Here is a 221,678-nt window from a genome sequence, read left to right on the forward strand (position 1 = left end):
GAGATCCGACCCGCCGAGCTGGGCAAACTCCCCAGCATCTACGGCGGCACCGGCGCGTTCGGGACCAACCCCGTGTGCATCGACTACAAGACCATCGGCGCCGACTTCGGCGCCGCCGACCAGCACTACACCGACCCCGGGCCACTCCAGATCTTCGCCGTCACCTCGACCTCCCTCAAGGCCCAGTCCGAGCTCTGGTTCTACCCGCGCTACCTCGACGCCGTCATCGACGAGGCCGCCTGACATGGCCCGTAACCGCTTCCGGCCCGAGCTGCGGGTCGGCGGCTACTGCCTGTCCGGCATCGTGCGCTGGGACGGCCTCAAGCACTCTGGCGACCTCAACGGCGACGTCGACCTCTCCGTCCGGATCATCTTCAAGAACGACTGGCGCCACCCCGCTCTGCGCGACAAGGCGCCTGTCGAGCTGATGCGTGGTCCGGCGTGCCTGTGGGCCGGCACTCTGGTCGAGCCGGACTGGGACGCCGGCACCATCGGCGCCGTCGGGGCCTCCCGCGACGCCGAGAACGCGATGGCGCTCGACGCCCTGGGCAACGCCTCCACCAAGCCCAACGAGGTCATCGACGCCGCGATCACCCGCGGCGCCCTGTCCTGGAAGCGCATCGGGGACTTCGGCAACACCGAGGTCGGCGAGCCCGGATCCGGTCTCACCACCGTCCGGTCCGTCCTCGACGCCTGGGCCACCAAGAACGGCCAGGCCTGGCACGTCGACTCACGCCGGCGGCTCATCATCATCCCCGCCGTCGAGTCGGCGATCAGCTGGCTCGTCACCCCCGGCTCCGGGGTCCTCGGTGCCTCCGGCACAGAGCGGGTCGACGTCGTCTTCGTCCGCTACACCAACAAGACGACCGGACGCCGAGACACCGCCTCCTATCCGGCCGTCTCCCCGACCCGGCCCGTCGAGAAGCCCAAGGAGATCTTCGACCGCGGCCCGCTGCTCCCCGCCGAGGCTGTCGCGATCGCGACCGGGCTGTGGGCCGAGGCCAACGCCGGCCGCTCCGGGTGGACCAACGGCCTCAAGCTCTCCGCCGGGCAGGTCACCAACCTCGGCGGGCGCGAAGCCGACCTCGCCTTCGTCCGCGCCGGCCAGGGCATGGCCCTGCGCTCAGTGCCCGACCCCCGCGGCCTCTCACGCAACACCAGCATCGTCCTCGGCGACGTCGAGTTCGACTGGGCAGACGGCGCCCTGCAGGCCAACCCCAAGGGCCTGGCCGCGCAAGACGAGCAGTCCGCCCTCGACTCCGTGGCCGAACTCGCCACGTCTGCGATCACCCGCGCCAACGCCGCCGGACCCGGCAACCCCATCCCCGCGATCAGCGTCTACAAGGTCAGCGGCCAGACCCTCACTGCCGGCGTCTCCACGATCGTCACCATGGACACGATCCGCAACGGCACCGACGTCTCGGGCGGCGCGAAGCTCGAGGCGGGGACGATCACCGTGCCCATCGGCGGCTGGTACCAGGTCAACGCCAACATCACCTGGGCCTCCTCGGTCTCCTCGGCCCGACGCCTCGCGTTCATCGGCATCGGCAACACCCCCGGCACCTTCACCACGGTCGTCACCGACAGCGCCTACGCCTGGGCCCAGGACGCCGCCAACATCACCAGCCAGAGCGTCTCCGCAAACGTCAAGCTCACCGCCGGCCAAGTCATCAGCCTCATCGGCAACCCCGGCGTGAACTACGGCCTCGACGTCTCCCAGACCTACATGAACAACCTGTCCGTCGCCTACCTCGGAGCCGCCTGATGCTCGACCGCACCAACGACATCGTCGGCCTCGTCCTCGGGCTGCTCGCGCTGCTCGGCGCCCTGCTCAGTTACCTGCGCTGGGTCCACCCGCGGCTCAAGAAGGCGCGCGCGACCGGGAGGGCAGCGATCGACGCACTGCTCGGCCGCGATGCGATCCGCGACTCCATCACGGGCGAGGAGATCCACCCCGCGCTGCCCGGCGTCGGCGCCCGGATGGCGCACCAGGAGCAGCAGATGGAGCTCCTGACCGTCACCGTCACCAAGCTCGTCGACCAGCAGGTCCACCAGCAGCGGCTCGAGCAGCGCGTGGACGGGCACGAGTCGCGTCTCAAGCAGCTCGAGGACCAGACCATCGAGCGCGTCGCAAACAAGGCCGAGCAGGTCGCCATGTGGCGCGGCGTCGAGGCCATCGCCAAGCAGGCCGATCCAACCGCCCCGGAGATCCAGGAGCCGCCGTCATGACCACCTCCCAGAACCGTTGGCCCCTCCTCGAGTACGGCGACCAGCGCCTCCACACGTGGGTCATCCCCGCGCGCACTGGCACCTTCACCCTGCGCCTGCGCAACGGGTCCGCCGGGTTCCTGCTCGCCTACCTCGCGCTCTGGTACGCCGAGAAGATCGAGCCCGTCTTCGGTCGGGTCCTTGACGACTGGGGCCACGCCGTCCGGGCCATCCGCAACGCGATCACCCCGTCGAACCACTACAGCGCCACCGCGATGGACCTCAACGCCATGGCCCACCCGCTCGGCAAGGTCCGCACCGGCATCTTCCGCCGCCGGACTGCCGTCGATGCCCTGCACGCGAAGCTACGCAAGATGCGCGGCGTCATCCGCTGGGGCGGCGACTACCACGGCCGCAAGGACGAGATGCACTTCGAGATCGTCCAGAACATCACCGTCTGTGAGCGCGAGGCCCGGCGCCTGATGAAGACGCCCCGCGGCCGGCGCATCCTCGCCGCCAACCCCTCCCAGCGCGCGGTCATCCTCTCGTGAGTCGCGACCGTCGCCGCTGGCTCCGCCGCCGCCGGCTTCGCGGCCTCTCCCGCCCCCGCCCCCTGCGCCGGGGCCAGGTCAACGGCCAGGGCGCCACCGCCTCGGCCGAGAAGACCAAGGGGATCGTCCTCGCCGCCGCCGAGCACGCCGACGTCCTAACCATGTGCGAGGTCGCCAACATCGACGTCGCCGAGGTGCTAGGCCCGGGCTGGGACGTCGCCCAGGACACCTCGACCTGGGCCAAGGCCGGATGCGCTGTCGCGATCCGCCGCTCCCGCGGCTACGTGAAGCGCTGGCACCTCCGACTCGGCGTCACCGCCTGGCTCCACGGCCGCCGCGCCAAGCAGATGAACGACCGCTATGTCGTGGTCGCGGTCCTCAAGGTCGACCCCGGCACCCACTGGCGCTGGCGCCACAAGGTCGCCGCCGGCCACGCGCCCCCGAAGCGGAACTGGTCCCCGTGGTGGTCGGTCTGGATGCGCGTGGTCCGCACCCTCGCGGTCTTCGACATCGGTGCCGACTGGAACCGCCGCCGCCCCGCGATCGCCGACGCCATGCCCGCCCGCCGGATCTTCATGGACGGCATCGACGGCTTCGCGCTTCGAGCGTGGCTTCCAGCCGCCGGGCTCACGCACCGCGACGTGGGCGGCGACCACCCAGCCACCTATCTCACCCTCTGGCCCTAGGAGCTCATGATGAAGATCAACGTCCCGTTCCGCGTCCGCGTCGCCCTCTACCTCGCCAACGTCCTCGGCACGCCCGTCGTGGTCTACCTGCGCGCCAAGGGCATCATCGGTGACCTCGAGCTGACCCTCTGGGGCGCCGAGGTGGCAGCCGCCTTCGCCGTCGCCGGGCTCAACGCGGGGACCTCCCCGGACGGCCAGTGGGAGGCGTTCGTGAAGCGCCTCGACGAGCGAGACCGGAGGGCCTCCCTGCTCGCCGAGCGGGCCAACCGCAAGGCTGGGCCTCGTCGGACCTAGGCCCGACTGGGCGTGAACGCGACCGCGAGCCCGGCCAGCACCGCCACTACGGCCGCGAGGGCGAACGCCCCGAGCCCGTAGGCCGCCAGCAGCACCCAGCCCGCCACGCCGATCCCGACGACCGACACGATCCTCACCGTCATGACGGCGACCGTAGCGACCGCCTGGCCCGGTCGCACGCGATCCGCTCAACACCGGACGCACGTCAGGGCTTGAATGCTCACCCGGGAGACCTCAACTTGGGGGTGGAACCAGTCCCAACCGCCCCCGAGAGAGGAGGAAGCATGCCCCCGTTCGTCGCGCACCTGATCGCGCTCGCCGCCTACCAGCTCGTCTACCGCGCACTCCGCTGACCTCGCTACCGCAGGCCGACCGCCGCCCGTCCCCACCTCGGGGGCGGGCGGCCCTTTGGTTTGGTCATTGCAGGCGAGCTGCATTCCCTGGCGCATGACGTCGCGAGGTGTTACACAGGAGAGTCATTGACCCGTGCGGCCCCTCGCGAGTCTTCGTCAGCACAGCTACGGAGGCCGCCATGGCGGAGAAGCTGCAATCTGAGCCCCTTTCGGGCGCGTGCCCGATGCGAATCACGATCATCGATGAGCACACGCTGTTGGTCGACGCTCTGGCCCTGGTCCTCGAGGGTGCGGGATACATGGTCGCGAAGGTGGAGCCGAGGCGGCCTGAGGCTTCGATGGCGACAGTGTTGGCAGCAGGGCTGCAGTGCGGGGGGCGCCTCGTTCTACTGGGGACGGTGCCCGGGTGCCTCGACACGGACTTCGTTGCGCCGTTGACGGCCGCAGGCGCGGTCGTCGTGATCTTGGCCAACGGGGCCGAGGAGCACCTGTGGGGTGCCGCGATCCAGCAGGGCGCGAAGGACGTGTTGCCCAGGTCTTGTTCGCTCGAGGAACTCGTCACTGTCACGCGGAGAGTCCGCGACGGGCTGCCCCTGATGGGACCTCAGCGCCGCGGAGCGCTGATGGCCGCGGCTCGAGCCGAGCGGCGCGAGGCGCGCGCGATACACGTCCGACTTGGTCGGCTCACGCGGCGCGAGATGCAGGTACTCGGGTCACTGATGTCCGGTCAGGATGTCCGAACTATCGCTCGTGCCCACGTTGTAGTCGAGGCCACGGTCCGCAGCCAGATCAAATCCATCTTGAGCAAGCTCGAGGTCAACTCCCAGATCTCGGCAGTGGGAGCAGCCCACAGGGTGGCATGGCGCCTGCCCGAGCAGTGAGGCGCCTTTTCGGGCGTCCAGCAAACGCGTGGCGCGCTCGACGGTGCCGAAAGGTCCGCCCGAGCCCGGATGCCCCCAGGGTCAGGGGGTAGCGCTGAATCAGTCGACGCGCTTCCTGCGATGTGTCGGCAAGGCCCTGGTCGGGGAGGTGGGCTCCAGTTGTACCGGCCGGGGTCGCCGCGGGCTCAGGACAGGTTCTCGGCTCCGCACTCCTTGCAGGTCCACCAGTCGATCGCTACGGCTCCACCTGCGACCTGTGTCTTCTCGCCGAGGTCGAGGTGCTCCGTGGGCTGCTCGCAGACGTGACAGAACAACACAAGTAGGGCTGTCGTGTCCATGGCGACATGATCGCTCTCCGTGTCGGCCCCGACAAGACCTCCTTCTTGGGCACGGACCGGGGTCGCGTACCGAGTAGGCCGGCCGCCAGGGCACCTCGCGCGGCCGGAGGCTGCGGAGACCACCCTTGCTCGCGGCCTTTCCCTACTGGACCAGTGGACTTAGTTCAGCCGGCGCCGGTCGAGCCCGCCCTGACCGCACAGCCGGATCACCGGGCACCGCAGACCGGGTGTCCAAAGCAACAGGCCGCGCGGCCGATCGATCCCCCCATAGGCGGTGAGCTTTCGGCATTCAGGTGCACGGCGGGTCGTGGGCCGTCCCCAGCCGCGGCACCCCGTCACTGACCGGCTTCAACCGCTCGGCCGGCACCCAGCCGGTCTGGATCTGGCCGTCCGTGGTGCCCTGGTTGTCCCAGGTCACGAACGCCTCCCACTCGCCGTGCTTGTTCCGGCGCCAGGCAAGGATCAAACCGGGCAGGTGCCGCGGGCCGAACTGCGCCCCGTCACTCGGGCGGGTAGGACCGATCGAGCAGAACGCTGACGAGGAGCGCAAGGTTTGTGACATCCACGCGGAGAGCGACGATCTCCTGAGCGATGTCGAAGGCGAGGGTGCCGTTGACGATCGACTCGGTCTCCAGCGCTTCGCCTCGGCTCGCCATCTCCCGCAAGAGGTGGTGTGCTGCATCGGCTGCGCGTCGGATCTCGTCATCGGACATGGCACGGGCCTCTCGTTGTTCGTCTGCGACCGCCAGCGACCTGAGGTCTCCACGGGTCCGCGGGTTTCAGCGTGGCCGGCCGGCGTTGTCGGCCGGAGCGGCCACCTTCGCGAGAAGGTCGGAGGCAGAGCGACGATTCCGGCTATCGGCCGCCTGGCTCATCAAGGTCAACGCGACGCCCCGCTTGGTGTCTCTCGGGATGACCAGCAGGCGCAGCCGCGCCCGCGAGCTGAGCACCAACGTCATCAGGTGCGTGTCATCGCCAGGGAAGGACCCGATCTTCACCCGACCACGTGCGACGCTGATCGAGCGAGGCCAAGGCAGCTGGCCATCCCAGTCAGGACGGGAGAACAACATCCTCGCGACCCGCCCGTGCTGCTCAGGTAGATGGTTAACGAGATCCGCACACTCGGTCTGGAGGTCGCTGGACTGCGGCCACCAGGCACCGTCGAGGGGACTGTCTGATGCGATGCCGTCGATGCGGATTCGCAGAGGAACCCGATCAGGACGTGAAGAAACCTGCTGGGACGACGTCATGAGACGCCTACCTTCCAGTGCCGCCCTGGAGGCCGAGCTCGGCCAGATCCAGCGGCTTGATTGCTTTCAACACTACCCCGGTCACGGTCAGCGACGACGTCCGAGACTGCGGTAGAGCCGGAGCTCGGCTCGCACCTGTTGCGGCATGGGCGCTCCCGACAGCTCGATCGTTGCCGCGTATTGCTCCAGCGCAGCGACGAGATCGTCCCGAAACGGCTCCACGTCTACCTGCCCGCCTCTGTGACGAGCTTCTAGGAGCAGGGCGCGCGCCGATACGAGCTCGGCTTGGCAGGCGCCCAGCAGCGCACGCCCTCGGCGCTGCTCCCACAGTCCTTCGGCCCCAACTTCCTTCAGACCTGGCGCGGTCTTTGGCGCTGTCATGATCTGCTCCGAACCACCTGTCTGCCAACGCGGCGATCCGCGTGGTGCTTCAGGTTCCTTCAACGGTACCCCCGCAATGTGCGGCCGCATCGCCTCGACTGCACCGAACACAGGTCGGTGGTACGGTCAAAGAGTTGTAGGAGCAGCGGGCAGTCACGCACCTCTCGCCACCTCGGGTCCGGTTCGCCGGACCGCATCTCTTCGTTCTTGGTCTTCGGTTTCGCTGGATATCAGGCGCACGTCCAGATGTCACAGCACGGCGGCCGGACTCACTGGGTCCGGTCGCCGTTTTGCGTCACGGCTTCTTACGACGGGGGTAGAGCAGGTTCTCCGCTCCGCACTCGGTGCACGCCGCCTGCTTGGCGCGCGCAACGCCATCTCCGGAGACGCTCTCGTCAACCCGGTCGACGTGGTCGGTGGCTCGCTCGCACCAATGGCGGTAGAGGACGAGGGCCGAGGTAGAACCGACCGCGCCCTGCCACCGATTGGGGATGCACGCGACCGCTCGCAGATGGTGCAGTCGAGTTGGCCGGCGACGTCCCCTCGACGTCCGGCTCGGCCCCTAACCGATTCCCTGGAGCCGCTCCCTCAACTCGGGGCCGTCCAGCGGCGGAACGAAAGGTCACTACCGAGCAGCCCTAACGTCCGGCGGACTACGCAGCCGACGCGACGGCCGGCGTTCGGTTGCTCCATCGCTACCCACACGATCGCGGCACACCTGCGCCCTCTCCCTGCCCGCCGGGCGCACGTACCGGGTCGCGAGCACCTGTCGGCAGCGCCTCGCTCGCACTGCAGTACGAGTGAGGCGCTTATCCCGCCGCGCCTCTGTTTGGGAGGAGGGATTAGCTACACGCTACCCCCTCCGAGCGCTCGCACTCACTGCTCGCGGTCTTTTCCTACTGGATCAATCAGTTGGTTGGAACCGGCACCGGCCTACACGCTGTGGACGCCAACACCGGGGAGGCGAGGCATGTGAACGTAGGCGACTCCGGCCGCTCCCCAGCGCGGCCCTACTTCTGCGGACCTTGTCACGCAGCGCCGACGACACTTGGCGGGAGCTTGAGCTCGGGTGCGAGCTCGAGGAGCAGCTGGCGGACGCGGGTGTCGAGGTCGGCGATGATGCGGCGCACGGTGGTGTCGTCTTGGCCGGCGGGGTCGTCGACGGGCCAGTCCCGGTACGTGACGCCGGGGACGTAAGGGCATTCCTCGCCGCAGCCCAGGGTGATCGCTAGGTCGCTGGTGGCGATCATCTCCGTGGTCAGGTGCTTGGGGTGCTCATGAGAGGTGTCGAGGCCCAGTTGTCCTAGGACGTTGGCGACTTCTGCGTGGATGTGGTCGCCGGGCTGGGTCCCGGCTGACAGGGCCGTGACGCGGCCCTGCGCATAGTGCTCGGCGAGCAGGCGGGCAATGACGGATCGGCCGCCGTTGCGGACGCAGGCGAAGACCACCTGCGGGACGCGCTCTGGGGTGGTGCTCACGGCACGGCTCCTGTCTGGGCTTCGGTGAAGTAGCGGCGCGTCCAGAGGGTGACGTAGACCAGGCCGACAAGTACGGGCACTTCAATGAGAGGGCCGACGACGCCGGCCAGCGCCTGACCGCTCGTGACGCCGAAGACTCCGATGGCCACCGCGATGGCCAGCTCGAAGTTGTTGCCCGCCGCGGTGAACGCCACGGTGGTGGCGCGTGCATAGCCGAGACCCACTCGGTGCGCGAGGAAGAGGGACCCGGCCCACATCAGCGCGAAGTAGATGACCAGCGGTACGGCGATGCGGGCGACGTCGAGTGGTTGGCCGGTGATCGTGTCGCCCTGGAGAGCGAACAGCACAACGATGGTGAACAGCAGTCCGTACAGCGCCCATGGCCCCAGGCGAGGCAGGAGGCGCTGCTCGTACCAGTCGCGGCCGCGGCGGGCCTCGCCGACTCGGCGGGTGAGGTAGCCGGCCGCGAGGGGGATGCCGAGGAACACGAGGACGCTGCCGGCGATCTCCCAGGGCGAGACGTCGAGGCCCGTGCTGGACAGCCCGAGCCAGCCGGGCAGCAGGTCGAGGTAGAACCAGCCGAGCAGGGCGAAGGCCAGAACCTGGAAGACGGAGTTGACCGCTACCAGGACCGCGGCGGCCTCGCGGTCGCCGCAGGCCAGGTCGTTCCAGATGATGACCATCGCGATGCAGCGGGCCAGGCCGACGATGATGAGTCCGGTGCGGTACTCGGGCAGATCGGGGAGGAACGTCCACGCGAGAGCGAACATCAGGGCGGGTCCGACCAGCCAGTTGAGCACCAGCGAGAGCACCAGCATCCGGGTGTCTCGGGCGACGTGGCCGATCTCGTCGTAGCGGACCTTGGCCAGGACCGGGTACATCATCACGAGCAGCCCCAGCGCGATCGGCAGCGAGATCGACCCGACCTTGACGGCGTCGAGCGCCTCTGCGATTCCGGGTACCCACCGGCCGGCCAGCAGGCCGACGAGCATCGCCAGTCCGATCCAGGCCGGCAGGTATCGGTCGAGGGTCGACAGGCGCCGGCCGACCGGCGCGCTGGAGCCCGCCCTCGCCGTCGCGGAGGCAGGTGGGGGTGGCGTCGTGCTCATGCGGAGTCCTGGGACGCCGGCTTGGTCGCGCGGATGATCGCGCCGTGCATGCCCGGGACAGCCTCGTGGGTGAACTCGACCTCGGCGTCGACGAACCCCGCGGAGACCAGGCCGTCGAGGTACTCGGCCTGAGAGAGCGCGCCGGCGATGCAGCCGACATACGAGCCGCGCTCAGCGCGGTCCTCGGCGCTGAGGTGGTCCTCAGCGACGACATCGGAGATCCCGATGCGGCCACCGGGGGTCAGGACGCGATACATCTCGGCGATGACCTGCGGCTTGTCGACCGACAGGTTGATGACGCAGTTGGAGATGACCACGTCAACCGAGCCGTCGGGCAGCGGGACGTCCTCGATCGTGCCCTTGAGGAACTCCACGTTGGTCGCACCTGCCTTGGCTGCGTTGGCACGGGCCAGGTCGAGCATCTCGTCGGTCATGTCGACGCCGTAGGCGAAGCCGGTCTCTCCGACGCGGCGCGCGGAGAGAAGGACGTCGATCCCACCGCCCGATCCGAGATCGAGGACCCGTTCCCCGGCCCGAAGAGCGGCGACCGCGGTCGGGTTGCCACACCCGAGGCTGGCAGCGACTGCCTCGGCCGGCAGCGCGTCCTGGTCCTCGCTGCCGTACAGCACGGCTCCGAAGGACTCATCGACCGTCCCTTCGCCGCTGCAGCAAACCGAGGTTTCGCAGCTGTCGTCGACGACCTGGAGTGCGTCGTTCAGCTCAGCGTTGTTGGTTCCCTGGGTGACGGCGGCCGCGGCTTGCGCGTAGCGGAAGCGGACCTCCTCGCGCATCTGGTCGGGGCTCTGGGCACTGTTGGCCGAGATCATCTCGAGCGCTCCTTCGTGTCGTATCGGCGAACTTCGATGCATCGACCTTCTTCTATGTATCGACCGTTGTCAATACATCTGGCAGGATGGCCGCATGCCCACCAGCGCCGCCCTTCCCGTGCTCGACGCCGCTGCCGCGTGCTGCTCGACCGTCACCGGAGGAGAGCTCGACGCGGGCGAGGCCAGTCGGCTGGCCCGAATGTTCAAGGCACTGGGCGACCCGGCCCGAGTCCGGCTGCTCTCCCTGATAGCGGCGCAGCCTGACCGCGAGGCGTGCATCTGCGACCTCACCGAGCCGGTGGGACTCTCTCAGCCGACCGTCTCGCATCACATGAAACAGCTCGTCGACGCCGGCCTCGTGGTCCGCGAGCAGCGGGGGCGGTGGGCGTTCTACCGGCTAGTCGAGGACACGCTCACCGCACTGAGCGCCGCACTCAAGCCCTAGCCGCAGCGAGCCGCGGACCGTTTGGCACCCGTCCATACTGGCGTCGGGCGGATCCACCGCCAACCGGCGCAAAGACCACGACTACGACCAGGGCATGGAGCAGGTCAAGGCCGCCGTACCCGAGGGGCACGTGCTGCTCGGCGTGCGGGTCGAGCGCTAGGCGGTAGCGGTAGACCGCAACGGCTTCGCCCCACCAGTCGCAATGGCTCAAGATTGGCACTAACTCCAAGTAACTTGTCCTCATGCCTGCAGCGCTCGTGCCACAAGACGTTCACGCCGCACGCCTAGCCCTGCAGCAGATCATCACCTGCCAGGTGGTCCTCAAGGACATGGCGACCCGCGATCAGCTCATTGCCGAGGCGGTTCAGCGCCATGGCAACCTTCTGACCGCGAGCGCCGCCGGTTTCATCACCGCCAACACCACGTTGGACGTCGATGAGGCCATCGCCGAGGACCGCTTCTTCTACATCCTTACCCGGCTCGGGGGCGTCTGCGAACTGCTTGCTGACGTCAAGGAGCTCAGCGTTTCAGACGTCGTACACGCTCTCGCAAGCCTTGAGTTCGAGGTCTCCGACGCCGAGGGCGAGGTGGACGCCACAGTTGTACAGGCGATGCAGGCCGCCCAGACGTGCCTGATCGCGAACACCTTCATACGCCGCGGGAGTCCGCCGTGGGGCATCCAGCGGACCCTGCAGCTGGGCGACATGGCCGCCGTGGTCCAGATGCTCGGGCTACTGCTTAACGAGCTCGTTGCGTGGTTCGACGACGAACACTGCAGCGACCTAGTCAAGGTCCTTCTCGGCGAGGTCGAACTGATCCTGCATGCGCAAGCTCACGCCCAGGGACGAACGGTGCCGGACCAGGTCGCGCACTACTTCGCCCGCGTAATGACCGTAACGGCGCCGGATACGTAACGGCGTTCGCAACGATGCGCGTAACGGGAATCTCATTCCCAACGTTGGGCGTTACATGTAAGTTCTAGGGGAAGATCTTACACGAACCAACACTGAGGGGGCGAGGACAGTGCCACGCACCGCCGAGCGGATCTACATGGCGTCGGACCTAAGCACCAGCGCCCGGCGCGAGTTCATCGAGGAGGGCCGCCAGGGGTTCGCGCGCCTGCGCACCACGGCTGGGGACTCCCTCGTGCTGCTTCGCGAGGCCCGGCTCGAGCACCTCAGCTCGATTCGAGACCACGCGCTTGCCTACCTCCTCCTCGACGCCGCCCTGCGCCGGCCCCGTGAGGAACGACGACCTCAAGACTTCGGCCCCTGGGCCTTCATCGAGGTGTTCGAGGACGACGACATCATCGACTTTCAGTCCGAGGTGAATGACGCAATCACGCGGGCGGCCTCCGGAGGCGACGCAGAGGGCATAGAGAGCGTTCTCGATGCCTGGCGCAGAAGCGCCCGCACGCTGAGCGACCCTGTGGCCCGAGAGATCCTTAGCGGCCAAGTCTCCGCCGAGGACTGGGTCGAGGTCACCGAGGCGCCGCTAGATGCCCCCCACGACTGAAGACGACCCACAGCCAGGCGCCTACCGCCCCTATCTGTCCGCGCGCTACCCGGGAGTCGGCAAAGCTCCGGCCGAACCGATCTGGCGCGTGCTTGTCCACCACAAGCATCTTGAGCAGTGGAAGCGGATCATGGAGCGATGCGGTGAAAGCAACGCCAACGAGCTGTGGGAGCACTTGACCACTCAGCCGAACCAGCCGCCGCGTCTAGGCACAGTCACCCCGATGAAGGGCAAGCAGTACGCCGCGACCTCCGATGGCATGTCGAGGGTCTATCACTACGAAGTCACCGGCGGCGCCCGGGTCGACTACAGGTTCAACGCCGAGTACGTCACGGCGCCCGGCGAAGACAAGCACCGGGTCGTCCAGATCATCTCGATCGATCTGGGAAGCCACTAGGCCACCTCAGTCAACGAATCCCACCCGCCTCGCTGACCTCTGCCGCTGCCGGTCAGACCGCAGTCGCCGGAGCCGCTTCACGAGCAGCGGGTCGAACGCCAGCGCCTCTGTGGCACTGGGGCGCCGAAGCCCGATCGACCGAGAGCTTGGGCCGCACTGGGGGCGTTCCAGTAGCGTTCAGCTCGTGGATTCTCGGGTCAACCCACGCCAGGTCGAGGTACTCAAATGGATTGCGGATGGGTGTCCTGACGGCCGCTGGCCGGCAGGCGACTACTCCCATGTCCTCAGCGGGAACGCGCTCGCCAACAGAGGTCTCGCCGCGATCAAGGGACGTGGCCCGAGGTGGAGCGCTTCGATCACTGACGATGGGCGCTACTACCTGGAACATGGGTCCTACCCGCCGGGCCATCGGTTCGGCCCTAAGCCGAAGCGGGCCGAGCCTGCCGTCAGGCAGGACCCGCAACCACCGCAATCTGCCTCGTCAACGCGACGCTGTCGCGAGCCACAACCAGTCGAGCAGATCTTTCAGATCGACAGCCCTCGACGCAAGGCCGTCTCACGAGGACAGGACGGCCAAGAAGCCGCGCACCCATGGGACGACCGCGTGCTGGTATCAGTCAAAGAGGCCGCCTGGGTCCTGAGCGTAAGCACCGCATTGATCTATGACGCCGTCCGCGACGGCGACATTGACCGCGTGTTCATCGGCGAAGGGACAAAGCACTACCGCATCGTGTACAACTCCCTGCTGGCTTGGGTCAACGACCTTCCGACAGAACCGGTCCGGGGATGGTGAAGGAACACCGCTGGGAGGAGCCGCTTGCGAAACCCCTCTACGTGACCGTCGCCCGTGCGGGCGAGCTGTTGGATGTGCCCTATTCGCGCATGATCTATCTCGCCCACCTCCTCGAGACCCGGTACTTCGGCCCAAAGGGTGGTGCGCGTCGCGTCTCGATGCGGTCGATCGACGAGTTCCTCGAGCTTCGGCAGGCCGGCGCAGATCCGGTCAAGGTGTTGGCCGCACGCAAGGAGCGCGCCCGGCTGCCCGCCACGCCGCACAGATTCGCCGCGTCTCCGACTGCGAGGTCGCCATACCGACGTCGCCGACGATTCCGCTAGCGCCAGGCGCGGCTCCAGCGATTGAAGCCAGAGCCGCGCCAGCCCAAGAACCGCTCTATGCCGTGGTCGCGTTCGCTACTTCCGCCGCCGCGAGCAGGAGCCGTGCGACCTTCACAGCCTCGTCCGGCGTCAGCTCGAACGTCTCCTCCATCTCGGCGACGTTCTCGGCCGACACCCGGCTGAACATCACGAGGACCGCGGTGCCAGGCCGTCGATCTCGCCGCAGGTCGGCCCCACGGCGACGTACTCCCGGCCGTTGGGCCGGTAGGCCGTCGCCTCGACGTCCGGCCAGTCGCCCCAGCCGGGAGACGACCGGTGGTCACCCCCGCACTCCTCGGCACTCTCCTGCACGCACCACGCGGCAGGGCACTCAGCCGGGGCGGTCACCGGCTCTCCGCGATCTCGGCCAGCTCCAGGATCTGGATGGCGACACGTCGGGCGTCCGACAGGTTGAACTTCACGCCGTTGACCGACACCACCGCGAGGCCCTCGTAGTCGGAACTCTGCTCGGCCAGAAGGAAGGCGACCTCCTCGCCCGGCGAGAGACCGTCGAAGACGTACTCGGTCGTGGTGTGGATCAGGTCGCCCTCAACGGCTACGCCCTCGTGGGACCTGTCGCACCACGAGGGGCACGGCGTGACGCGCATCCGTGAACTCATCGCGACGCCTCCTCGATGACAGCAAGCAGCGACCGCGCCAGTTCCCGCCCCTCGGCGACCGTGATCCCCGGTTGCGCCTCCATATAGATGCGAGGCTCGTCGTGCAGGGTGTTGTCCGGGTAGGTGTGGCTCGAGTGGGACACGCCGCCGATCGGATGCGAGTGGTGGATCACGAACCCCTCCAACTCGCCCAGCTCGCCGAGGTGGTGCTCGTAGGTCATCGAGCACCAGCTCGGGCAGACGATCTCGGGGCGGTCGTCCGGGCGAACGGCCAGGACCGGCGGGAGCGTGCTCATCGTCGCTCCTCGCACCACTTGCAGTCCGCAGCCTTGGTGCAGCCGCAGAGGCCGTAGTCCATGGCTCGTTCGAACTTCGTCTTGCGGACGATGTGGTGGACGGCCCGTTCGAGCGCCTTGGCTACGCGCGTTGATGGATAGTCGTCCGCGATCCGGATCTTGTGGACCCTCAACGGACCGTTCACATCCAGTGCGATCGACACCGGGAATGAGGCGTCCTCGCCACAGACCCAGTCCACCTCAGCGCCGTACCTCTCGCGCAGCAACTGCACGAACTGGCCAACATGCCGTTTCGCCTCGTCCTGCTCGCGGTTGTCTCGCTCCATCCAGCAGCCGCCGCGCTTCGCATTGACGTCGGCCAAGGAGTCCTGGATGAGCGCGTGCAGCGTGCTCCGAGAGCAGGTCGAGCAGCGCAGCCACCGCACCGACTTCGCGAGCGGGTCAATCTTCACGCCGGCCGGGATCTCGCGGCGATAGTTGACCGAGACGTCTCGGGCGGCTCCGCACTCGCAGCACAGTGCGCGGTTCCGAGCTCGCGGGCCATGGCGGCCGTCGATCCGCTCCGGGTCAACCAGCGCGTTCTCGATGTCGACCGGCTGGCTTCCGCGCCGCCGACCGTTGGATGATGTGGACAAGGTCTACGTCCTTCCGTGACGTGGTTCCTAGGCCCTGCCCGGTGTGCCAGCACCGCGCGGGGCCGATCTGTTTATCGGAAGGCGGGCCTGCTGGACTTCCCCATCCACAGCGCCCTTGACTCCGACAAGGGGGACAGTAGTCACGCGCTCTTGTCAGAGTCAAGGAGAAAGTGCAGAATCGTCCTCATGCCGGATCACCTCATGGGCCAGACCGAGATCGCCGACCTTCTCGGCGTCAGCCGCCAGCGCGCCCAGCAGCTCTACAAGGACGGCGCCCTGCCGCCGGTGTACGACACGCTCGCCATGGGCCCCGTCTGGCTCAAGGCCGACATCGAGAAGTGGGCTCGCGAGACCGGGCGAATCTGATGGCGATCGCCGACCCGGAGCTGCTCGACGAGGTGTACCGCTTCTGCGTTGCCCGAGCCAAGGAGATTGCGACAGGCGCACTTCCTGGACACGAACGGGACAGCCGGAGCAACGCTCAATCAATGTTGAAGCTGTTCGCGAGCATGCGGCGCGACGTTCTCGCCAACCCGTGGAGCGGGTCAGAGGCAGTTGACTACTTCCGCCGACGCGCCATGCGATGGAAGGACCACTCCGACTTCGATCCCATCTGGACCATCGACACCTAGCACACCACGCGCCGGCCCTAGCAGATTCCGCGTCCGAACCCCTTGCGCGAGCCGGCGGATCGGAGTTGGTCTAGAGCATGGCCAACCACCGCCGACCAGTTGAGTTCCCGACCCTCGCGGACCGGCTGGAGACCGTGCCCTGCATCTCGATGACTCTGGCCGAGGCCGCTCCTGCCTGTGGAGTCTCGACCAGTCTCTTGAAGCAGGCCATCGAGGCCGGGACCTTGAGGTCCAAACGGACCTCGGCAAACGGCACCTACCTCGTCACGCCGGCGGCTCTACGCGCTTGGTTCGAGAGCTTGCCCGACGCATGAGCAGGCCGATCAGCCCCGTTCCCGCGATCGCGCTCACCCTTGACCGGGCAGCGGAGTTCGCCGACGTCGAGAAGCAACTCCTGCTCGGCCAGATCTTCCACGGCTACCTCGCGGCCAAGCGCACAAGTCCGCCTTATAGCCACGGAGAGCCCCCATGGGGGTTGAGCTGGACCGGCGGCAAGTACCTCATCGGCGTGGACGACCTCCTCGACTGGGTGATCGAACGCAAACCGATGTACGACGAGCGAGACGGACCAAACATGTAGATGGGGCCGCAGTCCCCACACAGTCCCCAAGAATTCTGTTCGAGTCCGTGAACAACCAACGCGCCCAACAACGTTTGCCCAGGTCAAGCGGCATATCCGTGAACACCCGTTGACATCAGTTCACGCGGGGCCACTCCCCGGCTTACAGGCCAGCCCGTCCCCCTAGGTCCTCGAGGGTCGGTCCTGAGGGGACGATCCGTCCGTGGGCTGGGCGAACCGTCCCCGGCTCAGAGGGCCTCGCCCTCGTCGCAGACGGTGCACTTCCACCACTGGACCGTGACGGCGCCCTCGACGACCTGGGTGGTCTCACCGCGGACGTGGGGCGTGACCCTGCCACACGGAAGGCACTCGAGCTGCCGGGTCGGCTGCTGATCGGGTGCGCCGGTCGGAGCCGGGCGGCGTACGGGCGGCAGGGAAAGAGGCGAGGGCAGGGACTTCAAAGTGTGATCACCAGGTCTCAAAGAGCGGTTCGAACCAAGAATGGTGACGCCCTGTGTGACGAGACTCGAGAAATCCTCAGCGATCTCGACGCTACGCCGATCGGCGCGGAAGTCAATCTGCCGATCCGCCCATCCTTGGGGATGCACGCCGCTCACCCGGCGTGGTTGGCTCGAGGAGGCCGGCCGTCGTCCCCTCGTTGTCCGGCCAGGCCCCGGCCGGTCCTCTGGAGCGGCTCCCTCGGTTCGGGGCCGCCCAGCAAGCTCTTGCCGTCGTGGGTCAGCGCAGGTTGTCGAAGCCGCACGCGGTGCAGCTCCACCACGAGAGCTCCTCGCCGCTGACGGTGACCTTGTCCTGGCCCTTGTCCACCTGCTCGGTCACCCGCCCGCACCAGTGGCAGAAGAGCCTCCGGGATTCGTCGGCGGTGTCCATGACATCCACGGTGCCACCGTCTGCCCCGACGCGACACCGCCCGAACGGGCAGTTGCTCGTCCCCGATTTGTGGGGCCGCGCCGGTCCGGCAGCGCCGCCTCAGGGGGTGAAGACGACCTTCACCATCCCGTCCTTCTTCGCCCGGAACGTCGCGTACGCCTCGGGGGCCTTCTCCAGCGGCAGCCGGTGGGTCGCGAAGTCCTCGGTGCCGAGAGGGTCGGTGTCGTCGAGCACCAGGGGCAGGAGGTCGTCGGTCCAGCGACGGACGTTGGCCTGGCCCATGCGGACCTGCACCTGCTTGTCGAACATCTGCATGAGGGGCAGCGGGCTCTTCGCCCCGCCGTAGACGCCGACGACGGACACGGTGCCGCCGCGCCGCACGGCGTCGACCGAGCTGGTCAGGGCGGCCAGGCGGTCGATCCCGACCGACATCATGAGCTTCTGGGCGGCGGCGTCGGGGAGGAGCCCGACGGCCTTGATGACCTTCTCCGCCACGGGATTGCCGTGCGCCTCCATCCCGACGGCGTCGATCACGGCGTCGGCGCCCCGGCCGTCGGTCCGGTCCCGAATCTCGGTGCCGAGGTCGTCGACCGCCTCGATGTCGATCGTCTCGGCACCGCGCGCCCGCACCCGGGCCAGGCGCTCGGGCACCCGGTCCGCCACGACGACGCGACGTCCCTCGTGCAGGGCGATCCGCGCGGCCATGTCGCCGATCGGGCCGGCGCCCATCACCAGCAGCACGTCGTCGTCGGCGACGTCGGCGTACCGGACGGCCTGGTAGGCGGTCGGGAGGACGTCGGAGAGGTAGACGAAGCGCTCGTCCGGCGGGCCCTCCGGGACCTTGATCGGCAGGAAGTCCGCGAACTGCACGCGCAGGTACTGCGCCTGGCCGCCCGGCTGCGAGCCGTAGAGCTTGCTGTAGCCGAGCAGGCTCGCACCCGTGCCGTACTCGCGGACCTGGGTCGTCTCGCACTGGCTGTGCAGTCCCTGGCCGCACATCCAGCAGTCGCCGCAGCTGATGTTGAACGGCACGACCACGCGGTCGCCGACGGCGAGCTTCGTCACCGCCGGGCCGACCTCCTCGACGATCCCCATCGGCTCGTGGCCGACGATGTCGCCTGGTGTCATGAAGGGCGCGAGTGGTTCGTACAGGTGCAGGTCCGAGCCGCACAGCCCGGTGGTCGTGACCCGGATGATGGCGTCGGTCGGTTCGACGATCGTCGGGTCCGGCACCTCCTCGACTCGGATGTCCCGGACGCCGTGCCACGTGGCTGCTCTCATAGGGGGCGGGTACCCGTCCGGGCGGCCCGTATCCGACGTCGAGCGAGAAACATGTGGTCCCGGCTCGGATCTCTAGCGGCCGGACGCCGAGCGCAGCCGGGCGAGGAGCTGGGTGCTCGCGGCCCGGACGGTCTGGTCCAGGACGTCCGGCGGGTCGCCGTCGAACCGGTGGCGGGCGACCTCGGTGCGGTCGCCGAGGCGGGTGGCGACGAAGACGGTCCCGGCCGGATGACCCTCCTCCTGGCCGGGACCGCCGACGCCCGTGACCGCGACGGCCGCGTCGGCCCCGAGCAGCGTGCTCACCCCGGTCGCCATCTCCTCGGCGCAGGACGCCGTGACGACAGGTCCCGGGGTGACGCCCAGGACCTGGAACTTGACCTCGCTGCGGTAGGACACCACGCCGCCGGCGAACCAGGACGCCGCGTCCTCGCCGCGCGCCAACGCACTGGCGATGGCGCCCGCCGTCAGGGACTCCGCGCACGCCACGGTGAGCGAGCGCTCCGCCGCGACGGCGGCGATCTCCTCGACGACCTCACTCAGGTGCTCGTCCGCCACGACTCAGCTCCCCGGGCAGTCGGGGTTCGTGCAGACGCGCTCGTCCACCGTCGCATCGGGCTCGTGCTCCCCCGCCCCCGGGACGGCACCGGCGCGCGGCCCGCCGTCCCGAGGGCGCAGCTCGACCCGGGAGCCGCAGACGGTGCACGGCTTGCTGTCGAAGTACACCGCTCGGCTCACTCGTCCTCGGCCGCGTCCTTGAGCGTGGCGGACAGGTCCGCCTTGCTCTGCGAGGACGCCCCGGAGATGCCCGCGTTGGCCGCCTGCTGCTCCAGCTCGGCCTTGGTGACGTCGGCGGGCCGCTCCCCCAGGTGCTGCTGCCGGCTGGCGGCGAACGACCGTCCGAGCTCGCCCAGCCGCTCGACGCTCATCGCCTGGCGCATCCCGGGGAGGACCTTCGACTCCTCCTCCTCGACGTGGTGGGTCACGGCGTCGATGAGCTTCTGGAGCTTCTCGTCGAAGTCCGGCGCATCGACGTCGCTCGCGGCCACGTCGGCGGCCAGCTGGTCGGCCTCGATGTGCTCCTTCTGGCTGTGCTCGACGTCGTCCGCGATGCCGGCCTCGAGCGCTGCCGGGTAGACCTCCGCCTCCTCGGCGCGGCTGTGCGCGGTGAGGAGCGTGATCATCACCGGGACGAGCGTCGGCCGCTGGTCGGGCTGGGTCCGCACCTGCTCGAAGATCCGCTCCAGCTCGCGGTGGTCGTTCATGATCAGGTCGACGACGTTGACGTACATGGTGGTCCTCACTTCGTTCTGTCCCCGCCGCTCCGGCCTCGCGCCGGGCAGCTGCGCCCGAGGTACCCGCCGCTCCGCGAAGCACTCGCACGACGTCAGCGGAGCGTCGGCCCTAGCCGCCCGCGGCGGCGGCGTGATACACAAGCGGGATACCGGACCCGTGCGGCCAGTCGCGAGTTCGACGTCGATCACGACGTTCGGAGGCCGACGGTGGTGCAGCAGAAGACGGTAACGACAGCAACAGCAACGGGCCGCGCGATGCGGGTGACGATCATCGATCACCACATGCTCTTCGCCGACTCGCTCTCCCTCGTTCTCGAGGACGAGGGGTACGTGGTGTCGGAGGTCGAGCCCTGGCAGCCCGACGCGTGCCTGGCGGGGATCCTCGCGAAGAGCCTGCGCAGCGCGGCCCGGCTGGTGCTCCTGGACGAGAGCCTCGGGCGGCTCGGCGACAGCACCCGGCTGATCGCGCCACTGGCGGCGTCGGGCGCGGCGGTCGTCGTCCTCGTCGAGAGCGACGGGCGGGACCGGTGGGGGCGGGTGCTGGAGCAGGGCGCGCGCGGTGTGCTGCACAAGGCGTGCACGCTGGACGAGGTCGTCGCCACCGCCGAGCGGGTCCGCGACGGCGTCCCGCTGATGAGTCCCGCGGAGCGGGCGGCCCTCGTCGCGAGCGCTCGGGCCGAGCGCGAGGAGCGGCGGGCGATCCGGGCCCGGCTGGGCCGGCTGACGCGGCGGGAGTCGGAGATCCTCGGCGCGCTCATGACGGGCGCGACCGTCGGCGAGATCGCGCGCGCCTCGTTCGTGTCGCAGGCCACCGTGCGCACCCAGGTCAAGGCGATCCTCGCCAAGCTCGAGACGAGCTCGCAGCTCGCCGCCGTCGGTGCCGCGCACCGGGTCGGGTGGCAGCCGCCGGCCCCCGTCGCCGGGGATGGACACGCCCGGTTCGGGTAGTGCCCTGACGAGTCGGTGTCGTCCCGTGACGACCTCGGCGAGGCCCGGGCCGGGTCGAGAGGCGGACTCCGACCCGGTCAGGGCCGATGCGTACGACGACGGGGCTTGCTCAGTTGATGATCTCGCCCCGCTCGTCGGCGGCCAGCTCGGCGAGGCGATCGCGCCATCCCTGCAGCGCCTCGGGCGTGAGCCGGGTCCAGTCGGTGACCTCGCCGACGACCTCGAGCGGCTCCCGGCTGCGGTAGGAGCGCGTGGGGTTGCCGGGGAACTTCCTGTCGGTGACGTTGGGGTCGTTCTCGAACTCCCCGGTGGGGACGACGACGTACACCCGCGGCGGGGCGTCGCCGGGGGCGAGCTCGGCAGCGAGGCCGGCGCCGTCGACGAGGGCGGTGAAGTAGACGTGGTTCATCACGACCTCGGGCCGGTAGTTCGACCGGAAGCCCGCGGTGAGCAGGTCCCCGGTCCGCAGGTCGGCCTTGGTGCCGTGGAAGAACGGTCCGTCGTCCAGCGCGTCGCTCACCGCGCCAGCCTAGGCGCGGGTGCCGGTCAGCGCTCGCAGGCGGTGCCGTCGCCGTCGCGGTCGAGGCGGGACTTGTTGCGGGCGTAGGTCTCGCGCGCCTTCTTGCCGTACGCCGGCGCGCCGTACCCCTCGCGCACCTGCTTCATCGCGGCCGCGCGGCTCTTGGAGACGCCGTGCGGGAAGACCCGGGTGAGCTTGGCGCAGCTGCTGTAGTACTTGCCGGTCCCGGCCGACGCGGACGCCGGGGCGGCGGCGAGGGTGGTGGCGACAGGGGCGGTCAGGGCGAGGACGGCGACGGCGGAAGCGATGCGGCGGGGGGTCATGGGCGGAACCGTAGGCCAGGTCGGGGCCGGGCGCTGGCGGTTCGGCAAAGATCAGACGCCCGTCCGGCGCCCGTACGACGCCACCGCGTTCCGCAGGTCGTCGGAGTCGACGATCTCCCGCCCGAGCGGGAGCAGGCTGACCGGGATCAGCTTGAAGCTGGCGAGCCCGAGCGGGATCCCGATCACGGTCAGGCAGCACAGGACGCCGGTGATCGCGTGCCCGATGGCGAGCCAGAGGCCGGAGAAGACGAACCACAGCACGTTGCCGAGCGCGCTGCCGACGCCGGCGCCGGGTTTGAGGACGACCTCGCGGCCGAAGGGCCACAGGGCGTACCGCCCGATCCGGTACGACGCCACGCCGAACGGGATGCCGACGATGGTCAGGCACCACAGGGCCGCGGCGAGCAGGTAGCCGAGGAACATCCAGAAGCCGGCGAGAACCAGCCAGATCAGGTTGAGCAGCAGCCGCATGGGCGAAGGCTACGCGGGAGGGGTGCGCAGGCAGGCGGGGTCGAGGGCGGTGCCGGCGGCGCGGCCCTGCTCGAGGCAGGCGCCGTCGTAGAGGGGGCGGTCGCCGAGCGGCTCGTCGAGGTCGACGGTGACGTCGTAGCGCACGGCGGTGAGGATGCAGACGCCCGGCTCGACCTGGGCGTAGGCGGTGACGACGACGCGGTCGGCGTGCTCGGTGGCGACGGCACCGTTGGACTTCTGGCAGGCGCTGCCGTCGTAGGAGACCTGGACGTGGGCGCCGGTGACGGCGGAGTGCGACCACGGCACGGGGTTGCCGGGTGGGGCGCTGGGGATCTCGACCGGATCGATGCCGGCGTCGCGGTCGCCGTCCGGGCCGGAGTCGCGCAGGAGCAGCCAGGTGGTGACGACGCCGGCGACGACCACGACCACGGCGGCGACGCCGAGGGCCGTCCACCGCCTCACCCCGAGAGCACGCATGCGGTCAGGCTAGTCTGGGAAGCACGGCCGGGGACCGGCCGCCGGACGAGGGAGCCGTACCCGGAGCGCGACAAGACGGCCACGAAGGAGTGGTCATGGCGTGGCTCGTGCTCGTGGTGTCAGGTGTCCTGGAGGCGGTGTGGGCCACGGCGCTCGGCCGGTCGGAGGGCTTCTCCCGGTTCGTGCCGTCGGCCGTGTTCGTGGTGGCGATCATCGCCAGCATGGGCGGACTGGCCTACGCGATGCGCACCCTCCCGGTCGGCACGGCGTACGCCGTGTGGGTCGGGATCGGCGCGGCGCTCACGGTCGCCTATGCGATGGCGTCCGGTGACGAGTCGGTGAGCGTGGTGAAGATCGCGCTCATCGTGGGGCTGATCGGCTGCGTGGTCGGCCTCAAGCTCGCCCACTGAGCCGGCCGGAGCCCCGGGAGACGAAAAAGGACCGAGCCCCCGGTGCCGCAGAGCGGCGCCGGGGGCTCGTGACGATGTCGTCAGTCCTGATCAGCGGGGCTGATCAGAGCGGGCGGACGTTCTCCGCCTGCAGGCCCTTCGGGCCCTGGGTGACGTCGAACTCGACCTGCTGGTTCTCGTCCAGCGACTTGTAGCCGTTGCCCTGGATGGCCGAGAAGTGGACGAAGACGTCCGGGGTGCCGTCGGCCGGGGCGATGAAGCCGAAGCCCTTCTCGCTGTTGAACCACTTGACGGTGCCCTGAGCCATGATTTTCTCCTTGGTGTTCGTGTTGCGTGGTGTCGGCGGGCGCCGACACCGGGTGCTGAAACATCTGTACCGCCCTGATGCCCAGCTGAACCGAAGACCAAGTACCACGAGATGTTCCGGACCCACTTGCGGGCCCGGGGGGATCTTGCGATCCCTTTCAACGCGACCAACGCTAGCACCGCCAGGGCTCATCTGCCGCATGACCAGCCGAGGAGAAATCGACAGTTCATCTCCTCGTACCAATGCAGCTCGATCCGGTCGGCCCGGACCGTGACCGGGAGAACCCTCGCCAGATCGGCTTCGACCGACGCCACGGACACCTCCGGGCCGAGCCGGTCGAGGGTCAGATGGGGCACCGTGTCGGCGAATTCCCCCTCGTAGGGCGGGCACTGCGGGAAGGCGCGCCACAGTCGCGCGGTGAGCTCGGCGAAGGGTCCGGAGGGCTCGGGGACGGCGTGGACGATGCCGTCCGGGAACGCCGCGACCTCGGCGAGCCGGAAGTCGAAGGCCGGCGTGGTGCGGGCGATCTCGGCGACCCGGTCGAGGTCGGCGGCGCTCGGAGCGGCCAGGAAGGGCGCCAGGAGGGTGATGTGGGCGTGGGTGAAGGCCGGATCGCGAGACGTCCAGGCGGGGTCGTAGTGCTCCCAGCGGGCGCGGACGTACGGCTCGAGCGCCGCGACGGGAACCGCCAGCACGGAGTGGGCCACGTCGGGAGGATAGGCGGAACCAGGCTAGGTTGCGGGGCATGACTGCCGCCGCCGCTGCCGTGCCGCCGCCCGCTCCCGAGGTCCGTGCCCGTGCCGCCGAGCGCCTCGCCGGTCTCGCGACCCCGGCCGGCGCACTCGGGCGGCTCGGCGAGCTGGGCGTGTGGGTCAGCGCGACCCAGGGCACCTGCCCGCCCGCGCCGCTGGACGACGTCCGCCTGGTGATCTTCGCGGGCGACCACGGCGTCGCGCAGCACGGCGTGTCGGCCTATCCCCCGGCGATCACGCCGGCGATGGTCCGCACGTTCGTGCTCGGCAAGGCCGGCGTGTCGGCGCTGGCGGCGGCGCACGGCGTCCACGTGCGGGTGCTCGACCTCGGGGTGGACGACGACCTCGACGGCGTCCCCGCCGACGTCACGGCCCACAAGGTGCGGCGCAGCAGCGGCGCGATCCACCTCGAGGACGCGCTGAGCGCCGACGAGGCCGCCCGGGCCTTCGAGGTCGGCCGCACGGTGGCCCGCGAGGAGATCGCCGCGGGCGCTCAGCTCCTGCTCTCCGGCGACATGGGCATCGGCAACACCACGCCTGCCTCCGCGATGGTCGCGGCCGCGCTCGGCCTGCCCGCCGCCGAGGTGACCGGTCGCGGCACCGGGGTCGACGACGCGGCGCTGCGGCACAAGCAGGCGCTGGTCCAGCAGGCGCTCGACCGCGTCGGCGACCGGATCGCCGACCCGATGGACGCGCTCACCGCGCTCAGCAGCGCCGACCTCGTCGCGACCGTCGGCTACCTCGTGCAGGCCGCCGAGAGCGGCGTCCCGGTGCTGCTCGACGGGCTGATGTCGGTCGCCTGCGCGCTCTACGCCGAGCAGCTCGCGCCCGGCGCGACCGCCTGGTTCGCCGCGGGCCACCGCTCGACCGAGCCCGCCCAGGCGCTGGCGCTCGACAAGCTGGGCCTGTCCCCCGTGCTCGACCTCGGCCTGCGCCTGGGCGAGGGCTCCGGCGCGGTCGCCGCCGTCCCGGTGCTCCGCTCGGCGGTCGCCCTGCTCCGCGACGTCGCGCTGCTGGCCGACCTGATGCCGCCCGAGTGAGCGGCGCCGTGAACGTCGCGGTCGTCGGCCGCAGCCTGCGGCTCTCGATCGGGATGCTGACCGCGCTGCGCGTGCCCATCGTCCTCCGTGTGACGCCGGGGGTCGCGACCGGCGCGCTGCTGCTCGCGCCGCTGGCCGTGCTGCCCCTCGGCGTGCTCGTCGGCGTGGTGGTGTGGGCGGGCGGGCGGCTCGACCTGCCCGCGCTCGGCGTGGCGTTCGCCGCGCTCGCCGTCCTCGCGGTCGGCAGCCGGGCGCTCCACCTCGACGGGCTCTCCGACGTCGCCGACGGCCTCACCTCCTCCTACGACCGCGAGCGCTCGCTCGCCGTCATGAAGAGCGGGACGGCGGGCCCGGCCGGCGTCGCCGCGCTCGTGCTCGTCCTGGGCGCGCAGGCCGCGGGGCTGATGTGGTTCGTCGGGCTCGGCGGCGAGGTCCGCTCGGCCGTCGTGGCCGGCGCCGCGGTGTGCGCATCGCGCGCGGCGCTCTGGATCACCGCGTGCTCGCTCGTGCCTCCGGCCCGCGAGGACGGCCTCGGTGTGACCTTCACCCGTCGGGTGCCGGTCACCGTCGCGGCGCTCGGCTGGATCGGCCTGGCCGCGCTCGCCGTCCTCGTCGACCCGGTCCGCGGCCCGGTGAGCGTCGCGGTCGCGGGTCTGGTCGTCGCCGCGCTCACCGCCCACACGGTGCGCCGGTTCGGAGGCGTCACCGGCGACGTCTTCGGCGCCGGGATCGAGCTCGCGCTCGCCGTGCTGCTGCTCGGTCTCGCCGGCGCCTGAGCGGGGCGGCTCCGCCTAGAGCCGCAGCACCCGGCCGGCGACGACCAGGTGCACCTCGCCGCAGACCTCGGCGACGCGCTGGTTGACGGTGCCGAGCAGGTCGCGGAACAGCCGCGCCGAGCGGTGCTCCGGGACGACGCCGAGGCCGACCTCGTTGGTGACCAGGACGACGTGCCCCGAACCGGGTCCGCGCTCGGCGAGCGCGGCGACGACGTCCTCCAGCAGGCCGAGGACGTGGGTCTCGACCTCCTCGACGGGCGCCTCCCACAGGCCGGCGTCGTCGATCACGCCGGTCAGCCAGGTGCCGAGGCAGTCGACGAGGACCGGCGCGTCGCCGGCCGCGCGGAGCACCCCGGCGACGTCGCGGGTCTCGGCGGTGGTCCAGGACGCCGGGCGGCGGGCGCGGTGGGCCGCGATCCGGGCGGCCCAGTCGGCGTCGTCGTAGACGGGACCGGCGGCGACGTAGGTGACCTCCCCGTCGGCGACGAGGGACTCGGCGTGGCGGGACTTCCCGGAGCGGACCCCGCCGGTGACGAGGATCTTCACGACAGCGTGAACGCGACCTTGCGGGCCGCCACGTCGGCGCTGGCCAGGGTGACCCGGACGTCGTCGCCCAGCGGGAGCGCGGCGCCGCCGTCGGAGGTGACCGGCGCCTCGACGCCGATCTCGGCGAGCACGACGACGCCGGAGTCGGGATGGTCGTCGCGGACGCTCGTCACGACGGCGTCGAACGTCTCGCCCACCCGGTCGGCGAGCACGGCGGCCTCGACGAGGTCGAGCACCGCCCGCTCGTAGGAGCCGGCCCGGCGGGCCGAGTCCTGCAGCGTCTTGGGCAGTCCGGGCAGTGCGGCCAGCACCCAGTCGGGCACGGCGGTGCCCGCGCAGATCGCGAGGCAGACCTCGCCGGCGTAGCGGTCGCCGAGCCGGCGCAGCGGCGCGGTGACGTGGGCGTACTCGGCGGCGATCGCGGAGTGCCGGGTCTGCTCGGGCAGCTCGCCGTCGAAGACGGCGTACCCGCTGCCGCGCAGCAGCCGGGTGCACGCCACGACCATCGCCTGGTGCTCGGAGACGGCCGGGTCGAGCGAGCGCACGAAGCCCGGGTAGTCGAGGTCGTGGGGCCAGGAGATCCGCAGGCCTTTGGCCACCCGGCGCAGCCGGGCGACGTCGCGCGGGTCGGGCGGGGGCAGGGTGCGGAGGATGCCGACCTTCGCGCCGATCATGAGCTTCGCCGCCGCCATGCCGGTGAGCAGCGAGATCTGCGCGTTCCACTGCTCGACCGGGAGCTGCTCGCGGAACACCAGCCGCAGGCCGCCGTCGGACTCGTCGACCTCCTGCTCGGGCAGCGGCAGCGAGATGCCGCCGCGCGCGACCTCCTGCTGGTTCCGCAGCTCGCCGACCTCGCGCAGGAGGGTGATCACGTCGGGGGCCGAGCCGTCGTCGAGCGCCTTCTGCGCGTCGACGTACGACCAGCGGGCGGTGGAGCGGACCCGGGCCCGCTCGACCCGGACCTCGGTGAGCGTGCCGGCGGCGTCGACGTCGAGCGTCCAGAGGAGTGCCGGGCGGACCTGGTCGGGCAACAGCGAGGCGGCGGCCTCGGAGAGCTCGGGCGGGTGGAGCGGGATGCGGGTGCCGGCGCCGTACAGCGTCTCGCCGCGGCGGTTGGCCTCGACGTCGACCGGGTCGCCGGGTCGGACGAAGGCGGCGACGTCGGCGATCGCGTAGTGGACGCGGAAGCCCTTGCCGCCGGGGCCGGAGCGCTCGATGTGGAGCGCCTGGTCGAGGTCCATCGAGCCCGCGGGGTCGATGGTGAGGAACGGGAGATCGGTGCGGTCGAGCTCCGGCAGGACGACGTCCGCCGCGGACCGCTCGGCCGCGGCGGTGACCTCGGCCGGGAAGTCTCCGGGCAGGTCCAGCTCCTTGGCGATCGCCTCGAGTCCCTGCTGCAGCTCGGGGGAGCTCGTCCTGACCCGGACCACGACGTTGCTCGGCATGCCGGTGAGCCTATCCTTGCGGCCGTGCTGATCCTGCTGCCGCCGAGCGAGGGCAAGTCCGTGCCGACCCGCGGGGCGCCGCTCGACCTGTCCGGCCTGTCGCTCCCCGAGCTGACCGGCGCGCGCCAGCAGGTCCTCGACGCGCTGGTCTCGCTGTGCCGCGACGACCCGGCCAAGGCGGCCGAGGTGCTCGGCCTCTCGGCGGGACAGGCCGACCTCGTGCTGCGCAATGCCGACCTGCCGGACGCGCCGACCGCGCGCGCGGACCGGATCTACACCGGCGTCCTCTACGACGCCCTCGACGTCGCGAGCATGTCCTCGTCGGCCAAGCGGCGGGCGACCTCGCGGCTCGCGGTCGCCTCCAGCCTGTTCGGGATGGTCCGGCTCGGCGACCGCATCCCGTCGTACCGCCTCTCGGGGGACGCCTCGCTCCCCCACCTCGGGCCCGTCGCCGCGGTCTGGCGTGAGGCGCTGGGCCCGGTGATGACCGCGGCGCTCGGGCGCGGGCTGCTCGTCGACCTGCGCTCGGGCATGTACGCGAGCTTCTGGAGGCCCGGCCCCGAGCTCGCCCCGCGCGTGGCGACCGTGCGCGTCCTGCACGAGCACAACGGGACCCGCAAGGTGGTCAGCCACTTCAACAAGGCGACCAAGGGCCGGATCGTGCGTGCCCTGCTCGAGGACGGCGCCGACCCCCGCACCCCGAAGGCACTTGCCGAGACGCTCGGCCGGCTGGGGTGGGCGGTCGAGATGGGTGCGCCGGGCAAGGGCGGCACCCAGCTGGACGTCGTCGTCAGCGAGCTCTGACCGTGCCACCCGTCGTACCGGACAAAATGGTTGTGATTTGGCGGTTTTCACGACCATTTTGTCCGGTACGACGGGCCTGTGGAGAGGCTGACGCACGGATCCTGTGATCGGCGGATGCTCTCCGCATGGAGCTCCACCTCAGCCGGCCGGGCGTCGTCGTACCGGCGCGTGTCGACCCTGACGGCAAGACCGGCCCGACCCGCGGGCAGATCCGTGGGCCGTCCTGGACCAGGGTGGCGCCCGGGCTGTACCGGCCGGACGGCGTGGCCGACACCGTGGCCCAGCGGATCGTCGAGGCGGTCGCCGCGCTTCCCGACGGCGGCGCGGCCACGGGCTGGGCGGCCCTCCACTGGCTCGGCGCCCGCTGGTTCGACGGTGTGGACGGCGACGGCGCTCCGCTGCCCGTCCCGGTCGCCGTCGGTGACCAGCACGTCCGGCGCCGGCGCCGGGGCGTCGTCGTCTCGGAGGACTGGCTACTGCCCGGCGACGTCACCGTCGTCGACGGTCTGCCCATCACCATCCCGGTCCGGTCGGTGACCTACGCGGCGCGGGTCGCGAACGGCGAGATCGAAGCACTCCGGGCGATCGAGATGGCGGCGTACGACGACCTCGTCAGCCTCGCCGAGCTGCGGGACTACACCGCTCGGCTGATCAGCCGCCCCGGCAAGGTCCGGCTCCAGCGGGCGCTCGACGTCGCGGAGGAGAATGCGTGGTCGCCGATGGAGGTCGTCATGCGGCGCTTCTGGCAGGAGCGCCGGGCGCGGCCGTTGATGTGCAACGCGCCGGTGTTCGACCTGACCGGCCGGCATCTCTTCACGCCCGACCTGCTCGACGTCCGGGCGGGGGTCGCCGGCGAGTACGACGGACGCGTGCACGAAGAGGGTCGGCGACGCAGCCGGGACCTCGAGCGCGAGGAGCTGGCGCGCCGCCTGGGCATCGAGGTCGTCGTCATGATGGCGGGCCGGGGTGAGCAGCAGCGGTTCGAGCGCCGTCTCGACAGCGCGTACGAGCGACAGCGGGCCCGTCACGGTGACGGCCCGCGGCGCTGGACCGTCAGGCAACCACCGGGGTGGGTCGACACCTCGACCGTCGATCAGCGACGAGCGCTCAGCCTGGCCGACCGCGAACGCTGGCTGGCCCACCGTCGTACCGGACAGAATGGTCGTGAAATCGCCTGGTCCACGACCATTTTGTCCGGTACGACGGTCACCAGCGGCCGGTGTCGCGGAGGGTCCGGCGGCCGGGCGCGAGCGCGTTGAAGAACCTCATCGAGCCCTTCTGCTCCCCCGTGCGCGGGTCGGCGTAGAACGCCAGCACCGAGACGGCGGCCGGGGCGAGCTCCATGCGGAAGAGCGTCTCGAGCGGGGCGTCGAGGGCGTGCGCGACGAGGGTCTTGATCGGCGTCACGTGGCTGACCAGGACGACGGTCCGGCCGGCGTGCTCGGTGAGCAGGCGGTCGAGGCCGGCCAGGACGCGCTCGCGGACGGCGACGAACGACTCGCCGCCCGGGGGTGCGGAGGCCATGTCGGCGAACCAGGCGTCGAGGCGGGCGCGGTCGCGCTCGGCGACCTCGGTGAAGGTGAGGCCGTCCCACTCGCCGAACTCCATCTCGGCGAAGCCGGGCTCCTCGGCGACGGGGAGGCCGAGCTCGGCGGCGATGATGTCGGCCGTCTCGCGGGTACGACGAACGGGCGAGGCCACGACCACGTCGATGCTCTCGCGCAGCTCGGTGAGCCAGGCCGCGACCTCGGCGGCCTGGGCGCGGCCCTCGTCGGACAGCGACGGGTTGTCGCCGCCGAGTCCTCCGGAGAACCGGCGGCCGGTGGTGTGGGGGGTGACGCCGTGGCGGACCAGGACGATGGTGGTCGGCTGGCCGGGCCCGGTCGAGGGCGAGGACGCCTCTTCGGCCGCGGACTCCGGCTCGTCGGGGATGCCGTCGCCGGGCACGCTGCTCCCGGGGCTGTCGGCCACCGTGACGCCCTCGCGGACGCCGTCGAGCGCCTCGTTGGCGAGCCGGTCGGCGTGGGAGTTCTCGGCCCGCGGCACCCAGGTGTACGTCGTCCCGGCGGGCGCGATCGCCGCCGCCTCGGCCGCGAGGGTGCGCATGTCGGCGTGCTTGATCTTCCAGCGCCCGGACATCTGCTCGACGACGAGCTTCGAGTCCATGCGCACCTCGACGGACGCGCCCGGCGCGTGGTCGACGGCGAGCTGCAGGCCGGCGACGAGGCCGCAGTACTCGGCGACGTTGTTGGTAGCGATGCCGAGCGTGCGGGCGTCCTCGGCGATGACCGCACCGGTCGCGGCGTCGCGCAGGACGGCGCCGTAGGCGGCCGGACCGGGGTTGCCGCGGGACCCGCCGTCGGCCTCGACGACCACCCGGCGGGGCGCGGCGGCCACTAGATGCCGCTCTCGGGCGTGCGGACCAGGATCCGCTGGCACTCCTCGTGGCGCAGCACGACGTCGGCAGGCGTCGCCCGGATGTCGGAGAGCTCGCCGGCGTCGAGGCTCAGCTGGCAGCCGCCGCACTGGCGGGCGCGCAGCGCGCCGACCGCGACGCCGCCCTTGCTGGCGCGGAGCTTCTCGTAGAGCGCGACGAGGTCGGCGGGGAGCTCGGCCACGATCGCGGCCCGGCCGGCGGAGACGGACGCGATCTCGGCGTCGATCACGGCGGTCTTCTCGTCGCGGGCGGTGGTGAGCACGCCGAGGCGGGCGTCGAGGTCGTCGATGGCGGCGGTGAGCTCGGCGAAGCCGGACTGGGCCTCCTCGAGCTGCTCCATCACCTCGAGCTCCTCGTCCTCGAGCGTGGAGATGCGGCGCTCGAGGGACGCGAGCTCGTGCTGCATCCGCTCGAGGTCCTTGGGGTTGCTGATCGCGCCGGAGTCCATCCGGTCGCGGTCGCGGGTGCGGCGCGCCTTGACCTGCTCGACGTCGGCGTCGGCCTTGGCCTGGGCCGCGGCGAGGTCGTCGACGACGATCCGCTGGTCGCGCAGTCGCCCGTCGACGTCGGCCCGCTTGCCGAGGAGGTCCTTGATCTCCGCGGCCTCCGCGGGGTTGCTGCGCTGGTGGCGCAGCTGGTCGACCTGGGAGTCGAGCGCCTGCAGGTCGAGCAGGCGGAGCTGGGCTGCGGGATCGGCGTTCACAGGTGCATTGTCCAAGGATCGGTGACCGCCGCGCTCACCCGGGTCTCCACGGCGTCGCCGAGGGCGGCGCGCAGGCGCTCGGCGAGCACCGGAAGCCAGGTCCACTCAGCCGCCCAGTGGGCGACGTCGACGAGCGCCGGACCGCCCTTCTCGACGAACTCCGCGGCCGGGTGGTGACGCAGGTCGCTGGTGACGTAGACGTCGACGTCGAGGCCCGCGACCCGGTCGAGCAGGAAGTCGCCCGCTCCCCCGCAGACCGCGACCCGCTTGACGGGACGGTCCGGGTCGCCGGCGACGCGGACGCCGTGGTGGGTCTCGGGCAGCGCCTTCTTGACCACCTCGGCGAAGTCGCCCAGCGTCGTCGGCGCGACGACGCCCACCCGGCCGGTGCCGGTCTCGGCGAGCGCCGGGTCGGCGAGCTCGACGACGTCGTAGGCCGGCTCCTCGTAGGGATGCGCGGCGAGCATCGCCCGGACCACGGCCGGGCGCAGGTCGCGGGCCAGGACCACCTCGATGCGCACCTCGTCGACGGTCGCGAGCTCGCCGACGGTGCCGATCATCGGGTTCGCGCCGTCGAGCGGCCGGAACCGGCCCTCGCCGGGCGCGCTGGTGAAGGAGGCGAAGTCGTAGTCGCCGATGCGTCCCGCGCCGGCCTCGGCGATCGCGGCCCGGACCGGCGCCGCGGCGTCGTCGGGGACGAAGACGGTGAGCTTGTCGAGCGCCTCTTCGGGCGCCGGCAGGATCGGGCGCAGCTCGCCCAGCCCGAGCGCGACGGCGAACGCCTCGGAGACCCCGCCGAGCGCCTGGTCGGCGTTGGTGTGGGCGGTCAGCAGCGCGCAGTCGGCCTTGAGCAGGGTGTGCAGCGTGCGCCCCTTGGGCGTGGTGGCGGCGACGCCGTGCACGCCCTTGAGGAAGAGCGGGTGGTGCACGATCAGCAGGTCGGCCTTCCAGTCCGCGGCCTCGGCGGCCACCGCGGGGGCGGGGTCGACGGCGAGCAGGATCTTCTTGACCGGCTGCTCCGGATCGCCCGCGACCAGCCCCACGGCGTCCCAGCTGTCGGCCGTGGCGGGTGGGTACCAGCCGTGGACCAGGTCGGTGACGTCCTTGAGGGAGGGCATGCCGGCCAGGCTACCGAGGACGGGCGACAGAACCGGATTGCTAGAGTGACCGGCGCCAGCGAAGGGAACCCGGTGCGAGTCCGGGACTGACGCGCAGCGGTGTGGGTGACGGGCGGAGCACGATGTCACTGGATCTCCTCGGAGATCTGGGAAGACGTTCCGAACCGGGAGATCCCGAGTCCGAAGACCTGCTGGCCCTTGCGACCGAACCGTCGCGAGGTCGATGTGGGGCGATCGCGAGGAGCCCCGGCCTCGAAGGACTCCACCCATGGCTCGCAGCCGTCCGGACCGGTGCCCGGGCATCGTGCACCCCTGGCCCGCCGACGACGGCGGGCTGGTCCGGGTGCGCGTCCCCGGCGGCCGGGTCCGGCTGAGCGCGCTGCGAGCGCTCGCCGCCGTCGCCGAGCAGTACGGCGACGGGCGGGTCCGGCTCACCGGCCGGGCCAACCTCCAGGTGCGCTCCATGCCCCTCGACGCCGACGGCTCGCTCGCGCCGCCGGCGCTGGCCGCGCTGGAGGCGACCGGGCTGCTCCCCTCGCGCTCCCACGACCGGGTCCGCAACGTGCTGGTCTCGCCGCAGACCGGGCTCGCCGGAGGCCGGGCGGACCTGCGACCGGTGCTCGCCGCGCTCGACACGCTGCTGCTGGCCGACCCCGCGCTCGCCGCGCTGCCGGGCCGGTTCCTGTTCACGCTCGACGACGGGCGCGGCGACCTCACCGACAAGCACCTCGACCTGGGCCTGGTCGCGCTCGACGCCACCACCGCCCAGCTGCGGGTCGGCGAGCAGTGGGGCGCGGTGGTCGGCCTGGCCGACGCACCCGCCGCCCTGGTCGCGCTCGCCCGGGACTTCCTGGCCGCCCGCGGCGCCCGGCCCGACGCGCCCTGGCACGTCCCCGAGCTCGCCCGCCCGCTCGCTCCACCCGTCCCCGCCGCCGCCGGCGCCACTGTCGCGACCGGACCGCTCCCCCTCGGGCCGGTCGCGGGCGGCCGGCACGTCGCCGTACCCGACGACGGGCTGGACCCGTCGACCATCGCCAGCTGGACCGCACCCACCGTGATCGTCACGCCATGGCACGGCGTGCTCATCCCCGAGGAAGCCGCATGACCGAACTCACCGCTCCCCCGCGTCGCTACGACTACATCGCCGACGGACCGGCGATCTACGTCGACTCGTTCGCGACGATCCGCCGCGAGTCCGCGCTCGACCGGGTGCCCGCCGAGGCCGAGAAGGTCGCGGTGCGGATGATCCACGGCAGCGGGCAGACCGACCTCGTCGACGACCTGGTCATCCACCCCCGCCTGGTCCCGGCCGCCCGGGCCGCGCTGAACTCCGGGGCGCCGATCCTGTGCGACGCGCGGATGGTCGCGATGGGCATCACCGCCGGCCGGCTGCCGGCCGACAACCCGGTGCACTGCTTCCTCACCGACGAGCGCGTCCCCGCGCTGGCCCGGCAGTGGTCGACGACCCGCACCGCGGCGGCGGTCTCGCTCTGGGAGCCCTACCTCGACGGCGCGGTCGTCGCCATCGGCAACGCCCCCACGGCGCTCTTCCACCTGCTCGAGACGATCCTCGACGGCGGCCCGCGCCCCGCCGCGATCGTCGGGTGCCCGGTGGGCTTCATCGGTGCCGCCGAGTCCAAGGACGCGCTCGCCGCCTTCGCCGACGACCACGGGATCGACATCCCGTTCGTCACCGTCCGCGGCCGCCGGGGCGGCTCGGCGATGGCGTCGTCGGCGGTCAACGCACTGGCCCAGGAGGAGGAGTGACCAGCACCCGCGGGCGCTTCCTCGTCGTCGGCATCGGCCCCGGCGACCCCGAGCTCATCACCCGCAAGGCCGAGCGGCTCATCGGCGCGGCCCCGGTCGTCGCCTTCCACGCGGGGGTCCGCAAGGAGTCGCACGCCCGCCGGATCGCCGCGGACCTGATCCCCGCCGAGGCGATCGAGGAGGAGCTGCGCTACCCGGTCACCACCGGCGCGACCGACCACCCCGGCGGGTACGTCGGCGCGCTGGCCGACTTCTACGACGAGTGCGAGGCCAGGCTGGCCGCGCACCTCGACGCCGGCCGCGACGTCGTCCTGCTGGCCGAGGGCGACCCGCTGTTCTACGGCTCGTCGATGTACCTCGTCGACCGCTTCCGCGACCGGTTCGACGTCGAGGTCGTCCCGGGCGTGCCCGCGTTCGCCGCGGCGACCGCGACCGTCCCCGCGCCGCTGGTGCGGCAGAACGACGTCCTGACGGTGCTGCCGGGCACGCTCCCCGAGGCCGAGCTCGCCCGCCGTCTCGCCGACACCGACGCCGCGGTGATCATGAAGCTCGGGCGGACCTTCCCTGCCGTCCGATCCGCGCTCGCCCAGGCCGGCCGCCTCGACGGCGCGCTGTACGTCGAGCGCGCGTCGCAGCCCGAGGAGACCTGGCTTCCGGTCGCCGAGGTCGACCCCGCCGCGGTGCCGTACTTCTCGCTGATCGTGGTGCCCGGCGACTCCGCGCGGCCCGCCACCCCGGCCCGGATGCGGACCGGGGCGCTGGCGCCCGAGACCGTGAGCGAGGAGAACCCCGCCGCCGCGGAGCTGCTGGTGATCGGGCTCGGTCCCGGTCCGGACGGCTGGCTCACGCCCGAGGCGTCGGCAGCGCTGGCGGAGGTCGACCACGTCGTCGGCTACGCCCCCTACGTCAACCGCGTCCCCCAGCGAGCGGGGCTGCAGCGGCACGCGTCGGGCAACACGGTCGAGGTCGACCGGGCCCGGTTCGCGCTCGACCTGGCGCTGCGCGGCGAGCGGGTCGCCGTCGTCTCGGGCGGCGACGCGGGCGTCTTCGGCATGGCGGCCGCGGTCTTCGAGGCGGCGGCCGACCCGGCGCACCCGGAGCACGCCGGCGTCCCGGTGCGGGTGCTGCCCGGCGTGAGCGCGGTCCAGGCCGTCGCGGCCCGCGCGGGCGCGCCCATCGGCGCGGACTTCGCCGTGGTGAGCCTCTCCGACCGGCTCAAGCCGTGGGCGGTCGTCGAGCGCCGGCTGCGCGCGATCGCCGAGGCGGACCTCGTGCTCGGCATCTACAACCCGGCCTCGCGGTCGCGGCGCGAGCAGGTCGTCGCGATGCAGAAGACGCTGCTGGAGCACCGCTCCCCCGACACCGTCGTGGTCGTCGGCCGCGACGTCGGCCGGGCCGAGGAGTCGTTGACCGTCACCACGCTCGGAGCGCTCGAGACCGACAGCATCGACATGAAGTGCCTGCTCATCGTCGGCGCATCGACCACCCGCGTGGAGCCCGACGGCACGGTCTGGACGCCGCGATGGGTGGACTGACCCCCGTGCTCACCGTCGTCGGCATCACCGCCGACGGTCACCTGCCGCCCGCGGGCCGCGCGCTGGTCGGCCGGGCCGAGGTGCTGCTGGGGGGCGAGCGCCACCTCGCGCTGGTGCCCGCCGTCCCCGGGCAGGTGCGCCGGCCGTGGCCGCGCCCGATGGCCGCACTGCCGGACGTGCTGCGCGAGCACGCCGGGCGCACGATCGTCGCCCTCGCGTCCGGCGACCCCCTGGTGTCGGGGATCGGGACGACGCTGATCCGGATGCTCGGCACCGACGCGGTGGCCGTCGTACCGGCGGTGTCGTCGGTCGCGCTCGCCCGCGCCCGGATGGGCTGGTCCGCGGAGGAGTCCGCTGTCGTGACGCTGGTCGGCCGCGACGCCGACGCGCTGCGCCGCGAGCTCGCCCCGGGACGCCGGCTGCTGGTGCTGTCGTCCGACGAGACCACGCCTGCCGCCGTCGCCGCGATCCTCGACGAGGCGGGCTTCGCCGGCACCGCGATCCACGTCCTCGGCGACCTGGGCAGCGACGACGAGACCCACACCCGCTATCCCGGACCGGTGCCCCGGCTGCACGTCCTCGCCCTGGAGGTGGCCGGCACCGGGCTCGCGTCCTGGGCCACGGGCCTGCCCGACGACGCCTTCGAGAACGACGGCCAGCTCACCAAGCGCGACGTCCGCGCCAGTGCGCTGTCCCGGCTCGCGCCGGTCCCCGGCGCGCTCCTGTGGGACGTCGGCGCGGGCGCCGGCTCGGTCGCGATCGAGTGGCTGCGCGCGCACCCGCTCACGAGCGCCGTCGCCGTCGAGGCCGACCCCGAGCGAGCCGCCCGGATCGGCCGGAACGCCGCCCGGCTGGGCGTTCCGCGGCTCGACGTCGTCACCGGGCGAGCACCCGACGCCCTGACCGGACTCCCCCGTCCCGACGCCGTGTTCGTCGGCGGCGGCGCGACCGCGCCCGGCCTTCTCGACCGGTGCCGCGACGCCCTCGCACCCGGCGGCCGGCTCGTCGCGCACGGCGTCACGCTCGAGACCGAGCGGCTGCTCGTCGACGCCTTCCACGCCCACGGCGGCGAGCTCACCCGGCTCGCGGTCGAGCACGTCACCCCCCTCGGCGGACGGTTCACCGGGTGGACGCCCGCGCGCGCCGTCGTGCAGTGGGCCTGGACCAAGGAGCACCTGCAGTGACCGTGCACTTCGTAGGCGCCGGTCCCGGCGCCGCCGACCTCATCACGCTGCGTGCCGCGCGGCTGCTCGGCGCTGCCGACGTGGTGCTCTACCCCGGCACCTACCTCGACGCCGAGGTGCTCACCCACTGCCGGCCCGGCGCCGACCTGGTCGACACGCAGGACCTCGACCTCGACCGGATCACGGCGCGGCTGGTCGCGGCGCACGCGGCCGGCCAGGACGTCGTCCGGCTGACGTCGGGCGATCCCTCGCTCTACTCGGCGCTGCACGAGCAGACCCGGCGGCTCGACGCGGCCGAGGTCCCGTGGGACGTGACGCCCGGCGTCCCGGCGTACGCGGCGGCCGCGGCCGTGGTGGGTCGCGAGCTGACCGTGCCGCTGGTCGCGCAGTCGGTCGTGCTGACCCGGACCCAGGCGCGCTCGACCGCGATGCCGGCGACCGAGTCGCTCACCGCGTTCGCCGCCACCGGCGCGACGCTCGTGCTGCACCTGGCGATCACCCGGACCCGGGCGCTCATGGCCGAGCTCGCGGCCCACTACGGCGAAACGTGCCCGGTCGCTGTCGTCGCGCGCGCGTCGCAACCCGACGAGCTCGTGCTGCGCGCCACCGTCGGCACGATCGCCGACCTGGTCGAGGAGGCCGGGCTGCGCCAGGCGGCCGTCATCCTCGTCGGCCCCGCCCTCGGCTCGGCGTCGGACGCCGAGTCGTACCTCTACTCCACCGAACGTGTTGCTCGAAAGGAGCGCCTGCGATGAGCCAGCAGTTCCCGTTCAGCGCGGTCGTCGGGGCCGACGGCCCGGACGGACCGGACCCGATGGCCCTCGCGCTGATCCTCACGACGATCGCGCCCGACGTCGGCGGCGTCCTCGTGCGCGGCGAGAAGGGGACGGCGAAGTCGACGATCGTCCGCGCCCTCGCCGCCGTCCTGCCGCCGATCGACGTGGTCGCCGGCGACCGCTTCTCGTCCGACCCGCGCGACGCGGGCCTGTCCCCCGACGGTCCCTTCGGGCCCGACGTGGCGGTCGAGACCCGGCCGGTCCGGCTCGTCGAGCTGCCGGTCGGTGCCACCGAGGACCGGGTCCTCGGCTCCCTGCACCTCGAGCGCGCGCTCGCCGAGGGCAAGGCCGAGTACGAGCCCGGGCTGCTGGCCCGTGCACACCGCGGCATCCTGTACGTCGACGAGGTCAACCTCCTCCACGACCACCTGGTCGACCTCCTCCTCGACGCCGCGGCCATGGGCCGCGCGACCGTCGAGCGCGACGGCGTCTCCGTCGAGCACGCCGCGCGCTTCGTCCTCGTCGGCACGATGAACCCCGAGGAGGGCGAGCTCCGCCCGCAGCTCCTCGACCGCTTCGGGCTCACCGTCGAGGTCGCCGCGCCGCGCGAGCCGGCCCTGCGCGCCGAGGTGGTCCGCCGCCGGATGGCGTACGACGCCGACCCCGCCGCTTTCGCCGCCTCCTACGCCGAGGCCGAGGCCGCGCTGCGCGCGCGGATCGCGGACGCCCAGGCGCTCGTCGGCTCGGTCCGGCTCACCGATGCGGGACTGCTCAAGATCGCCGAGGTCTGCGCCGCCTTCGACGTGGACGGCCTGCGTGCCGACATCGTCACCGCCCGGACCGCCGTCGCCCACGCCGCCTGGTCCGGGCGCGCCCAGGTGACCCTGGATGACATCCGGGTCGCGGCGCGGCTCGCGCTGCCGCACCGGCGCCGGCGCAAGCCGTTCGACGCGCCGGGGCTGGACGAGGAGCTGCTCGAGCAGGCGCTCGGCGACGAGGACGACCTGCCGCCCGAGCCCGAGCCCGAGCCGGACGGTCCCGAGCCGGACGGTCCGGCCCCCGAGGACGGCGGGCCCGGCGCCGATGGCGACGCCGGCGATCCCGAGACGGAGGTGCCCCCGCCGCCGGTCCCGCCGAGCAGCACGGACAGCACCGACAGCATCAACAGTGCCGACGGCGCCGGCAGCGCGCCCGCGCCGAGCAGCGTCGCACCGACGGGTGCCACCTACCGGACCCGGCTGCTCACCGTCCACGGCGTCGGCACCGGCACCGCCGGCCGGCGCAGCCGGGCGCGCACCACCAACGGCCGACGGATCGGCGCCACCACGCCGCGGCCTGGCCAGGGCGGCGCGATCCACCTGGTCGAGACGATCCGCGCCTCCGCGGGCCACCAGCGGGTCCGGGGCCGCGCGGGCAGCGGCCCGCTCGTGCTCCGGCCGGCCGACCTGCGGGTGGCCGTCCGGGAGGGGCGGGAGTCCAACCTCGTCCTGTTCTGCGTCGACGCGTCCGGCTCGATGGCCGCGCGGCGGCGGATGGAGCAGGTGAAGACCGCCGTGCTCAGCCTGCTGCTCGACGCCTACCAGCGCCGGGACAAGGTCGGCCTGGTGACGTTCCGGGGCGCCGAGGCGGCGGTCGCACTGCCGCCCACGCACTCGGTCGACGCGGCGGCGCAGCGGCTCGAGGAGCTGCCGTCCGGCGGCCGGACGCCGCTCGCCGAGGGCCTCCTGGAGGCCGCGCACCTGCTCTCCGTCGAGCGCACCCGCGACCCGCAGCGCCGTCCGCTGCTCGTCGTGGTCACCGACGGGCGCGCGACGTCGGGCGCCGACGCGGTGGCCCGATCCCGCATGGCTGCGGGGCTCCTGGCCGAGTCCGGGGTGACGTGCGTGGTGGTCGACTGCGAGTCCGGTCCGATGCGGATGGGGCTCGCCGCAACGCTCGCCGAGCACCTCGGCGCGGAGCACGTCCCGATCGGCGAGGTCAGCGCCGAGGCGCTGGTCGACGCCGCCCGGAGAGCGGCATGACGGCCGCCCTGTACGACGTCATCGCGCGCCGCCGCGACGTCCGGGCCGAGTTCACCGGCGCCGCCGTCGCCGACGACGTGCTGCTGCGCGTCCTCGACGCCGCCCACCGCGCCCCGAGCGTGGGGATGACGCAGCCCTGGGACTTCGTCGTGGTGCGCGATCCCGCGCTGCGTCGCACGTTCCGCGACCACGTGACGTCCGAGCGCGAGGTCTTCGCGGCCTCGCTCCCGGAGGAGCGGCGCGCCACCTTCGACAGGATCAAGGTCGAGGGGATCTGCGAGTCGTCGCTGGGGATCGTCGTCACGCACAGCCAGGCACGCGGCGGCACGCACGTCCTCGGGCGGCACGCGATCGCCGACGCGGGGCTCTACTCGACCATCCTCGCCATCCAGAACCTCTGGCTCGCGGCGACCGCCGAGGGCCTCGGCGTGGGCTGGGTCTCCTTCTACCGCGAGGAGTTTCTCCAGTCCCTGCTGGGGATTCCCGCCGACGTACGACCCGTCGCCTGGCTGTGCCTGGGCACCGTGAGCCACCTCGAGACCGTCCCCGACCTGGAGCGGCACGGCTGGCGCTCCCGCCGGCCGCTGGCGGAGGCGATCCACCACGACACCTGGAGGAACCATGCCTGAGGGCAAGCCGCTCGTCGTACCGGACGACGGGCTGACCACCCGCCAGCGCCGCAACCGGCCGCTCGTGATGGTGCACACCGGCGACGGCAAGGGGAAGTCGACCGCAGCCTTCGGCCTGGCGCTGCGTGGCTGGAACCAGGGCTGGAACATCGGCGTCTTCCAGTTCGTGAAGTCCGCGAAGTGGCGGCTGGGCGAGCAGACGGCGTTCGAGAAGCTCGGCATCGAGTGGCACAAGATGGGCTCCGGCTGGTCCTGGTCGCGAAAGGCCGGCTCCGAGGACGACCACGCCGCGGACGCCGCCGAGGGCTGGGCCGAGATCAAGCGGCGGATGGCGGCGGAGACGCACGACCTCTACCTGCTCGACGAGTTCACCTACCCGATCAACTGGGGCTGGGTGTCGATCGACGACGTCCTCGAGACGCTGGCGAACCGGCCGGGCCACCAGCACGTCGTCATCACCGGGCGGCGGGCCGACCCGCGGCTCATCGAGGCGGCCGACCTCGTCACCGAGATGACGAAGGTCAAGCACCCCATGGATGCCGGGCAGAAGGGCCAGAAGGGCATCGAGTGGTGACTCCGCTCCCCCGGATCGTCGTCGCCGCGCCCGCCACCGGGCAGGGCAAGACGACCGTCGCCACCGGCCTGATGGCCGCGCTGGCGGCCGCCGGGCACGCCGTGAGCGGCCACAAGGTCGGGCCGGACTACATCGATCCCGGCTACCACGCGCTGGCCTGCGGCCGGCCCGGGCGCAACCTCGACCCGCACCTCGTCGGGGAGTCGCTCGTCGCGCCGCTGCTGCTGCACGGTGCGCGGGACGCCGACGTCGCGGTGGTCGAGGGCGTGATGGGCCTGTACGACGGGCGGATCGGCGGTTCCGGCTTCTCCTCGACGGCGCACGTCGCGGCACTGACCCGGACGCCCGTCGTCCTCGTCGTGGACATCTCCCGCTCGACGCGCTCGATCGGTGCCGTCGTGCACGGGATGGCGACCTGGGACCCCACGGTCTCGGTCGCGGGCGTGATCCTCAACCAGGCCGGCTCTCCGCGTCATGCCGAGGAGGTGCGGTCATCGATCTCGCTGCCGGTGCTGGGGGTGATCCCGCGCGACGCCTCGATCGCGACGCCGTCGCGGCACCTGGGCCTCGTCACCGCAGCCGAGCGCGGCGAGTCCGCGGCGGTCGTCGAGCGGCTCGCGGCGGTCGTCACGGAGCACGTGGACCTCGACGCGGTGCTGGCGCTCGCCCGATCCGCACCGGCACTGGATGCGTCACCGTGGTCGCCGCCGGTGACCTCCTCCGGGTCGAGGAAGCGTGTCGCGGTCGCGGCCGGCCGCGCCTTCACCTTCCAGTACGCCGAGACCGCGGAGCTGCTGGCCGCGCACGGGTGCGACGTCGTCCCCTTCGACCCGGCGCTCGACCCCGCGCTTCCGCCCGGGACGGCCGGGCTCTACCTGGGCGGCGGCTTCCCCGAGGTGCACGCCGCGGACCTGGCCGCGAACACCCCCTTGCTGGCGGAGATCCGGGACGCCGTCCGGGACGGCCTGCCCACGGTCGCCGAGTGCGCGGGCCTGCTCTACCTCTGCCGCTCGCTCGACGGCGTGCCGATGGCGGGCGTGCTCGACGCCGACGCGGCGATGACCCCGCGGCTGACACTGCGCTACCCGACAGCCACCGGCGCGGCCGGCACCCTGCTCACCCGGGTGGGCGAGGAGGTCACGGGGCACGAGTTCCACCGCACGACGGTGACGCCCGGGGTCGGCGCGACGCCGGCGTGGACGGTCGAAGGCACGGCAGTGGGCTTCGCGTCGGCGAGCCTGCACGCGTCGTACCTCCACACGCACTGGGCAGGACATCCCCAGCTGGCCGAGCGCTTCGCCGCGGCGGTGCACGGTGGCTGACCCCCTCCGGCACCACGGCGACGTCGAGGCCCGCGGCGCCGAGCTGGACTTCGCCGTCAACGTGTACGACGGCCCGCGCCCCCCTTGGCTCGACGCCGCCCTCCTCGCCTCCCTGTCGGACGTCGGCACCTACCCGTCGGCCGACCGCGCGCAGGCCGCCGTCGCCGCCCACCACGGCCGGCCCCTCACCGAGGCGCTCGTGACCGCCGGTGCGGCGGAGGCGTTCACGCTCGTGGCCCGGCTGCGGGCGTGGCGCCGGCCGGTCGTCGTCCATCCTCAGTTCACGGAGCCCCATGCGGCCCTGGAGCAGGCCGGGCACACGGTGACCCCGGTGATCCTGCCGCCGCCGTTCGAGCTCACCGCGGCCGCCGTACCGGACGACGCGGACCTGGTCGTCGTCGGCAACCCGACGAACCCGACCGGCGTGCTGCACCCGGCGGCCGCCGTCCGTGCGCTGCTGCGGCCGGGCCGCCTGGTCGTCGTCGACGAGGCGTTCATGGACTGCGTCCCCGGCGAACCCGAGTCGCTCGCCCCCGAGCGCCTCCCCGGCCTCCTCGTGATCCGCTCCCTCACCAAGCACTGGGGCATCCCCGGCATCCGCGCCGGCTATGTCATCGGCGACCCCGACGTCATCACCGGCCTCGCCCGCACCCAGACCCCCTGGTCCATCGCCACCACCGCCGCCGCCGCCATCGAGGCCTGCCTCTCCCCCCACGCCCAGCACGAGGCCCACCGCCGCGCCCGCACGATCGAGGACTGGCGCCACCACCTCGAGCAGGGCCTCACCCACCTCGGCATCCCCCACCTCCCCTCCTCCGCCTCCTTCGTCCTCGCCCAGCCGGGGACCGGCGTCCACGAACGCCTGCGGGCGCGCGGCATCGCCGTCCGCCGGGCGGACACCTTCCCGGGGCTGGACGGGACGTGGGTGCGGGTCGCCGTACGACCTCGGGAGATGACGGACCACCTCCTCACCGCCCTCCGCGGCTAGCGCTCAGGACCGCCGGGACCAGTTATCGACGGTCTGCGCACAGCGGTGGTGCCGGCAGCGGGGCGGGGTTAGTTTCCGAGAGCGCCTGGTCCGGGCGCGGTCTCTCGGGAGGACCGTGATGGGTCGAGTTCGTTGGTCGTGGTGGGTGGGTCGTGCGCGCGCACGGTGGCGCGCTTGCGTGGTGGCGCTCGCCGTCGTCCTGGCTGGGGGTGGGGTGTCGGGGTGTGACGGCGGCTCGGCTTCGCCTTCGCCTCCCGTTGGGTCTCCTGAGGTCAGTGTGTCGGGGTCGCCTACGGGGGTGGGTGATCCTTCGCCGGCGTTGATGGTTCCGGTGTTGCCGGGGGCGGCGAAGGAGGCGAGTGAGGAGGGGGCTCGGGCTTTCGTTGGGTACTACTGGGAGTTGGTGAACTACGCGCAGGCGACGGGGGATGTTCGGCGGTTGCGGCGGGTGTCGGGGCCGAGGTGTGCGGCGTGCTCCGACTTCATCTCGCGAGTCCTGGAGCAGTACCAAAGCGGCGGACGGATCGTCGGCGGCACCAACAGCGTCACCATCGACGACCTCAGCGAGGTCACCACCAGCACGGCCTCCGCGTTTGGCTTCAAGGTGACTGCGACGGTCTCCTACGACGCCCAGACGATCGTCGCGCATGACGGCGACCAGGACAAGCGCAGTCCAGGCTCGGATGTCTTCACCGCCTACCTCCTGTGGGTGGAGAGCAAGCGCTGGCGTCTCGATGTGCTGCAGGTTGCACCGCGATGACACCGATGAGTTTCGTGGTCGCGGTCATTCTGACCACCCAACTGCTGTCGAACGACCCATGGCCGTCGCCGACTGCCAACGGAACAGCCTCCAGTGGCAGCCTAATCGTTGAGGTAACCGAACACGCCACGCACACGGGTGGTGGCTCAGCCGGCAGCGCACCGACGCAACAGGAATCCGACGCACCCTCATTCAGTGCGGGCGCTAACGCTTGCGCCGCAGCACAAGCGGTCGTTAACGCAGTCTCCGCCGCGACGGCACCGGTCACCTTCTGCCCAGGCACCACCCCCACCCAACCCACCCTCACCCTCGCCGACATCCGCCGCGCCTTCGCCGAGCTCCCCCTCCCCACCCCGACCCTCGTCATCCAACCCCCCGACAGCGTCACCCTCGTCAACTTCGACACGAACTTCTACACCGCCCACACCGCGCCCCTCACCCGCACGGTCACCCTCCTCGGCCAGCGCGTGACGATCCGGGCGACGCCGGCCGCCTACACCTGGACGTACGGCGACGGCGCGGCCCGGACGACGGCCGATCCCGGCGCGCCGTACCCCGACCTGCGGGTGACGCACCGGTACGAGCGGAAGGGCGTCTACCGGACCCGCCTCGCCATCACGTACGACGGCAGCTACCGCCTCGGGCGGGGCGGTCCGTGGCGGGCGATTCCCGGGAGGGTCACGGTGGCCGGTGCGCCGCAGGGGCTGCGGGCGGTCGAGGCGACGCCCACGCTCGTCGGGTACTGAGGGCGGCGTCGGGGAGGGGCTGGTGTGGGGGGCGGAGTCCACGGAACAACCCGGCACTGCCCAGGGGCCGCGAATTGCCCTAGAGTCCGTACTTGCAGGCTCGAGGAAGCCGGTGAGATTCCGGCACAGTCGCGCTACTGTGACATCGCCTCCGACCTCCGACGTGAGGGCAGAGCGGTGGAGTCAGACCCGAAGGCCTGCCACCTCACCACTACGTCAAGGGACGCAGAATCCCTCAGGAGGATCCATGTCGCAGTCGTCTGCTGCTCCGGTCGCCCCGGCCATCCAGCTCCCCACCGTTCCGCTGCTCCAGCTGGGCACGTGGGTCGTCTTCTTCGGTCTGCTGGCGATGCTGGCGATCTTCTTCGTGAGCGCCGACCAGGGGGCGATCTCGATCCCGGCCGGCAACGCGGTGCACGAGTGGGTGCACGACGCGCGGCACCTCCTCGGCTACCCCTGCCACTGAGCGGCGGGGACGATGTCGAGCACCGTTCCTGGGGAGAAGTCTGCCCTGACGCCGGGGGCGTTCCTGCTGCGCGGCCTCATCGCCGGCCTGGTGGCCGGTCTGTTCACGTTCGCGGTGGCCTTCGCGCTGGGTGAGCCGCACGTGGACGACGCGATCGCGCTCGAGGAGGCCCAGTCGGCCGCCGCGCCGGCGCCTGCGGCCGAGGAGGCCGAGCACGAGGAGCCCGGGATGGTCGAGATCTCCCGGGAGAACCAGAAGAGCTGGGGCCTGCTGACCGGCACCCTCGCGATCGGTACGGCGCTGGGCGGGCTCACCGCGCTCGCGGTGGCCGCCGTCGTGGGCCGGCTGCGAGGCCTGGGCGCCCGCGGGTCGACGGCACTGGTGGCGCTGATCGGGTTCGTCTCGATCGCGCTGGTCCCGTTCCTCAAGTACCCGGCGACGCCGCCGGCCGTCGGCGACCCGGACACCATCAACGGCCGGACCGTGGAGTACTTCGCGATGCTGCTGGTCTCGGTCCTCGCCGCGATCGCAGCGGTCGTGGTCGCGCGCCGCCTGGCGGAGCGCATCGACGGGTTCACGGCGGTCGTCCTGGCGGGTATCGGATACCTGGCCGTCGTCGCCGTGACGGCCGCGCTGCTGCCGACGGTCGACGAGCTGGGCTCCTTCCCGGCCGACACGCTCTGGTACTTCCGCCGCTCCTCGCTGCTCACCCTCGCCACCCTGTGGGGCGTGCTCGGGGTCGTGCTGACGGGCCTCGTCGGGAAGCTGTACGACCGGGCCACCGCGGACGCCGAGCGCCGCGCCCTCGCCGCCAGCCTGTGAGCAGCACCGCCACCGGACTCCTCCTCGGCCTCGCCGCGGACCGCCTCCTCGGCGACCCGCGGCGCGGCCACCCGGTGGCGGGCTTCGGGCGGGTCGCGGCGGCGCTCGAGCGGCGCACCTGGCGCGACCACCGGGCCGCGGGCGTCGTCCACGTGGCGCTGCTCGTCGGCGGGACGGTCGCGCTGGCCCGCGCCCCCGAGCAGGTACGACGTCCCGTCCCGCGCACGCTCCTGACGGCCGCGGCCACCTGGGTGGTCGTGGGCGGCACGTCGCTCGACCGCGAGGCGGCCGCCGTCGGCCGTCACCTCGCCGCCGGCGACCTGCCGGCCGCGCGGGAGCAGCTCACCCACCTGGTCGGGCGCGACACCTCGCAGCTCGACGAGGCAGAGATCGTCCGGGCGACCCTGGAGTCGCTCGCCGAGAACACGTCGGACGCCGTCGTCGCGCCGCTGGTGTGGGGGGCGATCGCCGGGATCCCCGGCCTGCTGGGCTATCGCGCCGCCAACACGCTCGACGCGATGATCGGCCACCGCAGCCCGCGCTACGAGCGGTTCGGGTGGGCAGCGGCCCGGTTCGACGACCTGCTCAACCTGCCGGGCGCCCGGCTGAGCGCCGCGCTCGCCGTCGTCCTCGGCGACGACCCCGCGCGCGCCTGGCGCACGTGGCGCAAGGACGCCGGGGGCCACCCGAGCCCCAATGCGGGCCCGGTGGAGGCGGCGTTCGCGGGTGCGCTCGGCATCCGGCTCGGGGGGACCAACGACTACGGCGGCCGGGTCGAGCACCGCGCCGTGATGGGCGACGGCCCACCGCCCGCGCGGGCGGACCTGGAGCGCGCCCGGGTGCTCGCCCGCCGGATCGGCGTCACGGCGGGACTCATCTGCGCCGCGGGAGCCGCGGCCGGGCTCAGGAGCCGATGATCCCGTCGGCGTTCCGGCCCACCCAGCGCAGCAGCGGCACCAGCACCTCGGCGAGCTCCTCGCCGAGCGGGGTGAGGCTGTAGTCGACCCGCGGCGGCATGACCGGCTGCTGCTCGCGGTGGACCAGACCGTCGGCCTCCAGGGTCTTCAGCGTCTGGGCCAGCATCTTCTCGCTGATCCCCTGGGCCCGGCGGCGCAGGTCGCTCCAGCGCTGGGCGCCGTCGGTGAGCGAGACGAGGACGAGCACGCCCCACTTGCTCATCACGTGGTCGAGCAGGACCCGGCTCGAGCAGGCGGCCGGGAAGACCCCGCCGGGGAACTGCTCGAAGATCGGCAGCTCCGTCGTCGCACTCTCTGTCACGGAAGTACCTTACTTCAAAGTGCGTACTAACCAATGGGAAGTAACTCCCCGACGGGCCGGTTGACGAGGACGTAACCCACCACCGCACGTCCTCCGGAAGGAACCACCTCATGTCTCTCGTCGTCACCGGTGCCACCGGCCACCTCGGCCGCCTCGCCGTCTCCGCGCTGCTCGCGAAGGGTGTCCCCGCCGACCAGGTGCTCGCGCTCGGCCGCGACGAGGAGCGCCTCGCCGGGCTCGCCGCGCTCGGCGTCCGCACCCAGCGCGCCGACTACGGCGACCGGGCGAGCCTCGACGCCGCCTTCGCCGGCGCGGAGCGCGTCCTGTTCGTCTCCGGCAGCGAGGTCGGCAACCGGCTGCCCCAGCACCACAACGTCATCGCCGCCGCGAAGGACGCCGGTGTGCAGCTGCTCGCCTACACGAGCATCGCGAACGCCGACACCGCCGGGCTCACCCTCGCCGTGGAGCACAAGGCCACCGAGGAGGCCATCGTCGCCTCCGGCGTCCCGCACACCTTCCTGCGCAACAGCTGGTACCTGGAGAACTACACCGACCAGCTCCCGACGTACCTCCAGCACGGTGCGGTCCTGGCCGCGGCCGGCGACGGCAAGGTGAGCGCCGCGACCCGCGCGGACTTCGCCGAGGCCGCCGCGAGCGCCCTCCTGGCCGAGCAGCCGGCCGCGGTCTACGAGCTGGGCGGCGCGGGCTTCACCCTCGCCGAGCTCGCCGCGACCGTCTCCGAGGTCACCGGCCAGCAGGTCGCCTACGCCGACGTGCCCGCCGCCGAGCTCGTCGCCACCCTGACCGGCGCCGGCGTGCCGCAGCCGTTCGCCGAGGTCCTCGCGGACGCCGACCTGGGCCTGGCCCGCGGCGACCTGTACGTCGCCCCCACCGACCTGGAGACGCTGCTCGGCCGCCCGGCGACCTCGCTGGCCGACGCCGTCCGCGCCGCGGTCTGAGAGCAGAGGTGCCCGCTGGGCGGGCGTGTCACGATCGGGTCATGACGAACGATGACGAGCACGTCCGTCCCGACGGCGTCGACGACCTGACGGTCGAGGCGCTCGGCAACATCTCCGAGGCGCTGGAGGCGGTCGAGGTCGCCCGGGGGCACCTCTACGCCTTCCACCGGATGAGCGGCACCGCCGACCTCACCCTCGGCAAGGGCGTCGACCAGCTCCGCGAGGCGGGGCACGGCGACCTGGCCGACCGGATCGAGCGCGAGCTGGTCGGGCGCAACGTCCTCCAGGGGCGGTGGACCTTCCAGGTCGTCGAGGAGTACGACGACGGCTACTACGCCACGTTCAAGGAGCTCGAGCAGGTGGCCCGCGACGCCCTCGTCGCGGGCCGCCGGCACCTCTACGAGGCGGAGATGAAGGAGGACCGGCGCACCCACGGCCGGCCCGGCCACGAGCGCCGTCCCTAGCGCGCGGCCAGCCAGGCGACGACCGCGTCGACGTCGGCCACCGTGGTCACGCCCTCGGGCGCCGGCGGCCGGCGGACCACCACCACGGGGATCCCGCGCTCGGCGGCGGCCTCCATCTTGGGCCAGGTGTGGCTGCCGCCGGAGTCCTTGGTGACGAGGACGTCGCGGTCGGCGAGCAGCGCCCGCTCCCCCTCCAGCGTGTAGGGCCCGCGGGAGGTGAGCAGCTCCCAGGCCGACGGCACGTCGAGGTCCGGCGGGTCGACGACCCGGGCGAGCGCCTCGTGGTCGTGCAGCGCCGGCACGAACCGGGCGAGCTCCTGGCGCCCGACCGTCAGGAACGGCCGGGTGCCGAGCTCGCCGGCGACGACCGCGGCCTCCTCGTGGGTGCGCACCCAGATCCACGAGGGCGTGGCCCGCTCCGCCCAGCCGGGCCGCTCGAGCCGCAGCAGCGGTACGCCCGCTGCGGCGCAGGCCGCCGCGGCATTGCGCGAGATGCCCGCCGCGAACGGGTGCGTCGCGTCGACCACGACATCGAAGTCCGCGAGCGCCGCCTGCAGCCCGGGGACTCCCCCGAAGCCGCCGATGCGCACCTCACCGACCGGCAGCCGGGGCCGGGCGACCCGCCCGGCGAGCGACGAGACGACCGGGACGCCGCCGTCGACCAGGCGGGCGGCCAGGGCCCGGGCCTCGCCGGTGCCGCCGAGCAGCAGCACCCGCTTCCCGGTCATCGGGTGAGCTCCAGCAGCGCGTCGAGGTCGAGGTGCTCCTCGACCAGGTCGCCGAGCAGGTCCAGCCGCGCCGCACGGGCCGCGGGGAACGACGCCCCCGACTCCACGCCGAGGGCGGCCCGCAGGTAGGCGTCCCGGGTCGCGTCGTCCTCCAGGCTGCCGTGCACCATCGTGCCGCTGACGTTGCCGGCCGTGGTGGTGCCGGTGATCCGGCCGTGGTGGATCTCGTAGCCGGCCGGCTCGTGCACGACCAGCCGCTTCTCGGGGCCGAACCGGGTGACCAGGTCGAGCAGGCCGAGCCCGTCGACGGCCGCGCCCGCCGCGCCCTCGACGCCGTCGGGATCCTCGATCCGGCGACCGAGCATCTGGCAGCCGCCGCAGATGCCCAGCACCGGGCGACCCGCGGCCGCGTGCCGCTGGATCGCGACGTCGAGACCGCGCTCGCGCAGCCAGGCCAGGTCGGCGAGCGTCGCGCGCGTGCCCGGCAGCACCACGAGATCGGCGTCGCCCAGGCGGGCCGGGTCGGACACGAACTCGACGTCGAGGCCGGGTTCGAGCCCGAGCGCGTCGACGTCGGTGAAGTTGCTGATCCGCGGCAGCCGGACGACGGCCACCTTGCGCACGCCCGCCCCCACCTCGGCGCGGCGCCCAGCCAGGTCGAGCGCGTCCTCGGAGTCGAGCCACAGGTCCGGGTGCCACGGCAGCACGCCGTACGTCGGGCGGCCGGTGCGCTGCTCCAGGTCGGCCAGGCCGGGGCGCAGCAGTTCGACATCGCCGCGGAAGCGGTTGACGACGTATCCCTTGACCAGCGCCTGGTCGGCGGCGTCGAGCAGCATGAGCGTCCCGTACGCCGACGCGAACCAGCCGCCGCGGTCGATGTCGCCGACCACGATGGTCGGGACGTCGCCGTGCCGGGCCAGCCCCATGTTCACGTAGTCGCTGGCGCGCAGATTGATCTCGGCCGGGCTGCCGGCGCCCTCGGCGACGACGAGCTCGAAGCGCGTGCGGAGGTCGTCGAACGCGGCGAACGCCGTCTCCGCCAGGTGCGCGCGGCCGTCCTGCCAGTTGCGCGAGGACACCTCGCCGGCCGGCTGCCCCATCAGCACGACGTGGCTGCGCCGGTCGCTGCCGGGCTTGAGGAGCACCGGGTTCATGGCGACCTCGGGCGTCACGCCGGCCGCGACCGCCTGCACCCACTGGGCGCGGCCGATCTCTCCGGGCGCGCCGTCGGGGCCGGTGACGACCATCGAGTTGTTCGACATGTTCTGCGCCTTGTACGGCGCTACTGCGATCCCGCGCCGTGCGAACGCCCGGCACAGGCCGGTGGTCACCACGCTCTTGCCGGCGTCCGAGGTCATCCCCGCGACGAGCAGGGCCGCGCCGCGGGTCATCCGCGCTTGCCCCGGAAGACGTGGCGCTGCAGTGCGGCGGGCACCGGTCCGCCCTCGCGCACCCAGTCGACGACGGCCTCGGTGGCCGCGCCGGAGAGCACGCCTCCGAGCCAGAAGTCCTTGGGCCGCCGGCCGCCGGGGAACCACGTGAAGTCCCGCACCAGCACGACGTTCGACCGGTCGCACTCGTCGAGGCAGTCGACGACGCGCACCCGCACCCGCGGCCCGCGCCGGCCGGCCCGGTCGTCGAGCGCCTCGATCTCGTCGCGCTGGGCGGCGTGGTCGGCGTCGGGGTGCTTCTTGGTCGTGCCGCAGCAGCAGTCGCGGCAGAGCAGGACGTCGCGCTCGGGCAGGGCCACCTCAGGCCTCCGGTCCGCGGAGCAGGAAGAGGTCCATCACCCAGCCGGCCTCGGCCTTCGCGGCGACCCGCGCGGCCTCGATGTCGGCGACGACGTCACCGACCCGGCCGGCGACGAGCCGCTCGCCGGTGCCGCCGAGGTTGGCGCCCCACCAGATGTGCCAGTCCTCGAAGCCGTCGAGGTCGACGCCGGCGGTGAGCATCACGACGAGGTTGCGCTGGCCCGCGGCGACGTCGCCGCGCAGCCGGCGGGCCGTGGTCACGTGGACCGGCTGGCCGACCTCGTGCAGCACGACCGCGTGCCGGGCGGCCAGGACCTGCGGGGCGCTCACCCCGGGCAGCACGTCGAACGGGACGCCGAGCTCGCCGACGACGCGGATCGTGCCGTCGTAGAGCGACGGGTCGCCCCACACCAGGAACGCGCAGGTGCCGCCGCGCTCCTCGAGCACCGCGCGGTAGGCGGCCAGCCGGGCGGCGTACCAGTCGGCGACGGCGCCCTCGTAGCCCGCGCGGTCGAGACCCGGCGTGCGGTCCCGCTCCGGGTCCCGGACGACGACCAGCTCGACGCCGTGGGCGTCGCACACCGCCCGTCGCGCGTCGAGCAGCGCGTCCTCGTCGCCCTTCTGCACCGCGAGCGCGTAGTCGCACTCCCCCAGAGCCGAGGCGACCTCGGGCGTGACGTGCTGCGGCCCCATCCCGAAGCCGAGGATCCGGACGCGGCTCATCGGTCCTCCAGGTCTCCCTCGACCTCGAGGTAGGCCGCCTGCAGGGCCGCGAGCACCTCGGGGTCGGGCTCGGCCCACAGGCCGCGGTCCTTGGCCTCGTGCAGCCGTTCGACGATGCTGCGCAGCGCCCAGGGGTTCGACTTGCGCAGGAACTCCTGGTTGGTCTCGTCGAGGACGTACTCCTTGGCGAGCGACTCGTACATCCAGTCGTGCACCACCCCGGCGGTCGCGTCGAACCCGAAGAGGTAGTCGACGGTCGCGGCGAGCTCGAAAGCGCCCTTGTAGCCGTGCCGCTGCATCGCGCCGATCCAGCGCGGGTTGACCACGCGGGCGCGGAACACCCGGTTGGTCTCCTCCTGCAGCGTGCGCGTGCGGACCGCGTCGGGCGCGGTCGAGTCGCCGACGTACGCCTTCGGGTCGGCGCCGGTGAGCGCGCGGACCGTGGCGACCATCCCGCCGTGGTACTGGAAGTAGTCGTCGCTGTCGGCGATGTCGTGCTCGCGGGTGTCGATGTTCTTGGCAGCGACCTTGATCCGCTTGTAGTTGGCGCGCATGTCGTCGGCAGCCGGGACGCCGTCGAGCCCGCGGCCGTAGGCGAACCCGCCCCAGGCGGTGTAGACCTCGGCCAGGTCGGCGTCGTCGCGCCAGGAGCCCGACTCGACGGCCTGCAGGATGCCGGCGCCGTAGGAGCCCGGCTTGGAGCCGAAGATCCGGGTGGTGGCGCGGCGCTCGTCGCCGTGCTCGGCGACATCGGCCTGGGCGTGCGCGCGGACGAAGTTCACGTCGAGCGGCTCGTCGAGGGCGGCCACCAGCTGCACGGCGTCGTCCAGCATGGCGACGACGTGGGGGAAGGCGTCGCGGAAGAAGCCGGAGATCCGCACGGTGACGTCGATCCGGGGACGGCCGAGCTCCTCGAGGGGGATGACCGTCAGCGAGTGGACCCGCTTGGACGCCTCGTCCCACTCGGGCCGGACGCCGAGCAGGGCGAGCACCTCGGCGATGTCGTCGCCCGAGGTGCGCATCGCGGACGTGCCCCAGACGGAGAGCCCGACCGACTCCGGGTAGCGGCCCTCGTCCTCGAGGTAGCGCGCGACCAGCGACTCCGCCATCGCCTGGCCGGTCTGCCAGGCCAGCCGGGACGGCACCGCACGCGGGTCGACGGTGTAGAAGTTGCGGCCGGTCGGCAGCACGTTGACCAGGCCGCGCAGCGGCGAGCCGGACGGTCCGGCCGGGACGTAGCCGCCGGCCAGCGCGTGCAGGGTGTGGTCGAGCTCGTCCGTCGTCCGGGCCAGGCGCGGGACGACCTGGGTGGCCGCGAACGCCAGCACCTGCCGCACCTGCGGGTCGGTGTGGAGCTCGTCGACGCGGGCCGGGTCCCAGCCGGACTTCTCCATCGCCTCGACCAGCTCGCGCGCCTCGGCCTCGACCCGGTCGACCTCGGTGGTCGGCGCCTCCGGCGCGAGACCGAGCGCGGCCCGCAGCCCCGGGACGGCGTGCGACTGGCCGCCCCAGACCTGGGCGGCGCGCAGGATGGCGAGCACCAGGTTGACCCGGGCCTCCCCCTCGGGCGCCTGGCCCAGGACGTGCAGCCCGTCGCGGATCTGGACGTCCTTGATCTCGCACAGCCAGCCGTCGACGTGGAGCAGGAAGTCGTCGAAGTCGTCGTCCTCGGGCTTCTCGTCGAGGCCGAGGTCGCGGTGCAGCTCGGCCGCGTGCATGAGCTGCCAGATCTCGCCGCGGATCGCGGCCAGCTTGGCCGGGTCCATCGCGGAGATCTTGTCGTACTCCTCGAGCAGGCCCTCGAGCCGCGCGATGTCGCCATAGCTCTCGGCGCGCGCCATCGGCGGCACCAGGTGGTCGACGATCGTCGCGTGCGCGCGGCGCTTGGCCTGCGCGCCCTCGCCGGGGTCGTTGACGAGGAACGGGTAGATCAGCGGCAGGTTGCCGATCGCCGCGTCGGTGCCGCAGGACGCCGACAGCGCGGCGTTCTTGCCCGGCAGCCACTCCATCGAGCCGTGCTTGCCGAGGTGGACGACGGCGTGCGCGCCGAAGCCGTGCTGCACCCAGCGGTACGCCGCCAGGTAGTGGTGGGACGGCGCCAGGTCGGGGTCGTGGTAGATCGCGACCGGGTTCTCGCCGAACCCGCGGGGCGGCTGGATCATCAGCACGACATTGCCCGCCTGGAGCGTGGCGAGCACGATCTCGTTGCTGTCGTTGACGAAGAGCGTGCCCGGCGACTCGCCCCACGCCTCGACCATGTCGCCGCGCAGGTCCGCGGGGAGGTCGGCGGTCCAGGCGTCGTAGTCGGCCTTGGTGATGCGCACGTGCGCGTCGGTGAGCTGCCCGGAGGTCAGCCACTCCTCGTCCTGGCCACCGGCCGCGATGAGCGCGTGGATCAGGGTGTCGCCGGCGACGGTGTCGTCGTCGAGGTCGAGGACGCCGAAGCCGTCGCCGACGTCGTAGCCCGCGTCGCGCAGCCGGCGCAGCATCCGGACCGCCGACACCGGGGTGTCGAGGCCGACGGCGTTGCCGATCCGCGAGTGCTTCGTCGGGTAGGCGCTGAGCATGAGCGCGATCCGCTTGTCGGCGTTGGGCACGTGGCGCAGCCGCGCGTAGCTGACTGCCAGGCCCGCGACGCGCGCGGCGCGCTCCGGGTCGGCGACGTACGACGGCAGGCCGGCCGGGTCGTCGGGGTCGATCTCCTTGAACGAGAACGGGGCGGTGCTGATCCGGCCGTCGAACTCGGGGATCGCCACCTGGTTGGCGTAGTCGAGCGGCGAGACGCCGTCGTCGGAGGCCTCCCACTCGGCCCGGCTGCTGGTCAGGCAGAGCCCCTGCAGGACGGGGATGTCGAGGGCGGCCATCCGCTCGACGTCCCAGGTCTCGTCGTCACCGCCGGCGCTCGCACCGGCCGGGACGCTGCCGCCCGCGGCGAGCACCGTGACGACCAGCGCGTCGAGCTCGCCGAGCGCGGTGAACAGCTCGTCCGGCGCGGCGCGCAGCGAGCCCGCGAAGACCGGGACGCCGACCGCCTGGCCGGTCGCGTCGATCGCGTCGCAGAGCGCGTGCACGAAGGCGGTGTTCCCGCTCGCCTGGTGGGCGCGGTAGAAGAGCACGCCGACCTTCGCCCGTCGTACCGGACAATTTGGTCCCGTTTCGGGCGAATTCACGACCATTTCGTCCGGTACGACGGTGGGCCGCTCGACCAGGCCCCAGGCCGGGATCACCTCCGGCGGCTCGAAGCCCTCACCGGTGAGCAGCACCGTGTCGGAGAGGAAGGCGTGCAGCTGGGCCAGGTTCCGCGGGCCGCCCTCGGCCAGGTAGCGGTGCGCCTCCGCGGCGAGGCCGACCGGGACCGTCGAGGTCTCCATCAGCTCCGCGCTCGGCGTCTGCTCGCCGCCGAGCACCACGAGCGGGCGCCCGGTGGCCCGCAGCGCGGCCAGCTCGCCGTCGTACTGCTGGGGGGAGCCGAGCAGCCGGACGACGACCAGGTCGCTCTCCCCGGCCAGCGCGACGAGCCCGTCGAGCGCCGAGCGGTTCGGGTTGGCCCAGCGGTAGTCGGCGCCACTCGCCCGCGCGGAGAGCAGGTCGGTGTCGGACGTGGACAGCAGTGCGATGCGCGCCATGACGCTCAAGGCCTCCTCGGGGTTCTCGCCCCTCATCGGTAGGTGTGTCCGCGGCCAGTGTCTGGCTGCCCGGCAGCGCCCTCGCGGAGGCTGACAGGATCACAGTGGCGGAACCGCCCCGGTCTCACACCGGGTTCCTGGGCCGCGGACCTGTGGGGAGTCAGCCTACGGTGGGGTCGTGACTTCCCCGCAGGCGCCTGGTCTCAATGTGGCCGTGCACGGCCACCCCAACCTGGACACCCTCCTGCTCTGGCACCCCGCGGTCCGCACCGACGCCGACGCCGTCGGCGCGCTGGCGAGCCGGATCGCCACCCGCAGCGGCGTCCGGGTCGTCGTCCCGACCTGGGAGGACGGGCGCGACCTGCTGCGCTCGGTGCGCTACGCCCGCGGCTCGGCGGTGCACCCGCCGGACCAGGTCGCCGTGGTCGGGTACGGCGAGGCCGGCGTCGCCGCGCTGAGCCTGGCCCAGCACCAGCGGCGGCTCGGGATCGGCCTGCGCCGGGTGACGTGCGTCGACGGCGCGGGCGACCTGGTCGACCCGATCAGCGGGCAGCCGCTGGGGGCGCCGTCCGCGCGGCCGGACGCGGTGGCGACCGAGGTCGACGTCGTCGCGTCGGGTGCGGGCGACTGGGCTGCGACGACGGTGACGGCGTGGCAGGCCGCGGGATGGGCCGCCACGCTCGTCCCGGCGGATCAGTTCACCTGGCGGGTGAGCCCCTCCCAGTAGGGCGCGCGCAGCTTGAACTTCTGCAGCTTGCCGGTCGCCGTCCGGGCCAGCTCGTCGCGGAACTCCACCGACGTCGGGGCCTTGTAGCCGGCGAGGCGGTCCTTGCACCAGCGGATCAGCTCGGCCTCCATCTCGGGGCCGGCGGTCGCGTCGGCGGTCAGCACGACGAGCGCCTTGATCGTCTCGCCCCACTTCTCGCTCGGGACGCCGATCACCGCGACCTCGGCGACGGCCGGGTGCGAGAAGAGCGTGTCCTCGACCTCGATCGAGGTGACGTTCTCGCCGCCGGTGATGATGACGTCCTTCTTGCGGTCGGCGATGGTGAGGTAGCCGTCGTCGCCGACGAAGCCGCCGTCGCCGGTGTGGAACCAGCCGTCCTTCAGCGCGGCGGCCGACTCCTCGGGCTGCTCCCAGTAGCCCTCGAGGATGACGTTGGAGCGGGCGAGCACCTCGCCGGCGCCCTCGTCGGACTCGTCGATCGCGAGCCGGACGCCGAGCGCCGGGGCGCCGGCCCGGGTGAGCCGGGTGGCGCGCTCCTCGGCGGAGAGGTCGTCCCACTCGGCCCGGGTGCGGTTGATGGTGAGCAGCGGCGAGGTCTCGGTGAGGCCGTAGATCTGGATGAACTCCCAGCCCAGCTCCTCCTGGACCCGGATCACCGTCTTCGTCGGCGGCGGGGCGCCCGCCATGATGATCCGCACCTTGTCGCGCCCGGGGATCTCGCCCTCCCAGCTCTGCGCCGCCTCGAGGACGGCGGCCGCGACCGCCGGCGCCGCGCACATCACGGTGACCCCGTGGTCGCGGACCCGGCGCAGGATCTCGGCGCCGTCGACCTTGCGCAGGATGATGTGCTGCGCCCCGACGCCGGTCATGGCGAACGGCATCCCCCAGCCGTTGGCGTGGAACTGCGGGAGGGTGTGCAGGTAGACGTCGCGGTCGCTGATCGCGGCGTGCAGGCCGAAGGTCACCGCGTTGACCCAGATGTTGCGGTGCGTGATCTGGACGCCCTTGGGCCGCGCGGTGGTGCCCGAGGTGTAGTTGATCGTGGCGGTCGCGCCCTCGTCGTAGGCCCACGGCGCGGGCTCGGTGCCGGGCGCGGCGTAGAGGGCGTCGTCGTCGCCGAGGACGTACTTCTGCTCGCAGGTGACCCCGGCGAGCGACTCCTCGAGCTCGGGGTCGACGTAGAGGACCCGGGCACCGGAGTGCTCGACGATGTACTGCACCTCGTCGGGGCTCAGCCGGAAGTTGACCGGCACCAGCACCCGGCCCCAGCCGCTGACCCCGAAGAACGACGTGAGCAGCCGGCTGCTGTTGTGGCTGACGACGGCGACCCGCTCACCCACCCCGATGCCGAGCTCGTCGAGCTTGGCGGCCTGGCGCCGGGCCAGCTCGCCGATCTGGGCGTAGGTGAGCTCGCCCTGGCTGGCGGCGGGCTGGGTCGGCTCGTCGACGACGCCCACCCGCTCGCCGTACACCTGGACGGCGCGGTCGAGGAAGTCGTTGACGCTGAAGGGGACGAACACGCGGGGGCCTCCTGTTGCACGGGTGTGACACCGACCACCCTAGGCCCGTCGTCCAGCGGTGCGCCCCCTCCAAAGAGGTGAGCAGCGGCAGATGAGAGTCCTCTCATCCGGCTCTCACCGGAGGCCCACCTTGCGGCAGGATGATCCGGGTCATGGGACGTGTCGGGAAGGTGCTGCTGCCGCTCGCGCTGCTGCTCGCGATCACGGGCTTCGCGGCGGGGGCGGTCGTCGCCGCGGGCGCGGACGACGACCCGCCGGCCCGGCCGCCGGTCGAGCTGCCCGCGGTGCCGACCACCCCGACCTCCCCCACGACACCCACCGCGCCGCCCACGAGGACGCCGGCCGCGCCCCCGACCAGCGACGACGTGATCCGGCCGCAGCCGGACCTCGACGACGATGACGACCGCGACGACGACCGCGACGACCGCCGGGGCCGCGACCGCGGCAGCGACGACGACCGGGACCGGGACGACCGGGACGACCGGGACGACCACGACGAGCCCGATGACGACTGAGCGTCGCCCCGGTCTGTCGGTCCGCACCCGGCTCACCGCCGCCGTCGCCCTCCTCGTCACCGTCGCGCTCGCCGGCGCGGGCCTGATCGTCTACTGGGTCGAGAGCCGCTCGCTGGACGAGGCCACGCAGCGGGGCGTGGAGCAGGAGCTCGACGAGTTCGTCGCGCTGCAGCGCAGCGGCGACTTCGCGTCGGTGCGCGACCTGCTCAGCGGGTTCCTCCAGCGCAACGTGCCCGACGAGGACGAGCTGCTCGTCGGCTGGGTCGGGGACGGCACGATCGTGCGCTTCCCCGACGACCCGCTGGTGCGCGACCGGCGCTTCCTCGACGCGGTCACGCCGCTGGTCACCGACGGCGGGACGGCGTACCTGGACACCGATCGGGGCGAGGTCCGGATCACCAGCCAGCCGGTCAGCCAGGGCAGCCAGCGCGGCGCGCTGCTCGTCGTCACCTACCTGGACGAGGAGCGCGGCGAGCTGCTGCGCACCATGCGCACCTACGCCGTCGTCGGTCTGCTGTCCGCGGTGCTCGTCACCGCCGTCGCCGCCTGGCAGTCGGGCCGGCTGCTTCGCCCGCTGCGCGCCCTGCGCCTGGCGACCGAGCGGACGAGCGCCGCCGACCTGTCCCGGCGCCTGCCCGAGCGCGGCAACGACGACATCACCGCACTCACCCGCACCGTCAACGGCATGCTCGACCGGCTCGAGCACGCGTTCGCCGGCCAGCGGCAGTTCCTCGACGACGCCGGGCACGAGCTGCGCACGCCGCTGACGGTGCTGCGCGGGCACCTCGAGCTGCTCGACGCCGGCGACCCGGCCGAGGTCGCCGAGACCCGCGACCTCCTCCTCGACGAGGTCGACCGGATGGCCCGGCTGGTCGGCGAGCTGATCCTCCTCGCCAAGAGCGACCGGCCCGACTTCCTCTCCCCCGCGACCACCGACGTCGCCGCCCTGCTCGCCGCCGTCGTCACCAAGGCGCGGGGGCTCGGCGACCGCGACTGGGCGCTCGCGCTCGCCGACGGCCTGCCGGACGACCTCGTCCTCGACGCCCAGCGGATCACCCAGGCGCTCCTCGCGCTCGCCGACAACGCGGTCAAGCACACCGGACCGGGGGCGCGGATCGAGATCGGCGCGGCCGTCGTCGGGTCGACGCTGCGCTGCTGGGTCCACGACGCCGGTCCGGGCGTGGCCCCCGACGACCGGGAGCGGATCTTCCAGCGGTTCGGCCGGGCCGCCGTCCCGGACGGAGACGAGGGGTTCGGGCTCGGGCTCTCGATCGTCGCGGCCATCGCCGAGGCGCACGGCGGCCGCGCGTACGTCGACCCGGCCCCCGCGCGCGGCGCCCGCTTCGTCGTCGACCTGCCCGCCGTCCGCGCCGCCACCACCGAGCGGCCGCCGCCCACCGCCACCACCAGCGCCACCACCGAGGAGCACCCGTGGCCCGCATCCTGATCGTGGAGGACGAGGAGCGGATCGCGTCCTTCGTCGCCAAGGGCCTGCGCGCCGAGGGCCACCAGACCACCGTCGCCGGGGACGGCCTGACCGGCCTCGACCACGCGCTGTCCGGTGACTTCGACCTGCTCGTCCTCGACATCGGCCTGCCCCGGCTCGACGGCTTCGCGGTCCTCGACCAGCTGCGCGCCCAGGGCTCGCGGATGCCGGTCATCGTCCTCACCGCCCGCGACTCGGTCACCGACACCGTCACCGCGCTCGAGGGCGGCGCCGACGACTACATGCCCAAGCCGTTCCGGTTCGCCGAGCTCAACGCCCGGGTCAAGCTGCGCCTGCGCCGTCTCGCCCCGGCCGACGGCGGCGCGGAGGCCCTCGACCACCTGACCACCGGCAGCGTCCGCCTCGACCTGCGCACCCGCCGCGCCACCGTGGCCGGGCGCGAGGTCGAGCTGTCCGCGCGGGAGTTCGCGCTCGCGGAGATCTTCCTGCGCCATCCCGGCCAGGTGCTCTCCCGCGAGCAGCTGCTCGACCACGTGTGGGGCCTCGACTTCGACCCGGGCTCCAACGTGGTCGACGTGTACGTCGGCTACCTGCGCCGCAAGCTCGGCGCCGACACGATCGCGACCGTGCGCGGGATGGGCTACCGGCTCGACCGCTAGCCCGCCGCTAGCCCTTCCAGTGCAGCCGCGGCGCCGGCAGCCCGGCGAGCTCGGGCTCCAGCGCCTCGGCGACCTCGCGCGGCAGCGGCCGGTCGGCCGGGTCCAGCTCGAGCATCGCGTGGATGGTCTTCGCCACGACCGCCGGGACGTCGTCGGGCAGCTCGGCCGGCGCGTCGAGCAGCTGCGGGAACCGGGCGGCCGGGTCGGCCGCGTCCGGGTCGCCCGGACGGAAGGCGCGCACGCCGGCGACGGCGTGGAACAGCGTGGTGCCGAGCCCCCAGACGTCGCTGGCGTACCCCGGCACGCCGTACGCCGTCCCGGGGGCGGCCTGCTCGGGCGCCAGGTAGGCGTCGGTGCCGATCGGCGTGGTCAGCGCGGCCGCCTGGTCGTCCGGGCGGGCCACGGAGAGGTCGATCATCCGCGCCGGGGCGCCCATGATCACGTTGCTCGGCTTGAGGTCGAGGTGGCACACGTCGGCGTGCCGGAAGAAGTGGAGGGCGGAGGCGAGGTCGATCGCGAGCGGCAGGTACTGCTGCGGCGAGAGCCGCCGGTGCCGCCGGATCAGCCGGGACAGGCTCGGCCCCTCGACGTGCTCCAGCACCAGGTGCGGGCGCGGCCCCTCCGCGTCGTGCCGCAGCCCGCGGACGACGACCGGGTGGTGCGCCACGTCGAGCGCGGTCGCCTCGCGGACCAGGCTCCGGACGGTGTGCTCGTCGTCGGCCTCGGCGGGCCGGACCACCTTCGCGACGACGGGCCCGTAGGTGATCTCGTCGAACGCGAGGTACGCCTCGTAGGCGGAGCCACCCCCGAGCAGCCGCAGCGCGGTCAGCTCGGGGGTGATCGCGTCACCCTCGGCGAAGTGCCAGGAGGACAGCTCCACGTCGGTCACCCGCGGGTGTTGTGCCGGCTGCGGTCGTTGGTGTGGTTGCGCGACCAGTCCCGCACCTTCGGGCCGGGGCCGTCCTGCGTCCAGTCGCGCACCGCGCGGCCCGAGCGGCTGTCGTCGCGGCCGCTGCGCGCGCCGGTCCGGGTGTTGTCCCGGCTGTTGCCGGTGGCCTTCGTGGCCTGCGTGGCGCGGGTCCGGGTGGCCCGGGTGTTGGTGTTCGTGTCGGCACCCTGGCGGGCGCGGAGGGCGTCGGCCGGGTCGTCGTCATCGTCGTCGACCACGAGGACGACGTCCGGGGTGTCCTCCTCGCGCTTGACCGCGAGGTTGCCGTCACTCCCGCTGGCGCTGCCGGCATCGGCGGGCCAGGCGAGCAGGCTGATCGTCAGTCCGGAGGCCATCAGGCCGACCAGGCCGGTCGCGGCGGCGACGACGGGCTTCTTCTTCATGGGTGCTCCTCGGTCGGGGGGACGTCGACCCTGCGTCGACGTCCCGCACTCTTCCGAGCGGCCGTGAGGTCACCATGAGCCGACCATGAGAGGGCTCTCATGGTCGGCTCGGAGCGAAGGTGGGCTCAGCCGTGCTTGATCTTCGGCGACATCTTCCTGGGGCCGAACCCGCTCCCGCTTCCGTCGCGCAGCCCGTCCTCCTGGTAGCTGTAGTCGTCGTCGGCGAGCAGGTCCGCGGTCGCCAGGTCGACGCTGAACCGCACCCAGCGCGGGTTGCCCAGGCACGAGCGCGGGATCGTGGTGGTCATCACCGTGCGGCTCTTGTCGAACGTGCGCTTCAGGCCCGGGCAGCGAACGCTCGGGTCCCTCCGCTTGGTGTTGATGTCGTACAGGTCGAGGCTGCTGCCGAACATCGGGATCCGCGACGACATGAGCATCAGCCTCTTGCTCGGCGTGCGGATCGTCGACGTCGACATGAGCACGCCCTTCATCGCGCTCCGGGTGCGGACCTTGATGGTCAGGTTCCGGCCCTTGTGGTTGGCGACCACCCGGGTGATGTCGATGCTGGTCCGCTCGGGCGCGGGCGTCAGCTCCGCCCCCGGCTCCCCCATCGTCTCGCGCACGACGTCACCGACCGCGTCGTCGTGCGTCCACCGCTCGGCGTGCGCGGGCGCGGCGAGTGCGGCGGTGCCGGCCACGAGGGCGGTGGACAGGGTGAGCGCGGCGACGGTACGGCGTACCGAGGTCATGAGATGCATGGGCCCACCCTGTCAGAAGCCTCACCAAGAGTGGGCAGAACGGGGCACGACGTGCGCATTTCGGTGCCTTCCGCGGGCCTCCGGTACGCTGACCCGGCTTCTGGGGCGTATAGCTCAGCGGTAGAGCACCTCGCTTACAACGAGGTGGTCACAGGTTCGATCCCTGTTGCGCCCACCCCTCCGACCAGCCGGTCCCTCAGCAGTCCCGCGAAGGCCCGCGCCGCGGCGCCGGGCTCGGCCCGCGTCGCCAGCGAGAGCGCCGTCGTCACCGAGCCCGCGAGCGGGACCGCGCGCAAGGGCGCACCGACCATCGAGGCCGCCAGCACGGCCACGCCGGCTCCCTGCGCGGCCAGGGCCAGCGCGGCCTCGGGCGAGTGCACCTGGACGGCGGGGGTCAGGGTGACGCCGGCGTCGGCGCAGGTGCGGTCGAGGGCGGCCCGGATGCCGGTACCCGGCGGCAGGGTCAGCACGGCGACGTCGGAGGCGGCCAGCTCGGCGGGCGCGAGCGCCGTCCGGACCGACCACGGGTGCCCGGCGGGGACGCCGGCGACCAGCAGCTCGTCGACCACCGTGACGACGTCGAGCCCCGGCGGGAGCGGGCCGGCGTGCGCGACGAGGGCGAGGTCGAGGTCGCCGTCGGTGAGCGCGGTGACGAGGTCCGCCGAGCTCCCCTCGCTCGCGGTGACCGCGACGCCGGGGTGCGCCGCGCGGAAGGCGGCGAAGCCGGCCAGGTAGCCGGGGATCGTGCAGCCGATGACGGTCCCGATCCGGACCTGCCCGCGGACCACGCCGGACAGGTCGTCGGCGACCGCCCGGACCCGGCCGACCGCGTCGAGCGCCGCCGTGGCGTGCGGCAGCAGCGCGACGCCGTCCGGGGTCAGCGTGGCCAGCCGGGAGCCGCGCTCGAACAGCCGGACGCCGAGCTCGCGCTCCAGCTTGGCGACCTGCGCCGAGACGCCGGACTGGCTCACGTGCAGCGCCTCGGCGGCGCCGGTGAACGAGCCCCGGCGGTGGACCTCGAGGACGTAGCGCAGCTGGTGCAGCTCCATAAGCACTGATGCTACTTCCGATCAGAACCATCTGTTGGACTCATGGGTCTCGTCGCCGCAGGATGGAGCCATGACCGATCCGCTGCCCACCGACTCCCTCCCCGCCGACCCGCGCGCGATCGCCGAGCGCTACTTCGCCTGCTGGGCCGCCGGCGACCCCGAGCCGCTGCGCCCGCTGCTCTCCCCCACGGTCACCTTCGACGGCGCGCTCGGCTCGACCCGCGGCGCCGACGAGTTCGTGGCGGGCCTCGCCGGGATGTTCGCCGCGACCACCGCCAACGACGTCCTGCTCCGACTCGCCGACGACCACGACGTCGTCACCTGGTCGGCGCTGCGGATCGCCGGCAAGCCGCCCCTCCAGGTCGCCAATTGGACGCACGTCGAGGACGGCCTGATCACCGCGGTCCGGGTCACCTTCGACCCGCGACCGATGCTCGGCGACGCGCCGGCCGGCTGACCAGCGCCACCGCGACCGCGGCGGCGGTGAGGAGCGCGAGCACCGCGTCCACCCCGATCGCCACCCGCAGCCCCGGCAGCAGGGACGCCGACGCGAACCCGGTCGCCAGCGCCGACATCACCGGGGTGCCGAGCGTGATGCCGACCTGCTGGCTCATCGTGACCAGCCCGGTGGCGAGCCCCTGCTGGTCCTCCGGCACGCCGGCGGTGGCGGTCACCGCGTACCCGACGATGGCGACCAGGTTGGCCACCCCGCCCACGAAGCTCGCGACGAGCAGCAGGACCAGCCAGCCGCGGTCGGGTCCGAGCAGCACGAGCGGCAGCGTCGCCGCGGCCTGGACGACGAGACCGCCGACGATCGCGACCGGACCGCCGGTCCGCGCGATGACGCGCGGCGCGAGCAGCCCGCCGAGGACCGTCCCCACGCCCAGCACGGCGAGCACGAGCCCGGCGGTGACGGCGGAGAAGCCCAGCGTCTCCTGCAGGTACAGGGTCAGCAGGAACACGAGCGAGGTCTCCGTCGCGAAGGCCAGCAGGCCCGCCAGATTGGCCCAGGTGACCGTCCGCCGCCGCAGCAGCGCGGGCGGGACCAGCGGCTCGGCGACGCGCGCCTCGACCGCGCCGAACACCACCAGCAGTGCCACCGCCGCCAGGAGCGGACCCCAGGCAGCGGCGTCCGTCCACCCGGACCGGCCCGCGCCGTCGATGCCGAGCACGAGCGCGACCAGGGCGAGCGTGACGGTGACCGCGCCCGGGGCGTCCAGCCGGGGACGCCGTCCGGCGGGCGTGGCGCGGAGCACTGCCGGACCGACGGCGACCACGACGACCGCGACCGCCACGTTGACGAAGAACGCCCAGCGCCAGCTCACCACCCCGGTCAGCACGCCGCCCAGGACCGCGCCGGTGGTGAACCCCGCCGCCATGAGCGCCCCGTTGAGCCCGAGCGCCCGGGCCCGGGCGGGTCCCTCCGGGAAGATCGTCGTCAGCAGCGCGAGCGCGGCCGGCGTGACCATCGCCGTGGCCAGGCCCTGGCCGATCCGGGCGCCGATGAGCAGCGCCGGCTCCCCCGCCAGCCCGCCCGCGAGCGACGAGACGCCCAGCAGCACCATCCCGGCGAGGAACAGCCGGCGCCGTCCGAAGAGGTCCGCGACCCGCCCGAAGAACAGCGTGAAGCCTGCCGCGCACAGGGCGAACGCCGTCACGATCCACTGCAGGTCCGCCGTGGCGAACCCGAGCTCGCGGCCGATGTGCGGCAGCGCGACGTTGAGGATCGAGAAGTCGACCGCGAGCGTGAAGTTGGCCGTGAGCAGGACCGCCAGCGCGATCCGCTCGGAGCGGGCGGGCCCCGTGGGACGGCGGCGGACGGGGTCCAGTTCGAGTTGGCTCATGGCGTCCACGCTGGGCGAGCGCGGCGGGCCCAGCCAGGTCCCTGGGTTGCCTAGCACTGGCAGGGCCAGGCTGCGCGCCGGCCGGTGGGCGAGAATCGTCGGGTGCCCCCACCCGTGACCGAGCTCGGCGAGTTCCTCCGCTCGCGCCGCGACCGCCTCACCCCCGACGAGGTCGGGGTGCGGACCTACGGACGCCGGCGGGTCCCCGGCCTGCGCCGCGAGGAGCTCGCCCAGCTCGCCGGCGTCTCGGTCACCTACCTGACCCGGCTCGAGCAGGGCCAGTCGACCAACGCCTCCGACGCCGTCGTCGACGCCCTCGCCCGCGCCCTGCGCCTCGACCCGGACGAGCGGGCGCACCTCTTCGCGCTGGCCCGCCCGGCGCCCGTCCGCCGTCCCCGGTCGCCGCGGCCGGAGTCCGCCTCACCGGGCGCCGAGCAGCTCCTCCACGCCATGGGCGACGTCCCGGCGCTGCTCCTGGGCCGGGTCAACGACGTCCTCGCCTGGAACCGGGCCGGCCACCGCCTCCTCGCCGGCCACCTCGACCCCACCGCGCCGTCCCGCCCCGCCGACCGCCCGAACCAGTTCCGGCTCCTCTTCCTCGACCCCCACACCCGCGACCTCTACGCCGACTGGCGCGCCGAGGCCGCCCTCGCCGTCGCCTCGCTGCGCTACGTCGCCGCCCACCACGCCGACGACCGCCGCCTCGCCGAGCTGGTCGGCGAGCTGAGCGTGCGCAGCCCGGACTTCGCCGCCCTCTGGGCCGGGCACGCGGTCGCGCTCTGCACGAGCGGCACGAAGCGCTTCCGGCACCCGGAGGTCGGCGCCCTGGACCTCGACTACGAGGTGCTGCACCTGCCCGACGGGAACGGCCAGCGGATCCTCACGCACACGGCCGCGCCGGGCAGTCCCTCGGACGCGGCGCTGCGGCTGCTGCGGTAGACGGCCGGCAGCGTGGCGGGAGGCCGTCCTCGGGCAGCTTGCTGCCGGTTCGAACGGCCGCAGACACGCTCGGCCCCGACGAACCGGCCGGCAGCGTGGCGGGAGGCCGTGCTCGGGCAGCTTGCTGCCTGTTCGAACGGCCGGAGACACGCTCGGCCCGACAAAAAAGAGTTGAACCGCTGGCGTCTCGGGTCACCAGCGGTTCAACAACGAGAACATTACCGGCCGTCTGCGACCCGGCCAACCGTTCTTGCGGATTTGGGACGAAAATGATCCGAAAGGACTAGGCGCCCGGCCCGACCGGGCTACGCCGAGGCGTAGCGCAGGGCCTCGAGGAGCTCGTCGGCGCTGCGGGCGGCGGGCTTGGGGTGGTGGACGGCCCAGCTGAGGCGTCCCGCCCGGTCGATCACGTACGACGACCGCTCGGCCGACCCGCCCCGCTCGTCGAAGACGCCGTAGGCGCGGGCGACCTCGCCGTGCGGCCAGAAGTCGCTGAGGAGGGGGAAGTTGAGGCCGTCCGCGTCGCTGAAGGCGCGGAGCGCGTAGACGGGGTCGCAGGAGATCGCGAGCACCTCGGTGTCGAAGGTGAGGAACTCGTCGAGGCGGGTCCGGAAGGCGTTCATCTCGCCGGTGCAGACGCCGCTGAAGGCGAAGGGGTAGAAGACCAGGGCGACCGCCTTGACCCCGCGGTACGACGAGAGGGTGGTGTCCTGCCCGAACTGGTCGCGCAGCGTGAAGTCGGGGGCGAGACCGCCGAGCTCGATGCCCAGCGCGGTGGTGGCCGGTCCCGCCACGTCGGGCCTCACTCGCCGGGCTCGATCGCGGCGAGCTCCCGCTTGAGGACCTTGCCGGTGGCGTTGCGGGGCAGCTCGTCGAGGAAGACGATCTCGCGCGGGACCTTGTAGCGGGCCAGGTTCTGCTTGACGAGGTCCTTGAGCTCGTCGGCGGAGACGGGCTCGCCGTCGGGCACGCGGACGACGAAGGCGCGCAGCCGCTTGCCGAAGTCGGGGTCCTCGACGCCGATCGCGGCGACCTCGGCGACCCGCTCGTGGCCGGCGAGGCAGTCCTCGACCTCCTTGGGGAAGACGTTCTCGCCGCCGGAGACGATCATCTCGTCGTCGCGGCCCTCGACGTAGAGGCGGCCCTCGGCGTCGAAGCGGCCGACGTCACCGGAGGACATGAGGCCGTCGACCATCTCCTTGCCGCCACCGCCGGTGTAGCCCTCGATCTGGAGGCTGTTGCCGACGAAGATCCGCCCGGACTCACCCTGGGGGACCTCGCGGCCCGCCTCGTCGAGGATCCGGACGACGGTCTGGTGCGGCAGCCGGCCCGCGGTGCCGGGCGCCTTGCGCAGGTCGTCGGGCGAGGCGATGGAGGCCCAGGCGACCTCGGTGGAGCCGTAGATCGAGTAGAGGTTCTCGCCGTAGCGGTCCATCCAGCGCGTCGGCAGGTCGCCGGGCAGCGCGGAGCCGGAGGAGGCGACCGCCTTGAGGTTCGGCAGGGGGTACTTGTCGAGGGTCTCGTCGGGCAGCGCGAGGATGCGCTGCAGCATCACCGGGATGACGGCGAAGGAGTCGCAGTCCTCGTCGCGCAGGATCCGCAGCGCGTCCTCGGGGTCGAACTTGCGGGTGAGCACGAGCGTGGTGCCGAGCATCATCGCGAGCTGGTAGTGCGCGAAGCCCCAGGTGTGGAACAGGGGGGCGGCGACGTGGCACTTCCAGCCGCTGCGCAGCGGCATCCGGGAGAGCAGCGAGATCGCCGCGGGGAGACCGCCCTGGGGGCGGGGCGCGCCCTTCGGCGTACCGGTGGTGCCGGAGGTCAGGATGATCGTGCGGCCCTTGCTGGCCGGCGGTGCGAGGTCGTCGGTGCGCCCAGCCGCGAGCCCGGCGGCGATGAGGCCCTCGAGGCTGTCGTCGCCCGGCTCGCCGTCGGTCCAGCCGAGCACCCGGTCGCGGAGGTCGGCGCCGGAGAGCAGCCCGGTGAACTCCTCGTCGTGGACGACGACCCGCGGCTTCTCGCGCTCGAGGACGTCGGCCAGCTGGGGGCCCGCGAAGGCGGTGTTGAGGTAGAGGACGTCGGCGCCCAGCTTGCTGATCGCGATGGAGGCCTCGATGAAGCCGCGGTGGTTGCGGCACATCACGGCGACGCCGTCACCGGGCCGGACGCCGCGGTCGCGCAGCCCGTGGGCCAGCGCGTTGGTGCGCTCCTGCAGCTCGCCGAACGTGAGCGCGCCGCGCTCGTCGATGATCGCGGTCTGCTCGGGCATGCGCAGGGCGATGGTCTTGAAGCCGCCCGCGGGGGTGGTGCTCCACTGGCGCAGGGCGTTCGCCATGCCGGCCAGGACCGACGGCGAGTACGGCCGCACGATCCCCGACTCGGTGAGGATCTTCAGGCTGGTCCCGGTGTCCTTGACCTTGCCGGTGACCCGGCTGGCGATCTTCCCCATGGATCTATTGTCAGGCGATCGACTTCGGGGCGACCAGCCGGGTCGCCGCCCAGTCCTTGCTGACCGTGGCCGCGGTGGTCTGGGCCAGTCCGGCGACGGGCGCCGCCTCGGCGATGTCGGCGGCGTCGACGGCGCCGGGTCGCCCGATCTTGGGGGTGAGCAGCCAGATCACGCCGCCACCGACGAGGTCGGTGAGCGCGTCGACGAGGCCGTCGACCAGGTCGCCGTCGTCCTCGCGCCACCAGAGCAGCACGGCGTCGACGACATTGCCGTAGTCACCGTCGACCATGTCGCCGTCGATCGCGTCCTCGAGCGCGACCCGCAGGGCGTCGTCGGTGTCGTTGTCCCAGCCGAGTTCCTGGACCACCATGCCCGGCTTGAGGCCCATCCGCTCGGCGGGTCCGGTCGGGGTGGTGCCGCCAGGGGCGGTCGAAGTCACGGTGAGTCCTCCAGTGGTTCGGGGTACGACGAGGGTCCCGCGAACGTGCGGGTTGGGGAGTAGTCCAGCGGAGTCAGGTGCCCAGGCGCAACCCTCCGGCGCTTCCGGTCGCCTCCGCGACCGTACTCATGGGTAGATTTTCTGCCCTGGAGGGAGGTGCAACGATGGGCAGCGTGACCTCCGACACGAACCCTGGCGGCCCCACCCCGGCCGCCCGCGCGGGCTCGGCGCCCTCCGTCATCCACGAGGGCCTGCCGACCCAGCTTCCCGACATCGACCCTGACGAGACCCAGGACTGGATCGACTCGTTCAACGCCCTCGTCGACGAGCGCGGGCGCGAGCGCGCGCGCTACGTCATGCTGCGCCTGCTCGAGCGGGCGCGCGAGGCCCAGGTGGGCGTGCCGGCGCTGCGCAGCACCGACTACATCAACACGATCCCGCCCGAGCGCGAGCCGTGGTTCCCCGGCGACGAGGACGTCGAGCGGCGCATCCGCGCGTTCATCCGCTGGAACGCGGCCGTGATGGTGTCGAGCGCCAACCGCAAGGGGCTGGAAGTCGGCGGTCACATCGCCACCTACCAGTCCAGCGCCTCCCTCTACGAGGTCGGCTTCAACCACTTCTTCCGGGGCAAGGAGCACCCGGGCGGCGGCGACCAGATCTTCATCCAGGGGCACGCCTCCCCCGGCATCTACGCCCGCGCCTACCTCGAGGGACGGCTCTCCGAGGAGCAGCTCTTCCGGTTCCGCCAAGAGGTCCAGCACGGCCAGGGCGCCGGCCTCTCGTCGTACCCCCACCCGCGGCTGATGCCGGACTTCTGGGAGTTCCCGACGGTCTCGATGGGCCTGACCGGCATCAATTCGATCTACCAGGCCCGGTTCAACCGCTACCTGCACAACCGCGGCGTCAAGGACACCAGCCAGCAGCACGTCTGGGCCTTCCTCGGCGACGGCGAGATGGCCGAGCCCGAGTCGCTCGGCGCGATCCGGATCGCGGCGCGCGAGGAGCTCGACAACCTCACCTGGGTGATCAACTGCAACCTGCAGCAGCTCGACGGACCGGTCACCGGCAACGGCAAGATCATCCAGGAGCTCGAGGCCAACTTCCGCGGCGCCGGCTGGAACGTCATCAAGGTCGTCTGGGGCCGTGAGTGGGACGCCCTGCTCGCCCGCGACGTCGACGGCGTGCTCGTCAACAAGATGAACTCGACGCCCGACGGCGCCTTCCAGACCTTCTCTGTCGAGAGCGGCGCCTACAACCGCGAGCACTTCTTCGGCCCCGACCCGCGGCTGCGCGCGATGGTCGAGCACATGAGCGACCGGCAGATCGAGAAGCTGCCGCGCGGCGGCCACGACTACCGCAAGGTCTACGCCGCGTTCGACTCCGCCACCAAGCACGTCGGCCAGCCGACGGTGATCCTGGCCCACACGGTCAAGGGCTGGACGATCGACGCCCTCGAGGGCAAGAACGCCACCCACCAGATGAAGAAGCTGACCAAGGACGACCTCAAGAAGTTCCGCGACCGGCTCTACCTGCCGATCAGCGACCGGGACCTCGAGACGGCGTACGAGGCGACCGGCGCGGCCCCCTTCTTCCACCCCGGCGCGCAGTCCCCCGAGATCGAGTACATGATGGAGCGGCGCCGCCAGCTCGGCGGCTCGCTGCCCCAGCGCGTCGACCGCTCGACGATGCTCACCCTGCCCGGCGACGCGACCTACGCCGAGCTCAAGAAGGGCGCGGGCACCCATAAGGTGGCGACGACGATGGCCGCCGTCCGGCTCCTCAAGGACTGGATGAAGGACCCCGGCATCGGCCAGCGGATCGTGCCGATCGCGCCCGACGAGTACCGCACGTTCGGCATGGACGCGATGTTCCCGTCGGCCAAGGTCTACGACCCGCACGGCCAGCAGTTCGAGTCGGTCGACCGCAACATGCTGCTGTCGTACAAGATGTCGACGCAGGGCCAGATGCTGCACGAGGGCATCTCCGAGGCCGGCGCCATGGCCTCCGCGATCGCCGCCGGCTCGTCGTACACGACCCACGGCGAGCCGATGATCCCGTTCTACATCTTCTACTCGATGTTCGGCTTCCAGCGCACCGGCGACTCGATCTGGGCGATGGCCGACCAGCTCTCCCGCGGCTTCCTCGTGGGCGCCACCGCCGGCCGGACGACGCTCACCGGCGAGGGCCTGCAGCACGCCGACGGCCACTCCCCGCTGATCGCGGCCACCAACCCGGCCGTCGTCCACTACGACCCGGCCTTCGGCTACGAGGTCGGCCACATCATGCGCTCGGGCCTCGAGCGGATGTACGGCAGCAGCGAGGAGCACCCGCGCGGCGAGGACGTGATCTTCTACCTCACCGTCTACAACGAGCCGGTCGCCCAGCCCGCCGAGCCCGAGGGTCTCGACGTCGCCGCCCTGCTCAAGGGCATGTACCGCGTCGCCGAGGCGCCGGCCGCCGAGGGCCCGCGGGTCCGGCTGCTCGCCTCCGGCGTCGGCTTCCCGTGGATCGACGAGGCGAAGCGCCTGCTGGCCGACGAGTGGGGGGTCCAGGCCGAGACCTGGTCGGTCACCTCGTGGAACGAGCTCGCGCGCGACGGCATCGCGACCGAGAAGTGGAACCTCCTCCACCCCGACGAGGCCCACCGGACGCCGTACGTCACGTCGGCGCTGGGCGAGGGCCCTGCCGCGCAGGCCCCCGTGGTCGCCGTGTCCGACTACATGACCGCCGTCCCGCTGCAGATCGCGCAGTGGGTGCCGGCCGACTACCGGGTGCTCGGCGCCGACGGCTTCGGCTTCGCCGACACCCGCCCGGCCGCCCGGCGCTTCTTCCAGGTCGACGCCCAGTCGGTCGTCGTCCAGGCCCTCGCGGCACTGGCCGACGCCGGCGAGATCGACCCGGCCCGGGTCAAGGAGGCCGTCGACCGCTACCGCATCGACGACCCGACCGCCGCGGCCGGCGTGCTTCAGGAGGGCGGCGACGCCTGAGCCGGACCACCGGCAGCCACCACCCAGTGCGGGGCGTCCTCGTCGGAGGGCACCCCGCACTGCGTCGTCCCGGGCAGTCCGGAGGCGCCGGCCTCGGCCTCGCCTCCCCCGAGCACCACGTGGTCGCCGACCCGGAACCCCGGGTAACCGGGGATCTCGATGACGTCGCCCCGCACCCGCGCACCCTCGGGGGCCACCAGCAGGTGACCGTCCACGACCACGCAGCCGCCGTCGGTCAGCCCGGCCGTGCCGGCCAGGCGGGCCTTGAAACCGCCCACCGACGTGGTGGCCGGTGCCGTCAGCAGGGTGATCTCAGCCGGGCCGGACGGCGCGTCGCAGGCCGCGACGGCCAGCGCGACCACCACGGCGGCAAGCCGACCGCCGCGGGCTCGTCCACCGGGCCGTCGAGCGCGCACCTGAGGACTGTGCGCCGCGCGCCCCACCCCCGCAACGGATCGCCCGAAACCCTGCGCGGATCGTCGATCGACCGCCGGCAGAGCGCCCCTCAGCTGTTGCCGATGGCGTCGAAGTGCCCGTCGACCGCCCGCATGGCCGCGTCGGGGTCGCCGGCCAGGATCGCGTCGTAGATGCGGGTGTGGTGGTCGACCAGCAGCGCCTGGCGCGAGGTGGTGAGCGGCTCGTGGAGCAGTCGCTCGCTGCGGTCGGCGAGGTCCTTGGTGAGGACGTTCGAGAGCGCCTCGGCGAAGAAGGTGAGCGAGGGGTTGCCGGCGGCGCGGAGCAGTGACTGGTGGAAGGCGCGGTCGGCGTCCAGGACGTCGGCGCTGAGCTCGGTCGCGGCCATGGTGTCGATCGCGCGCTTCATGTAGGCGATGAGGACCGGGTCGGCGCGGCGGGCGGCCTCGGCGGCGGCCTGGCGCTCGAGGGCTATCCGGACGGACTCGAGCGAGGCCAGCGGCAGGTGCGAGCTGCTGATGGCGAGGTTGAGCGCGAACGCGAGCGCGTCGGGGCGCAGCGTCTCGACGAACGTCCCGGCACCGGTACGGCGGCGCAGCACCCCGAGTCCCTCGAGCATGCCGAGCCGGTCGCGCAGCGCGGTCCGGCTCACGTCGAGGCGCACGGCGAGGTCGCGCTCGCTGGGCAGCTTGTCGCCCGGGCGCATCTCCTGGATGAGCTCGGCGAGCGCGACGGAGAGCGGGTCGGCGGCGAACAGCTCGCTGAGCGAGGACCCGGCGTCGTTCTCGATCGTCATGGCGTGGGCCTTTCCTGGGTGGGGCGCAGCGACTGTAGCCGGAGGCCCTTGACATCCGGCCGTGGGCCAGATCACTATTCACTCAATTGGTAGTACCACTTTCCAAAGCGGTAACACCACACTAGCAACCCTCTCCCCCGACCGAAAGGACTTCGGTGAGCACTTCCGTCTCGATCACAGAGCTGGGCGACGGCGTCGAGGAGGCCGTCCTCGCGACCTGGCTGTGCGCCGTGGGCGACAGCGTCGCCGCCGGCGAGCCGATCGCCGAGGTGATGACCGACAAGGTGAACCTCGAGATCGGGGCCCCGGTCGCCGGCGTCGTGACCGCGCTCCACGGCGAGCCCGAGGACACCGTGCGGATCGGCCAGGTCATCGCCGAGATCGGCGACCCCGCATGACCACCACGACGACGACCATCACCGAGACCGGCCTGTGGCAGGCGATGGTCGAGGCCCGCGCGTTCGACCAGGCGATGTGCCGGCACAACGGCCACTGGCACGAGGCGCGCGGCGAGGAGGCCGTGTTCGTCGGCGCCTTCGCCGAGCTCGGACCCGACGACGTCGTCGCGCCGCACTTCCGCGGGGCGTGCGCGGTCGCGCTCCAGCGCGGCTCCTCCCCCGCGACGCTGGCGGCCGGCGTCTTCGGCACCGACGCCAGCAGCTCGGGCGGGCACTGGCGCGGCGACATCTGCCCGGCACCGGGCCCGCGCTCGGTCGGCATGTTCTCCGGCTCGCTCGGCACCTCGGTCGCCTACGCCACCGGCGCCGCGCTGCACCTGTCCCGGACCAGCCCCGGCGCGGTCGCGGTCTGCGGCTTCGGCGACGGCACCGCCAACAGCGGCATCGTCGCGGAGTCGCTCAACCTCGCCGCGATGCTCGGGCTGCCGGTGGTCTACGTGTGCCAGGACAACCAGTACGCGACGTCGCTCCCCTCGGCCGTCGCGCTGGCCGGCGAGCGGGTCTCCGACCGGGCCCGGGCGCTCGGCATCCCGGCGACCGACGTCGACGGCAACGACGTGCTCGCCGTCCGGGACGCGATCGGCGAGGCAGTGGCGCGGGCCCGGGCGGGTGCGGGACCGTCGTTCGTGCACGCGCTGACCTACCGGATGGGCGGTCACTACATGAACGACCCCGAGACCTACCGCTCGCCCGAGGAGGTGGCGGCCTGGGCCGAGCGCGACCCGATCGCGCGGCTCCAGGACCAGCTGGTCGCGCGCGGCGAGCTCACCGCGGACGACGCGACCGCGCAGGTGCGCGCCGCCGACGAGCGGATGGAGGCGATCGTCGCGGCCGCGAAGGGCGCGAGCGACGCGGCGCTGGTCCGCGCCACGAGCCCCTACGCCGAGGACCTGAGGAGCGCGTCATGAGCCGGATGACCATGAGCGAGGCCATCGTCGCCGCGATCGCCGACGCGATGACCGCCGACCCGTCGGTCTACCTGATGGGCCAGGACATCGGCGTCTTCGGCGGGCCGATGCAGTCCACGAAGGGCCTGTGGGACAGCTTCGGCGCCCAGGGCCGGGTGATCGATGCGCCCATCTCCGAGGCCGCCATGGTCGGTACGGCGGTCGGCGCGGCGATGGCCGGCAGCCGGCCGATCGTCGACCTGATGTTCGCCGAGTTCCTCGCGCTGACGATGACCCCGCTGGGCCTCGAGGGCTCCGCCGTCGCCTTCCGCACCCGCGGCGAGGTCACCGTCCCGCTGGTCGTGCGCGCCAAGTGCGGCGTCGGCCCGCACCGCGGTCACGCCGAGAGCTGCGTCGGCATGCTGCTGGCGTTCCCCGGCCTCAAGGTCGCGATGCCGACCACGCCCCAGGACGCCTACTCCCTGACCCGCGCCGCGATCCGCGACGACAACCCGGTCGTGCTGCTCGAGCACATGAGCCTGCTCCACGGCGCCCGGGCCGAGGTCGACCGCACGCTCGACGTCCGGCTCGGCGCGGCCGACATCCGCCGGCCGGGGCGCGATCTCACTATCGCCGCGTCCGGGCTCATGGTCCAGCGTGCCGTCCGTGCGGCCAAGGACCTCGCCGCGGACGGCGTCGAGGCCGAGGTCGTCGACCTGCGCTCGCTCGCCCCGCTCGACACCGCCCTGGTCCGGGCCAGCGCCGAGCGGACCGGCGCCCTGCTCGTCGCCGAGGAGTCCTGGCCCGGCTCCGGCCCGGCGGCGGCCCTGTGCGCCGCGCTCCTCGGGGACGGCGACCGGCTCGGCTTCCCCGTCCGGCTCCTCCAGCCGCCGCCCACGCCGGTGCCGTTCGCGGCGTCCCTCGAGTCCGCCTTCGTGCCGTCCGTCGCCGACATCGCCGACGCCGCCCGCGCGCTGCACGCCCCCGTGAAAGGAACCGTGACCGCATGACCACCACCCCGGCCACCCCGGCCAGCCAGGTCTTCCACCGCGACCTGGTCCACTCCGCCCCGGCGGTCAGCCACGCCTCCGGCGTGCACGTCTGGGACGCCGACGGCAACGAGTACCTCGACGCCTCGTCGGGCGGCAACATCGTGATCAGCATCGGGTACGGCGTCCAAGAGGTGCTCGACGCGATGGCCGAGCAGGCCGCCAAGGTGAGCTTCTGCGGGCAGTTCACCAGCGAGCCGCAGGAGCAGCTCGCCCGCGAGCTCGCGGACTTCGCGCCCGAGGGCATGGACTACGTCCGGTTCACCTCCGGTGGCTCCGAGGCCAACGAGACCGCGATCAAGCTCGCCCGGCACTACTTCGTCGAGTCCGGCAAGCCGTCGAAGCACAAGATCGTCGGGCGGTGGCGCAGCTACCACGGCAACACCCTCGGCGCGCTCTCCGCGACCGGGCACGTGATGCGGCGGACCGGCTACGCGCCGATGCTGCTGCCGTTCGCGCACGCGCAGCCGCCGTACCGCTACCGGTGCACGCTGTGCGCGCAGAGCAACGCGTGCACCCTCTCCTGCGCCGACGACGTCGAGCGGGTGATCCTCAACGAGGGCCCCGAGCACGTCGCCGCGTTCATCGCCGAGCCGATCGTCGGCGCCGCGGCGATGGGCATGGTCCCGCCCGACGGCTACTTCGAGCGGGTCCGCGAGATCTGCGACAAGTACGACGTCCTGCTGATCGTCGACGAGGTGCTCACCGGCATGGGCCGGACCGGGCGCAACTTCGCGATCGAGCACTTCGGCGTCGTCCCCGACCTGATCACGTGCGGCAAGGGCATCAGCAGCGGCTACTCCCCCTTGGGCGCGGTCATCGCGCGCAACGAGATCTACGACGCCGTCGCCAACGGCAGCGGCATGTTCGAGCACGGCTTCACCTACGGCGGCAACCCGCTCTCGTGCGCCGTCGGCCTCGCCGTGCTGCGCCACATCGAGAAGCACGACCTGGTCGCCCGGGCCGGCGAGGTCGGCGGCTACCTCCTCTCCGAGGTGCAGCGGGCGATCGGCGACCACCCGCTGGTCGGCGAGGTGAGCGGCCTCGGCCTGCTCGTCGGCGTCGAGATCGTGGCCGACCGCGCCACCAAGGAGCCGTTCCCCTACGAGGCCGGCGTCAGCAAGCGGATCGCCCGCGCGTGCCAGGAGCGCGGCGTCCTCATCAACCCGTCGTTCAGCGGCAACGCCGACGGCTACCGCGGCGACCGGTTCGGCATCTGCCCGCCGTACGTCTTCGAGCGCCACCACGTCGACCAGACGGTCGCCGCCCTCGCCGCCGCGGTCGACCAGGTCGCCGCGGAGCTCGCCTCTCGGGTCCCCACCACCACCAAGGAGTCCCAGTGAAGCGCACCGCCCTCACCCTCGCCGCGTCCGCCCTCGCCTGCACGGCCCTCGCCGCCTGCGGTGAGGACGGCGGCGGGGGTGCCACCGACGTCGCGGACGCCAAGGTCTGCGTCGACCAGTACGCCACCGCGACCGTCATCGACGACCTCCTCTCCGGCATGAAGTCGGGCCTGAAGGAGGCCACCGACGACGGCCTGAAGCTCGACATCCAGAACCCCAACGCCGACGCCGCGACGGAGCAGACGCTCGCGCAGAAGTTCATCTCCGGCGACTGCGACGTGATCGTCCCCGTCGGCACGTCGGCCTCGCAGCTGATGGCGACCGCGACCAAGGACATCCCGATCGTCTTCGCCGCCTCCTCGACGCCGGTCGAGGCCAAGCTGGTGAAGTCGATGGACGCGCCGGGCGGCAACGTCACCGGCGTCGCCGACGTGATCGACCCGGTCCCGGACATCGACGCGATGACCAAGCTGATCCCCGGCCTCGCGAAGGTCGGCCTGATCTGGAAGCTCGGCGACCCGGCCGGCGACGCGCAGGCCGACAAGGTCCGCAAGCACCTCGACGAGCTCGGCATCGGGCACGTCGAGGCGACGATCAGCAACGGCTCCGACATCACCCAGGCCGCGCAGAGCCTGGTCGGCAAGGTCGACGCGATCGAGATCCCCGGAGACACCACGACGATCAGCGCGGTCGAGGGCCTGATGAAGGTCGCCGACGACGCCGAGATCCCCGTCTACGGCGGCACCAGCGAGGCCGTCGAGGCCGGCGCGGTGATCTCGTCCTCCTACGACTACAAGGTCGTCGGCGAGGCCGTCGCGAAGGTCGTCCTCGAGGTGCTCGACGGCGCCGACCCCGCGAAGACCGCGGTCGTCGTCCCCGAGACCGGCGGCTTCGACCTCAACCTCACCAAGCTCAAGGAGCTCGGCATCGACGTCCCCGCCGAGATCCGCGACGCCGCGCTCACCACCCACTGACGAAGGGCACACCATGATCTGGAACCTGTTCGAGATCGCCGTGCAGGTGGGGCTGCTCTACGTCCCGCTCGTGCTCGGCATCTACCTCGCGATGGGGGTGATGAGCCTCCCCGACCTGACCCTGCAGGGCTCCTTCGGCGTCGGCGGCTCCACGGCCGCGGTGCTCGCCGTCCACGGCCACCACCCGCTGGTCTCGCTCGGCCTGGCGATGCTGGCCGGCGCCGCGACCGGCCTGGTCACCGCGATCCTGCACATGACGCTGCGGCTCAACGTGCTGCTGGCGAGCATCCTGGTCGCCACTGCGGCGTACTCCATGTGCCTGGTGATCATGAGCTCCGGCAACGTCTCGCTCTTCGGCTCCGAGACCGCGTTCTCGTGGGCCGCGGACGCCGGGCTGAGCTACCGCGAGGGCACCATCGTCACCGGCGTCGTCGTCGCGGCGCTGCTCGGCGCCGCCATGCTGTGGTTCCTGCGCACCGACTACGGCCTGTCCCTGATCGCGTCCGGCCAGAACATCCAGACCGCGCGCGGGCTCGGCGTCCGCACCGAGTCCCGGCAGGCCGTCGGCCTCGCCGTCGCCAACGCCTTCGCGGCGCTCTCGGGCGGCCTGGTCGTGCACAACCAGGGGTTCATGGACGTCACCATCCAGAACGGCGTCATCGTGATCGGCCTGGCCGGGATGATGCTCGGCCTCAGCTTCACCCGCTCCAGCCGGGTGCTGCCCATCGTGCTCGCGCTCGTCGCCGGCGTCGTCGTCTACCGCTTCGCGGTCGCAGCCTCGCTGCAGATCGGGCTCGACCCCAACCTGCTCCAGCTGCTCACCGCCGCGGTCGTGGTCGTCGTGATCGCCGTCCGCAGCCAGGGCCGCAGCTGGCTCAGCTCTCTCACGACGAGCGGACGCCGCCAGCGGCGCATCGCCCGTACCAGGTTCTACGAGGAGGACCGCGTTGCCAGCTTCATCTGATCTCGTCCCCGACCTGCTCCTGCAGGGCTGCACCAAGCGCTTCGTCGCCCCCGGCCGCGAGCTCGTCACCGCCGTCGACGACCTGAGCCTGGAGGTGGCGGCCGGCACCTTCGTGTCGATCATCGGCTCCAACGGCGCCGGCAAGTCGACCACGCTCGCGATGGTCGCCGGCAACCTGCTGGCCGACGAGGGCCACGTGACCGTCCGCGGTCGCGACGTCACCACGCTGCCCTCGTGGCGCCGGATCGCCCTGGTCTCCCGGGTGCGCCAGAACCCGCAGGACAACATGGTGTCCAACCTGACGATCGAGGAGAACTTCGCGCTCGCCCTCGCCGGACGGCGCGGCCGGTTCCCCCTGCGCCGTACGTCGCCGGGCAAGGTCCGCGCAGCCGCGCAGGAGCTGCTCGAACCGCTCGGGATGGGCCTGGAGAATCGCCTGGGCGCGGTCTCCGGTTCGCTCTCGGGCGGGCAGCGGCAGGCGATCGCCGTCGCCATGGCCTGCCTCGGCTCGCCCGCCGTCATGCTGCTCGACGAGCACGTCGCGGCGCTCGACCCCAACAGCGCCGCCCGGGTCAACGCCGCCACCGAGCGGCTCGTCCGGGAGCGGAAGATCACGACGCTCATGGTCACCCACGACATGAAGCACGCGCTCGACCACGCCGACCGGCTGCTGATGATGCACCAGGGCAGGATCGTCGTCGACGTGAGCGGCGAGCAGCTCACCGGGATCACGCCGCGCGACCTGCAGCAGCGCTTCGCGGCCCTCTCAGGCGGTAGCCTGTCCGACGCGAGCCTGCTCGCCGAGAGCAGTCCGGCATGAGCATCCCCGCGCCCACCGTGACCCGGACCCCGCTCGTCGGGATCCGCAAGGCCATCGCGCAGCGGATGGCCCAGTCCCACGCGCAGATCCCGGGCGTGCACGTGGTCGAGGAGTGCGACGTCAGCCGCGTCGACATGCGCCTGCTGCTGGCGCACGCCTGCCGGGCCGTCGCCCGGCTGGCGGCGGACCACCCGGTGTTCAACGCCCACGTCGTCGACGACGAGATCCTCGCGTACGACGAGGTCGCCGTCGGGTTCGCCGTCGACACCCCGCGCGGGCTCGTCGTCCCGGTGCTGCGCGACCCGCTCGCCCACTCGGCCGAGGAGCTCACCGCCCAGGTGGCCGACCTCGCCGAGCGGGCGCGCGCCGGGCGGCTCGCCGCCCGCGACATCAGCGGCGCCACGGTGACCGTCACCAGCCCCGGCAAGAGCGGCGGCGTGCTCGCCACGCCGCTGATCAACCCGCCGCAGACCGCGATCATCGGCGTGCACCGCGCCACCGACCGGGTGGTCGCGGTCTCCGGCGGGGTCGCCGTGCGGCGGATGCTCAACCTCACCGTCACCTTCGACCACCGGGTCATCGACGGCGCCGAGGCGGGACGCTACGCCCGCGAGCTCCGGGCGCTCCTGGAGCAGGAGCCGGCCGCCTGATGAGAGCCGTCCCCGCCCCTGACGGCCGGCGCCTGCTCCGGGTCGAGGCCCGCAACGCCGCGACCCCCGTGGAGCGCAAGCCCGCCTGGATCCGCACCCGCGCCCGCACCGGACCCGCCTTCCAGGAGCTCACCGCCCTGGTCCGCACGGAGGGCCTGCACACCGTCTGCCAGGAAGCGGCCTGTCCCAACATCTTCGAGTGCTGGGAGGACCGCGAGGCCACCTTCCTCATCGGCGGCGACCAGTGCACCCGACGCTGCGACTTCTGCCAGATCGACACCGGCAAACCCCAACCCCTCGACCGCGACGAACCCCGCCGCGTCGCCGAATCCGTGCAGACCATGGGCCTCAAGTACGCCACCATCACCGGCGTCGCCCGCGACGACCTCCCCGACGGCGGCGCCTGGCTCTACGCCGAGACCGTCCGCGCCATCCACTCACTCAACCCCGACACCGGCGTCGAGAACCTCATCCCCGACTTCAACGGCCACCCCGACCTCCTCACCGAGGTCTTCGACTCCCGCCCCGAGGTCCTGGCCCACAACGTCGAGACCGTGCCGCGGATCTTCAAGCGCATCCGCCCCGCGTTCCGCTACGAACGCTCCCTCGACGTCCTCACCCAAGCCCGTGCCTTCGGGCTCGTGACGAAGTCGAACCTGATCCTCGGCATGGGCGAGACCCGCGACGAGGTCTCCCAAGCCCTGCGCGACCTCCACGAAGCAGGCTGCGAGCTGGTCACCATCACCCAGTACCTGCGCCCGTCGCCGCGTCACCACCCCGTGGAGCGGTGGGTCAAGCCCGAGGAGTTCGTCGAGCTCGCCACCGAGGCCGACGAGATCGGGTTCGCCGGCGTGCTGTCGGGTCCGCTCGTTCGTTCGTCGTACCGGGCCGGCCGGCTCTACGCGACCGCCCGCCGGGCGCGCCAGGGCCTGGAGGCGGCCGGATGACCGAGCTGACCGCCCGGCCCTGGCTGGCCGGGCTCGCCCCCTACCGTCCCGGCGCGGCGGCCCCATCGGCCGCTGGCTCGCTGTCGTCCAACGAGTCCGCGCTCGGCGCGAGTCCCCACGTCGTCGACGCGGTGACGCGCGCGGCCCGCGCGGCACACCGCTACCCCGACGCGCTCGCCACCGACCTGCGCGCCGAGATCGCGGCGCGCCACGGCGTCCCGGCGGAGCAGGTGCTGGTCGGCAACGGCTCGGACGAGCTGATCTTCCTGCTCGCACTGGCCTTCCTCGCCGGCGGCGGCACCGCCGTCTGCGCCGACCCCGCCTACCGGGTCGACGAGATCAGCACCCAGGTCGTCGGCGGCACGGTGACCTCCGTCCCGCTCGTCGCCGACCGGCACGACCTGCCGGCGATGGCCGCCGTGCCTGCCGACATCGCCTACGTCGTCAACCCCCACAACCCGACCGGCACCCTCGTCCCCCGCGACGCCATCCGCCGCTTCCGCGCGGACTCCCCCGCCGGCCTGGTCGTCGTCGACGAGGCCTACGTCGACTTCGCCCCGGACCCGCTCGCCACCACCGCGGTGCCGCTGGTCCGCGAGGGCGGCCTCGCCGTGCTCCGGACGTTCTCCAAGGCGTACGGCCTGGCCGGCCTCCGGGTCGGCTACCTGGTCGCGCCGGCCTCGGTCGTCGCGACCCTCAGCGGGATCCGGGCGCCCTTCTCGGTCAACCGCCTCGCCCAGGCGGCGGCGCTCGCCGCGCTCCGCGACCGCACCCACCACGAGGCCGTCCGGGTCCACACGATCGACATGCGGCGCCGGGTGAGCGACCTGTTCACCCACCACGGGTACGACGTCGTCCCCTCGCACGCGAACTTCGTGCTGGTCCGGGTGCCCGACGAGGCCGCGGCCGTGCGCCGGCTCGCCGACGCCGGGATCGCGGTGCGCCCGGGCTCCGCGCTCGGCGTCCCGGGCGCGATCCGGGTGTCCGTGCCCGGCGACGAGGGATGGCGTCAGCTCCGGCAGGCGCTCAGCCGGCCGTAGCCGGCCTCAGGAGCTGCGGGTACGGCGTCCGCGGCGCGCCGGTCGCGTGCACTCGCGCGCGAACCGGGTGACCACGAGGTCGAGCCGCTCGGGACGCCGGCGCCACTCGAGCGGCGCCGTGGCCCGCTCGAGCACGGCGCCGGCGATCTCGCCGGCGACCAGCTCGGCGTCGGCAGCCGGGTGGAACGGATCGGCCGGGCGGGCCAGCACCAGCGCCGGCACCGTCAGCGCCGCGCGCTCGGCGCTCGAGGGCGCGAACCGCCCGAAGAGGACGCCGTGCACCGCCGCGGCCACCGGGCCGGGCCGGGCGTCGAGCGTGTCGAGGGTGAGGCCGAGCCACTCGGGCAGCACCCGGCGCGGCACCGGCCGGGTCAGCAGCCGGACCCCGCTCACCGCCAGCGGTGCGAGCCGTGCGGTGGCGAGCACCGGACCGAGGACGGCGAGCTGGACGCCGAGCGCGTTGTCGAGGACGGGCCCGTCGAGGACCAGCCCGGCCACCCGCTCGGGCGCCGAGACGGCGACCTCGAGCGCGACGTTGGCTCCGATCGAGCTGCCGCCGACCACGGCGCGGGCCGCACCGACGTGGTCGAGCAGCGCGACGACCTGGGCGGCGAACGCGCTCACCGAGTAGGACAGCGGGTCGGCCGGCCGGTCGGAGCGGCCGTGCCCGAGCGGGTCGAGCACGAGCACGTGCAGCCCGTTGGCCGCGAGCGTGCGCGCCGTGTGGGCGTGCACGCGGCGCGGCACCAGGAGCGGCGGGACGAGGACGACCCAGGCGTCCCCGGCGCCGTACTCGGTGTACTCCAGGCGGTCGCGCCCGCGCCGGCTCTCGACGAAGAGCTGGCCGACCTGCTCCGAGGCCAGCGCGGCGCGACCCATGCCTCAGGCGCCCGTCGTGCTCGACGGGATGGTGATCGCCTGCGCCCGGTTGGCGGCGCAGACCACCGCGCGGAGCGAGGCGGTGACGATGTTGTGGTGCAGGCCGATGCCCCAGACGATCTCGCCGGCGACCTCGCACTCGACGTACGCCGCCGCGACGGCGTCGCCGCCCGACGAGAGCGCGTGCTCGGCGTAGTCGAGCACCCGGATGTCGGCACCCGCCTGGCGCATGCCGTCGACGAAGGCGGCGACCGGGCCGTTGCCCATGCCGGTGAAGGTCCGCTCCTCACCGCGGACGACGAGACGCACCTCCTGGCTGTCCTCGCCGTCCTCGCTGGTGGTGGAGGAGAACGAGACCAGGCTGTACGGCGCCTCGCGGTCGAGGTACTCGTTGCGGAAGATCGTCCAGATCGCCTCCGGCGTGACCTCACCGCCCTGGCTGTCGGTGTGCTGCTGGATGACCCGGCTGAACTCGATCTGCGCGCGGCGCGGCAGGTCGAGGCTGTGCTCGGCCTTGAGGACGTAGGCCACCCCGCCCTTGCCGGACTGGCTGTTGACCCGGATGACCGCCTCGTAGGTGCGGCCGACGTCCTTCGGGTCGATCGGCAGGTACGGCGCCTCCCACGGGATCTCGCCGACGGGCTTGCCCTGCTCGGCCGCGATCCGGTCGAGGTCCTCGAGGCCCTTCTTGATGGCGTCCTGGTGGGAGCCCGAGAACGCGGTGTAGACCAGGTCGCCGGCCCACGGGTGCCGCGGGTGGACGGGCAGCTGGGTGCAGTACTCGACCGTGCGGCGGACCTCGTCGATCGCGGAGAAGTCGATCTGCGGGTCGATGCCCTGGCTGAACAGGTTCATGCCGAGGGTGACCAGGTCGACGTTGCCGGTCCGCTCGCCGTGGCCGAACAGGCAGCCCTCGACCCGGTCGGCACCGGCCATCAGCGCGAGCTCGGTGGCGGCGACCGCCGTACCGCGGTCGTTGTGGGGGTGCAGGCTGATGATCGAGTGGGCGCGGCGGGTCAGGTGGCGCGAGAAGTACTCGATCTGGTCGGCGTAGGTGTTGGGCGTCGACATCTCGACGGTGGCCGGCAGGTTGAGGATGATCTCGCGACCCTCCTCCGGCTGCCACACGTCGGAGACCCGCTCGCAGACCTCGATGGCGAAGTCGGTCGGCGTCTGGGTGAAGATCTCGGGGCTGTACTGGTAGCCGAAGTCGGTGCCGGCGAGCAGCTGGTCGGCGTACTTCATGACCCACTCGGTGCCGCGGGTCGCGATCGCGATGCACTCGGCCTCGGTGACGCCGAAGACCACCCGCTGGAACAGCGGCGCGGTGGCGTTGTAGAGGTGCACGGTGGCCTTGTCGGCGCCCTGGAGCGACTCGACGGTGCGCGCGATCAGGTCCTCACGGGCCTGGGTCAGCACGGAGACCCGGACGTCGTCGGGGATCCGGTCCTCCTCGACGAGCTGGCGCACGAAGTCGAAGTCGGTCTGGCTCGCGGCCGGGAACCCGATCTCGATCTCCTTGTAGCCCATCTGGACCAGGAGCTCGAACATCTTCATCTTGCGCGAGGGGCTCATCGGGTCGATGAGCGCCTGGTTCCCGTCGCGCAGGTCGGTGGAGAGCCACCGGGGGGCGCGGGTGATCTTCTGGTCCGGCCAGGTGCGGTCCGGGACCGTCACGGGCTCGAAGGCGGTGTAGCGGTGGTACGGCATCCCGCTGGGCTGCTGGCTCGGGACGGTGACGCGCTGCTGGTTCATGACTTCCTCGGGGTGGTGAGTGTCGAGACGGGGCGCCGGGCGCGCAACTCACTCCGCAACGAGGGGGTCCGGCTTTCAGACCTCGCTGCGGCCGCTAAGAAGGAGGGCTCGCGTCATGATGCGATCACCTTAGCAGTCCCCCGGTGTCCGGTGGAGGTGCCCGGGTACCGCGCGGAGGTCCGCAACCTGAGGAGCCCCCACATGAACGCGAAGGACCCGAAGCAGCAGGACGCCGTCCCCGGCGCCCCCACCGCCGTTCCCCCCAGCCTCACCGAGCCGACCGAGCCGGTCGACCCGCTCCCCCCGAAGCCCGACCAGGGCGCCCCCGAGACCCGCACCCCCACCGGCGCCGAGAGCGGCGCCGACCCCCGCACCGCCGGCCAGCAGGGTCCGTGGCTGACCACCGCGACCGGCGTCCGGGTGCACGACACCGACCACTCGCTCAAGGCCGGCGAGCGCGGCCCGACGCTCCTGCAGGACCACCACCTGCGCGAGAAGATCACCCACTTCGACCACGAGCGCATCCCCGAGCGCGTCGTCCACGCCCGCGGGGCCGGTGCCCACGGCTACTTCGAGGGCTACGGCACCGCCGACACGGTGACCTGCGCCGGGCTCTTCGCGAAGGGCAAGCGGACGCCGGTCTTCGTGCGGTTCTCGACGGTGCTGGGCTCGCGCGGCTCGGCCGACACGGTCCGCGACACCCGCGGCTTCGCCACGAAGTTCTACACCGACGAGGGCGTGTGGGACCTGGTCGGCAACAACATCCCGGTGTTCTTCATCCAGGACGGCATCAAGTTCCCCGACGTCGTCCACGCGGCCAAGCCGCACCCGGACCGCGAGATCCCCCAGGCGCAGAGCGCGCACGACACCTTCTGGGACTTCGTCTCGCTGCACACCGAGGCCCAGCACCACACGCTGTGGAACATGTCCGACCGGGGCATCCCGCGCTCCTACCGGATGATGGAAGGCTTCGGCGTCCACACCTTCCGGCTCACCCGGGCCGACGGGGCGACGTCCCTGGTCAAGTTCCACTGGAAGCCCCGCCTCGGCGTGCACTCGCTGACCTGGGAGGAGGCGCAGCTGCTCGGCGGCCTCGACCCCGACTTCCACCGCCGCGACCTCGCCGACGCGATCGAGTCCGGCGCGTTCCCGGAGTGGGAGCTCGGCATCCAGGTGTTCGAGGACACCGCCGACCAGACCTTCGACGGGATCGACCTGCTCGACCCGACCAAGATCGTCCCCGAGGAGCTCGCGCCCGTGCAGCCGATCGGCCGCATGGTGCTCGACGCCAACCCGACCAACTACTTCGCGGAGACCGAGCAGGTCGCTTTCCACGTCGGGCACCTGGTGCCCGGCATCGACGTCACCGACGACCCGCTCATGCAGGCCCGGCTCTTCTCGTACGTCGACACGCAGCTCAGCCGGCTCGGCGGACCGAACTTCAACCAGATCCCGATCAACCGGCCGCACGCTCCGGTCAACGACATGCTCCGCGACGGCTTCCACCAGCACGCGGTGCACGCCGGCGTCGCGCCGTACCGGCCCAACTCGCTCGATGGCGGCTGCCCCTTCCACGCCGGCACCGACCTGTCCGACGAGGAGACCCGTGCGTTCGTCGAGGCCGCCCAGGCGGTGACCGGGCACAAGGTGCGCGCCCAGCCCGCGTCGTACGACGACCACTTCAGCCAGGCCCGGCTGTTCTGGGCGAGCATGAGCCCGGTCGAGCAGGAGCACATCATCCGGGCTTACTCGTTCGAGCTCGGCAAGTGCTACGAGCAGGCGATCAAGGAGCGCCAGCTGCTGGCGCTCGCGCAGATCGACCCGACGCTGTGCGCCGAGGTGGCCACCGCGCTCGGGATGACGGTGCCCGAGGCGACGTCCGGGGCCGGCGAGGTGGTGCCGAGCCCGGCGCTCTCCCAGCTCACCGGCGGGCCGTGGCCGGCCGACGGGCGCGTGGCCGGGATCGTGGTCGACCCCGACGGCGGGCTCGACGGCGTGGCCGAGGTCCGCACCGCCGTCCTGGAGGCGGGGATGGTGCCGCTGGTCATCGCCCCGCACGGCGGCACGGTCGGCGACCTCGCCGTGCAGCGCACGTTCGCCACCGCCCGCTCCGTGGAGTACGACGTCGTCCTCGTCGCGGGCTGCCCGGCCCCGGCTCCCGACGCCGTCGCTGCCCGCGGCCCGCTCGACCCCCGGGTGGTGCTCCTGCTCGAGGAGGCGTTCCGCCACGCGAAGGTGATCGGCGCCTGGGGCCCGGGCCTCGACGCGCTCGACGCGGCCGGGGTGCCCACCGACGCCGCGGGCGTGGCCACGGCGAGCGAGGGACCCGCCGTGCTGAGCCAGGTGCAGGACCTGATGGGGACCCATCGGAGCTGGGAGCGCTTCGCGCCGGCGGTCTAGCCTGGTCGGGTGCCGACGCTCCTGATCGTCCACCACTCCCCCAGCCGCTCGATGCGGGCGCTCCTGGACCAGGTCGTCGCGGGTGCCCACGACGACGATGTCCAGGCGGGCGCTGGGGACGGCGGGATCGAGGTCGTCGTCCGCGCGGCCCTCGAGGCCGGCGCGGACGACGTCCTCGCCGCCGACGGCTACGTGCTCGGGACGACGGCCAACTTCGGCTACATGAGCGGGGCGCTCAAGCACTTCTTCGACTCGACCTTCCTCGCCGTCGGCGGCGCGCTCGACCCGAGCGGCGCGCCGGCCGACGGCGCCGGCGAGACGGCCGGCCGTCCCTACGGGCTGTGGCTGCACGGCCGCTACGACCTCACCGGCGCCGAGCGGTCGGTGCAGTCGATCGTCGGTGCGCTCGACTGGCGCCAGGGCTACGACGTCCTCGGGGTGCTGGGCGACGTGGACGACGCCGCGTTGGCGGGGGCCTATGCGCTGGGCGCTACCATCGCCGCACTGCTGGTGGACTGACGGACGGAGGGGCACGATGACGGTGCGGCGCGCCCTCGTCGTCCTCCTGCTGGCCGCGGCAGCCGCCACGAGCGCGTGCAGCGTCGAGAGCCAGGGCGAGAACACCGACCCCGACCTGGTCGACGCCGTCGAGGTCCCCGCGAGCGGGACCTGCCGCCAGCTGACGCCCGACGACGTCGCCAAGCCGGCCAACGCGACCAAGACCGTGCCCTGCACCGAGGAGCACACCGCCGAGACGTTCGCGACCGGTGAGCTGCCCGGCGAGTTCGACGACGCGGACTACGACGACGCGAAGCTCGGCACGTTCGCCTACCAGACCTGCGCGACGTCGTTCGCGAAGTTCGTCGGGGCCGACGAGTCGCTGGTGCTGCGCACCACGCTGAGCTGGGCCTGGTTCCGGCCGTCCGAGAAGGCGTGGAAGAAGGGCGCCCGCTGGTACCGCTGCGACGTGATCGGCGGCAGCAGCGCGAGCACCGAGTACCGCCCGCTGCCCGAGACGGCACGCGAGATGCTCGCCGGGCGGGCGCCCGACCGCTGGCTGAGCTGCGCGCGGGGCGCGTCGGTCGGCGAGGGCGAGAAGGTGACCTGCAACCAGAAGCACGACTGGCGGGCGGTGACCACCGTCAAGCTCGGCCAGCCGGCCGACGAGTACCCCGGCGACCGCGTGATGGAGAGCCGCACCCGCTCCTTCTGCGCGACGTCGGTCAAGGCGTGGCTGAACTACCCGACCGAGTTCGAGTACGGGTTCACCTTCTTCCACAAGGCCGAGTGGGACGCCGGCAACCGGCGCTCGGTGTGCTGGGCGAGAACGAGCGAGTGACGAGATGAGCATCCTTCGACGTACGTCGCCCGTGCTGGCGGCCGGCACCGCCCTGGTGGCCCTGCTGGCCGGCTGCAGCTCCGGCGGCGGGGACGACGACAAGCCCCGCGACGAGCCCACCCGGGCGGCCGCCACCCAGACCCCCGCGCCCGCGCCTGCCCCCGGTCCGGCGGTCGGCGCCTGCTACCAGCTGCCCTTCGACGCCGCGGTCGCCCCGACGTCCGAGGTCGAGCCGGTCGAGTGCGCCCAGCCGCACACGAGCGTCACCTTCTCCGTCGGCAGCACCGACGCCGTCGTCGACGGCCACCTCGTCGCCGTCGACTCCACCCGGGTCCAGGACCAGGTCGCCCAGGCCTGCCCCGGCCGCCTCGAGAAGTACCTCGGCGGCAGCCTCACCGACGTCCGCCTGAGCATGATCCGCTCGATCTGGTTCACCCCCACCGTCGACGAGTCGGACGCCGGCGCCACCTGGTTCCGCTGCGACGCCGTCCTCCTCGACGGCGCCTCGCAGCTCGCCGACCTCGACAGCGACCTGAAGGGTGCGCTGCGCGGCCCCACGACCGCCGACAAGTACGCCATGTGCGGCACCGCCGCCCCCGACGCGAAGAACTTCGAGCGGGTCCGCTGCTCGGCCAAGCACTCGTGGCGCGCGATCGAGGTCATCGCCTTCGACCAGGCCAGCTACCCCGGGCAGAACAAGGTCCGCAGCGCCGGCCGGACCCGCTGCGAGGACGCCGCCGCCGACGTCGCCGACGACCCGCTGTCGTTCAAGTGGGGCTACGAGTGGCCCACCAAGGAGCAGTGGGAGATGGGGCAGAAGTTCGGTCGCTGCTGGACGACCGACTAGGTCGTCTGGCGGGGCCAGCCCTAGAAGCCGAGCTTGCGCAGCTGCCGCGGGTCGCGCTGCCAGTCCTTGGCGATCTTGACGTGCAGGTCGAGGTAGACCGGCGTCCCGAGGAGCGCCTCGATCTGCTGGCGCGCGTTGGTGCCGACCTGGCGCAGCCGGGCGCCCTTCTTGCCGATCACGATGCCCTTCTGGGAGTCGCGCTCGACGTACAGGTTCGCGTGGATGTCGAGGAGCGGCTTGTCGTCGGGGCGGCCCTCGCGCAGGTTCATCTCCTCGACGACGACGGCGATGGAGTGCGGCAGCTCGTCGCGGACGCCGTCGAGGGCGGCCTCGCGGATCAGCTCGGCGGCGAGGATCTCCTCGGGGGCGTCGGTCAGGTCGCCGTCGGGGTAGAGGGGCGGGCCCTCGGGCATGAGGCCGACGAGGAGGTCGCCGAGGAGGCCGATCTGGTCGCCGGCGACGGACGAGACGGGCACGATCTCGGCCCACTCGGTGCCGGTGGTGCGGCCGAGCTCGGCGATGTCGAGGAGGTGCTCACCGATCCGGTCGGGGGTGACGAGGTCGGTCTTGGTGGCCACCGCGATCTTGGTGGTCCGGCGGACCTTGGCCAGCTCGTTGACCAGGAAGGTGTCGCCGGGGCCGATCTTCTCGTCGGCCGGGAAGCAGACGGCGACCACGTCGACCTCGGCCCACGTCGTCTTGACGAGATCGTTGAGACGCTCGCCGAGGAGGGTGCGGGGGCGGTGCAGGCCGGGGGTGTCGACCAGGACGAGCTGGCCGTCGGCACGGTGCACGATGCCGCGGACGACGGTCCGGGTGGTCTGCGGCTTGTCGGAGGTGATGACGATCTTCTGGCCGACCAGGGCGTTGGTCAGCGTCGACTTGCCGACGTTGGGCCGGCCCACGAAGCAGGCGAAGCCGCTGCGGTAGCCGTCGGGGACGTCGCCGGTGCCGAACACCGGGGTGACCGGGGCGGCCGGGGGCGGGAGCGCGCCGAAGTCCTCGTCGAACTCGTCGTCGTCATCGAGCTCGTCGTCGATGGGCTCGTTCTCGTCGGTCATTCCTCGGCTCCTGCCTGTGCAGCGTCGTAGTCGGCCCAGATCTCCTCGTCGGACTTGCCCGCGGCCTTGCCCGCGCGCCAGATCGGCCCGGGATCGACCGCGCGCGGCTGCCGCTGCGCGACCGAGCGCCAGTAGCCCATCACGTCGTAGTGGGTGCTGGGAAGCCGGCGCACCCGCATCAGGTGCTTGCGGATGGCGCGCATCTGGGCGGACTCGCCGGCCATCCAGAAGTAGCCGGGGCCCTCGGGCCAGGCGATCGTCTCGACGACCTCGGCGAGACGGCTGGCGCCGTCGGGGCCGGGGGCGAGCCAGGTGACGGAGACGGTGGGGTCGGCGGGGAAGTAGCCGTCGATCCGGGAGTCGTCGGGCACCTCGGCGACGACCTGCACGGGCCGGCCGGGCCGGGCGACGGCGTTCTCGCGGGCGATCCGGGTCATCGCGGGCAGGGCGGTGAGGTCGCCGACGAGCAGCAGCCAGCCGGCGTCGTCGGGCGGGAGGTAGGAGCCCTTGGCCTCGGTGAGCACGACCTGCTGGCCGACCGGGTCACCGGAGCGACCGGACGCCCACTCGGTGACGAGTCCGGTGCTGTGGACGACGACGTCGAGCACCAGCTGGGTGCCCTCGATCGAGCGCACCGTGTAGTAGCGGCTCTGGAACTGGCCGGGGACGACGAGGCCGACCCACTCGTCGGCGATGCCGGTCGACACGAAGCCCGGCACGTCGAGGGTCAGCCGCACGAGGTGGGGCGTCACCTGCTCGCGCGCCACCACGGTGGCGTCGTACTGCTGGGCGCGGGTGCTCACCGGTTCAGGCTATCGGCACCGGCCGGCCCGACGCTCAGCGGTTGTTGACCGTCGCGCGGTAGACCCGCCGGGTCTCGTCCGTGGGCACGAGGAACAGCGACGTCGCGGCGAACCGGCGCCGCTTGAGGGTGTAGGTCCCCTGCTCGGGCCCCCGGCGCGGCGCGGTGAAGGTGAGCTCGAAGCTGCGGTTCGAGCCGCGGGTCACCCGCGGGATGTCGCGGATGGCGGTCAGCCGCAGCTTGATGGCCACGCCCGGCCCGGTGACCCGGAAGCGTGCCGTCCGCTGCGCGACGAAGCGTTTGCGCCGGTAGAGCTTGGCCTCGCGGGTGAACCCACGGGCCGCGGGCGCGGCCGTGACGAGGGGCGCGGCCTCGGCAGCGCCGGGCAGCACCGCCAGGGTGACGGCGACGCCGGTGGCCCCGGTGGCGAGGACGGTACGACGGGTCAGGTCGGTCATCGGAGGCTCCTGGCTAGGGTGAGGTCGTGAGTACGTGGTTCGAGGCCGACGACTTCTCGGCACTGGTGGGCGACCCCTTCGAGGTCGTGCTCCCCGACGGCGCGGTGTTCGCGCTGACGCTCGACGAGGTGGCGGTGCGCGACGCCGTCGGAGGCGCCGGCCCTGACGGCACGCAGCGCCGTCAGTTCTCGCTGCTCTTCAGCGGTCCCGCCACACCGGTTCTCGAGCAGGCGACCTGGACCGTGCGCCACGCCGGCCTCGGTGAGACGGCGCTGTTCCTGGTGCCGATCGGCCCGCGGGACGACCGGATGCGCTACGAGGCGGCCTTCGCCTGAGCGCAGCCCCGGGGTCACGAGGCCCGCCAGGTGAGGTGCAGCCGGACGTCGTCCTCGGCGACCGGCACGAAGCCCAGCCGCTCGTAGAGCGCCCGGGCCGGGCTGTCCCGCTCGACCTGCAGGGCGACGGGCACGCCGGCGGCCGCGGCCTCGTCGAGCAGCCGCCGCAGCAGCGCGGCGCCGATCCCCTGTCCCTGGTGCACGGGCAGCAGCGCGATGTCGACGACGCGGACCTCGTCGGGTCCCCGGTTCACGCAGAGCCGCCCGGCGGGCCGGCCGTCGACCTCGACCACGAGGAACTCCCCCGCCGGGTACGCCTCGCGGTACAGCCGCTCGCGCAGGTCGTGCTGCATCGCGACGAACGCCTCCCGCTGCCCCGGCGGCCAGGCGACCTGGTCCAGCTCGGCGGCACGCCCGGCGGCGTACAGCGCGCGGAGGAAGGCGTCGTCGGCCGTCGTGGCGGGGCGGACGGTCACGCTCGTCGTGGGCGCTATGGACATCGTGGGCGTCATGGGCGTTGCGGGAAGATGCCCTGGAGCGCGATGCAGTAGTTGAGCGCCAGCGACGGCTGCATGTTGTTGTGCGGCAGGCTGCCGCCGGCGATGCCGACCCCCGAGAGCGCCATCGTGCCGGCGGGGGGCGGGCCGGGCTGGTAGAGCGCTCCGCCCGAGGACGCCGCGAAGGTCGCGTCCGGCCCCGGCACGCTGGTGTCGCCCGGGTCGGCGCCGTTGGCGTGGAGCGTGTGGCGGTGCTGGGGCATCTCGGTCTGGATGAGCGTGACCGTCTGCGCACCGCCCTGCTGACCGATGAAGTACTGCGACCCGCTCTGCGCGTACCCCTGCTGCAGCGGGGCGCTGCCCTGGAGGTCCGGCAGCGCGAAGTTCGACTTGCCGTCGCCACCGTAGAAGGTGCCGAGCAGCGAGAAGAGTGCGGTGTTCTGCGAGATCGGCAGCAGCTGTCCGTTGCACATCGCCCACCCCGTCGGTGCGAAGTTGAACGGGAAGATGCGGATCTCGGCGACGAAGGCGTCCATGGCGTGCTCCTAGGTCTGCGAGGGGTAGACGCCGTAGAGGGCGATGATGAAGTTGAGGCCGAGGTAGGGCTGCATGTTCTCGTGCGGCTGGCTGCCACCCGTCGGAGCGACCGCCGCCGGCGCGAAGACGTTCGACGGCGGCGGCGACGTCAGGTCGACCGGCTCGTTCACGTAGGGCACCACGTTGAGCGAGATCGCGGGCGCGCTGCCGACCGGGCTGACCTGCGTGCCCGGCAGGCCCTGGAACACGCCGAACCCGTGGCGGTGCGACGGGATCTGCTGCGTGGTGAGCGTGACCTGCTCCACTCCCCCGGCCTCGCCGATCTGGTACGTCGTGCCTGTGGTGCCCAGGCCCTGGTGGATCGGCACGCGGCCCTGGAGGTCGGGCAGCTGGAAGGTCTCCTGGCCGTCGCCGCCGTAGGTCGTGCCGATCAGCTGGAAGAGCGTGTCGTTCTCGGAGATCGGCAGCGTCTGGCCCTGGCACAGCATCCAGCCGACCGGAGCGAAGCTTCCGGCGAACAGCCTGATCTCGCCGATGAAGGGTAGGCCCATCGTGGTCTCCTCAGTTGGGGCTCGGGAAGATGCCCACGAGCGCGATGCAGAAGTTCAGGGTCAGGTAGGGCTGCATGTTGGTGTGCGCCTGGCTCCCGCCGGTCAGTCCCACGGTGCTCGGGTGCAGGGCCTGGCTGGGCGTGCCGGAGCGGTAGACGTTGTTCGCACCGCCGAGGAAGGCTCCGCCCGGATTGGCCGTGCCGCCGCTCGTCGTCGGCGAGACCTGGACCGGGTGCAGGTGCTGGGGCATCTCGCCGACGGTCAGCGTGTGGCTCTCCGCACCGGCCTGCGCGCCCAGGTTGAACCCGGGGCCCTGGTGGATCGGCACCCGGCCGCGCAGGTTGGGCAGGGCGAAGTTGGTCTGCCCGTTGCCGCCGTAGGTCGTGCCGAGCAGCGAGAACAGCGCCTGGTTCTGGTTGATCGGGAGGAGCTGCCCGTTGCAGAACGCCCAGCCCTTGGGCGGGAAGTTGAACGACATCAGCCTGATCTCGGACAGGAACGGCTCAGCCACGGGGCCTCCTCGGGTGGTTGCTGGTCAGGGTCATGGTCAGGGCACCGCCGGGCAGGATGCGCCGCCGACATAGCCGCCGCCCCCGGTGGCGACGCTGTGCTCGGCCCGCACGGTCGAAGCACCGGTGTTGCGCGCCGCGAGGTACGTCTGGACGGCCGTCGCGTCGTTGTTCACGCCGACGTAGCCGACGAGCCGGACCGTGGTCAGCTGGCGCTGGCGCAGCCGGACGTCGACGTTGATGCCGGTCGCGGGGGTGCCGTCGGCGCCGCTGCCGGTCAGGGTGTTGTCCCGGATGTCCGCGCAGGCCTGGAAGGTGTCACCGGTCGCCGTGCCGATGTTGTAGTGCAGGCCCTGCTTCGCGAGGCCCTCCGCAGTGGACGACGTCCCGGGCTCGGCGATGGTGTTGCCGGTCACCGTCGTCTGGACGACGCCGGACTGGCCGCCGCCACCTCCGCCGGCGACGACCTCGACGCCGTACGTGTTGTACCCGCGGAGCTGGTTGTCGGTGACGGCCCACACGATCGCGCCGCCGCCGAGGTTCTGCAGCTTGAGGCCCGAGGACGACAGCGATCCCGGCATCCCGCTCCCGGACAGGCCGCCGATCCGGTTGTTGGCGAACGAGCCGCGCTGGACGGACGGGCCGGGTGACTTGGCGAACAGGAAGCCCGCCCCGACCGCGCGGGTCAGCTGGTTGCCCGTGACCGTCGCGTCGAGCGCCGTGCTGCCGCCCTGGGTGACCGTGACGCCGCCACCGCCGCCGGCAGTCGCCGGGTGGGTGTTGGTGAAGACGTTGCCGGTCAGCACGAGCTCGCCGGGCTTGGTGGCGGCAGTGCCGTACTGCAGCTGGTCACCGGCAGCGCCGTCGAACGTGCTGGCGTTGACGGTCACCGGGAAGGCGCCGGCGGTCTCGTTCGCGTCGAGCTGGACGGCGTCGTTCAGCGGACGGTTGCCGGTGACCGCGAAGGTGACCGCGTCGATGGTCAGCCGGCCCAGGTCCCCGGTGGTGTTGGTGACCCGCAGCGTGTCGCTGTACCCGCCGCCCAGCCGGGTCCGGGCGATGGTCGCCGTCCCGGAGAGCTCGGTGAGCAGCACGGCGGCCTCGGTGTCGGCGTCCCCGTTCAGGCCGTTGACGACGCTGTCGGTGAGCGTGAGTCCGCCGGTGCGGTCTCCGCGCAGCGCGTAGTTCGACGCGTCGTGGATCCACATCCGGGCCAGCGAGGGTGCCTTGGTGTTGGTGAGGACGACGCCGGTGCCGTCCGGGGTGCTGCCGCCGGCCGACGTCCCGGTGCTGTTGGCGATCTCGCCGCCGGTGCAGCCCGTGGTGTTCGCCACCGAGCAGGTGCTGGAGGTGCCGGTGACCTGCAGCGAGCCGGCCGTGCCGGTCGAGTCGAGCCGGATGCCGTTGGGAGCGCCGTTGGAGCTCACGCTCTCGAGCACGAGGTTGCCGCTGCCGATCGGTGTGGTGGCCACGCCGAGCGCGCGGCCGGTCGTGGACGCGATCCGGTTGCCGGTGCCGGTGACCGTTAGGCCACCGCTGCCCGCGGCGTCGACGCCCTTGCCGCTGGTCGTGGTCACCTGGAGGTTGCCGCCGCTCAGCGTGAGGGCGTGGTTCGGGCTGGTCGAGAGCACGACGCCGTCGGCCGCGCCGGTGCGCAGCGTCGAGCCGGCCCCGCTGAGGACGGTGCTGCCGCCCGTGTTGGCCGTGACCAGGACGCCGCCGCCGATGTCGGTGCCGTCGGTGATCTTGCCCGAGACGGTGACCGTGCCGGCGCTGCGTCCGCGGACCTCGACCGAGCCGCCCGTGCCGTCGTTGATCGCGCCGCCGTACGTGACGTCGCCGCTGCCGCCGTCGACGTAGAAGGCGGTGGTGCTGGCGCCGGACAGCGTGCCGCCGGTGGCCTTGAAGGTGCCGGTGGTGAGCCCGGTGATCGAGATGCCGCGGCTCCCGCTGGAGGTCGAGGAGACGGTGGCGAGCTCGAGCTGGCTCGCGGGCGCGCCGTTGATCTCGACCGCCGGGCCGCCGCTCGCCACGATCGTGCTCGTGGGGTCGGTGCTGGTGACGGCACCCGTGCCCTGGAGGCGCAGCGCGGCGGTCGGGCCGCCGGTCGTCTGGAGGTCGACCTTGCCGAGGGCGACCGCGCCGCTGCTGTTGAGCAGGTCGATGCCGCCCGTCGTCGATCCGGTCACGGCCACCCGCTCGATCTGGCTGCCGCCCAGCGCGGTGCTGTCGGAGGTGAAGGCGGGAGCACCCGCGACCAGGAGCCGGTTCTGGCCGCTGAGCCGGACCGTTCCGGCCGCCCGCAGCTTGAGGCCGATCGAGCCGCTCGTGGCGCCGCTGGCGGCGGTGTTGTCGACGACGAGGTCGGTGAGGTCGAACGTTCCGGACGTGCCGTCGAGGACGACGCCGGGCCGCACGCCGGCGGTGGCGGTGTCGACGACCCGGACGTCGGTGACCGTGCCGTTCAGGTCTCCCGGACCACCGGCGATGCCGCTGCTGGCCCCGGCCGGGTCGAGGGCGAGGCCGGCCACGGTGTTGCCGCTGGCCAGGCTCACCACGTCGATGCCGGCCGCGGCGAGCAGGGGCCGCGCCCCGGGGACGCCGGTCGCGAGGGTCGCGCCGCCGATCGCGAGGTCCCGGGTCTGGCCGAGCAGGCGCTGGCCGTCCTTGAGGACGATCGGGCCGTAGCCGGTGGCGTCCCCGGTGCCGCTGGCGACGTAGATCGTGTCGTTGGCCTTCGAGGCCGTCGCGGCCTGGGCGAGCGTGTCGAACGGCGCGTCCGACGTGCCGGCGTTGCCCGCGGCGGAGTTCGAGACGTACCAGACGCAGCCGGCCAGGCCGACCGTCACGACTCCGCTGCCCTGACCGGGCGTGGGCGCGTACCCGTCGCTCACCCGGTAGGTGAACGTGTCGGTGGCCGCCGTGCACCCGGCGGGCGGGTGGTAGGCGAAGCCGCCGTCGCTCTCCAGGACGGCGGTGCCGCCGGCCGTGGTCGTCACGGTCTCCGGGATCACGGTGAGCGTTCCGCTGTCGACGTCGCTCGCGCCGGTGAGCAGGTCGCCCACCACCGTCTTGCGCGCGCCGGTCACGGACGGCGTGCCGCCGCCGGACGGGGCGGCGACCAGCGAGGTGTTGCCGACCGCCGCCGAGCCGCCGGTGAACGACTGCGGCACGGCCACGGGCGCGTCGTTGACGCAGGTGACCGTCATCGCGACGGTCGCCGTGACGTTGCCGGCGAGCGCGTAGGTGAACTCGTCGGCGGGACCGCCCGGAGTGTTGCAGTAGTTCGCGTGCGGCAGGTAGCTGACCGCGAGCCCACCGGGGACGATCGCGACCGTGCCGTGGACCGGCTGGGTCACCGACACCACGACCGCCGGGTCGTCGCCAGCGATGTCGTTGGCCGTGACCGGGACGTTGATCGAGGTGTCCTCGTCGACGGTGGCCGTGTCGTCGTGGGCCACGGGCGGGTCGTACACGCAGGTCACGGTGACCCGCACGGTCGCGCTGGGACCGTCGTTGACCGTGTAGCCGAAGGTGTCCGGCGTGCCTCCGGCCTGGCTGTTGCAGTAGTCCGGGTCGGGGCGGTAGGTCACCCGTCGACCGCCGTCGACGATCGCCACCGTGCCGTGCGCCGGCTGGGTCACCGCGGTGACGGCGAGCGGCCCGCGCTCGGGGTCGGTGTCGTTGGTCAGCACCTCGATCACCTGGTCGGGGTCGTCCTCGCGCACCGTGGCGACGTCGTCGACCAGCTGGAGCGGGTCGAGCACGCAGGTCACCTCGACCGACACGGTCGCCGACGAACCGCCCGGAGTGAGGGTGTAGGTGAACGTGTCCCGGGTGCCACCGGGCTGGCTGTTGCAGTAGTCCGCGTCGGGCCGGTAGGTCAGCCCGGTCCCGCCGCCCGTGATCACCACGGTGCCGTGGGCCGGCTGGGTGACCGCGTCGATCGCCAGCGTCTCGTCCCGCGCCTGGTCGTTGGCCAGGACGTCGATCGCCGTGGCCGGGTCGTCCTCGGTCACCGTCGCCGTGTCGGGGACGGCGACCGCCGCGTCGACCACGCAGGTCACGGTGACCCGCACGGTCGCGCTGGGACCGTCGTTGACGGTGTAGCCGAAGGTGTCCGGCGTGCCTCCGGCCTGGCTGTTGCAGTAGTCCGGGTCGGGGCGGTAGGTCACCCGCTGGCCGCCGTCGACGATCGCGACCGTGCCGTGCGCCGGCTGGGTCACGTCGGAGATCTCGAGGGTCCCGCCCTCGGGGTCGCCGTCGTTGGCGAGGACGTCGATCGCGGTCGCCGGAGCGTCCTCGGCGACCGTCGCGACGTCGTCGGTGAGCTCCAGCGGGTCGAGCACGCAGGTCACCTCGACCGACACGGTCGCCGACGCACCGCCCGGAGTGAGGGTGTAGGTGAACGTGTCCCGGGTGCCACCGGGCTGGCTGTTGCAGTAGTCCGCGTCGGGCTGGTAGGTCAGCCCGGTCCCGCCGCCGGTGATCACCACGGTGCCGTGGGCCGGCTGGGTCACCGCGCCGATCAGCAGGAACTGGTCCCGGGCGTCGTCGTTGCCGAGCACGCCGACCGCCGCGGCCGGGTCGTCCTCGGTGACGGTGACCGCGTCGTCAGCGGCGGTCGCCGGGTCGGTGGTGCAGATGATCGTGACGACGACCTGGGCGCGCGCACCGCCGGTGATCGTGTACGTGAACGCGTCGATGCGCTGGTCGGGCGCCAGGCACGCGGCCCCGAGGTCCGGGCGGTAGCGCACGCCGGAACCGTCGGCGGCGACCACGACCTCGCCGAAGGTGGCCGGGGTGACGTCGATGACCGCCCGGTCACCGCCGTCGACGTCGGTGTCGTTGGCCAGCACGTCGAGGTCGGTCCAGGGGTCGTTCTCGCCGGCCGCGAAGGTGTCGTCGACCGCGACCGGGGCGTCGTCCACGCAGGTCACGCGCATCCGCACCGTCGCGGTCGAGCCGCCCGGCGTCAGCTCGTAGGTGAAGCTGTCCGGGTCGTCGCCGGCTCCGGAGTTGCAGTAGTCCGCGTCGGGCGCGTAGGTCAGCCCGGTCCCGCCGCCGGTGATCACGACGGTGCCGTGCGCCGGCTGGGTGACCGCGCCGATCACCAGGTCGTCGCCGTCGGCGTCGGTGTCGTTGTCCAGGACCGGTACGGCGCTCGCGCCGCTGTCCTCGGCGACGGTCGCGGTGTCGTCGACCGCGACCGGGTCGTCGTCCACGCAGGTGATGGCGACGACCACGTGACCGGTGGCGTTGCGGCCGGTGCCGTCGGAGACCGTGTAGCCGAAGCCGCCGGCGGTGGGCCCGCAGCGGTCGGGGGTGGGCGTGAACCGGATGGTGCCGCCCACGAGCGCGACCGTGCCGCCGGTCGCGGAGCCCACGGCGACGACGGTCAGGACGTCGTCGTCGGGATCGGTGTCGTTGGCCGCCGGGCTGCCCGGCCCGGTGACGGGCAGCTCGAGGACGGTGTCCTCGTCGGTGCTGAAGGAGTCGTCGACCGCGGTCGGGCCGCTCGGGCCCGGCTCCGGCTCGGGGTTCGGAGGCGTCGGCTTGCTCGGAGCGCAGTCCTTGCCGACGGCGTCGCCCTTGCCGCCGACGACCTTGTCGCCGCCGGTGCCACAGCTGAGGCCGTCGCGGCCCGGTCCACCGGAGAGCACGTCGTGGCCGGCCTTGCCCCAGAGCCGGTCGATGCCCGGTCCGCCGTAGAGCCGGTCGTCGCCGTTGCCGCCGCGCAGGCCGTCGTTGCCGCGGCCGCCGTAGAGGATGTCGTTGCCGGCACCGCCGCGGATCCGGTCGTCGCCGTCCCCGCCGCGCAGGACGTCGTCACCCGCGCCGCCCCAGATCAGGTCGTCGCCGGCGCCGCCGATGATGATGTCGTCACCGTCGCCGCCGCGGATGACGTCGTTCCCACCGCGACCGTCGATCCGGTCGTTGCCACCGAAGCCGCAGATCACGTCCCGGCGCGGGGTGCCCACCAGGACGTCGTTGCCGGAGGTCCCGACGATCGTGCACCCGCCGCGAGCGGCGAGCGGTTCGGCCGGCGCTGCGTCCGCGGGCACCATCGCGAGGCCGAGCACGGCGACCCCGATCCATGCGACCGACTTCGTGGCATGCGCCATCGCGCGCTTCAGCGCCATCTGATCCGTCCTCGACCTGCTCGTCCCCCGGGCGCCACGACGTGGCACCCGCTCCCGCGCGCAAGCGTGCCAGCCGGAGGGGTCAGCCCGCGGGGAAATGGGACGACCCGGGACGAAGGTCCCGGGTCGTCCCTGCGCGGGGGCGGAGGATCAGAACTCGTGGCGCAGCGGGTAGCCGCTCTCGCCGTCGTCGTTCTTGGTCGCCAGCACGTGGTGCAGCTGGATCTCGTTGCGCTCGAAGGCGATCCGGGAGCCGACCATGTAGAGGCCCCACACCCGGGCGGTGCCCTCGTCGGTCTCGGCGACGCACGCGTCCCAGTTGTCGGCGAGGTTCTTCGACCAGCCGGCGAGGGTCTTGGCGTAGTGGACCCGGAAGTTCTCGTGGTGCTGCACCTCGAGACCGGCGTCCTCGACCGCCCGCACGATCGTGCCGGAGCCGGCCAGCTCGCCGTCGGGGAAGACGTAGCGGTCGATGAACGCGCCCGCCGAGGCCCGGCCCTGGTTGTCGTGCCGGGTGATGCAGTGGTTGAGCATCCGGCCGCCGGGCCTGAGCCGGTTCTCGATGAAGGCGAAGTACGACGGGTAGTTGTCGACGCCGATGTGCTCGGTCAGACCGATCGAGCTGACCGCGTCGAAGTCGGTCTCGGGGACGTCCCGGTAGTCGGAGTGGCGCACCTCGGCGAGGTGGTCGAGGCCCTGGCGCTTGATCTCCTCCTGGGCCCAGGTCGCCTGCTCCCGGGAGAGCGTGACGCCGAGCGCCTTGACGCCGTAGTGCTTCGCGGCGTGGCGGACCATGCCGCCCCAGCCGCAGCCGAGGTCGAGGAGCCGGTCGCCCTCCTTGAGGCCGAGCTTGCGGCAGACCAGGTCGTACTTGTAGTCCTGCGCCTCCTCGAGGGTGGCGTCCTCGGTGGGGAAGACCGCGCAGGTGTAGGTCATCGACGGCCCGAGGACGTGCTCGTAGAAGGTGTTCGAGACGTCGTAGTGGTGGTGGATCGCGTCGGCGTCGCGCTCCTGCGAGTGCCGGCTCCACTTGCTCAGCCCGCGCAGGCCCTCGAGCCGGTGCCGCCAGCCGGGCAGGTGCTCCTGCGGCGGCGGGGGCGGCGGGATGAGGTGGCTGATGCCGAGCTCGCGGATGATGCCGACCAGCTCGGTGGGCTTCGGGATGCCGAAGTCGGTGTTGTCCTTGAGCAGCGAGAACGCCTCGTAGGGGTCACCCGGGTGGACGCCGTGCAGCTTGAGGTCGCCTGCGACGTAGGCCCGGCCGAGGCCGAGGTCGCCCGGCGCCGTCATGATGTAGGAGAGGCCGCGCTCGTTGACGAGCTCGAGCCCGTAGGGCTGGTCGAGAGCGCCGGCCTCGCTGCCGTCGTAGGCCTTGAGCCAGACCTTGAGCCCGCCCGGGAACAGGGATTCGATCGTGGGGGCGATGCCCCGGCCCTTCACGGTCATCTGCTCTTCACCGCCTTGTCGTAGAGATTCGTCAGTCGTTCGTCAGGGTCGTAGCGGCGCTTGACCTCGTCGAGGTGTGCCGTGTTGTAGAGCGCGTCGAAGGTCGGCTTGTCGTAGAACGCCTCGGAGTAGAGCGACTTGTGGCCGCCCAGCTCGTGGACCTTCGCCTCGATCGCGCGGTTGCGGGGAGCGTCGACCCGGTCGGGGCCGACGTGCACAGTGCCCCAGAAGCCGATGTTGACGTAGAGCCTGCCGGGCTCGAGCGGGTAGACCGGCCACTGCTCGCCCGTGCTCGCACCGGTGGAGACCAGCGGGCACAGCCAGACCGGGCGCATCCCGATCTCGTCGTCGAACCAGGTGAGGAACTCGCCCAGCTTGTCGATCGGCACCTCGACGTCCTGGACGACGCGCTCGCGCAGCGGACGGCCGGCCCGGCGGTCGAGCCGGTCGGCGATGTCGAAGCGGCGGTCGAGCTTGAGCAGCTTCATGTAGACGTCGGAGCGGCGCTTGCTGCGCGGCCACACCTTGCGCAGCCGCGGGTTCTGGGCGCCGAAGGCACCCGAGCACCAGAACCAGTCGGTGTCCCAGCGCCACAGGTAGTCGTACGCCGTCAGCCGGTCGCGATCGCGCGTCTGGAGCGAGCGGTAGTAGATGTCCTGCCCGGCGTAGTCGGACGTCGGACCGGGCTCGTCGGTCCAGCGCGCGAGGGTGAGCACGTGCTCGCCCGGCCCGAACGAGACGCCGTCGAGGCCGTGCACCGGCTCGCCGTCGTAGTCCTGGCTCGCGGTGATCTCGGCGATCGTCTTGGCCAGCAGCTCGGCGTCGTCGAAGCGCACGTGGCGCAGCGCGACGTACGACGGCACCCGCTCGAGCTTGATCCGCAGCCGGGTGGCGTAGCCGAGCGAGCCGTAGGAGTTGGGGAAGGCGTCGAAGAGGTCGTCACCCGGGCGCGTGGTGACGACCTCGCCCCCGCCGGTGAAGACGTCCATCTCGAGCACGGACTCGTGCGGCAGCCCGAGCCGGAAGCTGGTCGACTCGATGCCGAGCCCGGTGACGGCGCCGCCGAGCGTGATCGTGCGCAGCTGCGGGACGACGTACGGCACCAGCCCGTGGGGCAGGGTCGCGTCGACCAGGTCCTCGTAGGTGCACATGCCCTGCACCTCGGCGACCGGTCCGTCGGGGCTGTCGGGCAGCACCTCGATGACGCCGGACAGTCCGCTGACGTCGAGGCCGGGCGCGTCGGTCGCGGCCCGGGCCCGGAAGAGGTTGGTGGTGCGCTTCGCGAGCCGCACCGGCTGACCTGGGGGGATCGCCGCGTAGGAGGCGGCGAGCCGCTGAACGGCCCGCTCGTGCTCCGTCCAGGCAGTGGTGGCCATGGATTGCAATTTACTCCTGTCCACAGACAGTCGACGGGGGGATGGTTGACCTGCTGCAACCAGCGACTAGAGCCAACCATTCCCGTCGGCGACGAGAACCGCCTCGGTCCGGTTGCTGGCTCCGGTCTTGCCGATCGCCGAGGAGAGGTGGTTGCGCACCGTCCCCTCGGAGAGGAAGAGCGCCCCGGCGATGGCCGCGACGGACGCACCGTCACGGGCCGCGCGCAGGACGTCGGACTCCCGGCCGGTCAGGGGTGACTCGCCGCTGACGAGGGAGTCGGTGGCCAGCGCCGGGTCGACGACGCGCAGGCCCTGGTGCACGCGGCGCACCGCGTCGGCGAGCTGCGGGGCAGGGGTGTCCTTGACCACGAAGCCCGACGCACCGGCCTGCAGCGCACGACGCAGGTAGCCCGGCCGGCCGAACGTCGTCACGATGAGGACCCTCGTCGCCGGGGCGACCGCGCGCAGCCGCGCGCAGGCGGTGATCCCGTCGATGCCGGGCATCTCGACGTCGAGCAGGGCCACGTCGGGCCGCAGCTCGGCGGCGACCGCGACCGCCTCCTCCCCCGTGCCCACCTCGGCGACGACCTCGAGGTCGCGCTCCAGGCCCAGCAGGGCCGACAGCGCGCCGCGCACGAGCGCCTGGTCGTCGGCGAGCAGCAGCCGGATGGTCTCGGCACTCACTCGACCACCACCGCCAGCGACCAGCCCGGGTCGAGCTTGGTGGTGACCAGGCGCGCGCCCAGCGCGGCCGCCCGTTCCTGCAGCCCGGCGAGGCCGGAGCCGCGTACCGACGGCGTTCCCGGCCCGGCGCCGTCGTCGCGGACCTCGGCCCGGCCGGGGCCGAGGACGACCTCGCAGTGCCGGGCGCCCGAGTGGCGGATCACGTTGGTCACTCCTTCGCGCACGGTCCACGCGAACAGCTCGCGCAGCTCGCTCGGCACGTCCTCGGTGCTGTTGGGCAGGGTCGCCTCGATCTCGGCCGCACTGAGCGCGGTGCGCGCCCGGGCCAGCTCGCCGGGCAGGGTGAGGTCGCGATAGCCCTCCACCGCCCGTCGTACGTCGGCCAGGGCGTCGCGGCTGAGCCGCTCGAGGTCGGCCAGCTCGGCCCGGGTGCGCTCCGGGTCGACGTCGATCAGCCGCCGGGCCAGCTCGGCCTTGATCGTGATCACGGTCAGCGAGTGGCCCAGGATGTCGTGCAGGTCGCGGGCGAAGCGGGAGCGCTCGTTGTCGACGGCGAGCTCGGCGTTGCGCTGGTGCGCGGTGACGAGCTGGGCGTTGCGGTTGATGATCGTGCGGATGCCGAAGACGGCCACCGATGCGGCGACGACGCCGAACGCCACCCCGAACTCGAACTCCCACCCCGGCAGCAGCCCCAGCAGCACCGCGAGCACGGCGATCGCGATCACCGTCGGCGCCGCCCACCGGACGGGCATCACCATCACCGCGGCGACGGCGACGTAGACCAGGCAGGCGACACCGGGCTCCCCCAGCAGCACCATCATCAGCACGCCGAGCCCGGCCAGCGTGAGCAGCAGCGCACTGCCGGCGCCCGGCGTCTCGCCGACCGGGTCGCCGAACGCCTGCGCCCGGGCCCGCATCCGCCACCACAGCAGCAGGTAGACGCCCGCGAAGACCACCGTGGTCGCGACGCCCGACAGGCCGCGGACCCGGTCGTCGGCCTGGAAGCCCGCCCGCACCGGGTCGATCAGGAAGAACAGCCAGATCGCGGCGAACCACGGACCGCGCCTGCCCACCACCCGGGGTGCGGCAGGCGCGGTCTCGCTCATGACCTCAACGGTAGTGCTCACACGCGGGCCGTGTCCTTCGACATTCTCCAGGCCGCGCCGGCCACGAACAGCGTGCACCAGCCAACGGCGTTGACCACCGCGTACCAGGGCAGCTCGTGGGTGAGCGGGGCGCGGACCACCTCGGCGACGCCGTACATCGGCGTCCAGTAGGCGACGAGGCGCACGCCTTCGGCGTACTGGCTGAGCGGGATGAAGAGTCCGCCCAGGAACGACAGCAGGGCCAGGCCGGGGCCGAGGATCTGCATGGCGTTCTCGCCCGGGACGACGTACCCGATGAAGACGCCGAGCGCGGCGAACGTCAGCGTGCACACGAGCGCGAGAGCCCCGCACTGGATCCACGTGCTGGTGGGCATCTCGGCCTTGCCCTGCAGGATGCCGACCAGGTTGACCGCGACGATCGCGAGCGCACCCATGACGAGCGCGACGAATGCCTTCATCAGGATGTACGCGACCGGGTGCAGCGGCGTCAGCCGGAGCTGGCGCGACCAGCCCAGCGAGCGCTCCAGCGCGACCATCGAGCCGCCGGCCGCGGCGGTGAGCGCGGCGCCGTACATGGCCATGGAGGCAAGGATGTAGGCGCCGACGTTGCCGACGCCCACCTTGTCGTCCCAGCCGGACTGGCCGCCGAAGCTGAGCATCAGGGCGGCCGGCAGGACCAGCGTGAAGATCACCGTGCGGCGGTTGCGCAGCATCCGGCGCAGCTCGATGCCGAGCACGGTGCGGTTGAGGCCCCCGAGGGGCGGGACCCGGCGGGTGGCCGGGTCGAGGGTGCCGGTGGTGGTGCTCATGCGGATTCTCCTTGTCCGGTCAGGCTGAGGAACGCCTCTTCGATGCCCTTGGCCGTGATCTCCAGGTCGCGGGCAGGGGTCGCGGTGAGCAGGTAGCGCGCGACCGTGTCGCTGTCCTTGGCGTGGATCGTCACCGACTCGCCGCGCACCTCCACGTGGTCGACGCCCCCGAGCGCGGTGATCGCGGCGACGTCCGCGTCGGGCAGCCAGGCCCGGATCGTCCGGCCCGAGGCGAGCGCGCGGATCTGCGGGCCGGTGCCGTCGGCGACGACCTGGCCCTGGCTGATCAGCACGATGCGGTCGGCGTACTGGTCGGCCTCCTCGAGGTAGTGCGTCGCGAACAGGACCGTGCGACCGCTGCTCGCGTCGTCGCGGATGGCGCTCCAGAACGCGCGCCGGCCCTCGACGTCCATCCCGGTCGTGGGCTCGTCGAGCAGCAGCAGCGCCGGGTCCGACAGCAGCGCCATCGCGAACCGCAGCCGCTGCTGCTCACCGCCCGAGCACTTGCCGACCTTGCGGTCGGCCAGGCCCGCGATGCCCGCACGGTCGAGGACCTCGTCGACCGGCCGGGTGTCGGCGAAGAGGCTCGCCATGTAGGCCGCCGTCTCGCGGACCGTGAGGTCCTTGAGCAGCCCACCGGTCTGCATCACCGCCGAGACCAGGCCGCGCGCGATCGCCTTGCGAGGCTCCATCCCGAGCACCTCGACCGTGCCGCTGGTCGGCTTCGTGAGCCCCAGCAGCATGTCGATGTTCGTGGTCTTGCCGGCCCCGTTGGGACCGAGGAAGGCCACGATCTCGCCGGGCCGCAGCGCGAGGTCGATGCCCCACACGGCCCGGACGTCGCCGAACTCCTTGGTCACCCCCGCCAGCCGGACGGCCGGCGCGGTCGCGTTCGTCGTGTTCGTCGTCATGGCCCCAGCCTCGTCGCCGAGGGGCCGTGACACCTCTGGCAGGCGTCACGACCGGGCCATGACATCTGTCATGGCCGGGTGAGGCTCGCCCCGATCGTGCCGCGCGGGTCGCCCACGTGGACGGCGACGCCGCCGGCGCCCGCGAAGTCGGTGAGCACCGCGGCGTCGTCGTCGGCGAGCTCGGCGCTCTCGCCCAGCACCACGCAGGCATCGACGCCGGAGGCACCCGAGGCCACCGCCATCGCCACGACGGCCTGGACCGCCGTGAGCCGCAGCGACGGCAGGTCGACGGTCGCGGCGGCGTAGGTGCGGCCGTCGGTGTCGCGCACCGCGGCCCCCTCGGCCGCCCGGATGCGGGCCCGGGTGGCGCGGGCGAGGATGACGAGCTTCTGGTCCTCGGTGGACAGGTCGGGCATGGGTCGATTATCGCCGAGGGGGTCTCCGGCAGGATGACCCCATGCCTGCTTACTGGATCAGCAACTACCGCGCGGTGCACGACGCCGACAAGATGGCCGCCTACGCCGCCCTCGCGCTGCCCGCCCTCGTCGACGCCGGCGGCACCTTCCTGGCCCGCGGCCTGCCCGAGCAGGTCTACGAGGCCGGGCTCCAGGAGCGTGTCGTCATCATCGAGTTCCCGAGCGTCGAGGCGGCGATCGCAGCGCACGACACCCCGGCGTACCAGGAGGCGCTGGCCGCCCTGGGCGACGGCGCGGAGCGCGACCTGCGGATCGTGCCGGGAGCCTGACGACGATGCGCCCGCGCCTGGGCCGCCCCGACATCCGCCGGTACGCCGACCGGTTCGGCCTGCCGCAGAGCGACGACGGCCTCGGGGTGACCTTCCTCGGCGTCGCGACCCTGCTGCTCGACGACGGGGCGACGTCGGTGCTGACCGACGGCTTCTTCTCCCGCCCGTCGCTGCCGCGCGTCCTGCTCGGGAGGATCGGCCCGGACGCGGCGCGGATCGACGCGGCCCTCGCGCGGGCGCGCATCGACCGGCTCGACGCCGTCGCGCCGGTGCACACCCACTACGACCACGCGATGGACTCCGCCGTCGTGGCGGCCCGCACCGGCGCCACCCTGTACGGCGGCACGTCGACCGCGCACGTGGGCTCCGGCGGCGGCCTCCCGGCCGACCGGGTCGAGGTCGTCGTCCCCGGTGCTCCGGTGAGCATCGGCGGCTTCCGGCTGACCTGGCTCGAGTCCGAGCACTGCCCGCCCGACCGCTTCCCCGGCACGATCACCGAGCCCGTCGTCCCGCCGGTGAAGGTCGGCGCCTACCGCTGCGGCGAGGCCTGGTCGATCCTGGTCGAGCACGACAGCGGCCGGACCGCGCTCGTCCAGGGCAGCGCCGGGTTCGTGCCCGGCTCGCTGGCCGGGCGCAGCGCCGAGGTGGCCTATCTCGGCGTCGGGCAGCTCGGCGTCCAGAGCCCCGACTACATCCGCCGGTACTGGGCCGAGACCGTCGAGACCGTGGGCGCCCGCGAGGTCGTGCTGATCCACTGGGACGACTTCTTCCGCCCCCTCGACCGGCCGCTGCGCTGCGTGCCCTACCTGGGCGACGACCTCGACGCGACGATGGACGTCATCGCCGGGCTCGCCCGCGACCAGGGCGTCGGCCTGCACTTCCCGTCGGTCGGGCGCCGCGAGGACCCGTGGCGGCTCAGTCGGCGCTGACGCCCGCCTCGTCGGGAACGCGCGAGATCAGCACCGTGCCGATCTTGTTGCGCCGCCCGGCCGTGTGCTCGGCCTCGAAGCGGAGCCCGTAGGCCTCGACCACCGAGCCCGGGATCGGGACCCGGCCGAGGTGCTTGGCGAGCAGGCCGCCGACGGAGTCGACGTCCTCCTCCTCGATGGGGAAGCCGAAGATCTCGTCGAGGTCGTCGACCGGGTAGCGCGAGGGGACCCGGACCCGCTCACCGACCCGCTCGACCTCGACCTCGGCCTCGTCGTGCTCGTCGGTGATCTCGCCGACGATCTCCTCGAGGAGGTCCTCGATGGTGATCAGGCCGGCGGTGCCGCCGTACTCGTCGACGACGATGGCGACGTGCCGGCGCCGGGCCTGCATCTCGCGCAGCAGGTCGTCGACGGGCTTGGACTCGGGCACCCAGTGCACCGGGCGCATGACCTCCTCGACGCGCTGGGTCAGCTCGACGTCGGGGGCCTCGAAGTCGCGGCGCGCGACGTCCTTGAGGTAGGCGATGCCGCGGACCTCGTCGAGGTTCTCGCCGACCACCGGCAGCCGGGAGTAGCCCGAGCGCAGGAAGAGCGACATCGTCTGGCGCAGGTTCTTGTGGGCCTCGATGTAGACCACGTCGCCGCGCGGCACCATCACCTCGCGCACGGTGGTGTCGCCGAGCTCGAAGACCGAGTGGATCATCTTGCGCTCGTCGGCCTCGATCAGCTCGGTCGCCTCGGCCATGTCGACCAGCTCGCGCAGCTCGGTCTCGGTCTGGAACGGGCCCTCGCGGAAGCCGCGGCCCGGCGTGATGGCGTTGCCGACCAGGATGAGCAGGCGCGGGATCGGGCCGAGCACCGTGGTGAGCATCGACAGGGGCCACGCACTCCAGAGCGCGACGGTCTCGGCGTGCTGGCGGCCGACGGTGCGCGGCGCGACGCCGATGACGACGAACGAGACGACCAGCATGACGCCGAGGGCCAGGCCCGCGCGGGCCCACCAGGAGGCGTCGAGCCGCTCGTCGACGTACAGCGTGACGACGACGATGGCCGCGCTCTCGCACAGCAGCTGGAGCAGCAGCGCGGTGTTGAGGTGGCGCGGGGCGTCGTCGAGGACGGCGATCAGCCGTCGGGCGCCACCGCGTCCCTCGCTGAGCATCTCGTGGGCCCGGGCGCGCGAGAAGCCCGCGAGGGCGGCGTCCGCGGCGGCGAAGAGGCCCGCGAGGACGACGAGGACGGCGGCCGCTCCCAGCGGCCAGAGACTGTCGGCGATCATGCGTCCGGCTGGGCCGGCGGCTCGGCCCGCCACTGGGCCAGCAGCTGGTCCTGGAGCCCGAACATCACCTTGTGCTCCTCGGGCTCGGCGTGGTCGTAGCCCAGCAGGTGCAGGATGCCGTGGGTGGTGAGCAGCTCGAGCTCGGCGAGCGTGCCGTGCCCGGCCGTGGCGCCCTGCCGCTCGGCGACCGCGACGCACAGGACGATGTCACCGAGGACGCCTTCCTCGGGCTCCTCGTTGACCAGGCCGGGACGCAGCTCGTCCATGGGGAAGGCGAGGACGTCGGTCGGCCCCTCCTTGTCCATCCACTTCTCGTTGAGCTCGGCGATGGTGTCCTCGTCGACCGACTTGATGCAGAGCTCGGCGAGCGGGTGGACGCGCATCTGGTCCATCACGAAGCGCGCCAGCCGCGCGAAGTGCTTGACGTCGAGCCCGCTGCCGGACTCGTCGAGGATCTCGATGCTCACGCAGGGTCGCCCTTCTTGCTGTCGAGCCGGCGGTCCTGGCGGAGCTCGCGCTTGGCTTCCTTCTGGGCATCGAAGTCGTCGTACGCCGCGACGATGCGGGCCACCAGCTTGTGGCGGACGACGTCGTGGCTGGTCAGCCGGACGAACGCGAGGTCGTCGACACCCTCGAGGATGTTCTCGACGACCCGCAGGCCCGAGCTCGTGCCCGAGGGCAGGTCGACCTGGGTGACGTCACCGGTGACCACGATCTTGGACCCGAAGCCGAGCCGGGTCAGGAACATCTTCATCTGCTCGGGCGTCGTGTTCTGCGCCTCGTCGAGGATGATGAACGAGTCGTTGAGCGAGCGGCCGCGCATGTAGGCCAGCGGCGCGACCTCGATGGTGCCGGCCGCGAGCAGCTTGGGCACCGACTCGGGGTCGAGCATGTCGTGCAGCGCGTCGTACAGCGGGCGCAGGTAGGGGTCGATCTTCTCGCTGAGCGTGCCGGGCAGGTAGCCCAGCCGCTCGCCGGCCTCGACCGCCGGCCGGGTCAGGATGATCCGGTTGACCTGCTTGGCCTGCAGCGCCTGGACCGCCTTGGCCATGGCCAGGTACGTCTTGCCGGTACCGGCCGGGCCGATGCCGAACGTGATCGTGTGCTGGTCGATGGTCTCGACGTACCGCTTCTGGTTGAGCGTCTTGGGCCGGATCGACCGGCCGCGGTTGCTCAGGATGTTGAGCGAGAGGACGTCGGCCGGGCGCTCCGACGTCGCCGTCTCGGCCCGCAGCATCGCCTCGACGCGCTCGACGACCTCGGAGGTGATCCCCTGGCCGGTGCGCAGGATGGCGACGAGCTCCTCGATGAGCCGCTCGGCGAGCTTGACCTCGTCGGCCTCGCCGGCCAGCGTGACCCGGTTGCCCCGCACGTGGACCTCGACGCGGAGCTGCCGCTCGATGATGCCGAGGTGCTCGTCGCCGGGCCCGAAGAGGGTCACCATGTCGATGCTGTTGGGCACCACGATGACGTGGCGGACGGGGGCCGCTGGAGCCGCAGCGGCTGCGGTGACGGGTGAGGTGGAGTCGGTCATGGATGCCCGAGGACGGGCGGCCTTTCAGGAACGGCGACGGTGCCCCTCCATGGTAGTTGGCGAGGCCCCGTCACGCCCACTCGTTTGGTCGGGGGCAGTTTCACCGCCTAAGCGGTGAAACTGGGCGTTGGCCCACGAAACTCCCTCGGCAAACGGCAGTTTCACCGCCTAGGCGGTGAAACTGCCGTATGTGACGAGCCCGCTCAGCCCGGCGGCCAGGTCATCGGCCGGCCTGCCAGCACGTGGCAGTGCGTGTGGAAGACGGTCTGGCCGACGCCGGCGCCGGTGTTGAAGACGAGGCGGTAGTCGTCGTACCCCTCGGCGGTGGCGACGGCGCGCGCGGTGGTCGCGATCTCGGCGAACATCTCCGGGTCGGCGTGGGCCGAGGCGGCGGCGTTCGGCTCGTGGTCGCGCGGGACGACGAGCACGTGCAGCGGCGCCTGCGGGTTGATGTCGCGGAAGGCGAGGGTGCGCTCGCCCGTGTGGACGATGTCGCCGGGGATGTCGCCGGCGACGATCTTGCAGAAGAGGCAGTCCGGATCGGCAGTCACGGCGTCCAGCCTAGGGCGTGCCACCGGCCGCGCTCACCACTCCCAGGGTGCGCCGCTCCCCGGGCTCACCACTCCCAGCGCACGCCCAGGTACCCGGGCCCGAAGGCGGTCTGCCGGTAGTGCACGCTGCGCCCGCCGTCGAGGTCCACGGGCCAGGCGTGGCGCAGGCCGCCCTCCTGGAAGTAGACCCAGCACCGGCTCGGCACCTTGTCCGGGTGGAAGCGGACCCAGACGAGGGCCTCCTCCAGGCGCTGCTCGGCGGCCAGCGCGTAGTCCGTCTCGAGGTCGAGCCCGTGGGCGCGCCGGGCCTCGATCTCGGTGATCGTCGACTCGCCGAGGGCCAGGGGGCGCTCGAAGACGAGGCGGCTGCCGCGGATGCCGTTCTCGAGGTCGCTGATCTCCTCGATCGAGCAGCCGGCGACGGCCTCCATGACGATGTCGTTCTCCTGGGTGCCGACGTCCGGGCCGACGAAGAGCGTGACGCCGTCGACGCCCTCGCGGTCGGCGACGAGGACCTGGCGCACCCGGGCACGCTGGATCTCGCCCTGCGCCCCGACGTCGACGACCAGGTGCGACGAGACCCGGCAGACGTCCTCCTCGCCGATCACGGCGTCGACGGCGGGGTCGCCGAGCAGCTCGTCGAAGGGCTCGACCGCCCCCACCCGCCGGCGCATCCGGCCGGAGAGCCGGCGGCTCAGCGCGCCCTGCTCGAGCCCCAGCAGGGCCTCCAGCTCGGGGATCGCCTCGAGCGACGCCGATCGCTCCGGCTCGCGCTGGCCCGAGCGCCAGTACGACAGCGCGGTCAGCGACACCGGGTGGCCGCGGTCGGCGAGGCGGTCGCGCAGGTGGGTGAGCGTGGCGCCGCGCCGCTCCATCGCGGCGCCGAGCGCGTCGGCGAACGTGGTCTGCAGGTCCCCGGTCCCGACTCCCATGCGGTCATCGTGGCATCACATCGAGTCGGGTGGAATGTGAAATCCCGCTACCTAGCCTCCTCTCCTCAACGACGGAGGGGACAGATCATGGGGATCGATGAACTGACGGACGAGAAGCTCGCCGACCGGGTCCGCCGGGGCGTGGACGCCGAGGAGGCGTTCGAGGAGCTGTTCCGGCGGCACCGGGCGGTGCTGCTGCGGGTGGCCCGCTCGATCGTGCCGGGCGAGGAGGAGGACGCCGTCGCCGAGGCCTACCTGGGCCTCCTGGGCGTGCTGCGCAGCGGCGGCGGCCCGTCGTACGGCGTGCGCTCGTACCTCATCGCGAGCGCGCGCAACCGCGCGCTGCGCCGGGCCTACGTGCGCGCCCGCTCGGTGGTGGCGGACGTGCCGCGGCTGCTCGAGGGCCGCGACGGCGTCGAGCCGGACCTCACCTGGGTGCACGAGGGCGACCTGCTCAGCCGCGCCTTCCGCGCGCTCACGCCGCGCCAGCAGCAGGTGCTGTGGGCCCTCGAGGTCGAGGGACGGCGCCCCCGCGAGCTGGCGCCCGTGCTGGGCTGCGACGCGGCGGCCGTCTCGGCGGTCGCGCACCGGGCCCGGCGGCGGCTGCGGGACCTCTACCTCGCGCAGCTGGCCGAGCCCGAGGTCGCCCGCGCCGGGTGACCTGCGTCGCAGCACCGAGATGCGTGTCAACCGGCACGCGGTGTGGCGCGTGGAACTACCGTGACGATCCATGCGGTGCTCGGCGCTCCCTCCCTCCCTGCCGGGGCGGAGCGACCCGTGGTGACTGATGCCGACCTGGCGATCGAGCAGCTCTACCTGGAGCACTGGCACCACCTGGTCCGGCTCTCGGTGCTGCTCGTGCGGGACCCAGGGCAGGCCGAGGAGATCGCCCAGGACGCCTTCGTCGAGCTGCACCGGCGCTGGGGCCGCCTTGACGACCCGGAGCGGGCGCCGGCGTACCTGCGCCAGACGGTGGTCAACCGGTCCCGGTCCGCACTGCGCCACCGCGGCGTCGTCCAGCGCCACCTCGCCCGCCAGCACGTCGTCGACCTGGCGCCCGCGGCCGACGAGCCGGTGCTCGCCGACAGCCGGCGCCGGCTCGTCCTCGACGCCCTGCAGCGGCTGCCCCGCCGACAGCGCGAGGTCCTCGTGCTGCGCTACTACCTCGACCTGTCCGAGGCCGAGATCGCCGAGACGCTCGGGATCAGCCGCGGCGCGGTCAAGAGCCATGCCTCGCGCGGGTCGGCCACGCTGCGTCCCCTGCTCGAAGCCCGCGACCTGAAGGGAGGCGACCGATGAGCGCCGACGAGGACGCCCAGCTGCGCGCCCTGTTCTCCGACGCCGTCGCCGACGTCGACCCGGCCGACCGGCTCGGTGAGATCCGCCGCCGGACGTCCCAGCGGCCGCGCCGCAGCCGGCGCCGCCCCCTCCTCGTCGTCCTCGGCGCGGGGACGGCGACCGCCGCCGTGGTCGCCATCACCGCCCTGGCCACCGACTTCCGCGACGACCGCGACGCCCCGGTCGCCTCCGGACCCGCCGAGTACCCCGGCGCCGTCTACTTCGTCTCCTCGACGACGCTCGGCCCCCGGCTGTTCCGAGAGTTCCAGCCGCTGCCCGCCTCGGACGACGTCGCCGTCCGCGCGCTCGACGCCCTCCAGCAGATGGAGGTCGACGCCGGCCCGGTCGACGGCGACTACGCCACCGGCTGGCCCGACGGCTCGTTCACCGCGGTCAGCGTGGACGACACCGCCATCACGGTCCAGGTCGGCGCGGTCGCGCTCGACGCGCCCGCCGGCGTCTCCCCCGACCTGGCCACGCTCGCCGTCCAGCAGGCGGTGCACACCGCCGACGCCGCCGTCGGCCGGCCGCTGCCGGTCGCCTTCGAGCGCGCCGGGACGCCGGTCGCCCGGCTGCTCGGCCGGCCGGTCGAGCTCCCCGCCGTCCGCAACACGCGGGTCGAGGCGCCGGTCAACCTCAACGACCCCGTCGAGGGGCTCGAGGTCGGCGCCGCGCTCGCGGTGCGGGGGCAGGTCACCCCGGTCGCCGCCGAGGCCGTCAGCAGGGTGTCCTGGCAGCTGGAGGACGCGAGCGGTGCGACCCAGCTCGCCGGGACGACGGCCGTCGACGCGCAGGCCTGGCAGATGACGCTCGACGTCTCCGCGCTCCCCCGCGGGCGCTACCGCATCGTCGTCTGGCCCGACCACGACGACCCCGACGTCTCCGGCGCGGTCGACACGCGGAGCTTCGTCCTCCGCTGACATCACCGAGGATCACGAAAGGATCGTCGTCATGACCTCCGCCCTTCCCCGCACCCTCGCCACGCTCGGCGGCGCCGTGCTCGCGCTCGGCCTGCTCGCCGGCTGCGGCGACGACGAGCCCGCGGCCGACAAGCCGGCGACGCCGTCCTCCAGCGCGCCCGCCAGCTCGCCCGCGGCGACCGAGGGGACCGAGACCGGCTCCCCCAGCACCGACCCGGGCGCGCCCGACCCGAGCGCGATCCCGGTCTACTACGTCGGCAAGACCCCCCAGGGCGACCGGCTCTACCGCGAGTTCACCCAGATCTCGGGCGCGGACCGGCTCGTCGCGGCCGCCGCCTCGGTGACCAGCGGCAAGCCCGTCGACCCCGACTACCGGACGAGCTGGCCCGGCGGCCGGTTCGCGTCGGTCACCCAGACGGCCGACGCGATCGTCGTCGAGGTGCCGGACGCCTCGTGGCTGCAGCCCGGCTCGCTCAAGCCGGCCCAGGCCCGGCTCGCCGTCCAGCAGCTCGTCTACACGCTGCAGGGCACCGCGGGCGCGCGGCTGCCGGTCCAGGTCCAGCAGGACGGCAAGCCCGCCCCCACGCTGCTCGGCGTCGACGCGTCGAAGGGTCTCACCGCCGCGCCGGAGCTCGACGTGCTCGCGCTGGTCAACGTCACCGAGCCCGCCGAGGGCACCGCCGTCGACGGGAAGTTCACCGCCGAGGGCCGGGCCAGCTCGTTCGAGGCGACCGTGCCGTGGGAGATCCAGGACGCCACCGGCAAGGTCGTCCAGCAGGGCTTCACCACCGCCGAGGGCTGGGCCGACAAGCTCTACCCGTGGTCGACGAAGGTCGACGTCAGCGCGCTCCCCCCGGGCCAGTACACGTTCATCGCCCGCACCGACGACCCGTCGGACGGCGAGGGCGGCGGCCCCACCGAGGACACCAAGCGGATCACCGTGAAGTGACCTGACGTGAGGTTCTCCCGCGCCCGGCTCAACCGGACCCTTCTCCTGCGCCAGCACCTGCTGGAGCGGGTCGCGCTGAGCCCGGCGGAGATGGTCGGGCACCTGGTCGGGCTCCAGGCGCAGGAGTCGCTGCCGCCGTACCTGTCGCTGGCGGCGCGGCTCGACGACCTCGACCCTCACGCGGTGAGCGCGGCGATCGAGGACCGCTCGCTCGTGCGGGTGCTCAGCCTGCGCGACACCGTCCACCTGCACCTGCCGGACGACGCGGTGACCCTGCCGGTCTGGGCCGCGCCGGTCCGCGAGCGCGAGATCAGGGCGAGCCAGACCATCGGGTCGGCCCGTGAGGTCGACCGCGCCGCGTTCTCGGCGGCGGTCCACGAGGTCCTTGCCGACGGTCCGCTCCCCCAGCGCCGGCTCGGCGCCGCCCTGGCCGAGCGCTTCCCGGACTACACCGCCACCCAGCTGGGCCAGGTCGCCCGGGTCGCGGAGGTGCTCGCCCAGCTCCCGCCGCGCGGCTGCTGGAAGCCGTCCGGCTCGACGGCGGTCGCCTACGACCTCGCCGACCGCTGGACCGGCCTCCCGCTGGCCGAGCCCGACGTGCCCGCGCTGGTACGCAGGTTCCTGCGCGCCTACGGTCCCGGCACCGCGGCCGACGTCACGGCCTGGTCGGGAATCACCCGCCTGGGCCCGGTGGTCAAGGCGATGGACGACCTCGTCGTCCACGAGGACGACGACGGCAAGGCGCTCTACGACGTCCCGGACGCGCCGGTCGCCGACGAGGACGCCCCGGCACCGGTCCGCCTGTTCGGCACCTACGACAACCTGTGGCTCTCGCACGCCTCCCGCGACCGGGTGATGGCACCCGAGCACCGGCGGCTGTGGATGGGTGTCAACGGCGCCCAGGCCATGTCGATCCACGTCGACGGCTGGTTCACCGGGCTCTGGCGGGCCGAGGAGGGCCGGGTCGTCGTGGTCGAGATGGTCCGCGAGCTCAGCCGCACCGAGCGGGCCGACCTGGACGACGAGATCGCGCGGGTCGAGGCACTGCTCGCGCGCTGAGCGCTCAGTCGCCCCAGCGCGGCGTCCGGACCAGCAGCGCGGCGACGGCGGCCACTCCGGCGGTCGAGGTGCGGAGCACCTCGGTGCCCAGCCGGACCGACACGGCGCCGACATCGACCAGGCGGGCCACCTCGTCGTCGGTCAGCCCGCCCTCGGGGCCGACGACGACCAGCAGCTCGCCGTCGTCGGGCAGCGCGAGCGCGCCGAGCGGCTCGGCGGCGTCCTCGTGCAGGACGATGGCGACGTCGGCCTCGCCGACGAGCGCGGCGACCTCGTCGGTGGTCGCCAGCGGGACCACCTGGGGGTGCCAGGCGCGGCGGGACTGCTTGGCGGCCTCGCGGGCGGTGGCCTGCCACTTGGCGAGGGACTTCGCGGCGCGCTCGCCCTTCCAGACCGCGACGCTGCGCGCGGCCGCCCAGGGGACGATCCGGGCGACGCCGATCTCGGTGAGCACCTCGACGGCGAGCTCGCCCCGCTCGCCCTTGGGCAGCGCCTGGACGACGGTCACCCGCGGCCGCGGCTCGGCGTGGTCGGTCACGTCGGTGACCCGCGCGGTGAAGGAGCGCTTGGTGGTCGCGCTCACCTCGGCGGTCGCGACCCGGCCCCAGCCGTCGGCGAGCTGGAGCCCCTCACCCACCCGCAGCCGCCGCACGACGACCGCGTGGTGGGCCTCGTCGCCGTCGACGAGCACCTCGTCACCGGCGCGCACGGACTCCAGCGAGGGCACCAGGTGCTGCGGGAGCGTCATCGGGCGCCCGGGCTCAGTGGGCGGTGAACGCGTCGCGCAGGCGGCCGAAGACGGACTTGTGCGGGGGCCGGACGTCGCCGGTCGGCTGCTCCTCGCCACGGATCGCGGCGAGCTCGCGGAGCAGCTCCTCCTGGCGCGGGTCGAGCCGCGAGGGGGTCTCGACGGCCACGGTGACGGCGAGGTCGCCGCGCCCGCCGCGCAGCCCGGGCACGCCGCGGCCGCGCAGCACGACCTGGTGGCCGGACTGGGTGCCGGGCGGGACGCCGAGCTCGAACGAGGTCTCGACGCCGGAGTCGGCGCCGCTCTCGAGGTCGGCCTCGAGCGTGGGCAGGTGCAGCGTCGTCCCGAGGGCGGCGGCGGTCATGGGGACCGAGACCGTGCAGTGCAGGTCGTTGCCGTGGCGCTCGAACATCTCGTGGGGCGCGACGTGGATCTCGACGTAGAGGTCGCCGGCGGGGCCGCCACCGGGGCCGACCTCGCCCTGCTCGCTGAGCTGGACCCGGGTGCCGTTGTCGACGCCGGCCGGGATCTTGACGGTGAGGGTGCGGCGCGAGCGGACCCGGCCGTCGCCCGCGCACTCGCGGCACGGGTCGGGGATGATCGTGCCGAAGCCGCGGCAGGCCGCGCAGGGGCGCAGCGTGCGGATCTCGCCGAGGAACGAGCGCTGCACGTGGGCGACCTCGCCCATGCCGTGGCAGGTCTCGCAGGGCACCGGGTGGGTGCCCGGCGCGGTGCCCTCGCCGCTGCAGGTCGAGCAGCGCACCGCGGTGTCGACCTTGAGCTCGCGCGAGACGCCGAACGCGGCCTCGGCCAGCTCGACCTCGAGCCGGATCAGCGCGTCCTGGCCGCGGCGCACCCGCGGACGGGGACCGCGTCCGGCCTGCTGGCCGCCCCCGGCGCCGCCGAAGAAGGCGTCCATGATGTCGGTGAACGAGAAGCCCGCGCCCTGGCCGCCGAAGCCGGCGCCGCCGAACATGTCGCCGCCGCGGTCGAACGCCGCCCGCTTCTGCGGGTCGGAGAGGACCTCGTAGGCCGCGGTGACCTGCTTGAACCGCTCCTGGCTCTCGGGGTCGGGGTTGACGTCGGGGTGCAGCTGCCGGGCCAGCTTGCGGTAGGCCTTCTTGATGGTGTCGGCGTCGGCCTCGCGGTCGACACCCAGCAGCTCGTACGGGTCGTGGCTCACGTGGGTTGCTCTCTCAGCTCTCGTCGAGGATGCGGGAGACGTAGCGCGCGACCGCGCGCACCGCCGCCATCGTTCCGGGATAGTCCATGCGGGTGGGGCCGACGATGCCGAGCGCCGCCAGCGCGTCGTCGGGGCCGTAGCCGGTGGCGACGACGCTGGTCGAGGCCAGCTCCTCGAAGGGCCCCTCGGCGCCGATGCGCACCGTGACCGCACCGCCGCTCGTCGCCTCGCCCAGCAGCTTGAGCAGCACGACGTGCTCCTCGATCGCCTCGAGCAGCGGGCGCACCGACGTCTCGAAGCTGTCGCCGAAGCGGGCGAGGTTGGCCGTGCCGCCCACGATCACGCGCTCGTCGGAGCGGTGGTCGCTCATCGCCTCGACCAGCGCCTCGACGACGGCGAGCGCCGCGGCGGAGGGGGCCGGGGCGCGCTCGTCGTCGTCGGCCGGGCGCACGAGCGCGTCGAGCGCGGTGGCGGCGTCGGCGATCACCTCGCCGGTGGCGGCGAGGTTGATCCGGGAGCGCAGGGCGGCGAGCTCGTCGTCGGCGAGGGCCGCCTCGAGCTCGACCACGCGCTGCTCGACCCGGCCGGAGCTGAGGATCAGCACCAGCAGCAGCCGGGTGGGGGTGAGCGCGACGATCTCGACGTGGCGCACCGTGGAGCGCGACAGCGAGGGGTACTGGACGACGGCGACCTGGCGGGTCAGCTGGGCCAGCAGCCGGACCGAGCGGTGCACGACGTCGTCGAGGTCGACGGCGCCGTCGAGGAAGCTCGCGATCGCCCGCCGCTCGGCCGAGGTGGTCGGCTTGACCGTGGAGAGCCGGTCGACGAAGAGCCGGTAGCCCTTGTCGGTCGGCACCCGGCCCGCGCTCGTGTGCGGCTGGTGGAGGTAGCCCTCCTCCTCCAGCGCGGCCATGTCGTTGCGGATCGTCGCCGGCGACACGTTGAGGTGGTGGCGCTCGACGAGCGTCTTGGAGCCGACCGGCTCCTCGGTCGCCACGTAGTCCTCGACGATCGCACGCAGCACGGCGAGCCTGCGCTCCTCCTGCATGCCACCTCCCTGGATCCGTCGCTCGGGTGCACCACTTGGCACTCCACCGCAGTGAGTGCCAATGCTACCGCCGCCGTCCACGAAAGGACGGACCCTGGCCTCCAGGCGGTTGCGTAGGTTAGGCTCACCTAAGCAACCACGAACGACGGCGAAGGAGCGGCACGTGACCCTCGACCCCGGGACGCACACCGAGACCACCCGGCTCGACGCCCAGCGGCTCGCCGCGGCGGCGCGCAGCATCCTCGCCTGCCCGCGCGACGTCCAGCTGGTCGTCGATGGCATCGACGACGTCACCGCCGGCCTCGACGACGACCGCCTCGAGATGCAGGACCACGGCGGCCGCCCCGTCTTCAGCTGCCCGGCCGGCTCCGCGCTCGCCATCGCCGCCACCGACCGGCGGGGCGCCCTGCTCACCCTCGGCAGCGGCCTGGGCCCCGACGGCTCCCCCGACCGCGACGCCACCCTGACCCTCTCCGGGCGGCTCGAGGCCTCCGGTCTCGAGCAGTGCGAGTGCTGCGACGAGGTCCGGATGCGGATCGCGCTGCACCTCGACTTCGTGCTCCTCACCCGCACCGGGCTGCCGTCCGCGGCGCCCGGCGCGCCGGACGCCGTCCGGATCCGGGTGCCGCTGGGCGCCTTCACGTCCCCCGACCACGAGCTCAACCGCGGCTTCCTCCAGCGCTCCACCGAGCACGCCAACCTGTGCCACCAGGACGAGCTGCGCCGCGCCGTCGCCGGCCTCACCCAGACCCGCCTCGGCGAGGTGCTCGGCGTCCACCTCACCGGCCTGCGCCCCGACGGCGTCACCCTCCAGTGGGTCGACCCCACCGGCGCCCACCTGACCGAGCTCCGCTTCCCCCACCCCGCCACCTCCACCCACGAGCTCGGCGAGCTCCTGCGCTCCGAGCTCCACTCCGGCCTCTGCTGACCCGCGAAGGAGCACGTTCCGGCGGGCGAAGTGACACGAACCGGCGGCCGAGATCTCCGCGGTCCGGGAGTCGGTGCCGGTTCATGCTCCCTCGTACGCCGGTTCGTGCTCCTTCGCGCGCCGGTTCGTGCTCCTTCGCGGCTACGGTGGGCTCGTGCCCGCATTCACCGAGGTAGCCGACCGGGTCTGGGTCCGCCGCGTCCCCTCGTACGACGTCAACCTGGTCGTCGTCGGGGGCGAGCGCGGGCTCGTGGTGGTCGACACGCTGGCGAGCGCCGCGGAGGCGCGGGCGGCGATCGCCGCGATCGGCGACCTCGGCGCCGGGCGGGTGGTGGCGGTGGTCAACACCCACGACCACTTCGACCACGTGCTGGGCAACGGCACCTTCCGCGACCAGTACGACGGCATCCCGGTCCACGCCACCGAGGAGGCCGCCGCCCGCACCGACCCGGCCGCGCCCCCCGCCGACACGACGTTCGCCAGCGCCGCCGTGATCGACCTCGGCGACCGCCAGCTCGAGCTCGTCCACCTGGGCCGCGGGCACACGGCGGGCGACCTCGTCGTCCGGGTGCCGGACGCCGACGTCCTCCTCGCGGGCGACCTGGTCGAGGAGTCGGCGCCGCCGGCGCTGGGCCGGGACTCCTACCCGCTCGACTGGCCGGCCACGCTCGACCTCGCGCTGGGCATGACGACGTCGCGCACGGTCGTCGTACCGGGGCACGGGAAGGTGGTCGACCGGCGCTTCGTCGAGGACCAGTGCGACGAGCTGCGCACGGTGGCCGAGACGATCCGCGACCTCGCCACCCGCGGGGTGCCCGAGGCCGAGGCGCTCGCCTCCGCCGAATGGCCCTACCCGGCCGACGCGCTGCACCACGCGATCCCGCGCGGCTACGCGCAGGTGCCGCGCACGCCGCGCCGGCTGCCGCTCGTCTGAATCGGCCCGCGCGCGCCCGGACCCGCCTAGGCTGCGCCCATGGCAGCGGTCGTGATCGGTCGCGTGGGCACCGACGTCGTCGTCGTCCCGGGCGAGGTGTGCGTGAAGACGGGCGTCCGGACGCGCGAGTTCGTCGTCCTCCGGGGCAGCACCACCCCGCCCTGGGTCAACGTGCTGATCATCGTCACCATCGTCGGCTGGCTGTGGGCCAGCGCGATGGCGGCGCGGCGCTACCGGGTCGAGGTGCCCTTCCTGCACCGGCACTGGGATCGCTGGCGGAGCATCCGCCGGGCCGCCCTCCTGCTCGGCCTGGTCGGCGTGATCCTGGCCTGCTGGACGTCGGTCGCCGGCGTCCCGCACTCGGCCGCCTTCCTCGGGCTCACCGTCGGCGGCGTGGTGCTCGGGGTCGGCAACAGCCTGGTCAACACGGTCGGGGTCACCCAGCGCGGCGACCTGCTCCTGCTCACCCGCGTCCACCCGGACGCCGTCGCCGCGGTCCGGGCGGGCCTGAGGCCGGCGCACCGCGTGTCCCACCCCGACGTGGAGGCCGGCTCCGCCTAAGGTGGTCCGTCGTGGATCGCTACGGGACCGACGTGCTGTCAGGCGACTGGAAGGTGCCCAAGCGGGGCCGGGCGGTCGAGACGTCCGCCGACCTCGGCCTGGTGGTCGAGGAGGTCACCACCGACTGGTGCGGCGAGATCGTCGCCGTCGACCGCGACCTCGACACGGTGACCCTCGAGGACCGGCGCCGCAAGCGGCGCACGTTCCCGCTCGGCACCGGCTTCCTGCTCGAGGGCAAGCCGGTCATCCTGGTGCCGCCCGTCACGAACGCCGGTCCGGTCAAGCCGACCCGCACCGCCAGCGGCTCGATCGCCGTCCACGACGCGAAGGCGCGGGTGGCCCGGGCGAGCCGGATCTTCGTCGAGGGCCGGCACGACGCCGAGCTGGTCGAGAAGGTCTGGGGCGACGACCTGCGGATCGAGGGCGTGGTCGTGGAGTACCTCGGCGGCGTCGACGACCTCGCCGACCACCTACGGCACTTCAAGCCCGCGCCGAACCGGCGGGTCGGCGTCCTCGTCGACCACCTGGTCCCCGGCTCCAAGGAGAGCCGGATCGCGCAGAACATCATGAAGTCGGACGTCGGCAAGGACGTCCTCATCGTCGGCCACCCGTTCATCGACATCTGGCAGGCGGTCAAGCCGGAGCGGCTCGGCTTCCAGGCCTGGCCGAAGGTGCCCAAGGGCATCGACTGGAAGAAGGGCACCTGCCAGCAGCTCGGCTGGCCGCACCGCGACCAGGCCGACATCGCCCGGGCGTGGAAGCACATCCTCGGCGGCGTCCGCGGCTTCCAGGACCTCGACCCCGCGCTGCTCGGCCGGGTCGAGGAGCTCATCGACTTCGTCACCGTCGGCTGAGGCCCGGCCGAACCCGATCCCGAGGCCGGCGGCGATGACGCCGATGCCCACCCAGGTCCCGTACGACGGCGCCGGGCCGCCGAGCGCCACCGCGAGCAGTGCGGCCGCCGGAGCCGCGGCACCGGCGCACAGCCCGGCCGCGCCCGGCCCGGTCCGGCCGAGTCCGACGAACCACAGGACGAAGGCGACGGCCGTGGCGATCGCGCCCAGGTAGACGGTCGCGGCCAGCGCCACGGGCTCGACGAGGGCGCCCGCCTCCGGCAGCTCGGTCGCCGCCGACAGCACCGCGAAGACCACTGCGGCGACGGCGCAGGTCGCCGCGGAGTAGGTCCACGGCCCCAGCCGGTGGAGCACCCGGGCGCCGCACAGGGTCAGCCCCGCCTCGCAGACGACGAGCAGCGCGGCCATCGCGATGCCCACCGCGTCTCCGCGTCCCGCGCCGGTCACCGCGACCGCCCCGACGGTGACGACCGCCGCGCCCAGCACGACGCGCGGCGCGGGACGGTCCCCGACCGCGAGCGGTCCGGCGACCGCGAGCACGATCGGGATGCACGCCACCGCCGCCCCGAGCAGCGCCGGCTCAGCGTGCCGGGTGCCCACGATCGTGGCCAGGTTGAAGCCGACCAGGCCGCAGGCCGCGCCGCCGGCGATCCAGACGGCGTCCGGGCGGCTCGGGCGCACGAGCCGGACCCGCAGCAGCCGGGCGAGCAGCACGATCGCGACCGTCGCGACGAGGTAGCGGAGGGCCTGCAGCCCGAGCACCGGCAGCTCGCCGGTCGCGTCGATCACCGCGACGCTGCTGCCCAGCAGGACCATCGCGGCGAGCCCGGGCCAGAGCAGGCGGGCGAGGCCGGCGGGACCAGCGGGACCGGTGCGGGCGGCGGCAGGTGCGGGACGCGTCACGCCTCGATCGTGCCGGGCCAATGGCCTACTGGTCAGGCCCATTCGACGCCGATTACATTGGTCCAATGTCCGGCCACGGCTTCCTCCTCCTCGACGCCTCCGGCGTCCCCCGAGGCCGGCGCACCGACTGGCTGGCCGACCGGCTGCGTGACGCCATCGACCGCGGCGCGCTCCCGCCCGGGACGCCGCTGCCCGCGACCCGCACCCTGGCCGCCGAGCTGGGCCTGGCCCGCAACACCGTCACCGAGGTCTACCGGCGCCTGGCCGAGGAGGCGCTCGTCACCGCTCGCGTCGGCGCGGGAACCGTCGTCTCGGCCGCACCGCCGCGGCCCCCGGCGCCGGCCCGCTCCACGGCCCCGGCCCGGGTGCCGTCCACCGAGCCGTCCTCGGAGCCGGTCGACCTCGCCACCGGCGTCCCCGACCTCGGCGCCTTCCCCCGGGCGGCCTGGCTGCGCGCCGAGCGCGTCGTCCTCGACGGCGCCTCGCGCGCCGACCTCGGCTACCCGCCGGTCGCCGGCGCCCCGGCGCTGCGGACCGCCCTCAGCGCATGGCTGGCCCGCTCCCGCGGGGTCCACGCCGCACCCGACGACGTGATCGTCACCGCCGGCGTCACCGGCGCGCTCAGCCTGCTCGCGCCCGTCCTGCTCGAGGAGGGGCACACGACGATCGGCGTGGAGGATCCCGGCGCCCAGGGAAACCGGCGCATCCTCGACTACTGGCTGCCCGAGGTCACCCATGTCGCCGTCGACGACGACGGGCTCGACGTGGCCGACCTGCGCCGCCAGGCGACCGACGCGGTCGTGGTCACCCCGGCGCACCACTACCCGACCGGCGTGGTGCTCTCCCCCGAGCGCCGGCGCGCGCTGGTCGCCTGGGCCCAGGAGGGCGAGCGGCGCCTGGTGGTCGAGGACGACTACGACGCCGAGTACCGCTACGACCGCCGGCCGGTCCGCGCCCTGCAGCCGCTCGCGCCCGACCACGTCGCCTATGTCGCGAGCCTGTCCAAGACGCTCGCCCCCGCGCTGCGCCTGGGCTGGCTGATCCCGCCGCGGCGGCTGCACGACCGCCTCGTCGAGCGCCGCTGGGCCACCGACCTCGGCTCCCCCGCCGTTCCCCAGCTGGTCCTGGCCGAGCTGCTGCGCTCGGGCGCGCTCGAGCGGCACCTGCGCACCATGCGCGGGCGGCACCGGACCCGCCGGGACGCCGCCGTCTCTGCGATCCACGAGCACCTGCCGGGCCTGCGGGTGACCGGCATCGCCGCCGGGCTGCACGTCGTCGTCCTGCTGCCCGAGCACCTGGACGACGAGCAGGTCGCCGCGAGAGCCCGCGACGCCGGCGTGCTGGTCCAGCCGCTCAGCGTGCACCGCGGGCGACCGGGGCCGCCCGGACTGGTGCTCAGCTATGCCGCGCACCCGCCCGCGCGGTTCGCCGCGGCGGTCGCCGTGCTTGCGACCGTGGTCGGTCCGGCTAGAGGCCGGTCCGGAACCGCCCCAGCACCTCGTCGACCCGCTCCTGGTCGCGCGCCTCGAGCGGGATCAGCAGCTCGGTGACGACGTCGGTCAGCTCGGCGATCCGCCGGTTGAGCTGACGGTTCTCCTGCACCTCGGCCTCCAGCACGCGCACCCGCTCGCGCAGCGTTCCGCGCTCGCGGATCTTGGCGCGGACGCGGTGGGCCAGCTCGGTCGTCGTCATCGCTTCTCCTGGGAGTCGGGCGCCGGCCAGGCGGCGCGGATCCGGCACACGGCCGGGTCGGGCAGGTCGAACATGTCGTCGCCGGGTCCCACGGTCAGGTGCTCGACGACGCCGCCGGAGGCCTCGATGCCCGCGCGCACGACGTCGACAGGCACCCGGCGGACCAGTCCGTCGGACGGTCCCGGCTCACCGGCGGCGAGCTCGAGGAAGAGCCGGCCGCCGCTGGGGCGCAGCGCCATCCGGGACAGCAGCCAGAGCTGGTCGAGGGCAGCCGTGTCGAGGCAGCCGACGAGGTGGCGGGCGTAGAGGTCGTGCGGGTCGCGGGCGAGCCGGGTGCCGTGGGCGAGCGTCGAGCGCAGCTCGCCGAGGATCAGCTGGTCGACCTCGACCTCCAGCCCGCGGCGCTTCGCCCGGCGCCGGACCACGCCCAGGCTGCCCCGGGAGAAGTCCACCGCCCCCGTACGACGACCCTGCCGCGCGAACCACAGCGCGTCCCGGCCGGTCCCGGTGCCGACGTCGAGCACCGCGCGCCCGTCGCCGAGCTGCGGCGCCACCCACTCCGCGAAGGACGACGGCCCGGCCGGCACGGCGGAGCGCCGCGGGCCGTTGTAGAGCTCGGTCCAGCGCCCCATCTCGGTGCGGAAGCCGCGCAGCCAGCCGTCGAGGCGGCGGACGCCGGCCGGCGGGTCGGCGTACCGGAACGACGGGTCGGGCGTGCGCCACTGCGGCCCGTAGAGGAACGCGAGCATCGCCTCCGGGTCGCGCGGCACGGGGAACTCGTGGCCGTGCAGCTCGATGGTCGAGAACGGCTCGATCGCCGAGCGCGGCAGGTCGCCGCTGCGGTTGCCGAGCTGGAAGAACGTGCCGTTCACGTGGAAGGCCGCGAAGACGTCGATATGGCAGACCCGGCCGTCCGAGAGCGGCAGCAGCAGCTTGACGTCGCCGCCGGACATCCGCAGCAGCCGCCAGCCCTGCGCCCGCATCGCCCGCGTGATCCGGTAGGACTCGGCGACGATGTCGGCCGGGCTGGTGTGCTCGGACAGGTAGCAGAGGTCGGTGTCGGAGTCGTGCGCCAGCATCCGGCCCTCGCGGACCGCGCCGAGCAGCGCCCCGTAGTTGAGGTACGCCGCCACGCCGGCGTGCTCGCGCAGGTCGTCGATCGCGCGGCGGGTGCCGGCGAGGATCTCCTCGCGCACCTGCTCGTCGGTGTCGGCGAACGAGCGCGCCAGGTGCCCGACCTTGTCGACGCTGAGCCGGTGCCCTGCCCGGTCGACCACGGCCAGCTCGCCGCTGCCGGCACCGAGGCCGACCTCGTCGTCGTACAGGACGGCGGAGCCGGTCGGGTCGGTCACCCGGACCCGCCCCCGCCCGCTGAGGTAGGGCCGGAGCACACCGGGCCACGGCACGAGAACTCCCCCGGCCGCCGGCGCCCCGTCGCGCACGGGCGTGAGCGACCACACGTAGTGGCCGTCGATCTCGACCACGAGGGGGCTCTCGCCCGGGGGAACCAGCAGGCCGTCGTCAGAAACGGCGACGGTCATGACGCCCCGCGGCTCGCGAGCGCCTTGCGCAGCGCGGTCGAGGAGGTCTGCAGCGTGTAGGGGAAGTAGGTCACCTCGACGCCGAGCGCGGCCATCTGCTCCTCGAGCCGGCGTCCCTTCGCCGTGCCCTCCCAGTCGTCGCCCTTGAAGATCCGGTGGAAGCCGACGTCGCGCCACGAGTCGGTCTTGTCGGCGGTGACCTCGGCGTAGACGGCGTCCACGATGCCGATCGCCTCGACGATCTCGAGCCGCTCCTCGAGCGGCACGGTCGGGACGACGCCCTTGGTCTCGCGGCATACCTCGTCGGCCACCACACCCGCCACCAGCACGTCACACCACGGCCGCGCCTGGCGCAGCGCGTTGAGGTGACCGATGTGGAACAGGTCGAAGGCGCCCGGCACGTAGCCGATCAGGGGTCCCGACTTCTTCATAAAGTCGAGTGTAACACTAGATTTAAGTGATATTCAGGTTGACGCCGTTCGTGGTCCACGTCGTACCGGACGAAATGGTCGTGAAACCGGCACGATCACGACCATTTTGTCCGGTACGACGGGGGTCAGGCCAGCAGGCGGTGGACGACGCCGTCGGCCAGGAGCCGGCCCCGCCGGGTCAGCACGAGGCGGTCGGCCCGGTCCTCGACCAGTTCGTCGGCGACCAGCGCCTCCAGCTCGGCCCGGCCCGGCGCGTCGAGCGCCGTGACCGGCAGGCCGTCGCGCAGCCGCACCTCGAGCAGCACCCGCTCGACGCGCCGGGTCTCGGCGTCGAGGACCTCGCGCGCCTGCGCGGGGCTGACCCCCTCGCCCAGCCGGGCCGCGTACGCCTTGGGGTGCTTGACGTTCCACCAGCGCACGCCGCCGACGTGGGAGTGGGCGCCGGGGCCGATCCCCCACCAGTCCGCGCCGGTCCAGTAGCCGATGTTGTGCCGGCAGCGGGCGGCGTCGTCGCGCGCCCAGTTGGAGACCTCGTACCAGCCGAGACCGGCGGCCGCGAAGCGCTCGTCGGCCTGGAGGTACTTGTCGGCCAGGTCGTCGTCGTCGGGCATCGGCAGCTCGCCGCGGCGCACCCGGCGGGCGAGCGCGGTGCCGTCCTCGACGATCAGCGAGTACGCCGACACGTGGTCCGGCGCGCACGCGAGGGCGGCGTCGAGCGTGGTCTCCCAGTCGGCCGCGCTCTCCCCCGGCGTCCCGTAGATGAGGTCGAGGCTGATCTGCTCGAAGCCGGCCGCCCGTGCCGCCTCGACGACGCCGGGCACCCGCTCCGGGTCGTGGGTCCGGTCGAGCACGGCCAGGACGTGCGGCACCGCCGACTGCATGCCGAAGGAGACCCGGGTGAAGCCCGCCTCGCGCAGCCGCTCGAGGTAGCCGAGGTCGACCGAGTCCGGGTTGGCCTCGGTCGTCACCTCCGCCCCGGGGGCCAGGCCGAGCTCGTCGTCGATGGCCCGGACGATCCGGCCGAGGTCGTCGGGCGGGAGCAGCGTCGGCGTGCCGCCGCCGAGGAAGACGGTCTCGACCGGGCGGTCGACGTCGCCGAGCACCCGGCGGGCGAGCCGGACCTCGGCGACCGCCTGCTCGGCGTACGACGCCCGGGTGACGCCGGGGCCGAGCTCCTCGGCCGTGTAGGTGTTGAAGTCGCAGTAGCCGCAGCGCACCCGGCAGAACGGCACGTGCACGTAGACCTCGAACGGACGCCGGCCGAGCTCGGCGAGCGCGGCCGGCGGGAGCGACCCGTCGGCGGGGGCGGGATCGCCTTCGGGCAGTGCGGACGGCATCTGCCCAGTCTCCCAGCCCGGCGGCTACACCGGCACGTTGAGGGTCGCGACGTACCCGTCGGCGACCGAGCCGGTCATCGTCACCATCTGCAGCGAGTGGCCGTCGCGGAAGACGCTGTCGGAGTCGAGCGAGATCGCCTCGAAGTTCGGCACGCTCGCGCCGTAGCCGGGCGAGGCGTAGACGGCCGCGGACACGTCGGCCGGGAACGCGAGCTGGCTGGTGCGCAGCTTCGGGGACGCGCCGCGGGTGGCGTGGCCGAGGCTCTCGTAGACCTCGAAGTGGATGTGCGGCCAGCGCTGCGGGTAGCAGCCCGGGAAGACGGTCAGGAACTCCAGGCTGCCGTCGGCCCCGGCCTCCTGGACACCGCGCAGGTAGTTCTCGTCGCGCGCGCCGTCGTTGTAGAGCGAGTAGCGCCCCTCCCGGTCGCACTGCCAGGCGTAGACCGCCGCGCCCGCCAATGGCGTCACGTCGGTGCCGGCCAGGTCGAAGATCCGCATCCGCAGCGTCACCGGGACGCCCTGGGCCACCCCGGACGCGCGCCCGAAGCTGCCCCGGATGTCGCGACGCACGACGCCCGCCTCGGTGAGCACGTCGGGGCCGTTGCTGCCGTTGGCAGGGAAGGGACCCTGGGTCTCCTCGGGGATCTCGCCGGCCTTCGGGTCGATCGGGTGCCGGGTCGCGGTCGCGGTCGCGGTGGCGCTCGGCGGCGGGCTCGAGCTCGGGCTCGGCGTGGACGACGGCGCGGACGCCGCGGGCCGGTCGTCCGCGGCGCAGCCCGCGACGGCGAGCGCGCCCACGCCGCCGGCAAGGCCGAGCAGCCCGCGGCGTCCGGTGCGGACGATCCGCGGCAGGTCGTGGCGGAGTCCGAGGTCGTGGTCGTGCTCGTGCGTCATGGCGCCATCGAACCCGGCGTTCCTGAGGGCGCCCTGAGCACTCCCGTGCTGCGGGACCTCAGACCGGCACGTTCAGGCTCACCGTGTACCCGTCCTCGACCGAGCCCGTCACCTTGGCGAGCTGGAGGGAGTACCCGTCGCTGAAGATCCCGTCGCTGTCGAGGCTGAGCTGGCCGAGGTTCGTGACGCTCTGCTCGTAGCCGTCGGTCGCGTAGACCTCGTCGCAGACGTCCTGGGGCAGCGCGAGCTGCGAGGTGCGCAGCTTGTTCTCGGCGCTGGTCGCCGCGGCCAGGCTCTCGTAGACCTCGAAGTGCATGTGCGGCCAGCGACCGGCGTAGCAGGCCGGGAAGATCGTGGTGAAGGTCAGGTTGCCGTCGGCATCGGCCTCCTGGACGCCGCGCAGGTAGTTCTCGTCGGCGATCGCGTCGTCGTACATCGAGTAGCGGCCCTCGCGGTCGCAGTGCCACAGGTAGATCGCCGCCCCGGCCAGCGGGGTGACGGCGTCGCCGTTGAGGTCGTAGACCTTGAGCTTGACCGTCGTCGGGACGCCGGCCGCGACGCCGGACGCCGTCCCGAAGCTGGTGGTGAGGTCGCTGCGCACGACGCCGGACTCGGTCAGCACGTTGGGGCCGTTGCTGCCGTCGCCGGGGTAGGGACCGGCGGTCTCCTCGGGGATCTCGCCCTCGGCGACCTGGACGTCGCTGTCGCCGCCGGGTGCCCCTCCGGCCGGCGGTGCGCCGGGGCCGGACGGCCCACCGGTGTCCGCCGACGTGCTGATGGTCTGGGTGTCGTCGGAGCCGCAGGCGCTCAGCGCCACCGCGGCGCCGACGCCGCCCAGGAGCCCGAGCAGCCCACGACGCGCCATGATCTTCGGCAGGTCGTGGGACAGCCCGAGGTCGTGCTCTTCGGTCTCGGTCTCGTGGTCGCTCATGCCGCCAGTGAAGCCACCCTTGCTGTGCGGTGGCTGTGGCGACCTCAGGAACCGGTGTAGAAGCTCGCGATCAGGTCGGAGTTGTTGGCCTCGACCACGTTGCGCTTCACCTTGAGCGACGGCGTCAGCTCACCCGACTCGATGGAGAGGTCGTGGTCGAGCAGCTTCCACTTCTTCACCGTCTCCCAGCGGTTGAGCTGGCCGTTGAGCTCGTCGACGTACTCGCCGACCATCGTCCGGACCGCCTCGTCGTTGACGAGCTCGGTGTAGGACTGGCCGGACTTGCCGTTCTCGGCGGCCCAGCCGGCGATCGCGTCGGGGTCGAGGGTGATCAGTGCCGAGACGAAGTTGCGCTCGGCGCCGAAGACCATGAACTGGCTGACGTAGGGGCAGATCGCCTTGAACTTGGCCTCGATGGCGGGCGGGGCGATGTACTTGCCGCCGGAGGTCTTGAAGAGCTCCTTGATCCGGCCGGTGATGGTGAGGAAGCCGTCGGCGTCGAGCTCGCCCTTGTCGCCGGTGCGCAGCCAGCCGTCGGGGGTCAGCGCGTCGCGGGTCGCGTCGTCCCGGTTGTGGTAGCCGGCCATCACGTGCGGGCCCTTGAGCTGGACCTCGCCGCCGTCGCCGATCCGGACCTCGGTGCCCGGGAAGGCCTGGCCGACGCTGCCGATCTTGTAGGCGTCGGGGTGGTTGACCGTGGCGCCGGCGGCGTTCTCGGTCATGCCGTAGCCCTCGAGGATGAGGACGCCGGCCGCGTGGAACCACGCGGCGATCTCGGCGTTGAGAGCAGCCGAGCCGGAGATGAAGAACTTCACCCGCCCGCCGAAGCGGTCGCGGACCTTGCTGAAGACCAGCTTGTCGAAAAGGCCGTGCTGGAGCTTGAGCAGCAGCGGCACCGACTTGCCCTCGCGCTTCAGGTCGTCGACCTTGACGCCGACCTCGAAGGCCTTCTTGAAGATCTTCTCCTTGGCGCCGCCCTCGGCGGCCTGCATGGTGACGATCCGGGCGTGCGCCTTCTCGAAGATGCGCGGCGCGGCGCCCATGAACGTGGGCTTCACGATGCCGAGGTTGTCGACGATCTTGTCGACGCGGCCGTCGATCGCGGTGGCGAAGCCGCACGCGAGCTGGGTCGAGAGCAGCACCTTGCCGAACGAGTGGGCCATCGGCAGCCAGAGGAACTGCAGGTCGTCCTCGTGGAGGATGTCCTGGACCTTGATCGCCTCGCCCTCGAAGACCCACGCGCGGTGCAGCGTGCGCACGCCCTTGGGCTTGCCGGTGGTGCCGGAGGTGTAGATCAGCGTGGCGAGCTGGTCGGGCGCGATGCTCTTCGCGACGTCCTCGACGGCGGTCGGGTGCTCGGCCAGGTGCGCGTCGCCGAGCTCGGCGAGCTGGTCGAGCGAGATGATCCAGTCGCCGTCGGCCAGGCCCGCGTCGAAGACGACGACCTTGTCGACCGCGGGCAGCTCGGCCCGGTGGTCGCGCAGCTTGGCCAGCTGGGACTCGTCCTCGGCGAAGACGATGCGGCTCTCGGAGTCGCCGAGGATGTACGCCGTGTCGTCGCCGCCGGTCGACGGGTAGACCGTCGTCGTGGCGCCGCCGGCGCACATGATGGCGAGGTCGGCGAGGATCCACTCGTAGCGCGTGGACGACGCGATGCCCACCCGCTGCTCGGGCTCGAGGCCCAGCGCGAGGAGGCCGGCGGCGAGCCGGCGTACGCGGTCCCCGGCCTGGCGCCAGGTCACCGACTCCCAGGCGTCGTCCCCCCGAGGGAAGCGGAACGCCTCGCGGGCACCGCTCTTGTCGACCCTGTCGAGGAACTGCACGGCGCAGTTCGGCGGCATGTGCTCGAGGAAACTCGTGTCGTGGTTGATGGGCATGACGCTCCTGCATGCTCGTCCGAGACCGGCGTGACTGACCAGTAACCTAGATCACTGGTTCAACTGGCGGTAGCGGCGGCGCCGTCCTCTGGACGAATTCCTCTGCTTTCTTGCGCGCCTTGGCGCTCAGACCCTCGATCACGAGCAGCTCGGGCAGCCGGCTGCGATCGGTGTTGAGGGCGACGAACATGTCGCGGACGGTGATCCCGTGCCCCGGCCGGTGGACCACCTCGATGGCGTCGCCGGCCGTGATCGTGCCGGCCTTGAGCACCCGCAGGTACGGCCCGGGCCGCCCGGCTGCGGTGAACCTCTTCACCCAGGCGCGCGGGTCGAAGCCGCTCTCGCCCATCCAGCCCTTGAAGTCGTTGCAGGGCGTGCGGACGTACGCGACCTCGAGGAGCGCGCCCTCGGCCGGATCGCCCACGTGGAGGCGGGTCCCGACCTCGAGGGCGTTGAGGTCGAGGCCGGACGTCGTGAGGTTCTCGCCGAACTGCCCGTCCCGGATGGGGAGGCCGAGCTCGGCCTCCCAGAAGTCGAGGTCCTCGCGGGCGTAGGCGGAGACGGCCTGGTCCGGGCCGCCGTGGTGCTCCGTGTCGCCGACGGCGTCGCCGGCCAGACCCAGGGGCTCGACGGCGACCGGACCGGCCACGGCGCGCTTGTCGATGGCGGTGCGGCCGAGACCGGCCCACTCCTTCGGCTGCGGGCGGCCGACGCTGATGGTGAGGACGTGAGGCACGCGAGGATTCTCCCTCACTTCTCAGTCCTGCACCGCCTTGGCGATCGTGATGCACGCGGTGACGTGCTCGCGCTCCTCGGCGTCGAGCGGCCGGTTCGCCCGGACGGCGTCCTCGTGCGCCCAGTGCGCATTGAGCACCGACCGCACGATCGCCCAGTCCCGGGCCCGGTCCTCGTCGAGCCCCGCGGTGTCGACCAGCGTGTGGAACCGGCGCCGGACGCCGTCACGGACCGAGCCGAGCGCCCCGGGCGCGGCGTACTCCTCGAACCGGTCGCGCAGCATCGGCTCGAGCTCGTAGTGCGGGTCGCCGTTGGCCGGCTTGGGGTCGATCACCAGCCAGGTGTCCTCGCCGTCACGCCGGCCGCGCAGCACGTTGCCGTAGTGCAGGTCGGCGTGGATGACCGCCGTGGCCGGCTCGCGGGTGAGGTCGCCGGCGAGTGCCAGCGCCTGGTCGACCAGGCGGCGCGGGATCGGCACGTCCTTGGCGTCGCGGCGCAGCGCGTCCACCCACTCCTCGACGTACGACGCCTGGGCGCGCAGCTGCGGCATCGGCGGCACGTGCAGCCCGGCGTAGAGGCCCGCGACCACCTCGCACGCCTCGACGTCCCAGGTCTCGGTGAGGTCCTCGCGGTCGAGCCGCTCGAGCAGCATCGCGCGGCGGCCCGGGTCGGCGCGCAGCAGCCGGACGGCGCCGCGTCCGCGCCAGCGCTGCAGGGCGAGGTGCTCGTGCTCGGACTCGTCGTCGGGGAGGCCGACCTTGAGCGCCGCCGGCGTCCCGTCGGCCGTCGTCACCGGCAGCACCAGCGAGCAGAAGCCGTGCCAGCTCTCCCCCTCGGGCGTCAGCTCCCAGTCGTCGAGGACGGACTGCGTGGTGGCGGGCAGCCGGTCGAGCCATGCGCCCCACTCGGGACCGAGGCGGCGCTGCTCGTCGAGCTCGGGCGGGACGGTCACGGGCACGCGCCCATCCCAGCACAGGGGGCAACCGAAGTACGGTGCAGGTCATGCGGATCGACGACGTACGACGCCTCGACCTCGGCACGTTCGTGCGCCCGGCCGACGAGACCGGGACCGGCCAGCCGCGGGTCGAGGCCGTCCACGGCTACGTCGTGCGGACGCCGGCCGGCGTCCTGCTGCTCGACACCGGCCTCGGCGACGCCGGCCCCGAGACCGAGGCGCACTACCGCCCGCGCCGGGTGCCGATCGACGCGGCACTCGCGACCGCCGGCCTCACCCCCGACGACGTCGCCGTCGTCGTCAACTGCCACCTCCACTTCGACCACATCGGCGAGAACCCCCGCTTCGCCGGCCGCCCCATCGTCGCCCAGCGCCGCGAGCTCGCGACCGCCCGCGACGCCACCCAGCCCGACTACACGGTGCCCGCCCTCGTCGACTTCGCGGGCGCCCGCTACGAGCTCCTCGACGGCGAGGCCGAGCTTGCGGCGGGCGTGCACGTCGTCCCGACACCGGGGCACGTGGCCGGTCACCAGTCGGTCGTCGTCGAGTGCGCCGACGGCACCGTCGTCCTGGCCGGGCAGGCCCACGACACGGCGTCGCAGTGGTCGGCCGACGTCCTCGCCGCCCGTGCCACCGCCCTCGGTCACGAGCCGCCGCTCCCGCTCCCGAGCCCGTGGATGGAGCGGATCCTCGCCTTCGACCCGCGCCGGGTGCTGTTCGCGCACGACGCGGCGGTGTGGACGCCCTAGCGTCCGGATGACCTACTTCTTCGGCTTGTCGCCCGCAGGCCCGGTGGTCGACAGCGCCGCGACGAAGGCCTCCTGGGGCACCTCGACCCGGCCGACCATCTTCATCCGCTTCTTGCCTTCCTTCTGCTTCTCGAGCAGCTTGCGCTTGCGGCTGATGTCGCCGCCGTAGCACTTGGCAAGGACGTCCTTGCGGATCGCGCGGATGTTCTCGCGGGCGATCACCCGGGCGCCGATGGCGGCCTGGATCGGCACCTCGAACTGCTGGCGCGGGATGAGCTCCTTGAGCTTGCCGGCCATCATCACGCCGTAGGAGTAGGCGGCGTCCTTGTGGACGATCGCGGAGAAGGCGTCGACCGGCTCGCCCTGGAGCAGGATGTCGACCTTGACCAGGTCGGAGGCCTGGTCGCCGGAGCGCTCGTAGTTGAGCGAGGCGTAGCCCTTGGTCTTGGACTTGAGCTGGTCGAAGAAGTCGAAGGCGATCTCGCCCATCGGCAGCGTGTAGCGCATCTCGACGCGGTCCTCGGAGAGGTAGTCCATGCCGAGGAGGTTGCCGCGCTTCTGCTGGCACAGCTCCATGATCGTGCCGATGTAGTCGGCCGGCGCCAGGATCGTCGCGTTGACGATGGGCTCGCGGACCTCGGCGATCTTGCCGTCGGGGTACTCGCTGGGGTTGGTGACGATGTGGACGGTGCCGTCCTCCATGTGCACCTCGTAGACCACGTTGGGCGCGGTCGAGATGAGGTCGAGGTTGAACTCGCGCTCGAGCCGCTCGCGGGTGATCTCCATGTGGAGCAGGCCGAGGAAGCCGCAGCGGAAGCCGAAGCCGAGGGCGCCGGACGTCTCGGGCTCGAACGTGAGGGCGGCGTCGTTGAGCTGGAGCTTCTCGAGCGCGTCGCGCAGCGTCGGGTAGTCGTCGCCGTCGATCGGGTAGAGACCCGCGAAGACCATCGGGTTGGGGTGCTCGTAGCCGCCGAGGGGCTCGGCCGCCTGGCGTCCGTTGACGGTGACCGTGTCGCCGACCCGGGACTGGCGCACGTCCTTCACGCCGGTGATCAGGTAGCCGGTCTCGCCGACGCCGAGCTTGGCGGCCTTCATCGGCTCGGGGCTGATCACGCCGACCTCGAGCATCTCGTGCAGGGCGCCGGTCGACATCATCTTGATCTTGTCGCGGTGCGAGAGCTCGCCGTCGACCACCCGGACGTACGTGACGACGCCGCGGTAGGTGTCGTAGACCGAGTCGAAGATCAGCGCGCGGGCCGGAGCCGCGGCGTCGCCCACGGGGGCCGGGACCGACTTCACGATCTCGTTGAGCAGCGCCTCGACGCCGACGCCGGTCTTGGCCGAGGTGAGCAGCACGTCCTCGGGCTCGCAGCCGACGAGGTTGGCCAGCTCGAGGGCGTACTTCTCGACGTTGGCGCTGGGCAGGTCGATCTTGTTGAGCACCGGGATGATGTGCAGGTCGGCACCCATGGCGAGGTAGAGGTTCGCCAGCGTCTGGGCCTCGATGCCCTGGGCGGCGTCGACCAGCAGGACGGCGGCCTCGCACGCCTGGAGCGAGCGGGAGACCTCGTAGGTGAAGTCGACGTGACCCGGGGTGTCGATCATGTTGAGGACGTAGGTGCCCGGCTCGGCGCCCGCCTCGTTGCCGGCGGTCACCGTCCACGGCATCCGGACGGCCTGGGACTTGATCGTGATGCCGCGCTCGCGCTCGATGTCCATCCGGTCGAGGTACTGCGCCTTCGCCTCGCGCTCCCCGACGACGCCGGTCAGCTGCAGCATCCGGTCGGCGAGCGTCGACTTGCCGTGGTCGATGTGCGCGATGATGCAGAAGTTGCGGATGATCGCGGGGTCGGTGTGACCCGGCTGCGGGGCGGCGGCTGCGACGGACATGGTCCGGCCATTCTTCCAGGGTCGGCCGGGTTCAAGAATTCGCCGCCCGCGGTTCACCGCCGGATCGCCCGGGCGGCCCCCCTGCGTTCGCCCGGGAGCGGTGGGCTGGACGTCATGACCTCGGACCTCTCGGCCCCCTCGGACCTCCCCTCCCGCCGGCACCTCCTGCTCGCGGCCGGTGCCGTCGGCGCTGCTGCCGTGGCCGGCACCGGCGCCGGCCTGTACGGCGGCCGCGCCGCCGCCGCTCCCCTGCTCGTCCGCCGGGACCGGCCCGCGCTCACCCTCGGCGTCCAGTCGGGCGACGTCCGCCCCGGGCAGGCGATGCTCTGGGCGCGTGCGGACCGCCCCTCGCGCCTGGTCGCGGAGATCAGCCGCGACCCGTCGTTCCGCAAGGTCCGCACGGTCCGCGGCCCGGTGGTCACGCCGGGCACCGACCTCACCGGCGCCTTCCCGCTGCACGGCCTCCCGCCGAGCACCGACCTGCACTACCGGATCCGCGCCGTCGACCTGCACGACCACCGCGCGGCGTCCGCCCCGACGGTGGGGCGGCTCCGCACCGCGCCGCGCCGTGGGGACGACGTCCGGTTCCTGTGGTCCGGCGACATCGCCGGGCAGGGCTGGGGCGTCAACCCCGACCTCGGCGGCTTCCGGATCGCCGACGCGATGCGGGCCCGGCAGGCCGACTTCTTCCTCTGCAGCGGCGACAACGTGTACGCCGACGGCCCGGTCCAGGCGAGCGTCGCCCTCCCCGACGGCTCGACCTGGCGCAACCTGGTCATCCCCGAGAAGACCAAGGTCGCCGAGACCCTCGACGAGTACCGCGGCCAGTACCGCTACAACCTGATGGCCGACAACTGGCGCGCGTTCCTCGGCGAGACCGCCCAGGTGACCCAGTGGGACGACCACGAGGTCACGAACAACTGGTACCCCGGCGAGATCCTGGACGACGCCCGCTACACCGAGAAGCGCGTCGACGTCCTCGCCGCCCGCGCCCGCCGCGCGTTCCACGACTACGTGCCGGTCGCGCCGATCTCCCCCGACCCGGACGGCCGGGTCTACCGGGTGATCCCCTACGGCGAGCACGTCGACCTGTTCGTGCTCGACATGCGCACCCACAAGGACCCCAACACCGGCGACCGCGAGACGACCGGCGACGGCGGCGTCCTCGGCGAGCGCCAGACCCAGTGGCTGCTCCGCGAGCTGCGGCGCTCGAAGGCGACCTGGAAGGTCATCGCCAACGACCTGCCGCTGGGACTCGTCGTCCCCGACGGGCCGACGGCGCAGGAGGGGCTCGCCCAGGGCGACCCCGGCGCGCCCCTGGGTCGCGAGATCGACATCGCGCGGGTGCTCACCGGGCTGAAGCGGATGGGGATCCGCAACCACGTGTGGCTCACCGCCGACGTCCACTACACGGCCGCGCACCACTACTCCCCCGACCGGGCCGCCTACCAGGACTTCGACCCGTTCTGGGAGTTCGTCTCCGGCCCGCTCAACGCCGGCGCGTTCGGCCCCAACGCGCTCGACGGCACGTTCGGCCCGGTCGCCGACTTCGTCGCCGCGCCACCCGCCCCGAACGCCTCGCCGGCCCAGGGCTTCCAGTTCTTCGGCGAGGTCGAGGTGGACGGGCGCACCGGGCAGCTCACGGTGACCCTGCGCGACGTCGCCGGCGCCGCGATCTACACCCGGACGCTGGACCCCGCGCGCCGCTGACCCGCTCCGAGCACCGCTCCGGCCATGATGAGGGCGTGCTTCCCGCGACCATCCCCCACGGCCGGACCGCCCGCCGGCTGTCGTGGGTCCACCTCCCGCCGCTGGTCCGCCGTGCCGTCGAGCACCGGCTCGGCGCGCCGGTGGTCGAGGCGGAGTCGCAGCGGGGCGGGTTCACGCCGGGGTTCGCGTCGGTGCTGACCTGCGCGGACGGCTCCCGGATGTTCGTGAAGGCCGCGTCCGTGAAGGCCCAGCGACCCTTCGCGGAGTCCTACCGCGACGAGTCCGTCGTGCTCGCGGACCTGCCGGCCGCCGTCCCGGCGCCGGCGCTGGCGTGGGCCGAGGAGGTCGAGGAGTGGTTCGTCCTCGCCACCGAGCACGTCGAGTCCCGCGCTCCGCACCGCCCCTGGACCGACGCCGACCTCGCCGCCGCCTCCGCGATGGCGCTCACCACGGCGGACGTCCTCACCCCCGCCCCCGCCGCCTTCGAGAACACCGCCGCCCAGGAGTTCGGCGGCTGGCCCGCTCTCTGGTCCCGCCTCGACCACCCGCGCGCCGCCGAGATCGGCGCCCTCGCCGCCCAGTACGCCGACGTCGTCGCGGGCGACACCCTCGTCCACACCGACATCCGCGACGACAACATCCTGGTCCGCCCCGACGGCACCGCGCTCCTCTGCGACTGGAACTGGCCCGTGCGCGGCGCCGCCTGGCTCGACTCGCTGCTCCTCCTCATCGGCCCCCGCGGCGACGGCCTCGACGTCGACGCGCACATCGCCGCCCACCCCCTCCTCGCCGACGTGCCGCCCGAGCACGTCGACGTCTTCCTCGCGCTCGTGCTCGGCTACTTCACGCTCTCCGCCTCGCAGCCCACCCCGCGCACCTCGCCGTACGTCCGGACCGCGCAGGCCTGGCAGCGCGACGTCCTCGACGACTGGCTCGCCGAGCGCCGCGGCTGGGATCGCTAGCCGCCCCCGGATTTGGGTGGCCGTTCCCGCCGCTGTTAGCCTTGCTCGTCGCGACTCTGCGTTCCCGCCTGCCCGTCTTCCGACGGCCAGGACCTGGGCGACCGAGACGCGCACCGGACCAGAACCAGCATCCACTTTGAACAACAGAGGCGAGTAAACGTGGCGAACATCAAGAGCCAGATCAAGCGCAACAAGCAGAACGAGAAGCGGCACGAGCGCAACAAGGCCGTCAAGACCGGCCTCAAGACCGCCGTCCGCAAGTTCCGCGAGGCCGCCGCTGCCGGCGACAAGGAGAGCGCTGCCCTCCTCGCCCGCGAGGCCACCAAGAAGCTCGACAAGGCCGCCTCGAAGGGCGTCATCCACAAGAACCAGGCGGCGAACCGCAAGTCGTCCATCTCGAAGCAGGCCGCCTCTCTCTGAGACCACCCTGCTGGCTCTGGTCCTGAGCCATCACGTCAAGGGAGTCCCCTCGCGGGGGCTCCCTTCGTGATTTTCGGGGCGGCGGCGCAGCCGGACGTGCCGGCGGGCGGCGGCGGTCGGCGGTCAGGCGCGGCGGAGCGAGGTGATGGTGAGCACCAGGCGCTCGAGGGCGTAGGAGGCATCGCTCGCGGCGCCCTTGATGTCGGCGTCGGCCTGGGCGACCGCGCGGATGGCCCGGGCGAGGCCGGGCTCGGTCCAGCCGCGGGCCTGGTCGCGCAGCGAGCGGAGCTTCCAGGGCGGTACGCCGACCTCGCGGGCCAGGTCGGCATCGCGCATCCCGCGGGGCGCGCTGACTAGCCGGGCCAGGCCGCGGGCGCTGCCGGCGAAGGCCGAGGTGACGAGGACGGCCGCCGTGCCCGAGTCGAGCGCCCAGCGGAGCTCCTCGAGCGCGACCCGGTCGCGCCCCGCGAAGGCCGCGTCGGCCACCGCGAAGGACTTCGCCTCGGCCCGGCCCCCGAAGTAGCGGCGGACCTGGGCCTCGCCGATCCGCTCGCCCGGGAAGTCGTTGGTCAGCTGGTGAGCCGCCCCGGCCAGGGAGCGCAGGTCGCGCCCGATCGCCTCGATCAGGACGTCGGCGGCCTCGCGGTCGATCGAGGAGCCGCCGTGGCGGCGTACCTCGTGGGCGACGAAGCCGGCGAACTCGGAGGGCTTGAGCTCCTCGGACTTGTGCTCGGTCACGGCCGCGAGCTTGCGGAGCTTGGTCAGCACGCCGCTGCCCTTCTGGCCGCCGCCGTGCACGAGGACGAGCGCGACGTCGTCGACCGGCGCCGCGGCGTAGCCGAGCAGCCCCTCGACGGACTCGTCGGGCAGGTTCTCGAGCCCGCGGACCACCACGCAGCGCACCGCCGAGAACAGCGAGGGCGCGGACATCTCGCCCAGCGTGGCCAGGGTCAGGTCGGAGGCGGTGCTCTCGGCGAACTCCGCCTCGGCGTCGTAGCCACGGACCGTCGCCTTGACCTCGTCGACCGTGCGCGCGCCGAGGAACTCCTCCTTGCCGGTGACCAGCGTGACTCGTCCCAGCACGTCCTCGGCCCGCATGCGCTCACCTTCCCACACGGCAACGACATCACCTCCGGGTGGCCACCGCGACCCGGCCGCCGCCGGGGGCGACGACGGCGATGTCGCCGTCGCGGTCGGTCCGGCGGACGTCCGCGCCCGCCCGCTCCAGCGCCTGGACGACGTCGGGCGAGGGGTGCCCGTAGTCGTTGCCGGCGCCGACCGAGACCAGCGCGACCTCCGGGCGCAGGGAGGTGAGCCAGGCGCGGTCCTGGTGGGCGCTGCCGTGGTGCGGGACCTTGAGGACGTCCACGTCGAGCCCGCGGACCAGCCGGGCCACCGCGGCCTGCCCGGGTGGCTCGAGGTCGCCGGTCAGCAGGATCCGCACACCCGCGATCTCGACGAGCAGCACCACGCTGGCGTCGTTGGCGGTGCTGCCGTCGCCGGTGTCTGGGTCAGCGGCGGCGTCGGGCGCAGGCGCAGGCCCAGGCGCAGGCCCAGGCGCGGGCCCGGAGGTGGGCCCAGCCGTGCCCGCCGGCGGGGGCCGGGGTGGCGGCGGCTCCGGGTGGAGCACCTGGACCGTCGCGGCACCGATCCGGCGGGTGCTGCCGAAGGGCGCCGTCGTGACGGGGACGCCCGCGGCACCGGCGGCACGGTCGACGAGGTCGGCGCCGCCGGGTGGGTCGCGGACCGAGGTGGTCTCGACCGCGCCGACCCGGCGGTCGTCGAGGACCCCCGCAAGGCCGTCGACGTGGTCGGCGTGGAAGTGGGTGAGGACCACGAGCGGGACCTGGTCGACGTCCAGGCGGTCGAGGCAGTCGTCGACGGCGTCCGGGTCCGGGCCGGCATCCACCACGACCGCGGCGTGGGGACCGACGTGCAGGACGAGGGCGTCGCCCTGGCCGACGTCGCAGGCGACCAGGATCCAGCCCGGAGGTGGCCAGGGGCCGGCCCGCGACCAGAAGCGTCCGGGGACGCCGAGCACGACCACGAGGAGCAGCACCGCGAGGCCGACGCCGACGAGCGGACGACGGACGAGCACCGGCAGGGCGAGCGCCAGCGCGAGGCAGAGCACCACCAGGAGCCCGATCGCGAGCGGACCGCTCCCCCAGCCGAGCGCCGCACCCGGCAGGTCCGCCCCGCGCTCGGCGATCTCGACCAGGCCGGCGACGCACCACGCGGCTGCCGTACCGGCGAGACGGCCGCCGGCGGGCCAGACCAGTCCGACGAGGCCACCGAGCAGGCCGAGGACGGTGGCGGGCGCGACGAGCGGTGCGGCGAGCAGGTTCGCCACGACGGCCACGAGGCTGACCTGACCCGAGAGCACCGCGATGACCGGCGTGCACGCGAGCTGCGCGGCCGTGGGCACCGCGATCGCCATGGCCAGGACGCCGGGCAGCCACCGTCCGAGCGCCGCGGAGAGCGGCGGGCCGAGCAGGACGATGCCCCCGGTGGCGAGCACCGACAGCGCGAACCCGGGCGACCGGGCGAGGCTCGGCTGGACCAGCACCAGGACGGCCACCGCGACGCCGAGCGCGCGCAGACCCCGGCGCTGTCCGTCGAGACGGAAGGCGAACAGCCCGACCCCGCCCATCACGGCGGCGCGGAGGACGCTCGGCTCGGTCCGGGCCAGCAGCACGAAGCCGGCGATCCCGAGCAGGCCGACCACGACCAGCCCGCGGCGCCGGACCCGGGCACCCCGAGCGACCAGCAGGAGCGCCCCGACGACCAGGGTCAGGTTGGTCCCGCTGACGGCGGTCAGGTGGGTGAGCCCGGTGGTGCGGAAGTCGTCCTCGAGCTGGGCGGGCAGACCCGCGTCGTCGCCGTCGACCAGGGCCGGGACGAGCCCGGCCTGCGCTGGCGGCCGGTGCGCGAGGGCGTCGCGGATCGAGGCGCGCAGCGCACTGGACGCCCGCCACCACGGGCTCGCCGCGGACAGCCGCCGGGGCGCCCGGACGTCGGTCAGCAGGGCGAGGGTGTCCGGGTCGTCGGCCGGCGCGAGCCGGCCCACGGTGCGGATCCGCTCGCCGAGGGCGACGCGGGTCCAGACAGGGTCGCCGATGACGACGACGGTGCCGCCGATCTGCAGCCGGTGCCGGCGGGAGGTCACCTCCCGCACCCGAAGCCGTACGACGGCCTGTCGGCCCGCGCGCGTGGCCACCACCCGCGGGTCGGAGATCACGGTGGCGACGACCTCCGCGGTCGCCCGCTGCTGGGCGAGCGCCTGCACCGGCGAGCCGCGCACGGCGTCGTGGCGCAGCAGGGTCGCGGTCACGGCCGTGGTCGCGAGCAGGACGAGCACCGCGAAGAGGCGGCGCTGCCCCACGGAGACGGACCGACCGCGCTGCACGAGGACCAGGAGCAGGGCCAGCGCCAGCACCACCAGGTAGGCGGCGCCGCCGAGCTCGGTGGCGGCGATCGCGCCGAGCCACACCGCCGCACCGAGCAGCGGCATCCGGAAGTCGTGGCTAGGGTTCCGCGGGTGACCCGCTACCAAGCTCCCGAGCTCGCGCGCGGGGCGCTCGGCGCCCTGCTCGGCATCGCGGTCGCGGGCGCCACCGCCCGGGCCGTCCCGGGCGGCCCCGAGCTGCTGCCGTTCATCGTCGCGCCGATGGGCGCGTGCGCGGTGCTGCTGTTCGCCGTCCCGGCGAGTCCGCTCGCGCAGCCGTGGCCGGTGCTCGGCGGCAACCTGATCTCGACCGCGGTGGGGCTGGGCGCACACGCGGCCTTCGGCGACGTGCTCGTCGCGGCGGCCGTCGGCGTCGGCGCCGCCATCGGGGTGATGATGCTGCTCGGCTGCCTGCACCCGCCCGGTGGCGCGTGCGCGCTGCTGGCGGCGACCGCGACCCCCGCCATCGACGAGCAGGGACCGCTGTTCGTCCTCTCGCCGGTCGCCGTCAACACGGTGGTGCTGCTGCTCGTCGCGGTGGCGGTGAACAACCTGAGCGGGCGCCGCTACCCCCACCGCCCGGCGCCGGCCGCGCCGGCGGGCCCGGCCGCGGCCGCGCTCGGCATCACCACCCCCGACGTGGAGGAGGCGATGAAGCGGCTCGCCGACCGGCTCGACGTCCTGCCGGCGGACATCGTCACGATCGTCCGCGACGCCGAGACCCACGCGCTGGACCGGCGGCTCGGGTCGATCCCGGTGGCGCGGATCATGAACACCGACGTCGCGGTGGTCCACCCGTTCGAGTCGATCTACCGGGCGCGGACCCTGATCGTGCAGCGGCAGGTGAAGACGCTGCCGGTCATCGATGCCGAGCGGCGGGTGATCGGGGTGGTGTCGATCATCGACCTGTTCACGCGCGACATCGTCGAGCTGGAGACGGTCGACTCGATCATGCGGACCGAGGTCACCACGATCCCCCAGGACACCCCCGTGGCGGACCTCGTCCCGATGATGACCACCGAGGGCTACAAGAACGTCCCCGTGGTCGACGCCGAGGGGCGGCTGGCCGGGATGATCACCCGCGGCGAGCTGATCGCGGTGCTGCACCGGGCGCTGCTCGGGGCGTCCTGAGCGGGGTGGCTGCATCGGGGTCGCTCCCTACACCGTCACGTGCGGGAGGAGGCGCTCGAGCGTCTTGGCGCCGATGCCGTCGACCTCGAGGAGCTCGTCGACGCGGGTGAAGCCGCCGTGCTCGGTGCGCCAGGCGAGGATGGCCTGGGCGGTGACCGGTCCGACCTGCGGCAGGGTCTCGAGCTCGGCCTGGCCGGCGGTGTTGAGGTTGACCAGGACGCCGGTACCGGCACCCGGCAGGCCGGGGACAGCCCCCGGCACCCCGGGACCGGGCGCGGCGGCCACGGCCGGGCCGCCGACCACGACCTGCTCGCCGTCGACGAGGACCCGGGCGAGGTTGAGCGAGGAGAGGTCGACCCCGCGGCGGGGACCCCCGGCGGCCTCGAGGGCGTCGGTGACCCGGGCGCCGAGGTCGAGGACGACGATCCCGGGGCGCCGGACCTTGCCGGTGACGTCGACGGTGACGCTGGCCGAGGTCACGGTCGCGCCAGGACCGGACCCGGGGCCGGCGCTGCTGCCGCTCGGCAGCGCGACCAGCGGCTCGACCGGCGCGGCGGCTCCGGTGGGCTGGGCCGCGACGGGGGCGACCTGGTCGATGGGGCGGCTGCGGTCGCGGACGACCCACCAGGTGGTGAGGGCGAGTCCGAGGGCGACGGCGAGGGCGACGACGGCGAGGTGGGCCACCCCGAGGGCCGGCAGCCCGGGCAGCCCGGGCGGGCGCGGGACCCGGGTACGACGGGCGGCGTGGCGCCCGGGCAGCGGGAGCGCCGCGGGTGGGGTCGGGGCGGGAGGAGGGTCGGCGGCGGGGCGGACCGCGATGCGGGTGTGGTCGGCCCACCAGTCGTCCTCGGTCGGCTCGGCGCCGGCGCCGGGACTGGCGCTGCCACCAGCACCGCCCCGCGCCGCCACGGCGAGCTGCGCGAGCCGGAGGGCGGCGGCGTCGGAGGGGGACGGGGTGGCGGGGGTGCGGCGGACGGGCATGGCGGCACGGTAGGCAGGGCGGGACGAGGTCCGGGGGCGGCGGGTGCGCGGCTGTGGAGGAGCGGCGGGGCGGGGACCGGCTGTGGAGGGAGAGGGGCGGTCCGTGGGACGGGTGCGGCGGGAGTGACCCGTCAGGGCGTCGGCAAGGGGGCGACGCAGATCGCGAGCATGCCCGGTCCGACGTGGGCGCCGAGCACGCCGCCGAGCTCGACGCAGCGCACCGCCTCACCGGTGCGGCTGGGGACGAGGCGGTCGCCGACCTGCTCGACCAGGCGCTCGGCCAGGGCGAGGGCGCGCTCCTCGGCGGCGAGGTGCGCGACGCAGACCTCGACCGGGCCGTCGCCGGAGGCCTCGAGGGCGAGGGCCTCGAGCCGGGCGATGGCCTTGGCCGCGGTGCGGACCTTGGCCTGGGGGGCGATGACGCCGTCGACGATGCCGAGGAGGGGCTTGACGGCGAGGGCCCCGCCGAAGACGGCGGCGGCCGCGCCGACCCGGCCGCCGCGGCGCAGGTACTCGAGGGTGTTGACGTAGAAGAGCGAGGTGGCGGCCTCGGCCCGGGCCCGGGCGGCGGCGGCCGCCTCGGCCGCCGTCCCGCCGCCGGCGACGACGGCGAGGGCGGACTCGACGGCGTACCCGGTCGCGACGCCGACCTGGCGGGTGTCGACGCAGGTGACGGGGACCGGCGCGTTGCGGGAGGCGACGAGGGCGGACTCGAAGGTCCCGCTCACCTCGGCGGAGAGGTGGACCGAGACGATCTCGGTCGCGCCGTCGGCCGCGAGCTCGGCGTAGAGGTCGGCGAAGACGGCGGGGGCGGGCCGGGAGGTGCTCACCGCGCGCTTCTCGCGGAGCGCGACGGCGAGCCGCTCCGGGGTGACCTCGTCGGCCCCTTCGTCGTAGACGTCGTCGTCGATGACCACCTGGAGCGGTACGACGCGGACCCCGCGCGCCTCGGCGACCTCGGCCGGCACGGTCGAGGTGGAGTCCGTGACCACGACGATCGACATGCGCCGAGGTTATCGGTAGCCGCCCCAGTCCGCGCGCCGCGCGAGCACGGCGCGGGTCCCGGCGTAGTGGACGGCGCCGGCCACGACGAAGGCCGGGAGGGACGCGGTGAGGTAGAGGAACCACCCGGACGGCTCGTAGGTGACCGGGTTGAGCAGCAGCACGTAGGTCAGGGCGCCCATCGCGACGGCGACGACGGCGACCGGGTTCCAGCCGCGCACGAAGCCGTAGCGGGACTCGGCGTGCGGCAGGTGGAGCGCCCGGACGTCGAGCCGCTGGCGGCGCAGCACGAAGAAGTCCACGAGCTGGACCGCGCACAGCGGCGCGACCGCGATCGCCCCCCAGGAGACGAAGCGGGCGTAGTTGTCGTAGACGGCGTTGGGGAAGAAGACGAGGACCGCGGCCGGCGCGAGGATGATCGCGGCGAGCAGTCCCCACGGCACCCGGCGCACGGTGTCACCACCACCGCCCTTGATGGCGACGAGCGCGGCATAGCTCTGCGCGACGACGCTGGTGATGTTGGCCATCCCGACGAAGGCGAGGGCGATCACGCCGAGGAGGGCGCCGCCGAGGGGGACCATCCAGAGCGTCGGGTCCTCGGAGCCGAGGGCGAGGGCGGCGAAGACGCCGACGATCGCGGCGACGACCGAGGCGAGGAAGAGGCCGAGGGCGTTGGGCCAGAAGGCGCTGCGGGTGGTGCGGGTCAGCCGGGCCAGGTTGCCGACGTTGGGCCACCAGGCGAAGCCGCCCGCGATGTTGAGCTCGACGGCGAGCATGAAGTCGAGGCGGCCGTCCCCCCAGGGGGCGAGGGCGGGCGTCGCGACGAGGCCGGACCAGCTGGTCTTGGTGAAGACCAGCGCCAGCATCACGATCGTGACGACGACCAGCCCGGGCGCCACGAACCGGTTGACCAGCTCGATCGATCGTGGCCCGCGGGCCACGATCACCCAGGACGCGACGAGCGCCATGACGGCCAGCATGCTGACGACACCGGCCCCGCTGGAGATCCGGGTGTCGAAGATCTGGTTGGTGACGTTGGCGAGCGCGTGCCCGCACATGATCCCGAGGACGGCGGACCACGCCGCGGCGAGCAGTGCCGACATGACGACCATGAGCACGCGGGCCCCGCGCTCCCCCAGCACGCTGCGCATCGAGACGAACTGCTCGACGCCGTACCGGCCGCAGGGCAGGCAGGGCGCGAGCGAGACGAGCAGGACGCTGATGCCGTACCCGATCACGATGCTGGCGATCGCCTGCTTGGCGCCGACGTAGTACGCGACCGCTCCCCCTTGGAGGAACGCCCAGGTGGCGATCGCGAGGCCGATGTTGACCGAGGAGTAGTCCCAGAACCCCCAGATCCGCTCGCGGCGCAGGAGCGGCAGCTCGTTGAGCGTCGCGTCCTCGCCGGGCGCGACGGCGGCCTCGGGTGCGGCGCTCACAGGGCCCACCACAGCAGCACGAGGGTCAGCACGACGAGCCCCGCCACGGCCGCCAGCAGGTCCGTGAGGGGCAGCGGTGGGAGGGCCGCCTCGGCTCCCCCGGCGTCCTCGATCAGCACCAGCCGGCGCTCGAGCTCGCCGCGCATCTCGTCGTCCATCGATCCTCCTGAGATCTTGACTGAATGGTCAGTCAGGGTAGGATCAGTGACGCCGCTCACACCTGTCAAGAGCCGTCTTCCACCGAAGGAGCCCGCCATGGAGCACGTCGACGTCGCGATCGTCGGAGCCGGGTACGCCGGCCTCGCGACCGCCCTGGACCTCACCGCAGCCGGACGGCAGGTCGTCGTCCTGGAGGCCGGCGACCGGGTCGGCGGCCGGGTCTGGACCCGGGCCGAGGACGGCGTCCTCGTCGACCACGGCGGCCAGTGGGTGGGCCCGGCCCAGACCGCCTTCCTGCGCTGGGCCGACCGGTTCGGCTGTGCCCGCTTCCCCACCTACGATGCCGGCACGCACCTCGAGCTGTGGCCCGGCGAGGCCCCGCTCCCCCACGTCAGCGGCGAGCACCCGGACGCCCACGACGCCCGCGGGTACGACGACCTGGTGGCCCGCCTCGACGAACTCGCCGCGCAGGTCGACCCCGAGCACCCCGAGGCCTGCGCGTCACTGGCGGAGTGGGACTCCCGCACGTTCGACGACTGGCTGCGCGCGACGACCGGCTCGCCCGACGCGCTCCGCCGGATGCGCCTGGTGGTGCAGGGCCTGTGGGCGTGCGAGCCGCGCGAGGTCTCGCTGTTCCACGTGCTCTTCTACGTCGCGGCCGGCGGCGGCCTCGACCCGCTCCTCGGCACCCTCGGTGGCGCCCAGGACAGCCGGTTCACCGACGGCGCCGACGGACCGGCCCGGGCCGCGGCAGCGCTGCTGGGCGACGCGGTGCGGCTGAGGAGCCCCGTCACCACGGTCGCCTGGGACGACGACGGCGCCACGCTGACCACCGCAACCGGAACGGTCCGGGCCCGCCGCGTCGTCGTCACCGGCACGCCGCCCGCCCAGGCCCGGATCGCGTTCTCCCCCCTGCTCCCGGCCGCGCGCCGCCGCTGGCTCGCCCGCAGCCCGATGGGCGACGTCGCCAAGGTGCACGTCACCTACGCGACGCCGTTCTGGCGGGCCCGCGGGCTCTCCGGCCAGCTCACGACGTACGACGGCAGCGCGGTCGCCTACACCTTCGACAACTCCCCCGCCGACGCCTCGCGCGGCGTCGTCGCCGCTTTCGTGTACGGCGACGACTACCGCTCCTGGTCGGCCCAGCCCGCCGAGGCGCGACGGAAGGCGGTCCTCGACGTGCTGGGAGTGCTGGGCGAGGAGGCGGCGCGGCCGCTGGCGTACCACGAGCGGCTGTGGCCCGAGGAGCTGTGGGCCGAGGGCGCCTACGCCGCCGTTCCGACGCCGGGGACGTGGCTCGCCCACGCCGGCGGGCGCCGCGAGCCCGTCGGGCCGCTGCACTGGGCGGGCACGGAGACCGCCGGGATCGGCAACGGCTACATCGACGGCGCGATCAGGTCCGGCGAGCGCGCCGCTGCGGAGGTGCTGGCGAGCTGGACCGGCTGAGCGTCGCGGGGTCACACGCCAGCTCGAGCGCGGCCGCGTGGAGCCACAGGTCCGGCACCTTCTCGACCGGCACCTCCCGGTCGCCCAGCGTCGCGGCGACCGACAGCCCGTCGAGCAGCGCGGCGAGCCGGACCACGGCCAGCTGTGGCGCGGGCGCGGTGAACGCTCCCTCGCGCACTCCCTGCTCGATCACGTCGAGCAGGACGGCGCGCCACCGCGACTCGAGGGTCCGGCAGAGGACGGCGGTGTCGGGGTCGCGCAGCGCACGGACCCAGAACTCCATCCAGAGCGTCCAGGCCGACACCACGGCGGACGCGTCGCCCGAGCGCTCGACCAGCAGGCGGAGCCGCTCGGGGGCAGGGCGTCCGGCGCCGACCTCGGCGTCGAGGCTGCGGTAGTAGCGGTCCTCGGACTCCTGCATCGCGGCGGCGATCACGCCGTCGAGCGTGCCGAAGTGGTAGAGCAGCAGACCCGAGCTCACGCCCGCTCGGCGGGCGATCTCGTGCGTTCGGGTCCCGGCCAGGCCGTGGTCGCGGATGACGTCGAGGGTCGCGTCGATGATGCGCTGGCGTCGCGAGTCGGCGTCCCCGGCCATCGCTGCCCTCTCTCGATCGGCGCCCGGATCGGCGCTCGGGAGGTCGATGCTAGAGGACGGCAGGCACGGCCAACCCCTAGAGTCGCGCCATGGCGACGATCAACGCGCAGCCGGACGACCACACGCTGCTGGTCTTCGACGGGCAGGTGCTGGAGATGTTCGGCCGCAACGACTCCCACCGCTACCACGTCTGGCAGCGGCCGCGTCTGGAGCTGGTCGACGGCAAGCGCCTGCGGGCGAAGCTGATCTGCGAGATCGGCCCGTACCACGACTTCCCGTACGACGCCCACCGCCGCCCCGAGCTCGAGGCGCTCGCCGCGGCGCTCGCCGACGCGACCTACGCCGGCTGACCCGCGACCAGCCGCTCGGCCGCCTCGACTGCCAGCGCCGGCGCCATCTGGATGCCGTAGCCGGCCTGGCCGACGAACCAGAACACGCCGTCGACGTCGTCGTCGTAGCGCGCGACGGGCTCTCCCCCAGGTGCGAACGTGCGCAGCCCGGCCCACGCCGTGCGGACGCTGCGCAGGCCGAGCACCGTGGCCTCGTTGATCGCCTCGATGGTGCGGGCGATCTCGAGCTCGTCGGGCTTCGGGTCGCCGGGCGGGTGCGGGCTGGCGTCCTCGGGCGAGCAGAGGGCGAGCTCGCCCTCCGCCTGGAAGTACCAGCCGCCGTCGAGGTCGCAGGTGAACGGCATCCCCGCCATCGGTACGGCGGTCGGTGAGCCGAACATCGAGCGCAGCCGCGGCTCCAGGCCGATCGGCGCGGCGCCGAGCAGCCGGCCGACCTCGTCCCCCCAAGCACCGGCGGCGACCACCACGACGGGCGCCGCGACGTCTTCGCCGGCCGACGTCGAGATCCGCCACAGACCGGCCTCGCGCACGGCGGCGGTGACCCGGGCACCGGTCCGCACGATCCCGCCGGCCGCGCGCAACGCCCGCAGGTAGCCCTGGTGCAGGCCGGCGACGTCGATCTCGCAGGCGGTGTCGTCGAGCACCGCGACCTGGGTCCAGCCGGGCCGCAGCGCGGGGTTGAGGCGCTCGGCCTCGGCGCCGTCGATCACGGCGCCGGGGATCGCGGCGGCCGCAGCCGCCGAGGAGTCGGGACCTCCGACGTACAGGCACGGCTGGGGCGTCAGCAGCGGGCCGGCGACGTCGAGGGACGGGTCGTCGAGGAAGGGGCGGCTCGCGAGCGTCAGCCGGCGCACCTCGGGCGGCCCGTAGCCGCCGATCCAGGTCGCGGCCGAGCGGCCGGTGGTGTGCTTGGCCAGCTCGTTCTCGGCCTCCAGCACGCAGACGGCCCGGCCGCGGGCGGCGAGCTCGTGGCCGATCGACGCGCCGGCGATGCCGCCGCCGACGACGAGGACGTCGTACATCAGGTGTCTCCTAGGCGTGGGACGTAGGGGGTTCGGGGACCGGCTCGGCGGCCGGGCGGGCGACGACCATGAGCATCGCGACGAGGATGAGCCCACCGCCGCCGAGCGTGCGCGGGCCGAGCGTCTCGGACCAGAGCAGGGCGCCGAGGACGGCGGCCCAGACCGGCTCGAGCACCATGAGGACCGCGGCCTGGCCGGAGTCGATGTGTCCTTGCGCCCAGGTCTGGACGAGGAGCGTCCCGGCGCCGGCGATCACGGCGAGGTAGACGAACGCCGGCAGGTCCGCGCGTCCGGGCAGGGTCAGGCCGTCGCTCGCGCCCATCCCGGTGAGCAGCACGCCCATCGTGGCGAGCTGCACGAACGTCAGCGCGAACGCCTCGCCCGGGCGCGCCCAGCGGCCGAGCGCCAGGATGTGCACGGCGTAGAGGACGGCGGACAGGAGCGTGAGCGCCTCACCGGTGCCGAACGCCCACCCCCGCAGCGACATCACGGCGACTCCGGTCGTGGCGACCACGACGGCGACGCCCGTGAGCCGGTCGATCCCGCGCCCGGGAAGGACGGCGGCGAGGAGCGGCGTGAACACGACGTACATCGCCACGACGAAGGCAGCGACGGTCGGCGCGGTGTGCGACAGCCCGTGGAACTGCAGCAGCTGTGCGCCCGCGTAGAGCACGCCGAGCCCGATCCCGACCCGCACGGTGTGACCGGAGAGACCGCGCAGCAGGCGCGGTGCGACGACGAGCAGCACCATCGCCGCGACGAGGTAGCGCAGGCCGAGGTAGTCGGCCACCGGCAGCCGGTCGAGCAGGTGCTTGGAGAGGCCGAACGTCGAGCCCCACACGGCGGTGACGCCGACGAGGGCCAGCGCCGCGGTACGACGGGTGCGGACGTCGTACCGGACGGCGGCGACGGTCACCGCTGGACCGACTTGGTCTCGAGGAACTCCTCGATCCCGAACCGGCCGAGCTCGCGCCCGTTGCCCGAGCGTCCGTAGCCCCCGAAGGGCGCTGCCGGGTTGAAGGCCGCGCCGTTGAGGTCGACCTGGCCGGTGCGCATCCGGCGTGCGATCGCCAGTGCCCGGGCGGGATCGGCAGACCACACCGCCCCGTGCAGGCCGTACGGCGTGGCGTTGGCCAGCGCGACCGCGTCGGCGTCGGTGTCGTGGCCCTGGATCGTGAGCACCGGGCCGAAGACCTCGTCGCGGACCACCTCGGCGTCGGGCGCGACATCGGTGAGGACCGTCGCTGCGTGGAAGTGCCCCACGGCGCGCGGACGCCCGGAGCCGCCGGTGACGACACGCGCCCCCGCGGCGACCGCCCGGTCGACGAACCCGGCGACCGTGGCCCGCTGCGCGGCGGAGACGACCGGGCCCAGCCAGGTGTCCTCGTCGAGCGGGTCGCCGAGCACGAGCGCCTCGGCCGCGGCGGCCGCGATCTCGGTCGCCTCCCCCAGCACCGAGGTGGGGACGAGCAGCCGCGACCACGCGCTGCAGGTCTGCCCGGAGTTGAGCATCGCCGCCTGCACGCTGGCCGTCACGGCCGGCACCAGGTCGGCGTCGTCGAGCACGACGCTGGCGGACTTGCCGCCGAGCTCGAGGCATACCCGCTTGACCGCGGGTGCGGCGAGTGCGGTGATCCGGGCTCCCACGGCCGTCGAGCCGGTGAACGAGACGACGTCCACGTCGGGGTGGGTGACCAGCGCCTCCCCCACGACCGCGCCGGCCCCCGGCACGAGGTTGAGCACGCCGGCCGGGAGGCCCGCGCGTTCGGCCGCCTCGACCAGCAGGTACGCCGAGAGCGGGGTGAGCTCAGCCGGCTTGAGGACCACCGTGCAGCCCGCCACCAGAGCGCCGCCGAGCTTGGCCAGCACCTGGTAGAAGGGATAGTTCCAGGGGGTGATGCAGGCCGCGACGCCCGCCGCCTCGCGCAGCACCAGCGACGAGCCGACCTGCTCCTCCCACGCGACGTCCTTGGCCGCGTCGAGGTAGCCGCGCAGCACCGCGAGGCCGAGGTCGACATGGGCCTCCCGGGCGATCGCGACCGGTGCGCCGACCTCGGCGACCGTGGTCGCCACCAGCTCGTCGTGTGCGCCCGCGAGCTCGTCGTACCAGCGCTCCAGGACGTCGACCCGGTCGGCGACCGGCGCCCCCGCCCAGGCCGGGAAGGCCGCGCGGGCGGCGGCGACGGCGTCGTCGACGTCGCGCGGGCCGCCCTCGGCGACCCGCGCGATCACCTGCTCCGTCGCGGGGTTCTCGACCTCGCGGCTGCCGGCGTCGTACGGCGTCCGCCAGCGGCCGCCGAGGTAGAGGCGACCCCGCGTCGTCACCCCGTGACCCCGAAGCGCTCCCGCAGGGCGGCGGAGTTGCGGGCCGTGAGCTCGAGCGCGCACTCGCGCAGGGAGCGGCCCGATGCGTCGGCGGCGTCGCCGACCTCGGTGAGGAGGCGGCGCATGACCGCGTCGATCTTGGCGAACGACGACGCCGAGGTCGGCGCGACGTCACCGAAGACGACCCACCACCACCAGGCGTTGGTCATCACGTTGGCCAGGAAGTCCGGTACGACGGGGATCCCGCGCGCCACGAGCGACGCCTCGGCCTCCGGCAGGGTGGGCATGTTGGCGCCCTCGACGACGATCCGGGCCTGCACGCGGCCGGCGTCCTCGGGCTGGATGACGTAGGACATCGCGGCCGGCACGAGCAGGTCGCACGGCACGTCGAGCCACGCGTCGCGGTCGCCGAGCTCGACGCCCTCGGGCAGGGACGAGCGGGCGATCACGCCGAGCCCGTCGCGCGCGGCGAGCAGCGCCTCGACGTCCAGGCCCCGGTCGTCGCGGATCAGGCCCTCGCGGTCGGCCACCGCGACCACCTTGACGCCGGCGGCGGCCAGGTAGCGCGCAGCGGCGCCACCGATGGAGCCGAAGCCCTGCACGACGGCGGTCGCCTCGCCGGCCACGATGCCCTCGCGCTCGGCCATCACCAGGGCGGCCTGCGCGACGCCGTACCCGCCGACGAGGTCGCCGAGCGAGATGCCGCCGACCATGTCGGCGAAGGCCGTCGCCAGGCGCTCGCGCGCCGCGGGAGCGTCGTCCAGCGTGGCGAAGACGGCCTCGACGGTGGACGGCAGGCCGAGGTCGGCCGCGACCTTGTCGATGGTCTCCTGGCGCAGACCGAAATCCTCACCGGTGTTCCACTGCTCCTTGACGACCGGCAGCACCGCGGCGAGGAAGCGGTGGAGCACCTCGGTGGCCTGCGGGTCGGCGGGGTCGACGTCGATCCCGCCCTTCCCGCCGCCCAGCGGGAGGTAGCGGTCGGCGGGGTCGTAGACCAGCGCCTCCTTGCGGGTCATCCCCTGTGCCAGACCGCGCACCTCGGCGAGCGAGCAGCCCTCGCGCAGGCGCAGGCCGCCGCTGGCCAGACCGCGCACGAGCGTGTCGATGACGACGTACCCCTTGCGGCCGGTGACCGGGTCGGTCCAGGTGATCTCGAGCAGGCTGTCGGTCATCGGGCTTCTCCTTCACCGGGCATCTGCCGGGGCATGCGGACGTGGATCACGGTGGGCCGATCCGCGGCGAGCGCGTCGCGAACGGCGGTGGTGAGGTCGGCCGGCGTGCCGTCCGCACCGAGGTCGACGGTGACGCCGAGGCAGCCGACGGCACGGCCGAGCGCCGCGAAGTCGGGGGCCGGGAAGGTCACCGCGTGGACCGGGTCGCCCCGGTCGGCCATCTCGTTGCGGATCTCGCCGTAGCCGGAGTTGTCGACGACCACGACGGGGAGCGCGATCCGCAGCTCGGCCGCGGTGGCCAGCTCGGCGACGGTGAACATGACACCGCCGTCGCCCAGCATCGCGACGACCGGGCGGTCCGGGTTGCCGACCTTCGCGCCGATGCCCGCGGGCAGGCCGAAGCCGAGCGTGCCGTAGCCCGTCGGGAACAGGTACGACGACGGCCCGTGCGTCGCGAGGTTCGCCAGCGTGCCGAGGTAGCAGGCCATCGCGTTGTCGGTGGCCATCACCACGTCGCGCGGTACGGCGGCCGCGAGCGCCGCGACCACCTCGAGCCACTCGGCGCCCTCGGCCTGGGCGTCCTTGGCCTTGCGCTCGCGCCACGCGGCGGCATCCGGCCGGGCCGGCTCCCCCGCACCCAGCGCCTCGAGCAGCGCGTCGAGAGCGAGCGCCGCGTCACCGAGCACCGCCACCGCGGGCGCGGCGTTGGTGACCATGCCGACGGGGTCGACGTCGACGCGGACGAGCTTGCCGGTCACCGGCAGCGGGCCGTACCAGAGGTCGGCCGGGGCCAGCTCGGTGCCGATCGCCACGACCACGTCGGCCTCGTCGGCGAGCGCCTTGATCGTGGGCAGGTGGATGCCGGCGCCCAGGGCCAGCGGGTGGTCCTCGGCGAGCACCCCCTTGCCGTTGGTGGTCGACACGACCAGCGCGCCGAGCCGCTCGGCGAGCGCCTGCACCTGCGGCGCGGCCCCCCGCGCCCCGCCTCCGACGACGAGCAGCGGAGCGGTCGCGCCGTCGAGAACCCCCGCCGCAGCAGCGATCGAGGCCGCGGGCGCGGCAAGCGGCGCCGCGACGACGGGCGCGACGAGGACGACGTCGGCCGTCTCCTCGAGCACGTCGAGCGGCACCTCCAGGTGCACCGGCCGCGGGCGACCCGACGTCATGATCGAGAACGCCTGGGCCACCGCGGTCGGGATCTCGGCAACGCTCGTCGGGCGCAGGCTCGCCGCCGCGACCGCGGCCAGGGCGGCACCCTGGTCGCGGGTCTCGTGCAGCAGGCCGTTGCCGGTCGCAGGATGCCGCAGCGGCAGCCCCGGCGAGACCACGAGCACCGGGATCGAGTCGGAGTAGGCCTGGCCGACGGCGGTCGCGGCGTTGAGCAGCGCCGGACCGCTCGTGACGATCGCGACGCCGACGCGGCCCGTCGTACGGGCGTATCCGTCGGCGGCGTAGCCCGCACCCTGCTCGTGGCGGGTGCTCACGTGCCGCACCCCGTGGGCCGGGAGGTGCCGGTAGATCTCGAGGTTGTGCGTGCCGGGGATGCCGAACGCGACCTCGACCCCGTGCGCGGCGAGGGCGGCGACGAGCGCCTCTCCCCCAGTCATGAGTGCCATGGATCAGGATCCCTTCGACGAGTCGGCGTAGACGACCTTGCCCAACCACTGTCCTCCGTCGACGCTCAGCACGTCGCCGGTGATGTAGCCGGCCCGGCGCGGGTCGAGAAGGAAGGCCGCCGACTCGGCGACCTCCTCGGGCGTCGTGAAGCGGGCTGCGGGGACCGAGCCGAGCACGCGGGCCCGGTCGGCCTCGGTCGGCCAGAGCGCCGCACCGGCGCCCTCGGTCTCGGTCGGACCGGGCGAGATGCAGTTGACGCGGACGCCGCGCGCCCCCCACTCCGACGCGAGCGTGCGCGTCATCGCGAGGATGCCGCCCTTGGCCGCGGCGCTGTGCACCGTGCCCGGGTGGCCGTGCCACGCGTACGACGCGATCACGTTGAGGATCGCGCCCTCCCCCTGCGCCAGCATGTGCTGGGCCGCGGCGCGGGTGGCGTAGAACGTGCCGTTGAGGACGATGTCGACGACGGCCCGCCAGCCGCCCGGCGAGAGGTCCTCGGCGGGACAGACGAAGTTGCCCGCCGCGTTGTTGACGAGGGCGTCGATCCGGCCGAAGTCGGCCACGACGCCGTCGACGGCAGCGGTCACCGCGTCGGCGTCGCGCACGTCGCAGCTCGCGAATCCCGCGCGCACGCCGTGCTTCTCGGCCATCCGGACGGTCTCCTCCAGCGGCTCGGTCCGGCGGCCGAGGACGACGACGTCGCCCCCGCCCGCGGCGTACCGCAGCGCGACGGCGCGGCCGATCCCGGACCCGCCACCGGTCACCAGCGCGACCTTGCCGGCGAACTCACTCATGCGTCGTCTCCTGACGTCTCGATCGTGTGGTCGGCGGCGAGGACGAGCGCGTCGACCGCGACCGCGCCCTCGGGTCCGACCCGCAGGGGGTTGATCTCGCACTCGACGAGGTCGGGGTCGTCGGCCAGCAGGCGCGACACCGCCGCGACCACGCGGGCCGCCGCGGCGACGTCGACCGCGGGACGCCCGCGCCAGCCGTCGAGCAGGGGGTAGGCACGCAGCGCCTCGATCATCCGGCGCGCTTCGTCGTCGTCCACGGGGGCGAGGGCGACCTGCACGTCGCGGTAGAGCTCGGCCTGCACTCCCCCCAGTCCGACGAGCACGACGGGACCGAACGAGCCGTCTCGGCGGGCGCCGACGATCAGCTCGACGGTGTCGGACTGCCGGTCCATCTCCTCGAGGACGTAGTCGCCCTCACCGAGCCGGCCGCTCATCGCGACGTACGCCGCCTCGGCGGCCGCCGCGTCGGCCAGGCCGACCGCCACGCCGCCGACCTCGGTCTTGTGCTCCAGCCATCCCGCCTTGAGCACGTAGGGGGCGCTGAGGCCCGCCGCAGCAACCCGGAGGTCGTCGACCGACCGCACCGGCGCGGCGCCCGGGTAGGCGACGCCCGCAGCGGCGACCCGCTCGCGACCCGCGAGGTAGTCGAGCGCCTTGCCGGACTCGGCGGTCGGCTCGGCCACCGCGCCGGGGACCGTGCGGGCAGCGTCCTCGGCCATCGTCGTCGCAAGCTCCAGCGAGCGCGCTACCGCGTCGATCGTGTGCAGCGTGGGCACGGCCTGCTCGCGCATCGAGCGGACCGCGACCGAGTCGTGGCTCATGCTGTGCACGAGGACCGGCCGCTGCTGCGCGCCGACCACACCCGCCAGCGCACCGACGACCTCGAGCTCGCGCTCGACCAGCTCGGGGGTGTCGGCGCCGTAGCAGCCGAAGTAGCCCGAGAGGACCACCGCGTCGACCTCTCCGCTCTCCGCCAGGACGTCGACCACCTTGGCGTACGTCGAGAGGTCCTGCTCGCCCGCACCCGCCAGGTCGACGGGGTTGGCCACCGCGGCCGCGGCCGGCAGCAGGCCGGCGAGAGCCGAACGCGTGGCGTCGGAGAGACGCGGCACCTCCAGCGCGTGGCGCGCGAAGGTGTCGGCCGCGATCGCGCCCTGTCCCCCGCTGTCGCTGACGATCGCGACCCGGCGACCGGCTGGCAGCGGACCACCGAGCAGCAGGTGCGCGAGCTCGACCGCCTGAGCGGGCGTGTCGACGAGCGAGGCGCCGGCCGCGCGGCACGCCGCCCGGACGACGTCCGTGGCCGCGGTCAGCGCACCCGTGTGGGACTGCGCCGCGGCCCGGCTGGCCTCGCTCGCGCCGACGGTCAGCACGACGACGGGCTTGCCGGCCTCGCGCAGCCGCGCCATCGTCGCGACGAGGCCGCGGGCGTCGGTGAAGCTCTCGAGGTAGAGCACGACCGCGCGGGTCTGCTCGTGCTCGACGAGGTCGTCGAGCAGCTCGGCGGCGGTCACGTCGACCTGGTTGCCGACCGAGACGAAGCGCGAGACGCCGAGGCCCTCGTGGGCCGCCAGCCCGGCGAGCTCGAGGCCGAGCTGACCGGACTGGGAGATGATCGCGAGCCGGCCCGGGGAGAACGTCCCCCAGGCGAGCTCGAGGTCGGTCGCGGCGTCGTACAGGCCGAGGCAGTTGGGGCCGACGATCCGGGCGCCGGCGGCGCGGATCCGCTCGGCCAGCCGGCGCTCCAGGCCCGGCTCGCCGTGCGCGGCGTCGATCCCGGCGGTGATGCCGAGGAAGCCCCTGGTGCCCATCGCGAGCGCCTGGTCGACGACGTCGGGGACGGTCGCGGCAGGCGCGCAGAGCACCACCAGGTCGGGCGCCTCGGCGAGCTCGTCGAGCGAGCGGACGGATGCCGCGCCCTCGATCGTCGCCCCCTTGGCGTTGACCAGGTGCACCTGCCGGCGCGCGGCGCCCCGGAGGGCGCCGCGGGCCAGCCAGTAGCCCCACTTGGCGGGATCGGCCGACGCCCCGACGACCGCGACCGAGCGCGGGTCCGAGAAGACGGAGAGATCGCTCATCGCGCGGAGACCGCCCGCGAGATGATCAGCCGCTGGATGTCGCTGGTGCCCTCCTCGAGCTCCTCGAGCTTGGCGTCGCGGACCCACTTCTCGAGCAGGAACTCGCGGCTGTAGCCCCAGCCACCGTGGATCGACAGCGCGGCGTTGGTCACCCACGAGGTGTTCTCGGACGCCGTCAGCTTGGCGACCGCCGACTCCATCGCGGTCATCTCTCCCTGGTCGTAGAGACGCGCGGCGCGCATCGTGACGAGGTGCGAGATGTCAGTCTTGGCCGCCATGTCGGCGAGGCGGAAGGCGACCGCCTGGTGCTCGATGATCGGCTTGCCGAACTGGGTGCGCTCCTGCGCGTACTGCGTCGACTGGTCGAGCGCGGCGCGCGAGAGGCCGGTCGCACCGGCGCCGATCAGGATGCGCGAGGCGTCGAAGGTGCGCATCAGGCCGTAGAAGCCCTGGCCCTCCTCGCCGAGGCGGCAGTCGAGCGGGACCCGGACGTTGTCGAGGAAGACCTCGGCGTTGGCGATGCCGCGCTGGCCCATCTTCTTCATCGGCTGGCCGATGGTGAGGCCGGGCGTCTCGCGGTCGACGACGAACGCGGTGATGCCGCGCGAGCGCAGCGAGGCGTCGACGGTGGCGAAGACGATGATCCACTTCGCGTAGGGGGCGTTGGAGATCCACGTCTTCTGGCCGTTGAGGACGTACTCGTCGCCCTCGCGGACCGCCCGCGTCTGCAGCGCGGCCGAGTCGGAGCCGACGCCCGGCTCGGTGACGGCGAGCGCGGTGACCGGAGGGTTGTCGCCGGTGAGCGGCGTCAGCCAGCGCTTCTTCTGCTCCTCGTTGCCCAGCGCCTCGACCGGTCCGGCGAAGAAGGCGCTGGAGGTGAGGAAGTTGCCGATGCCGACGTCGCCGTAGCAGAGCTCCTGCTGCACGAGGCACTGCGTGACCAGGTCGGTGACCCCGCCGCCGCCGTACTCGGCCGGGAGCATGTACGACGCGAGGCCGATCTGGGCGGCCTTCTGCCACAGGTCGAGCGGCGACTCGGTGTCGGCCTCGTCGACCTCGCGGGCCCGGGGCCGGATCTCGCGCTCGGCGAAGTCGCGCGCCAGCGCGACGAACTCCTGCTGCTCGTCGGTCAGTGCGATGCCGTCGCGGATGGTGTGGCTCATCTGGGTCTTCCTCAGTTCTGGGTGGATGGGGGTCAGGCGGCGGTGTCGTCGCGGACGACGAGGGCGTGCTCGGGGTGCCAGTGGGCGGCGACCGGCAGGCCCGGGCTGGGGGTGAGCGCTCCGCGGACCTCGGAGCGGGTGATCAGGTGGCGCCCGTCGGGCAGGGCGACCTCGACCCGGAGGCCGGAGCCGAGGTAGACGACCTCGCGCACCACGCCGTCGACGGCGTTGTGGCCGGTGGGCAGCGCGGAGCCGACCGCGCTGAGCCGCACGTGCTCGGGACGGACGACGAGCGCGGAGCCCTCGTCGACGCCGTGGTTGCGTCCGGTGAAGATGTTCGACTCGCCCAGGAACTCGGCCGTGTAGCGGCTCGCGGGGCGCTCGTAGAGCTCGACCGGCGTCCCGACCTGGACGAGCGCGCCGTCGCGCAGCACGGCGATCCGGTCGGACATGGCGAGCGCCTCCTCCTGGTCGTGGGTGACGAACACGAAGGTGGTGCCGAGCTCGCGGTGCAGGCGCTTGATCTCCAGCTGGAGCTGCTCGCGCAGCCGCTTGTCGAGCGCGCCGAGCGGCTCGTCCATGAGCAGCGCCTGGGGCTGGAAGACGATCGCGCGGGCCAGGGCGACGCGCTGCTGCTGACCGCCGGAGAGCTGCGTGGGGCGGCGCTTCCCGAGGTGGCCGAGCTCGACGACGTCGAGTGCGCGCTGCACGCGCTCGGCGACCTGGGCCTTGGAGATCCGGCGTCGCTTGAGCGGGAACGCGACGTTGTCCCAGACCGACATGTGGGGGAAGAGCGCGTAGTGCTGGAAGACCATGCCGAGGTCGCGGCGGTACGGCGGCACCTTCGTCAGGTCCTTGCCGCCGACCTCGATCGCGCCGCTGTCGGCGCTGATGAAGCCCGCGATGATGTTGAGGAGGGTCGACTTCCCCGAGCCGCTGGAGCCGAGCAGGGTGAGGAACTCCCCCGGCTCGATCGACAGCGAGACGTCGTCGACCGCGGTCATCGACTTGTAGCGCTTGACGACGTTGCGGATGTCGATCGAGACGCCGGTGCCGGCGAGCGCGCTGGTGGAGGTGCTGGTGGAGGTGCTGGTGTTCTGGGACATGAGTGTGCTCCTGGTGGTGGTCAGGCGACCTTGGCGAGCCGGCGGGCGCGGAACAGGCGCACCAGCCCGGCGGAGGCGAAGAGGGCGAGGGTGACGAGCAGCAGCATCGTGCTGACGGCGGCGACCGTCGGGTCGATCTGCACCCGCACGCCGCTCCACATCTGCACCGGCAGGGTGCTGACGTCGGGGCCGGCGAGGAAGACGCTCGTCACGACCTCGTCGAACGAGGTGATGAAGGCGAACAGCGCACCCGCCGCGACGCTCGGCGCGATGCACGGCAGCGTGATCCGCAGGAACGTCGTCACCCGGTTGGCCCCGAGGCTCATCGCGGCCATCTCGAGCCGCTCGTCGAAGCTGACGAGCGCCGCACTCACGTTGATCACGACGAACGGGACGGCCAGCGCCGTGTGCACCAGGACGAATCCGAGGATCGACTGGGTGAGGCCGATCTTGAGGAACACCGCGTAGACGGCGAGACCGATGATCACGTAGGGAACGAGCACCGGGGCGAGCACGAGCCCGCTCACCAGCGCCTTGACCGGGTAGCGTCCGCGAACCATGGCCAGCGCGGCCGCCGTACCGAGGATGACGGAGAGGATCGTGACCCAGACGCCGATCTGCAGCGAGTTGAGGGTGGCGTTGATCCACGCCGGGTCCTGGAAGTAGGCCTCGTACCAGCGCGTCGAGAACGCCTTCGGCGGGAACTCGAGGAAGGAGCTGTCGTTGAACGACGTCGGGATGACGAAGAAGACCGGGGCCACGAGGTAGAGCGCGGTCAGCACGACCAGCACCACGAGGGAACCGCGGCAGAGGAGCTTGGTGTTCACCGCTCGCCTCCCATGAACTTTCCGATGTTGACGATGCGCGAGACCAGCACCAGCAGGACACCGGTGACGACGAGGAGGATGACGGCGAGGGCCGAGGCGAAGCCCCAGCGCAGGACGGCCGAGAGCTGCTGCACGATCAGCTCGCCGATCATCATGTCCTTGGGACCGCCGAGCAGCGCCGGCGTCACGTAGAAGCCGATCGAGGAGATGAAGACCAGCAGGCACGACGCGGCCACGCCGGGCACGGTCAGCGGGGCGTAGACCCGCCAGAACGCCGAGATGGGACGGGCGCCGAGGCCCTCCGCGGCCTGGACGAGCCGGCGGTCGATCTGGCGCATCGTGGCGAACATCGGGAGCACGGCGTAGGGCAGCATCACCTGGACCATGCCGATCAGGACGCCGGTCTGGTTGCGGATCAGCTGGAGCGGCTCGTCGATGAGGCCGAGCGACATCAGGCCCTGGTTGACGACGCCCGTGTCGCCGAGCATGAGCACCCAGGCGAACGTGCGGACCAGGAGGCTCGTCCAGAACGGGATGAGCACCGCCACCAGCATCACGCCGCGCCAGAACGGCGGCGCCAGCGTCATGAGGTAGGCGTAGGGGAAGCCCAGCAGCAGGGTCACCAGCGTGACCAGGCCGGAGATCCGGAAGGTGTTGCCGAGGACGTCGAGGTAGACCGGCGAGCTGAAGAAGTCGCGGTAGTTGTCGAGGCCCGTGGTCGGGTCGGTGAAGCTGCGGCTCAGGATCGTGACCAGCGGCGCGACGAAGACGACCAGCAGGAAGACGACGAGCGGGACGATCAGCAGCCCCCAGCCGTCGAGGATCCGCGGCCGCCGCCGGCCCGGCGCCGGGGTCTGCCCGGCGCCGGGGGTCGTGCTGCTCTGCTGCGGTGCCCGCGCGGAGACGGTCGAGCTCACTTGGCCGCCCACTCGTTCAGCCGCTCGGACACCTCGTCGTAGTGCTCGGCCCAGTAGGCGTAGTCGATGATCGCCGCGCGCTTGGGGGCGTTGTCGGGCGAGGTCGGCAGCTCCTTGAGGACGTCGGGCTTGACGTGCTCCAGCGCGGCCTCGGTGATCGGGCCGTAGGCGGTGGCGTTGGAGTAGCCGGCCTGCGCCTCGGGGTGCTCGACGTACCACTTCATCCACTTCTGGGCGTTCTCGGCGTTCTTCGCGCCCTTGGGGATGACGAGCTGGTCGTACGACAGCAGGTGCTGGTTCCACTCGTTGGCGACCGGCTGGCCCTCCTTGGCGGCGGAGTAGATCCGACCGTTCCAGGCCTGGACCAGCGGCGCCTCACCCGAGGCGACGAGCTGCTGCTGCTGCTCGCCGGTCTCGTAGAAAACGATGTCGTCCTTGATCGTGTCGAGCTTCTTGAACGCGCGGTCGATGTCGAGCGGGTAGAGCTCGTCGGGCTTCACGCCGTCGGCCAGGAGGGCGGCCTCGAAGATCGCGCCGGTGGCGTACTTCCAGAAGCCGCGCTTGCCCGGGAACTTCTTGGTGTCGAAGAACTCCGCCCAGGTGGTGGGGTGGGCCTTCGGGAACTTCTCGGTGTTGTAGCCGATCGTGAAGGCGTACTCGAGGACCGGGATCGCGCAGTCGGTGACCTCCTCGGGGTTGAGGTCGCTCGTGTCGACGAGGCTGGTGTCGATCTTCTCGGCCCAGCCCTTGTCGCAGGCGGTGTGCGCGAAGTTCGGCTCGACCTCGACGACGTCCCAGCTGACCTTGCCGGACTCGACCTGGGCGCGGAACTTCGCGTAGTCGCTCGGGGAGTCCTGCTTGATCGTGACGCCCTCCTCCTTGCCCCAGGGCGCCACCGCCTCCTTGATGTGCGTCTTCTGGTCCTGGCCGCCCCACATCACGACGGTCAGCTGGTCGTCGCTGCCGCCGGCGGCGCCGCACGCCGCCAGACCCAGCACCGCCGTCAGCGCCACTCCCGCCGTCAGAACTCGCTTCATCGTGACCCCGGCTTTCAAAGTTGATTGGTGCGTCAGTTATGTATCACCAGAGTGATCGGCGTCACGGGGGTGTGTCAAGGGTCTCACCGCCCTATTTCGACTGGCGAGTCAGAAATCCCGCCGAAGTGCGCCGCTTGCGGGCGCGAAGTGCGCCGTTTGCGGGCGCGAAGTGCGCTGGTTGCGGGTCCGAGAAATGCCGCGAGGGGCCGGTGGCAGTGCCACCGGCCCCTCGCGGGCGTCGTCCTGAGCGGGTCAGGGGGTCAGGAAGAACCACTCCAGGACCTGCTCGCAGACGGCGCGCATCCGGTCCGCCGTCATGCTGCGCGAGCCGAGCAGCACCTGCAGGCTGAGCCCGTCGATCATCCCGATCAGCCCGTTGGCGAAGATGACGGCGTCGCCGTCGCGGAACTCCCCCGCGTCCTGCCCGTCGCGGATGATCGCGGCGACGGCGCGCCGCCACTCGCCGTACACGCGCTCGTTGAGCTCCTGGAGGTCCGGGTCGTGGAGCGCCTCGACCCACAGCTCGGCCCACACGTGCCAGGCAGCGATGGTCGCGTCGCCCTCGGGGAGGTACGACTCGACGAAGTCGCGCAGCCGCTGGCGCGGCGCGGCGTCGCTCTCGAGGATCTCGCGGCGCCGGCCCATCGACTGCTCGAAGTTCCAGTCGAAGGCCGCGTGCATGAGGTCGCGCTTGGTGTCGAAGTAGTAGTGGACCGTCCCGGTGCTCGTCCCGGCCCGCTTCGCCACGTCGGCGATGCGCAAGGACTTGAAGCCGATCTCCGAGACGACCTCGCAGGCCGCCGCCAGGATCTGCTCCTTGCGCTCGGCCTCCACGCTGGCTCTGGCCATGGCTGCTCCTCCGGTCGATTGACTGACCAGTCAATCATTCGGAGGGTGATCCCGCAAGGATCCACCAACTCTCGCACCCGCAACCGGCGCACTTCGGACCCGCAACCGGCCCACTTCGCGGAGGGGTCAGACCACGATGTTGACGAGCTTGGGGGCGCGGACGACGACCTTCCGGACGGGGCGGCCGTCGATGGCCTTGGTGACGGCGGGGTCGGCGAGGGCGGCGGCCTCGAGGTCGGCCTCGGAGATGTCCGGGGAGACCTCCAGGCGGGCGCGCACCTTGCCCTGGATCTGGACGACGGCGGTGACCGCGTCGTCGACCAGCAGCGCCGGGTCGACGACGGGCCAGGCGGCGCGGGCGACGGTGGGCTCGTGACCCAGGCGCTCCCACATCTCCTCGGCCGTGTACGGCGCCACCAGCGACAGCAGGATCGCGACGGTCTCGGTCGCCTCGCGCACCGCCGGGTCGGCCGGGCCGCAGCCCGAGTCGATCGCCTTGCGGGTGGCGTTGACCAGCTCCATGGTGCGGGCGATGACGACGTTGAAGCGGTAGGACTCCAGCAGGTGGGCCGCCTCGTGCACCGTCTTGTGGGTGACCTTGCGCAGCGCGACGTCGCCGTCGGCAGCCGGCACCCCGGGCGCGGAGGTGACGTCGCCGGCCAGGCGCCAGGCACGCTGCAGGAACTTCGCCGAGCCGGCCGGCGAGACGTCGGCCCAGTCGACGTTGTCCTCGGGCGGGCTCGCGAAGACCAGGGTCAGCCGGATCGCGTCGACGCCGTACTCCGCAAGTTGTCCCCCCAGACTGACGCCGTTGCCCAGCGACTTGCTCATCTTGCGGCCGTTGTTGATGACCTTGCCCTGCGACAGGTACGCCGAGAACGGCTCGTCCCAGTCGATCAGGCCCAGGTCGCGCAGCACCTTGGTGAAGAACCGCGCGTACAGCAGGTGCAGGACGGCGTGCTCGTCGCCGCCGATGTAGAGGTCGATCGGCCCCCACGCCTCGGCCAGCGCGGGGTCGAACGCCTGGGTGCTGTCGTGGGGCGACAGGTAGCGGAAGAAGTACCACGACGAGTCGACGAAGGTGTCCATCGTGTCGGTGTCGCGCGTCGCCGGGCCACCGCACCGGGGGCAGCTGACGTTGACCCACTCGGTGGCCGCGCCCAGCGGGGAGGTGCCCTTGGGCTTCAGGTCGGCGCCGCGCAGCTCGGGCAGCTCGACGGGCAGCTGGTCCTCGGGGACCGGGACCTCGCCGTCGACCGGGCAGTGGATGATCGGGATGGGCGCGCCCCAGTAGCGCTGGCGCGACAGCAGCCAGTCGCGCAGGCGGAAGTTGACCGTGCCGTCGCCACTGCCCTGCGCGGACAGGTAGGCGATGGTCGCGCTCTTGGCCTCGGCGACCGGCAGCCCGTTGATGTCGAGGCCGGACGTCACGCCCGCGGCGGGCGAGTTGATCGCCGGGCCCTCACCCGCGAACGCCTCGCCGTCCCAGTCGGCGGGCGGCTGGGTGGTACGCACGATGGGCAGGCCGAACTTGGTGGCGAACTCCCAGTCGCGCTGGTCGCCGCCGGGCACGCCCATGACCGCGCCGGTGCCGTAGTCGGCCAGCACGTAGTCGGTCGCCCACACCGGCAGCTTCTCACCGGTCAGCGGGTTGGTCGCGTGGACGCCGAGGAAGACGCCGGTCTTGGGCCGGTCCGTGGCCAGCCGGTCGATGTCGCTGGCCTTGCGGATCTCGTCGCGGTAGGCCTCGAAGTCGGCACGGTGCTCGTCGGTGACCAGCTCGTCGGCCAGCTTGGCGTCGACGGCGACGACCATGAACGTCGTCCCGAACAGGGTGTCGGGACGGGTCGTGAACACGGTGACCGGCTCGTGGTTCTCGACCTCGAAGGTGACGTGGGCACCCTCGGAGCGGCCGATCCAGTTGCGCTGGGCGTTGACGACCTTGCCGATCCACGAGCCCTGCAGGTCGTCGAGGCAGTCGTACAGCTCCTGGGCGTACTCGGTGGTCTTGAAGTACCACTGGGTCAGCTCACGCTTGGTGACGACGGCGCCGCAGCGCTCGCAGGTGCCGTCGGCCAGCACCTGCTCGTTGGCCAGCACGGTCTGGTCGTTGGGGCACCAGTTGACCGGCGAGTTCTTGCGGTAGGCCAGGCCCTTCTCGCGGAACTTCAGGAACAGCCACTGGGTCCACTTGTAGTACTCGGGGTCCGAGGTGTGCAGCCGGCGCGACCAGTCGAAGCTCACGCCGTAGCGCTTCATCGAGGCGAACTGGGTCTCGATGTTGGCGTAGGTGTACGTCGCCGGGTGCTCGTCGTTCTTGATGGCGGCGTTCTCGGCGGGCAGCCCGAACGAGTCCCAGCCCATCGGGTTGAGCACCTCGTAGCCGCGCAGCCGCCAGTAGCGCGAGATGACGTCGTGGATGGCCAGCACCTCGGCGTGACCCATGTGCAGGTCGCCGCTCGGGTAGGGGAACATCGTCAGCGCGTAGCGCTTCTCGCGCTCCCCCGAGAGGACGACGGCGTCGTCGGCGCGGAAGGGGTCGAGCGCCTCCCAGACCGGGAGCCACTTCTCCTCGACCGCGTGCACGTCGTAGTGGACCTCGTGGTGGCCGTCGTTCTCGCTCATCTCAGCTCTCTCGTCTCTGCCCTGGACATGCAAAAGCCCCTCGCCAGGGAGGGGCCGCCGCGTCGACCGGTCTGGTCGCCGACGCGGCTAGGTAAGAAGCAGGGTCATCCGCACCCGGCCATCCTACTCCTCCCCTGCCCCCTGCCTCGCGTCCGCACCGCGGGCCCACGCCGCCCAGAGCCGGGCGTAGGGTCCGCCGGCCGCGCGCAGCGCCTCCGGGGTGTCGAGCTCGACGAGCCGGCCGTGCTCCATGACGGCGACCCGGTCGCAGCGTGCGGCCTGGCTGAGCCGGTGCGCGACGATGATCGTCGTGCGCCCTGCGGTGGCGCGCTCGATGGCCTCCTCGAGCTGGCGCGCGCCGGCGCTGCCGGCCTCCGCCGTCGCCTCGTCGAGGACGACGACCGGCGGGTCGGCGAGGACCAGCCGGGCGAGGGCGACCTCCTGGGCCTGGAGCGCGGTGAGCGCGTGGCCGCCGGACCCGATCGTGGTGTCGAGGCCCTCGGGCAGCGCCGTCGCCCAGCCGAGCGCACCGACGAGGTCGAGCGCGGCGGCGAGCTCGTCGTCGCTCGCCCCGGGGGCGGCGAGGCGGAGGTCGTCGCGCAGGGAGCCGCGGAAGAGGTGCACGTCCTGGGTGATGAGCGCCGCGGAGTGGCGCAGCACCTCGGGCGGCAGCTCCGCCGTCGTCGCGCCGCCGAGCCAGACCGCGCCGCTGGTAGGCAGCCGCAGCCCGGTGACGAGCGCCCCGAGCGTGGACTTGCCCGCGCCGCTGGCGCCGACCACGGCGAGCCGCTCCCCCGGCGCGACGTCGAAGGTGAGGTCGTGCAGGACCGGGTGGTCGGGGTGGTAGCCGAAGCCGACGTCGGCGAACCGCACCGAGCGGTCGGCGACGGGTGCGTCGCTGCCGGCGGGCACGACGCGGCGCGGCGCCTCGAGGACGCCGACCAGGCGGCCGAGGCCCGCCGCGGCGGACTGCACCTCCTCGAGCAGGGCGAGCACGATGTTGATCGGGTTGAAGAGGCGGATGAACATCAGCGCGGCCGCGGTCGCGTCGCCCGCGGTCACCGCGTCGCGGGTCACCAGCCACCCGCCGACGACGAGGATCGCGGTGGTGCCGACGTACTCGGCGAGGTTGAGGCGCTGGAAGAAGGTGGTCCGCATGACCACCGCGTCGAGGCGCAGCGCCCTGGTGGCGAGCGCGCGCTCACGGATGATCCCGCGGTGCCGCTCCCCCAGGCCGAACGCGCGAACCGTGCCGCTGGCCTGCACCGACTCGAGGATCTGCTGCACCTCGGCGCCCTCGGCGGTGGCGAGCCGTCGGTAGGTCGGGCCGGCCAGGCGCAGGTAGCCGCGCGTCGCCCCCACCTGGATCGGTACGGCGAGCAGCGCGGCCAGCGCGAACCGGTAGTCGACGAACGCGAGCCCGACCACGCTGAGCACCAGCGTCACGGCGGCCCCGCCGAAGCGGCTCAGCACGGCGCGGACGACCTCGGCGAGCGCACGGACGTCCTGGCTGACCCGGGCGAGCAGGTCGCCGGTGCCGGAGTCCTCGACGACGCCGTAGTCGAGGTGGAGCGCGTGGTCGAGCACGTCCTCGCGCAGCTGCGCGACGGCGGGCTCGCCCACCTGGGCGATGAGCAGCTCGGCGACGAGCCCGGCGACACCCGCGAGCGCCGCCAGCCCGACGAGGGCGAGGACCGGACCGGTCAGCGAGCCGCCGTCGGCGCCGGGCGCGAGCACCCGGTCGACCACGCGGCCGATGACGACCGGGACGGCGATCCCGGCCGCCGCCGCGACGACCATCATCACCACGGCGCCGGCCGCGAGGCCGGCGCGCGGGCGGAGCACCCGGCGCAGCTCGCGCAGCGTGGCCCGGCCGGAGCCGATCCCGATCAGGGCGCTCATCGCAGCACCGCCGCGGCGTAGCCGGCGTGGTCGAGCAGGGTGTGGTGGCGGCCGACGACGACGTCGCCGTCGAGCCACACCACCTCGGTGCAGGCGTCGAGCAGCACCGGGCTGGTGGTGAGCACGACGGTGGTCCGGTCGGCGCGGAGCGCGACCAGGCGCGAGGCGATGAGCGCCTCGGTGACCGAGTCGACGGCGCTGGTCGGCTCGTGGAGCACGAGCACGGGTGGGTCGAGGGCCAGTGCGCGGGCCAGGCCGACCCGCTGCCGCTGGCCGCCGGAGAGCAGGTGACCGCCCTCGCCGACCTGGGCGTCGAGGCCACCGGGGATCACGTCGAGGACGTCGCGCACCGCGGCCGCGTCGATGGCGGCCGCGACGGCGTCGGCAGCCCGGTCGGTGCCGTCGACGTTGGCCGCCAGGGTGCCCGTGAAGAGTCGCGCATCGTGCGGCGCGACGACGACGGTGCGGCGCAGCGCGGTCGGCTCGGCGGCGCTGAGCGCCACGTCGTCGAGGCGGACCAGGTCGCCGTGCGGGCGGGGCTCGCCGGTGAGCGCGGCGGCGAGCCGCTCGAGCTGCTCGGGACGGCCGACGACGCCGGTCACCACGCCGGGGCGCAGCCGGAGCGCGCGGCCGGGCAGGTCGACGACCCGGCCGTCCACGTGGAGGGGCCCGGGCGGGTCGGGCAGCGGTGCGCCGCCGTACGACGGTGGGGCGGTCGCGAGCACGCCCGCGACCCGGATCGCCGCGGCCCGGACCGTGGCCAGCTCGGCGAACGTGTAGGCGACCATCTGCAGCGGTCCGGACAGGAACTGGGCCAGGCCGAGGGCGGCGACGAGGGCGCCCAGGCTGATCCGGCCGTCGAGCGCGAGCCCGCCGGCGACGGCCACGGTGGCGGCGACGAGCAGCGCTGGGGCGAGCGCCGCAAGTGCCTCGAAGCCGGCACCCGCGCGGGCGCTGCGGAGGGCGGCACGCAGGGCGTGCCCGCTGACGAGCCGGAACCGGCGTCCCGCGGCGTCCTCGGCGGACAGGCCCTTGAGCACCCGGAGCCCGGTGAGCAGGTCGGCCGCGGCGTCGGCGGCCTCGGCGCTGGCCTGGCGGTCGGCGACGACCCGGCGCTCGAGGAGCACCGAGGCGCGGTGCAGGAGGAACGTCACGACGACCACGCCCACCACGACGACCAGGCCGACGACCGGGTGGATCCGCAGCAGCGCGACGACGGCGACGAGCATCCCGGCCAGGCCGGCCGCGAACATCTGCAGCACGCTCGAGCTCTCGGCGACCGTGCGCACGTCGGACGACGCGACCTCGGCGAGGCCGCCCGAGCCGTTCTCGTGGGGGCCGATCCCGCGGACGTCGAGCAGGTGCGCCGCGACCCGGCCGCGCAGGGCGACCTCGGCGTCGGCAGCCACCCGGGTCGCCGTCCGGTCGAAGCAGCGGTAGGAGAACGACAGCACCGCGAACGTCACCGCGAGCACGAGCAGCCAGCGCACCAGCGCCTGGTCGTCGCGGGCGCTGACACCGCGGTCGAGCGCGAGGCCGACGACGACCGGCACCATCGCCTCGCCGGCCTGGTGGCCGATCGCGCAGACGGTCGCGAGGGTGACCCGCCACGGCTGGGCCGTGATCGCGTCCCGGAGCAGCCCGCCGGAGGTGGGGGCCGCAGGGGTGGGCTCAGCCATGGAGGCCGCCCAGCGGCAGCACGAGCGGGGCGCCGGACACCGGGTCCTCGATCACCTTGCACGGCAGGTCGAAGACCTGCTCGATCGTCGCGGACGTGACGACGTCGGCCGGGTGCCCCTCCGCCACGATGGCGCCGTCGCGCATCGCGACGATCCGGCTGCCGTAGCGGGCGGCCTGGTTGAGGTCGTGGAGCACGGCGACGACGGTCCGGCCCTCGCGGTTGAGCCGGGTGAGCAGCTCCATCAGCTCGATCTGGTGGGCGATGTCGAGGAAGGTAGTGGGCTCGTCGAGCAGCAGGAGCCCGGTCTGCTGCGCGAGGACCATCGCGATCCAGACCCGCTGCCGCTGGCCGCCGGAGAGCTCCTCGACGAGGCGGTCGGCCAGGTCCGTCGTCCCGGTGGCGTCGAGGGCCTCGTGGACGGCGGCCTCGTCCTCCCGCGACCACTGCCGCAGTGCCGACTGGTACGGGTGCCGGCCACGGGCGACCAGGTCGGCGACCGTGATCCCCTCGGGCGCGAGCGCGGTCTGCGGCAGCAGCCCGAGCCGCCGGGCGACCTGCTTGGAGCTGAGGCTGCTGATCAGCTTGCCGTCGAGCAGGACCTGCCCGCCGGACGGCTTGAGCAGCCGCGAGAGGGCGCGCAGCAGCGTCGACTTGCCGCACGCGTTGGGCCCCACGATGACCGTGAAGGATCCCTCCTCGATGGTGAGGTCGACGTGCTCGCCGATCGGGCGTCCGGCGTAGCCGAACGTCAGGTCCTGTGCTTCGAGGGTCATCGGATCTCCTTGCGTGCCTGGACGAGAAGCACCCAGACGAGGTAGGCGCCGCCGGCCACGATCGTCACGAGACCGACCGGGACCAGCGCGGGGAAGGCGTGCTGCGCGACGAAGTCGGCAACGACGACGAGGCAGGCACCCATGGCCGCGGACGGCACCCTACGGACTCCCGCCGAGCGGGTGAGCCGGCGGGCCAGCTGAGGTGCCGCGAGGGCGACGAACGTGATGGGGCCGGCGACCGCGGTGACGGTCGCGGTGAGCATGGTGCCGCCGACGAGCAGCCCGAGCCGGGTCCGCTCGACGGGGACGCCGAGGGCCGCGGCGGCGTCGTCGCCGAGCTCGAGTGCGGCGAGCCCGCGGCCGAAGCACAGCAGGACGGCGAGACCGGCGGCGATGCCGACGACAGCGAGGCGGACCTCGGGCCAGGCCAGGCCGTTGAGGCTGCCCGCACCCCAGATCGCGGCCATCTGGGCGATCTGGATCGGCGCCTTGAGCAGCAGGTACGTCGTCACGGAGCCGAGCATCGCGGTGACGCCGATGCCGACGATGATGAGCCGGAAGCCGTGCATCCCGCGGCGGTAGGCCAGCAGGTAGACGACGAGCGCGGTGGCGATGCCGCCGATCAGCGCGCCGGGCAGCACCAGCGCGGTCGAGCCGACGATCACGATGGTGAGCACCGCGCCGGCGTACGCGCCCGCGTCGAAGCCGATGATGTCGGGGCTGCCGAGCGGGTTGCGGGTCAGCGACTGGAAGATCGCGCCGGCGACGCCGAGCGCGGCACCGAGCAGCAGGCCGAGGAGCACCCGCGGCAGCCGCCACTCGGTGATGACGGTCTCGAGCGCGGGCGTGGTCTGGCCGAGGATCGTCCGGACCACGTCGACCGCGGAGACCTGGACCTTGCCGTAGGCGAGGCCGGCCACCGCTCCGGCGAGCGCGACGACGACGAGGACCAGGGTGATGACGAGGGTCCGCAGCGGGAACCTCAGCGAGACGGCGCCGCCCAGGCGCACCTGGACGTTCACAGCGCGCTCGCCGTCCGGCGCCGGACCAGGCCGATCAGGACCGGGGCGCCGATCAGGGCGGTGACCACGCCCGCGGGGACCTCGTCGGGGATGACGACGACCCGCCCGACGACGTCGGCAGCGACCATGAGCAGCGCGCCCAGGGCCGCCGACCAGGCGAGGATCCGGCGCTGGTCCGGGCCGGTGATCCAGCGCGCGACGTGCGGGACCATCATGCCGACGAACCAGATCACGCCGGCCGCGGCGGTCGCGGCACCGCAGAGCACGGTGACGCCGACGACGACGAGCGCGCGCACCAGCCACGGGTGCACGCCGAGCGCGGCCGCGACGTCGTCGCCGAGCGCGAGCGCGTTGAGCCCGCGCGCCGCGAAGGCGGCGAGCACGACGCCCACGACGAGGAAGGGCGCGACCTGGCGGACGAGCGTCCAGTCGGTGCCCTCGAGCGAGCCCGCGCCGAACGAGCGGGCCGCGGAGAACGCGCGCTGCTCGAACAGCACGATGAGCTGGGTCAGCCCGGCCAGCACGGCGCCGACGGCCATGCCGGTCAGCACCAGCGTGGCCGGCGAGCGCCCGCGCCCACCGAGGTTGCCGATCACGTAGACGACCAGCGTGGTCAGCCCGGCCCCGGCGAACGCGAACCAGACCGTGGTCCCGCTGCTCGCGCCCGGGACGAGCAGCGCGCCGAGCGCGATCGCGAACGCCGCGCCCGCGCCGACCCCGAGCAGCCCGGGGTCGGCGAGCGGGTTGCGGGTCATCCCCTGCATGAGCGCGCCGGCCAGGCCGAGCGACAGCCCGACCAGCAGCGCGAGGACGGTCCGCGGGATCCGCTGGTCGACCACGATCGTGCGCGGGTCGCCGTTGTCGCGGAAGAACGCCTCGCCGACGTCGATGACGGCCAGCGGCCGCGAGCCGAGGAGCAGGCTGGCGACGACGAGGAGACCCAGCGCGAGCAGGGCCCAGCGGATGCCACGGAGGTCGGTCCTCACAGCCCGAGCTCGGCGAGCCGCGCCTCGTAGCGGTCCTCCAGCTCCTCCTCGCTGCCCTCCTGCTCCCAGATCGCGTCGAGGGTGGCGCGGGTCGCGTCGTCGAGCGCGTCGTAGCGCTCGCGCCAGCGCTCGGCGTCCTCGATCCAGTAGCCGACGGTCTTGTACGAGGTCGCGGGCAGGCGCAGCTCCTGGCGCAGGTACTTGCGCACCCCGCGCAGCACCTTCGACTCCCCCGCGACCCACACGTAGCCGACGCCCTCGGGGCGCGGCAGCGAGCGGACGACCTCCTCGAGCCGGCTCGGCGCGTGACCGTTGCCGCCGTGGATCCAGACCACGTCGAGGTTCGCGCGCTCCGGAACGGGCAGCTCGAACGACGCGTCGGGGACCTCGAGCACGAGCCGGGTCCGCACGTCCGGCGTGGTCTCCACCAGCCGGACGGCGGCGGGCAGGCCGGCGTAGTCGGCGACGAGCACCTGCCAGTCCAGGCCCTCCGGCGGCGCGTAGAGGGAGGTCGGGCTGTTGAGCCCGATCACCTGCCCCGGTGCGGCCTGGCGCGCCCACGTCGCCGCGACGCCGCCCTCGTGCACGACGAAGTCGACAGTGAGGTGGCCCAGGTCGGCGTTCCAGTCGCGGACCGTGTAGGTGCGCAGCTGGTCGGTGTCGATCGAGCCGTAGTCGAGGTTGCCGTCGATCACGCCGGGCAGGTCCGGGCGGCCGGCCGGGTCGACCGGGAACAGCAGCCGGATGTACTCGTCGCCGACGCCGGTCGTCCGGTAGCCGGCCAGACCCTCGCCGCCGAAGACCACGCGGCGCATGCCCGCGCTGAGGTCGCTCGCGGCGACCACCTCGGCGTGGTGGACGGTCATCGTCTCGGTCGCGCTCACTTGTCGGCCTCCTTGCCCAGGGCCCGGCGGACGACCTCGAGGAACGCGAGCTGGCCGCTCGGCGAGCCGTAGGTCATCTCCATCTCGGAGGTGACGATGTGGCCCTCCTTGACGAAGTCGAGCTGACCCCACAGCGCGTTCTTGTCGAGCTCGGCGAGGCTCTTGTCGAAGTCGGCCTGGCCCTCGGGGCCCAGGCCCTTGCCGGAGAAGGCGTAGTCGACGTCCTCGAGCTTGCCGACCTGCTCGCCGCTGAGAGCCTCGCCCTCGCGGTCGTTGGCCAACGACGAGTCGGCGATGGTGAGGCCCAGGTCGTCGAAGACCTGGCACTCCACGCCGGAGTAGCAGCCGGTCTGCACCTTGCCCTCCCAGACGCCGACCGGCGCGACCACGATGCCCGCGGTGTCGCCGATCTCCTTGCGCACCTCGGCCAGGCGCTCGTCGTACAGCTGACGCCAGGCGTCGAAGTACTCGGTGCGGCCGAGGGCCTCGGCGGTCTCCTCGAAGTGGCCGAGCCAGCTCTTGCCGTCGAACGCGTTGACGCTGTAGGTCGGCGCGATCTCGGGCAGCCGCTTGACGACCTTCTTGTCGTAGCCCAGGCCGTTGAGGATCATGTCGGGCTCGGCCAGCAGGATCGACTCGAAGTCGTAGTCGGGGAAGTTGCCGAACGTGCTGACCCCCTCGAGCGGGTCGTAGGGGAAGAAGCACGGGAACGTCTTGTAGCCGTCGCCGCGGATCGGCTGGCTCGACGCGAGCGGGTAGCGCAGCCAGATCAGCATGTCGACGTCGGTGGTGTACATGCCGAGCGCGGCCTTGGGGTGGGTCGGCAGCTCGACGTCGCCGAACTCGCTGGTGACCTTGCTCGTGCCCTCCTGCGCCGGGAGGGGCTTCAGCTCGGGGAGCTCCGGGATCACGGTGTTCTCGCACTGCTCGTCGAACAGCTGCTGTCGCTTCTCGGCCGTCGGCTTGTCGGTCGCGGCCTCCGTCGAGCAGCCGGCCAGGACGAGCGCGGACAGCGACAGTCCGGTCAGCACGGCGCGGAACGGGAGGCGGGGAAACTGGGGGGTCATCGGGAACCTCTCGAAGATTAGGTAAGGCATACCTTAGGTACTCGCTCGCACGGCCGCACGTCCGGTCCGGATCCCGGGCCGGACGGCGCCCGCCGCCCCTGCCCGGCAGCGAGGCCGCTAGCGTGCGGGCATGACCGTCACCGACCTGTTCCGACTCGACGGCAAGGTCGCCGTCGTCACCGGCGCGAGCTCCGGGCTCGGCGTCGAGTTCGCCCGCGCCCTGGCCGAGGCCGGCGCCGACGTCGCCCTCGGCGCCCGGCGCGCCGACCGGCTCGCCGACACGGCCCGCCTGGTCGAGGCCGCCGGACGCCGCGCGCTCTGCGTCGCCACCGACGTCGCCGACCCGGCGTCCTGCCAGGCGCTCGTCGACGCCGCGGTCGCCGAGCTGGGCCAAGTCGACATCCTGGTCAACAACGCGGGCGTCGGCACCGCCGTCCCGGCCACGCGCGAGACGCCCGAGCAGTTCCGCCAGGTCATCGACATCAACCTCAACGGCAGCTACTGGATGGCGCAGGCCTGCGGCCGGACCATGCAGCCGGGCTCGAGCATCATCAACATCTCGTCGGTCCTGGGCATCACCACCGCGGGCCTCCCCCAGGCGGCGTACGCCGCGTCGAAGGCCGGCATCATCGGCCTGACCCGCGACCTGGCCCAGCAGTGGACCGGCCGCAAGGGCATCCGGGTCAACGCGATCGCGCCCGGCTTCTTCGCCTCCGAGATGACCGACGACTACCCGCCGGGCTACCTCGAGCAGCAGCAGGCGCGCATCCCGGCCGGCCGCAAGGGCGACGCCCGCGAGCTCGCCGCCACCGTCGTCTTCCTCGCCTCCGACGCGGCCGGCTACCTGACCGGCCAGACGATCGCCGTCGACGGCGGGCTCACGATCACCTGAGGGGCGCTACCTGACGGGGTGGTGGCTCGTCATCGAGATCCGGTTGAAGGCGTTCATCGTCAGCGCCACCCAGGCCACCGCGGCGAAGGCACCGTCGCCGAGCACCGTGCGGCTGTCGTCCTCGGTACGACGGCGGGTGTCGGCGTCGGGCAGCGTCGTGATCGACTCGGCGAGCGCCAGCGCGGCCCGCTCCTGCACGGTGAACAGACCGGTCTCCGACCACGCCGGCAGCACCGCGAGACGCCGCTCGGACTCCCCCGCCCGGACCGCGCGGCGGTGGTGCAGGTCAATGCAGAACGCGCAGCTGTTGAGCTGCGAGACGCGCAGGTTGACCAGCTCGACGAGCAGCCGGTCGAGCCCCGCCGCCTCCGCCGCGACGCCCGCCTCGCGGGCCAGGTCGGTGGCGGCGGCGTACGCCGCGGGGACGGCCTTGTCGAGGTAGAGCGGGGTGCTCATGCCGCCGGGTCGGTGATGTCGTCGTACTCGGGGTGCTTGGTCAGCCACTTCGCCACGTAGGGGCAGTGCGCGATGATCCGCTTGCCCTGGGCGCGCACGTCTGCCAGGGCCATCTCGACGACCCCGCCGGCCAGCCCGCGGCCGCCGTACGCGTCGTCGACCTCGGTGTGCACGAAGTCGACGTGGACGTCGTCCGGGAGCCGGTACTGGGTGAACCCGGCGAGCGTCTCGCCGTCGCGGATCTCGTAGCGGTGCTTCTCGGGAACGTGGACGTAGGCGATGGCGCTGTTGTCGGGTGCGTCGCTCATGGGCCCATCCTGCCCTGTCGCCCAGCAGCCCCCGCACTCAACCGCTCCGCGGGGCGAAAACAGCCGGAGGCCGCCCCGCGAGTGCGGGACGGCCTCCGGTCCGTCGTGGATCAGTGCGGAGCGATGCTCAGCGCAGGTCCCAGCGGTCGGCGTCCATGACCTTGGTCCAGGCGGCGGCGAAGTCGCGGACGAACTTCTCGTTCGCGTCGTCGCTGGCGTAGACCTCGGCGAGGGCGCGCAGCTCGGAGTTCGAGCCGAACACGAGGTCGTTGCGGCTGCCGGTCCAGGTGCGGCCGTCCTCGGTGGTGCCCGAGAAGACCTCCTCGGACTCGTCCGTCGCGGTCCACGTGGTGCCGAGCTCGAGCAGGTTGACGAAGAAGTCGTTCGTCAGCACGCCCGGGCGGTCGGTGAGCACGCCGAGGTCCGAGCCGTCCCAGTTGGTGCCGAGCACGCGGAGGCCGCCGATGAGGACGGTGAGCTCCGGCGCGCTGACGCCGAGCAGGTTGGCGCGGTCGACGAGGGCGAACTCGCTCGGGTACTTGCTCGACTTCGGCAGGTAGTTGCGGAAGCCGTCGGCCTTGGGCTCGAGGTAGCCGAACGACTCGACGTCGGTCTGCTCCTGGGTGGCGTCGCCGCGACCGGTGGTGGTCGTGACGGTGAGGTCGACGCCGGCCGCGGCGGCGGCCTGCTCGACGCCCACGGAGCCGGCGATGACGATCGTGTCGGCCAGCGAGGCGCCCTGGGCGGTCGCGATCTCCTGGAGCTTGGCGAGGACCGGTGCGAGCTCGGCGGGACGGTTGATCGCCCACGACTTCTGCGGCTCGAGCGCGATCCGGGCACCGTTGGCGCCACCGCGCTTGTCGGAGCTGCGGTACGTCGACGCGGAGGCCCACGCCGTCGAGACGAGCTGCGAGACCGAGAGGCCCGCGGCGGCGATCGCCTTCTTGAGACCGGCGACCTGGTCGTCGCTCAGCTCGCGGCCGGCGGGGACCGGGTCCTGCCAGACGAAGTCCTCGGCCGGGACGTCGGCGCCGAGGTAGCGCGACTTCGGGCCCATGTCGCGGTGGGTCAGCTTGAACCACGCGCGGGCGTAGGCGTCGGTGAAGGCGTCCTGGTCCTCCTTGAACCGCAGCGAGATCTCGCGCATCTCGGGGTCCTCGCGCAGGGCGAGGTCGGAGGTCAGCATGCGCGGCTCGCGCTTGCCCTCGCCGAACGACTCGGGCACCAGGTCGGCACCGCCGTTGTTCTTCGGGCGCCACTGCTTCGCGCCGGCCGGGGACTCGAAGAGCTCCCAGTCGTAGGCGAAGAGGATGTGGAAGAACTCGTTGTCCCAGCGGGTCGGGTGGTAGGTCCAGGTGACCTCGAGGCCCGACGTGATGGCGTCGATGCCCTTGCCCGAGGCGTGCGAGGACTTCCAGCCCAGGCCCTGCTCCTCGATCGGGGCGGCCTCCGGCTCGGGACCGACGGCCTCGGCCGGGCCGTTGCCGTGGGTCTTGCCGAAGGTGTGCCCACCGGCGATGAGCGCCACGGTCTCCTCGACCGTCATGCCCATGCGGCCGAAGGTCTCCTTGATGTCGACGGCCGACGCCAGCGGGTCGGGGTTGCCGTTGGGGCCCTCGGGGTTGACGTAGATCAGGCCCATCTGGACCGCGGCGAGCGGGTCGTCGAGGTCGCGCTCACCGCTGTAGCGCTCGTCCTCGAGCCACACGGTCTCGGGACCCCAGTAGACGTCGTCGTCGGCCTCCCAGACGTCGGGGCGGCCGCCGCCGAAGCCGAAGATCGGGAAGCCCATGTCCTCCTGCGCGACGTTGCCGGCGAGGATGAGCAGGTCGCCCCACGAGAGGGACTTGCCGTACTTCTTCTTGACCGGCCAGAGCAGCCGGCGGGCCTTGTCGAGGTTGCCGTTGTCGGGCCAGGAGTTGGTCGGCGCGAAGCGCTGCTGGCCGTGCCCGGCACCGCCGCGGCCGTCGGTGGCCCGGTAGGTGCCGGCCGCGTGCCACGCCATCCGGACGAACAGCGGGCCGTAGTGGCCGAAGTCGGCCGGCCAGAAGTCCTTCGAGTCGGTCAGCACGGCCTTGACGTCGGCCTTGACGGCCTCGAGGTCGAGCGCGAGGAAGGCGGCCTTGTAGTCGAAGTCGCCACCGAACGGGTCGGCCACGGCCGGGTTCTTGGCGAGGATCTTGAGGTTGAGCTTGTTGGGCCACCACTGCTGGTTCGGCGAGCCGGTGGTGGGGTGGGTCAGGCCACCGTGCATGACCGGGCACTTGCCCGCGGACTGCTGCGCATCCTGCGGCTCCTCGGTCACGAGGGGTTCGGTGTGTTCGGTGCTCTCGGGCATCGGGTTCCTTTCGGGAACTACAGGGGACGGGATGAGCAGTCGGGGCAGAGGCCCCAGTAGATGACCTCGGCTTCGTCGATGACGAACCCGTGGGAGTCGGAGGCGGTCAGGCACGGCACGTGGCCCACGGCGCAGTCGACGTCGGCGATGTCGCCGCACGACCGGCAGACCACGTGGTGGTGGTTGTCGCCGGTCCGGGTCTCGTAGCGCGCCACCGAGCCCGCCGGCTTGATGCTGCGCACCAGGCCGGCCTGGGTCAGGGTGTGGAGCGAGTCGTAGACCGCCTGGTGGGAGACGTCGGGCAGCAGCGCGCGCGCCGCCGCGATGAGGCTCTCGGTGTCGGCGTGCGGGGACGCGTGCACCGCCTCGAGGACGGCAAGCCGCGGCCGGGTGACCCGGAGCGCGACGTCCCGCAGCTGCTGCTGGAAGTCGGGCGCGGTCATGTCCCCCAGCATGCCACTTTTCTTGAACGAGTCAAGACTTGGGGGGCGTGTCGCCGCGACCGGCCGACTGGGTACGACGGCGCCGGGTACTGCGCCTCCATGAGCCAGACACTCGCCATCATCGCCGGAGTGGTCGTCGTCGCCTTCATCGCCCTGGGCCTGGTGTGGGCGTTCACGGCCGACCGCCGGCGCAACGAGGAGGTCGCGCACGACCCCGAGCGCCTCGACACCGAGCCCGGCGCCCAGCCGAGGTCGGACCCGCACCAGCTCCCCTGATGCGCCGAACGGCCGGCCCGCGCGCCGTCGGGGGCTCGCGGACCGGCCGTTCCCGGCCTGACTAGGGGGGTTCAGGCCTGCTTGGTAGCCCAGAAGATCTCGGCGATCTCGTCGATCTTGGCGAGGAGCTCGTCGGCCTTGGCCGCGTCGAGGGTGCCCTTGGTGCCGGTGGCGCCGGCGAGCTTGGTGGCCTCGTTGACCAGCGTGTGGAGCTGGGGGTACTTCTCGAAGTGCGGGGGCTTGAAGTAGTCGGTCCACAGCACCCAGAGGTGGTGCTTGACCAGCTCGGAGCGCTGCTCCTTGATGAGGATCGCGCGGGTGCGGAAGTCGGGGTCGTCGCTGTCGAGGGCCTTGGCGATGACGGCCTTGACCGACTCGGCCTCGATGCGGGCCTGGGCGGGGTCGTAGACGCCGCAGGGCAGGTCGCAGTGGGCGGAGACCTCGACGGTGGGCGCGAAGAAGCGCATGGGTGTTCCTCTCGGGTGGTGGGTACGACGGGCGGGGATCAGCCCTCGACCACGCGCAGCGGGCGCTGGGCGCGGGTCTCCGGCACGGGGGCCGGCGTCCAGTAGGCACGGTCGTGGTGGACCAGCGGCGGCGCGGAGGCGCCGAGCTCGACGTCCTCGACGACGAGCAGCACGAGCCATGACGAGCCCGCGGGGATCACGTGAGCCGGCCGGCCGCGGAAGGTCGCGACGGCGCCGGGCAGCACCAGCCCGTTCGCGCCGCGCCGCCAGCCCTGCTCGGCCGTGAACCGCTCGGCCCGCCGGTCCGCGTACGCCGTGGCGAGGTCGGCCTGTCCGGCGCCGAGCACGAACACCGACAGGTCCGTGCTGCCGACGAGCCGGGCGCCTGCCGTGCCGGTGCGGGCGAGTGAGAACGACAGCAGCGGCGGGTCGGCGCTGACCGACGCGACGCTCGACACGGTCGCGCCGACGGGACCGTCCGGGGTCTCCCCCACCACGATCGTCACACCGGCGGCGTGACGCCGGAAGCCTGCCTTGAAGCGGTCGTCCAGCGATCCCCCGGCGGTCACGACGCCGCCTCCTGGGGCGGCAGCGCGGCGACGAGCGGGTGGTCGGGCGCCGTCCCGAAGCGGGCGGCGCCGCCTGGGGAGCCGATGGTGTCGAAGAAGGTCGTGTTGACCTCCAGGTAGACCTTCTGGTCGCCGGGCAGGTCGTCCTCGTAGTAGATGGCCTCGACCGGGCACACCGGCTCGCAGGCTCCGCAGTCGACGCACTCGTCGGGGTGGACGTAGAGCATCCGCTCCCCCTCGTAGATGCAGTCCACGGGGCACTCGTCGACACAGGCGCGGTCCTTGAGGTCCACGCAGGGCTGCGAGACGACGTAGGTCATGAGGTCTCCCTTCGCTCGGAACGAAGGCTAGAACCTCAACTCGACTTGAGGTCCAGGGGAAGCGAGATAGGTCACAGGATGCTGACCACGAGGTGCCGTCCGGCGGCCAGGGCCGCGCGGTGCGCCGCGTGGAGCAGCGCGAACGCCTCGGCCAGCTCGGCGCGCAGCCCGTCGGCGTCCGCCGTCCAGGTGCGGGGGTAGATCCCGGCGGCGTCGTACGCCGTGAAGTCGGCCGCCGCGAGCAGCGCCGCCACGTCGACCGCCTCGAGCGCCGCGACGACGGCGGGGAGCTCGTCGGCCTCGGTGCAGCCGGCGTACGTGTCGGCGTCGAGGACGTGCACCCCCACCACCGCCTCGCTCAGCGGATCGCCCTCGCGGGGCGAGGACGCGCTGACGCCGGTGAGCAGGAAGTGCAGCCCGTCCCAGGCCTTGTCGAGATAGGTCGGCTCCCCGCGTTCCTCCAGCTCGTCGAGCGCGTCCGGGAGGTCGTCCGGGTCGAGCTCGACGAGCCGGTCGAGGGTCTCCTCGTCCACCTGCACGTACACCGCTTGCATGCCCACGCCGGGAGCGTAGCGCCGCGGGACCTTCGGCCCGCCGGACGGCGACCTGCGGCCCTGCCGTCGTCCCCGGCCCCGGTGGTGCACTCGAAGCACCCACCAACCGGAGGAGCCCGACCATGGCCACCATCGCCACCCCTCTCCCCAGCACCGCCGACCACCACGACGAGACAGCCGGAGCCGGAGCCGGCGCCGGCCCGGCCGCGCGCCGCGCCCTCGCGGCGCTCCGCATCGCCTTCGGCCTCACGTTCCTGTGGGCCTTCTTCGACAAGCTGCTCGCGCTCGGCTACCACACCGGCTACAACCAGTCCGGCGTCCTCGACCGCTTCGGTCCGGCCGCCTGGATCCACGGCGGCAGCCCCACCGAGGGCTTCCTCGCCTTCGGCGCGGACGGTCCCTTCAAGGGCTTCTGGAACAGCCTGGCCGGCACCGCCTTCGCGGACTGGGCGTTCATGCTCGGCCTGCTCGGCGTCGGCATCACGCTGACGTTCGGCATCGGCATGCGGCTCGGCACCCTGGCCGGGTTCGTGATGTACGTGCTGATGTGGTCGGTCGTGCTGCCGCCGGCCAACAACCCCGTCCTCGACGAGCACGTCCTGGGCGCGCTCAGCATGGCGGTCCTCGGCCTCACCGGCGCCGGCGCCACCTGGGGCCTGGGCCGCGCGTGGTCCCGGACGGCGCTCGTCCGCCGGCTCCCGGTGCTCCGCTGAGCACCCCCGGCAGCAGCCGCGCCCGGGCGCGGTCGTCCCTCAGCGGTGGGGCGGCCGCGCCACCGAGATGCCCAGCGCGACGCCGAGACCGGCGATCAGCGAGCCGAGCATCGCCCAGGACTGGCTGGTGTCCGAGCCGGAGCCGATGTAGCCCATCCCGGCCAGCGCGATGAAGGCGCCGCCCGCCACCAGGGCGAGCGCGAGGATGAAGCCGACGATCCGCATGCTGCCGGACCTTACTAGGCCGCCAAGGCGATCCCCCGCCCTCAGCGACGGACCGCGCTCGCGACCTTCTTCAGCGCGCCCGCACCGGCCCCGACACCCCGCGGGATCAGCCGGTGCGGCTTGCCGTTCGCCAGGTCGAGGACGGAGTCGGCGATCCCCCAGGTCAGCTTGCCCTCGGAGAGCTCGACGAGGGTCTCCAGCGGAAGACCGACGGTCATGTCCTCGAGCTCCTGGCGCTCCTTCTCGGTGGCCACCGGCGGGAGCTGACGCACGATCAGCGCCTTGAACGCGCGTCCGGGCAGCGTCGAGGACAGCTCGAGCACGGTGGACTGGCGAGTGAAGGGCCGGGCGGGACGCGACGGGCTCGGGTCGTGGGACATGGGGTCTCCTGTCAGGGCATGGGGCCGGAGCGGCACCGCGCAACGTACCGCGCATCTTGCCGCCGGTCCCGCCTGTTGGGGCGCGAATGCAGAATCCGCAGGTCGCCGGCCCGGGTCCGGAAGGCGTCCGTGCTCGACGCCACGGCCCGCGGTGTCACCAGGCCGAAATGACAATCGGCGGCCCCCTGCGTCTCCGCAGGTGGACCGCCGACTCTCTCCGGTGGAGGTGAGGGGACTCGAACCCCTGACCCCCTGCATGCCATGCAGGTGCGCTACCAGCTGCGCCACACCCCCGGGGTCATCGCCCCGCCCGAGGGCGAAGCAACGACCGGAATACTAGCCAAAGGATCCTCGCGAGGTGAAATCGGGGTGCCTCACAGGTTGTACGACGCGAGCGCCCACTCCCCCGAGGGCCGCTGCTCGAGGACGACGCGACCGCAGTTGCCGAGGCCGCGCAGGTCCTGGGCGACGACCGGGGGCCAGCCGAGGAAGCGGACCAGGCCGACCCGGGTGGCGGCGCCGTGCGAGACGGCGACGCCGGTCTCGCCGGGGGCGAGGGCGGCGGCGAGGTCGGTGAGGGCGGCGGCGTAGCGGGTGGCGACCTGGTCGGCGGTCTCGGCGCCGGGGATGTCGTCCCACTCGCCGAGGCGGAAGCGGGTGAGGGCGGGGCCGTCGCTGGCGCCGAGCTCGGCGTGGGTCCGGCCCTGGTAGGCACCGAGGTGGAACTCCCGCAGCCGCTCGTCGTACGACGGCACGAGGCCGGCCTCCTTGGCGATCTCGTCGGCGGTGGCCCGGGCGCGCGCGAGGTCGCTCGACCACACCAGGGCCGGGCGCAGTGCGGCGACCAGGGGCGCGACGGCGCGGGCCTGCTCGAGACCGACCTCGTCGAGCTCGACGTCGGTCTGGCCCTGGATGCGCAGGGCGGCGTTCCAGGCGGTGCGGCCGTGCCGGACCAGCACCAGGCGGCGGTCGGGCTCGACCCGCACGCTCAGTCCTCCGTGGAGGGGGTGGTCGACGCAGGCGCAGCCGGTGCAGCGGCGCCCGTGGGCCCGTGGATCTCGGCGGGCAGCTCGATGACCGGGCAGTCGCGCCAGAGCCGCTCGAGGGCGTAGAACTCGCGCTCCTCGGCGTGCTGGACGTGGATGACGACGTCGCCGTAGTCGAGCAGCACCCAGCGGCCGTCGCGGTGGCCCTCGCGGCGGATGGGCTTGGCGTCGAGCTCGCGGAGCTTGTCCTCGATCTCCTCGACGATGGCGCGGACCTGGCGGTCGTTGGCGCCCGAGGCGAGCAGGAAGGCGTCGGTGATGGCGAGCTGCTCGCTGACGTCGAAGGCGAGCTGGTCGGTCGCGAGCTTGTCGGCGGCGGCGAGGGCCGCCGTCCGGACGAGGGTCACGGCGTGGTCGGTGGCGGTCATTGTTCTCCGGTCAGTGGGTGGCGGGGTAGAGCCCGTGCTTGGTGATGTACTGGACGACGCCGTCGGGCACGAGGTACCAGACGGGCTGACCCGCCCGCTGCCGCTCCCGGCAGTCGGTCGACGAGATCGCCAGTGCGGGGATCTCCACCATGGTCACCCGGTCGTGCGGAATTCGCGCAAGCGTCGCGGGGTCCATCTCGGCCCCGGGCCGGGTGCAGCCGACGAAGTGGGCGAGCTCGAACAGCTCGTCGGCGTCGCGCCAGCTGAAGATGTCGGTGAGCGCGTCGGCGCCGGTGATGAAGTAGAGGTCGGCGTCGGGGCGCTCGGCACGCAGGTCGCGCAGGGTGTCGCCGGTGTAGGTCGGCCCTGCCCGGTCGATGTCGACCCGGCTGACCGTGAACCGCGGGTTGGCCGCGGTGGCGACGACGGTCATCAGGTACCGGTGCTCGGCCGGGGAGACCTGCCGGTCGGCCTTCTGCCACGGCTGGCCGGTGGGCACGAAGACGACCTCGTCGAGGTCGAACCAGCCCTGGACCTCGGACGCCGCCACGAGGTGCCCGTGGTGGATGGGGTCGAACGTGCCGCCCATCACCCCGATCCGGGTACGCCGGCCGGCGGTCTGCTCGGCGGAGGCCGACCCCGTCACGGGAGGCTCAGGCTCAGCTGTGGTCGCGGCCGCCGCCGAACCACACGAGTCCGAGCAGCAGGAACAGGAGGAACGCCAGCACGACGCCACCGATGAGCCACGGGTTCACGGCGGGCTCGCCGTGCTCCTCAGCGGCGCGGACGGCGAGGACGGCGGCCTGGTTGATCTGGCTGAGCATGGCGGCATCGTATCCAACCCGGACCGGCGACCGTGCACTCCCTAGTGGATCGCGAAGTCGACGCCGAGGAAGAGGAGCGTGAACCTGATCGAGCGCCCCACGAACACGGTCGGGATGAAGGCCCACATCGGCATCTTGAGGATGCCGCCGATGGCCGCCATCGCCAGCAGCGGGGGGATGCCGACGGAGGCGGCGACGAACATGATGGCCGCGGCGTACCAGGGACGTCCCTGCATCCGGCCCATCCACTTGTCGTAGCTGGCCTTGATCTTGGGCCCGGAGAGCTTCTTCTGGGCCCACTTCGACTCCGAGCCGCGCCGGGCGGCCTCGTAGACGATCACCTTGCCGACGGTGGCGCCGGCGCCGGCGGCGATGCCGAGCGAGATCGCGGCCGCCGTACCGCCCTCGGCGGCACCGGCACCGAGGATGTAGACCTCGATCGGGAGGAACGGGAGCAGGGCGGACGCGATGCTGAACGCAAACGTCGTCAGCCACAGGATCATGCCGCTGCTGCCTCGCGCTCGGGCACCGGGACGCCGAGCTGGAGCAGCCAGCGCAGCGAGACGCACTTGAGGACCAGCAGCCCGATCGCGATGATCGTGCCGAGCCAGACCCAGCCGGTGACCAGCAGGATCACGGCGAAGGCGCCCGAGTTGGCGGCCTTGCCGATGCGCGACCAGTTCCAGAGGTAGATCCGGCGGTCGATCACGTGGAAGTAGTTGGGGCTGCGGATCGGCCAGGCGAGGAAGGCCAGCGACAGGTACATGTCGATGACCATGAACTCGAAGAGGTAGATCGCGATCGGGATACCGATCCAGGTCATCGGCTCGTCGCTGATCCAGCCGCCGGGCTGGAGCCAGATCAGGCCGACGTAGAGCGCTCCGCAGCTGAGCCGGTCGCACATCATGTCGACGACCGCGCCCATCCGGGTCTCGCAGTCGCGCCAGCGCGCCCACTCGCCGTCGATGCTGTCGCCGACCCAGTAGGTGACCAGGCCGATGACGATCCAGGTCAGGCTCTCGTCGTACGCCGCCCACACAGCGATCGCGAGCGTGATGACGGTACGGACGAACGTGATGATCGTGGCTCCGGTGAAGAGCCGTTCGACCGTCGGATCGGCGTAGATCCGGTCCGGGGAGCCTGCCATGGGCGCAACCTATCGCGGGACCCTCGCGGATCCGGGTATCGGGAGGTGAACGGAGAGGAACGAGGGTTAGCGGACGTGCCCGTCGCCGATGACGACGTACTTGGTCGACGTCATCTCGGGCAGGCCCATGGGCCCGCGCGCGTGGAGCTTCTGGGTGCTGATGCCGATCTCGGCGCCGAACCCGAACTCGCCGCCGTCGGTGAACCGGGTCGAGGCGTTGACCAGCACGGCAGCCGAGTCGACCTCGGCGACGAACCGGCGCGCGGCACCCTGGTCGTCGGTCACGATCGCGTCGGAGTGGCCGCTGGACCAGGTGCGGATGTGGTCGAGCGCCGTGTCGAGGTCGGGGACGACGCGGGCGGCGATGTCGAGCGAGAGGTACTCGCGGGCCCAGTCGTCGTCGGTGGCCGGCAGGACGCCGTCGAGCGCGCCGAAGGCGGCGTCGCCGTGGATCGTGACGTCGGCCTCCTGCAGCGCCGCGACGACGCGCGGCAGGAAGGCGTCGGCGACGTCGGCGTGGACGAGCAGGGACTCGGCGGCGTTGCAGACCGAGGTGCGGTGGGTCTTGGCGTTGAGGACGATGGCGAGCGCCTTGTCGAGGTCGGCCGCGCGGTCGACGTAGACGTGGCAGTTGCCGACGCCGGTCTCGATGACGGGCACCGTCGACTCGTTGACGACCGACTGGATCAGGCCCGCTCCCCCACGCGGGATGAGGACGTCGACCTGGCCGCGGGCGCGCATGAGCGCCTTGACGCTGTCGTGGGTGTCGCCGGGGACGAGCTGGACGACGTCGGCGTCGAGGCCCGAGGCGGTCACCGCGTCGCGCAGGACAGCGACGATGGCGGCGTTGCTGGAGCGCGCGGACGAGCTGCCGCGCAGGAGCACCGCGTTGCCGGACTTGAGGCAGATCCCGGCGGCATCGGCGGTGACATTGGGCCGGGCCTCGTAGATCATGCCGACGACGCCGAAGGGCACCCGGACCTGGCGCAGCTCGAGCCCGTTGGCGAGCACGCTGCCGCGGACCACCTCGCCGACCGGGTCGGCCAGGCCGGCCACGTCGCGCAGCCCCTGGGCCATGGCCGCGAGCCGCTCGGTGGTCAGCCGCAGCCGGTCGATGATGTTGGCCGGCGTGCCGTCGGCCTCGGCGCGGGCGACGTCGTCGGCGTTGCCGGCCAGGATCTCGTCGCCGCGCGCGACCAGGGCGTCGGCCATCGCGTGGAGGGTGGCGTCCTTCTGGGCCCGGGTGGCCAGCGCCAGCCCCCGGCTGGCGACACGCGCGCGCTGCGCTACCTCACGGACCTCGGCCTCGGCAGTCATGGGGCCAGGATAGAGGCGCTACGCGCAGGGACGTGACGTCGGCTTGCTCCCCGTGCGGTGCGTGGCGCGCGGGCTGCGCCACATCCGCCACCACTGGGCGTCGTACGCGCGGACGGCGGCGGCGTCGTGGATCTCGAAGGTGACCTCGTCGCTGCTCAGCCCCGGCGCGGACCAGTTCTCCGAGCCCGTCCACACGACCCGCGTGCCGCGGCCGCGGAACAGCCCGTCGACGGTGACGTACTTGAGGTGGGAGTAGCAGCGCGAGCCGAACACGATCTCGTCGCCGCTGGTCGCGGGCTTCTCGCCCCAGTCCCAGTCGGCGGCGCGGACCGGGATCCCGGCCCCGCGCAGGATGCTCACGACCGGAGCGCTGACCACGGCGCCGATCACCGAGACCTGGCAGCCCTCGCGGCGCATCGAGGCGAGCTCGCGGGCCAGGCGCTCGCCGCGGGCGCCGTACCAGGCGTACATGTTGACCCGGACGACGCTCCGCCCGCCCACGCCGTAGCCGGCCGGCGGCCGACAGCCCACCTGGCGCAGCCGCCGCAGCTGGGGGTCTCCGGAGCGGGCGACGACGACCCGGCCGCGCGGGCCGGTCCCGAACGGGCGCTGGAAGTCGGCCCGCAGGGTGTCGGACTGGTAGGTGACGTAGCGCGGCGCCGCCGGCCGGTCGCGCTTGAGCTGGTCGAAGACGGCGACCCAGGAGGCGAAGAGAGCGTCGTCGCCGTACACGGTGATCGCGTCGTTCCACTGGCCGTTGGCGGCGGCGCGGCCGAGGTTGCTGGAGCTGTTGATCATGACGGAGCGCGCGGCACCGGACTGGCTGAAGGCGTAGACCTTCATGTGCAGGTTGCCGGTGCGCGAGCCGTTGCGGCAGGCCGCCTTGCAGATCACGAGGAAGCTGCTGCGGGCGGGGTTGCGGCCCAGCCGCCGCTGCAGCCGCTTGATCACCGGGTTGACCAGGTTGTCGTTGACGACGATCTGCACCGCGACGCCGCGCGCCCGCGCCTGCAGCAGGAGGTCGGCGGTGTCGGTGCGGTCGACGTTGTACGTCGCCACGCGGATCGTCGCGCCCGCCGGGGTGTGCCGGATCGCCTGGTGCACCCGCTTGACCACCTGGCGGCGCTGCGCCGGGCGCCCGGTGGGGTCGTTGAAGACCGGTCCGGTCGCCGGCAGCCAGGCTGCCCGGGCCGCGGCCGGCGAGCCCTCGTCACGGGCGGGCGCGGGCGCCGCTCCGGAGGTCACGAGCAGGCCACCGGCCACGATCGCGGTGAGCAGCCTGCGTCCTAGGGTCCCGAGCACCGAAGCAATGTATATGCATCGACTTAAGTCACTCAACATCCGGCGCAACCGAATCACCCTTCGGCGCGTCGATCAACACAGGGGGATCTCCCCCCACACCCCCCACCCTCATCAGGAGGAAACGTGAAGCTGCGTCTCGGAGCCGCCGTCGCGGCGCTGACGGTCGCCGGGCTCACCCTGCCCGGCTCCGCCACGGCCACCCCGCCGGCCGCCGCGAAGCCCGCCGCGAAGGCCGCACCGACGGGCTCCCCCGTCGCGCTGCGCGGTCCCGCGAAGGTCGTCGCCTACAGCGAGGACGGCCGCGTCTACGGCGACCTCGGGATCAACCTCGCCGCCGCCACCGACCAAGCCTTCGAGGTGCGGTCCACCCGGGCCGACTGGAACAGCCCGATCCGCACCGTGTGGCAGTCCCCCTCGGGCCCGGTCGCGCTGCCGGCCCAGACCAGGTGGGACGGCCTGAGCCGGTTCGTCCGGCTCACGATCCGCCGCGCCGACGGGTCGGTCGCCCGTACTCGCTACGTCGACACGTGCCTCAACAGCTACAACACCCAGCGCACCAACCCGGACGCGCCGCTGCGCTCCCCCTATCCCGACGGCTGCCCCGCCAACCCGTTCACCATCGGGTCGGTCCAGGGCATCCAGGCCGGCTGGGTGTCGGGCATCGAGACCTGGAACACCAGCTTCAAGCTCAAGCCGGGCAAGTACACGATCACCGCCGACATCAACGCCGCCTACACCCGGGCGATCGGCATCGCGCCCGCCGACGCGACGCGCACCTACCGGCTCGTCGTCCGCAAGGTGCGGGGCGACAGCGGCGAGGAGTCGGGCCACCGAGCCGGGCACGCCGCCACGGCGCGTCCGTCGGCCACCCCGCCGAGCGGCACCCGCTCCGGCGCCCCCACCGACGCCGTGCCGGACCTGCGCTCGCTGCCGGCCTTCGGCATGACCTTGTCGCCCAACAGCAAGCGGCTGCGGTTCTCGGCCACCGTGTGGAACGCCGGCGACGGCCCGATGGTGGTCGACGGCTTCCGCCGCGGCCGCTCCGACGTGATGGACGCCTACCAGTACTTCATCGACTCCGCGGGCAACCAGACCGGCTACCGCAAGGTCGGCACGATGATCTGGCACAAGGCCAAGAGCCACAACCACTGGCACTTCGAGGACTTCGCCCGCTACACGCTGCTGCGCGCCGACAAGACCGAGGCGGTCCGCTCCCGCAAGGAGTCCTTCTGCCTGGCCAACACCGACGCGGTCGACTACACCGTCCCCGGCGCCGACTGGCGTCCGGAGAACACCGACCTGCACACCGCCTGCGGCGACCGCGGCACGGTCTCGCTGCGCGAGGTGCTCGCGTCGGGCTCGGGTGACACGTACTCGCAGTTCCGCGCCGGCCAGGCGTTCCGGATCGACAACCTGCCCAACGGCATCTACTACATCTCCGTCGAGGGCAACCCGAACCGCAACCTGGTCGAGTCCGACACGACCAACAACGTCGCGCTGCGCAAGATCAAGCTCAGCGGCAAGCCGAAGCACCGCAAGCTGACGGTGTTCCCGGTCGGGATCATCGACGACGAGGGCTACGGCTACGACGAGGAGTGAGTGCTCCCCGGAGATGACGAACGCCGCGGCGACCAGGTGGTCGCCGCGGCGTTCGCGTGCTCAGCGGGTGAGGCTCAGCCCTTGCGCTTCTCGATCTCCGCGGTCACGGCCGGGAGGACGGCGTGGAGGTCACCCACGACACCGAAGTCGACGAGCTCGAAGATCGGCGCCTCCTCGTCCTTGTTGACGGCGACGATCGTCTTCGACGTCTGCATGCCGGCGCGGTGCTGGATCGCGCCGGAGATGCCGTTGGCGACGTAGAGCTGCGGCGAGACCGTCTTGCCGGTCTGGCCGACCTGGAAGGTGTGCGGCTTCCAGCCGGAGTCGACGGCGGCACGCGAGGCGCCGACGGCGGCACCGAGGGCGTCGGCGAGGGCCTCGACCGCGGTGAAGTCACCGCCGGTGCCACGACCACCGGAGACCACGATGGCGGCCTCGGTGAGCTCGGGACGACCGGTCGCCTGACGCGGCTGGGCGGCCACGATCTGGGCGGTCTTGGCGGCGTCGGAGATGGTCGCGGCGAAGGCCTCGACGGCACCGGCACCGGCACCCTCCTCGGGCGCGGCGGCGTTGGGCTTGACCGCGATGATCGGCGTGCCCTTGACCACCTTGGCGGCGACGGTGAAGTTGCCGGCGAAGACGGACTGGGTGGTGACGATCTCGCCACCCTCGACCTGGACGTCGACGGCGTCGGTGATCAGGCCCGACGAGAGCTTGATCGCGAGGCGGCCGGCGATCTCCTTGCCCTCGGCGGAGGACGGGATCAGGATCGCGGCGGGCGAGGTCTTCTCGGCCAGCTGCTGGAGCGCCTCGGCCTTGGGGGCCACGAGGTAGCCCTTGATCTCGGCGTCGTCGACGACGTAGACCTTCTCGGCACCGTAGGTCTTGACCGTCTCGGCGACGGCGTCGGCCTTGTCGGCACCGCCGATGAAGACGGCCGAGGGCTCGCCGATGCGCTTGGCGATGGCCAGGAGCTCGAGCGTGGGCTTGCGGACCGCGCCGTCGACGTGGTCGACCAGAACGAGAACTTCAGACATGGATCAGGCTCCTCAGATGAACTTCTTCGAGGCGAGGAACTCGACGAGCGCAGTGGCGCCCGACCCGTCCTCGTCCTTGACGATCTCGCCGGCGGTCCGCGGCGGGCGGGCGGTCACGGTGTCGACCTGCGTCCAGGCGGCGTCGAGGCCGACCTCGGAGGCGTCCACACCGATGTCGGCCAGCGTCAGCGCCTCGAGCGGCTTCTTCTTCGCGGCCATGATGCCCTTGAACGACGGGTAGCGGGCCTCGCCCGACTGGTCGGTCACCGAGAGCACGAGCGGCAGGGTGCCACCGATGACCTCGGTCGCGGTGTCGCCGTCGCGCTTGATGCGGACCTGGTCGCCCTGGGTCTCGACGACGGCGGCGAGGGTGACCTGCGGCAGGCCGAGGCGCTCGGCGAGCATCGCCGGGACGACGCTCAGGCCGCCGTCGGTCGACGCGAGGCCACCGACGACGAGCTCGGGGACGCCGATCTTCTCGATGGCCTTGGCGAGCACCAGCGAGGTCGCGACGGCGTCGGAGCCGGCGATCGCGTCGTCCTGCACGTGGACCGCCTTGTCGGCGCCCATCTGGAGCGCCTTGCGGACGGCGGCCTCGGCCTCGGCCGGGCCGACGGTCAGCGCGGTGACGGTGATCTCCTCGTCGGCGCGCTTCTCCTTGATCTGGAGAGCCTGCTCGACGGCGTACTCGTCGAGCTCGGAGAGGAGACCGTCGACGCCGACGCGGTCGACGGTGTTGTCACCCTCGAACTTCCGGTCGGCCGTCGCGTCGGGGACGTACTTCACAAGGACGACAATGTTGGAGAGAGTCATGGTTGTGGCCGGACCGGCCCCTTCCTGTGCATCGTGAGCCCTGCCGCGTAGCCCGGGGCAGGGAACAGCTGTGGTCCTGAGAAGGACAGCGTCTCGCAGGCTACCGTCCGGTCACCAACGACGGGAACCGCGTCTCAGTGGACTACCTCACACACCCACGTCCCTCGGGACGTGGCGTGCCTCACGGCCGGATGATCCGCTCGAGGATCCGGCCGAGGACGAGGTAGACCACGGCGCCGAGGCCGTAGTTGAAGAGCGCGGTCTTGACCGCCCCGTTGGGGTCGTTGGCGTCGTCGAACGCCTTGACCGGGTTGTCGAGGTCGAAGAACCCGAGGTCGAAGACGTCGGCCAGGTGGCGGGCGAGCTTGACCAGGCCGTTGTCGCTGTTGGCCTCGAGCGCGTAGGTGAACGCCGCGATGGCGAGGACCAGCGCGAGCACCATGCAGACGATCCAGATGCCGCGGGCGACGATGTCGCGCACCCGGGCCACGGCCAGCGACCGGCTCCGGGACGGCGCCGCGGACGCGCCCGGCGTCCCGGCGTCGCGGGTCACCTTCTCGTCCCGCTCGTCCTTGCTCTCCGCCATGGGGATCACCGTCCTCCGAAGATGGCCTTGCCGGGCCCGTTCTCGATGAACGACTCCATGCCGGTCGTCCGGTCCTCGGTCGCGAAGACGCCTGAGAAGGCCTGCCGCTCGATCGAGAGCCCGGTCTCGAGGTCGACCTCGAGACCGCGGTCGACGGTCTCCTTGATCGCGCGCAGGGCGTAGGGGGCGGCGGTGGCGAACTTCGCCGCCCACGCCAGCGCCTCGGCGTACACGTCGGCGGCGGGGACGACGCGGTCGACCAGGCCGATGGCGAGCGCCTCGTCGGCCTTGACGAACCGGCCGGTGAAGAGGAGGTCCTTGGCCTTGCTGGGGCCGATCAGGCGCGGGAGCCGCTGGGTGCCGCCGGCGCCGGGGGTGATGCCGAGCAGCACCTCGGGCTGGCCGAGCACCGCGTTGTCGGCCGCGAAGCGGACGTCGGCGGCCAGCGCGAGCTCGCAGCCTCCGCCGAGGGCGTAGCCGTTGACGGCGGCGACCACGGGCTTGGGGATCCGGGCCACGGCGTTGACCGCGCCCTGGAGAGCGTCGACCCGGTCGACCATGTCCGTGTAGGACATCGTCGACATCTCCTTGACGTCGTTGCCGGCGGCGAAGACCCGCTCGCCGCCCCAGACGACGACCGCCCGGACGTCGGCGCGCTCGGTGGCCTCGGCCGCGGCGTCCCGGAGCTCGTCCTGCACCTGGATGCTGATGGCGTTCATCGCCTTCGGACGGTCGAGCCGGATCGTGCCGACGCCGTCGGCGACCTCCAGGCGGACGAACTCGCTGGTCATCTGCTCCCTCTCGTCGGGGCCGTCGTGACATGCGGGGACGCACGAAATGGTGCCCCCGCAGCGCATTGTGCCGTACCCAGACGGTCGTTGTGCAGAATGGACCAGGTGTCCCCCGTTCTGTGGCGCTCCCTCGGCGAGCGGGCCCCCGTGTGGCCCGGACGCAACTGGCCCCTCGGGGCGACCTGGTCCCCGGAGTCGACCAACTTCGCCGTCCACTCCCCCCACGCGACCGCCGTGTGGCTCTGCCTGCTCGACGACGAGCCCGGCGGGGCCGAGCGCCGGCTGCCGCTGACCGAGCAGTCCCTCGGCATCTGGCACGGCGCCGTGCCCGACATCGCGCCCGGCACCCGCTACGGCTTCCGCGTCGACGGCCCCGACGAGCCCGACGAGGGCCTGCGCTTCGACGCCGAGACGCTCCTGCTCGACCCCTACGGCCGCGCCGTGGCGGGGACGGCGGGCGCGGCCTACAGCGTCGTGGTCGACCCGTCCTTCGACTGGGGGGACGACTCCCCCATGCGCCGGCGCTGGCGCGACTCGGTGATCTACGAGCTGCACGTCAAGGGGTTCACGAAGCTCCACGACCGCATCCCCGAGGAGCTCCGCGGCACCTACGCAGGGCTCGGGCACCCGGTGGTCACCGAGTACCTCCAGGACCTTGGCGTCACCGCGGTCGAGCTGCTGCCCGTGCACCAGTTCTTCTCCGAGCCGGCACTCGTCGAGCGCGGGACCGTGAACTACTGGGGGTACAACCCGATCAGCTACTTCGCGCCCGACGCGTCGTACTCGTCGGCGGGCGACCGGGGCGGCCAGGTCACGGAGTTCAAGGAGATGGTCCGCTCGCTGCACGCCGCCGGGCTCGAGGTGATCCTCGACGTCGTCTACAACCACACGGCGGAGGCGGGGCCCGACGGGCCGACGTACTCGTTCCGGGGGCTGGACGACCGCGGCTTCTACCGCCGGGTGCCCACCGCCGAGGGCTTCGACGACACCTACTGGGACGTCACCGGCTGCGGCAACACCGTCAACTCCGAGGACCCGCTCGCGCTGCGGCTGATCCTCGACTCGCTGCGCTACTGGGTGACCGAGATGCACGTCGACGGCTTCCGCTTCGACCTGATGTCGGCGCTCACCCGCACGGCGGGCGTCGACGCGATCCCGGTCGACATGGCCTGCAAGCTGCTCATCGCCATCGGCCAGGACCCCGTGCTGCGGCACGTCAAGCTCATCGCCGAGCCCTGGGACGTCTCGATGGACGGCTACCTCGTCGGCGACATGCCGCCGCCCTGGGTGGAGTGGAACGACCAGTACCGCGACACCATCCGCGACTTCTGGCGCGGCCACTCCGACGGCACCCACGCCGTCGCGACCCGGCTGGCCGGCTCGTCCGACCTCTACGCGGACGACGGGCGCTCGGCGTACAACTCGGTCAACTTCATCACCGCCCACGACGGCTTCACGGTGCGCGACCTGGTGTCGTACGACCAGAAGCACAACGAGGCCAACGGCGAGGACAACCGCGACGGCACCGACAACAACCGCTCCTGGAACCACGGCGTCGAGGGCGAGACCGACGATCCCGAGATCGTCGCGCTGCGCCGGCGCCAGGCCGCCAACCTGATGGCGACGCTGTGCCTGTCCAACGGCGTCCCGATGCTCACTGCCGGCGACGAGCGCGGCCGCACCCAGGGCGGCAACAACAACGCCTACTGCCAGGACAACGAGATCTCCTGGATGGACTGGCGCGCCGACGACGCCTGGCTCGACGTCTACGCCGTCACCCGCGCCGCCCTGCGGCTGCGCCGCGAGCACCACGCCCTGCGCCAGCGGCACTGGTTCGAGGGCCGCCCCGCCATCGTCGGCGGCCCCAAGGACCTCGCCTGGCTGCACCCCACCGGCCGCGAGATGACCGACGACGACTGGTGGGACGCCTCGCTCCACACCGTCGGCATGTTCGTCTCCGGCAAGCCCCTCCGCGAACCCGGCCCGCGCGGCGAGCAGCAGCTCGACACCTCGTTCCTGATCTGGTTCCACGCCGGCGCCGACGACGTCGAGGTGCACCTGCCCGAGAACGACTGGGTGCGCTCGGGCGGCGTCGTGCTGTCGACCGATCCGGGGCTGCCGGCGGGGACGGAGCTGGAGGTCGGCGGGACCGTGGTGATCGGGGGGCGGAGTGTCGTGGTGATGCAGGAGAGCGACGACTAGGCCGTCGGTCGGCATCGACGTTCTGCGCACCGCTCGGCCGGGTTCGTGGCGGTCCGGACCGCTCGGACCGATGCTGGTCCGGCGAGGATGTGTGCGGTGACCCGGTGGGCGAAGCTGGTCGCGGTCGGAGTCGTCGGCGTGGGTGTCGTCTTCGCGGGTGCGGCCGCGGTCGGCGGGGCGGGGACAGGGGCCGACGACCCGCCGTCGGACAAGGCCGCCGAGGCGGCCGCGCACGCCACCCGGACGAGCGACGCCGACGCCGACCCCGCGTCGCAGTGGCCGGTCGGGATCTTCGACGACCCGAGGCGCCCGCTCCGGGCATGGTCTTCCTCGGCAGCAACCGCTGGGTCGGCCGGCACGCCGACCGCTCGGTCGCGGTCTACGCCGGCCGCGCCGGCGACGACCCCACCCGCGGCCGGGTGCTCGTGATGTGGGCCTCCGCCGCCGACACGTCCGGTACGACGCTCGACCTGCCCGGCGCCGGCACGCTCCGGGTCGTGGCCGGGGCGCCGGACGCCACGACGATCACGCTGGTGGACGCGGCCGGCGTACGGCACCGGCTCGACGTCGTCACCCCGGCCTGGCGGTGAGCACGGATCGGCGCCGGCCTCAGCCGCAGACCTGGGACCGCGCGATCGCGACGAGCTCCTCCGGCGGCTGCAACCCGGAGACCCGGTGGTCGGTCCCGTCCGCAGAGGTCCAGATGACGTTGTGCTCGCGCTGACCGTGGGCGTCCGGATCGGCCCAGGAGACCGCGGCGTCGTACTGGCCGACGGGGACGAGCGCGACCTGCGGCAGCTCACCCGCCGCCGCCTGGTCGTCCGCCAGCGCGCGGGCCAGTGAGTGGCCCGGCGTACCGGGCCACTCAGACACCAGGTAGCCACCCGAGCGCAGCACCTGCCACGGCTCGCGCACGGACCGGTCGCCGCCGTACACCAGCGTGACCGTGTCGCCCTCCACCATCGACGCCCACGCTGCCTCCGCCTTGCCGTCCGCGGGATCGATCGGGTGCAGCACCGGCTCGCCGACCGCGAGCGACCGCGTCAGCCGCCGGTCGTACGGCGTGAACGCCGGATCCAGCTCGATCGGAAGCACCTCCTGAGCACAGCCCGGCGAGTCCGCCGCGGCGCCGTCCCGGGCGCCGTCCTGGGCCACGTCGGCGGTGCCGCACGCGGCGACCGCGAGCGTCACCGCGACGGCGGAGAACAACGGAAGGCCAGTACGCATCTCTGCGCCCATCTCTCAGTCGAGGACGCCCAGGAAGGAGCGCACACGGCGTGGGCCCGGCACCTCGACGACGTACCTGGGATCGACCCGCCGCGCATTCGGCGCCATGGGCGCCCACACGTCCAGGTAGGCCGAGTGGAACTCCAGCTCGCGGTGGATGACGTCGATATTGCGGTCCGCGGGGATCGTGCCGGCGGGCGCGGCGGTCTCGAGGGCCACGCCCACACTGATCGCCGTCGTCGTCGCCCAGGCGGCACGGCACGAGACCCGCTCGCCGTCGAGGTAGGCACCCCATCCGCCCTGAGCGCCGCAGGCCGCGTGAGCCAGGCGCAGCGAGGGCTTTGCGCCGACACCGAAGGCATCGACCTTCTCTGTCGTGCAGAAGTAGTCGCCGTTGGCCTTCACGCCGCCCGTGTAGGCGCTCCACCTGCCCGCCATCTGTGCCGAGCAGCCGGCGACGGCCGCGCCCTTGTAGGTGCCGACGGCGAAGAATCGCCCGTTGGGGAAGTGCACCTGGAAGGGGTGTGCGTAGGTCACCGAGGCCACGGCCGGCGGGTTCGTCCGGATCTCCTGGGTGCCCCGGAAGCCGTCGACGAACTGGATGTCGGTACGAACCGCGCCGCCGAAGGCGAGTGCGTCGCGGACCACCCTCATGACCTGAGCGTGCGCCCGCACGCCCCGATCTGCCAGCGAGCACCCCGCGCCGTGCGCGGATCGTCGATCCACCGCCGGCCTCAGGCCAGCGCCACGACCCCCAGCTCGGCCGGCGCGACCAGCAGCGGGTTGGCCGGCAGCACCCGGACGGTGTACCCGAACGGCCCGGGTCGCGAGAGGCTGACCTCGCCGTCGAAGCGGTGCCGTCCGCCGTCGTACGACTCGACGAGGCGGAGGGGCACGATCTCGGAGGCCACGATGTCGTCCTCGGCGTCGACCGGGCCGTGCACGAGCTGCACCTCGACGTCGGAGGGGGCGAGCTCGCCGAGGGCGATGTAGGAGTGGACGCGCAGGACGGCGCCCACCTCGGCGGCGTCGCCGACGCCGGCCGCCTCGACGTGCTCGACCCGGACGCCGTCCCAAGCGCTGCGGACGCGGGCCTTCCAGTGGGCCAGGTCCCGGGCGCCGTCCGGGACGGCGGCCAGGGCGCGGGCGTTGCGGGCGGCCGGGGCGTAGAGCTGGGCGACGTAGTCGCGGACCATCCGGGTGGCGAGCACCTTCGGGCCGAGCGAGGCCCAGGTGTGGCGCAGCATCTCGATCCAGCGGCCGGGGACGCCCTCGTGGTCGAGGTCGTAGAAGCGGGGCGCGACCTCGGTCTCGATGAGGTCGTAGAGGGCCGCGGCCTCGAGGTCGTCGCGCTTGTCCGGGTCGTGGGCCAGGAGCGGGCTGTCGGCCGACGGGATGGGCCAGCCGAACTCCGGCTCGTACCACTCGTCCCACCAGCCGTCGAGGATCGACAGGTTGAGGCCGCCGTTGAGCGCGGCCTTCATGCCGGACGTGCCGCAGGCCTCGTAGGGGCGCAGCGGGTTGTTGAGCCACACGTCGCAGCCGGGGTAGAGCGGCAGCGCGAGCGCGATGTCGTAGTTGGGCAGGAAGACGATCCGGTGCCGGACGTCCTCGGCGTCGGCGAAGCGGACGAGCTCCTGGATCAGCCGCTTGCCGCCGTCGTCGGCGGGGTGGGCCTTGCCGGCGACGACGAGCTGGACCGGCCGCTCCGGGTGGAGCAGCAGCGCCTTGAGCCGCTCGGGGTCGCGCAGCATCAGCGTCAGCCGCTTGTACGACGGCACCCGGCGCGCGAAGCCGATCGTCAGGACGTCGGGGTCGAGCGCCTCGTCGATCCAGCCGAGCTCGGCCGGCGCGGCGCCGCGCTTCTCCCAGGACTTGCGCAGCCGGCGGCGGGCGTCGTCGACGAGCCGCTCGCGCAGGGCGCGCTTGGTCCGCCACACGTCGGGGCCGGGCACCTTGGCGAACGCCGACCAGAAGGCGTCGGCGTCGTCCCCGTCGTAGTCGGCGCCCTGCGCCTCGGCGAGCGCCGCGACCTCGGGCGCCACCCACGTGGGGGCGTGGACGCCGTTGGTGATCGAGGTGATCGGGACCTCGGCCTCGTCGAAGGCCGGCCACAGCCCGTTGAACATCCCGCGGCTCACGTGACCGTGCAGCTGCGAGACGCCGTTGGCGCGCTGGGCGAGCCGGAAGCCCATCACCGCCATGTTGAAGACGCCGGGATCGCCCCCGTCGTAGTCCTCCGCGCCGAGCGCGAGCACCTGGTCGACCGGGACGCCGGGCGTCGCGCCGTGGTCGCCGAGGTACTGCTCCACCAGCGACCGCGGGAAGCGGTCGATGCCCGCCGGGACCGGCGTGTGCGTGGTGAACACGGTCGACGCGCGGCCCGCCTCGAGCGCCGTCGCGAAGTCGAGATCGCTGTCGGCCGTCAGCTCGCGGATCCGCTCCACGCCGAGGAAGCCGGCGTGGCCCTCGTTGGTGTGGAAGACCTCCGGCTCGGGCGCACCGGTGATCCGGGCGTGCACCCGCAGAGCGCGCACGCCGCCGACGCCGAGGAGGAGCTCCTGGCGCAGCCGGTGCTCGGTGTTGCCGCCGTAGAGACGGTCGGTGATGAGCCGGTAGGGCTCGGGGTTCTCCTCGAAGTCGGTGTCGAGCAGCAGCAGCGGCACCCGGCCCACCGACGCGACCCAGATCCGGGCCAGCAGGTCGGGCCCGTCGGGCATCCGGATCGAGATCGTCGCCCGCGTGCCGTCGTTCTCGTGCAGCAGCGACAGCGGCAGCCCGTCGGGGTCGAGCACCGGGTAGCTCTCCTGCTGCCACCCCTCGTGCGATAGCGCCTGCTTGAAGTAGCCGTGCCGGTAGAGCAGCCCCACCCCCACGATCGGGACGCCGAGGTCGCTGGCCGCCTTGAGGTGGTCGCCGGCGAGGATGCCGAGACCACCGGAGTACTGCGGCAGCACCGCCGTGATCCCGAACTCCGGCGAGAAGTACGCCACGGACGCCGGCCACGTCGCGTCCGGCTCGGCCGCCCGCGCACGCTGGTACCAACGGTCCTGGGTGAGGTACGACGTGAGGTCGTCCCGCAGGTCGGCCGCCCGTCGTACGTAGGACTCGTCGGCGGCCAGCTCGGCCCACCGCTCCCCGCCCACCTCACCGAGCAGCCGGACCGGGTCGTGCCCGACCGCCTGCCACAGCTCCGGGTCGACCGCCTCGAACAGCGCCTGGGTCGGCGGATGCCACGACCAGCGCAGGTTGGCCGCGAGCTCGCCCAGCGAGGCGAGGGCGTCGGGCAGGACGGGGCGGACCGTGAACCTCCGGATGGCACGCATGGTTCGACCGTAACGAATCCGACTTGAACGTTCCAAGTGGACGTCGAGAAAGTCTGCGTAACGCGGCGGCCTGCGCCGCCGTTGTGCAGACATAGACGGGCGGGGCGGAGTCATGGGGGCTGCCTCGCCCGTCGTACTTTTTGCGCGAGCTCGCCTTCGGCGGCCGAGGGGCAGCAAGCTGCCCGGGAGCCCCCTCTCGGCGCGCTGCCGCGCTCGCGGTTGATGCAGGCGCGGTGCCGGGTCGCTGGGCGGCCAGACCGCCGCAACCGCGGCGCGGCCTGACAGGTCGCCGTGACGCGCTGCCCGACGCGCGCTACCAAGACGCGGCTCTCGGCGCGCTGCCGCGCTCGCGGTTGATGCGGCGCGGTGCCGGGTCGCTGGGCGGCCGGACCGCCGCACCCGCGGCGCGGCTCGGCGCGGCAGGTCGCCGGGACGCGCTCAGTGCCATACTCACCTCCCAACGCCGATCACGACTCGGGAGGTCTCGGATGGGACTTCGGACCTTCTTCCGCCGCACCAAGCCGGGCCGCCCGGCCGTCGCCGGCACAGCTCAGGTCGTCTCCGTGGCGGGCTTCGTCCCGGAGTCGGTCTACCAGCGCTGCGAGCTCCAGCTGGTGGTGAGCGCGCCGGGGCTCGCGCCCACGGCGGTCGAGCACCGGAGCACGGTGCACCGCAGCAAGTGGCCGGCGCCCGGGGCGACGCTCCCGGTCTCGGTCGACCCTGCCGATCCGGCGGGCCGCGGTGGGCTCGCCGTCCGGTGGGACGAGGTCCCTGCCGCCCGTGACCTGCGGCGGGCCGAGGCGGAGGCGGCGGCCGAGGCGATGCGGCGGGCCGAGGGCGGGTCCTAGGCTGAGCGGGTGAGTGCGTCCCCCCTCCGCTCGGTCGCCGAGCACCAGCAGCACGTCGCCGCCCTTCTCGCCACGCCCCACGGCTCCGCCGACGCATGGCCGACCGAGACGGTGCCCGTGGCCGAGGCCCGCGATCGGGTCCTCGGGCAGGCGGTGACGGCGCCCGAGCCGCTGCCGAGCTTCGACAACTCGGCCATGGACGGGTACGCCGTCCGCGCGGCCGAGGTCGCCGGGGCGAGCGCCGCGAGCCCGGTCCGGCTGCCGGTGGGCGAGGACATCCCGGCGGGGGCCGCGACGGGCGAGCTCGCGGTGGGCACCGCGCGGCGGATCATGACGGGCGCGCCCGTCCCCCGCGGTGCCGACGCGGTGGTCGAGGTCGAGGTGACCGACGGGGGCACCGAGAGCGTCGAGGTCCGCGAGGCGCGGGAGGCGGGGACGTTCGTGCGGCGGCAGGGCTCCGATCTCGCGGTGGGCCAGGAGGTGCTGGCGGCGGGGACGCTGCTGGGCCCGGCTCCGCTGGGGGTGCTGACGGCGCTCGGCATCCGCGAGGTCGTCGTACGACGCCGGCCGCGGGTGCTCGTGTGCTCGACCGGCTCCGAGCTGGCCGACGACCCGGTTCCGGGGTCGGGCCAGATCCGCGACGCCAACGGCGCGCTGCTCGCGGCGGCGGTCGAGGAGGCCGGCGGGGTGGCGGTGCGCCAGCTCTGGGTCGCCGACGACGTCCCGGCGTTCCTGGCGCTGCTCGACGAGCAGCTCGCGGGCGGGGACGTCGACCTGGTGCTCACCTCGGGCGGGGTGAGCGCGGGCGCCTACGAGGTCGTCAAGGAGGGCCTCGGGCCGCGCGGCGTGGAGTTCACGAAGGTCGCCATGCAGCCCGGGATGCCGCAGGGCTCCGGTCTGGTCGGCGGCGTCCCCGTCGTGTGCCTGCCCGGCAACCCGGTCAGCGCGCTCACCTCGTGGGAGGTGTTCGTCCGGCCCGGCCTGCGCCGCGCGTTCGGTCACCCGGTGCCCGACCGGTCCGTCGTCCGGGCCCGGCTCACCGAGCCGGTCCAGGGACTGCCCGCCAAGCGCCAGATCCGCCGCGCCCGCCTCGACCGGGCGACCGGCGAGGTGACTCCCTGGGGTTCCCCGGGCTCCGGGTTCCTCGGCTGGTTCGCCGGTGCGGACGCCCTCATCGACCTCCCCGCGGGCGGTACGCCGCTCGCCGCCGGCGAGGCCGTGGATGCATGGGACTTGCTGTCTCGCTAGGTTCGTAGTCATGGTCGGACGCATCCCCGTGATCGACGTCATGCCCCTCCTCGAGGCGGGCCCCACCGATGGGCGCCTGCCCGCGAAGGCCAGCCTCGGTGAGCCGTTCCCCGTCAGCGCCACCGTGTTCCGCGAGGGACACGACCGCCTGGGCGCCGAGGTCGTGCTCCTCTCCCCCGACGGCGTACGACGACCACCCGTGCGAATGAGCCCGCTCCCCGCGCGCGACCGGCGCACCGTCGACCGCTACGAGGCGTGGGTCGCGGCCGACGCCGAGGGCCCCTGGTCGTTCGAGATCCACGCCTGGTCCGACCCGATCGCGACGTGGGAGCACGCCGCGGGCATCAAGATCCGGGCGGGCATCGACGTCGAGCTGATGTTCGCCGAGGGCCGGCTGCTGCTCGAGCGCGTCCTCACCGAGACGAAGAAGCTCCCGCGGGCGGCCCGCGCCACGGTCAAGGCCGCGATCACGGCCGCCACCGACACGAGCCGACCCGCCGAGGCACGGCTCGCCCAGCTCGAGTCGCCCGAGCTGCGGGCGGTCCTCACGGCCCACCCCCTGCGCGACCTGCTCACCGTCGAGGGACCGTTCCCGGTCTTCGTCGACCGCACGAGGGCGCTGTTCGGCAGCTGGTACGAGCTGTTCCCCCGCTCCGAGGGGGCGACCTACGACCCCGCCACCGGCGAGGTCGTCAGCGGCACCTTCCGCACGGCGGCCGAGCGGCTGCCCGAGGTGGCCGCGATGGGCTTCGACGTGGTCTACCTGCCGCCGATCCACCCGATCGGCGAGGTCAACCGCAAGGGACCCAACAACGCGGTGCTGCCCGAGGGCGAGAGCGCCCCGGCCGACTGGGCCGGCTCCCCCTGGGCGATCGGCAGCAAGGACGGCGGGCACGACGCCATCCATCCCGACCTCGGCACGATCGAGGACTTCGACGCCTTCGTCGCCGCCGCGCACGCCGTCGACCTCGAGGTCGCCCTCGACCTGGCGCTGCAGTGCGCGCCCGACCACCCGTGGGTGACGGCGCACCCCGAGTGGTTCACCACGCGCGCCGACGGCTCCATCGCCTACGCCGAGAACCCGCCGAAGAAGTACCAGGACATCTACCCGGTCAACTTCGACAACGACCCCGAGGGCATCGCCGCCGAGGTGCTGCGCGTCGTCCGGCACTGGATGGCCCACGGCGTGCGGATCTTCCGCGTCGACAACCCCCACACCAAGCCGGTCGCCTTCTGGCAGTGGCTCCTCGCCGAGGTACGCCGTACCGACCCCGACGTGCTCTTCCTGGCCGAGGCGTTCACCAAGCCGCCGATGCTGCAGACGCTCGGCGCGATCGGCTTCCACCAGTCCTACACGTACTTCACGTGGCGCACCGAGAAGGTCGACGTCGAGGACTACCTGCGCGAGGTCGCCACCGAGTCCGCCCACCGGATCCGGCCGAACTTCTTCGTCAACACCCCCGACATCCTCCACGAGTTCCTCCAGTACGGCGGCCCGGCCGCCTTCCGGGTCCGCGCGGTGCTGGCGGCGATGTCGTCGCCGACCTGGGGCATGTACGCCGGCTACGAGCTCGGCGAGCACGTGGCCGTGCGGCCGGGCAGCGAGGAGTACCTCGACTCGGAGAAGTACCAGATCCGGGTGCGCGACTGGGAGGCCGCGCAGGGCAGTGCGCACGGGCTGCCGGCGTACATCACCCGGCTCAACGAGATCCGCCGCGCGCACCCGGCGCTCCAGCTGCTGCGCAACCTGACCGTGCACCCGACCGACGAGGACCACGTCATCTGCTGGTCGAAGGTGGCCGGGGCCGATCGGGTGATCGTCGTGCTCAACCTCGACCCCCACCAGCCCCGTGAGTCGATGGTGCACCTCGACCTCGCCGCGCTCGGCCTGCCGCCGGGCGCCGCCTTCGAGGTGCACGACGAGATCACCGGCAGCGACTGGACGTGGGGCGAGCACAACTACGTCCGGCTCGAGCCCGCGCAGCCGGCGCACATCCTGGTCGTGAGGGGGCACCAGTGACGTTGACCGACGCCGTGGTCGTGAACGAGGAGCCCGAGTGGTTCCGGACGGCCGTCTTCTACGAGGTCCTGGTCCGGTCGTTCCGCGACGCCGACGCCGACGGCACCGGCGACTTCCAGGGGCTGACCGAGAAGCTCGACTACCTGCAGTGGCTGGGCGTCGACTGCCTGTGGGTGCCGCCGTTCTTCTCGTCCCCCCTGCGCGACGGCGGGTACGACGTCGCGGACTACACCAACATCCTCCCCGAGATCGGCACGGTCGAGGACTTCCACCGCTTCCTCGACGCCGCGCACGAGCGCGGCATCCGGGTGATCATCGACTTCGTCATGAACCACACGAGCGACGCGCACCCGTGGTTCCAGGCCTCGCGCAGCGATCCCGAGGGCCCCTATGGCGACTTCTACGTGTGGTCCGACACCGACGAGCTCTACCAGGACGCACGGATCATCTTCGTCGACACCGAGCCGTCGAACTGGACGTGGGACCCGGTGCGCGGCCAGTACTTCTGGCACCGCTTCTTCCATCACCAGCCCGACCTCAACTTCGACAACCCCAAGGTCCACGACGCGATGCTCGAGGCGATGGCGTTCTGGCTCGACATGGGCCTCGACGGGTTCCGGCTCGACGCGGTGCCCTATCTCTACGAGCGGCCCGGCACCAACGGCGAGAACCTGCCCGAGACGCACGAGATGCTCAAGAAGGTGCGCCGGTTCGTCGACGACAACTATCCCGGCCGGGTCCTGCTGTGCGAGGCGAACCAGTGGCCGACCGACGTCGTGGAGTACTTCGGCGACCCCGCCGTCGGTGGCGACGAGTGCCACATGGCCTTCCACTTCCCGGTGATGCCGCGCATCTTCATGGCGGTACGGCGCGAGTCGCGGTTCCCGATCTCGGAGATCATGGCGCAGACGCCGGACATCCCCGACGGCTGCCAGTGGGGCATCTTCCTGCGCAACCACGACGAGCTGACGCTCGAGATGGTCGCCGACGAGGACCGCGACTACATGTGGGGCGAGTACGCCAAGGACCCCCGCATGAAGGCCAACATCGGCATCCGCCGCCGGCTCGCACCGCTGCTCGACAACGACACCAACCAGATCGAGCTGTTCACCGCGCTGCTGCTGTCGCTGCCCGGCTCGCCCGTCCTGTACTACGGCGACGAGATCGGCATGGGCGACAACATCTGGCTGGGCGACCGCGACGGCGTCCGGACGCCGATGCAGTGGACGCCCGACCGCAACGCCGGCTTCTCCGCGGCCACCCCCGGCAAGCTGCACCTGCCGGTGATCCAGGACCCGGTCTACGGCTACCAGAGCGTCAACGTCGAGGCGCAGCTCGAGAACCCGTCGTCGCTGCTGCACTGGACCCGGCGGATGATCCACATCCGCCGCCAGCACGACTCGTTCGGGCTCGGCACCTTCACCGACCTCGGCGGCTCGAACCCCACGGTGCTGTCGTACGTCCGCGAGCTGCCCGGCAGCCAGGACGACATGATCCTGTGCGTCAACAACCTCTCCCGCTTCCCCCAGCCCGTCGAGCTCGACCTGCGGCGCTTCGAGGGACGGGTCCCGGTCGAGCTCCTCGGCGGCGTCCCGTTCCCCCGGATCGGCGAGCTCCCGTATCTCTTGACGCTCAGCGGGCACGGCTTCTACTGGTTCCGGCTCACGGATCCGGAGACGACAGGGAGGCCGGTGCTGTGATCGAGACGTTCCTCGCCCAGAGCCGTTGGTTCGGCGGCAAGGGCCGCGCGTTCACGGTGAGCGGCGTGCGCGAGCTGGGCCGGCTGGGCCCGGACCCGGAGGTCGTCGTGCTGCTCGTGGAGGTGTCGTACGACGGCACCAGCGACCACGAGCTCTACCAGCTGCCGCTCGCGCTCTACGACACCCCGCAGGAGCGCCTGGAGCACGCCTTCGTCGGCCGCTGGCCGGCGGACGACGGCCAGCTGGCCTACGACGCCGTCCAGGACCGGACGGCGATGGCGCACTACCTCCAGGCGTTCGGCACGCCCTCCGCCGGCGGGCTCCGCTTCGTCCGGGTGCCCGGCCACGAGCTCGACCTCGACGCGGTGGCGAGCCCGTTCAGCGGCGAGCAGTCGAACTCGTCGGTCTTCTTCGGCGAGGACGCGGTGCTCAAGCTCTTCCGCAAGATCACCCCCGGCGAGAACCCGGACATCACGACCCACCGGGTGCTCACCGAGGCCGGCTCGACCCATGTCGCCCAGCTCTACGGCTGGGTCGAGGCCGACGACCTGCACCTCGGCATGCTGCAGCAGTTCCTCCGCACCGCCAGCGACGGCTGGGACCTCGCGCTCGCGAGCGTGCGCGACCTCTTCGCCGAGGCCGACCTGCACGCCGAGGAGGTCGGCGGCGACTTCGCGGCCGAGGCCGCCCGCCTCGGCACCGCGCTCGCCGAGGTGCACGAGCAGCTGCGCGCCGCCTTCCCCGGCTCGGAGGTCTCCGGCGCCGACCTCGCCCGCACGATGAGCGACCGGCTCGCCGCCGCCGTCGAGGTCGTCCCCGACCTCGCTCCCCACGTGGCCGACGCCGACGCCGTCTTCGCCACGCTGGCCGGCGTCGACGCCGTCCCGGTGCAGCGGATCCACGGTGACCTCCACCTCGGCCAGACGCTGCGCACCGTGCTCGGCTGGAAGGTCGTCGACTTCGAGGGCGAGCCCGCCAAGCCCCTCTCCGAGCGGCTCCTGCCCGACTCACCCTGGCGCGACGTCGCCGGCCTGCTCCGGTCCTTCGACTACGCCCCGCACGCCGTCGCCGAGTCCCTGGGGGACGACGAGCCCGACGCCGCCCACCAGCGTGCCCACCGCGCCGACGAGTGGGCCCGCCGCAACCGCAAGGCGTTCCTGGCGTCGTACTGCGGGGACGCGGGACTCTCCGACCGCGACCGCACCCTGCTGACGGCGTACGTGGTCGACAAGGCGGTCTACGAGTGCGTGTACGAGGCACGCAACCGGCCGACCTGGCTGCCGATCCCGCTGGCGGGGGTGGCCCGGCTCACCGCTCGCTGAGCGGGCGGCTCGGGCCTAGCTGCCGGCGAGTGCCGCCTCGCAGCTCGGCGCCGCGCCACCCCCGCCGCCGGACGGGTCCTGGGCGTCGGCGAGCAGGTCCTGCCAGCGGCCGAGGTCGGCGACCTTGGCCTGCGGCGGGGCGGCGACGCGCACCTCGGTGCCATAGTCGTGGTAGGTGATCTCGGCGGACATCGCCCGCACGTAGGGATCCTTGGCGAGCGGCCGCAGCTCGGACGGCATCCCGGTGCGCGACGCCCTCAGGGCGGCGAACATGTCGGCGGCGGCCACCTCGATCGAGGTGACCCGCCCGTTGACGCCGACCACGGCCAGGCCGCGCACCGTCGCCTTCGCGTCGATCGGCTTGGCGGTCAGGCCACCGAGCCGCGGGATCACGGCGGGGACCGTCGCGGCCAGCGGCAGGTCGAGCACCACGCGGTCGCCGACCTCGGCGCCGGGGTAGTCGTCCCCGCCGTCGACCAGGTGCCCGACCGCGACCGGCTCGACGAGCAGCATCGCCTGGTAGGTCACCCCGGCCGGACCGCCGGTCGCGGCGGTGCCGCTGGCGTGCAGCCAGCAGTCCATGGCCCGGCCGTCGACGGTGGCCCGCATCCAGGTGTCGTCGCCGCGCAGGCGCACCTCGTAGCGGTTCTCCTCGTCAGGCCCGGTCTGCACCTCGGCTGCCGGCTGGGCGAGGTCGAAGCGGCCCTCCATCGGCGTCTCCACCTCACCCCCGACGTACCAGTACACCCGGAAGTGGGCGCTGGGGTCCTCGAGGAAGCGTCGCTCGGCCGACGTCATGAGCGCCTGCGCGCCGTCCTTGCTGCCCGGCTCGACCTCGAGGTCGAGCACCTCGTCGATGGCCTCGTCCAGGTTCTGCTCCTGCTGGTCCTTCCAGCCGGCCGCATCGAGGCGGCCGCCGACGCCCTCGCTGCCGGGGTCGATGTCCGAGCAGGCGGACAGAGCGGTGGCGAGTGCCAGGGCGCCGGCGAGCAGCAGGAGCCGGGGGCGACGCAGGAGAGGCAGGGACCGGGAGCGCATGAGGCACATCCTGGCAGTGCGGCGCCCTCCCCGTGGGCGAGTCCCGAGAACCGGGTCAGAGCATCTCGGTCGGCTCCAGCTCCGCCGCCTCCCGCGACACCGCGCAGTCGCGGTCCTCGACCGCGCAGTGCCAGGCCCACAGCAGCTGCCCCGCGCCCACCCCGACGAGCGCCGCGGTGGCGAAGCCGAGGGCCGACCCGCCGATCACCGGTACGACGGCCACGGCGGTCACCGCGTTGAGCACGAGGGCGACGAACGAGCCGAGCGAGACCACCGCGCCGCGGCGGGTGGGGAAGCGATCGAGGAGCAGGAGCTGGAGGGTCGGGTAGGTGATGCCGTTGCCCAGCGCGATCAGGCTCAGGCCGACGACGGCCCAGGGCAGGTCGGTGGCGAGCGGGCTGGCCGCGATGACGACGCCGACGACGCCACCGACGAAGGAGGTCGTGCAGCCGGCGGAGACGAGGCGGCGGGCGGTGATCCGGCCGGCGGCCCGGCCGCAGAGCCAGGAGCCGAGCATCATCGAGCCGATCATCGGCACGAAGAGCTTCCAGAAGTCGAGCTCGCCCTGGCCGAGGACGTCGACCACGAACACGGCGGCGCCGCCGATGTAGAGGAACTGGGCGCCGAAGATGAGGGCGGTCGACCAGCCCAGGCGCAGGAAGGCGCCCTCGCGGGCGACGTCGGAGAGGCCGTGGAAGATCTCGGCGACGTTGAGCGGGACGCGGCGCTCCCGCGGGTGCGTCTCGGGCAGCAGGAAGAGGACGGCGAGGACCAGGCACACGCCGAGCACGGCCTGGAAGGCGAAGATCAGCTGCCAGGAGCCGACCTGGAGGATCGCGCCGCCGAGGATCGGGCCGATGGCGGGCGCGATGCCGAAGATGATGGCGACCCGGCTCATCAGCCGCTGCGCCTGGGCGCCCTCGAAGAGGTCGCGGATCACGGTCCGGCTGACGATGGTGGCGCCGCCGGCGCTGAGGCCCTGGAGGGCGCGGAAGAGCAGCAGGACGACGAGGCTGCCGGACAGGGCGGCGCCGATCGACGCGAGGACGTACACGGCGATCGACACCGCCATCACCGGGCGCCGGCCGACGGCGTCGGACAGCGGGCCGTGGAAGATGCTCATCAGTGCGAAGGAGCCGAGGTAGACGGTGACGACGAGCTGGAGCTGCTCGGTGCCCACCCCGAGCTCGCGGCCCATCTCGGGGAAGGCGGGGAAGGGTGTGTCGATGCTGAAGGGCCCGATCATCGACAGCGCGGCCAGGACTCCCGGGATGAGGACGGCGTAGCGCCAGCCCATGCGTTCTGTCACCCCCGCATCATTCCGTACTCGCTAGACTCGGAGAGATGCCGCCCGCAGAGAGCAGCACGCCGCAGTCCACGCTCGGAGAGATCGACCTCCACCTCGTCGGTGAAGGTCGGCACGAGCTCCTCTGGCACGTCCTCGGCGCCCACGAGCGCGCCGCCCCCGAACCAGGGACCAGCTTCGTGGTCTGGGCGCCCCACGCCCGCCAGGTCAGCGTCACCGGCGAGTTCAACGGCTGGGACGGCAACGCCCACCCGCTGCACCGGATCGGCTCGGGCCTGTGGGAGACGTTCGTGCCCGGCGTCGGGTCGGGCACGGCGTACAAGTTCCTCGTCGAGGGTGCCGACGGCGTGTGGCGCCAGAAGGCCGACCCGATGGCGTTCCACGCCGAGGTGCCGCCCGCCACGGCGTCCCGGGTGTTCACCAGCACCCACGTCTGGCAGGACGACGCCTGGCTCGCCGCCCGTGCCACGAAGCAGCCGGTCAACGAGCCGATGGCGACCTACGAGCTGCACCTGGGCTCGTGGAAGCGCCATCCCGACGGCTCCTTCTGGACCTACGACGAGCTCGCCGCCGACCTCCCGGCCTACCTGGCCGACCTCGGGTTCACGCACGTCGAGCTGATGCCGGTGATGCAGCACCCCTTCGGCGGCTCGTGGGGCTACCACGTGACCGGCTACTTCGCGCCGGACGCCCGCTTCGGCGACCCCGACGGGTTCCGCCGCCTCGTCGACGCGCTCCACGCGGCCGGGATCGCCGTCATCCTCGACTGGGTGCCCGGCCACTTCGCCACCGACGAGTGGGCGCTGGCCCGCTTCGACGGCACGCCCCTCTACGAGCACCCCGACCCGCAGCGCGGCTGGCACGCCGAGTGGGGCTCCTACATCTTCGACTTCGGGCGCCCCGAGGTGCGCAACTTCCTCGTCGCCAACGCGCTCTACTGGCTCGAGGAGTTCCACGTCGACGGGCTGCGCGTCGACGGCGTCGCGTCGATGCTCTACCTCGACTACGGCCGCAACGACGGCGAGTGGACCCCCAACAAGTACGGCGGCCACGAGCACCTCGAGGCCGTGCAGCTGCTCCAGGAGCTCAACGCGACCGCCTACAAGCGGGTCCCGGGGATCGTCACTATCGCCGAGGAGTCGACTGCCTGGCCGGGTGTCACCGGCGCCACCTCCGGTGGTGGCCTGGGCTTCGGGTTCAAGTGGAACATGGGCTGGATGCACGACAGCCTGGGCTACCTGCAGCACGACCCGGTGCACCGCTCGTACCACCACGGCGAGATGACGTTCTCGCTCGTCTACGGCTTCTCCGAGAACTACGTGCTCCCCCTCAGCCACGACGAGGTGGTGCACGGCAAGGGCTCGCTGCTGCGCAAGATGCCGGGCGACCGCTGGCAGCAGATGGCGACGCTGCGCGCCTACCTCGCCTACATGTGGGCCCACCCCGGCAAGCAGCTCGTGATGATGGGCACCGAGCTGGCCCAGGAGTCCGAGTGGGCCGAGGCCCGCGAGCTCGACTGGTGGCTGCTGCAGAAGCCCGACCACCGCGGGCTGCAGGACTTCGTCCGCGACCTCAACCACCGCTACCGCGACGAGCCGGCGCTGTGGCGCCGGGACAACGACCCGGCCGGATTCGCCTGGATCGACGGGCAGGCGGCCGGGCACAACGTCTTCGCCTTCCTCCGCACGGCGGTCGACGAGGGCGTGCCGGACCTGGTGTGCGTCACGAACTTCGCCGCGGTCCCCCACGACTACCGGCTCGGCCTCCCCGTCGCCGGCGCCTGGGACGAGCTGCTCAACACCGACGCGACGTCGTACGGCGGCAGCGGCGTCGGCAACCTCGGGACGGTGCACGCCCGGTCGGCCGGCCCGCTCGAGGCCCGCGCTCCCGGCGGCAGCCCGGCGTACGCCGACCTCGTCCTCCCCCCTCTGGCGACGCTCTGGTTGCGGGCCCCCCTAGGCTGACCTCCGTGGCCGAGCAGCCGGAGATCACGCACGCGACCGTCGACGACGGGACCGCCCGGCTGACGTGGACCTCCGACCTCACCGAGCGCGGCTGGCAGGCGGCCGTCGACGTCGTCCGCCGGCAGGTGGCCGCCGCGCTGACCGACCACGACCGGGTCGAGGTGCAGGTGGCCGTCGACGACGCCGAGGGCCAGCGGATCGCGACCTGGTCCGGGCTGCGCCGCGAGGGCGTGCAGCGGCAGCGGGCCGGTGACGTGGTGGTCTACGCCCGGCTGGCCGACGACACCCCGGTGCACGAGCCCGGCGGGTTCCGGGCGCTGCTCAACTCGTTCCTGCCCCGCAAGCGCGGCATCGGCCAGATGCTCATCCGTGACGGCGAGGGCCCGGAGCCGCGGGTGCTGCTGTGCCAGCTGACCTACAAGACCGACTGGGACCTGCCCGGCGGCGTGGTCGAGGTCGGCGAGTCGCCGCGGGTCGCGGTCGCGCGCGAGGTCGAGGAGGAGCTCAGCCTCACCATCGACGCCGGCGCGCTCGTGCTCACCGACTGGCTGCCCCCGTGGGGCGGCTGGGACGACGCGCTGTGCCTGGTCTTCGACGGCGGCGTGCACCCGGCCTCGATCGTCCAGCAGGTCGTCCCGCAGGCCCGCGAGATCAAGAGCGCCGAGTTCCTGACGCTGGCCGAGGTCGACGAGCGGGCCGCCGACTTCACCGCTCGGCGGGTGCGGGCAGCGCTGGCGAGCCTGGCCGGGACGGGTCCGTCGTACACGGAGTCGGGTCGCTAGCGACCCGAGCGCGCCGCTGGGCGACGAGCACGCCCAGCACCAGGATCGCCCCGCCGAGCAGCTCCCCCGCCGACGGCACCTCGTCGCGCAGCAGCCAGGCCGAGCCGATCGCGACCGGCGGCACGAGCAGGATCCACGGCACGACCGCGGCCGACGGGTTGCGGGCGAGCAGTCCGTTGAAGATCCCGTAGCCGACGAGCGAGGCGAGCGCGGCGGTGTAGAGCGTCGAGACGACCGCCTGCCAGCCGAAGGCGCCCAGGCCGTCCGCCACGGCCGCCGGCCCGTCGACGACGAGCGAGAGCCCCACCAGCGGCACCGGGACGACGAGCGCGGACCACACGGTGAGCGCGAGCCCGCCCGTGGCACCGGAGGCCCGGGAGACGACATTGCCGATCGCCCACATGAGCGCCGCCGCCAGGCACAGCAGCAGCGCGAGCGCCGGGACGTGCCCGCCACGGCCCAGGCCGACGACGACCAGCCCGGCCGCACCGAGCACGACGCCGGCGGTCTGGGGGCGGGTCGGCCGCTCACGGAGCGCCACCGCGGCGATGAGGATGGTGAGCACCACCTGGGCCTGGAGCACCAGCCCGGCCAGCCCGGGCGGCATGCCGGCGTCCATGGCGACGTACAGGAAGCCGAACTGGCCCAGCGACATGAACGTCCCGACCGCCACGACCGTGCGCCACGGGACCGGCGGCGGGTCGAGCAGGAAGACGGCCGGCACCACGACGGCGAGGAACCGGGCCGCGACGAAGAGCAGCGGCGGGACCTCCCCCATCCCCCAGTCGATGACGACGAAGTTGAAGCCCCAGATGACGGCGACGAGCGCGGCGAGGGACTGGTCGCGGCGGTTCACCGGTCCAGGATCGCGCGCTCGACGTTGAAGCACCAGCGAATGATCGTGCACCTTTTGATGTAGCGTCGCTGCATGATCGATCTCGACGCCCTGGTCGGCCTGCGGGCCGTCGCGACCCACGGCTCGGTCGTCGCCGCGGCCGCCGCCACCGGCTTCACGCCCAGCGCGATCTCGCAGCAGGTCAAGCGGCTGGAGCGGCAGACCGGCGTCCCCCTGCTCGAGCGGGTCGGTCGCGGCGTGATGCTGACCAGCCACGGCCAGCACCTCGTCGACGCGGGCGAGCAGGTGCTCGCCGACCTCGAGCAGCTCGAGGCCCGGCTCCGGCAGCGCGCCGGCGTGGTGGCCGGCCGGGTCCGGCTCGCCGCCTTCTCGACCGCGATGCGCGGCCTGGTCGCCACCACCGCCCGCGACCTGCGCGACGCCCACCCCGACCTCACGCTCACCCTGCGCGAGGGCGAGCCGTGGGACGTCGTCGACCTCGTCGCCAGCGGTCAGGTGGAGCTCGGGATCGTGCACCGGTGGGGCGGCGTCGCGCTCGCGGTGCCGGACCACGTCGTCGCCACCCGGCTCGCCGACGACGTCGCCGACCTCATCGTGCACCGCGACGACCCGCTCGCGTCGCGGGCCCGGGTGACGCCGCACGACCTGCTCGACGTCGACTGGATCGCCACCCCCGAGGGCACGATCTGCCGCCAGTGGCTCTCCCGGATGTACGACGGCACCGGCCGGCCGCCGCGGATCGCCCACGTCTCGGCGGAGTTCGACTCGCACCTGGCGCTGGTCCGGGCGGGCCTCGGGGTCGCGCTCGTGCCGCGCATGGGGCGGGCTCCGCTCGGCGACGACCTGCTCGCCGTCCCGGTGGCCGAGCCGGAGCCGGTGCGCCTGGTGGATGCACTGCACCGCCGGACGATGTCGGAATCGCCGGCGGTGCAGGCGGTGCTCGCGGCGTTCAGCCGCGTCGGTCGCTGAGCGCGCTCACTCCTCGCGCAGGCGCCGGTTGACCACGAGCAGCCAGGCACCGAGGAGCAGCATGACCCCGGCGAGCAGCGAGAGCTGCAGGGCGTAGGTCGGTGCGCCCGTGTTGGGCAGCCCACCCCCGGAGACGTGGCCGCCGTCACCGCCGTGGTCGACGACGCCGCCGACCTCGCCCGGCTTCGGGGGCGCCGGCTTGCGCTCGTTCTCGACGTCGATCGTCAGCGTGGTGCCGGCGTTCTCGGTCGTGATCTCGACCGGGTGCTCGGCGTCCTTCGGCAGCAGGTAGCCGTCGGGCGCCGCGAGCTCGACGGCGACGTACGCGCCGTGGAGCAGGTCGCTCCAGCGGATCGCGCCCTGGGCGTCGGTGGTCCGGGGACCGCCGGCCATCGGCTCGCCGTCGTCGTGCTTCCCGTTGCCGTCGGTGTCGGCGTACAGCTGGAAGACCGCGCCGGCCAGGGTCCTGCCGTCGGCGGCGTCCGTCTTCACCAGGTCGAGCGCCGAGCGCAGCTGCGGGTCGGCGACCGGGACCGGCGTGAACGTCGAGCCCGCGTTGGCGGCGCTCACCACGACCGGGTCGGAGACCGGGTTGGCCGGGAGCTCGTAGCCCTGCGGCGCCTTCGTCTCCACCCAGAAGTAGGTGCCGAAGCCGACCGGGTCGACCGTGCACGGGTCGGTGCCGGTGGTGGTGCACTCGGCGACCTTGACGTCGGCCGCGCGGTCGAACGTCCCGCTGCGGTCGGCGTCGCGCCACAGCTCGAAGGTCGCACCCGCCACCACGGCACCGGTGTCGGCGTCGTGCTTGAGGACCGAGAGCCCGCTCTTCTTCTGCGGGTCGCCGATCACGGTCACCGGGAAGGTGGTGCCGGCGTTCTGCGCGGTCACGACGATCGGCCCGGACTGGGCGTCGACCGGCAGCTCGTAGCCCTGCGGCGCCGCCGTCTCCAGCCAGTAGTACGTGCCGTGGGCGAGACCCTCGATCGTGCAGGGCTCACCGCCCGACGTGGTGCACTCGCCGACCTGGGTGTCCCCGCCGGGCTGCAGGCCGGGCGTCCCGTTGGTCTCGCTGTAGAGCGCGAACGTGGCGCCGTCGACGGTCTCCTCGGTCTCGCCGTCCTGCTTGAGCACGGCCAGCGCGCTGGTGGTCTGCGGGTCGCGCATGGTCGTCACCGCGAAGTCGCCACCGGCGTTCTGGGGCGTGATCTCGATCGGGTCGGAGTCCCGGTCGGCCGGCAGCTCGTAGCCGACCGGCGGCGTGCGCTCGTGCCAGTAGTACGTGCCGAACTCCAGCTCGCCCACGGTGCAGCGGCCGCCCTGCGTCGTGCAGGTCGCGTACGTCGTCTCACTGCCGTCGGCCGCGACCTTGCGCAGGTCGAAGACCGCGCCGTCGAGCTCGGCGCCGGTGACGGCGTCCTTCTTCTCGACCGTCAGCGCGGAGAGGGTCTGCGGGTCGGCGAGGCCGGACTGGATGATCGGGCCGCCGGCGTTGACGGCGTCGATCCGGATCGCGCCGACCATCGGGTAGCCCGGGATCTCGTAGCCCTCCGGGGCCGCGGTCTCGAGCCACCAGTAGTCGCCGAACGGCAGGTCGTCGATCGTGCAGGTGCCGTCGGCACCGGTCACGCAGCTCTCGACGAGCGTGTCGCCGCCGGTCTGCAGGCCGTTCTGGCCGTTGCTCTCGCGGTACAGCGCGAAGGTGGCGCCGGGCAGGGTCTTGCCCGTGATCGCGTCGTACTTCGTGATGGTCAGCTCGCTGCGCTTCTGCGGGTCGCCGATCACGGTGACCGGCGCCCGGCCGCCCGCGTTGGACGCGTCGACCACGATCGGGTCGGAGACGGCGTTCGGCGGCAGCTGGTAGCCCTGCGGCGCCTGAGTCTCCTGCCAGTAGTACGTGCCGAAGTCGAGGCCGCCGACCGTGCACGGGTCGGTGCCCGCGGTCGTGCACGGCACGCCGACCGCGGTGTCGCCGGCGGGCTGCAGCCCGGCCTGGCCGTTGGTCTCGCGCCAGAGCTGGAAGGTCGCGCCGGGCACGATCTTGTCGGTCACCGTGCCGTCGGGACGGGACTCGTGCTTGATCACCGCGAGGGCCGACTTCTTGCGGCTGTCGGTGAACGCCGGGACCTTGACCGGCGTCGTGTCGTCGGCGCTGACCGTGAAGGCGACCGGTCCCGGGGCGTCGATCTCGTAGCCCTGCGGGGCCTTGGTCTCGGTGACCGTCCAGGCACCCGGCACCAGGCCGCGGACCTCGACCCGGCCGAGGGTCGGGTCGACGTCCGGTGCCGCGTTGTCGGTGACGACGATCGCGGGCGCGGAGCCGCCGGTGTTCTCGAAGCGGAAGGTCGCGGGGCCGATCAGCGCGCCGCCGTCGGCGTCGCGCTTCTCGACGATCGCGCCGCCCTGCGCGTTGGTGAACACGCAGTGCACGTCGCCGCCGAGGGCGCCGACCTCGAACCGGGCGGCGGCCTTGTCGATGCGCACGCCGCTGGTGTCACCGGTGCAGGCGAGGTCGGTGAGCGCCCAGCCCGCGCTGTCGCGCTCGGTGAAGCTCGCGTCGCCCGCGATCTCGTAGGTCTTCGTCTCGCGGTCGCCCAGGGTGGACGTCGCAGGCAGCGTGCCGTCGATCGTCCGGCCGGACTGGTCGAACGTGAACGTGTCGGGCGCGCCCTGCGGCCGGGTCCGCTTCTCGATGGTGACCTGGCGGACCGGGTCGAGGATGCCGTAGACGCAGCCGGTCGTCTTGGACCGCTCCTTCGTGACGAAGGCGTCGGTGCTGCTGGCCGGCGGAGTCGCCGGGCACTGCTCGCCGGCAGCCTTGGCGATCGAGCTGATCGTCAGGCGGTAGTGCTGACCGGAGGTGTCGACCACCGAGCGCGAGCCGCTCGGGTCGGTGAAGCTCAGCCGGTCGTCGCACAGCACGCCGTCGGTCGCGCCGTAGGGGCACGTGCCGGAGTTCGCGGTCTCCTCGAGGAGCCACGGGTACTCGACGGTCGGGTTGCCCTGGAAGTCGCCGAGGCGCAGCGTCAGCGTGCCGCCGATGAAGGCGGACCGGCTGCCGGCCGGGTAGGTCAGGCCCTGGATCGGGTTGTTGTAATGGATGATCGAGGCCAGCAGGAAGGGCTGGCTCGGCGTCACCGTGCCGGGCGCGCTGGCGTCGAAGCCGACGCCGCTCTGCTTGCCGAGGTCGAGCGATCCCGGGCAGGTCTCACCGCTCGGGCGGCCGTAGGCCACGTCGACCTCGCCCGCGGACGCCGTCCCGGCGGCCGGGTTGTAGTTGATGCACTGGGCGTCCGTGCCGTCGACGCCGCGGACGTCCGAGACCGCTCCGGTCACGTTCGTCAGCGGTACCGCCGCCTCGGCCGGAGCGGCCACGGTGCCCGGCACCACGACCCCCGCCGCCGCGACGGCGACCGCCGCGAGCCAGCGTGGGCCCCTCCCCTCGCGGCGCTTGACGTGCTTCCCGTTCGTCCTGTGTGCGCGCATGACGGCGCGACGCAATGCCACCTGTCGGCTCCCTCGCCTGTTGTCCCTCTTACGTGGGGTGCGCTCCCCCCAGGTGCGCACCCCGTCCCGAAGGACAGACACCCCGGGACCTTGGTCCTTACGGTGGGGTCAGGGAGTTTTCCTCAGCGCGGGGACGCCGCGAGCGCCTCGCGGGCGAGGTAGGTCGCGCCGGCGACCGCCGCGGGCATGACGAGGATGCCGCCGCCGGGCACCAGGAAGCAGGCCTGCACGCAGACCCCGAAGCCGAGCATCGCCCCGCGGTGCGGGCGGAGCAGGGCCGCCTGGGCGGCCCGGTCCATCCCGCGCGCCTCGAGCGCGCGCGAGACCAGCTCGCCCGCGAGCAGCCGACCGGCGACGGCGAGGCCGAGCACCGCACCGATCACGGAGCCCACCACCGGCAGCAACCCGATCACGAAGACCGCGACGGCGGTGACGAGACCGAGCGCGACCAGCACGAGGCCGTCGAGCGCCCCGCGCACCCAGCCGACGCCCCGCTCGGGGACGTCGCCGCCGAGCGAGAGCTCGACCTCCTTCCAGATCTTCTCGTAGAAGGGGTCGCCGACGGCCAGCGTCAGGCCGGTGAACGTGACGATCGCGAGCATGCCGGCGCCGACGAGCACGAGCAGGTAGAGCGCGCCGCGGAAGAGCCCGCGGGGCGCGTCGGACCAGCCGTCGGCGAACGGCGTCGCCCAGTCGATCAGGTCGTCGGCGAACAGCACCAGGGTGACCAGCGCGGCGCCCACCAGGACCGCCACGATGAGCGCCGGCACGATGCCGAGCAGCATCAGCCGCGGCCGCTCCCGCCACATCCGCAGCCCGCGGAGCAGGAAGCCGACGCCCCGCCCGAAGCCCATCGCCGTCGTCCCGCCGGTTCCGAGGTCGCTCAGAAGAGCGCGGAGGCGAGGGCCTGCCGGCCCTTGAGGACCCGCGGGTCGTCGTTGCCCACCGCGCCGAACAGGCCG

The 221,678-nt window shown here is 72.9% G+C and carries 231 protein-coding genes, 2 tRNA genes, 3 pseudogenes and 3 riboswitches (1 of these 239 running past the window's edge); of the genes and pseudogenes, 95 read left to right on the forward strand and 141 right to left on the reverse strand.

Annotation, left to right across the window (positions count from 1 at the left end; translation table 11 throughout):
* From BM223_RS29335 to BM223_RS24195, 6 genes are all read left to right on the forward strand, one after another.
* Positions 1-243: hypothetical protein (locus BM223_RS29335; protein ID WP_177235808.1), on the forward strand; the 243-nt coding region annotated here is incomplete at its 5' end.
* A 1-nt stretch (position 244) separates the two neighbouring features.
* Positions 245-1,765, forward strand: coding sequence for a hypothetical protein (locus tag BM223_RS24175; RefSeq protein ID WP_038679833.1), 1,521 nt, complete (start codon positions 245-247; stop codon positions 1,763-1,765).
* Positions 1,765-2,229 (forward strand): hypothetical protein, encoded by a 465-nt coding sequence (locus BM223_RS24180; protein ID WP_038679834.1) that lies wholly within the window; start codon positions 1,765-1,767, stop codon positions 2,227-2,229. Before BM223_RS24175 ends, BM223_RS24180 begins: the two co-directional genes overlap by 1 nt.
* Positions 2,226-2,759 (forward strand): M15 family metallopeptidase, encoded by a 534-nt coding sequence (locus BM223_RS24185; protein ID WP_052138133.1) that lies wholly within the window; start codon positions 2,226-2,228, stop codon positions 2,757-2,759. Before BM223_RS24180 ends, BM223_RS24185 begins: the two co-directional genes overlap by 4 nt.
* Entirely contained in the window at positions 2,756-3,445 is a 690-nt protein-coding gene (locus tag BM223_RS24190; protein WP_038679835.1) for a hypothetical protein, read from the forward strand. Before BM223_RS24185 ends, BM223_RS24190 begins: the two co-directional genes overlap by 4 nt.
* Positions 3,446-3,454: 9 nt before the next feature.
* Positions 3,455-3,739, forward strand: a complete 285-nt coding sequence (locus tag BM223_RS24195) for a hypothetical protein (protein ID WP_141267709.1) — start codon at positions 3,455-3,457, stop codon at positions 3,737-3,739.
* Here the strand turns inward: BM223_RS24195 and BM223_RS29340 are convergent.
* Entirely contained in the window at positions 3,736-3,882 is a 147-nt protein-coding gene (locus BM223_RS29340; RefSeq protein ID WP_158510209.1) for a hypothetical protein, read from the reverse strand. The two genes, BM223_RS24195 and BM223_RS29340, sit on opposite strands and share 4 nt — an antisense overlap.
* Before the next feature lie 389 nt (positions 3,883-4,271).
* On the opposite strand from BM223_RS29340, the gene BM223_RS24205 reads away from it, so the two are divergent.
* Positions 4,272-4,973: a helix-turn-helix transcriptional regulator gene (locus BM223_RS24205; protein ID WP_038679838.1), complete on the forward strand. Its 702-nt coding sequence runs from the start codon at positions 4,272-4,274 to the stop codon at positions 4,971-4,973.
* Between the two features lie 627 nt (positions 4,974-5,600).
* Here BM223_RS24205 and BM223_RS30155 read toward each other — a convergent pair.
* The 6 genes from BM223_RS30155 to arsM all read right to left on the reverse strand — a co-directional run bounded on the left by BM223_RS30155 (position 5,601) and on the right by arsM (position 10,320).
* Positions 5,601-5,729, reverse strand: a complete 129-nt coding sequence (locus BM223_RS30155) for a hypothetical protein (protein WP_255319206.1) — start codon at positions 5,727-5,729, stop codon at positions 5,601-5,603.
* A gap of 82 nt (positions 5,730-5,811) precedes the next feature.
* Positions 5,812-6,024 (reverse strand): hypothetical protein, encoded by a 213-nt coding sequence (locus BM223_RS24210; RefSeq protein WP_038679840.1) that lies wholly within the window; start codon positions 6,022-6,024, stop codon positions 5,812-5,814.
* 66 nt (positions 6,025-6,090) lie between these two features.
* Positions 6,091-6,561, reverse strand: a complete 471-nt coding sequence (locus tag BM223_RS28680; protein ID WP_141267711.1) for a DUF5994 family protein — start codon at positions 6,559-6,561, stop codon at positions 6,091-6,093.
* 1,409 nt (positions 6,562-7,970) lie between these two features.
* On the reverse strand, positions 7,971-8,420 hold the full coding sequence (locus BM223_RS24220) for an arsenate-mycothiol transferase ArsC (RefSeq protein WP_038679844.1): 450 nt from the start codon (positions 8,418-8,420) through the stop codon (positions 7,971-7,973).
* Positions 8,417-9,529: an ACR3 family arsenite efflux transporter gene (gene arsB / locus BM223_RS24225; RefSeq protein ID WP_038679846.1), complete on the reverse strand. Its 1,113-nt coding sequence runs from the start codon at positions 9,527-9,529 to the stop codon at positions 8,417-8,419. The genes BM223_RS24220 and arsB overlap by 4 nt, the downstream gene beginning before the upstream one ends.
* The gene (arsM, locus tag BM223_RS24230) at positions 9,526-10,320 is read right to left on the reverse strand and encodes an arsenite methyltransferase (RefSeq protein WP_235318934.1); all 795 of its coding nucleotides are present in this window, start codon (positions 10,318-10,320) and stop codon (positions 9,526-9,528) included. Before arsM ends, arsB begins: the two co-directional genes overlap by 4 nt.
* Positions 10,321-10,450: 130 nt before the next feature.
* On the opposite strand from arsM, the gene BM223_RS24235 reads away from it, so the two are divergent.
* The 4 genes from BM223_RS24235 (at position 10,451) to BM223_RS24250 (ending at position 12,713) form a co-directional block, all read left to right on the forward strand.
* Positions 10,451-10,801, forward strand: a complete 351-nt coding sequence (locus BM223_RS24235) for an ArsR/SmtB family transcription factor (RefSeq protein ID WP_038679850.1) — start codon at positions 10,451-10,453, stop codon at positions 10,799-10,801.
* Between the two features lie 242 nt (positions 10,802-11,043).
* Positions 11,044-11,715: a hypothetical protein gene (locus tag BM223_RS24240; RefSeq protein ID WP_038679852.1), complete on the forward strand. Its 672-nt coding sequence runs from the start codon at positions 11,044-11,046 to the stop codon at positions 11,713-11,715.
* 109 nt (positions 11,716-11,824) lie between these two features.
* Positions 11,825-12,316: a hypothetical protein gene (locus tag BM223_RS24245; protein ID WP_038679854.1), complete on the forward strand. Its 492-nt coding sequence runs from the start codon at positions 11,825-11,827 to the stop codon at positions 12,314-12,316.
* Entirely contained in the window at positions 12,300-12,713 is a 414-nt protein-coding gene (locus BM223_RS24250; RefSeq protein ID WP_141267713.1) for a hypothetical protein, read from the forward strand. The genes BM223_RS24245 and BM223_RS24250 overlap by 17 nt, the downstream gene beginning before the upstream one ends.
* A gap of 6 nt (positions 12,714-12,719) precedes the next feature.
* On the opposite strand, the pseudogene BM223_RS29945 reads toward BM223_RS24250, so the two are convergent.
* Positions 12,720-12,821, reverse strand: a pseudogene (locus BM223_RS29945) (DUF3263 domain-containing protein); the annotation flags it as partial.
* A 76-nt stretch (positions 12,822-12,897) separates the two neighbouring features.
* Between BM223_RS29945 and BM223_RS24260 the strand changes: the two are divergent.
* A complete protein-coding gene (locus tag BM223_RS24260) occupies positions 12,898-13,506 on the forward strand; it encodes a helix-turn-helix domain-containing protein (protein ID WP_038679858.1) in 609 nt (202 codons plus the stop codon).
* Positions 13,500-13,829: a hypothetical protein gene (locus BM223_RS24265; protein ID WP_038679860.1), complete on the forward strand. Its 330-nt coding sequence runs from the start codon at positions 13,500-13,502 to the stop codon at positions 13,827-13,829. The genes BM223_RS24260 and BM223_RS24265 overlap by 7 nt, the downstream gene beginning before the upstream one ends.
* Before the next feature lie 186 nt (positions 13,830-14,015).
* Here BM223_RS24265 and BM223_RS28690 read toward each other — a convergent pair whose 3' ends face one another.
* Genes BM223_RS28690 through BM223_RS24280 form a run of 4 tightly spaced genes read right to left on the reverse strand, consistent with a single transcriptional unit; the run spans position 14,016 to position 15,419 of the window.
* A complete protein-coding gene (locus BM223_RS28690; RefSeq protein WP_141267715.1) occupies positions 14,016-14,216 on the reverse strand; it encodes a hypothetical protein in 201 nt (66 codons plus the stop codon).
* The gene (locus BM223_RS24270) at positions 14,213-14,488 is read right to left on the reverse strand and encodes a hypothetical protein (protein ID WP_141267717.1); all 276 of its coding nucleotides are present in this window, start codon (positions 14,486-14,488) and stop codon (positions 14,213-14,215) included. The genes BM223_RS28690 and BM223_RS24270 overlap by 4 nt, the downstream gene beginning before the upstream one ends.
* Positions 14,485-14,784 carry a hypothetical protein gene (locus BM223_RS24275; RefSeq protein WP_038679863.1) on the reverse strand — a complete coding sequence of 100 codons (300 nt, stop codon included), beginning with the start codon at positions 14,782-14,784 and terminating at the stop codon, positions 14,485-14,487. The genes BM223_RS24270 and BM223_RS24275 overlap by 4 nt, the downstream gene beginning before the upstream one ends.
* Complete coding sequence (locus BM223_RS24280) at positions 14,781-15,419, reverse strand: hypothetical protein (protein ID WP_141267719.1); 639 nt, start codon at positions 15,417-15,419, stop codon at positions 14,781-14,783. The genes BM223_RS24275 and BM223_RS24280 overlap by 4 nt, the downstream gene beginning before the upstream one ends.
* Positions 15,420-15,605: 186 nt before the next feature.
* On the opposite strand from BM223_RS24280, the gene BM223_RS24285 reads away from it, so the two are divergent.
* From BM223_RS24285 to BM223_RS24300, 3 genes are all read left to right on the forward strand, one after another.
* Positions 15,606-15,785, forward strand: coding sequence for a helix-turn-helix transcriptional regulator (locus tag BM223_RS24285; RefSeq protein ID WP_038679868.1), 180 nt, complete (start codon positions 15,606-15,608; stop codon positions 15,783-15,785).
* Entirely contained in the window at positions 15,785-16,051 is a 267-nt protein-coding gene (locus BM223_RS24290) for a hypothetical protein (protein WP_038679870.1), read from the forward strand. Before BM223_RS24285 ends, BM223_RS24290 begins: the two co-directional genes overlap by 1 nt.
* Positions 16,052-16,361: 310 nt before the next feature.
* On the forward strand, positions 16,362-16,631 hold the full coding sequence (locus BM223_RS24300; RefSeq protein ID WP_038679875.1) for a hypothetical protein: 270 nt from the start codon (positions 16,362-16,364) through the stop codon (positions 16,629-16,631).
* A gap of 717 nt (positions 16,632-17,348) precedes the next feature.
* Here BM223_RS24300 and BM223_RS29345 read toward each other — a convergent pair.
* From BM223_RS29345 to BM223_RS24320, 5 genes are all read right to left on the reverse strand, one after another.
* Positions 17,349-17,501, reverse strand: coding sequence for a hypothetical protein (locus tag BM223_RS29345; protein ID WP_158510210.1), 153 nt, complete (start codon positions 17,499-17,501; stop codon positions 17,349-17,351).
* Between the two features lie 99 nt (positions 17,502-17,600).
* A complete protein-coding gene (locus tag BM223_RS24310) occupies positions 17,601-18,782 on the reverse strand; it encodes an alcohol dehydrogenase catalytic domain-containing protein (protein WP_038679880.1) in 1,182 nt (393 codons plus the stop codon).
* Positions 18,783-18,854: 72 nt separating this feature from the next.
* Positions 18,855-19,337, reverse strand: a complete 483-nt coding sequence (locus BM223_RS24315) for a CinA family protein (protein WP_038679882.1) — start codon at positions 19,335-19,337, stop codon at positions 18,855-18,857.
* A gap of 3 nt (positions 19,338-19,340) precedes the next feature.
* Positions 19,341-19,517 (reverse strand): hypothetical protein, encoded by a 177-nt coding sequence (locus tag BM223_RS29350; protein WP_158510211.1) that lies wholly within the window; start codon positions 19,515-19,517, stop codon positions 19,341-19,343.
* Positions 19,514-20,083 carry a hemerythrin domain-containing protein gene (locus BM223_RS24320; protein WP_038679884.1) on the reverse strand — a complete coding sequence of 190 codons (570 nt, stop codon included), beginning with the start codon at positions 20,081-20,083 and terminating at the stop codon, positions 19,514-19,516. Before BM223_RS24320 ends, BM223_RS29350 begins: the two co-directional genes overlap by 4 nt.
* A gap of 246 nt (positions 20,084-20,329) precedes the next feature.
* Here BM223_RS24320 and BM223_RS24325 point away from each other — a divergent pair, with 246 nt between their 5' ends.
* The gene (locus BM223_RS24325; protein ID WP_038679886.1) at positions 20,330-21,022 is read left to right on the forward strand and encodes a helix-turn-helix transcriptional regulator; all 693 of its coding nucleotides are present in this window, start codon (positions 20,330-20,332) and stop codon (positions 21,020-21,022) included.
* A 109-nt stretch (positions 21,023-21,131) separates the two neighbouring features.
* Here the strand turns inward: BM223_RS24325 and arr are convergent, their stop codons facing one another.
* The 4 genes from arr to BM223_RS24345 are packed head-to-tail and all read right to left on the reverse strand — an operon-like array spanning position 21,132 to position 22,813.
* Positions 21,132-21,542 (reverse strand): NAD(+)--rifampin ADP-ribosyltransferase, encoded by a 411-nt coding sequence (gene arr / locus BM223_RS24330; protein ID WP_038679888.1) that lies wholly within the window; start codon positions 21,540-21,542, stop codon positions 21,132-21,134.
* Between the two features lie 26 nt (positions 21,543-21,568).
* Positions 21,569-21,865, reverse strand: coding sequence for an excalibur calcium-binding domain-containing protein (locus BM223_RS24335; RefSeq protein WP_038679889.1), 297 nt, complete (start codon positions 21,863-21,865; stop codon positions 21,569-21,571).
* Between the two features lie 51 nt (positions 21,866-21,916).
* Complete coding sequence (locus BM223_RS24340; protein ID WP_038679891.1) at positions 21,917-22,336, reverse strand: YccF domain-containing protein; 420 nt, start codon at positions 22,334-22,336, stop codon at positions 21,917-21,919.
* A 9-nt stretch (positions 22,337-22,345) separates the two neighbouring features.
* Positions 22,346-22,813 (reverse strand): hypothetical protein, encoded by a 468-nt coding sequence (locus BM223_RS24345; protein ID WP_141267721.1) that lies wholly within the window; start codon positions 22,811-22,813, stop codon positions 22,346-22,348.
* Positions 22,814-22,834: 21 nt separating this feature from the next.
* Positions 22,835-22,899, forward strand: a riboswitch (guanidine-III (ykkC-III) riboswitch).
* A 9-nt stretch (positions 22,900-22,908) separates the two neighbouring features.
* Here BM223_RS24345 and BM223_RS24350 point away from each other — a divergent pair.
* Entirely contained in the window at positions 22,909-23,223 is a 315-nt protein-coding gene (locus tag BM223_RS24350; protein WP_038679894.1) for a DMT family transporter, read from the forward strand.
* Between the two features lie 103 nt (positions 23,224-23,326).
* Here the strand turns inward: BM223_RS24350 and BM223_RS24355 are convergent, their stop codons facing one another.
* Positions 23,327-23,530, reverse strand: a complete 204-nt coding sequence (locus BM223_RS24355; protein WP_038679896.1) for a cold-shock protein — start codon at positions 23,528-23,530, stop codon at positions 23,327-23,329.
* A 188-nt stretch (positions 23,531-23,718) separates the two neighbouring features.
* Positions 23,719-24,237 (reverse strand): 2'-5' RNA ligase family protein, encoded by a 519-nt coding sequence (locus BM223_RS24360; protein ID WP_038679898.1) that lies wholly within the window; start codon positions 24,235-24,237, stop codon positions 23,719-23,721.
* Between the two features lie 38 nt (positions 24,238-24,275).
* On the opposite strand from BM223_RS24360, the gene cobT reads away from it, so the two are divergent.
* The gene (gene cobT / locus BM223_RS24365; RefSeq protein ID WP_038679900.1) at positions 24,276-25,322 is read left to right on the forward strand and encodes a nicotinate-nucleotide--dimethylbenzimidazole phosphoribosyltransferase; all 1,047 of its coding nucleotides are present in this window, start codon (positions 24,276-24,278) and stop codon (positions 25,320-25,322) included.
* Positions 25,319-26,098, forward strand: a complete 780-nt coding sequence (locus BM223_RS24370) for an adenosylcobinamide-GDP ribazoletransferase (protein ID WP_235318936.1) — start codon at positions 25,319-25,321, stop codon at positions 26,096-26,098. Before cobT ends, BM223_RS24370 begins: the two co-directional genes overlap by 4 nt.
* A 15-nt stretch (positions 26,099-26,113) precedes the next feature.
* On the opposite strand, the gene BM223_RS24375 is transcribed toward BM223_RS24370, so the two are convergent.
* Both BM223_RS24375 and BM223_RS24380 read right to left on the reverse strand, forming a co-directional pair.
* Positions 26,114-26,644, reverse strand: a complete 531-nt coding sequence (locus tag BM223_RS24375; protein WP_038679903.1) for a bifunctional adenosylcobinamide kinase/adenosylcobinamide-phosphate guanylyltransferase — start codon at positions 26,642-26,644, stop codon at positions 26,114-26,116.
* On the reverse strand, positions 26,641-28,089 hold the full coding sequence (locus BM223_RS24380) for an RNB domain-containing ribonuclease (protein ID WP_038679906.1): 1,449 nt from the start codon (positions 28,087-28,089) through the stop codon (positions 26,641-26,643). The genes BM223_RS24375 and BM223_RS24380 overlap by 4 nt, the downstream gene beginning before the upstream one ends.
* A gap of 24 nt (positions 28,090-28,113) precedes the next feature.
* Here BM223_RS24380 and yaaA point away from each other — a divergent pair, with 24 nt between their 5' ends.
* Both yaaA and BM223_RS24390 read left to right on the forward strand, forming a co-directional pair.
* Positions 28,114-28,893, forward strand: coding sequence for a peroxide stress protein YaaA (gene yaaA, locus BM223_RS24385; protein ID WP_038679908.1), 780 nt, complete (start codon positions 28,114-28,116; stop codon positions 28,891-28,893).
* Between the two features lie 125 nt (positions 28,894-29,018).
* Positions 29,019-30,152: a hypothetical protein gene (locus BM223_RS24390; protein ID WP_075018750.1), complete on the forward strand. Its 1,134-nt coding sequence runs from the start codon at positions 29,019-29,021 to the stop codon at positions 30,150-30,152.
* Here the strand turns inward: BM223_RS24390 and BM223_RS24395 are convergent.
* Genes BM223_RS24395 through BM223_RS24405 form a run of 3 tightly spaced genes read right to left on the reverse strand, consistent with a single transcriptional unit; the run spans position 30,100 to position 33,151 of the window.
* Positions 30,100-31,290, reverse strand: a complete 1,191-nt coding sequence (locus BM223_RS24395) for a bifunctional RNase H/acid phosphatase (protein ID WP_052138794.1) — start codon at positions 31,288-31,290, stop codon at positions 30,100-30,102. The genes BM223_RS24390 and BM223_RS24395 overlap by 53 nt on opposite strands.
* Positions 31,290-32,033 (reverse strand): zinc ribbon domain-containing protein, encoded by a 744-nt coding sequence (locus BM223_RS24400; RefSeq protein ID WP_038679909.1) that lies wholly within the window; start codon positions 32,031-32,033, stop codon positions 31,290-31,292. The genes BM223_RS24395 and BM223_RS24400 overlap by 1 nt, the downstream gene beginning before the upstream one ends.
* The gene (locus BM223_RS24405) at positions 32,030-33,151 is read right to left on the reverse strand and encodes a Nif3-like dinuclear metal center hexameric protein (RefSeq protein WP_038679911.1); all 1,122 of its coding nucleotides are present in this window, start codon (positions 33,149-33,151) and stop codon (positions 32,030-32,032) included. The genes BM223_RS24400 and BM223_RS24405 overlap by 4 nt, the downstream gene beginning before the upstream one ends.
* Before the next feature lie 39 nt (positions 33,152-33,190).
* Positions 33,191-33,361, forward strand: a riboswitch (cobalamin riboswitch).
* Between the two features lie 58 nt (positions 33,362-33,419).
* Between BM223_RS24405 and BM223_RS24410 the strand changes: the two genes are divergently transcribed.
* The 14 genes and pseudogenes from BM223_RS24410 to BM223_RS24480 all read left to right on the forward strand — a co-directional run bounded on the left by BM223_RS24410 (position 33,420) and on the right by BM223_RS24480 (position 47,658).
* Complete coding sequence (locus tag BM223_RS24410) at positions 33,420-34,256, forward strand: nitrite reductase (RefSeq protein WP_038679913.1); 837 nt, start codon at positions 33,420-33,422, stop codon at positions 34,254-34,256.
* Positions 34,253-34,918 (forward strand): precorrin-8X methylmutase, encoded by a 666-nt coding sequence (locus tag BM223_RS24415; RefSeq protein WP_038679915.1) that lies wholly within the window; start codon positions 34,253-34,255, stop codon positions 34,916-34,918. The genes BM223_RS24410 and BM223_RS24415 overlap by 4 nt, the downstream gene beginning before the upstream one ends.
* The gene (gene cobJ / locus BM223_RS24420) at positions 34,915-36,453 is read left to right on the forward strand and encodes a precorrin-3B C(17)-methyltransferase (RefSeq protein ID WP_038679917.1); all 1,539 of its coding nucleotides are present in this window, start codon (positions 34,915-34,917) and stop codon (positions 36,451-36,453) included. Before BM223_RS24415 ends, cobJ begins: the two co-directional genes overlap by 4 nt.
* Complete coding sequence (gene cbiE, locus BM223_RS24425; RefSeq protein WP_052138795.1) at positions 36,441-37,637, forward strand: precorrin-6y C5,15-methyltransferase (decarboxylating) subunit CbiE; 1,197 nt, start codon at positions 36,441-36,443, stop codon at positions 37,635-37,637. Before cobJ ends, cbiE begins: the two co-directional genes overlap by 13 nt.
* Entirely contained in the window at positions 37,634-38,392 is a 759-nt protein-coding gene (gene cobM / locus BM223_RS24430) for a precorrin-4 C(11)-methyltransferase (RefSeq protein WP_174823557.1), read from the forward strand. Before cbiE ends, cobM begins: the two co-directional genes overlap by 4 nt.
* On the forward strand, positions 38,389-40,434 hold the full coding sequence (locus tag BM223_RS24435; RefSeq protein WP_038679919.1) for a VWA domain-containing protein: 2,046 nt from the start codon (positions 38,389-38,391) through the stop codon (positions 40,432-40,434). Before cobM ends, BM223_RS24435 begins: the two co-directional genes overlap by 4 nt.
* A complete protein-coding gene (gene bluB / locus BM223_RS24440) occupies positions 40,431-41,063 on the forward strand; it encodes a 5,6-dimethylbenzimidazole synthase (RefSeq protein WP_038679921.1) in 633 nt (210 codons plus the stop codon). Before BM223_RS24435 ends, bluB begins: the two co-directional genes overlap by 4 nt.
* Complete coding sequence (gene cobO, locus BM223_RS24445; protein ID WP_038679923.1) at positions 41,056-41,637, forward strand: cob(I)yrinic acid a,c-diamide adenosyltransferase; 582 nt, start codon at positions 41,056-41,058, stop codon at positions 41,635-41,637. Before bluB ends, cobO begins: the two co-directional genes overlap by 8 nt.
* A pseudogene (gene cobBC / locus BM223_RS30265) lies at positions 41,631-43,947 on the forward strand (bifunctional hydrogenobyrinic acid a,c-diamide synthase/histidinol phosphate aminotransferase CobBC). Before cobO ends, cobBC begins: the two are co-directional and overlap by 7 nt.
* Before the next feature lie 322 nt (positions 43,948-44,269).
* Positions 44,270-44,707, forward strand: coding sequence for a DUF6318 family protein (locus BM223_RS24460; RefSeq protein WP_235319294.1), 438 nt, complete (start codon positions 44,270-44,272; stop codon positions 44,705-44,707).
* On the forward strand, positions 44,704-45,453 hold the full coding sequence (locus BM223_RS24465) for a PKD domain-containing protein (RefSeq protein WP_141267726.1): 750 nt from the start codon (positions 44,704-44,706) through the stop codon (positions 45,451-45,453). Before BM223_RS24460 ends, BM223_RS24465 begins: the two co-directional genes overlap by 4 nt.
* A 247-nt stretch (positions 45,454-45,700) precedes the next feature.
* Positions 45,701-45,919 (forward strand): CbtB domain-containing protein, encoded by a 219-nt coding sequence (locus BM223_RS24470; RefSeq protein WP_038679931.1) that lies wholly within the window; start codon positions 45,701-45,703, stop codon positions 45,917-45,919.
* Positions 45,920-45,931: 12 nt separating this feature from the next.
* Positions 45,932-46,741, forward strand: a complete 810-nt coding sequence (locus BM223_RS24475; RefSeq protein WP_038679933.1) for a CbtA family protein — start codon at positions 45,932-45,934, stop codon at positions 46,739-46,741.
* Positions 46,738-47,658 carry a cobalamin biosynthesis protein gene (locus tag BM223_RS24480; protein WP_038679935.1) on the forward strand — a complete coding sequence of 307 codons (921 nt, stop codon included), beginning with the start codon at positions 46,738-46,740 and terminating at the stop codon, positions 47,656-47,658. Before BM223_RS24475 ends, BM223_RS24480 begins: the two co-directional genes overlap by 4 nt.
* On the opposite strand, the gene BM223_RS24485 is transcribed toward BM223_RS24480, so the two are convergent.
* On the reverse strand, positions 47,645-48,019 hold the full coding sequence (locus BM223_RS24485) for a winged helix-turn-helix transcriptional regulator (RefSeq protein ID WP_052138797.1): 375 nt from the start codon (positions 48,017-48,019) through the stop codon (positions 47,645-47,647). The genes BM223_RS24480 and BM223_RS24485 overlap by 14 nt on opposite strands.
* A gap of 110 nt (positions 48,020-48,129) precedes the next feature.
* On the opposite strand from BM223_RS24485, the gene BM223_RS24490 reads away from it, so the two are divergent.
* The gene (locus BM223_RS24490) at positions 48,130-48,978 is read left to right on the forward strand and encodes an NmrA family NAD(P)-binding protein (RefSeq protein WP_038679937.1); all 849 of its coding nucleotides are present in this window, start codon (positions 48,130-48,132) and stop codon (positions 48,976-48,978) included.
* Positions 48,979-49,019: 41 nt separating this feature from the next.
* Positions 49,020-49,442: a hypothetical protein gene (locus BM223_RS24495; protein ID WP_038679939.1), complete on the forward strand. Its 423-nt coding sequence runs from the start codon at positions 49,020-49,022 to the stop codon at positions 49,440-49,442.
* Here the strand turns inward: BM223_RS24495 and BM223_RS24500 are convergent.
* The 5 genes from BM223_RS24500 to cobN are packed head-to-tail and all read right to left on the reverse strand — an operon-like array spanning position 49,439 to position 56,270.
* Positions 49,439-50,170 (reverse strand): cobalt-precorrin-6A reductase, encoded by a 732-nt coding sequence (locus BM223_RS24500; RefSeq protein ID WP_038679941.1) that lies wholly within the window; start codon positions 50,168-50,170, stop codon positions 49,439-49,441. The two genes, BM223_RS24495 and BM223_RS24500, sit on opposite strands and share 4 nt — an antisense overlap.
* Positions 50,167-51,561: a cobyric acid synthase gene (locus tag BM223_RS24505; protein WP_038684730.1), complete on the reverse strand. Its 1,395-nt coding sequence runs from the start codon at positions 51,559-51,561 to the stop codon at positions 50,167-50,169. Before BM223_RS24505 ends, BM223_RS24500 begins: the two co-directional genes overlap by 4 nt.
* Complete coding sequence (locus tag BM223_RS24510; protein ID WP_052138798.1) at positions 51,558-51,920, reverse strand: hypothetical protein; 363 nt, start codon at positions 51,918-51,920, stop codon at positions 51,558-51,560. Before BM223_RS24510 ends, BM223_RS24505 begins: the two co-directional genes overlap by 4 nt.
* 1 nt (position 51,921) lies before the next feature.
* Positions 51,922-52,644, reverse strand: a complete 723-nt coding sequence (locus BM223_RS24515) for an SAM-dependent methyltransferase (RefSeq protein WP_038679943.1) — start codon at positions 52,642-52,644, stop codon at positions 51,922-51,924.
* On the reverse strand, positions 52,641-56,270 hold the full coding sequence (gene cobN / locus BM223_RS24520) for a cobaltochelatase subunit CobN (protein WP_038679945.1): 3,630 nt from the start codon (positions 56,268-56,270) through the stop codon (positions 52,641-52,643). Before cobN ends, BM223_RS24515 begins: the two co-directional genes overlap by 4 nt.
* Positions 56,271-56,305: 35 nt before the next feature.
* A riboswitch (cobalamin riboswitch) is annotated at positions 56,306-56,432 on the reverse strand.
* A 16-nt stretch (positions 56,433-56,448) separates the two neighbouring features.
* Here cobN and BM223_RS24525 point away from each other — a divergent pair.
* Positions 56,449-56,997, forward strand: coding sequence for a hypothetical protein (locus tag BM223_RS24525; RefSeq protein WP_141267733.1), 549 nt, complete (start codon positions 56,449-56,451; stop codon positions 56,995-56,997).
* On the opposite strand, the gene BM223_RS24530 is transcribed toward BM223_RS24525, so the two are convergent.
* The gene (locus tag BM223_RS24530; protein WP_038679947.1) at positions 56,964-58,517 is read right to left on the reverse strand and encodes an AMP-binding protein; all 1,554 of its coding nucleotides are present in this window, start codon (positions 58,515-58,517) and stop codon (positions 56,964-56,966) included. The two genes, BM223_RS24525 and BM223_RS24530, sit on opposite strands and share 34 nt — an antisense overlap.
* Positions 58,518-58,669: 152 nt before the next feature.
* On the opposite strand from BM223_RS24530, the gene BM223_RS28695 reads away from it, so the two are divergent.
* From BM223_RS28695 to BM223_RS24545, 3 genes are read left to right on the forward strand one after another with little or no spacing between them, the layout of a single operon-like run.
* Positions 58,670-59,032: a hypothetical protein gene (locus BM223_RS28695; RefSeq protein ID WP_038679950.1), complete on the forward strand. Its 363-nt coding sequence runs from the start codon at positions 58,670-58,672 to the stop codon at positions 59,030-59,032.
* Positions 59,022-60,479 (forward strand): sensor histidine kinase, encoded by a 1,458-nt coding sequence (locus BM223_RS24540; RefSeq protein WP_075018754.1) that lies wholly within the window; start codon positions 59,022-59,024, stop codon positions 60,477-60,479. The genes BM223_RS28695 and BM223_RS24540 overlap by 11 nt, the downstream gene beginning before the upstream one ends.
* Positions 60,464-61,138: a response regulator transcription factor gene (locus BM223_RS24545; protein ID WP_038679952.1), complete on the forward strand. Its 675-nt coding sequence runs from the start codon at positions 60,464-60,466 to the stop codon at positions 61,136-61,138. Before BM223_RS24540 ends, BM223_RS24545 begins: the two co-directional genes overlap by 16 nt.
* Before the next feature lie 7 nt (positions 61,139-61,145).
* Here BM223_RS24545 and BM223_RS24550 read toward each other — a convergent pair whose 3' ends face one another.
* The 3 genes from BM223_RS24550 to BM223_RS24560 form a co-directional block, all read right to left on the reverse strand.
* The gene (locus BM223_RS24550; protein ID WP_235318940.1) at positions 61,146-62,018 is read right to left on the reverse strand and encodes a serine/threonine-protein kinase; all 873 of its coding nucleotides are present in this window, start codon (positions 62,016-62,018) and stop codon (positions 61,146-61,148) included.
* Positions 62,019-62,023: 5 nt separating this feature from the next.
* Positions 62,024-62,470, reverse strand: coding sequence for a hypothetical protein (locus tag BM223_RS24555; protein WP_038679956.1), 447 nt, complete (start codon positions 62,468-62,470; stop codon positions 62,024-62,026).
* A gap of 125 nt (positions 62,471-62,595) precedes the next feature.
* Positions 62,596-63,228, reverse strand: a complete 633-nt coding sequence (locus BM223_RS24560; RefSeq protein WP_141267735.1) for a hypothetical protein — start codon at positions 63,226-63,228, stop codon at positions 62,596-62,598.
* Positions 63,229-63,331: 103 nt separating this feature from the next.
* On the opposite strand from BM223_RS24560, the gene BM223_RS24565 reads away from it, so the two are divergent.
* Positions 63,332-63,403 (forward strand) — tRNA-Val (locus tag BM223_RS24565).
* Here BM223_RS24565 and BM223_RS30250 read toward each other — a convergent pair.
* On the reverse strand, positions 63,363-64,277 hold the full coding sequence (locus BM223_RS30250) for a LysR family transcriptional regulator (RefSeq protein WP_052139338.1): 915 nt from the start codon (positions 64,275-64,277) through the stop codon (positions 63,363-63,365). The genes BM223_RS24565 and BM223_RS30250 overlap by 41 nt on opposite strands.
* 70 nt (positions 64,278-64,347) lie before the next feature.
* Here BM223_RS30250 and BM223_RS24575 point away from each other — a divergent pair, with 70 nt between their 5' ends.
* On the forward strand, positions 64,348-64,734 hold the full coding sequence (locus BM223_RS24575; RefSeq protein WP_052138800.1) for a nuclear transport factor 2 family protein: 387 nt from the start codon (positions 64,348-64,350) through the stop codon (positions 64,732-64,734).
* Here the strand turns inward: BM223_RS24575 and BM223_RS24580 are convergent.
* Complete coding sequence (locus tag BM223_RS24580; RefSeq protein ID WP_052139340.1) at positions 64,688-66,121, reverse strand: MFS transporter; 1,434 nt, start codon at positions 66,119-66,121, stop codon at positions 64,688-64,690. The genes BM223_RS24575 and BM223_RS24580 overlap by 47 nt on opposite strands.
* A 102-nt stretch (positions 66,122-66,223) precedes the next feature.
* On the opposite strand from BM223_RS24580, the gene BM223_RS24585 reads away from it, so the two are divergent.
* Positions 66,224-67,060 (forward strand): helix-turn-helix transcriptional regulator, encoded by an 837-nt coding sequence (locus BM223_RS24585; protein WP_038679962.1) that lies wholly within the window; start codon positions 66,224-66,226, stop codon positions 67,058-67,060.
* 305 nt (positions 67,061-67,365) lie between these two features.
* Here the strand turns inward: BM223_RS24585 and BM223_RS24590 are convergent, their stop codons facing one another.
* From BM223_RS24590 to BM223_RS24600, 3 genes are read right to left on the reverse strand one after another with little or no spacing between them, the layout of a single operon-like run.
* Entirely contained in the window at positions 67,366-67,854 is a 489-nt protein-coding gene (locus BM223_RS24590; protein WP_235318942.1) for a peroxiredoxin, read from the reverse strand.
* Positions 67,855-67,862: 8 nt separating this feature from the next.
* Entirely contained in the window at positions 67,863-69,506 is a 1,644-nt protein-coding gene (locus BM223_RS24595) for an AMP-binding protein (RefSeq protein ID WP_038679964.1), read from the reverse strand.
* 10 nt (positions 69,507-69,516) lie between these two features.
* Complete coding sequence (locus tag BM223_RS24600) at positions 69,517-69,945, reverse strand: DUF3052 domain-containing protein (protein WP_038679966.1); 429 nt, start codon at positions 69,943-69,945, stop codon at positions 69,517-69,519.
* A gap of 173 nt (positions 69,946-70,118) precedes the next feature.
* Between BM223_RS24600 and aceE the strand changes: the two genes are divergently transcribed.
* Positions 70,119-72,932 (forward strand): pyruvate dehydrogenase (acetyl-transferring), homodimeric type, encoded by a 2,814-nt coding sequence (gene aceE / locus BM223_RS24605; protein WP_052139341.1) that lies wholly within the window; start codon positions 70,119-70,121, stop codon positions 72,930-72,932.
* Here aceE and BM223_RS24610 read toward each other — a convergent pair.
* Positions 72,911-73,297 (reverse strand): hypothetical protein, encoded by a 387-nt coding sequence (locus BM223_RS24610; RefSeq protein WP_038679968.1) that lies wholly within the window; start codon positions 73,295-73,297, stop codon positions 72,911-72,913. The two genes, aceE and BM223_RS24610, sit on opposite strands and share 22 nt — an antisense overlap.
* 140 nt (positions 73,298-73,437) lie before the next feature.
* Positions 73,438-74,142: a FadR/GntR family transcriptional regulator gene (locus BM223_RS24615; RefSeq protein WP_052138802.1), complete on the reverse strand. Its 705-nt coding sequence runs from the start codon at positions 74,140-74,142 to the stop codon at positions 73,438-73,440.
* Positions 74,143-74,297: 155 nt separating this feature from the next.
* On the opposite strand from BM223_RS24615, the gene BM223_RS24620 reads away from it, so the two are divergent.
* From BM223_RS24620 to BM223_RS24665, 10 genes are read left to right on the forward strand one after another with little or no spacing between them, the layout of a single operon-like run.
* Positions 74,298-74,540 carry a biotin/lipoyl-containing protein gene (locus BM223_RS24620; protein ID WP_038679970.1) on the forward strand — a complete coding sequence of 81 codons (243 nt, stop codon included), beginning with the start codon at positions 74,298-74,300 and terminating at the stop codon, positions 74,538-74,540.
* Positions 74,537-75,508: a thiamine pyrophosphate-dependent dehydrogenase E1 component subunit alpha gene (locus tag BM223_RS24625; protein WP_052138803.1), complete on the forward strand. Its 972-nt coding sequence runs from the start codon at positions 74,537-74,539 to the stop codon at positions 75,506-75,508. The genes BM223_RS24620 and BM223_RS24625 overlap by 4 nt, the downstream gene beginning before the upstream one ends.
* Positions 75,505-76,497: an alpha-ketoacid dehydrogenase subunit beta gene (locus tag BM223_RS24630; protein WP_038679972.1), complete on the forward strand. Its 993-nt coding sequence runs from the start codon at positions 75,505-75,507 to the stop codon at positions 76,495-76,497. The genes BM223_RS24625 and BM223_RS24630 overlap by 4 nt, the downstream gene beginning before the upstream one ends.
* A complete protein-coding gene (locus BM223_RS24635; protein ID WP_052138804.1) occupies positions 76,494-77,879 on the forward strand; it encodes an aminotransferase family protein in 1,386 nt (461 codons plus the stop codon). Before BM223_RS24630 ends, BM223_RS24635 begins: the two co-directional genes overlap by 4 nt.
* Positions 77,876-78,853: an ABC transporter substrate-binding protein gene (locus BM223_RS24640; RefSeq protein ID WP_052138805.1), complete on the forward strand. Its 978-nt coding sequence runs from the start codon at positions 77,876-77,878 to the stop codon at positions 78,851-78,853. The genes BM223_RS24635 and BM223_RS24640 overlap by 4 nt, the downstream gene beginning before the upstream one ends.
* Before the next feature lie 13 nt (positions 78,854-78,866).
* Positions 78,867-79,817 (forward strand): ABC transporter permease, encoded by a 951-nt coding sequence (locus BM223_RS24645; protein ID WP_052138806.1) that lies wholly within the window; start codon positions 78,867-78,869, stop codon positions 79,815-79,817.
* Positions 79,801-80,637 carry an ABC transporter ATP-binding protein gene (locus BM223_RS24650; RefSeq protein ID WP_200886989.1) on the forward strand — a complete coding sequence of 279 codons (837 nt, stop codon included), beginning with the start codon at positions 79,801-79,803 and terminating at the stop codon, positions 80,635-80,637. Before BM223_RS24645 ends, BM223_RS24650 begins: the two co-directional genes overlap by 17 nt.
* A complete protein-coding gene (locus BM223_RS24655) occupies positions 80,634-81,287 on the forward strand; it encodes a 2-oxo acid dehydrogenase subunit E2 (RefSeq protein ID WP_038679973.1) in 654 nt (217 codons plus the stop codon). The genes BM223_RS24650 and BM223_RS24655 overlap by 4 nt, the downstream gene beginning before the upstream one ends.
* Complete coding sequence (lipA, locus tag BM223_RS24660; protein WP_075018755.1) at positions 81,287-82,234, forward strand: lipoyl synthase; 948 nt, start codon at positions 81,287-81,289, stop codon at positions 82,232-82,234. The genes BM223_RS24655 and lipA overlap by 1 nt, the downstream gene beginning before the upstream one ends.
* The gene (locus BM223_RS24665) at positions 82,231-83,274 is read left to right on the forward strand and encodes a pyridoxal phosphate-dependent aminotransferase (RefSeq protein ID WP_052138807.1); all 1,044 of its coding nucleotides are present in this window, start codon (positions 82,231-82,233) and stop codon (positions 83,272-83,274) included. The genes lipA and BM223_RS24665 overlap by 4 nt, the downstream gene beginning before the upstream one ends.
* A gap of 6 nt (positions 83,275-83,280) precedes the next feature.
* Here BM223_RS24665 and BM223_RS24670 read toward each other — a convergent pair whose 3' ends face one another.
* Both BM223_RS24670 and leuA read right to left on the reverse strand, forming a co-directional pair.
* The gene (locus tag BM223_RS24670; protein ID WP_052138808.1) at positions 83,281-84,153 is read right to left on the reverse strand and encodes an alpha/beta fold hydrolase; all 873 of its coding nucleotides are present in this window, start codon (positions 84,151-84,153) and stop codon (positions 83,281-83,283) included.
* 3 nt (positions 84,154-84,156) lie between these two features.
* Positions 84,157-85,908 carry a 2-isopropylmalate synthase gene (gene leuA, locus BM223_RS24675; protein WP_038679977.1) on the reverse strand — a complete coding sequence of 584 codons (1,752 nt, stop codon included), beginning with the start codon at positions 85,906-85,908 and terminating at the stop codon, positions 84,157-84,159.
* Between the two features lie 201 nt (positions 85,909-86,109).
* Between leuA and BM223_RS24680 the strand changes: the two genes are divergently transcribed.
* Genes BM223_RS24680 through BM223_RS24695 form a run of 4 tightly spaced genes read left to right on the forward strand, consistent with a single transcriptional unit; the run spans position 86,110 to position 90,494 of the window.
* The gene (locus BM223_RS24680; protein ID WP_052138809.1) at positions 86,110-88,308 is read left to right on the forward strand and encodes a catalase; all 2,199 of its coding nucleotides are present in this window, start codon (positions 86,110-86,112) and stop codon (positions 88,306-88,308) included.
* Between the two features lie 9 nt (positions 88,309-88,317).
* A complete protein-coding gene (locus tag BM223_RS24685) occupies positions 88,318-88,827 on the forward strand; it encodes a flavodoxin family protein (protein ID WP_038679979.1) in 510 nt (169 codons plus the stop codon).
* 16 nt (positions 88,828-88,843) lie between these two features.
* On the forward strand, positions 88,844-89,647 hold the full coding sequence (locus tag BM223_RS24690; RefSeq protein WP_038679981.1) for a septum formation family protein: 804 nt from the start codon (positions 88,844-88,846) through the stop codon (positions 89,645-89,647).
* A 4-nt stretch (positions 89,648-89,651) separates the two neighbouring features.
* Complete coding sequence (locus tag BM223_RS24695; protein WP_038679983.1) at positions 89,652-90,494, forward strand: septum formation family protein; 843 nt, start codon at positions 89,652-89,654, stop codon at positions 90,492-90,494.
* A gap of 20 nt (positions 90,495-90,514) precedes the next feature.
* Here the strand turns inward: BM223_RS24695 and era are convergent, their stop codons facing one another.
* From era to BM223_RS24710, 3 genes are read right to left on the reverse strand one after another with little or no spacing between them, the layout of a single operon-like run.
* The gene (gene era, locus BM223_RS24700) at positions 90,515-91,555 is read right to left on the reverse strand and encodes a GTPase Era (protein ID WP_082003700.1); all 1,041 of its coding nucleotides are present in this window, start codon (positions 91,553-91,555) and stop codon (positions 90,515-90,517) included.
* A complete protein-coding gene (locus BM223_RS24705) occupies positions 91,552-92,358 on the reverse strand; it encodes a siderophore-interacting protein (RefSeq protein ID WP_038679985.1) in 807 nt (268 codons plus the stop codon). The genes era and BM223_RS24705 overlap by 4 nt, the downstream gene beginning before the upstream one ends.
* A 34-nt stretch (positions 92,359-92,392) precedes the next feature.
* Entirely contained in the window at positions 92,393-92,815 is a 423-nt protein-coding gene (locus BM223_RS24710) for a DUF6916 family protein (RefSeq protein ID WP_038679987.1), read from the reverse strand.
* Between the two features lie 26 nt (positions 92,816-92,841).
* On the opposite strand from BM223_RS24710, the gene BM223_RS24715 reads away from it, so the two are divergent.
* Positions 92,842-93,150 (forward strand): DUF6916 family protein, encoded by a 309-nt coding sequence (locus BM223_RS24715; RefSeq protein WP_038679989.1) that lies wholly within the window; start codon positions 92,842-92,844, stop codon positions 93,148-93,150.
* A 14-nt stretch (positions 93,151-93,164) separates the two neighbouring features.
* Here BM223_RS24715 and BM223_RS24720 read toward each other — a convergent pair whose 3' ends face one another.
* The 12 genes from BM223_RS24720 to BM223_RS24775 all read right to left on the reverse strand — a co-directional run bounded on the left by BM223_RS24720 (position 93,165) and on the right by BM223_RS24775 (position 108,135).
* Positions 93,165-93,650 carry a GNAT family N-acetyltransferase gene (locus tag BM223_RS24720; RefSeq protein ID WP_038679992.1) on the reverse strand — a complete coding sequence of 162 codons (486 nt, stop codon included), beginning with the start codon at positions 93,648-93,650 and terminating at the stop codon, positions 93,165-93,167.
* An 8-nt stretch (positions 93,651-93,658) separates the two neighbouring features.
* Positions 93,659-94,183 (reverse strand): phage tail protein, encoded by a 525-nt coding sequence (locus BM223_RS24725; protein ID WP_038679993.1) that lies wholly within the window; start codon positions 94,181-94,183, stop codon positions 93,659-93,661.
* Between the two features lie 9 nt (positions 94,184-94,192).
* A complete protein-coding gene (locus tag BM223_RS24730) occupies positions 94,193-94,735 on the reverse strand; it encodes a phage tail protein (protein ID WP_038679995.1) in 543 nt (180 codons plus the stop codon).
* 10 nt (positions 94,736-94,745) lie between these two features.
* The gene (locus tag BM223_RS24735; RefSeq protein ID WP_038679996.1) at positions 94,746-95,246 is read right to left on the reverse strand and encodes a phage tail protein; all 501 of its coding nucleotides are present in this window, start codon (positions 95,244-95,246) and stop codon (positions 94,746-94,748) included.
* 36 nt (positions 95,247-95,282) lie between these two features.
* Positions 95,283-101,387 (reverse strand): Ig-like domain-containing protein, encoded by a 6,105-nt coding sequence (locus BM223_RS24740; protein WP_038679998.1) that lies wholly within the window; start codon positions 101,385-101,387, stop codon positions 95,283-95,285.
* Positions 101,388-101,537: 150 nt separating this feature from the next.
* Positions 101,538-102,833, reverse strand: coding sequence for a class I SAM-dependent methyltransferase (locus BM223_RS24745; protein WP_038680000.1), 1,296 nt, complete (start codon positions 102,831-102,833; stop codon positions 101,538-101,540).
* Positions 102,830-104,209 carry an FAD-binding oxidoreductase gene (locus BM223_RS24750; protein ID WP_038680002.1) on the reverse strand — a complete coding sequence of 460 codons (1,380 nt, stop codon included), beginning with the start codon at positions 104,207-104,209 and terminating at the stop codon, positions 102,830-102,832. The genes BM223_RS24745 and BM223_RS24750 overlap by 4 nt, the downstream gene beginning before the upstream one ends.
* Positions 104,210-104,275: 66 nt before the next feature.
* Positions 104,276-104,893, reverse strand: a complete 618-nt coding sequence (locus tag BM223_RS24755; RefSeq protein ID WP_038680005.1) for a response regulator transcription factor — start codon at positions 104,891-104,893, stop codon at positions 104,276-104,278.
* A complete protein-coding gene (locus tag BM223_RS24760) occupies positions 104,890-105,999 on the reverse strand; it encodes a sensor histidine kinase (RefSeq protein ID WP_038680006.1) in 1,110 nt (369 codons plus the stop codon). The genes BM223_RS24755 and BM223_RS24760 overlap by 4 nt, the downstream gene beginning before the upstream one ends.
* A gap of 17 nt (positions 106,000-106,016) precedes the next feature.
* Positions 106,017-106,808 carry an ABC transporter permease gene (locus tag BM223_RS24765; protein ID WP_038680008.1) on the reverse strand — a complete coding sequence of 264 codons (792 nt, stop codon included), beginning with the start codon at positions 106,806-106,808 and terminating at the stop codon, positions 106,017-106,019.
* Entirely contained in the window at positions 106,805-107,719 is a 915-nt protein-coding gene (locus tag BM223_RS24770) for an ABC transporter ATP-binding protein (RefSeq protein WP_038680010.1), read from the reverse strand. Before BM223_RS24770 ends, BM223_RS24765 begins: the two co-directional genes overlap by 4 nt.
* Positions 107,720-107,787: 68 nt before the next feature.
* Complete coding sequence (locus BM223_RS24775) at positions 107,788-108,135, reverse strand: hypothetical protein (protein WP_038680012.1); 348 nt, start codon at positions 108,133-108,135, stop codon at positions 107,788-107,790.
* Positions 108,136-108,176: 41 nt separating this feature from the next.
* Between BM223_RS24775 and BM223_RS24780 the strand changes: the two genes are divergently transcribed.
* On the forward strand, positions 108,177-108,464 hold the full coding sequence (locus tag BM223_RS24780; protein ID WP_038680014.1) for a DUF1330 domain-containing protein: 288 nt from the start codon (positions 108,177-108,179) through the stop codon (positions 108,462-108,464).
* Positions 108,465-108,469: 5 nt separating this feature from the next.
* A complete protein-coding gene (locus BM223_RS24785) occupies positions 108,470-109,393 on the forward strand; it encodes an MBL fold metallo-hydrolase (RefSeq protein ID WP_038680016.1) in 924 nt (307 codons plus the stop codon).
* Here BM223_RS24785 and BM223_RS24790 read toward each other — a convergent pair.
* The 5 genes from BM223_RS24790 to BM223_RS24810 all read right to left on the reverse strand — a co-directional run bounded on the left by BM223_RS24790 (position 109,380) and on the right by BM223_RS24810 (position 113,686).
* Entirely contained in the window at positions 109,380-110,669 is a 1,290-nt protein-coding gene (locus BM223_RS24790; RefSeq protein ID WP_038684767.1) for a hemolysin family protein, read from the reverse strand. The two genes, BM223_RS24785 and BM223_RS24790, sit on opposite strands and share 14 nt — an antisense overlap.
* Positions 110,666-111,136: an rRNA maturation RNase YbeY gene (gene ybeY / locus BM223_RS24795; RefSeq protein WP_038680018.1), complete on the reverse strand. Its 471-nt coding sequence runs from the start codon at positions 111,134-111,136 to the stop codon at positions 110,666-110,668. The genes BM223_RS24790 and ybeY overlap by 4 nt, the downstream gene beginning before the upstream one ends.
* Entirely contained in the window at positions 111,133-112,203 is a 1,071-nt protein-coding gene (locus tag BM223_RS24800; protein WP_082003701.1) for a PhoH family protein, read from the reverse strand. The genes ybeY and BM223_RS24800 overlap by 4 nt, the downstream gene beginning before the upstream one ends.
* 203 nt (positions 112,204-112,406) lie before the next feature.
* Complete coding sequence (locus BM223_RS24805) at positions 112,407-112,754, reverse strand: HIT domain-containing protein (protein ID WP_038680020.1); 348 nt, start codon at positions 112,752-112,754, stop codon at positions 112,407-112,409.
* A 65-nt stretch (positions 112,755-112,819) separates the two neighbouring features.
* Positions 112,820-113,686 carry a hypothetical protein gene (locus tag BM223_RS24810; RefSeq protein ID WP_038680022.1) on the reverse strand — a complete coding sequence of 289 codons (867 nt, stop codon included), beginning with the start codon at positions 113,684-113,686 and terminating at the stop codon, positions 112,820-112,822.
* An 87-nt stretch (positions 113,687-113,773) separates the two neighbouring features.
* Here BM223_RS24810 and BM223_RS24815 point away from each other — a divergent pair, with 87 nt between their 5' ends.
* From BM223_RS24815 to BM223_RS24835, 5 genes are all read left to right on the forward strand, one after another.
* Positions 113,774-114,346, forward strand: a complete 573-nt coding sequence (locus tag BM223_RS24815; protein ID WP_052138810.1) for an RNA polymerase sigma factor — start codon at positions 113,774-113,776, stop codon at positions 114,344-114,346.
* 120 nt (positions 114,347-114,466) lie between these two features.
* Positions 114,467-114,985 (forward strand): SigE family RNA polymerase sigma factor, encoded by a 519-nt coding sequence (locus BM223_RS24820; protein WP_244895487.1) that lies wholly within the window; start codon positions 114,467-114,469, stop codon positions 114,983-114,985.
* Entirely contained in the window at positions 114,982-115,944 is a 963-nt protein-coding gene (locus tag BM223_RS24825) for a hypothetical protein (RefSeq protein WP_038680026.1), read from the forward strand. Before BM223_RS24820 ends, BM223_RS24825 begins: the two co-directional genes overlap by 4 nt.
* A gap of 31 nt (positions 115,945-115,975) precedes the next feature.
* Positions 115,976-116,893, forward strand: a complete 918-nt coding sequence (locus tag BM223_RS24830) for a Gmad2 immunoglobulin-like domain-containing protein (protein WP_038680028.1) — start codon at positions 115,976-115,978, stop codon at positions 116,891-116,893.
* 6 nt (positions 116,894-116,899) lie between these two features.
* On the forward strand, positions 116,900-117,952 hold the full coding sequence (locus BM223_RS24835) for a winged helix DNA-binding domain-containing protein (RefSeq protein ID WP_038680030.1): 1,053 nt from the start codon (positions 116,900-116,902) through the stop codon (positions 117,950-117,952).
* Between the two features lie 4 nt (positions 117,953-117,956).
* Here the strand turns inward: BM223_RS24835 and BM223_RS24840 are convergent, their stop codons facing one another.
* From BM223_RS24840 to hrcA, 3 genes are read right to left on the reverse strand one after another with little or no spacing between them, the layout of a single operon-like run.
* Positions 117,957-118,700, reverse strand: a complete 744-nt coding sequence (locus BM223_RS24840) for a 16S rRNA (uracil(1498)-N(3))-methyltransferase (RefSeq protein ID WP_038680033.1) — start codon at positions 118,698-118,700, stop codon at positions 117,957-117,959.
* Positions 118,701-118,713: 13 nt separating this feature from the next.
* The gene (dnaJ, locus tag BM223_RS24845) at positions 118,714-119,883 is read right to left on the reverse strand and encodes a molecular chaperone DnaJ (RefSeq protein WP_038680034.1); all 1,170 of its coding nucleotides are present in this window, start codon (positions 119,881-119,883) and stop codon (positions 118,714-118,716) included.
* A gap of 13 nt (positions 119,884-119,896) precedes the next feature.
* The gene (hrcA, locus tag BM223_RS24850) at positions 119,897-120,931 is read right to left on the reverse strand and encodes a heat-inducible transcriptional repressor HrcA (RefSeq protein WP_038680036.1); all 1,035 of its coding nucleotides are present in this window, start codon (positions 120,929-120,931) and stop codon (positions 119,897-119,899) included.
* 163 nt (positions 120,932-121,094) lie between these two features.
* On the opposite strand from hrcA, the gene BM223_RS24855 reads away from it, so the two are divergent.
* From BM223_RS24855 to BM223_RS24870, 4 genes are all read left to right on the forward strand, one after another.
* Positions 121,095-121,859 (forward strand): hypothetical protein, encoded by a 765-nt coding sequence (locus tag BM223_RS24855; protein WP_038680038.1) that lies wholly within the window; start codon positions 121,095-121,097, stop codon positions 121,857-121,859.
* 154 nt (positions 121,860-122,013) lie between these two features.
* On the forward strand, positions 122,014-122,793 hold the full coding sequence (locus tag BM223_RS24860) for an MBL fold metallo-hydrolase (protein ID WP_038680040.1): 780 nt from the start codon (positions 122,014-122,016) through the stop codon (positions 122,791-122,793).
* A 39-nt stretch (positions 122,794-122,832) separates the two neighbouring features.
* The gene (locus BM223_RS24865) at positions 122,833-123,354 is read left to right on the forward strand and encodes a hypothetical protein (RefSeq protein ID WP_038680042.1); all 522 of its coding nucleotides are present in this window, start codon (positions 122,833-122,835) and stop codon (positions 123,352-123,354) included.
* An 11-nt stretch (positions 123,355-123,365) separates the two neighbouring features.
* Positions 123,366-124,208, forward strand: coding sequence for a DUF3097 domain-containing protein (locus BM223_RS24870; protein WP_038680044.1), 843 nt, complete (start codon positions 123,366-123,368; stop codon positions 124,206-124,208).
* An 81-nt stretch (positions 124,209-124,289) separates the two neighbouring features.
* Here BM223_RS24870 and BM223_RS30270 read toward each other — a convergent pair.
* A pseudogene (locus BM223_RS30270) lies at positions 124,290-124,616 on the reverse strand (EamA family transporter); the annotation flags it as partial.
* A gap of 4 nt (positions 124,617-124,620) precedes the next feature.
* Between BM223_RS30270 and BM223_RS30275 the strand changes: the two are divergent.
* Together BM223_RS30275 and pdxR are read left to right on the forward strand one after the other, a co-directional pair.
* Positions 124,621-124,947, forward strand: a complete 327-nt coding sequence (locus BM223_RS30275; RefSeq protein ID WP_052138811.1) for a hypothetical protein — start codon at positions 124,621-124,623, stop codon at positions 124,945-124,947.
* Positions 124,948-125,176: 229 nt separating this feature from the next.
* Entirely contained in the window at positions 125,177-126,661 is a 1,485-nt protein-coding gene (gene pdxR, locus BM223_RS24880) for a MocR-like pyridoxine biosynthesis transcription factor PdxR (protein WP_052138812.1), read from the forward strand.
* Here pdxR and BM223_RS24885 read toward each other — a convergent pair.
* From BM223_RS24885 to BM223_RS24925, 9 genes are all read right to left on the reverse strand, one after another.
* Complete coding sequence (locus BM223_RS24885) at positions 126,579-126,803, reverse strand: DUF6752 domain-containing protein (RefSeq protein WP_141267479.1); 225 nt, start codon at positions 126,801-126,803, stop codon at positions 126,579-126,581. The two genes, pdxR and BM223_RS24885, sit on opposite strands and share 83 nt — an antisense overlap.
* Positions 126,800-128,344: a methyltransferase domain-containing protein gene (locus BM223_RS24890; RefSeq protein ID WP_038680047.1), complete on the reverse strand. Its 1,545-nt coding sequence runs from the start codon at positions 128,342-128,344 to the stop codon at positions 126,800-126,802. Before BM223_RS24890 ends, BM223_RS24885 begins: the two co-directional genes overlap by 4 nt.
* Positions 128,341-128,775, reverse strand: coding sequence for an FAD synthase family protein (locus BM223_RS24895; RefSeq protein ID WP_038680048.1), 435 nt, complete (start codon positions 128,773-128,775; stop codon positions 128,341-128,343). Before BM223_RS24895 ends, BM223_RS24890 begins: the two co-directional genes overlap by 4 nt.
* Positions 128,776-128,900: 125 nt before the next feature.
* Positions 128,901-130,112: a radical SAM family heme chaperone HemW gene (gene hemW / locus BM223_RS24900; protein WP_038680050.1), complete on the reverse strand. Its 1,212-nt coding sequence runs from the start codon at positions 130,110-130,112 to the stop codon at positions 128,901-128,903.
* 24 nt (positions 130,113-130,136) lie between these two features.
* Complete coding sequence (locus BM223_RS24905) at positions 130,137-131,006, reverse strand: dioxygenase family protein (protein WP_038680052.1); 870 nt, start codon at positions 131,004-131,006, stop codon at positions 130,137-130,139.
* A gap of 58 nt (positions 131,007-131,064) precedes the next feature.
* Positions 131,065-131,937, reverse strand: coding sequence for an intradiol ring-cleavage dioxygenase (locus BM223_RS24910; RefSeq protein WP_038680054.1), 873 nt, complete (start codon positions 131,935-131,937; stop codon positions 131,065-131,067).
* 44 nt (positions 131,938-131,981) lie between these two features.
* Positions 131,982-133,814 (reverse strand): AMP-dependent synthetase/ligase, encoded by a 1,833-nt coding sequence (locus BM223_RS24915; RefSeq protein ID WP_038680056.1) that lies wholly within the window; start codon positions 133,812-133,814, stop codon positions 131,982-131,984.
* 46 nt (positions 133,815-133,860) lie between these two features.
* The gene (locus BM223_RS24920) at positions 133,861-134,550 is read right to left on the reverse strand and encodes an MOSC domain-containing protein (RefSeq protein WP_038680057.1); all 690 of its coding nucleotides are present in this window, start codon (positions 134,548-134,550) and stop codon (positions 133,861-133,863) included.
* Positions 134,551-134,571: 21 nt separating this feature from the next.
* The gene (locus BM223_RS24925) at positions 134,572-135,507 is read right to left on the reverse strand and encodes an aminoglycoside phosphotransferase family protein (protein ID WP_235318945.1); all 936 of its coding nucleotides are present in this window, start codon (positions 135,505-135,507) and stop codon (positions 134,572-134,574) included.
* 44 nt (positions 135,508-135,551) lie between these two features.
* Here BM223_RS24925 and BM223_RS24930 point away from each other — a divergent pair, with 44 nt between their 5' ends.
* Entirely contained in the window at positions 135,552-136,253 is a 702-nt protein-coding gene (locus tag BM223_RS24930) for an N-acyl homoserine lactonase family protein (RefSeq protein WP_038680059.1), read from the forward strand.
* Between the two features lie 12 nt (positions 136,254-136,265).
* Here BM223_RS24930 and lepA read toward each other — a convergent pair whose 3' ends face one another.
* Positions 136,266-138,143, reverse strand: a complete 1,878-nt coding sequence (lepA, locus tag BM223_RS24935; RefSeq protein WP_038680061.1) for a translation elongation factor 4 — start codon at positions 138,141-138,143, stop codon at positions 136,266-136,268.
* A gap of 114 nt (positions 138,144-138,257) precedes the next feature.
* On the opposite strand from lepA, the gene BM223_RS24940 reads away from it, so the two are divergent.
* The 3 genes from BM223_RS24940 (at position 138,258) to rpsT (ending at position 141,235) form a co-directional block, all read left to right on the forward strand.
* Positions 138,258-139,853, forward strand: a complete 1,596-nt coding sequence (locus BM223_RS24940) for an alkaline phosphatase D family protein (RefSeq protein ID WP_052138813.1) — start codon at positions 138,258-138,260, stop codon at positions 139,851-139,853.
* A gap of 35 nt (positions 139,854-139,888) precedes the next feature.
* Positions 139,889-140,815 carry a phosphotransferase gene (locus BM223_RS29360; protein WP_038680063.1) on the forward strand — a complete coding sequence of 309 codons (927 nt, stop codon included), beginning with the start codon at positions 139,889-139,891 and terminating at the stop codon, positions 140,813-140,815.
* A 159-nt stretch (positions 140,816-140,974) separates the two neighbouring features.
* Complete coding sequence (gene rpsT / locus BM223_RS24950; RefSeq protein WP_038680065.1) at positions 140,975-141,235, forward strand: 30S ribosomal protein S20; 261 nt, start codon at positions 140,975-140,977, stop codon at positions 141,233-141,235.
* A 123-nt stretch (positions 141,236-141,358) separates the two neighbouring features.
* Here rpsT and holA read toward each other — a convergent pair whose 3' ends face one another.
* Both holA and BM223_RS24960 read right to left on the reverse strand, forming a co-directional pair.
* Positions 141,359-142,333, reverse strand: a complete 975-nt coding sequence (gene holA, locus BM223_RS24955; RefSeq protein WP_038680068.1) for a DNA polymerase III subunit delta — start codon at positions 142,331-142,333, stop codon at positions 141,359-141,361.
* 28 nt (positions 142,334-142,361) lie between these two features.
* Positions 142,362-144,746: a ComEC/Rec2 family competence protein gene (locus tag BM223_RS24960; protein WP_052138814.1), complete on the reverse strand. Its 2,385-nt coding sequence runs from the start codon at positions 144,744-144,746 to the stop codon at positions 142,362-142,364.
* A gap of 27 nt (positions 144,747-144,773) precedes the next feature.
* On the opposite strand from BM223_RS24960, the gene BM223_RS24965 reads away from it, so the two are divergent.
* Positions 144,774-145,811, forward strand: a complete 1,038-nt coding sequence (locus BM223_RS24965) for an HPP family protein (protein WP_038680073.1) — start codon at positions 144,774-144,776, stop codon at positions 145,809-145,811.
* A 27-nt stretch (positions 145,812-145,838) separates the two neighbouring features.
* On the opposite strand, the gene BM223_RS24970 is transcribed toward BM223_RS24965, so the two are convergent.
* The 4 genes from BM223_RS24970 to BM223_RS29365 form a co-directional block, all read right to left on the reverse strand.
* The gene (locus BM223_RS24970; RefSeq protein ID WP_052138815.1) at positions 145,839-146,792 is read right to left on the reverse strand and encodes a ComEA family DNA-binding protein; all 954 of its coding nucleotides are present in this window, start codon (positions 146,790-146,792) and stop codon (positions 145,839-145,841) included.
* 131 nt (positions 146,793-146,923) lie between these two features.
* Positions 146,924-147,796 (reverse strand): DegV family protein, encoded by an 873-nt coding sequence (locus tag BM223_RS24975; RefSeq protein ID WP_038680076.1) that lies wholly within the window; start codon positions 147,794-147,796, stop codon positions 146,924-146,926.
* Positions 147,797-147,805: 9 nt separating this feature from the next.
* Positions 147,806-149,233 carry a cytosine permease gene (locus tag BM223_RS24980; RefSeq protein WP_038680078.1) on the reverse strand — a complete coding sequence of 476 codons (1,428 nt, stop codon included), beginning with the start codon at positions 149,231-149,233 and terminating at the stop codon, positions 147,806-147,808.
* Complete coding sequence (locus BM223_RS29365; RefSeq protein WP_038680080.1) at positions 149,230-149,391, reverse strand: hypothetical protein; 162 nt, start codon at positions 149,389-149,391, stop codon at positions 149,230-149,232. Before BM223_RS29365 ends, BM223_RS24980 begins: the two co-directional genes overlap by 4 nt.
* Positions 149,392-149,488: 97 nt before the next feature.
* On the opposite strand from BM223_RS29365, the gene BM223_RS24985 reads away from it, so the two are divergent.
* Positions 149,489-150,838, forward strand: a complete 1,350-nt coding sequence (locus BM223_RS24985) for a flavin monoamine oxidase family protein (RefSeq protein WP_052138816.1) — start codon at positions 149,489-149,491, stop codon at positions 150,836-150,838.
* Here the strand turns inward: BM223_RS24985 and BM223_RS24990 are convergent.
* Complete coding sequence (locus tag BM223_RS24990) at positions 150,786-151,433, reverse strand: TetR family transcriptional regulator C-terminal domain-containing protein (RefSeq protein WP_038680083.1); 648 nt, start codon at positions 151,431-151,433, stop codon at positions 150,786-150,788. The genes BM223_RS24985 and BM223_RS24990 overlap by 53 nt on opposite strands.
* Before the next feature lie 89 nt (positions 151,434-151,522).
* On the opposite strand from BM223_RS24990, the gene BM223_RS24995 reads away from it, so the two are divergent.
* Complete coding sequence (locus tag BM223_RS24995; RefSeq protein ID WP_038680085.1) at positions 151,523-151,783, forward strand: hypothetical protein; 261 nt, start codon at positions 151,523-151,525, stop codon at positions 151,781-151,783.
* On the opposite strand, the gene BM223_RS25000 is transcribed toward BM223_RS24995, so the two are convergent.
* The 21 genes from BM223_RS25000 to BM223_RS25100 all read right to left on the reverse strand — a co-directional run bounded on the left by BM223_RS25000 (position 151,771) and on the right by BM223_RS25100 (position 177,633).
* On the reverse strand, positions 151,771-152,805 hold the full coding sequence (locus BM223_RS25000; protein WP_052138817.1) for an NAD(P)/FAD-dependent oxidoreductase: 1,035 nt from the start codon (positions 152,803-152,805) through the stop codon (positions 151,771-151,773). The genes BM223_RS24995 and BM223_RS25000 overlap by 13 nt on opposite strands.
* Before the next feature lie 10 nt (positions 152,806-152,815).
* A complete protein-coding gene (locus tag BM223_RS25005) occupies positions 152,816-153,721 on the reverse strand; it encodes a DMT family transporter (RefSeq protein WP_052138818.1) in 906 nt (301 codons plus the stop codon).
* Complete coding sequence (locus BM223_RS25010) at positions 153,718-155,130, reverse strand: aldehyde dehydrogenase family protein (RefSeq protein WP_038680087.1); 1,413 nt, start codon at positions 155,128-155,130, stop codon at positions 153,718-153,720. Before BM223_RS25010 ends, BM223_RS25005 begins: the two co-directional genes overlap by 4 nt.
* On the reverse strand, positions 155,127-156,305 hold the full coding sequence (locus BM223_RS25015) for a Glu/Leu/Phe/Val dehydrogenase dimerization domain-containing protein (RefSeq protein ID WP_038680089.1): 1,179 nt from the start codon (positions 156,303-156,305) through the stop codon (positions 155,127-155,129). Before BM223_RS25015 ends, BM223_RS25010 begins: the two co-directional genes overlap by 4 nt.
* Complete coding sequence (locus tag BM223_RS25020) at positions 156,302-157,921, reverse strand: 5-guanidino-2-oxopentanoate decarboxylase (protein ID WP_038680090.1); 1,620 nt, start codon at positions 157,919-157,921, stop codon at positions 156,302-156,304. Before BM223_RS25020 ends, BM223_RS25015 begins: the two co-directional genes overlap by 4 nt.
* 3 nt (positions 157,922-157,924) lie before the next feature.
* Positions 157,925-158,716, reverse strand: a complete 792-nt coding sequence (locus BM223_RS25025) for an SDR family oxidoreductase (RefSeq protein WP_038680092.1) — start codon at positions 158,714-158,716, stop codon at positions 157,925-157,927.
* A complete protein-coding gene (locus tag BM223_RS25030; RefSeq protein WP_038680094.1) occupies positions 158,713-160,794 on the reverse strand; it encodes an acetate--CoA ligase family protein in 2,082 nt (693 codons plus the stop codon). Before BM223_RS25030 ends, BM223_RS25025 begins: the two co-directional genes overlap by 4 nt.
* Positions 160,791-161,957 (reverse strand): acyl-CoA dehydrogenase family protein, encoded by a 1,167-nt coding sequence (locus BM223_RS25035; RefSeq protein WP_038680096.1) that lies wholly within the window; start codon positions 161,955-161,957, stop codon positions 160,791-160,793. The genes BM223_RS25030 and BM223_RS25035 overlap by 4 nt, the downstream gene beginning before the upstream one ends.
* A 32-nt stretch (positions 161,958-161,989) precedes the next feature.
* On the reverse strand, positions 161,990-163,063 hold the full coding sequence (locus tag BM223_RS25040; protein ID WP_052138819.1) for an ABC transporter ATP-binding protein: 1,074 nt from the start codon (positions 163,061-163,063) through the stop codon (positions 161,990-161,992).
* Between the two features lie 20 nt (positions 163,064-163,083).
* Entirely contained in the window at positions 163,084-163,890 is an 807-nt protein-coding gene (locus BM223_RS25045; RefSeq protein ID WP_038680097.1) for an ABC transporter permease, read from the reverse strand.
* Complete coding sequence (locus BM223_RS25050) at positions 163,887-164,807, reverse strand: ABC transporter permease (RefSeq protein ID WP_200886990.1); 921 nt, start codon at positions 164,805-164,807, stop codon at positions 163,887-163,889. Before BM223_RS25050 ends, BM223_RS25045 begins: the two co-directional genes overlap by 4 nt.
* Positions 164,804-165,844 (reverse strand): ABC transporter substrate-binding protein, encoded by a 1,041-nt coding sequence (locus BM223_RS25055; protein WP_038680099.1) that lies wholly within the window; start codon positions 165,842-165,844, stop codon positions 164,804-164,806. The genes BM223_RS25050 and BM223_RS25055 overlap by 4 nt, the downstream gene beginning before the upstream one ends.
* Before the next feature lie 252 nt (positions 165,845-166,096).
* Positions 166,097-166,693: a TetR/AcrR family transcriptional regulator gene (locus BM223_RS25060; protein WP_038680102.1), complete on the reverse strand. Its 597-nt coding sequence runs from the start codon at positions 166,691-166,693 to the stop codon at positions 166,097-166,099.
* A 126-nt stretch (positions 166,694-166,819) separates the two neighbouring features.
* Complete coding sequence (gene leuS / locus BM223_RS25065) at positions 166,820-169,318, reverse strand: leucine--tRNA ligase (protein ID WP_038680104.1); 2,499 nt, start codon at positions 169,316-169,318, stop codon at positions 166,820-166,822.
* Between the two features lie 123 nt (positions 169,319-169,441).
* Positions 169,442-171,220, reverse strand: coding sequence for an ABC transporter ATP-binding protein (locus tag BM223_RS25070; RefSeq protein WP_038680107.1), 1,779 nt, complete (start codon positions 171,218-171,220; stop codon positions 169,442-169,444).
* The gene (locus BM223_RS25075) at positions 171,217-172,899 is read right to left on the reverse strand and encodes an ABC transporter transmembrane domain-containing protein (protein ID WP_038680108.1); all 1,683 of its coding nucleotides are present in this window, start codon (positions 172,897-172,899) and stop codon (positions 171,217-171,219) included. Before BM223_RS25075 ends, BM223_RS25070 begins: the two co-directional genes overlap by 4 nt.
* Complete coding sequence (locus tag BM223_RS25080; protein WP_038680110.1) at positions 172,892-173,674, reverse strand: ABC transporter ATP-binding protein; 783 nt, start codon at positions 173,672-173,674, stop codon at positions 172,892-172,894. The genes BM223_RS25075 and BM223_RS25080 overlap by 8 nt, the downstream gene beginning before the upstream one ends.
* On the reverse strand, positions 173,671-174,696 hold the full coding sequence (locus tag BM223_RS25085; RefSeq protein ID WP_038680112.1) for a FecCD family ABC transporter permease: 1,026 nt from the start codon (positions 174,694-174,696) through the stop codon (positions 173,671-173,673). Before BM223_RS25085 ends, BM223_RS25080 begins: the two co-directional genes overlap by 4 nt.
* Entirely contained in the window at positions 174,693-175,682 is a 990-nt protein-coding gene (locus BM223_RS29580) for a FecCD family ABC transporter permease (protein ID WP_038680114.1), read from the reverse strand. The genes BM223_RS25085 and BM223_RS29580 overlap by 4 nt, the downstream gene beginning before the upstream one ends.
* Positions 175,679-176,566, reverse strand: coding sequence for a siderophore-interacting protein (locus BM223_RS25095; protein WP_200886991.1), 888 nt, complete (start codon positions 176,564-176,566; stop codon positions 175,679-175,681). Before BM223_RS25095 ends, BM223_RS29580 begins: the two co-directional genes overlap by 4 nt.
* Positions 176,563-177,633 carry an ABC transporter substrate-binding protein gene (locus BM223_RS25100; protein WP_038680116.1) on the reverse strand — a complete coding sequence of 357 codons (1,071 nt, stop codon included), beginning with the start codon at positions 177,631-177,633 and terminating at the stop codon, positions 176,563-176,565. The genes BM223_RS25095 and BM223_RS25100 overlap by 4 nt, the downstream gene beginning before the upstream one ends.
* Positions 177,634-177,763: 130 nt before the next feature.
* On the opposite strand from BM223_RS25100, the gene BM223_RS25105 reads away from it, so the two are divergent.
* A complete protein-coding gene (locus tag BM223_RS25105; protein ID WP_038680118.1) occupies positions 177,764-178,525 on the forward strand; it encodes an SDR family NAD(P)-dependent oxidoreductase in 762 nt (253 codons plus the stop codon).
* 6 nt (positions 178,526-178,531) lie between these two features.
* Here the strand turns inward: BM223_RS25105 and BM223_RS25110 are convergent, their stop codons facing one another.
* From BM223_RS25110 to BM223_RS25125, 4 genes are all read right to left on the reverse strand, one after another.
* The gene (locus tag BM223_RS25110; RefSeq protein ID WP_038680120.1) at positions 178,532-178,981 is read right to left on the reverse strand and encodes a carboxymuconolactone decarboxylase family protein; all 450 of its coding nucleotides are present in this window, start codon (positions 178,979-178,981) and stop codon (positions 178,532-178,534) included.
* A complete protein-coding gene (locus tag BM223_RS25115; protein ID WP_038680122.1) occupies positions 178,978-179,289 on the reverse strand; it encodes a GNAT family N-acetyltransferase in 312 nt (103 codons plus the stop codon). The genes BM223_RS25110 and BM223_RS25115 overlap by 4 nt, the downstream gene beginning before the upstream one ends.
* 127 nt (positions 179,290-179,416) lie before the next feature.
* On the reverse strand, positions 179,417-181,627 hold the full coding sequence (gene katG / locus BM223_RS25120; protein ID WP_038680124.1) for a catalase/peroxidase HPI: 2,211 nt from the start codon (positions 181,625-181,627) through the stop codon (positions 179,417-179,419).
* Between the two features lie 17 nt (positions 181,628-181,644).
* Entirely contained in the window at positions 181,645-182,070 is a 426-nt protein-coding gene (locus BM223_RS25125) for a Fur family transcriptional regulator (RefSeq protein ID WP_141267484.1), read from the reverse strand.
* Positions 182,071-182,169: 99 nt separating this feature from the next.
* On the opposite strand from BM223_RS25125, the gene BM223_RS29370 reads away from it, so the two are divergent.
* Positions 182,170-182,346 (forward strand): hypothetical protein, encoded by a 177-nt coding sequence (locus tag BM223_RS29370; RefSeq protein ID WP_158510212.1) that lies wholly within the window; start codon positions 182,170-182,172, stop codon positions 182,344-182,346.
* A 71-nt stretch (positions 182,347-182,417) separates the two neighbouring features.
* Here the strand turns inward: BM223_RS29370 and sodN are convergent, their stop codons facing one another.
* From sodN to BM223_RS25145, 4 genes are all read right to left on the reverse strand, one after another.
* Positions 182,418-182,813: a superoxide dismutase, Ni gene (sodN, locus tag BM223_RS25130; protein WP_038680128.1), complete on the reverse strand. Its 396-nt coding sequence runs from the start codon at positions 182,811-182,813 to the stop codon at positions 182,418-182,420.
* A gap of 38 nt (positions 182,814-182,851) precedes the next feature.
* A complete protein-coding gene (locus BM223_RS25135; protein WP_038680130.1) occupies positions 182,852-183,382 on the reverse strand; it encodes a flavin reductase family protein in 531 nt (176 codons plus the stop codon).
* Positions 183,379-183,702 (reverse strand): ferredoxin, encoded by a 324-nt coding sequence (fdxA, locus tag BM223_RS25140; protein WP_038680132.1) that lies wholly within the window; start codon positions 183,700-183,702, stop codon positions 183,379-183,381. The genes BM223_RS25135 and fdxA overlap by 4 nt, the downstream gene beginning before the upstream one ends.
* A 71-nt stretch (positions 183,703-183,773) precedes the next feature.
* Entirely contained in the window at positions 183,774-184,256 is a 483-nt protein-coding gene (locus BM223_RS25145; RefSeq protein WP_052138821.1) for a DUF1877 family protein, read from the reverse strand.
* A 122-nt stretch (positions 184,257-184,378) separates the two neighbouring features.
* On the opposite strand from BM223_RS25145, the gene BM223_RS25150 reads away from it, so the two are divergent.
* Positions 184,379-184,969: a hypothetical protein gene (locus BM223_RS25150; protein ID WP_038680134.1), complete on the forward strand. Its 591-nt coding sequence runs from the start codon at positions 184,379-184,381 to the stop codon at positions 184,967-184,969.
* A 39-nt stretch (positions 184,970-185,008) separates the two neighbouring features.
* Here BM223_RS25150 and BM223_RS25155 read toward each other — a convergent pair whose 3' ends face one another.
* The 11 genes from BM223_RS25155 to BM223_RS25200 form a co-directional block, all read right to left on the reverse strand.
* Positions 185,009-185,194 carry a hypothetical protein gene (locus tag BM223_RS25155; protein WP_038680137.1) on the reverse strand — a complete coding sequence of 62 codons (186 nt, stop codon included), beginning with the start codon at positions 185,192-185,194 and terminating at the stop codon, positions 185,009-185,011.
* A gap of 41 nt (positions 185,195-185,235) precedes the next feature.
* Positions 185,236-185,574 (reverse strand): hypothetical protein, encoded by a 339-nt coding sequence (locus tag BM223_RS25160; RefSeq protein ID WP_038680139.1) that lies wholly within the window; start codon positions 185,572-185,574, stop codon positions 185,236-185,238.
* A gap of 221 nt (positions 185,575-185,795) precedes the next feature.
* Positions 185,796-185,868: transfer RNA gene (locus BM223_RS25165), tRNA-Ala, on the reverse strand.
* An 80-nt stretch (positions 185,869-185,948) separates the two neighbouring features.
* Positions 185,949-186,560 carry a histidine phosphatase family protein gene (locus BM223_RS25170; protein ID WP_052138822.1) on the reverse strand — a complete coding sequence of 204 codons (612 nt, stop codon included), beginning with the start codon at positions 186,558-186,560 and terminating at the stop codon, positions 185,949-185,951.
* Positions 186,561-186,562: 2 nt separating this feature from the next.
* Positions 186,563-186,988 (reverse strand): ribosome silencing factor, encoded by a 426-nt coding sequence (gene rsfS / locus BM223_RS25175; RefSeq protein WP_038680141.1) that lies wholly within the window; start codon positions 186,986-186,988, stop codon positions 186,563-186,565.
* Positions 186,989-186,998: 10 nt separating this feature from the next.
* Complete coding sequence (nadD, locus tag BM223_RS25180) at positions 186,999-187,634, reverse strand: nicotinate-nucleotide adenylyltransferase (protein WP_075018758.1); 636 nt, start codon at positions 187,632-187,634, stop codon at positions 186,999-187,001.
* A 13-nt stretch (positions 187,635-187,647) separates the two neighbouring features.
* A complete protein-coding gene (locus BM223_RS29375; protein WP_170222553.1) occupies positions 187,648-187,812 on the reverse strand; it encodes a hypothetical protein in 165 nt (54 codons plus the stop codon).
* A gap of 41 nt (positions 187,813-187,853) precedes the next feature.
* The gene (locus BM223_RS25185) at positions 187,854-188,315 is read right to left on the reverse strand and encodes a VTT domain-containing protein (protein WP_038680144.1); all 462 of its coding nucleotides are present in this window, start codon (positions 188,313-188,315) and stop codon (positions 187,854-187,856) included.
* Positions 188,312-188,959 (reverse strand): CDP-alcohol phosphatidyltransferase family protein, encoded by a 648-nt coding sequence (locus BM223_RS25190; RefSeq protein ID WP_052138823.1) that lies wholly within the window; start codon positions 188,957-188,959, stop codon positions 188,312-188,314. Before BM223_RS25190 ends, BM223_RS25185 begins: the two co-directional genes overlap by 4 nt.
* A gap of 66 nt (positions 188,960-189,025) precedes the next feature.
* Positions 189,026-190,276, reverse strand: a complete 1,251-nt coding sequence (locus tag BM223_RS25195; protein WP_038680146.1) for a glutamate-5-semialdehyde dehydrogenase — start codon at positions 190,274-190,276, stop codon at positions 189,026-189,028.
* Positions 190,277-190,294: 18 nt separating this feature from the next.
* Complete coding sequence (locus tag BM223_RS25200; protein ID WP_158510213.1) at positions 190,295-191,578, reverse strand: phospholipase D-like domain-containing protein; 1,284 nt, start codon at positions 191,576-191,578, stop codon at positions 190,295-190,297.
* 123 nt (positions 191,579-191,701) lie between these two features.
* Here BM223_RS25200 and BM223_RS25205 point away from each other — a divergent pair, with 123 nt between their 5' ends.
* Complete coding sequence (locus BM223_RS25205) at positions 191,702-193,177, forward strand: lysyl oxidase family protein (RefSeq protein WP_038680150.1); 1,476 nt, start codon at positions 191,702-191,704, stop codon at positions 193,175-193,177.
* Between the two features lie 74 nt (positions 193,178-193,251).
* Here the strand turns inward: BM223_RS25205 and BM223_RS25210 are convergent, their stop codons facing one another.
* From BM223_RS25210 to BM223_RS25225, 4 genes are all read right to left on the reverse strand, one after another.
* The gene (locus BM223_RS25210; protein WP_038680151.1) at positions 193,252-194,214 is read right to left on the reverse strand and encodes an electron transfer flavoprotein subunit alpha/FixB family protein; all 963 of its coding nucleotides are present in this window, start codon (positions 194,212-194,214) and stop codon (positions 193,252-193,254) included.
* A gap of 12 nt (positions 194,215-194,226) precedes the next feature.
* Positions 194,227-195,000 carry an electron transfer flavoprotein subunit beta/FixA family protein gene (locus BM223_RS25215; protein WP_425319925.1) on the reverse strand — a complete coding sequence of 258 codons (774 nt, stop codon included), beginning with the start codon at positions 194,998-195,000 and terminating at the stop codon, positions 194,227-194,229.
* Positions 195,001-195,208: 208 nt separating this feature from the next.
* Positions 195,209-195,613: a hypothetical protein gene (locus BM223_RS25220; protein WP_052138824.1), complete on the reverse strand. Its 405-nt coding sequence runs from the start codon at positions 195,611-195,613 to the stop codon at positions 195,209-195,211.
* A 5-nt stretch (positions 195,614-195,618) separates the two neighbouring features.
* The gene (locus BM223_RS25225; RefSeq protein ID WP_038680156.1) at positions 195,619-196,404 is read right to left on the reverse strand and encodes an enoyl-CoA hydratase/isomerase family protein; all 786 of its coding nucleotides are present in this window, start codon (positions 196,402-196,404) and stop codon (positions 195,619-195,621) included.
* 105 nt (positions 196,405-196,509) lie between these two features.
* Between BM223_RS25225 and glgX the strand changes: the two genes are divergently transcribed.
* A complete protein-coding gene (gene glgX / locus BM223_RS25230) occupies positions 196,510-198,606 on the forward strand; it encodes a glycogen debranching protein GlgX (RefSeq protein WP_038684804.1) in 2,097 nt (698 codons plus the stop codon).
* A gap of 320 nt (positions 198,607-198,926) precedes the next feature.
* Positions 198,927-199,196 carry a hypothetical protein gene (locus BM223_RS25235; protein WP_038680157.1) on the forward strand — a complete coding sequence of 90 codons (270 nt, stop codon included), beginning with the start codon at positions 198,927-198,929 and terminating at the stop codon, positions 199,194-199,196.
* A gap of 19 nt (positions 199,197-199,215) precedes the next feature.
* On the opposite strand, the gene BM223_RS25240 is transcribed toward BM223_RS25235, so the two are convergent.
* The 3 genes from BM223_RS25240 to glgP form a co-directional block, all read right to left on the reverse strand.
* Entirely contained in the window at positions 199,216-199,833 is a 618-nt protein-coding gene (locus BM223_RS25240; RefSeq protein WP_141267488.1) for a hypothetical protein, read from the reverse strand.
* A gap of 15 nt (positions 199,834-199,848) precedes the next feature.
* The gene (locus tag BM223_RS25245) at positions 199,849-200,487 is read right to left on the reverse strand and encodes a hypothetical protein (protein WP_141267490.1); all 639 of its coding nucleotides are present in this window, start codon (positions 200,485-200,487) and stop codon (positions 199,849-199,851) included.
* Positions 200,488-200,567: 80 nt separating this feature from the next.
* The gene (gene glgP, locus BM223_RS25250) at positions 200,568-203,159 is read right to left on the reverse strand and encodes an alpha-glucan family phosphorylase (RefSeq protein ID WP_038680162.1); all 2,592 of its coding nucleotides are present in this window, start codon (positions 203,157-203,159) and stop codon (positions 200,568-200,570) included.
* Between the two features lie 488 nt (positions 203,160-203,647).
* Here glgP and BM223_RS25255 point away from each other — a divergent pair, with 488 nt between their 5' ends.
* From BM223_RS25255 to BM223_RS25275, 5 genes are read left to right on the forward strand one after another with little or no spacing between them, the layout of a single operon-like run.
* Complete coding sequence (locus BM223_RS25255) at positions 203,648-204,007, forward strand: hypothetical protein (protein ID WP_038680164.1); 360 nt, start codon at positions 203,648-203,650, stop codon at positions 204,005-204,007.
* Positions 204,008-204,016: 9 nt separating this feature from the next.
* Positions 204,017-205,255: a molybdopterin molybdotransferase MoeA gene (locus BM223_RS25260; protein ID WP_038680166.1), complete on the forward strand. Its 1,239-nt coding sequence runs from the start codon at positions 204,017-204,019 to the stop codon at positions 205,253-205,255.
* A gap of 10 nt (positions 205,256-205,265) precedes the next feature.
* Positions 205,266-207,275 (forward strand): alpha-1,4-glucan--maltose-1-phosphate maltosyltransferase, encoded by a 2,010-nt coding sequence (locus BM223_RS25265; RefSeq protein ID WP_038680168.1) that lies wholly within the window; start codon positions 205,266-205,268, stop codon positions 207,273-207,275.
* A complete protein-coding gene (gene treS / locus BM223_RS25270) occupies positions 207,272-208,975 on the forward strand; it encodes a maltose alpha-D-glucosyltransferase (RefSeq protein WP_038680170.1) in 1,704 nt (567 codons plus the stop codon). The genes BM223_RS25265 and treS overlap by 4 nt, the downstream gene beginning before the upstream one ends.
* Positions 208,972-210,297: a maltokinase N-terminal cap-like domain-containing protein gene (locus BM223_RS25275; RefSeq protein WP_038680172.1), complete on the forward strand. Its 1,326-nt coding sequence runs from the start codon at positions 208,972-208,974 to the stop codon at positions 210,295-210,297. The genes treS and BM223_RS25275 overlap by 4 nt, the downstream gene beginning before the upstream one ends.
* 15 nt (positions 210,298-210,312) lie before the next feature.
* Here BM223_RS25275 and BM223_RS25280 read toward each other — a convergent pair whose 3' ends face one another.
* Entirely contained in the window at positions 210,313-211,335 is a 1,023-nt protein-coding gene (locus BM223_RS25280; RefSeq protein WP_038680175.1) for a hypothetical protein, read from the reverse strand.
* Between the two features lie 55 nt (positions 211,336-211,390).
* A complete protein-coding gene (locus BM223_RS25285) occupies positions 211,391-212,644 on the reverse strand; it encodes a multidrug effflux MFS transporter (protein WP_200886992.1) in 1,254 nt (417 codons plus the stop codon).
* Between the two features lie 35 nt (positions 212,645-212,679).
* Here BM223_RS25285 and glgB point away from each other — a divergent pair, with 35 nt between their 5' ends.
* Both glgB and BM223_RS29380 read left to right on the forward strand, forming a co-directional pair.
* Positions 212,680-214,605, forward strand: coding sequence for a 1,4-alpha-glucan branching protein GlgB (gene glgB / locus BM223_RS25290; RefSeq protein ID WP_082003708.1), 1,926 nt, complete (start codon positions 212,680-212,682; stop codon positions 214,603-214,605).
* A 5-nt stretch (positions 214,606-214,610) separates the two neighbouring features.
* The gene (locus BM223_RS29380) at positions 214,611-215,387 is read left to right on the forward strand and encodes an NUDIX domain-containing protein (protein WP_075018759.1); all 777 of its coding nucleotides are present in this window, start codon (positions 214,611-214,613) and stop codon (positions 215,385-215,387) included.
* Here BM223_RS29380 and BM223_RS25300 read toward each other — a convergent pair.
* Positions 215,311-216,243: an EamA family transporter gene (locus tag BM223_RS25300; protein ID WP_174823551.1), complete on the reverse strand. Its 933-nt coding sequence runs from the start codon at positions 216,241-216,243 to the stop codon at positions 215,311-215,313. The genes BM223_RS29380 and BM223_RS25300 overlap by 77 nt on opposite strands.
* Positions 216,244-216,315: 72 nt before the next feature.
* On the opposite strand from BM223_RS25300, the gene BM223_RS25305 reads away from it, so the two are divergent.
* Positions 216,316-217,212, forward strand: a complete 897-nt coding sequence (locus tag BM223_RS25305; protein ID WP_038680179.1) for a LysR family transcriptional regulator — start codon at positions 216,316-216,318, stop codon at positions 217,210-217,212.
* 6 nt (positions 217,213-217,218) lie between these two features.
* Here the strand turns inward: BM223_RS25305 and BM223_RS29385 are convergent, their stop codons facing one another.
* The 3 genes from BM223_RS29385 to BM223_RS25320 form a co-directional block, all read right to left on the reverse strand.
* On the reverse strand, positions 217,219-220,695 hold the full coding sequence (locus BM223_RS29385) for a SpaA isopeptide-forming pilin-related protein (RefSeq protein WP_038680180.1): 3,477 nt from the start codon (positions 220,693-220,695) through the stop codon (positions 217,219-217,221).
* Between the two features lie 143 nt (positions 220,696-220,838).
* A complete protein-coding gene (locus BM223_RS25315; RefSeq protein ID WP_038680183.1) occupies positions 220,839-221,570 on the reverse strand; it encodes an EI24 domain-containing protein in 732 nt (243 codons plus the stop codon).
* Positions 221,571-221,599: 29 nt separating this feature from the next.
* Positions 221,600-221,678, reverse strand: partial view of a co-chaperone YbbN gene (locus BM223_RS25320; RefSeq protein ID WP_038680184.1) — the end only. Its footprint extends 893 nt past the window's final position; 79 of the gene's 972 nt are visible here — the last part of the coding sequence; the start codon falls outside the window, past its right edge; its stop codon occupies positions 221,600-221,602.

Origin of the sequence: Pimelobacter simplex (genome assembly GCF_900114845.1) — a bacterium.
GTDB lineage: Bacteria > Actinomycetota > Actinomycetes > Propionibacteriales > Nocardioidaceae > Nocardioides > Nocardioides simplex.

Bases quoted from the DNA above. Each gene is read 5' to 3' on its own strand.
- BM223_RS24175 (WP_038679833.1), top strand. From the start codon at position 245: ATGGCCCGTAACCGCTTCCGGCCCGAGCTGCGGGTCGGCGGCTACTGC.
- BM223_RS24180 (WP_038679834.1), top strand. From the start codon at position 1,765: ATGCTCGACCGCACCAACGACATCGTCGGCCTCGTCCTCGGGCTGCTC.
- BM223_RS24185 (WP_052138133.1), top strand. From the start codon at position 2,226: ATGACCACCTCCCAGAACCGTTGGCCCCTCCTCGAGTACGGCGACCAG.
- BM223_RS24195 (WP_141267709.1), top strand. From the start codon at position 3,455: ATGAAGATCAACGTCCCGTTCCGCGTCCGCGTCGCCCTCTACCTCGCC.
- BM223_RS29340 (WP_158510209.1), bottom strand. From the start codon at position 3,882: ATGACGGTGAGGATCGTGTCGGTCGTCGGGATCGGCGTGGCGGGCTGG.
- BM223_RS24205 (WP_038679838.1), top strand. From the start codon at position 4,272: ATGGCGGAGAAGCTGCAATCTGAGCCCCTTTCGGGCGCGTGCCCGATG.
- BM223_RS24210 (WP_038679840.1), bottom strand. From the start codon at position 6,024: ATGTCCGATGACGAGATCCGACGCGCAGCCGATGCAGCACACCACCTC.
- BM223_RS28680 (WP_141267711.1), bottom strand. From the start codon at position 6,561: ATGACGTCGTCCCAGCAGGTTTCTTCACGTCCTGATCGGGTTCCTCTG.
- arsB (WP_038679846.1), bottom strand. From the start codon at position 9,529: ATGAGCACGACGCCACCCCCACCTGCCTCCGCGACGGCGAGGGCGGGC.
- arsM (WP_235318934.1), bottom strand. From the start codon at position 10,320: ATGCGCGAGGAGGTCCGCTTCCGCTACGCGCAAGCCGCGGCCGCCGTC.
- BM223_RS24235 (WP_038679850.1), top strand. From the start codon at position 10,451: ATGCCCACCAGCGCCGCCCTTCCCGTGCTCGACGCCGCTGCCGCGTGC.
- BM223_RS24240 (WP_038679852.1), top strand. From the start codon at position 11,044: ATGCCTGCAGCGCTCGTGCCACAAGACGTTCACGCCGCACGCCTAGCC.
- BM223_RS24250 (WP_141267713.1), top strand. From the start codon at position 12,300: ATGCCCCCCACGACTGAAGACGACCCACAGCCAGGCGCCTACCGCCCC.
- BM223_RS24265 (WP_038679860.1), top strand. From the start codon at position 13,500: ATGGTGAAGGAACACCGCTGGGAGGAGCCGCTTGCGAAACCCCTCTAC.
- BM223_RS24270 (WP_141267717.1), bottom strand. From the start codon at position 14,488: ATGAGTTCACGGATGCGCGTCACGCCGTGCCCCTCGTGGTGCGACAGG.
- BM223_RS24275 (WP_038679863.1), bottom strand. From the start codon at position 14,784: ATGAGCACGCTCCCGCCGGTCCTGGCCGTTCGCCCGGACGACCGCCCC.
- BM223_RS24285 (WP_038679868.1), top strand. From the start codon at position 15,606: ATGCCGGATCACCTCATGGGCCAGACCGAGATCGCCGACCTTCTCGGC.
- BM223_RS24290 (WP_038679870.1), top strand. From the start codon at position 15,785: ATGGCGATCGCCGACCCGGAGCTGCTCGACGAGGTGTACCGCTTCTGC.
- BM223_RS24300 (WP_038679875.1), top strand. From the start codon at position 16,362: ATGAGCAGGCCGATCAGCCCCGTTCCCGCGATCGCGCTCACCCTTGAC.
- BM223_RS29345 (WP_158510210.1), bottom strand. From the start codon at position 17,501: ATGGACACCGCCGACGAATCCCGGAGGCTCTTCTGCCACTGGTGCGGG.
- BM223_RS24310 (WP_038679880.1), bottom strand. From the start codon at position 18,782: ATGAGAGCAGCCACGTGGCACGGCGTCCGGGACATCCGAGTCGAGGAG.
- BM223_RS24325 (WP_038679886.1), top strand. From the start codon at position 20,330: ATGCGGGTGACGATCATCGATCACCACATGCTCTTCGCCGACTCGCTC.
- BM223_RS24335 (WP_038679889.1), bottom strand. From the start codon at position 21,865: ATGACCCCCCGCCGCATCGCTTCCGCCGTCGCCGTCCTCGCCCTGACC.
- BM223_RS24340 (WP_038679891.1), bottom strand. From the start codon at position 22,336: ATGCGGCTGCTGCTCAACCTGATCTGGCTGGTTCTCGCCGGCTTCTGG.
- BM223_RS24345 (WP_141267721.1), bottom strand. From the start codon at position 22,813: ATGCGTGCTCTCGGGGTGAGGCGGTGGACGGCCCTCGGCGTCGCCGCC.
- BM223_RS24350 (WP_038679894.1), top strand. From the start codon at position 22,909: ATGGCGTGGCTCGTGCTCGTGGTGTCAGGTGTCCTGGAGGCGGTGTGG.
- BM223_RS24355 (WP_038679896.1), bottom strand. From the start codon at position 23,530: ATGGCTCAGGGCACCGTCAAGTGGTTCAACAGCGAGAAGGGCTTCGGC.
- cobT (WP_038679900.1), top strand. From the start codon at position 24,276: ATGACTGCCGCCGCCGCTGCCGTGCCGCCGCCCGCTCCCGAGGTCCGT.
- BM223_RS24380 (WP_038679906.1), bottom strand. From the start codon at position 28,089: ATGCCGAGCAACGTCGTGGTCCGGGTCAGGACGAGCTCCCCCGAGCTG.
- BM223_RS24390 (WP_075018750.1), top strand. From the start codon at position 29,019: ATGGAGCTCCACCTCAGCCGGCCGGGCGTCGTCGTACCGGCGCGTGTC.
- BM223_RS24405 (WP_038679911.1), bottom strand. From the start codon at position 33,151: ATGCCCTCCCTCAAGGACGTCACCGACCTGGTCCACGGCTGGTACCCA.
- BM223_RS24410 (WP_038679913.1), top strand. From the start codon at position 33,420: ATGGCTCGCAGCCGTCCGGACCGGTGCCCGGGCATCGTGCACCCCTGG.
- BM223_RS24415 (WP_038679915.1), top strand. From the start codon at position 34,253: ATGACCGAACTCACCGCTCCCCCGCGTCGCTACGACTACATCGCCGAC.
- cbiE (WP_052138795.1), top strand. From the start codon at position 36,441: ATGGGTGGACTGACCCCCGTGCTCACCGTCGTCGGCATCACCGCCGAC.
- BM223_RS24435 (WP_038679919.1), top strand. From the start codon at position 38,389: ATGAGCCAGCAGTTCCCGTTCAGCGCGGTCGTCGGGGCCGACGGCCCG.
- bluB (WP_038679921.1), top strand. From the start codon at position 40,431: ATGACGGCCGCCCTGTACGACGTCATCGCGCGCCGCCGCGACGTCCGG.
- cobO (WP_038679923.1), top strand. From the start codon at position 41,056: ATGCCTGAGGGCAAGCCGCTCGTCGTACCGGACGACGGGCTGACCACC.
- BM223_RS24460 (WP_235319294.1), top strand. From the start codon at position 44,270: ATGGTTCCGGTGTTGCCGGGGGCGGCGAAGGAGGCGAGTGAGGAGGGG.
- BM223_RS24465 (WP_141267726.1), top strand. From the start codon at position 44,704: ATGACACCGATGAGTTTCGTGGTCGCGGTCATTCTGACCACCCAACTG.
- BM223_RS24470 (WP_038679931.1), top strand. From the start codon at position 45,701: ATGTCGCAGTCGTCTGCTGCTCCGGTCGCCCCGGCCATCCAGCTCCCC.
- BM223_RS24475 (WP_038679933.1), top strand. From the start codon at position 45,932: ATGTCGAGCACCGTTCCTGGGGAGAAGTCTGCCCTGACGCCGGGGGCG.
- BM223_RS24490 (WP_038679937.1), top strand. From the start codon at position 48,130: ATGTCTCTCGTCGTCACCGGTGCCACCGGCCACCTCGGCCGCCTCGCC.
- BM223_RS24495 (WP_038679939.1), top strand. From the start codon at position 49,020: ATGACGAACGATGACGAGCACGTCCGTCCCGACGGCGTCGACGACCTG.
- BM223_RS24500 (WP_038679941.1), bottom strand. From the start codon at position 50,170: ATGACCGGGAAGCGGGTGCTGCTGCTCGGCGGCACCGGCGAGGCCCGG.
- BM223_RS24505 (WP_038684730.1), bottom strand. From the start codon at position 51,561: ATGACCCGCGGCGCGGCCCTGCTCGTCGCGGGGATGACCTCGGACGCC.
- BM223_RS24515 (WP_038679943.1), bottom strand. From the start codon at position 52,644: ATGAGCCGCGTCCGGATCCTCGGCTTCGGGATGGGGCCGCAGCACGTC.
- cobN (WP_038679945.1), bottom strand. From the start codon at position 56,270: ATGGCGCGCATCGCACTGCTGTCCACGTCCGACACCGACCTGCTCTCC.
- BM223_RS28695 (WP_038679950.1), top strand. From the start codon at position 58,670: ATGGGACGTGTCGGGAAGGTGCTGCTGCCGCTCGCGCTGCTGCTCGCG.
- BM223_RS24540 (WP_075018754.1), top strand. From the start codon at position 59,022: ATGACGACTGAGCGTCGCCCCGGTCTGTCGGTCCGCACCCGGCTCACC.
- BM223_RS24555 (WP_038679956.1), bottom strand. From the start codon at position 62,470: ATGAAGAAGAAGCCCGTCGTCGCCGCCGCGACCGGCCTGGTCGGCCTG.
- BM223_RS24560 (WP_141267735.1), bottom strand. From the start codon at position 63,228: ATGCATCTCATGACCTCGGTACGCCGTACCGTCGCCGCGCTCACCCTG.
- BM223_RS30250 (WP_052139338.1), bottom strand. From the start codon at position 64,277: ATGGAGCTGCACCAGCTGCGCTACGTCCTCGAGGTCCACCGCCGGGGC.
- BM223_RS24575 (WP_052138800.1), top strand. From the start codon at position 64,348: ATGACCGATCCGCTGCCCACCGACTCCCTCCCCGCCGACCCGCGCGCG.
- BM223_RS24580 (WP_052139340.1), bottom strand. From the start codon at position 66,121: ATGAGCCAACTCGAACTGGACCCCGTCCGCCGCCGTCCCACGGGGCCC.
- BM223_RS24595 (WP_038679964.1), bottom strand. From the start codon at position 69,506: ATGGGGAAGATCGCCAGCCGGGTCACCGGCAAGGTCAAGGACACCGGG.
- BM223_RS24615 (WP_052138802.1), bottom strand. From the start codon at position 74,142: ATGACGATCGAGAACGACGCCGGGTCCTCGCTCAGCGAGCTGTTCGCC.
- BM223_RS24625 (WP_052138803.1), top strand. From the start codon at position 74,537: ATGACCACCACGACGACGACCATCACCGAGACCGGCCTGTGGCAGGCG.
- BM223_RS24630 (WP_038679972.1), top strand. From the start codon at position 75,505: ATGAGCCGGATGACCATGAGCGAGGCCATCGTCGCCGCGATCGCCGAC.
- BM223_RS24635 (WP_052138804.1), top strand. From the start codon at position 76,494: ATGACCACCACCCCGGCCACCCCGGCCAGCCAGGTCTTCCACCGCGAC.
- BM223_RS24645 (WP_052138806.1), top strand. From the start codon at position 78,867: ATGATCTGGAACCTGTTCGAGATCGCCGTGCAGGTGGGGCTGCTCTAC.
- BM223_RS24655 (WP_038679973.1), top strand. From the start codon at position 80,634: ATGAGCATCCCCGCGCCCACCGTGACCCGGACCCCGCTCGTCGGGATC.
- lipA (WP_075018755.1), top strand. From the start codon at position 81,287: ATGAGAGCCGTCCCCGCCCCTGACGGCCGGCGCCTGCTCCGGGTCGAG.
- BM223_RS24665 (WP_052138807.1), top strand. From the start codon at position 82,231: ATGACCGAGCTGACCGCCCGGCCCTGGCTGGCCGGGCTCGCCCCCTAC.
- BM223_RS24670 (WP_052138808.1), bottom strand. From the start codon at position 84,153: ATGGGTCGCGCCGCGCTGGCCTCGGAGCAGGTCGGCCAGCTCTTCGTC.
- leuA (WP_038679977.1), bottom strand. From the start codon at position 85,908: ATGAACCAGCAGCGCGTCACCGTCCCGAGCCAGCAGCCCAGCGGGATG.
- BM223_RS24680 (WP_052138809.1), top strand. From the start codon at position 86,110: ATGAACGCGAAGGACCCGAAGCAGCAGGACGCCGTCCCCGGCGCCCCC.
- BM223_RS24690 (WP_038679981.1), top strand. From the start codon at position 88,844: ATGACGGTGCGGCGCGCCCTCGTCGTCCTCCTGCTGGCCGCGGCAGCC.
- BM223_RS24695 (WP_038679983.1), top strand. From the start codon at position 89,652: ATGAGCATCCTTCGACGTACGTCGCCCGTGCTGGCGGCCGGCACCGCC.
- era (WP_082003700.1), bottom strand. From the start codon at position 91,555: ATGACCGACGAGAACGAGCCCATCGACGACGAGCTCGATGACGACGAC.
- BM223_RS24710 (WP_038679987.1), bottom strand. From the start codon at position 92,815: ATGACCGACCTGACCCGTCGTACCGTCCTCGCCACCGGGGCCACCGGC.
- BM223_RS24720 (WP_038679992.1), bottom strand. From the start codon at position 93,650: ATGTCCATAGCGCCCACGACGAGCGTGACCGTCCGCCCCGCCACGACG.
- BM223_RS24725 (WP_038679993.1), bottom strand. From the start codon at position 94,183: ATGGACGCCTTCGTCGCCGAGATCCGCATCTTCCCGTTCAACTTCGCA.
- BM223_RS24730 (WP_038679995.1), bottom strand. From the start codon at position 94,735: ATGGGCCTACCCTTCATCGGCGAGATCAGGCTGTTCGCCGGAAGCTTC.
- BM223_RS24740 (WP_038679998.1), bottom strand. From the start codon at position 101,387: ATGGCGCTGAAGCGCGCGATGGCGCATGCCACGAAGTCGGTCGCATGG.
- BM223_RS24745 (WP_038680000.1), bottom strand. From the start codon at position 102,833: ATGACCGTGAAGGGCCGGGGCATCGCCCCCACGATCGAATCCCTGTTC.
- BM223_RS24750 (WP_038680002.1), bottom strand. From the start codon at position 104,209: ATGGCCACCACTGCCTGGACGGAGCACGAGCGGGCCGTTCAGCGGCTC.
- BM223_RS24760 (WP_038680006.1), bottom strand. From the start codon at position 105,999: ATGAGCGAGACCGCGCCTGCCGCACCCCGGGTGGTGGGCAGGCGCGGT.
- BM223_RS24765 (WP_038680008.1), bottom strand. From the start codon at position 106,808: ATGAGCACCACCACCGGCACCCTCGACCCGGCCACCCGCCGGGTCCCG.
- BM223_RS24770 (WP_038680010.1), bottom strand. From the start codon at position 107,719: ATGACGACGAACACGACGAACGCGACCGCGCCGGCCGTCCGGCTGGCG.
- BM223_RS24775 (WP_038680012.1), bottom strand. From the start codon at position 108,135: ATGCCCGACCTGTCCACCGAGGACCAGAAGCTCGTCATCCTCGCCCGC.
- BM223_RS24780 (WP_038680014.1), top strand. From the start codon at position 108,177: ATGCCTGCTTACTGGATCAGCAACTACCGCGCGGTGCACGACGCCGAC.
- BM223_RS24785 (WP_038680016.1), top strand. From the start codon at position 108,470: ATGCGCCCGCGCCTGGGCCGCCCCGACATCCGCCGGTACGCCGACCGG.
- BM223_RS24790 (WP_038684767.1), bottom strand. From the start codon at position 110,669: ATGATCGCCGACAGTCTCTGGCCGCTGGGAGCGGCCGCCGTCCTCGTC.
- BM223_RS24800 (WP_082003701.1), bottom strand. From the start codon at position 112,203: ATGACCGACTCCACCTCACCCGTCACCGCAGCCGCTGCGGCTCCAGCG.
- BM223_RS24810 (WP_038680022.1), bottom strand. From the start codon at position 113,686: ATGGGAGTCGGGACCGGGGACCTGCAGACCACGTTCGCCGACGCGCTC.
- BM223_RS24815 (WP_052138810.1), top strand. From the start codon at position 113,774: ATGGGGATCGATGAACTGACGGACGAGAAGCTCGCCGACCGGGTCCGC.
- BM223_RS24825 (WP_038680026.1), top strand. From the start codon at position 114,982: ATGAGCGCCGACGAGGACGCCCAGCTGCGCGCCCTGTTCTCCGACGCC.
- BM223_RS24830 (WP_038680028.1), top strand. From the start codon at position 115,976: ATGACCTCCGCCCTTCCCCGCACCCTCGCCACGCTCGGCGGCGCCGTG.
- BM223_RS24840 (WP_038680033.1), bottom strand. From the start codon at position 118,700: ATGACGCTCCCGCAGCACCTGGTGCCCTCGCTGGAGTCCGTGCGCGCC.
- hrcA (WP_038680036.1), bottom strand. From the start codon at position 120,931: ATGCAGGAGGAGCGCAGGCTCGCCGTGCTGCGTGCGATCGTCGAGGAC.
- BM223_RS24865 (WP_038680042.1), top strand. From the start codon at position 122,833: ATGGCAGCGGTCGTGATCGGTCGCGTGGGCACCGACGTCGTCGTCGTC.
- BM223_RS30275 (WP_052138811.1), top strand. From the start codon at position 124,621: ATGCCCACCGCGTCTCCGCGTCCCGCGCCGGTCACCGCGACCGCCCCG.
- pdxR (WP_052138812.1), top strand. From the start codon at position 125,177: ATGTCCGGCCACGGCTTCCTCCTCCTCGACGCCTCCGGCGTCCCCCGA.
- BM223_RS24885 (WP_141267479.1), bottom strand. From the start codon at position 126,803: ATGACGACGACCGAGCTGGCCCACCGCGTCCGCGCCAAGATCCGCGAG.
- BM223_RS24890 (WP_038680047.1), bottom strand. From the start codon at position 128,344: ATGACCGTCGCCGTTTCTGACGACGGCCTGCTGGTTCCCCCGGGCGAG.
- BM223_RS24895 (WP_038680048.1), bottom strand. From the start codon at position 128,775: ATGAAGAAGTCGGGACCCCTGATCGGCTACGTGCCGGGCGCCTTCGAC.
- hemW (WP_038680050.1), bottom strand. From the start codon at position 130,112: ATGCCGTCCGCACTGCCCGAAGGCGATCCCGCCCCCGCCGACGGGTCG.
- BM223_RS24905 (WP_038680052.1), bottom strand. From the start codon at position 131,006: ATGACGCACGAGCACGACCACGACCTCGGACTCCGCCACGACCTGCCG.
- BM223_RS24910 (WP_038680054.1), bottom strand. From the start codon at position 131,937: ATGAGCGACCACGAGACCGAGACCGAAGAGCACGACCTCGGGCTGTCC.
- BM223_RS24915 (WP_038680056.1), bottom strand. From the start codon at position 133,814: ATGCCCATCAACCACGACACGAGTTTCCTCGAGCACATGCCGCCGAAC.
- BM223_RS24930 (WP_038680059.1), top strand. From the start codon at position 135,552: ATGCGGATCGACGACGTACGACGCCTCGACCTCGGCACGTTCGTGCGC.
- lepA (WP_038680061.1), bottom strand. From the start codon at position 138,143: ATGTCCGTCGCAGCCGCCGCCCCGCAGCCGGGTCACACCGACCCCGCG.
- BM223_RS24940 (WP_052138813.1), top strand. From the start codon at position 138,258: ATGACCTCGGACCTCTCGGCCCCCTCGGACCTCCCCTCCCGCCGGCAC.
- holA (WP_038680068.1), bottom strand. From the start codon at position 142,333: ATGCGGGCCGAGGACGTGCTGGGACGAGTCACGCTGGTCACCGGCAAG.
- BM223_RS24960 (WP_052138814.1), bottom strand. From the start codon at position 144,746: ATGCCGCTGCTCGGTGCGGCGGTGTGGCTCGGCGCGATCGCCGCCACC.
- BM223_RS24970 (WP_052138815.1), bottom strand. From the start codon at position 146,792: ATGCCCGTCCGCCGCACCCCCGCCACCCCGTCCCCCTCCGACGCCGCC.
- BM223_RS24975 (WP_038680076.1), bottom strand. From the start codon at position 147,796: ATGTCGATCGTCGTGGTCACGGACTCCACCTCGACCGTGCCGGCCGAG.
- BM223_RS29365 (WP_038680080.1), bottom strand. From the start codon at position 149,391: ATGGACGACGAGATGCGCGGCGAGCTCGAGCGCCGGCTGGTGCTGATC.
- BM223_RS24985 (WP_052138816.1), top strand. From the start codon at position 149,489: ATGGAGCACGTCGACGTCGCGATCGTCGGAGCCGGGTACGCCGGCCTC.
- BM223_RS24990 (WP_038680083.1), bottom strand. From the start codon at position 151,433: ATGGCCGGGGACGCCGACTCGCGACGCCAGCGCATCATCGACGCGACC.
- BM223_RS24995 (WP_038680085.1), top strand. From the start codon at position 151,523: ATGGCGACGATCAACGCGCAGCCGGACGACCACACGCTGCTGGTCTTC.
- BM223_RS25000 (WP_052138817.1), bottom strand. From the start codon at position 152,805: ATGTACGACGTCCTCGTCGTCGGCGGCGGCATCGCCGGCGCGTCGATC.
- BM223_RS25015 (WP_038680089.1), bottom strand. From the start codon at position 156,305: ATGACCGACAGCCTGCTCGAGATCACCTGGACCGACCCGGTCACCGGC.
- BM223_RS25020 (WP_038680090.1), bottom strand. From the start codon at position 157,921: ATGGCACTCATGACTGGGGGAGAGGCGCTCGTCGCCGCCCTCGCCGCG.
- BM223_RS25025 (WP_038680092.1), bottom strand. From the start codon at position 158,716: ATGAGTGAGTTCGCCGGCAAGGTCGCGCTGGTGACCGGTGGCGGGTCC.
- BM223_RS25030 (WP_038680094.1), bottom strand. From the start codon at position 160,794: ATGAGCGATCTCTCCGTCTTCTCGGACCCGCGCTCGGTCGCGGTCGTC.
- BM223_RS25035 (WP_038680096.1), bottom strand. From the start codon at position 161,957: ATGAGCCACACCATCCGCGACGGCATCGCACTGACCGACGAGCAGCAG.
- BM223_RS25040 (WP_052138819.1), bottom strand. From the start codon at position 163,063: ATGTCCCAGAACACCAGCACCTCCACCAGCACCTCCACCAGCGCGCTC.
- BM223_RS25055 (WP_038680099.1), bottom strand. From the start codon at position 165,844: ATGAAGCGAGTTCTGACGGCGGGAGTGGCGCTGACGGCGGTGCTGGGT.
- BM223_RS25060 (WP_038680102.1), bottom strand. From the start codon at position 166,693: ATGGCCAGAGCCAGCGTGGAGGCCGAGCGCAAGGAGCAGATCCTGGCG.
- leuS (WP_038680104.1), bottom strand. From the start codon at position 169,318: ATGAGCGAGAACGACGGCCACCACGAGGTCCACTACGACGTGCACGCG.
- BM223_RS25070 (WP_038680107.1), bottom strand. From the start codon at position 171,220: ATGAGCGCCCTGATCGGGATCGGCTCCGGCCGGGCCACGCTGCGCGAG.
- BM223_RS25075 (WP_038680108.1), bottom strand. From the start codon at position 172,899: ATGGCTGAGCCCACCCCTGCGGCCCCCACCTCCGGCGGGCTGCTCCGG.
- BM223_RS25080 (WP_038680110.1), bottom strand. From the start codon at position 173,674: ATGACCCTCGAAGCACAGGACCTGACGTTCGGCTACGCCGGACGCCCG.
- BM223_RS25100 (WP_038680116.1), bottom strand. From the start codon at position 177,633: ATGACCCCCCAGTTTCCCCGCCTCCCGTTCCGCGCCGTGCTGACCGGA.
- BM223_RS25105 (WP_038680118.1), top strand. From the start codon at position 177,764: ATGACCGTCACCGACCTGTTCCGACTCGACGGCAAGGTCGCCGTCGTC.
- BM223_RS25110 (WP_038680120.1), bottom strand. From the start codon at position 178,981: ATGAGCACCCCGCTCTACCTCGACAAGGCCGTCCCCGCGGCGTACGCC.
- BM223_RS25115 (WP_038680122.1), bottom strand. From the start codon at position 179,289: ATGAGCGACGCACCCGACAACAGCGCCATCGCCTACGTCCACGTTCCC.
- katG (WP_038680124.1), bottom strand. From the start codon at position 181,627: ATGCCCGAGAGCACCGAACACACCGAACCCCTCGTGACCGAGGAGCCG.
- BM223_RS25125 (WP_141267484.1), bottom strand. From the start codon at position 182,070: ATGACCGCGCCCGACTTCCAGCAGCAGCTGCGGGACGTCGCGCTCCGG.
- BM223_RS29370 (WP_158510212.1), top strand. From the start codon at position 182,170: ATGAGCCAGACACTCGCCATCATCGCCGGAGTGGTCGTCGTCGCCTTC.
- sodN (WP_038680128.1), bottom strand. From the start codon at position 182,813: ATGCGCTTCTTCGCGCCCACCGTCGAGGTCTCCGCCCACTGCGACCTG.
- fdxA (WP_038680132.1), bottom strand. From the start codon at position 183,702: ATGACCTACGTCGTCTCGCAGCCCTGCGTGGACCTCAAGGACCGCGCC.
- BM223_RS25145 (WP_052138821.1), bottom strand. From the start codon at position 184,256: ATGCAAGCGGTGTACGTGCAGGTGGACGAGGAGACCCTCGACCGGCTC.
- BM223_RS25150 (WP_038680134.1), top strand. From the start codon at position 184,379: ATGGCCACCATCGCCACCCCTCTCCCCAGCACCGCCGACCACCACGAC.
- BM223_RS25155 (WP_038680137.1), bottom strand. From the start codon at position 185,194: ATGCGGATCGTCGGCTTCATCCTCGCGCTCGCCCTGGTGGCGGGCGGC.
- BM223_RS25160 (WP_038680139.1), bottom strand. From the start codon at position 185,574: ATGTCCCACGACCCGAGCCCGTCGCGTCCCGCCCGGCCCTTCACTCGC.
- rsfS (WP_038680141.1), bottom strand. From the start codon at position 186,988: ATGACCGCCACCGACCACGCCGTGACCCTCGTCCGGACGGCGGCCCTC.
- BM223_RS29375 (WP_170222553.1), bottom strand. From the start codon at position 187,812: ATGCTCAGCCAGATCAACCAGGCCGCCGTCCTCGCCGTCCGCGCCGCT.
- BM223_RS25185 (WP_038680144.1), bottom strand. From the start codon at position 188,315: ATGATCCTGTGGCTGACGACGTTTGCGTTCAGCATCGCGTCCGCCCTG.
- BM223_RS25190 (WP_052138823.1), bottom strand. From the start codon at position 188,959: ATGGCAGGCTCCCCGGACCGGATCTACGCCGATCCGACGGTCGAACGG.
- BM223_RS25195 (WP_038680146.1), bottom strand. From the start codon at position 190,276: ATGACTGCCGAGGCCGAGGTCCGTGAGGTAGCGCAGCGCGCGCGTGTC.
- BM223_RS25210 (WP_038680151.1), bottom strand. From the start codon at position 194,214: ATGTCTGAAGTTCTCGTTCTGGTCGACCACGTCGACGGCGCGGTCCGC.
- BM223_RS25220 (WP_052138824.1), bottom strand. From the start codon at position 195,613: ATGGCGGAGAGCAAGGACGAGCGGGACGAGAAGGTGACCCGCGACGCC.
- BM223_RS25225 (WP_038680156.1), bottom strand. From the start codon at position 196,404: ATGACCAGCGAGTTCGTCCGCCTGGAGGTCGCCGACGGCGTCGGCACG.
- BM223_RS25235 (WP_038680157.1), top strand. From the start codon at position 198,927: ATGGTCTTCCTCGGCAGCAACCGCTGGGTCGGCCGGCACGCCGACCGC.
- BM223_RS25240 (WP_141267488.1), bottom strand. From the start codon at position 199,833: ATGCGTACTGGCCTTCCGTTGTTCTCCGCCGTCGCGGTGACGCTCGCG.
- BM223_RS25245 (WP_141267490.1), bottom strand. From the start codon at position 200,487: ATGAGGGTGGTCCGCGACGCACTCGCCTTCGGCGGCGCGGTTCGTACC.
- glgP (WP_038680162.1), bottom strand. From the start codon at position 203,159: ATGCGTGCCATCCGGAGGTTCACGGTCCGCCCCGTCCTGCCCGACGCC.
- BM223_RS25255 (WP_038680164.1), top strand. From the start codon at position 203,648: ATGGGACTTCGGACCTTCTTCCGCCGCACCAAGCCGGGCCGCCCGGCC.
- BM223_RS25265 (WP_038680168.1), top strand. From the start codon at position 205,266: ATGGTCGGACGCATCCCCGTGATCGACGTCATGCCCCTCCTCGAGGCG.
- BM223_RS25280 (WP_038680175.1), bottom strand. From the start codon at position 211,335: ATGCGCTCCCGGTCCCTGCCTCTCCTGCGTCGCCCCCGGCTCCTGCTG.
- glgB (WP_082003708.1), top strand. From the start codon at position 212,680: ATGCCGCCCGCAGAGAGCAGCACGCCGCAGTCCACGCTCGGAGAGATC.
- BM223_RS25305 (WP_038680179.1), top strand. From the start codon at position 216,316: ATGATCGATCTCGACGCCCTGGTCGGCCTGCGGGCCGTCGCGACCCAC.
- BM223_RS29385 (WP_038680180.1), bottom strand. From the start codon at position 220,695: ATGCGCGCACACAGGACGAACGGGAAGCACGTCAAGCGCCGCGAGGGG.
- BM223_RS25315 (WP_038680183.1), bottom strand. From the start codon at position 221,570: ATGGGCTTCGGGCGGGGCGTCGGCTTCCTGCTCCGCGGGCTGCGGATG.